204 protein-coding genes, 4 tRNA genes and 1 pseudogene (1 of these 209 running past the window's edge) are annotated in these 225857 nt (G+C 72.9%); 120 read left to right on the top strand and 89 right to left on the bottom strand.

Features of this window, described 5'->3' with window-relative positions:
- The 4 genes from CXY01_RS14190 to CXY01_RS14205 form a co-directional block, all read right to left on the bottom strand.
- On the bottom strand, positions 1-616 hold a 616-nt coding region (locus CXY01_RS14190), incomplete at its 3' end, for a hypothetical protein (protein WP_146928119.1).
- Positions 613-912 carry a hypothetical protein gene (locus CXY01_RS14195; protein ID WP_146928121.1) on the bottom strand — a complete coding sequence of 100 codons (300 nt, stop codon included), beginning with the start codon at positions 910-912 and terminating at the stop codon, positions 613-615. The genes CXY01_RS14190 and CXY01_RS14195, both read right to left, overlap by 4 nt.
- Before the next feature lie 173 nt (positions 913-1085).
- Entirely contained in the window at positions 1086-2081 is a 996-nt protein-coding gene (locus tag CXY01_RS14200) for a hypothetical protein (protein ID WP_146928123.1), read from the bottom strand.
- The gene (locus CXY01_RS14205) at positions 2075-2698 is read right to left on the bottom strand and encodes a hypothetical protein (protein WP_146928127.1); all 624 of its coding nucleotides are present in this window, start codon (positions 2696-2698) and stop codon (positions 2075-2077) included. The genes CXY01_RS14200 and CXY01_RS14205 overlap by 7 nt, the downstream gene beginning before the upstream one ends.
- 125 nt (positions 2699-2823) lie before the next feature.
- Here CXY01_RS14205 and CXY01_RS14210 point away from each other — a divergent pair, with 125 nt between their 5' ends.
- From CXY01_RS14210 to CXY01_RS14225, 4 genes are all read left to right on the top strand, one after another.
- A complete protein-coding gene (locus CXY01_RS14210) occupies positions 2824-3444 on the top strand; it encodes a hypothetical protein (protein ID WP_146928129.1) in 621 nt (206 codons plus the stop codon).
- A gap of 60 nt (positions 3445-3504) precedes the next feature.
- Entirely contained in the window at positions 3505-4602 is a 1098-nt protein-coding gene (locus tag CXY01_RS14215) for a Gfo/Idh/MocA family protein (RefSeq protein WP_146928131.1), read from the top strand.
- 38 nt (positions 4603-4640) lie between these two features.
- Complete coding sequence (locus CXY01_RS14220; RefSeq protein WP_146928133.1) at positions 4641-5624, top strand: TIGR03557 family F420-dependent LLM class oxidoreductase; 984 nt, start codon at positions 4641-4643, stop codon at positions 5622-5624.
- Positions 5625-5698: 74 nt separating this feature from the next.
- The gene (locus CXY01_RS14225; RefSeq protein WP_146928135.1) at positions 5699-6064 is read left to right on the top strand and encodes a hypothetical protein; all 366 of its coding nucleotides are present in this window, start codon (positions 5699-5701) and stop codon (positions 6062-6064) included.
- 91 nt (positions 6065-6155) lie between these two features.
- Here the strand turns inward: CXY01_RS14225 and CXY01_RS14230 are convergent, their stop codons facing one another.
- The gene (locus tag CXY01_RS14230) at positions 6156-6815 is read right to left on the bottom strand and encodes a response regulator (RefSeq protein ID WP_146928138.1); all 660 of its coding nucleotides are present in this window, start codon (positions 6813-6815) and stop codon (positions 6156-6158) included.
- Positions 6812-8020: an ATP-binding protein gene (locus tag CXY01_RS14235; protein ID WP_146928140.1), complete on the bottom strand. Its 1209-nt coding sequence runs from the start codon at positions 8018-8020 to the stop codon at positions 6812-6814. Before CXY01_RS14235 ends, CXY01_RS14230 begins: the two co-directional genes overlap by 4 nt.
- Positions 8021-8129: 109 nt before the next feature.
- Here CXY01_RS14235 and CXY01_RS14240 point away from each other — a divergent pair, with 109 nt between their 5' ends.
- Positions 8130-8711 (top strand): hypothetical protein, encoded by a 582-nt coding sequence (locus tag CXY01_RS14240; protein WP_146928142.1) that lies wholly within the window; start codon positions 8130-8132, stop codon positions 8709-8711.
- Here the strand turns inward: CXY01_RS14240 and CXY01_RS14245 are convergent.
- On the bottom strand, positions 8695-9111 hold the full coding sequence (locus CXY01_RS14245; protein ID WP_146928144.1) for an ATP-binding protein: 417 nt from the start codon (positions 9109-9111) through the stop codon (positions 8695-8697). The genes CXY01_RS14240 and CXY01_RS14245 overlap by 17 nt on opposite strands.
- 140 nt (positions 9112-9251) lie before the next feature.
- Between CXY01_RS14245 and CXY01_RS14250 the strand changes: the two genes are divergently transcribed.
- From CXY01_RS14250 to CXY01_RS14295, 10 genes are all read left to right on the top strand, one after another.
- Entirely contained in the window at positions 9252-10340 is a 1089-nt protein-coding gene (locus tag CXY01_RS14250) for a VIT1/CCC1 transporter family protein (protein ID WP_146928146.1), read from the top strand.
- Positions 10341-10399: 59 nt separating this feature from the next.
- Complete coding sequence (locus CXY01_RS14255; RefSeq protein WP_146928148.1) at positions 10400-11227, top strand: ABC transporter ATP-binding protein; 828 nt, start codon at positions 10400-10402, stop codon at positions 11225-11227.
- Between the two features lie 44 nt (positions 11228-11271).
- Positions 11272-12264, top strand: coding sequence for an ABC transporter substrate-binding protein (locus tag CXY01_RS14260; protein WP_146928150.1), 993 nt, complete (start codon positions 11272-11274; stop codon positions 12262-12264).
- A 13-nt stretch (positions 12265-12277) separates the two neighbouring features.
- On the top strand, positions 12278-14389 hold the full coding sequence (locus tag CXY01_RS14265; RefSeq protein ID WP_222594558.1) for an iron ABC transporter permease: 2112 nt from the start codon (positions 12278-12280) through the stop codon (positions 14387-14389).
- Between the two features lie 86 nt (positions 14390-14475).
- Positions 14476-15378: a siderophore-interacting protein gene (locus CXY01_RS14270; RefSeq protein WP_146928642.1), complete on the top strand. Its 903-nt coding sequence runs from the start codon at positions 14476-14478 to the stop codon at positions 15376-15378.
- 216 nt (positions 15379-15594) lie between these two features.
- Complete coding sequence (locus CXY01_RS14275) at positions 15595-16419, top strand: uracil-DNA glycosylase family protein (protein WP_146928153.1); 825 nt, start codon at positions 15595-15597, stop codon at positions 16417-16419.
- Positions 16420-16428: 9 nt separating this feature from the next.
- Complete coding sequence (locus tag CXY01_RS14280; protein ID WP_146928155.1) at positions 16429-17970, top strand: amidohydrolase family protein; 1542 nt, start codon at positions 16429-16431, stop codon at positions 17968-17970.
- Complete coding sequence (locus CXY01_RS14285; protein ID WP_146928157.1) at positions 17967-19631, top strand: S41 family peptidase; 1665 nt, start codon at positions 17967-17969, stop codon at positions 19629-19631. The genes CXY01_RS14280 and CXY01_RS14285 overlap by 4 nt, the downstream gene beginning before the upstream one ends.
- Before the next feature lie 34 nt (positions 19632-19665).
- Positions 19666-20589: a pseudouridine synthase gene (locus CXY01_RS14290; protein ID WP_186813411.1), complete on the top strand. Its 924-nt coding sequence runs from the start codon at positions 19666-19668 to the stop codon at positions 20587-20589.
- Between the two features lie 49 nt (positions 20590-20638).
- On the top strand, positions 20639-20929 hold the full coding sequence (locus CXY01_RS14295; RefSeq protein WP_146928159.1) for a hypothetical protein: 291 nt from the start codon (positions 20639-20641) through the stop codon (positions 20927-20929).
- 5 nt (positions 20930-20934) lie between these two features.
- Here the strand turns inward: CXY01_RS14295 and CXY01_RS14300 are convergent, their stop codons facing one another.
- Positions 20935-22299 (bottom strand): APC family permease, encoded by a 1365-nt coding sequence (locus CXY01_RS14300; protein WP_146928161.1) that lies wholly within the window; start codon positions 22297-22299, stop codon positions 20935-20937.
- Between the two features lie 117 nt (positions 22300-22416).
- Between CXY01_RS14300 and CXY01_RS14305 the strand changes: the two genes are divergently transcribed.
- From CXY01_RS14305 to CXY01_RS14315, 3 genes are read left to right on the top strand one after another with little or no spacing between them, the layout of a single operon-like run.
- A complete protein-coding gene (locus CXY01_RS14305; protein WP_146928163.1) occupies positions 22417-22764 on the top strand; it encodes a YtxH domain-containing protein in 348 nt (115 codons plus the stop codon).
- The gene (locus CXY01_RS14310) at positions 22761-23252 is read left to right on the top strand and encodes a DUF427 domain-containing protein (protein WP_146928165.1); all 492 of its coding nucleotides are present in this window, start codon (positions 22761-22763) and stop codon (positions 23250-23252) included. Before CXY01_RS14305 ends, CXY01_RS14310 begins: the two co-directional genes overlap by 4 nt.
- Before the next feature lie 41 nt (positions 23253-23293).
- Positions 23294-24121 carry an ArsR/SmtB family transcription factor gene (locus CXY01_RS14315; RefSeq protein WP_146928168.1) on the top strand — a complete coding sequence of 276 codons (828 nt, stop codon included), beginning with the start codon at positions 23294-23296 and terminating at the stop codon, positions 24119-24121.
- Between the two features lie 105 nt (positions 24122-24226).
- On the opposite strand, the gene CXY01_RS14320 is transcribed toward CXY01_RS14315, so the two are convergent.
- The gene (locus CXY01_RS14320) at positions 24227-24748 is read right to left on the bottom strand and encodes a gluconokinase (RefSeq protein ID WP_146928170.1); all 522 of its coding nucleotides are present in this window, start codon (positions 24746-24748) and stop codon (positions 24227-24229) included.
- Positions 24749-24953: 205 nt separating this feature from the next.
- On the opposite strand from CXY01_RS14320, the gene CXY01_RS14325 reads away from it, so the two are divergent.
- Positions 24954-26237 carry an MFS transporter gene (locus CXY01_RS14325; protein WP_146928173.1) on the top strand — a complete coding sequence of 428 codons (1284 nt, stop codon included), beginning with the start codon at positions 24954-24956 and terminating at the stop codon, positions 26235-26237.
- Here the strand turns inward: CXY01_RS14325 and CXY01_RS14330 are convergent.
- Entirely contained in the window at positions 26234-26791 is a 558-nt protein-coding gene (locus tag CXY01_RS14330) for a TetR family C-terminal domain-containing protein (protein WP_146928175.1), read from the bottom strand. The two genes, CXY01_RS14325 and CXY01_RS14330, sit on opposite strands and share 4 nt — an antisense overlap.
- A gap of 73 nt (positions 26792-26864) precedes the next feature.
- On the opposite strand from CXY01_RS14330, the gene CXY01_RS14335 reads away from it, so the two are divergent.
- Positions 26865-27266 carry a VOC family protein gene (locus CXY01_RS14335; protein WP_146928177.1) on the top strand — a complete coding sequence of 134 codons (402 nt, stop codon included), beginning with the start codon at positions 26865-26867 and terminating at the stop codon, positions 27264-27266.
- A gap of 13 nt (positions 27267-27279) precedes the next feature.
- Here CXY01_RS14335 and CXY01_RS14340 read toward each other — a convergent pair whose 3' ends face one another.
- From CXY01_RS14340 to CXY01_RS14355, 4 genes are all read right to left on the bottom strand, one after another.
- Positions 27280-29037, bottom strand: coding sequence for a pyruvate dehydrogenase (locus CXY01_RS14340; RefSeq protein WP_146928179.1), 1758 nt, complete (start codon positions 29035-29037; stop codon positions 27280-27282).
- A gap of 63 nt (positions 29038-29100) precedes the next feature.
- Positions 29101-29931, bottom strand: coding sequence for a hypothetical protein (locus tag CXY01_RS14345; RefSeq protein WP_146928181.1), 831 nt, complete (start codon positions 29929-29931; stop codon positions 29101-29103).
- Between the two features lie 37 nt (positions 29932-29968).
- Positions 29969-30913 carry a phosphotransferase family protein gene (locus CXY01_RS14350; protein ID WP_146928183.1) on the bottom strand — a complete coding sequence of 315 codons (945 nt, stop codon included), beginning with the start codon at positions 30911-30913 and terminating at the stop codon, positions 29969-29971.
- Positions 30910-32205 (bottom strand): MFS transporter, encoded by a 1296-nt coding sequence (locus tag CXY01_RS14355; protein ID WP_146928186.1) that lies wholly within the window; start codon positions 32203-32205, stop codon positions 30910-30912. Before CXY01_RS14355 ends, CXY01_RS14350 begins: the two co-directional genes overlap by 4 nt.
- Positions 32206-32263: 58 nt before the next feature.
- Between CXY01_RS14355 and CXY01_RS14360 the strand changes: the two genes are divergently transcribed.
- Positions 32264-32560: a GNAT family N-acetyltransferase gene (locus tag CXY01_RS14360; RefSeq protein WP_146928188.1), complete on the top strand. Its 297-nt coding sequence runs from the start codon at positions 32264-32266 to the stop codon at positions 32558-32560.
- A 60-nt stretch (positions 32561-32620) separates the two neighbouring features.
- Here CXY01_RS14360 and pgm read toward each other — a convergent pair whose 3' ends face one another.
- A complete protein-coding gene (gene pgm, locus CXY01_RS14365) occupies positions 32621-34294 on the bottom strand; it encodes a phosphoglucomutase (alpha-D-glucose-1,6-bisphosphate-dependent) (RefSeq protein ID WP_146928190.1) in 1674 nt (557 codons plus the stop codon).
- Between the two features lie 83 nt (positions 34295-34377).
- Here pgm and CXY01_RS14370 point away from each other — a divergent pair, with 83 nt between their 5' ends.
- A complete protein-coding gene (locus CXY01_RS14370; protein ID WP_146928192.1) occupies positions 34378-35202 on the top strand; it encodes a DUF5926 family protein in 825 nt (274 codons plus the stop codon).
- Positions 35203-35355: 153 nt separating this feature from the next.
- The gene (locus CXY01_RS14375) at positions 35356-36144 is read left to right on the top strand and encodes a glycosyltransferase family 2 protein (RefSeq protein WP_146928650.1); all 789 of its coding nucleotides are present in this window, start codon (positions 35356-35358) and stop codon (positions 36142-36144) included.
- Here the strand turns inward: CXY01_RS14375 and CXY01_RS14380 are convergent.
- On the bottom strand, positions 36107-38422 hold the full coding sequence (locus tag CXY01_RS14380; RefSeq protein WP_186813412.1) for a hypothetical protein: 2316 nt from the start codon (positions 38420-38422) through the stop codon (positions 36107-36109). The two genes, CXY01_RS14375 and CXY01_RS14380, sit on opposite strands and share 38 nt — an antisense overlap.
- A gap of 90 nt (positions 38423-38512) precedes the next feature.
- Here CXY01_RS14380 and pheA point away from each other — a divergent pair, with 90 nt between their 5' ends.
- Positions 38513-39460 carry a prephenate dehydratase gene (pheA, locus tag CXY01_RS14385; protein WP_146928194.1) on the top strand — a complete coding sequence of 316 codons (948 nt, stop codon included), beginning with the start codon at positions 38513-38515 and terminating at the stop codon, positions 39458-39460.
- Positions 39461-39464: 4 nt separating this feature from the next.
- On the opposite strand, the gene CXY01_RS14390 is transcribed toward pheA, so the two are convergent.
- Positions 39465-40628: a diacylglycerol/lipid kinase family protein gene (locus CXY01_RS14390; RefSeq protein ID WP_146928196.1), complete on the bottom strand. Its 1164-nt coding sequence runs from the start codon at positions 40626-40628 to the stop codon at positions 39465-39467.
- Between the two features lie 220 nt (positions 40629-40848).
- Between CXY01_RS14390 and serS the strand changes: the two genes are divergently transcribed.
- The 6 genes from serS (at position 40849) to CXY01_RS14420 (ending at position 47372) form a co-directional block, all read left to right on the top strand.
- On the top strand, positions 40849-42114 hold the full coding sequence (gene serS, locus CXY01_RS14395; protein ID WP_146928198.1) for a serine--tRNA ligase: 1266 nt from the start codon (positions 40849-40851) through the stop codon (positions 42112-42114).
- Positions 42111-42908: an HAD family hydrolase gene (locus CXY01_RS14400; protein WP_146928200.1), complete on the top strand. Its 798-nt coding sequence runs from the start codon at positions 42111-42113 to the stop codon at positions 42906-42908. Before serS ends, CXY01_RS14400 begins: the two co-directional genes overlap by 4 nt.
- A 196-nt stretch (positions 42909-43104) precedes the next feature.
- Positions 43105-44475 (top strand): ABC transporter substrate-binding protein, encoded by a 1371-nt coding sequence (locus CXY01_RS14405; protein WP_146928202.1) that lies wholly within the window; start codon positions 43105-43107, stop codon positions 44473-44475.
- Positions 44476-44570: 95 nt separating this feature from the next.
- Positions 44571-45548 carry a carbohydrate ABC transporter permease gene (locus CXY01_RS14410; protein ID WP_146928204.1) on the top strand — a complete coding sequence of 326 codons (978 nt, stop codon included), beginning with the start codon at positions 44571-44573 and terminating at the stop codon, positions 45546-45548.
- Positions 45545-46480 carry a carbohydrate ABC transporter permease gene (locus CXY01_RS14415; RefSeq protein WP_146928206.1) on the top strand — a complete coding sequence of 312 codons (936 nt, stop codon included), beginning with the start codon at positions 45545-45547 and terminating at the stop codon, positions 46478-46480. The genes CXY01_RS14410 and CXY01_RS14415 overlap by 4 nt, the downstream gene beginning before the upstream one ends.
- A gap of 28 nt (positions 46481-46508) precedes the next feature.
- Positions 46509-47372, top strand: a complete 864-nt coding sequence (locus CXY01_RS14420) for an EamA family transporter (protein WP_146928208.1) — start codon at positions 46509-46511, stop codon at positions 47370-47372.
- 7 nt (positions 47373-47379) lie between these two features.
- Here CXY01_RS14420 and CXY01_RS14425 read toward each other — a convergent pair whose 3' ends face one another.
- Positions 47380-47916, bottom strand: coding sequence for a bacterial proteasome activator family protein (locus tag CXY01_RS14425; RefSeq protein ID WP_146928211.1), 537 nt, complete (start codon positions 47914-47916; stop codon positions 47380-47382).
- Between the two features lie 66 nt (positions 47917-47982).
- On the opposite strand from CXY01_RS14425, the gene CXY01_RS14430 reads away from it, so the two are divergent.
- Complete coding sequence (locus tag CXY01_RS14430) at positions 47983-49212, top strand: AGE family epimerase/isomerase (RefSeq protein ID WP_146928213.1); 1230 nt, start codon at positions 47983-47985, stop codon at positions 49210-49212.
- Between the two features lie 89 nt (positions 49213-49301).
- Here the strand turns inward: CXY01_RS14430 and CXY01_RS14435 are convergent, their stop codons facing one another.
- The gene (locus tag CXY01_RS14435; RefSeq protein WP_146928215.1) at positions 49302-50282 is read right to left on the bottom strand and encodes an NAD(P)H-quinone oxidoreductase; all 981 of its coding nucleotides are present in this window, start codon (positions 50280-50282) and stop codon (positions 49302-49304) included.
- 272 nt (positions 50283-50554) lie between these two features.
- Between CXY01_RS14435 and CXY01_RS14440 the strand changes: the two genes are divergently transcribed.
- From CXY01_RS14440 to CXY01_RS14465, 6 genes are all read left to right on the top strand, one after another.
- On the top strand, positions 50555-55207 hold the full coding sequence (locus tag CXY01_RS14440; protein WP_146928217.1) for an ATP-binding protein: 4653 nt from the start codon (positions 50555-50557) through the stop codon (positions 55205-55207).
- A gap of 85 nt (positions 55208-55292) precedes the next feature.
- A complete protein-coding gene (locus CXY01_RS14445; protein WP_055916474.1) occupies positions 55293-55742 on the top strand; it encodes a roadblock/LC7 domain-containing protein in 450 nt (149 codons plus the stop codon).
- Between the two features lie 20 nt (positions 55743-55762).
- Entirely contained in the window at positions 55763-56140 is a 378-nt protein-coding gene (locus CXY01_RS14450) for a DUF742 domain-containing protein (protein WP_055916477.1), read from the top strand.
- The gene (locus CXY01_RS14455; RefSeq protein ID WP_055916480.1) at positions 56121-56732 is read left to right on the top strand and encodes a GTP-binding protein; all 612 of its coding nucleotides are present in this window, start codon (positions 56121-56123) and stop codon (positions 56730-56732) included. Before CXY01_RS14450 ends, CXY01_RS14455 begins: the two co-directional genes overlap by 20 nt.
- A gap of 86 nt (positions 56733-56818) precedes the next feature.
- Positions 56819-57340 (top strand): type II toxin-antitoxin system VapC family toxin, encoded by a 522-nt coding sequence (locus tag CXY01_RS14460; RefSeq protein ID WP_246125376.1) that lies wholly within the window; start codon positions 56819-56821, stop codon positions 57338-57340.
- 32 nt (positions 57341-57372) lie between these two features.
- Entirely contained in the window at positions 57373-58863 is a 1491-nt protein-coding gene (locus CXY01_RS14465) for a DUF2252 domain-containing protein (RefSeq protein WP_146928219.1), read from the top strand.
- Between the two features lie 33 nt (positions 58864-58896).
- Here CXY01_RS14465 and CXY01_RS14470 read toward each other — a convergent pair whose 3' ends face one another.
- Genes CXY01_RS14470 through CXY01_RS14490 form a run of 5 tightly spaced genes read right to left on the bottom strand, consistent with a single transcriptional unit; the run spans position 58897 to position 61342 of the window.
- A complete protein-coding gene (locus tag CXY01_RS14470) occupies positions 58897-59619 on the bottom strand; it encodes a copper homeostasis protein CutC (RefSeq protein ID WP_222594559.1) in 723 nt (240 codons plus the stop codon).
- Positions 59610-60065 carry a PTS sugar transporter subunit IIA gene (locus tag CXY01_RS14475; protein WP_146928223.1) on the bottom strand — a complete coding sequence of 152 codons (456 nt, stop codon included), beginning with the start codon at positions 60063-60065 and terminating at the stop codon, positions 59610-59612. The genes CXY01_RS14470 and CXY01_RS14475 overlap by 10 nt, the downstream gene beginning before the upstream one ends.
- Positions 60065-60295, bottom strand: coding sequence for a PTS sugar transporter subunit IIB (locus tag CXY01_RS14480; RefSeq protein ID WP_146928226.1), 231 nt, complete (start codon positions 60293-60295; stop codon positions 60065-60067). The genes CXY01_RS14475 and CXY01_RS14480 overlap by 1 nt, the downstream gene beginning before the upstream one ends.
- 10 nt (positions 60296-60305) lie before the next feature.
- Positions 60306-60551 carry a PTS sugar transporter subunit IIB gene (locus tag CXY01_RS14485; protein ID WP_146928228.1) on the bottom strand — a complete coding sequence of 82 codons (246 nt, stop codon included), beginning with the start codon at positions 60549-60551 and terminating at the stop codon, positions 60306-60308.
- On the bottom strand, positions 60548-61342 hold the full coding sequence (locus CXY01_RS14490; RefSeq protein WP_146928230.1) for a GntR family transcriptional regulator: 795 nt from the start codon (positions 61340-61342) through the stop codon (positions 60548-60550). Before CXY01_RS14490 ends, CXY01_RS14485 begins: the two co-directional genes overlap by 4 nt.
- A gap of 166 nt (positions 61343-61508) precedes the next feature.
- On the opposite strand from CXY01_RS14490, the gene CXY01_RS14495 reads away from it, so the two are divergent.
- Positions 61509-62837, top strand: coding sequence for a PTS transporter subunit EIIC (locus tag CXY01_RS14495; RefSeq protein ID WP_146928232.1), 1329 nt, complete (start codon positions 61509-61511; stop codon positions 62835-62837).
- The gene (gene ptsP, locus CXY01_RS14500) at positions 62834-64531 is read left to right on the top strand and encodes a phosphoenolpyruvate--protein phosphotransferase (protein WP_146928235.1); all 1698 of its coding nucleotides are present in this window, start codon (positions 62834-62836) and stop codon (positions 64529-64531) included. The genes CXY01_RS14495 and ptsP overlap by 4 nt, the downstream gene beginning before the upstream one ends.
- On the opposite strand, the gene CXY01_RS14505 is transcribed toward ptsP, so the two are convergent.
- Complete coding sequence (locus CXY01_RS14505; protein ID WP_146928237.1) at positions 64528-64791, bottom strand: HPr family phosphocarrier protein; 264 nt, start codon at positions 64789-64791, stop codon at positions 64528-64530. The two genes, ptsP and CXY01_RS14505, sit on opposite strands and share 4 nt — an antisense overlap.
- Positions 64792-64902: 111 nt before the next feature.
- On the opposite strand from CXY01_RS14505, the gene CXY01_RS14510 reads away from it, so the two are divergent.
- From CXY01_RS14510 to CXY01_RS14520, 3 genes are all read left to right on the top strand, one after another.
- Positions 64903-64997, top strand: a tRNA-Ser gene (locus CXY01_RS14510).
- Positions 64998-65423: 426 nt separating this feature from the next.
- Positions 65424-66722: a hypothetical protein gene (locus CXY01_RS14515; RefSeq protein ID WP_146928239.1), complete on the top strand. Its 1299-nt coding sequence runs from the start codon at positions 65424-65426 to the stop codon at positions 66720-66722.
- A 208-nt stretch (positions 66723-66930) separates the two neighbouring features.
- Positions 66931-68292: a DNA cytosine methyltransferase gene (locus tag CXY01_RS14520; RefSeq protein WP_146928242.1), complete on the top strand. Its 1362-nt coding sequence runs from the start codon at positions 66931-66933 to the stop codon at positions 68290-68292.
- A gap of 13 nt (positions 68293-68305) precedes the next feature.
- Here the strand turns inward: CXY01_RS14520 and CXY01_RS14525 are convergent, their stop codons facing one another.
- From CXY01_RS14525 to CXY01_RS14535, 3 genes are read right to left on the bottom strand one after another with little or no spacing between them, the layout of a single operon-like run.
- Entirely contained in the window at positions 68306-69076 is a 771-nt protein-coding gene (locus CXY01_RS14525) for an HNH endonuclease (RefSeq protein WP_146928244.1), read from the bottom strand.
- 56 nt (positions 69077-69132) lie between these two features.
- Complete coding sequence (locus CXY01_RS14530; RefSeq protein WP_146928246.1) at positions 69133-69924, bottom strand: hypothetical protein; 792 nt, start codon at positions 69922-69924, stop codon at positions 69133-69135.
- 26 nt (positions 69925-69950) lie between these two features.
- Positions 69951-70385, bottom strand: coding sequence for a very short patch repair endonuclease (locus tag CXY01_RS14535; protein WP_146928248.1), 435 nt, complete (start codon positions 70383-70385; stop codon positions 69951-69953).
- A gap of 183 nt (positions 70386-70568) precedes the next feature.
- On the opposite strand from CXY01_RS14535, the gene CXY01_RS14540 reads away from it, so the two are divergent.
- Positions 70569-71576 carry a hypothetical protein gene (locus tag CXY01_RS14540; RefSeq protein ID WP_146928250.1) on the top strand — a complete coding sequence of 336 codons (1008 nt, stop codon included), beginning with the start codon at positions 70569-70571 and terminating at the stop codon, positions 71574-71576.
- 316 nt (positions 71577-71892) lie between these two features.
- Here the strand turns inward: CXY01_RS14540 and CXY01_RS21320 are convergent, their stop codons facing one another.
- The gene (locus CXY01_RS21320; RefSeq protein WP_281285320.1) at positions 71893-72027 is read right to left on the bottom strand and encodes a hypothetical protein; all 135 of its coding nucleotides are present in this window, start codon (positions 72025-72027) and stop codon (positions 71893-71895) included.
- A gap of 582 nt (positions 72028-72609) precedes the next feature.
- Between CXY01_RS21320 and CXY01_RS14545 the strand changes: the two genes are divergently transcribed.
- The gene (locus CXY01_RS14545; protein ID WP_146928252.1) at positions 72610-73173 is read left to right on the top strand and encodes a hypothetical protein; all 564 of its coding nucleotides are present in this window, start codon (positions 72610-72612) and stop codon (positions 73171-73173) included.
- 26 nt (positions 73174-73199) lie between these two features.
- The gene (locus tag CXY01_RS14550; protein ID WP_146928254.1) at positions 73200-74129 is read left to right on the top strand and encodes a Shedu anti-phage system protein SduA domain-containing protein; all 930 of its coding nucleotides are present in this window, start codon (positions 73200-73202) and stop codon (positions 74127-74129) included.
- Between the two features lie 33 nt (positions 74130-74162).
- On the opposite strand, the gene CXY01_RS14555 is transcribed toward CXY01_RS14550, so the two are convergent.
- Both CXY01_RS14555 and CXY01_RS14560 read right to left on the bottom strand, forming a co-directional pair.
- Complete coding sequence (locus CXY01_RS14555) at positions 74163-75161, bottom strand: DUF2971 domain-containing protein (RefSeq protein ID WP_146928256.1); 999 nt, start codon at positions 75159-75161, stop codon at positions 74163-74165.
- 82 nt (positions 75162-75243) lie between these two features.
- Positions 75244-75642, bottom strand: a complete 399-nt coding sequence (locus CXY01_RS14560; protein WP_146928258.1) for a hypothetical protein — start codon at positions 75640-75642, stop codon at positions 75244-75246.
- A 23-nt stretch (positions 75643-75665) separates the two neighbouring features.
- Here CXY01_RS14560 and CXY01_RS20895 point away from each other — a divergent pair, with 23 nt between their 5' ends.
- The 3 genes and pseudogenes from CXY01_RS20895 to CXY01_RS14570 all read left to right on the top strand — a co-directional run bounded on the left by CXY01_RS20895 (position 75666) and on the right by CXY01_RS14570 (position 78160).
- The gene (locus tag CXY01_RS20895) at positions 75666-76106 is read left to right on the top strand and encodes a hypothetical protein (RefSeq protein WP_186813427.1); all 441 of its coding nucleotides are present in this window, start codon (positions 75666-75668) and stop codon (positions 76104-76106) included.
- Positions 76010-76270, top strand: a pseudogene (locus CXY01_RS21400) (hypothetical protein); the annotation flags it as partial. The gene CXY01_RS20895 and the pseudogene CXY01_RS21400, both read left to right, overlap by 97 nt.
- Before the next feature lie 378 nt (positions 76271-76648).
- The gene (locus CXY01_RS14570; protein WP_246125378.1) at positions 76649-78160 is read left to right on the top strand and encodes an RNB domain-containing ribonuclease; all 1512 of its coding nucleotides are present in this window, start codon (positions 76649-76651) and stop codon (positions 78158-78160) included.
- Here the strand turns inward: CXY01_RS14570 and CXY01_RS14575 are convergent.
- From CXY01_RS14575 to CXY01_RS14585, 3 genes are read right to left on the bottom strand one after another with little or no spacing between them, the layout of a single operon-like run.
- Positions 78109-78840, bottom strand: coding sequence for a glycosyltransferase family 2 protein (locus CXY01_RS14575; protein WP_146928262.1), 732 nt, complete (start codon positions 78838-78840; stop codon positions 78109-78111). The genes CXY01_RS14570 and CXY01_RS14575 overlap by 52 nt on opposite strands.
- Entirely contained in the window at positions 78837-80195 is a 1359-nt protein-coding gene (locus CXY01_RS14580; RefSeq protein WP_186813413.1) for a PIG-L family deacetylase, read from the bottom strand. The genes CXY01_RS14575 and CXY01_RS14580 overlap by 4 nt, the downstream gene beginning before the upstream one ends.
- A complete protein-coding gene (locus CXY01_RS14585; RefSeq protein ID WP_146928266.1) occupies positions 80192-81187 on the bottom strand; it encodes an acyl-CoA dehydrogenase family protein in 996 nt (331 codons plus the stop codon). Before CXY01_RS14585 ends, CXY01_RS14580 begins: the two co-directional genes overlap by 4 nt.
- Before the next feature lie 159 nt (positions 81188-81346).
- Between CXY01_RS14585 and CXY01_RS14590 the strand changes: the two genes are divergently transcribed.
- The 3 genes from CXY01_RS14590 to CXY01_RS14600 all read left to right on the top strand — a co-directional run bounded on the left by CXY01_RS14590 (position 81347) and on the right by CXY01_RS14600 (position 83143).
- Entirely contained in the window at positions 81347-82369 is a 1023-nt protein-coding gene (locus tag CXY01_RS14590; protein ID WP_146928268.1) for a hypothetical protein, read from the top strand.
- A 31-nt stretch (positions 82370-82400) separates the two neighbouring features.
- Complete coding sequence (locus CXY01_RS14595) at positions 82401-82994, top strand: YdeI/OmpD-associated family protein (protein ID WP_146928271.1); 594 nt, start codon at positions 82401-82403, stop codon at positions 82992-82994.
- 60 nt (positions 82995-83054) lie between these two features.
- Positions 83055-83143: transfer RNA gene (locus CXY01_RS14600), tRNA-Ser, on the top strand.
- Positions 83144-83166: 23 nt separating this feature from the next.
- Here the strand turns inward: CXY01_RS14600 and CXY01_RS14605 are convergent.
- Positions 83167-84399, bottom strand: coding sequence for a low temperature requirement protein A (locus tag CXY01_RS14605; protein ID WP_186813414.1), 1233 nt, complete (start codon positions 84397-84399; stop codon positions 83167-83169).
- A 99-nt stretch (positions 84400-84498) separates the two neighbouring features.
- Here CXY01_RS14605 and CXY01_RS14610 point away from each other — a divergent pair.
- From CXY01_RS14610 to lysX, 3 genes are all read left to right on the top strand, one after another.
- Positions 84499-84571: transfer RNA gene (locus CXY01_RS14610), tRNA-Arg, on the top strand.
- Between the two features lie 165 nt (positions 84572-84736).
- Positions 84737-85099, top strand: coding sequence for a hypothetical protein (locus CXY01_RS14615; protein WP_146928275.1), 363 nt, complete (start codon positions 84737-84739; stop codon positions 85097-85099).
- 122 nt (positions 85100-85221) lie between these two features.
- Positions 85222-88581: a bifunctional lysylphosphatidylglycerol synthetase/lysine--tRNA ligase LysX gene (gene lysX, locus CXY01_RS14620; protein ID WP_146928277.1), complete on the top strand. Its 3360-nt coding sequence runs from the start codon at positions 85222-85224 to the stop codon at positions 88579-88581.
- A 3-nt stretch (positions 88582-88584) separates the two neighbouring features.
- Here the strand turns inward: lysX and CXY01_RS14625 are convergent, their stop codons facing one another.
- Positions 88585-88977, bottom strand: a complete 393-nt coding sequence (locus tag CXY01_RS14625; RefSeq protein WP_146928279.1) for a phage holin family protein — start codon at positions 88975-88977, stop codon at positions 88585-88587.
- Positions 88978-89102: 125 nt separating this feature from the next.
- Here CXY01_RS14625 and CXY01_RS14630 point away from each other — a divergent pair, with 125 nt between their 5' ends.
- Positions 89103-91616 (top strand): glycogen/starch/alpha-glucan phosphorylase, encoded by a 2514-nt coding sequence (locus CXY01_RS14630; RefSeq protein WP_146928281.1) that lies wholly within the window; start codon positions 89103-89105, stop codon positions 91614-91616.
- 292 nt (positions 91617-91908) lie between these two features.
- Positions 91909-92298: a DUF5997 family protein gene (locus CXY01_RS14635; protein ID WP_186813424.1), complete on the top strand. Its 390-nt coding sequence runs from the start codon at positions 91909-91911 to the stop codon at positions 92296-92298.
- Between the two features lie 28 nt (positions 92299-92326).
- On the opposite strand, the gene CXY01_RS14640 is transcribed toward CXY01_RS14635, so the two are convergent.
- The 4 genes from CXY01_RS14640 to CXY01_RS14655 all read right to left on the bottom strand — a co-directional run bounded on the left by CXY01_RS14640 (position 92327) and on the right by CXY01_RS14655 (position 96625).
- Positions 92327-93856: an APC family permease gene (locus CXY01_RS14640; RefSeq protein ID WP_146928285.1), complete on the bottom strand. Its 1530-nt coding sequence runs from the start codon at positions 93854-93856 to the stop codon at positions 92327-92329.
- Positions 93857-94087: 231 nt separating this feature from the next.
- Positions 94088-94921, bottom strand: a complete 834-nt coding sequence (locus tag CXY01_RS14645) for a LysR substrate-binding domain-containing protein (RefSeq protein WP_146928287.1) — start codon at positions 94919-94921, stop codon at positions 94088-94090.
- 64 nt (positions 94922-94985) lie between these two features.
- The gene (gene trmB / locus CXY01_RS14650; protein ID WP_146928289.1) at positions 94986-95804 is read right to left on the bottom strand and encodes a tRNA (guanine(46)-N(7))-methyltransferase TrmB; all 819 of its coding nucleotides are present in this window, start codon (positions 95802-95804) and stop codon (positions 94986-94988) included.
- A gap of 47 nt (positions 95805-95851) precedes the next feature.
- Complete coding sequence (locus tag CXY01_RS14655) at positions 95852-96625, bottom strand: VOC family protein (RefSeq protein WP_146928292.1); 774 nt, start codon at positions 96623-96625, stop codon at positions 95852-95854.
- Positions 96626-96715: 90 nt separating this feature from the next.
- Between CXY01_RS14655 and CXY01_RS14660 the strand changes: the two genes are divergently transcribed.
- Positions 96716-97717: a cation diffusion facilitator family transporter gene (locus tag CXY01_RS14660; RefSeq protein WP_146928294.1), complete on the top strand. Its 1002-nt coding sequence runs from the start codon at positions 96716-96718 to the stop codon at positions 97715-97717.
- Between the two features lie 62 nt (positions 97718-97779).
- A complete protein-coding gene (locus tag CXY01_RS14665; RefSeq protein ID WP_146928297.1) occupies positions 97780-99087 on the top strand; it encodes an ion channel protein in 1308 nt (435 codons plus the stop codon).
- Here CXY01_RS14665 and CXY01_RS14670 read toward each other — a convergent pair.
- Together CXY01_RS14670 and CXY01_RS14675 are read right to left on the bottom strand one after the other, a co-directional pair.
- Entirely contained in the window at positions 99077-99961 is an 885-nt protein-coding gene (locus CXY01_RS14670; RefSeq protein ID WP_146928299.1) for a YhjD/YihY/BrkB family envelope integrity protein, read from the bottom strand. The two genes, CXY01_RS14665 and CXY01_RS14670, sit on opposite strands and share 11 nt — an antisense overlap.
- Positions 99958-100899, bottom strand: a complete 942-nt coding sequence (locus CXY01_RS14675) for an alpha/beta hydrolase (RefSeq protein WP_146928301.1) — start codon at positions 100897-100899, stop codon at positions 99958-99960. Before CXY01_RS14675 ends, CXY01_RS14670 begins: the two co-directional genes overlap by 4 nt.
- Before the next feature lie 108 nt (positions 100900-101007).
- Here CXY01_RS14675 and clpB point away from each other — a divergent pair, with 108 nt between their 5' ends.
- A complete protein-coding gene (gene clpB, locus CXY01_RS14680; RefSeq protein ID WP_146928303.1) occupies positions 101008-103602 on the top strand; it encodes an ATP-dependent chaperone ClpB in 2595 nt (864 codons plus the stop codon).
- 7 nt (positions 103603-103609) lie between these two features.
- On the opposite strand, the gene CXY01_RS14685 is transcribed toward clpB, so the two are convergent.
- Complete coding sequence (locus CXY01_RS14685; RefSeq protein ID WP_146928305.1) at positions 103610-105064, bottom strand: outer membrane protein assembly factor BamB family protein; 1455 nt, start codon at positions 105062-105064, stop codon at positions 103610-103612.
- Between the two features lie 40 nt (positions 105065-105104).
- On the opposite strand from CXY01_RS14685, the gene CXY01_RS14690 reads away from it, so the two are divergent.
- A complete protein-coding gene (locus tag CXY01_RS14690; RefSeq protein WP_146928307.1) occupies positions 105105-106145 on the top strand; it encodes a Gfo/Idh/MocA family protein in 1041 nt (346 codons plus the stop codon).
- Positions 106146-106164: 19 nt separating this feature from the next.
- Positions 106165-106785, top strand: a complete 621-nt coding sequence (locus CXY01_RS14695) for a TetR/AcrR family transcriptional regulator (protein WP_146928309.1) — start codon at positions 106165-106167, stop codon at positions 106783-106785.
- Here the strand turns inward: CXY01_RS14695 and CXY01_RS14700 are convergent.
- From CXY01_RS14700 to CXY01_RS14715, 4 genes are all read right to left on the bottom strand, one after another.
- Positions 106775-109012: an aryl-beta-d-glycosidase gene (locus CXY01_RS14700; protein WP_146928311.1), complete on the bottom strand. Its 2238-nt coding sequence runs from the start codon at positions 109010-109012 to the stop codon at positions 106775-106777. The two genes, CXY01_RS14695 and CXY01_RS14700, sit on opposite strands and share 11 nt — an antisense overlap.
- 67 nt (positions 109013-109079) lie before the next feature.
- Complete coding sequence (locus CXY01_RS14705) at positions 109080-109715, bottom strand: DUF4190 domain-containing protein (RefSeq protein ID WP_246125382.1); 636 nt, start codon at positions 109713-109715, stop codon at positions 109080-109082.
- Positions 109716-109753: 38 nt separating this feature from the next.
- Positions 109754-110956, bottom strand: a complete 1203-nt coding sequence (locus tag CXY01_RS21405) for a DUF4190 domain-containing protein (RefSeq protein ID WP_146928313.1) — start codon at positions 110954-110956, stop codon at positions 109754-109756.
- A gap of 52 nt (positions 110957-111008) precedes the next feature.
- Complete coding sequence (locus tag CXY01_RS14715; RefSeq protein ID WP_146928315.1) at positions 111009-111800, bottom strand: exodeoxyribonuclease III; 792 nt, start codon at positions 111798-111800, stop codon at positions 111009-111011.
- A 126-nt stretch (positions 111801-111926) separates the two neighbouring features.
- Here CXY01_RS14715 and CXY01_RS14720 point away from each other — a divergent pair, with 126 nt between their 5' ends.
- The gene (locus CXY01_RS14720; RefSeq protein WP_146928317.1) at positions 111927-112682 is read left to right on the top strand and encodes an SDR family oxidoreductase; all 756 of its coding nucleotides are present in this window, start codon (positions 111927-111929) and stop codon (positions 112680-112682) included.
- 303 nt (positions 112683-112985) lie between these two features.
- Here the strand turns inward: CXY01_RS14720 and CXY01_RS14725 are convergent, their stop codons facing one another.
- Positions 112986-113582: a TetR/AcrR family transcriptional regulator gene (locus CXY01_RS14725; protein ID WP_186813415.1), complete on the bottom strand. Its 597-nt coding sequence runs from the start codon at positions 113580-113582 to the stop codon at positions 112986-112988.
- Between the two features lie 71 nt (positions 113583-113653).
- On the opposite strand from CXY01_RS14725, the gene CXY01_RS14730 reads away from it, so the two are divergent.
- Positions 113654-115972, top strand: coding sequence for an MMPL family transporter (locus CXY01_RS14730; protein WP_146928321.1), 2319 nt, complete (start codon positions 113654-113656; stop codon positions 115970-115972).
- A 77-nt stretch (positions 115973-116049) separates the two neighbouring features.
- On the opposite strand, the gene glpK is transcribed toward CXY01_RS14730, so the two are convergent.
- The 3 genes from glpK to CXY01_RS14745 form a co-directional block, all read right to left on the bottom strand.
- A complete protein-coding gene (gene glpK / locus CXY01_RS14735) occupies positions 116050-117573 on the bottom strand; it encodes a glycerol kinase GlpK (RefSeq protein WP_146928323.1) in 1524 nt (507 codons plus the stop codon).
- An 89-nt stretch (positions 117574-117662) separates the two neighbouring features.
- A complete protein-coding gene (locus CXY01_RS14740; protein ID WP_371862777.1) occupies positions 117663-118349 on the bottom strand; it encodes an MIP/aquaporin family protein in 687 nt (228 codons plus the stop codon).
- Between the two features lie 113 nt (positions 118350-118462).
- Positions 118463-120271, bottom strand: coding sequence for a glycerol-3-phosphate dehydrogenase/oxidase (locus CXY01_RS14745; protein ID WP_146928327.1), 1809 nt, complete (start codon positions 120269-120271; stop codon positions 118463-118465).
- Between the two features lie 159 nt (positions 120272-120430).
- Here CXY01_RS14745 and CXY01_RS14750 point away from each other — a divergent pair, with 159 nt between their 5' ends.
- On the top strand, positions 120431-121426 hold the full coding sequence (locus CXY01_RS14750) for a sugar-binding transcriptional regulator (protein WP_146928330.1): 996 nt from the start codon (positions 120431-120433) through the stop codon (positions 121424-121426).
- Positions 121427-121430: 4 nt separating this feature from the next.
- Here the strand turns inward: CXY01_RS14750 and uca are convergent, their stop codons facing one another.
- The 3 genes from uca to CXY01_RS14765 are packed head-to-tail and all read right to left on the bottom strand — an operon-like array spanning position 121431 to position 126492.
- Positions 121431-125012, bottom strand: coding sequence for an urea carboxylase (gene uca, locus CXY01_RS14755; protein WP_146928332.1), 3582 nt, complete (start codon positions 125010-125012; stop codon positions 121431-121433).
- Positions 125009-125638, bottom strand: coding sequence for an urea amidolyase associated protein UAAP2 (locus CXY01_RS14760; RefSeq protein WP_146928334.1), 630 nt, complete (start codon positions 125636-125638; stop codon positions 125009-125011). The genes uca and CXY01_RS14760 overlap by 4 nt, the downstream gene beginning before the upstream one ends.
- On the bottom strand, positions 125635-126492 hold the full coding sequence (locus CXY01_RS14765) for an urea amidolyase associated protein UAAP1 (RefSeq protein ID WP_222594560.1): 858 nt from the start codon (positions 126490-126492) through the stop codon (positions 125635-125637). Before CXY01_RS14765 ends, CXY01_RS14760 begins: the two co-directional genes overlap by 4 nt.
- A 123-nt stretch (positions 126493-126615) precedes the next feature.
- Here CXY01_RS14765 and CXY01_RS14770 point away from each other — a divergent pair, with 123 nt between their 5' ends.
- The 4 genes from CXY01_RS14770 (at position 126616) to CXY01_RS14785 (ending at position 130254) form a co-directional block, all read left to right on the top strand.
- Positions 126616-127233 carry a DUF459 domain-containing protein gene (locus CXY01_RS14770; RefSeq protein ID WP_146928336.1) on the top strand — a complete coding sequence of 206 codons (618 nt, stop codon included), beginning with the start codon at positions 126616-126618 and terminating at the stop codon, positions 127231-127233.
- 15 nt (positions 127234-127248) lie between these two features.
- Positions 127249-127887: a TetR/AcrR family transcriptional regulator gene (locus tag CXY01_RS14775; RefSeq protein WP_146928340.1), complete on the top strand. Its 639-nt coding sequence runs from the start codon at positions 127249-127251 to the stop codon at positions 127885-127887.
- A gap of 250 nt (positions 127888-128137) precedes the next feature.
- On the top strand, positions 128138-129655 hold the full coding sequence (locus CXY01_RS14780) for a high affinity choline transporter 1 (protein ID WP_146928342.1): 1518 nt from the start codon (positions 128138-128140) through the stop codon (positions 129653-129655).
- An 86-nt stretch (positions 129656-129741) separates the two neighbouring features.
- On the top strand, positions 129742-130254 hold the full coding sequence (locus CXY01_RS14785; protein ID WP_146928344.1) for an amino-acid N-acetyltransferase: 513 nt from the start codon (positions 129742-129744) through the stop codon (positions 130252-130254).
- Here CXY01_RS14785 and CXY01_RS14790 read toward each other — a convergent pair.
- Together CXY01_RS14790 and CXY01_RS14795 are read right to left on the bottom strand one after the other, a co-directional pair.
- The gene (locus CXY01_RS14790) at positions 130251-130730 is read right to left on the bottom strand and encodes a DivIVA domain-containing protein (protein WP_186813416.1); all 480 of its coding nucleotides are present in this window, start codon (positions 130728-130730) and stop codon (positions 130251-130253) included. The two genes, CXY01_RS14785 and CXY01_RS14790, sit on opposite strands and share 4 nt — an antisense overlap.
- A 29-nt stretch (positions 130731-130759) precedes the next feature.
- Positions 130760-131680, bottom strand: coding sequence for an iron-sulfur binding domain-containing protein (locus CXY01_RS14795; protein ID WP_246125385.1), 921 nt, complete (start codon positions 131678-131680; stop codon positions 130760-130762).
- A 36-nt stretch (positions 131681-131716) separates the two neighbouring features.
- Between CXY01_RS14795 and CXY01_RS14800 the strand changes: the two genes are divergently transcribed.
- On the top strand, positions 131717-132295 hold the full coding sequence (locus CXY01_RS14800; protein WP_146928348.1) for a GNAT family N-acetyltransferase: 579 nt from the start codon (positions 131717-131719) through the stop codon (positions 132293-132295).
- A 528-nt stretch (positions 132296-132823) separates the two neighbouring features.
- On the opposite strand, the gene disA is transcribed toward CXY01_RS14800, so the two are convergent.
- The 4 genes from disA to radA all read right to left on the bottom strand — a co-directional run bounded on the left by disA (position 132824) and on the right by radA (position 137136).
- On the bottom strand, positions 132824-134053 hold the full coding sequence (gene disA / locus CXY01_RS14810; RefSeq protein WP_246125386.1) for a DNA integrity scanning diadenylate cyclase DisA: 1230 nt from the start codon (positions 134051-134053) through the stop codon (positions 132824-132826).
- A 91-nt stretch (positions 134054-134144) separates the two neighbouring features.
- Positions 134145-135206, bottom strand: coding sequence for a LacI family DNA-binding transcriptional regulator (locus CXY01_RS14815; RefSeq protein ID WP_146928352.1), 1062 nt, complete (start codon positions 135204-135206; stop codon positions 134145-134147).
- Positions 135207-135274: 68 nt separating this feature from the next.
- Complete coding sequence (locus CXY01_RS14820; protein WP_146928354.1) at positions 135275-135499, bottom strand: hypothetical protein; 225 nt, start codon at positions 135497-135499, stop codon at positions 135275-135277.
- 215 nt (positions 135500-135714) lie between these two features.
- Positions 135715-137136, bottom strand: coding sequence for a DNA repair protein RadA (gene radA, locus CXY01_RS14825; RefSeq protein ID WP_146928356.1), 1422 nt, complete (start codon positions 137134-137136; stop codon positions 135715-135717).
- Positions 137137-137204: 68 nt separating this feature from the next.
- On the opposite strand from radA, the gene CXY01_RS14830 reads away from it, so the two are divergent.
- From CXY01_RS14830 to CXY01_RS20900, 4 genes are all read left to right on the top strand, one after another.
- Positions 137205-137861, top strand: a complete 657-nt coding sequence (locus CXY01_RS14830; RefSeq protein ID WP_146928359.1) for a TetR/AcrR family transcriptional regulator — start codon at positions 137205-137207, stop codon at positions 137859-137861.
- A complete protein-coding gene (locus CXY01_RS14835; RefSeq protein ID WP_146928361.1) occupies positions 137858-138784 on the top strand; it encodes an ABC transporter ATP-binding protein in 927 nt (308 codons plus the stop codon). The genes CXY01_RS14830 and CXY01_RS14835 overlap by 4 nt, the downstream gene beginning before the upstream one ends.
- On the top strand, positions 138781-140397 hold the full coding sequence (locus CXY01_RS14840) for an ABC transporter permease (protein ID WP_146928363.1): 1617 nt from the start codon (positions 138781-138783) through the stop codon (positions 140395-140397). Before CXY01_RS14835 ends, CXY01_RS14840 begins: the two co-directional genes overlap by 4 nt.
- Positions 140398-140464: 67 nt before the next feature.
- On the top strand, positions 140465-141280 hold the full coding sequence (locus CXY01_RS20900; protein ID WP_186813417.1) for a hypothetical protein: 816 nt from the start codon (positions 140465-140467) through the stop codon (positions 141278-141280).
- Positions 141281-141320: 40 nt separating this feature from the next.
- Here CXY01_RS20900 and CXY01_RS14850 read toward each other — a convergent pair whose 3' ends face one another.
- The 4 genes from CXY01_RS14850 to CXY01_RS14865 all read right to left on the bottom strand — a co-directional run bounded on the left by CXY01_RS14850 (position 141321) and on the right by CXY01_RS14865 (position 144738).
- Positions 141321-141701, bottom strand: a complete 381-nt coding sequence (locus tag CXY01_RS14850; RefSeq protein WP_146928365.1) for a VOC family protein — start codon at positions 141699-141701, stop codon at positions 141321-141323.
- Between the two features lie 88 nt (positions 141702-141789).
- On the bottom strand, positions 141790-143277 hold the full coding sequence (locus CXY01_RS14855) for a sensor histidine kinase (protein WP_146928367.1): 1488 nt from the start codon (positions 143275-143277) through the stop codon (positions 141790-141792).
- 4 nt (positions 143278-143281) lie between these two features.
- Positions 143282-144019, bottom strand: a complete 738-nt coding sequence (locus CXY01_RS14860) for a response regulator transcription factor (RefSeq protein ID WP_146928369.1) — start codon at positions 144017-144019, stop codon at positions 143282-143284.
- Between the two features lie 65 nt (positions 144020-144084).
- A complete protein-coding gene (locus tag CXY01_RS14865; protein WP_146928371.1) occupies positions 144085-144738 on the bottom strand; it encodes a TetR/AcrR family transcriptional regulator in 654 nt (217 codons plus the stop codon).
- A 154-nt stretch (positions 144739-144892) separates the two neighbouring features.
- Here CXY01_RS14865 and CXY01_RS14870 point away from each other — a divergent pair, with 154 nt between their 5' ends.
- From CXY01_RS14870 to CXY01_RS14895, 6 genes are all read left to right on the top strand, one after another.
- Complete coding sequence (locus tag CXY01_RS14870) at positions 144893-147403, top strand: beta-d-glucosidase (protein ID WP_146928373.1); 2511 nt, start codon at positions 144893-144895, stop codon at positions 147401-147403.
- 95 nt (positions 147404-147498) lie between these two features.
- Positions 147499-149187 (top strand): ABC transporter substrate-binding protein, encoded by a 1689-nt coding sequence (locus CXY01_RS14875; protein ID WP_146928375.1) that lies wholly within the window; start codon positions 147499-147501, stop codon positions 149185-149187.
- Positions 149188-149266: 79 nt separating this feature from the next.
- The gene (locus tag CXY01_RS14880; protein WP_146928377.1) at positions 149267-150340 is read left to right on the top strand and encodes an ABC transporter ATP-binding protein; all 1074 of its coding nucleotides are present in this window, start codon (positions 149267-149269) and stop codon (positions 150338-150340) included.
- Entirely contained in the window at positions 150337-151314 is a 978-nt protein-coding gene (locus tag CXY01_RS14885) for an ABC transporter permease (RefSeq protein ID WP_146928379.1), read from the top strand. The genes CXY01_RS14880 and CXY01_RS14885 overlap by 4 nt, the downstream gene beginning before the upstream one ends.
- Position 151315: 1 nt before the next feature.
- Positions 151316-152308, top strand: a complete 993-nt coding sequence (locus tag CXY01_RS14890; RefSeq protein ID WP_146928381.1) for an ABC transporter permease — start codon at positions 151316-151318, stop codon at positions 152306-152308.
- Entirely contained in the window at positions 152305-153411 is a 1107-nt protein-coding gene (locus CXY01_RS14895; RefSeq protein WP_146928383.1) for an ABC transporter ATP-binding protein, read from the top strand. Before CXY01_RS14890 ends, CXY01_RS14895 begins: the two co-directional genes overlap by 4 nt.
- A 36-nt stretch (positions 153412-153447) precedes the next feature.
- On the opposite strand, the gene CXY01_RS14900 is transcribed toward CXY01_RS14895, so the two are convergent.
- The gene (locus CXY01_RS14900; RefSeq protein WP_146928385.1) at positions 153448-154041 is read right to left on the bottom strand and encodes a helix-turn-helix domain-containing protein; all 594 of its coding nucleotides are present in this window, start codon (positions 154039-154041) and stop codon (positions 153448-153450) included.
- Between the two features lie 67 nt (positions 154042-154108).
- Between CXY01_RS14900 and CXY01_RS14905 the strand changes: the two genes are divergently transcribed.
- The 4 genes from CXY01_RS14905 to topA all read left to right on the top strand — a co-directional run bounded on the left by CXY01_RS14905 (position 154109) and on the right by topA (position 159308).
- A complete protein-coding gene (locus tag CXY01_RS14905; RefSeq protein ID WP_146928387.1) occupies positions 154109-155047 on the top strand; it encodes an NAD(P)/FAD-dependent oxidoreductase in 939 nt (312 codons plus the stop codon).
- Between the two features lie 123 nt (positions 155048-155170).
- On the top strand, positions 155171-155497 hold the full coding sequence (locus tag CXY01_RS14910; protein WP_146928389.1) for a hypothetical protein: 327 nt from the start codon (positions 155171-155173) through the stop codon (positions 155495-155497).
- Positions 155498-155560: 63 nt separating this feature from the next.
- Positions 155561-156508 (top strand): phosphatase PAP2 family protein, encoded by a 948-nt coding sequence (locus CXY01_RS14915; protein ID WP_246125388.1) that lies wholly within the window; start codon positions 155561-155563, stop codon positions 156506-156508.
- A 70-nt stretch (positions 156509-156578) separates the two neighbouring features.
- Positions 156579-159308 (top strand): type I DNA topoisomerase, encoded by a 2730-nt coding sequence (gene topA, locus CXY01_RS14920; RefSeq protein ID WP_146928393.1) that lies wholly within the window; start codon positions 156579-156581, stop codon positions 159306-159308.
- An 82-nt stretch (positions 159309-159390) separates the two neighbouring features.
- Here topA and CXY01_RS14925 read toward each other — a convergent pair whose 3' ends face one another.
- Positions 159391-159855, bottom strand: coding sequence for a hemerythrin domain-containing protein (locus CXY01_RS14925; RefSeq protein ID WP_186813418.1), 465 nt, complete (start codon positions 159853-159855; stop codon positions 159391-159393).
- 236 nt (positions 159856-160091) lie between these two features.
- On the opposite strand from CXY01_RS14925, the gene CXY01_RS14930 reads away from it, so the two are divergent.
- The 10 genes from CXY01_RS14930 (at position 160092) to CXY01_RS14975 (ending at position 168902) form a co-directional block, all read left to right on the top strand.
- Positions 160092-161099: a Gfo/Idh/MocA family protein gene (locus CXY01_RS14930; protein ID WP_146928397.1), complete on the top strand. Its 1008-nt coding sequence runs from the start codon at positions 160092-160094 to the stop codon at positions 161097-161099.
- A gap of 29 nt (positions 161100-161128) precedes the next feature.
- Positions 161129-161758, top strand: coding sequence for a dTMP kinase (gene tmk, locus CXY01_RS14935; protein WP_146928399.1), 630 nt, complete (start codon positions 161129-161131; stop codon positions 161756-161758).
- Entirely contained in the window at positions 161755-162891 is a 1137-nt protein-coding gene (locus CXY01_RS14940; RefSeq protein WP_146928401.1) for a DNA polymerase III subunit delta', read from the top strand. The genes tmk and CXY01_RS14940 overlap by 4 nt, the downstream gene beginning before the upstream one ends.
- 88 nt (positions 162892-162979) lie before the next feature.
- Positions 162980-164545: an alpha/beta hydrolase gene (locus tag CXY01_RS14945; RefSeq protein ID WP_146928405.1), complete on the top strand. Its 1566-nt coding sequence runs from the start codon at positions 162980-162982 to the stop codon at positions 164543-164545.
- Positions 164546-164591: 46 nt separating this feature from the next.
- Positions 164592-165500, top strand: a complete 909-nt coding sequence (locus CXY01_RS14950) for a hypothetical protein (protein ID WP_146928408.1) — start codon at positions 164592-164594, stop codon at positions 165498-165500.
- A 33-nt stretch (positions 165501-165533) separates the two neighbouring features.
- Positions 165534-165609 (top strand) — tRNA-Thr (locus CXY01_RS14955).
- 146 nt (positions 165610-165755) lie between these two features.
- Positions 165756-167306, top strand: coding sequence for a SulP family inorganic anion transporter (locus CXY01_RS14960; RefSeq protein WP_371862778.1), 1551 nt, complete (start codon positions 165756-165758; stop codon positions 167304-167306).
- Between the two features lie 63 nt (positions 167307-167369).
- Positions 167370-168140 carry a MerR family transcriptional regulator gene (locus CXY01_RS14965; protein WP_146928412.1) on the top strand — a complete coding sequence of 257 codons (771 nt, stop codon included), beginning with the start codon at positions 167370-167372 and terminating at the stop codon, positions 168138-168140.
- 80 nt (positions 168141-168220) lie between these two features.
- Positions 168221-168514, top strand: a complete 294-nt coding sequence (gene merT, locus CXY01_RS14970; protein ID WP_146928415.1) for a mercuric ion transporter MerT — start codon at positions 168221-168223, stop codon at positions 168512-168514.
- Between the two features lie 55 nt (positions 168515-168569).
- Positions 168570-168902, top strand: a complete 333-nt coding sequence (locus CXY01_RS14975; protein ID WP_146928418.1) for a YnfA family protein — start codon at positions 168570-168572, stop codon at positions 168900-168902.
- A 100-nt stretch (positions 168903-169002) separates the two neighbouring features.
- On the opposite strand, the gene CXY01_RS14980 is transcribed toward CXY01_RS14975, so the two are convergent.
- Positions 169003-169557: a hypothetical protein gene (locus tag CXY01_RS14980; RefSeq protein WP_146928421.1), complete on the bottom strand. Its 555-nt coding sequence runs from the start codon at positions 169555-169557 to the stop codon at positions 169003-169005.
- A gap of 116 nt (positions 169558-169673) precedes the next feature.
- Between CXY01_RS14980 and CXY01_RS14985 the strand changes: the two genes are divergently transcribed.
- Positions 169674-170318, top strand: a complete 645-nt coding sequence (locus tag CXY01_RS14985; RefSeq protein WP_146928424.1) for a DUF4203 domain-containing protein — start codon at positions 169674-169676, stop codon at positions 170316-170318.
- Positions 170319-170506: 188 nt separating this feature from the next.
- Complete coding sequence (locus tag CXY01_RS21215) at positions 170507-172336, top strand: eCIS core domain-containing protein (RefSeq protein ID WP_186813419.1); 1830 nt, start codon at positions 170507-170509, stop codon at positions 172334-172336.
- 33 nt (positions 172337-172369) lie between these two features.
- Here the strand turns inward: CXY01_RS21215 and CXY01_RS14995 are convergent, their stop codons facing one another.
- Positions 172370-173548 (bottom strand): RtcB family protein, encoded by a 1179-nt coding sequence (locus CXY01_RS14995; RefSeq protein WP_146928430.1) that lies wholly within the window; start codon positions 173546-173548, stop codon positions 172370-172372.
- Positions 173549-173632: 84 nt separating this feature from the next.
- Here CXY01_RS14995 and CXY01_RS15000 point away from each other — a divergent pair, with 84 nt between their 5' ends.
- Positions 173633-174664 (top strand): RDD family protein, encoded by a 1032-nt coding sequence (locus CXY01_RS15000; protein ID WP_186813420.1) that lies wholly within the window; start codon positions 173633-173635, stop codon positions 174662-174664.
- 7 nt (positions 174665-174671) lie between these two features.
- Here the strand turns inward: CXY01_RS15000 and CXY01_RS15005 are convergent, their stop codons facing one another.
- Positions 174672-176255 (bottom strand): nitrilase-related carbon-nitrogen hydrolase, encoded by a 1584-nt coding sequence (locus CXY01_RS15005; protein ID WP_146928437.1) that lies wholly within the window; start codon positions 176253-176255, stop codon positions 174672-174674.
- A 217-nt stretch (positions 176256-176472) separates the two neighbouring features.
- On the opposite strand from CXY01_RS15005, the gene CXY01_RS15010 reads away from it, so the two are divergent.
- The 3 genes from CXY01_RS15010 to CXY01_RS15020 all read left to right on the top strand — a co-directional run bounded on the left by CXY01_RS15010 (position 176473) and on the right by CXY01_RS15020 (position 180256).
- Positions 176473-178755: a helix-turn-helix transcriptional regulator gene (locus CXY01_RS15010; protein ID WP_146928440.1), complete on the top strand. Its 2283-nt coding sequence runs from the start codon at positions 176473-176475 to the stop codon at positions 178753-178755.
- Positions 178756-178887: 132 nt separating this feature from the next.
- Entirely contained in the window at positions 178888-179883 is a 996-nt protein-coding gene (locus CXY01_RS15015; RefSeq protein ID WP_146928443.1) for an alpha/beta fold hydrolase, read from the top strand.
- A 73-nt stretch (positions 179884-179956) separates the two neighbouring features.
- Positions 179957-180256 (top strand): hypothetical protein, encoded by a 300-nt coding sequence (locus CXY01_RS15020; RefSeq protein WP_146928446.1) that lies wholly within the window; start codon positions 179957-179959, stop codon positions 180254-180256.
- Positions 180257-180260: 4 nt separating this feature from the next.
- On the opposite strand, the gene CXY01_RS20905 is transcribed toward CXY01_RS15020, so the two are convergent.
- From CXY01_RS20905 to CXY01_RS15040, 4 genes are read right to left on the bottom strand one after another with little or no spacing between them, the layout of a single operon-like run.
- Positions 180261-180980 (bottom strand): hypothetical protein, encoded by a 720-nt coding sequence (locus CXY01_RS20905; protein ID WP_186813421.1) that lies wholly within the window; start codon positions 180978-180980, stop codon positions 180261-180263.
- Positions 180981-181026: 46 nt separating this feature from the next.
- Positions 181027-181455, bottom strand: coding sequence for a YdeI/OmpD-associated family protein (locus CXY01_RS15030; RefSeq protein ID WP_146928449.1), 429 nt, complete (start codon positions 181453-181455; stop codon positions 181027-181029).
- A gap of 13 nt (positions 181456-181468) precedes the next feature.
- Entirely contained in the window at positions 181469-182185 is a 717-nt protein-coding gene (locus CXY01_RS15035) for a DUF5701 family protein (RefSeq protein WP_222594561.1), read from the bottom strand.
- 48 nt (positions 182186-182233) lie between these two features.
- Positions 182234-183730, bottom strand: coding sequence for a hypothetical protein (locus CXY01_RS15040; protein WP_146928452.1), 1497 nt, complete (start codon positions 183728-183730; stop codon positions 182234-182236).
- 179 nt (positions 183731-183909) lie between these two features.
- On the opposite strand from CXY01_RS15040, the gene CXY01_RS15045 reads away from it, so the two are divergent.
- Positions 183910-184965 (top strand): M15 family metallopeptidase, encoded by a 1056-nt coding sequence (locus tag CXY01_RS15045; protein WP_246125390.1) that lies wholly within the window; start codon positions 183910-183912, stop codon positions 184963-184965.
- Between the two features lie 4 nt (positions 184966-184969).
- Here CXY01_RS15045 and CXY01_RS15050 read toward each other — a convergent pair whose 3' ends face one another.
- Genes CXY01_RS15050 through CXY01_RS15065 form a run of 4 tightly spaced genes read right to left on the bottom strand, consistent with a single transcriptional unit; the run spans position 184970 to position 190666 of the window.
- Positions 184970-186403, bottom strand: a complete 1434-nt coding sequence (locus CXY01_RS15050; protein ID WP_146928458.1) for a DHA2 family efflux MFS transporter permease subunit — start codon at positions 186401-186403, stop codon at positions 184970-184972.
- Positions 186387-187454 carry a DNA polymerase domain-containing protein gene (locus tag CXY01_RS15055; RefSeq protein ID WP_146928461.1) on the bottom strand — a complete coding sequence of 356 codons (1068 nt, stop codon included), beginning with the start codon at positions 187452-187454 and terminating at the stop codon, positions 186387-186389. The genes CXY01_RS15050 and CXY01_RS15055 overlap by 17 nt, the downstream gene beginning before the upstream one ends.
- A 39-nt stretch (positions 187455-187493) precedes the next feature.
- On the bottom strand, positions 187494-190400 hold the full coding sequence (locus CXY01_RS21325) for a helix-turn-helix transcriptional regulator (RefSeq protein ID WP_281285326.1): 2907 nt from the start codon (positions 190398-190400) through the stop codon (positions 187494-187496).
- Positions 190382-190666 carry a hypothetical protein gene (locus CXY01_RS15065; RefSeq protein ID WP_146928464.1) on the bottom strand — a complete coding sequence of 95 codons (285 nt, stop codon included), beginning with the start codon at positions 190664-190666 and terminating at the stop codon, positions 190382-190384. The genes CXY01_RS21325 and CXY01_RS15065 overlap by 19 nt, the downstream gene beginning before the upstream one ends.
- 186 nt (positions 190667-190852) lie before the next feature.
- Here CXY01_RS15065 and CXY01_RS15070 point away from each other — a divergent pair, with 186 nt between their 5' ends.
- The 8 genes from CXY01_RS15070 (at position 190853) to CXY01_RS15105 (ending at position 198815) form a co-directional block, all read left to right on the top strand.
- Positions 190853-191215, top strand: coding sequence for a VOC family protein (locus tag CXY01_RS15070; protein ID WP_146928468.1), 363 nt, complete (start codon positions 190853-190855; stop codon positions 191213-191215).
- Between the two features lie 80 nt (positions 191216-191295).
- A complete protein-coding gene (locus tag CXY01_RS15075) occupies positions 191296-191727 on the top strand; it encodes an ATP-binding protein (RefSeq protein ID WP_246125392.1) in 432 nt (143 codons plus the stop codon).
- Positions 191728-191917: 190 nt separating this feature from the next.
- On the top strand, positions 191918-193555 hold the full coding sequence (locus CXY01_RS15080) for a chromosome partitioning protein (protein WP_146928475.1): 1638 nt from the start codon (positions 191918-191920) through the stop codon (positions 193553-193555).
- Positions 193556-193981: 426 nt separating this feature from the next.
- On the top strand, positions 193982-194608 hold the full coding sequence (locus CXY01_RS15085; protein ID WP_307724400.1) for an RNA polymerase sigma factor: 627 nt from the start codon (positions 193982-193984) through the stop codon (positions 194606-194608).
- A gap of 427 nt (positions 194609-195035) precedes the next feature.
- The gene (locus tag CXY01_RS15090) at positions 195036-196517 is read left to right on the top strand and encodes a hypothetical protein (protein ID WP_146928478.1); all 1482 of its coding nucleotides are present in this window, start codon (positions 195036-195038) and stop codon (positions 196515-196517) included.
- Positions 196518-196763: 246 nt separating this feature from the next.
- Positions 196764-197012, top strand: a complete 249-nt coding sequence (locus CXY01_RS15095; RefSeq protein WP_146928481.1) for a hypothetical protein — start codon at positions 196764-196766, stop codon at positions 197010-197012.
- 164 nt (positions 197013-197176) lie between these two features.
- Positions 197177-198127 carry a 5'-3' exonuclease gene (locus CXY01_RS15100; protein WP_146928484.1) on the top strand — a complete coding sequence of 317 codons (951 nt, stop codon included), beginning with the start codon at positions 197177-197179 and terminating at the stop codon, positions 198125-198127.
- A gap of 145 nt (positions 198128-198272) precedes the next feature.
- Positions 198273-198815 carry a DoxX family protein gene (locus CXY01_RS15105; protein WP_222594562.1) on the top strand — a complete coding sequence of 181 codons (543 nt, stop codon included), beginning with the start codon at positions 198273-198275 and terminating at the stop codon, positions 198813-198815.
- A gap of 4 nt (positions 198816-198819) precedes the next feature.
- Here CXY01_RS15105 and CXY01_RS15110 read toward each other — a convergent pair whose 3' ends face one another.
- Positions 198820-199338: a hypothetical protein gene (locus CXY01_RS15110; protein WP_146928487.1), complete on the bottom strand. Its 519-nt coding sequence runs from the start codon at positions 199336-199338 to the stop codon at positions 198820-198822.
- A gap of 110 nt (positions 199339-199448) precedes the next feature.
- Here CXY01_RS15110 and CXY01_RS15115 point away from each other — a divergent pair, with 110 nt between their 5' ends.
- From CXY01_RS15115 to CXY01_RS15125, 3 genes are read left to right on the top strand one after another with little or no spacing between them, the layout of a single operon-like run.
- Entirely contained in the window at positions 199449-199931 is a 483-nt protein-coding gene (locus CXY01_RS15115) for a ribonuclease H family protein (protein WP_146928492.1), read from the top strand.
- A gap of 9 nt (positions 199932-199940) precedes the next feature.
- Entirely contained in the window at positions 199941-200375 is a 435-nt protein-coding gene (locus tag CXY01_RS15120) for a hypothetical protein (RefSeq protein WP_146928495.1), read from the top strand.
- The gene (locus CXY01_RS15125; protein ID WP_186813422.1) at positions 200372-201271 is read left to right on the top strand and encodes an HTTM domain-containing protein; all 900 of its coding nucleotides are present in this window, start codon (positions 200372-200374) and stop codon (positions 201269-201271) included. The genes CXY01_RS15120 and CXY01_RS15125 overlap by 4 nt, the downstream gene beginning before the upstream one ends.
- On the opposite strand, the gene CXY01_RS15130 is transcribed toward CXY01_RS15125, so the two are convergent.
- The 3 genes from CXY01_RS15130 to CXY01_RS15140 form a co-directional block, all read right to left on the bottom strand.
- Entirely contained in the window at positions 201243-201755 is a 513-nt protein-coding gene (locus tag CXY01_RS15130) for a DUF3806 domain-containing protein (protein ID WP_146928498.1), read from the bottom strand. The genes CXY01_RS15125 and CXY01_RS15130 overlap by 29 nt on opposite strands.
- Positions 201756-201890: 135 nt before the next feature.
- Positions 201891-206030 carry a S8 family serine peptidase gene (locus CXY01_RS15135; RefSeq protein ID WP_146928502.1) on the bottom strand — a complete coding sequence of 1380 codons (4140 nt, stop codon included), beginning with the start codon at positions 206028-206030 and terminating at the stop codon, positions 201891-201893.
- Positions 206031-206183: 153 nt separating this feature from the next.
- A complete protein-coding gene (locus CXY01_RS15140; RefSeq protein ID WP_146928507.1) occupies positions 206184-206777 on the bottom strand; it encodes a protein-L-isoaspartate O-methyltransferase family protein in 594 nt (197 codons plus the stop codon).
- Between the two features lie 41 nt (positions 206778-206818).
- Here CXY01_RS15140 and CXY01_RS15145 point away from each other — a divergent pair, with 41 nt between their 5' ends.
- Positions 206819-208507, top strand: a complete 1689-nt coding sequence (locus tag CXY01_RS15145; protein ID WP_146928510.1) for a GMC oxidoreductase — start codon at positions 206819-206821, stop codon at positions 208505-208507.
- On the opposite strand, the gene CXY01_RS15150 is transcribed toward CXY01_RS15145, so the two are convergent.
- A complete protein-coding gene (locus tag CXY01_RS15150; RefSeq protein ID WP_146928513.1) occupies positions 208504-208839 on the bottom strand; it encodes a hypothetical protein in 336 nt (111 codons plus the stop codon). The genes CXY01_RS15145 and CXY01_RS15150 overlap by 4 nt on opposite strands.
- A 197-nt stretch (positions 208840-209036) precedes the next feature.
- Here CXY01_RS15150 and CXY01_RS15155 point away from each other — a divergent pair, with 197 nt between their 5' ends.
- The 3 genes from CXY01_RS15155 to CXY01_RS15165 all read left to right on the top strand — a co-directional run bounded on the left by CXY01_RS15155 (position 209037) and on the right by CXY01_RS15165 (position 211922).
- On the top strand, positions 209037-210191 hold the full coding sequence (locus CXY01_RS15155; protein WP_146928516.1) for a M15 family metallopeptidase: 1155 nt from the start codon (positions 209037-209039) through the stop codon (positions 210189-210191).
- 56 nt (positions 210192-210247) lie between these two features.
- The gene (locus CXY01_RS15160; RefSeq protein WP_146928519.1) at positions 210248-211420 is read left to right on the top strand and encodes an AAA family ATPase; all 1173 of its coding nucleotides are present in this window, start codon (positions 210248-210250) and stop codon (positions 211418-211420) included.
- A gap of 64 nt (positions 211421-211484) precedes the next feature.
- Positions 211485-211922, top strand: a complete 438-nt coding sequence (locus tag CXY01_RS15165; protein ID WP_146928523.1) for an OsmC family peroxiredoxin — start codon at positions 211485-211487, stop codon at positions 211920-211922.
- Between the two features lie 63 nt (positions 211923-211985).
- Here CXY01_RS15165 and CXY01_RS15170 read toward each other — a convergent pair whose 3' ends face one another.
- Positions 211986-212495 carry a septum formation family protein gene (locus CXY01_RS15170; protein ID WP_146928527.1) on the bottom strand — a complete coding sequence of 170 codons (510 nt, stop codon included), beginning with the start codon at positions 212493-212495 and terminating at the stop codon, positions 211986-211988.
- Between the two features lie 192 nt (positions 212496-212687).
- Between CXY01_RS15170 and CXY01_RS15175 the strand changes: the two genes are divergently transcribed.
- From CXY01_RS15175 to CXY01_RS15185, 3 genes are all read left to right on the top strand, one after another.
- Positions 212688-215687 (top strand): FAD-binding and (Fe-S)-binding domain-containing protein, encoded by a 3000-nt coding sequence (locus tag CXY01_RS15175; RefSeq protein WP_371862779.1) that lies wholly within the window; start codon positions 212688-212690, stop codon positions 215685-215687.
- Positions 215688-215696: 9 nt separating this feature from the next.
- Positions 215697-215996, top strand: coding sequence for an MTH1187 family thiamine-binding protein (locus CXY01_RS15180; protein WP_146928532.1), 300 nt, complete (start codon positions 215697-215699; stop codon positions 215994-215996).
- Between the two features lie 152 nt (positions 215997-216148).
- Positions 216149-217687: a hypothetical protein gene (locus CXY01_RS15185; protein ID WP_146928535.1), complete on the top strand. Its 1539-nt coding sequence runs from the start codon at positions 216149-216151 to the stop codon at positions 217685-217687.
- A gap of 3 nt (positions 217688-217690) precedes the next feature.
- Here the strand turns inward: CXY01_RS15185 and CXY01_RS15190 are convergent, their stop codons facing one another.
- Complete coding sequence (locus CXY01_RS15190; RefSeq protein ID WP_146928540.1) at positions 217691-218662, bottom strand: alpha/beta hydrolase; 972 nt, start codon at positions 218660-218662, stop codon at positions 217691-217693.
- Positions 218659-219618 (bottom strand): zinc-binding dehydrogenase, encoded by a 960-nt coding sequence (locus CXY01_RS15195; RefSeq protein WP_146928543.1) that lies wholly within the window; start codon positions 219616-219618, stop codon positions 218659-218661. The genes CXY01_RS15190 and CXY01_RS15195 overlap by 4 nt, the downstream gene beginning before the upstream one ends.
- A gap of 45 nt (positions 219619-219663) precedes the next feature.
- Here CXY01_RS15195 and CXY01_RS15200 point away from each other — a divergent pair, with 45 nt between their 5' ends.
- Positions 219664-220350, top strand: a complete 687-nt coding sequence (locus tag CXY01_RS15200) for a DUF5995 family protein (RefSeq protein ID WP_146928547.1) — start codon at positions 219664-219666, stop codon at positions 220348-220350.
- On the opposite strand, the gene CXY01_RS15205 is transcribed toward CXY01_RS15200, so the two are convergent.
- The 3 genes from CXY01_RS15205 to CXY01_RS15215 all read right to left on the bottom strand — a co-directional run bounded on the left by CXY01_RS15205 (position 220347) and on the right by CXY01_RS15215 (position 223727).
- Positions 220347-221057, bottom strand: a complete 711-nt coding sequence (locus tag CXY01_RS15205; RefSeq protein WP_146928551.1) for a maleylpyruvate isomerase N-terminal domain-containing protein — start codon at positions 221055-221057, stop codon at positions 220347-220349. The genes CXY01_RS15200 and CXY01_RS15205 overlap by 4 nt on opposite strands.
- Positions 221058-221123: 66 nt before the next feature.
- The gene (gene metX, locus CXY01_RS15210) at positions 221124-222401 is read right to left on the bottom strand and encodes a homoserine O-acetyltransferase MetX (RefSeq protein WP_146928555.1); all 1278 of its coding nucleotides are present in this window, start codon (positions 222399-222401) and stop codon (positions 221124-221126) included.
- Positions 222402-222407: 6 nt separating this feature from the next.
- Entirely contained in the window at positions 222408-223727 is a 1320-nt protein-coding gene (locus CXY01_RS15215) for a bifunctional o-acetylhomoserine/o-acetylserine sulfhydrylase (protein ID WP_146928558.1), read from the bottom strand.
- Between the two features lie 449 nt (positions 223728-224176).
- Here CXY01_RS15215 and CXY01_RS15220 point away from each other — a divergent pair, with 449 nt between their 5' ends.
- Entirely contained in the window at positions 224177-225598 is a 1422-nt protein-coding gene (locus CXY01_RS15220) for a C40 family peptidase (RefSeq protein ID WP_246125394.1), read from the top strand.
- A gap of 216 nt (positions 225599-225814) precedes the next feature.
- Here CXY01_RS15220 and CXY01_RS15225 read toward each other — a convergent pair whose 3' ends face one another.
- Positions 225815-225857 carry the end of a putative endonuclease domain-containing protein gene (locus CXY01_RS15225; protein ID WP_146928564.1) on the bottom strand. Its footprint extends 539 nt past the window's final position, so the window shows 43 of its 582 coding nt (coding positions 540-582); its start codon lies off the right edge, out of view — the gene reads right to left on this strand; the stop codon is at positions 225815-225817.

The raw sequence follows: 225857 nt of genomic DNA on the forward strand, positions 1-225857 counted from the left end.
GCCCGATCCAGTCGCGGACCCCGTCGAGGTTCTGGTCGATCCAGCCGCCCAGGTCGGCGGTGGTGGACTCCCACCAGTCGCTGATCGCGGTGCCGGCGTCGGTGATGGTGTCCCAGGCGCCGGCGGCGGTGGAGGCGACCCAGTCGGTGCCGGCATCGACGGTGTCGGTGACGTCGTCCCAGCGGTCGGAGAACCATCCGCCGATGCCTTGGGACTCGTCGGTGTCGGCCTGGTCGGCTTCCTGCTCTTCGGCGGGTTCGGGTCCCCAGGCAAGGACGGTGCCGCCGGTGGCCAGCGGGGTCTGGTTGTAGAGGGGGATCGGGGTGAAGGGGTCGGGGTCGTCGTCCACGACGGGGATGACCGGGCCCAGGGTGCCGCCGTAGCGCAGGTCGGCCAGGGTGCGGGCCCGGTGCAGGTGGGTGTCCACCACGGGCAGGACGTTGGTGCCGAGCCGGTCGGCGATGCCCAACGCCTCGTCGAACCCGGACGTGGACACCCCCAACGCCACTGCCCGGTGCCGTAGCGGGCCGAACCCGTCCAACGCGTCCCGGGTCGCGACCACGTCCGCCCGCACACCGGCCACACCCTCAGCACTGATCTCGACGAGCTGGGTCACTCGTTCGTGGCCCGCTTCTCCGCCTCGGCGTCGGCCGTCGCGCGGTCGTGGGCGCGCAGGGCGTGACCGAGCTCGTCCTCGATCGCCTGCTCAGCACGCTGCAGGGACGGGCTGAGCCCACCGGACAGCGGCGCGAGCTCGTCACGGTGCAGCCGGTTCGCGGCCGATCCGGTCCACGTTCCACGCGCACCGACGGAGCCTGCCGGCCGGGACAGGGAGGGAACCCCTGATCGCGCGGCGCGCACGTCGCGCAGCAGCGCGCGCAGCTCGTCGACTCGCTGCTGCGAGCGCTCCACCGGGTCCACTTGAAGCCTCCAGTTCACGGGCCCGAAGGGCTGTCGTCGTCGGTGCGGTGCAGATTACTTGTCAGAGCCGGACGAGCGGGCGGCGTTCCCACAACCTCGCCCGGACAGACGACGACGGTCACTCGCACGGGTGCGAGCGACCGTCGAGGTCGTGGTGACGCCGGTCAGCGCCGGGTGACGATCGACTGGATCTCCGCGACCGGGAGCTCGGCCGTGGTGGTCACGGTGTCACCCTCGATCTCCCGCGGGGTCGGGTCGGCGTCCGTGCTCCAGGAGGCCGTCCAGTTCTGCGTCGCGGTCAGCGTCGACGTCGGAAGCAGACTCGTGGTCCCGTCCGCGGACGACCGCGTGAACGTCAGAGAGCAGGTGGGGTTACCCGCTCCGGCCGTCCACGGCGTCCCGGGCCCGTCGCAGCGGGTGACCCCTGCTCCGTCCCCTTCGAGCGTGAGCCCCGTCATGTTCGCGGTCACCGTCGCCGCCAGGACGTTCGGGATCTCCGCCCGCACGAACACCGTGGGGGCCCCACCGTCGAGCCAGACCCAGGTCTCGGCGTTCACCACGGTGGCGCCGGTCCCGTCCAGCGACGGGTTCCACCGGAGCTCACCCTGGGGGAGCTCCATGGCGTCGCGTGCGGCCCGCGCCAGCACCTCGGGGTCGATCTCGACCTGCGCGACCGGCGGCGGAGTTCCGGCCGGCACGTAGATCGACTCGCGCAGGATGTACGGCCCACGCGTCGACGCCGGTGCGTCGAACTGGCACGTGGGGTCGTACCAGTAGCCCGTCTGGTCGGTCGCGTACTTCTCGTACTCGGGGTTCAGCAGGCCCTGGTACGCGTAGTCGTCGAGGGTGTCGGACTCGCGCGCCGGACCGCCCGGCTTCCAGTACTCGTAGTACTCGTAGCCCGTCATCCCGGCCTCGAACCAGCACATCGGCGCCACCCACGCGGTGGAGGCCCCGGTGGTCGTGACGACGCCACCGCCCGACGACGTCGACTGCGTGATGACCACCTGGATGGAGCCGTTCCCCGACCCGGGCGTGACCTCCGGCGGAGTCGTTCCGCCCTTGTCGCCGTCGATCCCTCCGGCAGCGGTCGCCGGCGCGACCGCGCCGAGGACGAGTGCGGCTGCGGTCGCGAGGACCAGAGGCAGTCGCTTCAGCATGTTCCCTCCACCTGGCTCTGGGCCACGGTCCACCGGCCGTCCGCCTCACGGATCATTGTCAGGGTCTTGCGTGGAACTCCGCCGAAGCCAGCTTCCTCCGGGGTGTACGTCCCGTCGACGTCGGCGAACGTGGCGTCACGATAGTCGTCGCAGACCACGCCTGTCGCGGTGTCGCCGTCCACGGCGATCTCGCTGATCCGCGAGTGCAGCACTCCTCCGACCGCGGCCTGGCTGGCGGAGTTGTTGCTCGCGATCTCCTTCAGGCGGGCCTGGACCTCGGCGGACGCGAGGATCGATGCGGCCGGGCTCACCTGGTTCGTCGTCAGGGTGCGCCAGTACTCCTTGTTGTACGTGGCGATCCAGTTGTAGACGTCGGCGGCGTCGCCCTCGAGTGCGGGGACGTTCTCGAAGATGATCCCCAGCTCGGGGTCGGACAGGTCCTTCACCACGCCGGCTGTGGGGGCGGCGGTGGACGTCGGCGTCGGCGTCGAGGCGGCGGACGTGGCGGCGGTCGTCGGCGACGCCGTCAGACCTGCAGGTTCGTTGCCGCCGGACGTGCACCCGACGAGCAGCAGGGCGCAGGCCGCCGACACCGCGACCACAGGGACCCGGCCCATCGACGATCCTCCTCAGCACGACACGCAAGCGGCCAGAGACCCTGGCCGACGCCCAGGGTATCGACTCCCTCCCCATTGTCCGAGTTCAGAGCGGATGAAGGACGTCGGGCCGCTAGGGTCCTGGCGTGACCAGCACCGCATCCGCCGCCGGGTCCTACCGTCGCCGGCCGGGCGTGCCCGCCCGCCCTCCGTTCGCGTTCACCGCGACGGCGCCGCCGGGCTGGGAGGCGTTCCGGGGTGACGCGCCGGGGTTGCGCGACGACCTGGTGGCGCTCGTCGCGCGGTCCGCGGTGTGGCCGGCGCTGACCGAGCGGCAGCGGCTCGGGCTGGCGAACGTGATGCGGTCCGTGGCCGGGGTCAGCGCCGCGACCGGTGCCGTGGCGACGATGCTGCGGGTCGGCAGCGCGGCGCCCGGCCGCGCGGACGCGATGCCCGACGTCGCCTCGCTCTCGTTGACGTGGCTCCGGACCGCGCCGGTGCTGGCCGACCTCGACCTCGCTCGGCTGGTGGTGCAGGAGGGCGAGCCGGTGGACACCGGGCTCGGGCCGGGGGTCGTGGCGCGCCGGGTGGAGTCGACCCCGACGGGTGGGGAGCAGATCACGTCGCAGATCGCGGCTCCGCTGCCGGACAGCATCTGGCTCGCGGTGCTCACGGGCACGTCGTCCGCGCTCGAGCACGCGCCGGCGATGGAGGAAGCCCTGCACGCGGTCGCCCTGAGTCTTCAGGTGGACCGCCCCCCGCGCTGACGGCTGGTGCGTGCGGAGTTACGCTCGCCCGGTTCGTGGCCCCGACGGTGAGGACGTTCCATGGCAGCCATCCGGTTCGGCGTGGTCGGCAGCGGGTGGCGGGCGGAGTTCTTCGTCCGCATGGCCCGGCTGATGCCCGAGCGGTTCCAGTGCGTCGGCGTGGTCACGCGGACCGCGGAGCGTGGCGCCGAGGTGGAGCGGGCGTGGGGCGTGCCGACGGTGCGCACCATCGAGGAGCTCGTCACGGCGGTCGGGCCGACGGCCGACAGGCCGGAGCTCGTCGTCGTCTCCGTGCCGTGGCCGGTGACCCCCGACGCGACACGTGAGCTGGTCGAGCTCGGCATCCCGGTCCTGGCGGAGACACCGCCCGCACCCGATGCGGACGGGCTGCGCGAGCTGTGGGCCGACGTGGGCTCGTCGGGACTGGTCCAGGTGGCCGAGCACAGCCCGTCGATGCCGTCGCACGCGGCACGGATCGCCGCTGTCGACGCCGGTCTGATCGGCCGGCCGACGAGCGTGCAGATCAGCTCCACGCACCTGTACCACGCCGTCGGGCTCATCCGGCGGCTGCTCGGCACGGGCCGTGGCGAGGTCACCGTCCGGGCGTCGGTCTTCACCGCCCCCCTGCTCGGCCCGCTCGCGCGCGACGGCTGGACCGGTGCGACCGAGCCCGCCGCCGCGTGGAACATCCTCGCGACGCTCGACTTCGGCGACGGTCGCAGCGCGCTGTACGACTTCACCGACAACCAGTGGCACAACCCGCTGCGCACCAACCGGATCGTGGTCCGGGGCTCGCACGGGGAGATCGTCGACGACACCGTCACGCGCTGGGTCGACGAGCGCACCGTCCTGAGCTCGCCCCTCGTCCGGCGGGTCACCGGTCTCGAGCAGAACCTCGACGGGTTCGACCTCGAGCACCTCAGCCTCGAGGGCCGCGTCCTCTACCGGAACGCGTTCCAGGGTGCCCGGCTGGCCGACGACGACATCGCCGTCGCCACGCTGCTCGACACGACGGGCGCGTGGGTGCGCGGCGACGGACCGCCGCCGTACCCGCTCGCAGACGGCTGCCAGGATCACCTACTGGGCTTGGCGATCGAGGAGGCCGGTCGCACGGGCGAGCCCGTCCGCACCGCCCGGGAGGCGTGGGCGGACGCGTAGCGGATGCGGCGCCGCGGGTGCGGTGCGACCGTCGGTCGGTGACACGTTTCGGGTACACGCTGATGACCGAGCAGTCCGGACCGAAGGACCTGGTCCGCTACTCCATCGCCGCCGAGCGCCTCGGGTTCGACTTCGAGGTATCCAGCGACCACTACTTCCCCTGGCTCGACGCGCAGGGTCATGCCCCGCACGCCTGGACGCTGCTGGGCGCAGTCGCCCAGGCGACCGAGCGCGTGGAGCTCATGACCTACGTGACCTGCCCGATCCTCCGGTACCACCCAGCCGTCGTCGCGCAGAAGGCCGCGACGCTCGGGGTGCTCTCCGACGGTCGGTTCCAGCTCAACGTCGGCGCGGGGGAGAACCTCAACGAGCACGTGGTCGGCGAGCGCTGGCCGGCGGTCGGCGAGCGCCACGACATGCTCGAGGAGGCCATCGAGATCATCCGCGAGCTGTTCACCGGCGACCGCGTGAACTACGCGGGCGACTTCTTCCAGGTGGACTCCGCCAAGCTCTGGGATCTTCCCGACGAGCCGATCCAGATCGGGGCGGCCGTCTCGGGTCCGCAGTCGATCCAGCGCTTCTCCCAGCTGGTCGACCACCTGGTCGCCGTCGAGCCCGACGCCGACGCGATCCACGCCTGGGACGACGCCCGCGGCCACTCGCTCCCGGAGTCGCGCAAGATCGGTCAGATCCCGATCAGCTGGGACCCCGACCGCGAGAAGGCCGTCGCCCGCGCGCACGAGCAGTTCCGCTGGTTCGCCGGCGGCTGGAAGGTGAACGCGGACCTGCCGACGACGGAGGCGTTCGACGCGGCCAGCCAGTTCGTCCGGCCGGACGACGTCGCCGAGCAGATCCCGTGCGGTCCGGACCTGGATGCCGTCGTCGAGGCGGTCTCCGCGTACTGGGAGGCCGGGTTCACCGACATCGCGATCGTGCAGGTGGGTGACGAGAAGCAGGACGAGTTCCTGTCGACCGCCGCGGGCCCGCTGCTCGAGAAGCTTCGCGCCGCCTCACCCGACTGAGGTCCGCGGGCAGGGGTCGTCGAGCGATCCGTGCCCGCGGCGAACCGCCCGACACGATGCAGGAGAGGAACCTCATGGCTGTCACCGCATTCGGCGACCTCCCGCTGGCCGACCGCGACCGCGAGTGGGACGGTGCCGCTGCCGAGAAGCGCGTCCGGGCATGGGCGAAGGCCGAGGACGAGCCGAACTCGACGTACCGGGACGCGCACGTCTGGTACGACGCCGACGCCAAGGAGAACTTCACCGCGTACAAGCTGCTGATCGCCGACGTCATCGACGGCCGCCTGAAGGCCGTCCCGCGGGGCGTGTTCGCGGCGGCGGCCGTCATGCAGGGCTCCCGCGGCGGCGTCGACGTCCCCGACAAGGACCGCGACCGCATCAAGAGCCACCTGGCGAAGTACTACAAGAAGCTCGACGACACCCCGCCCTGGGAGGACTGAGCCGGAGCGCAGCGCAAGGTGGGGGTCGCGGAGCGGCGCCCGCCTGGAGCGGAGCGCAGGCTCAGGCCGACCACGGGTACAGGGGACTGACCTACCGCCACACCACGCCCGCCTCCACCGCGACCAGTGCGGCCTGGAGGCGGGACGTGCAGTCGAGCTTGGCCAGCACGCGTGTGACGTGCGTCTTCGTCGTGGCCTCGGTGATGTCCAGCGCCCGCCCGATCTCGGCGTTCGACATCCCGGCGCCGAGGCACGCGAGGACGTCGCGCTCGCGGGCGGTCAGGTCGTCGACACCGGGTGCCGGGGTGGCGGCGGGGGGCTGCGCGGCGGCGACGAGGTCGGCGAGCAGCCGCCGGGTCACCTCGGGGGCGAGGACGCCGTCACCGGCGGCGACGCGGCGGACGGCCTCGACGAGCTCGGCGGCGCCGACGGTCTTGAGCAGGAACCCGACGGCACCGGCGGCGAGGACGCCGCGGACGTAGTCGTCGAGGTCGAAGGTGGTCAGGGCGAGGACGTCGGCGAGCCCTTCGGCGACGATCGCGCGGGTGGCCTCGATGCCGTCCGTGCCGGGCATGCGGATGTCCATGAGCACGACGTCGGGCCGCAGCGCCCGGGCGTTGGTGACGGCGGCGGCGCCGTCGGCGGCCTCCCCGACGACGGTGATGCCGTCGGCACCGTCGAGCATGAGCCGCAGGCCGGCGCGGATGGCGCCGTGGTCGTCGGCGACGAGGACGCGGATGTCGTCGGTCACGTCGTGACCACGGGCAGCGACGCGCGCACGACCCACCGGCCGTCGGACGGCCCGGCGACGAGGGTCCCGCCGAGCGCCTCGGCGCGCTCCCGCATGATCAGCAGACCGGTGGCGGTGCTCTGCGGCGGCGCGGCGGCCTGTCCGAGGCGGTTGCTCACGACGACCTCCACCTGGTCGCGACCGCCGACGGTGACCTCGACGGGCGCCCCGGGTGCGTGGCGTGCGGCGTTGGTCAGCGACTCCTGGACGATCCGGAAGGCGGCCTGGTCGGTCGCGGCCGGCAGGGGGGACGGGGCGTCCTCGACGACGACGACCTCCTGGCCGGCCGACCGGGCGGCGGCGACGAGCGCGTCGAGCCGTGCCAGCCCGGCGGGTGCGGTCACAGGGTCGGGCCGGCCGCGCAGCACCAGGATCATCGACCGCATCTCGGCGAGGGCCTCCAGGGCACCGGCCCGGACGGTCCGCAGGGTGTCCCGGTCCCGGGAGGTGTCGGACGACGCCAGCGTCGCCTCGGTGTGGATGGCGACGGCCGACAGGTGCCCGGCGACGACGTCGTGCAGGTCACGGGCCATGCGCGCCCGCTCCTCACGGACGGCGGACTCGCGGTCCAGGTCGGCGATCCGGAGGGCGTCGGCGGCGACCTCGCGGGCCAGGTCGGCGCGCTCGCGCTCCAGGTCGGCGCGGCGGCTCTCCAGCTCCGCGAGCTCGGTGCGCTGCCGGACGTCGGACGCCCACCACAGCGGGGTCCCGTAGAGGGCGACCGCCTGCAGGAACAGGACGACCGCCTCCCGGAGCTCCGCGCCGGCGACCACCGCCGCGACAGGTCCGCCGACGGCGACGACCACGACCGTCCAGGTGATCCGGCGGCGCACGACCGGGCGCGTGACGAGCGCCGCGTTGTAGAGGGCGTCGAACAGCACGACGAAGACCGCGATGCCCCCGCCCAGGTACCCGTCGATCGCGGAGAGGACGGCGATCACGACGACGGCGAGCACCGGGTGCCGGCGCTTGGCCAGGAGCATCGTCGCCGCGCACACGAGGATCAGCAGGTGCCACCAGACGGCGTACTGCCCGATCACGGTGTCGGCCAGCGCGCGCGGCGGTCGGCCGGCGAGGCCGAGCAAGGCGAGCAGGACGCCGAAGACGACGAGGGTGCCTGCGATCGCGCGATCGTCCTGCATCCACGCACGCAGGAGGCGTCCCATCGGGCCATCCCAGCACATGCCCGGTGCCGGTCCGTCGTCCGAAGGATGTACTCGGGCATGAGCCGGATGCCCGACGCGCCGCCGGGGGAGCAGCGGCGACGGTGGTCGCATGATCGACGCCATCCGGGAGAACCCCGTCGCCGCCCTCGTCGTCGCCTGCGAGATCGCGTTCTGGGTGTTCCTCGCCGCCGCCGTCGTCGCCCGCTACGCCCTGCAGTGGCGGCGGACGTCCACGGTCCTGCTGCTGTGCGAGCCGCTGCTGGAGGTGGTCCTGCTCGTCGCGACGGTCGGGGACCTGCTGCGCGGCGCCGAGCCGACGTGGACCCACGGCCTGGCCGCGCTGTACCTCGGCTTCACGGTCGGCTTCGGCAAGCTGACCGTCCACAAGGTCGACGCGTGGGTGGCGTACCGGTTCGCCGGTGGACCGCCGCCGGTGCCGCGGCCGCGCGAGGGCGCACCGGCGCGCAGCTACGAGTGGAGGCTGTGGGGGCGCGTGGTCGTCGCGTGGCTGGTGTCGTGCGGCGTGCTGGGGGTGCTGATGCTCATCGCGACCGAGCCCGCGCAGCGCGAGGTCCTGGCGTTCTGGGCGGGCCGCGCGACGCTGGTCCTGGTGGGGTGGCTGATCTTCGGCCCGGTCTGGTCGGAGCTGTCGACGCGCGCCCGACCGCAGGACGTCAGGGCTGCTCGGTAGAGAACCGGCCGAGCTCGACGACGTCGTCGTGACGGAGCTCGAACCAGACGGCCTTCGCGGCCGTGCCCTCCTCCTCGGACGTGCCCCAGCTGCTGGCCAGGCGGTCCACGAACATCACGCCCCGGCCACCCAGCGCCGTGGGCGGGGGGTCGCGCACCACCGGCACCTCGCGGACGCCGTCGGTGACCTCGACCCGCGTCCGCTGGTCGTCCACGTGCACCCGCAGGATCACGGGCGGGTCGGCGTGCGCGACGGCGTTGGTGACCAGCTCGCTGACCAGCAGGACGAGCAGGTCGAGGCGCCCGTCGTCGATGCCGACCTCCGACAGACGGGCCCGTGCCCAGTGCCGGGCGGGCGCGATCGCGGAGAGCGCGGGCGACACGGCCGTCTCGGCATACATCGGGAGCCTCCCGGAGAGTGGAGCAGGGGCGACGGTGGGGGCCCGTCGATCCCAGCCACGGTTCTGCACAACCGGTGATTCGGCAACCTGAACACCGGGCTGAAGGACGATTCTCGCCCGACCGGCTGGGACGATGAGGCGTGCAGAGAACATCCACCGCGCGTCCCACCCCGTCGCGGAGCCAGGTCCGCCGGTGGCGGCAGTACCTGGCCGACGAACGGGCGGAGGGTGACGTCTACCGCGACATCGCGTCCCGCCGCACGGGCGAGGAGCGCGCGATCCTGCTGGCGCTGGCGGAGGCGGAGCGCCGGCACGAGCAGCACTGGCTGGACCTGCTGGGCGACGACGTGGGCAAGCCGCGCCGCGGCGACCTGCGCACGCGCACGCTCGGTGTGCTGGCCCGCCGGTTCGGCTCGGTGTTCGTCCTCGCGCTCGCGCAGCGTGCCGAGGCGAGGTCCGGCTACGACGACGACGCCGACGCGACGCCGACGATGGCCGCCGACGAGGCCATCCACGAGGAGGTCGTGCGCGGGCTGGCCACCCGGGGGCGCAACCGCATCTCCGGCACGTTCCGTGCGGCGGTGTTCGGCGCCAACGACGGGCTGGTGAGCAACCTGGCGCTGGTGCTCGGCATCGGGGCCAGCGGTGCGTCGACGGCGACCGTGCTGCTCACCGGACTGGCCGGCCTGCTGGCGGGTGCCCTGTCGATGGGAGCCGGCGAGTACGTCTCCGTGCGGTCCCAGCGGGAGCTGCTCGAGGCGTCCCGGCCGGGTCAGGCGGCCCGTGCCGCGCTGCCGCACCTGGACGTCGACGCCAACGAGCTCGCGCTGGTCTACCGGGCGCGTGGCATGGAGCCCGACGAGGCGCAGGCGCGGGCCGACGAGGTGCTGGGGTCGCTGGGCGACGCCGACGGGCTGCCGCACGAGGCGGAGGAGGTCGACGAGCACGAGTCGGTCGGCACCGCCGTCGGCGCCGCGGCGGCGAGCTTCTGCTTCTTCGCGTCCGGCGCCGCGATCCCCGTGCTGCCGTACCTGCTGGGCGCCGAGGGCCTCACCGCGGTGGCGTGGGCGGCGGTGCTCGTGGGTCTGGCCCTGCTGGCGACGGGCGCGACGGTCGGGGTGCTGTCGGGCGCCTCGCCCGCGAAGCGCGCGCTGCGTCAGCTGGCCATCGGCTACGGCGCCGCGGCGGCGACGTACCTTCTCGGGCTGGCGTTCGGCGCGACAGTGTGACGTGCGTCATTCTCTCAGGGGATTGGCAAGCCTTACTTAGTAGAGGCTAACCTCACCATGTGACCTCCTCCGAGAGAGACGCCCTCCGCGGCGACGACCTCACCCTCGCGTACCACGGCACGGTCGTGGTGGCGTCGGCGGGTCTGTGCCTGCAGCCCGGACAGGTCACCGCGCTCATCGGCCCCAACGGCTCCGGCAAGTCGACGCTCCTGCGGGCGCTCGCCCGGCTGCACAACCCCGAGTCCGGCACCGTCAGCCTGCCCGACGTGCCCGACGCCCACGCCCTGTCCGCGAAGGACTTCGCCCGGCGCGTGACGCTGCTGTCCCAGTCCCGGCCCACGCCGTCCGGCGTCAGCGTGCGGGACGTCGTCGGCTACGGCCGCCACCCGTACCGCGGGCGCTGGCGCCAGAACGACGCCGACGGCCCGCGGGCGATCGCCTGGGCCATGGAGGTCACGGGCGTCGGCGCGATGGCCGACCGTGGCGTCGACGAGCTCTCCGGCGGCGAGCTGCAGCGCGTCTGGCTGGCCACCTGCCTGGCGCAGGACACGCGCGTCCTGCTGCTCGACGAGCCCACCACGTACCTCGACCTGCGCTACCAGGTGGAGATCCTCGACCTGGTCCGCGACCTGGCCGACGACCACGGCGTGGCCGTCGGCGTCGTCCTGCACGACCTCGACCAGGCCGCCGCCGTCGCCGATCACGTGGTGCTCCTGCGCCGCGGCCAGGTCGTCGGCTCCGGCGTCCCGCACGACGTGCTCACCGCCGAGGCGCTCACCGAGACGTACGGCATCCGCATCGACGTCCACCGCGACGAGATCACCGGTCGCGTGCGCACCCGTCCCGTCGGGAAGCACACGCACCGCTCCCAGCTGACCGCCGTCTAGACCCACCCTCCACACCCCGCTCACCAACCTCCGAGGACACCCCTGTGCGCAAGACAGCCCTCCCCGCCCTCCTCGCCGGCGCAGCGCTCCTGCTGACCGCCTGCGGCACCACCGAAGACGCGGCCGACGCGCCGTCGGAGTCGAGCTCTGCCGCTGCCGGCGGAGAGACGATCACGATCGAGGACGACCGCGGCACCGTCGAGCTCGACGGCCCGGCCACCAACGTCGTCTCGCTCGAGTGGGGCCTGACGGAGAACCTGCTCACGCTCGGCGTCACCCCGGTCGGCGCCGCGGACGTCGTCGGCTACAACACGTGGGACACCATCGTCCCGCTCGACGAGTCGACGCCCGACGTCGGCATGCGCGGCGAGCCGTCCCTCGACGCGATCTCCGCCCTGGACCCCGACCTGGTGGTCACCACGACCGACCTGCCGGCCGAGGTCATCGAGCAGATCGAGGCCGAGTACCCGGTCATCGCGCTGCGCGGCTCGGACGCGTCCGACCCGATCGGCAAGATGCGCCGCACGCTCGAGATCCTGGGCGAGGCCACCGGCACGTCGGACGCCGCGGAGGCCGCGCTCGCGGACTACGACGCCGCGGTGGAGGACGCCACGACCGCGCTCGACGAGGCCGGCGTGGCCGGTGCCTCCATCACCGTGGCGGACGGCTGGCTCGCCGACGGCGCGGTCTCCATCCGCATGTACACGCCCGGCTCGTTCCTCGGCGGCGTCGCCGGTGAGCTCGGCCTCGAGAACGCGTGGACCGGCGAGGGCGACCCCGACTACGGCCTCGCGCAGACCGACGTCGAGGGCCTCACGGGCCTGGGTGAGGACGTGCACTTCCTCTACGTCGCCAACGACACCGACGGTGGGGACGCGTTCAAGGACGGCCTGGCCGGGAACGCCATCTGGGAGCAGCTGCCCTTCGTCGTCGCCGGCAACACCTCCCGCCTGCCCGACGGCATCTGGATGTTCGGCGGCCCGGAGTCGGCGGCCGCGTTCATCGACGCGACCGTCGCCGCCCTGACCGCGAGCTGACACCTCTCTCCCCATGGGCGTCGACACGATGACGGCAGCAGGACCCGCAGCGCTGGGCGCCGCGGGTCCTGCCGCCGTCCGCCGTGCACGACCGGCCCGGATCGTCGCGGTCTTCGTCGTGGCGATCGCCACGGTGGTCGCGCTCGCGGTCGTCGACCTGACGCTCGGGACCTCGGCCGTCGGGGTCGGAGACCTGCTCGGCCTGCTCACCGGGTCCGGGGACGACGAGGCGCTGGCCGTCCTGATCGCCTCGCGTGCGCCCCGGGTGCTCGCGGCGCTGCTCGTCGGGACGGCGCTGGGCCTGTCCGGCAGCGCGCTGCAGTCGGTCGCGCGCAACCCGCTGGCCTCGCCCGACACGCTCGCGGTCAACGCGGGCGCCTACTTCACCGTCGTCCTCGCGTCGGTCACCGGCCTCACGCTGCCGTTCGCCGTCAACGGAGCCCTGGCGTTCGTCGGCGGGCTCGCGGCCGCGTCGCTCGTGCTCGCCATCGCCCGTGGGGGCGCGGAGGGACCGACCCGGCTGGTGCTCGCCGGGTCCGCCACGATGCTCGCGCTCTCGTCGCTGACCATCCTCCTCATGCTCCTGTTCGAGCAGGAGACGCAGGGGATGTTCGCGTGGGGCGAGGGCTCCATCGTGCAGTCCGGCACGTCGAAGGTGGCCCAGGCGGCGCCGGCCGTGCTGCTCGCCGGGATCGCCCTCGTGCTCTGGGCGCGCCGTCTCGACGTGCTGGCGCTCGGCGACGACACCGCGTCCGTCCTGGGTCTCGACGTCCGCCGCACCCGCATCGTCTCCGTCCTGCTCGCCGTGCTGCTGGCGGCGCTCGCGGTCACCGTCGCGGGTCCCATCGGCTTCGTCGGCCTGACGGCCCCGGTCATCGCGCGCCTGGTCGCCGGTCGGGTCCCGGGTCTGTCACGGCACCGGCTGCTCCTGCCGCTGTCCGCCCTCGCCGGCTGCGTGGTCGTGCTCGGCGCCGACGTGCTGCTGCGGCTGGCCGTGCCCGGGGTCGCATCCGTCGCGATCCCGACGGGCATCGTGACGACGCTGTTCGGTGCGTCGGTGATGGTCTGGCTGGCCCGCCGCGTGCGCGACTCCGGCCCGACGCGCAGCACGGCGTCCGTCGGCGCCCACCCCGCATCACCGCGCCGGGTGGCGCTCGTCGTCACCGTGCTCGCCGCGGCCGTCGTCTCCGCGCTGGTGGCCGGGTTCCTGCTCGGCGACCGCCTGCTGCTGATGGGCGACGTGACCAACTGGTTCGCGGGCGTCAGCGGCCGGCAGGTGTCGTTCGTGCTCGACCAGCGCACCCCGCGCCTGCTCGCGGCGCTGCTCGCCGGCGCGGCTCTCGGCCTGGCCGGGACCACCGTCCAGGCGGTCGCGCGCAACCCGCTCGCCGAGCCGGGCCTGCTCGGCATCACGGGCGGCGCGGGCGTCGGCGCGGTGCTCGCGATCGTGCTCTTCCCCGGTGCGCCGTTCTGGGTGACCTCGGCGGCGGCCGCCGTGGGTGCGCTGGCCACGTTCGCGCTCGTCTACGCGCTCGCCAACCGCCGCGGGCTGAGCTCCGACCGGCTGGTGCTGGTCGGCATCGGGGTCTCGGCCGCCGCGACCTCGCTGATCACGCTGATCGTCGTCCTGACCAGCCCGTGGAACACCACGATGGCGCTCACCTTCCTCTCCGGCTCGACGTACGGGCGGACGGCGATGCAGGTCTGGCCGGTCGCGGTCGCGCTGCTGGTGATGCTGCCGCTGGTCGTCCGCTGGCGCCGCGATCTCGACGTGCTCGCGGTCGACGACGACGTGGCCCGCGTGCTCGGCGTCCAGCTGGAGCGGACGCGGCTCAGCCTGCTGGTCATCACCGCGCTGCTCACCGCGTCGGCGGTCACCGCGATCGGCGTCGTCGGGTTCGTCGGCCTCGTCGCGCCGCACCTGGCCCGCTCGCTCGTCGGCTCCTCCCACGCCCGCGTGATCCCGGTCGCGGCACTGCTGGGCGCGCTGCTGGTCAGCGTCGCGGACACCGTCGGTCGGACGGTCATCGCACCTGCGCAGATCCCCGCCGGTCTGCTCACGGCCATGATCGGCACCCCCTACTTCATCTACCTGCTGTGGCGGACCCGGAGGAGCGCACTGTGACCGAATCGTTGGTGAGGGAAGCCTCACCTTCCTCTACCCTGGGCGACGTGACTGTTTCGGTGGAGGCCCCGGCGCTGCCCTTCCGTATGTTCGCCGTGCAGGTGGCAGCGGTGCAGCCGATGTGCCCGAGCGTGGTCCGCGTGACGTTCACGGGCGACGACCTGGACCGCTTCGCGGACAACGGGTTCGACCAGCGCATCAAGTTCTTCCTGCCGCTGGACACCACGTCCTACGACGAGCTGCTGAGCCTGCAGGACAGCGCCGACTGGTACGGCCGCTGGCGTTCCATGCCGGAGGACAAGCGCCACCCGATCCGCACCTACACCGCCCGTGGCGTCCGCCAGGAGCGCCGCGAGGTCGACGTCGACATCGTCCTGCACGGCGACCTCGGTCCCGCCTCCCGCTGGGCCCTCGGCGCAGCCCCCGGTGACGACCTGGTGATTCTCGGCCCCAACGCCGACGCGACCGGCCCGCACGGCGGCGTCGACTTCGTGCCCCCGGCCCACACCGACCGCCTGCTCATCGCCGGCGACGAGACCGCCCTGCCGGCCATCGCGGGCATCCTCGAGCGCCTGCCCGCCGACGCGCGCGGCGAGGCCCTGATCGAGATGCCGCTGTCCGGCGACCGGTTGGACCTGGCCGCTCCCGCCGGCGTCACCGTCCGCTGGTACGGCCGCGACGGCCGCGCCCACGGCGAGCTGCTGGTCCCCGCGGTGCAGGCCGCCTGCGCCCGGCTGCTGCCCGGCCAGGCCCCCGCACCCGACATCGAGCTCGAGGACGTCGACGTCGACGAGGGCATGCTGTGGGAGGTCCCGGTCGACGCGACCGGTGCACCCCTGCGCGCCGACGCTGCGCTTTACGCGTGGCTCGCCGGCGAGGCCGCCGTCATCAAGACCCTCCGTCGTCACCTGGTCACCGACTGCGGCGTGGACCGCAAGGCGGTCGCGTTCATGGGGTACTGGCGCGCGGGGCGCTCCGAGGGGAACTGAGCCCGACGGGCTGCAGCTCGGCGTGTATCTGGACAGGTCCACCGCGGTCCTTGCCTACGTCAGCTGGTGAGCACTGCGTCTGCTGCTCACAGTCATCGACGCCCGGCGCACGATCGTCACCCACGGGCGCGATCACGGAGGTCCGGCGCTCGCGTGCAGCGGGTCTGGTGGGTCGAGGACCCGGAGCGCCATCATGGGTGGGGCGAGGGAGGCGCGATGACGCGCGAGTTCGACCGTGGATACCGCGGCAGCTACCGGCCGCTGGTGGAGAGCTACCCCGACGAGACGGTGTACCCGGCCGACTCGTTCCGGGTCGAGTGGGGACCGATCTTCCATCGTGGCCGTCTCGACGGCTCCGCCCGGGTGCTGGTCATCGGGCAGGACCCCGCTGCGCACGAGGCCATCGCACGGCGGATCCTGGTCGGCGAGGCCGGGCAGCGGGCGCAGGGCCTGCTGGCGCGGCTGGGCATCACGCGCAGCTACGTCTACATCAACGCGCTCCTGTACTCCGTGTACGGCCAGGGAGGCGGGACGCGCCACGTCCTCGACCCGAAGATCGTGCGCTACCGACACCGGTGGATCGACACGATCGTGAAGGACCAGCCGATCGAGGCGATCATCACCCTCGGCCAGCTCGCCGACCAGGCGTACCAGGCGTGGCGGGCGACCCCGCTGGGTGCGTCGAGCCAGGCCGTGTACGCCACGGTCCGGCACCCCACCTACCCGGAGTCGGCCAGCCGGTCGGGGACCCTCACCAAGGCGGAGGCGTTCCAGCGCCTGTGCGACTCGTGGAACGCGGCCCTGGACGTCATCCATCCCGCGGTCACCCCGGACGTGCCGGTGCCGCTGCGGCACTACGGGTCGACGATCCTCCCTGAGGACCTCGCACCCATCCCGGACGTCGACCTGCCTCCCGGGCTGCCGGCGTGGATGGGTGACCTGGACGCGTGGGCCGCCCGGACCGGTGCCGACGCCCAGAAGAAGCGGGCGACGATCACGGTGACCGTGCCGACCCGCGCCCGTACCTGGCCCGTGCTCTAGGGAGCGTCGATGACGCAGCTCGTGATCGCCGGCCAGGTCGCGACGATGGTCGGCGACGTCCCCGAGGTGCCGCGGCGCGGCCGGGTGTGGATCCGCGACGACGCGGTCGTGGACGTCACGTTCGGCGAGCAGCGGATCGGCGGGTTCGTCGGGGCGCCCGAGGTCGATGTCGGCGACTCGTACGTGCTGCCGGGGTTCATCGACCTGCACAACCACCTCGCCTACAACGCGCTGCCCCTGTGGGCGGAGCCCCAGCGCACCGAGCCGTGGCTGCACAACAAGCACTGGACGCAGGCGGACACGTACACGGAGTCGATCACCGAGCCCGCCTGGACCTACGCCAAGGCGTGCCCCGAGGCGCTCCTCGGCTACGTGCAGGTCCGCGAGATGGCGGGCGGGGCGACGTCCGCGCAGGGGTGGCCGTCCGCCAACCGGGGCTACCAGACCGTCATGCGCAACGTCGACGACGAGCGTGCCGGACGCCCGGGCAAGGTCGGCGACGACCTGATCCGCACGTCGGTGGTGACCAAGACTGGCGACGCGCTGGCCGGTGCGGTGCGCCAGATGGAGGGCGGCGCGGGGTTCATCTACCACTGCGCGGAGGGCCGGAAGGACTCGCGGGTCCGCCGCGACTACACCGACCTGCAGGGCGCCGACGGGCTGCTCCCGACGTTCATCGGGATCCACTGCTGCGCCCTGGGCGCCGACGACTGGCTCGCCTGGTCCCCGCAGAACGCGGGCGGCGTCGTGTGGTCGCCGCTGTCGAACCTCGTCCTGTACGGGGACACGACGCTGGTCGACGACGCCCGGGCCCGTGGGGTTCGCGTCTGCCTGGGCTCCGACTGGGGGCCGTCTGGCACCCGCAACCTGCTCGGGGAGATGAAGGTCGCGCGGCTGGTGGCCCGCCACCTCGGCTACTCCGTCAGCGACCGCGACATCGTGCAGATGGCCACCTCGAACCCCGGCGAGCTGCTGACCCGGTGCTGGGGACGCCCGATCGGCCGGCTGGTCCCCGGCGCCTTCGCGGACGTCACGGTGGTGCGGGGGCACGGACCCGGGGATGCCTGGCGCCGGATCCTCGCGGCGACCGAGCTGCACGTCGAGCTCGTCGTCGTGGGCGGCGTGCCCCGCTACGGCGACGAGCACCTGATGCTCGCCGCCGGCGCACCCGACGCCTTCGGGATGACCGTCCGGCGGCGGCGCAGGCTCGTCGCGCTGCCCGACCCGCTCGACGCCTCTCGGGCCTGGTCGTGGGAGCAGATCATGGGCACCCTGCGCACGGTGCAGAGCGACCCGCCGGCGGCGATCGCGAACGCCTCGGCCCGAGCCGCGGCGGGTTCGCGCTTCGCGGACGACGCCGCCCTCGAGCTGTTCCTCGACATGCCGGACACCCGACGCACCGGACGGGCTGGCCCGCCCAAGAACCCCGCCGCGGTCCGCATCCCGCCGGTGCCGCCGGTCGAGCACGACAGCGACTGGTTCGACGCGCTCGACGCCAGCCCGATCCAGGCGGGCGTCCTGGCCGGGCTACGGCGGGAGTTCGGGCTGTGAGCGGCCTGGCGGAGGCGACGCAGCGGGCCCAGCACGGCCGCCCGCTGCGTCAGGTGCCCGGCGTGCCGGACGACCCCTCGGAGCTCCCGGTGGAGCTGACCGTCCCGCAGCGGCACGACCTGATCGACCTGTGGTGCCGGCTGATGACGGACGTGTACGTCCACCACGAGCAGAAGCGGTCGCTGTACGGGTACGACCCGGTGCGCGCCCTGCTGGCGCTGCGCCGGCAGATCCCGTACCTGGGTTCGGCGGAGTTCCTGCGCGAGCTCACGTTCACGATCAACCGGTTGCGTGACCAGCACACCCAGCTCTACCTGATGGGCCGCGACCCGCGCCGGGCGCTGTACGTCGCGGCACTGCCGTTCCTGGTCGAGGGGTTCGGCGAGCACCGGACGCCCACGTACGTGGTCACCAAGGTGAGCGACACGATCGAGGACGACGGCTTCGTGCCCGGCGTCCGGGTCACCACCTGGAACGCGCTGCCGTTCGCGCGGGCGGTCGACCTCTACGCCGAGACCCTCACCGGCGGCCGGCTGGACGCCCGGCGTGCCCGCGCGCTCGAGACACTGACCCAGCGACCGCTCGCGTTCCTGCCGCAGCCGGACGAGCTGTGGGTCGACGTCGGCTACCGGGATGCCTCCACCGTCGACGGGCCGGACCGGACGATCCGCTTCGAGTGGCGCGCGATCGAGCCGTCCACGGCGCTGACGGCGTCGGACACCGTCGAGCTGCGCACCCGTCGCGCCGTCGACGCCACGAGCGAAGCCGCACGACGGGCACGCAAGCTGCTGTTCCAGCCCGCGCTCTGGCAGCAGGAGGTCGCGGAGCACGCCCGCGTCGCGAGGTCGTCGGCGTGGCTCCCGACCGCCTTCGCGGACGCGATCTCCGCCCGCCGGCTGCGTACCAGCCAGGGGACCGTCGGGTACCTACGGCTGTGGACGTTCGACGTGAACCACAGCGGCCGGTACCTCGACGAGGTCGACCGCGTCCTGCGGGCCATGCCGCGCAAGGGCCTGATCATCGACCTGCGCGCGAACCCGGGCGGGGTCATCGAGGTGGCGGAACGACTCCTGCAGCTGTTCACCACCGAAGTCGTCCAGCCCGTCCGGTTCGCGCTGCGAGCGACCCCGGCCGTGGCCGCGCTGGCCGACGCGGACGGGAACGGCGCCGACCTGGCCGACTGGGCGGCCTCGGTCAGGACCGCGATGGACCTCGGGGAGGAGCACTCGCAGCACCTGACCATCTCCGACCCCGAGCGCTGCAACGGTCGCCCCGTGGCCTACCGCGGCCCGGTGGTCGTCGTGGTCGACCCCACCACCTTCTCCAGCGGCGACATCTTCGCCGCCGGCATCGCCGACCACGGCATCGGCCAGATCGTCTCGGTCGGGGAGGGCACCGGTGGTGGAGGCGCCAACGTGTGGACCCATGACGACATCGAGTACGCCTACCACGTCGCGGGGCTGCCGCTGCCGGCGCGGCCCGCGGGGATCGGGTACTCCCTGTCGGTGCGACGCATCGCCCGCTCCGGGACAGCGTCGGGACTCGCCATCGAGGACGTCGGCGTCTCGGGCGAGGAGCACTACACGATGACCGAGGACGACGTCCTGCACGGCAACGCGGACCTCGTCGAGTTCTGCGCCCGGCTCCTCGCCGCGAGCTGACTCCTGCCGTCCGGCACGCCTTAGCATCGGCGGCGTGCCCCCCAGATCGCCGCTGCCGGCGCGGCACGGTCTCGACGCCGCCCGGCTGCGCACCCCTGACCGCCACGGCTCGCATCCGGACGCGTGGTCGACGATGGGCGAGTGGCTCCGGGAGCGGCTGCCCGAGCACGTCGACGTGGCGGCGATGCTGGCGGGGGAGCGGTTCGTGGACGAGCACGGTCGCCCGGTGCGCGACGACGACCCCTACGGTCCGCACCGGTTCGTGTGGTTCCACCGCGACCTGCGCGCCGAGCCGGTGGTCACGGCACCGATCCACGTGGTCCATCGCGACGAGCGCCTGGTCGTCGTCGACAAGCCGGCCTTCCTCTCCTCCATCCCGCGGGGTCGGCACGTCATGCAGAGCGTCGTCGTCCGGTTGCGCGCCGAGCTGGGCCTGCCGGACCTGTCGCCGCTGCACCGGCTGGACCGGGTGACCTCCGGCCTGCTCATGCTGGCGACCGAGCCGAGGTGGCGCGGGCCGTACCAGTCCCTGTTCGAGCATCGCGCGGTCGACAAGACGTACTGGGCGCTGGCGCCCCTGCGCGACGACCTGACGTTCCCGCTCGTCGTCCGGAACCACCTGCACAAGGAGCGCGGCTCGTGGCAGGCCGAGGTCGTGCCGGACGCCCCCGTCAACGCGGAGACGCTCGTCGAGCTCGAGTCGGAGGTGGACGGGCGCGGCATCTACCGGCTCACGCCACGCACGGGCCGCACGCACCAGCTCCGCGTGCACCTGTGGGGGCTCGGCATCCCGATCGTCGACGACCCGCTGTACCCGGTGGTGCGGGAGGTCGACGTCGACGACTTCAGCCGGCCGCTGCAGCTGCTGGCCGGCGAGGTGTCGTTCACCGACCCCGTCGACGGCAGCGCGCGCCGGTTCCGCAGCGTGCGACGCCTTCCCCTGACCGACCTCGACTGACCGCCGCTACGCTCGTCGCGACGGCGCATGCTGACCGAGGAGGCACGCCATGGGCCTGACCGCTCCGTCCCGGCCGGTCGCCGTCCTCGTGCTGGCGGTCGTCGTCGCCGTCCTGGTCGCGCTCGTCGCGTCCCTGCCCCAGCGCGCCGAGGCGGCGATCGTGCCCGGCGCGGGCGGGGTCACGGTGCACGGCACGGGCGTGGGGGAGCTCGTCGTCGTGGTCGGCGACGAGAGAACCGTGTTCCAGGTCGACGGGACGTACGCGCGCCTCGTCCCGGCGGCTCCGGGCACGCCCGTACGGGTCGTGCTCGACGGGGAGACCGTCGCGCGCCGGCCGTAGGCGCCTCAGCCGGTCAGCTTCGCCGGGTCCGCGTCCACCTTGCCGACGACGAGCCGGTTGATGACGTAGAGCACGACGCCGATGGCGAGCAGCAGCCCGGCGCGCACGTAGACGTCGGCGTCGCGGCCCGTGATGGGCGACGCGAGCACCAGGGACACCAGCGCACCGACGACCGGCACCCACGTCGGGGCGCGGAACGAGGGGCCGTCGTCGCCCTTCGCCGGCTCGTCGTCGGGCTCCCGGCGCAGCACCAGCACGGAGACGTTCACGACGACGAAGACCAGCAGCAGGAGCAGCACGGTGGTGTCGGCCAGTCCTGCCAGGTCGCCGGTGCTGGTCAGGGTGAGCGCGATGAGCAGGGTGAACGCGATGGCGACGTACGGCGTCTGGCGGCCCTTGTGCACGCGTCCGAGCACCTTGGGCACGATGCCCTCGCTCGACATCCCGTAGACCAGCCGGGACGCCATGATCATGTTGATGAGCGCGGTGTTGGTGACCGCGAGCAGGGCGATCACCGCGAAGAGGCCCGGCGGGAAGGTCAGGCCCGCCACCTTGACCACCTCGAGCAGGGGACCGGTCGACTCGGCGAGCGTCTCGGTGTCCACGAGCATCGACGTCGTGAACGCGACGCCGAGGTAGATGAGACCGGCGATCGCGAGGCCCCCGAACAGCGCCCGCGGGAAGTCACGGCGCGGCTTCTGCGTCTCCTCGGCCAGGTTGACCGAGTCCTCGAAGCCGAGCAGGGCGTAGAACGCGAGCGCGGTGGCACCCAGCACGGCGATGAGCGGTGCGCCCTGCGTCTCCAGCTCCATGGTCCGTCCAGGCTCGCCGTCGCCGCTGATCAGGGCCCAGCCGCCGATCGCGAGGATGACGAGCAGACCCGTCGCCTCGACCACGGTGAGCACCACGTTGACCCGCACCGACTCCGAGATGCCGAGCAGGTTGACCGCGGAGATGGCCAGCAGGAAGAACCAGGCGGCGGCCAGCGTCGGGACCGTGAAGAACTCGGCGAGGTAGTCGCCGCCGAACGCTCGCGCGGCCGCCGACGCGCTGGTGATGCCGGACATCATCACCGCGAACGCGACCATGAACGTGAGGAACGGGCGCTTGAACGCCCGGTTGGCGTAGAGCGCGGCACCCGCGGCCTGCGGGAACCTGCCGACGAGCTCGGCGTACGACGCCGCGGTGAGCCCGGCCAGCACGAACGCGCACAGGAACGGCAGCCAGATGGCACCGCCCACCTCGGCGGCGACCTTGCCGGTCAGGGCGTAGATCCCCGCGCCCAGGATGTCGCCGACGACGAAGAGGAGCAGCACCTTGCGCCCGATCGTGCGCTTCAGCGGCGTGGTCATGACCTTCTGCTCGCTCATCGTCGCCCTCTCGTGGACCCGCGTTGGGCCCAGTGTTCTGCCGGAAGGCTCCCGCCGCGCGTCGACGCGGAACCCTGCCTACGCTCGGACACTCAGACGAGATCGGGAGGACTGCGCATGATCAAGCGAGTCGTGTTCGTGGCGGGCGTCTCCGTCGGGTACCTGGTCGGCACTCCCGCCGGACGTCGGCAGCTGGAGAAGGTCAAGGGCTGGGCCGGTGACGTCTGGCGTGACCCGCGCGTGCAGGGGTACGTGCAGGAGTACGAGAGCCAGGCGGCGTCGTTCGCCAAGAAGCAGGGTGCCGCGGTGTGGGAGAAGGCGGTCGACTCGGCGAAGGGCGCGATGTCCTCGTCGACCACCAAGCACTCCACCAACGGTCACTCCACCAACGACACCAACGACGCGTCGCCGACCGTCGTCGAGCCCCTGATGGACGCCGACGACGCCAACCCCGGGCAGCGGTGACCCCCACCCCGCTGCCCGCAGCTCCCGGCCAGGAGTCGGTCTGGGACTACCCCCGGCCTCCGCGGGTCGAGCCGACGTCGGAGCTGGTGGTCGTGACGCTCGGCGGCATGCCCGTCGCGACCACCTCCGACGCGGTGCGCGTGCTCGAGACCAGCCACCCGCCCGTGTACTACCTGCCGTTCGACGCGTTCGAGCCGGGCGTGCTGGAGCCGGCCGTCGGGTCGTCGGTGTGCGAGTACAAGGGCGTGGCCTCGTACGTCTCGGTGCGCGCCGGCGGTCGGCTCCTGCCGCGCATCGGCTGGACCTACCCGGCGCCGCTGCCGGGGTACGAGGTGCTCGCCGACCGCGTCGCCCTCTATGCCGGCGACCTGAGGTGCACCGTCGACGGCGAGCTGGTCGAGCCGCAGCCGGGCGGTTTCTACGGCGGCTGGATCACGTCGCGCGTCGTCGGACCGTTCAAGGGTTCTCCAGGCACCCGCGGCTGGTGAGGCGTTGACATGTGACCAAATGGTCACCTAATGTCGTCGGTATGGACGAGGACCTGGTGTTCAAGGCACTTGCGGACGCCACCCGTCGCCACCTGCTCGACCAGCTCTACACGCGTGACGGCCGCACGCTGACGGAGCTCGAGCAGGACCTCGACATGACCCGCTTCGGCGTCATGAAGCACTTGAAGGTGCTCGAGGAGGCGGGCCTCGTCGTCACGCGACGATCCGGGCGGGAGAAGCTCCACTTCCTCAACGCCGTCCCGATCCAGCTGATCCACGAGCGGTGGATCGACAAGTACGACGTGCTCGGCGCCGAGCGCCTGCACGCGTTGACCGACCTCAAATCAGCCCTGGAGAGCACCATGAGCACGCAGACCGACACGGCCACCACGACCGTCCTCGTCAACCGCATCTGGATCAAGGCCGACACCGCCACCGTGTGGAAGGCCATCACGTCGCCCGAGTGGAACGCCCGGTACGGCTACAAGAGCCCCTCGACGTTCGAGCTCACGCCCGGCGGCTCCTTCTCCACCCGGCCGTCGGCGGACATGGTCGCGTCCGGCGTCCCCGCCGACCAGGTGATCCTCGACGGCGAGGTGCTCGAGGTCGTCGAGGGCTCCCGCCTCGTGCTCACCTGGCGCACCCTGTGGGACGACGAGGCCCGCGCCGAGGGGTTCACGCGGCTGACCTACGAGATCGAGGAGCGTGGCCCCGGCGTCACGCAGCTGACCCTGATCCACGACGTCACCGGCGCGCCGCGCACGGCGTCCCTGATCTCGGGCGACCTGCCGCAGTTCGGCGGCGGCTGGCCGCAGATCCTCTCGGACCTCAAGACGCTCCTGGAGACGGGGACGTCGCTGGAGGCCTGACCCGGCCGTACCCGGCCCTGCCCCGGCGGGCCGACGACGGCGAGAACGTGGCTCCGGCGCGAGATCGTGGGTGCGAACCCACGGTCTCGCGCCGAACCCACGCACTCAGGCGTCGGGCGGCGGCGGTGCGTCGGCCAGCAGGCGCAGGGCCTCGTCGACGATGGCGTCCGGCGTGCCGGCGGCGATCACCTCGACACCGTCCTCGTCGGGCATCAGCGGCTCGAGCGTCGCCAGCTGGCTGGCCAGCAGGGTCGGCGGCATGAAGTGGCCGGTCCGCGTGACCAGCCGTCGCTGCAGCTCGTCGGGCTGGACGACGAGGTGGAGGAACCGCACGCGACCGTGCGCGGTGCGCAGGATCTCCCGGTAGGAGCGGCGCAACGACGAGCACGTCACCACGGTCGGTCCGCCCGCCGCCGACATCGCGTCCCGGATCGCCCGCAACCACGGGCCGCGGTCGGCGTCGGTGAGCGCCCGCCCCGCCCGCATCGCCTCGACGTTGGCGACCGGGTGCAGGTCGTCGCCCTCGATCATCGGCCGCCCCAGCCGCTCGGCCAGGAGCAGCGCGGTCGTCGACTTCCCGGTCCCGGACACCCCCACCACGACGAGGTGCTCGGGCTGGCTGCTCACGCGGGACAGCCTCGCACGCCCGCCGCCGAGCGAACGCGAGGCGGTCGTCGCGCCCCGAGCTCCTGCGTCCGGCGCGACGACGAGGTCGGCACTTTTCCGACGAGGTCGGCAGTTGCGACTGCCTCGCTCGCCGGTCGCTGCCGGTCTCGGCCGGGGGTCCAGGGCACGCGTCCGCACGCGTCGCTCGGGCAACTAAACTCGTCCGATGCCCTCGTTCGTCGTCGACACCACGCCGCTGCGCGTCAGCCCGGCGTTCCGGCGGCTGTGGTGGGGGCTGTCCATCTCCAACCTCGGGGCGCAGCTGACGGTCGTCGCGGTCGGGCTGCAGGTGTACGGGATCTCCGGCTCGACGGCCTCGGTCGGTCTGCTGGGCCTGTGCGCGCTGGTCCCGCTGGTGATCTTCGGCCTGTACGGCGGCGCGATCGTCGACCACTACGACCGCCGTCGGGTGGCGCTCGTCGCGTCCGTCGTGTCGTGGGCCGCGACCATCGGGCTGGCGGTCCAGGCGTGGCTGGGCAATGACCAGGAGTGGGTCCTGTTCGCGCTGGTCGCCGTGCAGTCGGGGGCGTTCGCCGTGAGCACGCCGGCGCGGTCGGCGATCATCCCGCGACTGCTGGACCCGACGCTGCTGCCGGCGGCGAACGCCCTGCAGACGCTCGGCTTCAGCGTCGCGTTCACGGTCGGTCCGCTGCTCGGCGCCGCACTGGTGGCCGCGTTCGACTACGGCGTCGCCTACTCGGTGGACGTCGTCCTGTTCACCGCCGCGCTGTTCGCGGTCTTCCGGCTGCCCGCGCAGCCGCCGTTGCCGTCGGAGACGCGGCGGGAGCGCGTCGGTCTGGGCTCGGTGGTCGACGGGTTCCGCTACCTGGGCACGCAGCGCAACGTGCGGATGACGTTCGCCGTGGACCTCGTCGCCATGATCACGTCGTCACCGCGCGTGCTGTTCCCGGCGGTCGGCCTGGTCTACCTCGGCGGGGGAGCGACGACCACCGGCGTGATGGCCGCGTCCGCGGCGGTCGGCGTGGGGCTGGCGGGTCTGTTCTCCGGTGGGCTCGCGCGGATCCGCTGGCAGGGCCGGATCATCGCGGTCGCCATCACGGTCTGGGGGCTGGCGATCGCGGGGTTCGGGCTGACGCTCGTGCTGGTGGGCCGGTCGCACCCCGACCAGGTGCTCTGGTTCGCGCTCGTGATCGCCGTGCTCATGCTGGTGGTCGCGGGGGCCAGCGACGCGATCAGCTCGGTGTTCCGGCAGACCATCCTGCAGACGGCGACGCCCGACGACATGCGCGGCCGCCTCCAGGGCGTGTTCATCGTCGTCGTCGCGGGTGGTCCGCGTCTGGGCGAGGCGCTGCTGGGCGGGGCGGCGTCGAAGATCGGCGAGGGCTGGGCCGCGGTGGTCGGCGGCTGCCTCTGCGTCATCCTGCTGTGGGTATTGGTCCGGTCGCAGCGCTCGTTCTGGAACTACGACGCTCGCCACCCGGTGCCCTAGCTCCGCAGGGACCTGATCATCCGCAGCACCCCGTGCTCCGCCAGCGCGGCGTCCCCACCCGCGGCGATCCACAGTGCGGCCTCGTTCATGGCGCCGTTGAGCAGCGCGGCGGCGGCCGCCGGGTCGACGGCGAGGTCGTCGAGCGCGCCCAGCCCGTCCACCAGCAGCCGGCCGGAGTGCGCCTCGTCCATCGACCGCCAGGCCGTCCAGCCGAGGACCGCGGGACCGTCGACGAGCAGGACGCGCCGGACGGACGGGTCGACGACGGCGCGCATGAAGGCGAGGCTCCCCGCCTCGATCGCGGTCCAGCCGTCGTCCGGCGCGGCCTCGGCGACGGCCGCGGCGACGACCGCCTGGGCGTCGTCGACGACGGCGGTGAACAGCCCGAGCTTGCTGCCGAAGTGGTGGTAGACGGCTCCGCGGGTGACGCCGGCCAGCTCTGCCACGCGTTCGAGGCTGACGTCCGCGTAGCCGAGGTCGGCGAAGAGTCGCCGTGCCGTCGTGCGGATCTGCGCCGCAGTGACCTCGCTCTGCTCCTTGGTCGCACGGGCCACCCGCCACTCCTTCCTTTACATACGTTGTGTATGTAAGTATACATACACAACGAATCTATATCGGGAGGGCCTCATGATCACGAGCATCTACCCCGTCCTGATGAGCACGGACGTCGCCGCGACGACCGCGTTCTTCCGCGACGCGTTCGCGGTGGAGACCGTGTTCGAGTCCGACTGGTACGTGTCCCTGCGCTCGGGGACGTTCGAGCTGGCGGTGCTCGACGCCACGCACGAGTCCGTCCCGGCCGGGTACCGCACCGCCGCGGCCGGCGTGCTGGTGAACATCGAGGTGGAGGACGTCGACGCGGAGCACGAGCGGCTGGTGACGCGCGGCGGCGCGGCGGTCGCCCAGGAGCTCCGGTCGGAGACGTTCGGTCAGCGGCATGTGATCCTCGTGGCCCCCGGTGGCGTGCTGGTCGACGTGATCCAGCCGATCCCGATCACCGACCCGGAGCTCCTCGACCAGGACCGCTGACGCTGGGGGGCGGTCAGGGGCGCGGCACGTTGCGCAGGTTCGAGCGGGCCATCGCCATGACCTCGCCCAGCCCGCCGCCGAGCACCTCCTTGCTCATCGCGGCGGTGAACCCGGAAACCTGCGCGCGTGTGATCTTCGGCGGCAGCGACAGGGCGCGCGGGTCGGTGACCAGGTCGATCAGCGCCGGGCCGTCGTGGGAGAAGGCCTCGCGCAGCGCGGAGCGGATCTCGGTCGGCTTCTCCACGCGGACGGACGGGATGCCGATCGCGGACGCGACGGCCGCGTAGTCGACGGACGGGCTGTCGGTGCCGTAGGACGGGAGGCCGTCGACCAGCATCTCCAGCCGGACCATGCCGAGCGTCGCGTTGTCGAACAGGACGATCTTCACGGGCAGGTCCAGCGCCTTCACGGTGATGAGCTCGCCCAGCAGCATCGACAGGCCGCCGTCGCCGGCCATCGCCACGACGTGCCGACCGTCGCCGACGAGGGCCGCGCCGATCGCGTGCGGGACGGCGTTCGCCATGGATCCGTGCCAGAACGACCCGATGACCCGGCGCCTGCCGTTGGGCGTGATGTACCGGGCGGCCCAGACGTTGCACATGCCGGTGTCGACGGTGAAGACGGCGTCGTCGGGCGCCTCCTCGTCCAGGACGACGGCCGCGAACTCGGGGTGGATCGGCTCGGTGTGCTCGACGTCCTTGGTGTACGCGCCGACCACGCCGCTCATGGCGCGGTCGTGCTTCTTGCGCATCTGGTCGAGGAACCGGTGGCTCCTCTTCGGCTTGACCAGCGTGAGCAGCGCCGCGGCGGTCTCGCCGACGTCGCCGAGCACGACCAGGTCGTTGCGCGTCCGGCGGCCCAGCCGGGTGGGCTCGATGTCGACCTGTGCGGTGCGGACGCCCGCCGGCAGGAACTGGTCGTAGGGGAGGTCGGTGCCGAGCAGGAGCAGGAGGTCCGCGCCCTCCATCGCGGACTGGCAGGCGCCGTACCCGAGCAGCCCGGACATCCCGACGTCGAACGGGTTGTCGTACTGGATGACCTCCTTGCCGCGCAGGCTGTGCCCGACGGGGGCGTTCAGTGCGCGCGCCAGGGCGAGGACCTCGGTCCGCGACCCGCGCACCCCGGCCCCCGCGAAGATCGTCACCTTGCCCGCGGCGTCGATGGCCTCGGCGAGCGCGCGCACGGCGCCGTCGTCGGGAACCACGCGCGGGGCCGGCGGGGGAGTGAGGACGTCGATGCCGGCGTCGGGTGCCTCGAGGTCTGCGATGTCGCCGGACAGCGTCAGCACCGCGACGCCGGGGGCACCGTAGGCGTGGTGGATGGCGGACCGGATGACGCGGGGTGCCTGCGCGGCGGTCGAGACCAGCTCCGAGTACACGGAGCACTCGACGAACAGCCGGTCGGGGTGGGTCTCCTGGAAGAACTGGGTGCCCACCTGCGCGCTCGGGATGTGCGAGGCGATGGCCAGGACGGGGACGCGGGACCGGTTGGCGTCGTACAGGCCGTTGATCAGGTGCAGGTTGCCCGGTCCGCTGGACCCCGCGCAGACGGCCAGCCGCCCGGTGAGCTCCGCCTCGGCCGCCGCCGCGAACCCCCCGGCCTCCTCGTGCCGCACGTGCACCCAGGCGATGTCGGCCCCGTCCTCGCGCGCCCGCCGGACGGCGTCGACCACGGGGTTGAGGCTGTCCCCGACGATCCCGTAGACGTGCCGAGCACCGGCGGCGACGAGCTGGGCGACGAGCAGGTCCGCGATCGATCGACGACGTGCCACGGGTGACCTCCGGGGGTGGTGGGCGGTCCCTCCATCGTCAGCCCGGGCCGGGCGGGTCGCACCTCAGTCGGTGTCGGCCGCCGTGACGAACCGTGCGGCGGTGTCGAGCGCGGTCGCCGCAGCCTGACCGGGGGTGTCGCCGACCACCTGCACGCGGACGACCAGGCCGTCGCGCGCGGCCCAGAGGTGTGCCGCGGAGTAGGGGTCGGCGGCGGGGCTGCCGTCGTCCTGGAACGAGGCCTCGTCGCGGGTGAGCACCCACGCCGTCCAGCCGGGCAGGTCGACCTCGTGCACGCCGGCCCCCGAGATGACGGTGCGCGGCACGTAGGTGCCGTCCCCGTTGTTCACCCGGGCCGACTCCTTGTCGACGGCCCAGCCCTCGAGGTCGGCCGCCTCGGCCCCGACGGCAGTCTGCGCCGCGTCCGGGTCGGGCATCTCGTACACCTCGACGGCCCGGCTCGCGCCGCCGGCGACCGGGAGCTCGATGGGGTCACCCAGGGCGAAGGCGTGACCCGCCACGGACGCGGCGCGCAGGTCCCCGAGCTGCGGGTTGCCGCACTGGGGCAGGGTCGGGCTCGGCAGGGGCGTCGCTGCGCCTCCGGTCGCGGCGGCCTCCTCGGCCCGCGTGGCGGCGACCTCCGCGGCGAGCTGGTCGAGGTACGCCTGCGCCTCGGGCGTGCCCGGCTCGTACTCGTCGCAGCGCCTGACGGTCGCGGCGGGCACCAGCGTCTCGGACAGCGCGGCCGTCACCGCCTCGAACGTCAGCGGCGCGGTCGTCGGGGTCGAGGAGGCCGACGGAGCCGCCGCGGGAGCGGTGGCGTCCGCGGTGCACCCGGCGAGGACGAGGAGCGCGGCGACCGCGACGGTGACGCGGGCTGGGCGGAGCGTGAGCATCCGCACATCCTCACCCACGCGCGCCCGCGCGAGCGGGTCAGCCCAGCTGCCGGAGCGCCGCGAGCGCCACGTGCAGGTTCGCGGTCACGGCCGACCGGTGCGGCTCGACCCAGTCGCCCTCGAACTTCCTGGGCGTGATCTCGATCATCATCACGAGGCACAGCCGCATCCGGTACAGCTCCAGCCGAGTGCGGGCGGACCTGCTGTCGATGTCGACCGGCCCGTATCCCGCCAGCACGGCCGGGGTTCCGGGCTCGCGGCCCATGGGGTCGATGCCGACGAGGTCCGCCAGCGGGTCGCCCCAGAACGCGCGCTCGGGGTCGATGACGCCGAGCAGCTCGCCCGAGTCCGGGTCGACGAACAGGTTCCCGGCCCAGAGGTCGGTGTGGACGAGGGACGGCGTGGTGACGTCGGCGAGCACGTGCGCGTGCCGGGACATGACCGCGCGGACGTCGTCGGCAGGCACCGGGACCGACCAGCGCGCGGCGTCGTCGAGGAGCTCGTCGATCATCGCCGTGAACGACTCGGTCCAAGAGGAGCTCTGCCGCCCGCAGGGGTAGCCGAAGGCGGGTCCGACGAGCCCGTGCAGCGCGGCCAGCACCGCCCCCGTCCCGGTCTCGGCCCGGACGGTCCGCGGGTCCGACGGTCCGAAGCCCGCGTCGACCAGCGGCACCCCCGGGAGGTGGCTGACGATGAGCGCGTCGCTGGGCAGGACGGTCCGGGAGAAGTCGGTGAGCAGCACCTGCGGCATCAGCAGCTCGGGTCGCGACGCCGCCAGCCCGTAGACCAGCGCCTCGGCGCGCAGCAGGTCGTGCTCGTACGCCAGCAGCTGGTCGGTGCGGGTCGGTGCCGTCTTCACGACGACGCGCTCACCGTCGGCCAGGGTCACCCGGTACGTCGTCGCGAACTGCCCGCCGGTGAGCAGCTCGGCGTCCGCGAGCACGCCGAGCGGCGCGACGAGCGCGGTGAGTGCGTCGATCATGAGCGGTTCGGCTCCACGGACTCGGCGACCTCGCACGCGGCGACCGCGGCCCCTCCGGTCGCCGAGGGGGACTCGGCCTCCACGGAGTTGCGCACGTGGTCCCCGCCGTCCCCGCGCAGGGTCCGGAGCGCGGCGAGCGTCGCGACGACGGCCGCCCCGGCCGAGATGACCACGACGAGGAACCCGGCGTGCGACCCGTTGATGTCGATCTGCGCGCCCGCCACGGACGACCCGACGGACACCCCGACGCCCAGCGACGTGCCCACCCAGGTCAGCCCCTCGGTGAGCCGCTCGCGCGGGACCAGGTCCTGCACCAGCCCGTTGCCGTTGATGAGGGTGGGGGCGATGGCGAACCCGGCGACGAACATGACGGCCGCGAGCGCGACGAGCGACTGCACGAGGAAGAAGAAGCAGACGCCGACGGCCAACGCGACCATCCCGGTGGCGAACCGCAGGTACAGGGGCCGCTTCCAGGTGCGGGTGCCGTAGAGCAGGCCGGAGATCAGCGACCCGAGCGCGAAGATCGCCAGGATGATCCCCGCTGCTCCCTTGGAGCCGGACTCCTCGGCGAACGCGACGGTGGCGACGTCCGTGGCGCCGAAGATCGAGCCCATCGCGACGAAGACGATGGCCAGGACCACCATGCCGGGCTTGCGCAGCACCGACCCCTTCGGGCGCGGGCTGCCGGCGGGCGCGGGTGGTGGCTCGGTGCGGCGCAGCGACAGGAACCAGTACCCGCCGACGAGCATGGCGACCAGCGGCACGATCAGGCCGGCGGTGGGTGCGACACCGGTGGCGAGGACGGTGGCGAGCACGGGACCGACGATGAAGACGAGCTCGTCGAGCGCCGACTCCAGGGAGTACGCGGTGTGCATCCGGTGCGGGTCGGTGCCGAGCACGCGGGCCCAGCGCGCCCGGACCAGCGAACCGAACGACCCGATGCCCGCGCCGGTGACCACGGCCGTCAGGTACAGCCAGGCCTCGTGCGCCTCGGCGGTCGCGGCGACGACGAGCCCGACGAGGCCGACGGCGGCGATCGCGACGGCGGGCCGCATGACACGCCCCTGCCCGTGCCGGTCCACCAGCCGCGCGAGCTGCGGCGAGCAGAGGGCCTGTGCGATGACGTAGACGGCGGACACCCGACCGGCGAGCCCGTACGAGCCGTACAGCGTGGACACCATGAGCACGATGCCGATGCCGACCATGGACATCGGCAGCCGCGCGAGCACGCCCGTGGCCGAGAACGCGAGGGCTCCGGGTCGGGTGAGCACGTCGCGGTACGGCTGGAGCATGCCGTCAGTCTGTCATCCGCCCTTCCCCACGGGCGCGTCGTGCCCCACCATTCAAGGCATGACGGACGTGCAGGTCAGCGACGCCCCCGACGAGCACCGGTTCGAGGCGCGCGCTCCCGACGGCGAGCTGCTCGGGTTCGCGGTGTACGACACGATCGGCACGACGGTCGTGTTCACGCACACCGAGGTGGACCCGGCGTTCGAGGGGCAGGGGATCGCGTCGACGCTGGTCCAGGGCGCCCTGGACGCCGTGCGGGCGAGCGGGCGTGACGTCGTCGCGTTCTGCCCCTACGTCAAGGCCTGGCTCGGCCGGCACCCCGACTACCAGGACCTGGTCCGGGCACCCCAGCACTGACACGAAGAAGACCCCAGGGGACGTGGTCACCCCGGGGCCTCCTGCTCGTGGGTGCCCGCGCTACGCGCCCAGGGCCGCCGACACCACGTCCTTCGCCTCCGCCTGCACCTGCGCCAGGTGCTCGGCGGACACGAACGACTCGGCGTAGATCTTGTAGACGTCCTCGGTGCCGGACGGCCGGGCCGCGAACCACGCGTTGTGCGTGGTGACCTTGAGACCGCCGATCGCGGCGTCGTTGCCGGGCGCGTTGGTCAGCTTGGCCGTGATGGTCTCGCCGGCCAGCGACGTGGCGGTCACCTGGTCCGGGGTCAGCCGCGACAGCGTCGCCTTCTCCTCGCGGGACGCGGCCGCGTCGACCCGGGCGTACCAGGACTGCCCGAACTCCGCGACGAGGTCCCGGTGGTGCTCCGACGGCGACTTGCCGGTGGTGGCCAGGATCTCCGAGGCCAGCAGGGCCGGCAGGATCCCGTCCTTGTCGGTGGTCCACACGGTCCCGTCGGTGCGCAGGAACGACGCCCCCGCGGACTCCTCGCCGCCGAAGCCGACGGACCCGTCCACCAGCCCGGGCACGAACCACTTGAACCCAACCGGCACCTCCAGCAGGCGCCGGCCCAGCCGCTCGGCCACCCGGTCGATGAGGCTCGACGACACGAGCGTCTTGCCGATCGCGGTCCCCGCCGGCCAGCCCGGGCGCGCGCCGCCGTACAGGTACGCGATGGCGACCGCGAGGTAGTGGTTCGGGTTCATCAGCCCGTCGGACGTGACGATGCCGTGCCGGTCGGAGTCGGCGTCGTTCCCGGTCGCGATGTCGAACGGCGCCGGGTCGCCCGCCATGCGGCTGACCAGCGAGGCCATCGCGTACGGCGACGAGCAGTCCATCCGGATCTTGCCGTCCCAGTCGAGCGTCATGAACGCCCACCGCGGGTCCACCGTCGGGTTCACCACGGTCAGGTCGAGGCCGTAGTGCTCCCCGATGGCACCCCAGTACTCGACGGACGCACCGCCCAGCGGGTCCGCGCCGATCCGGACGCCCGCCGCCCGGATGGCCTCCACGTCGATGACGTTGGCCAGGTCGGCGACGTACGAGGAGAGGTAGTCGTGCTTGCGCGTGGTGTCCGCCGCGAGCGCCGTCTCGACGCTCACCCGCGGGACGGACCTCCAGCCGGACGCGAGGATCTCGTTGGCCCGGTCCGCGATCCAGCCCGTCGCCTCGGACCCCGCGGGGCCGCCGTGCGGCGGGTTGTACTTGAAGCCACCGTCCCGCGGCGGGTTGTGCGACGGGGTCACGACGATCCCGTCGGCCAGGCCGGGCCCCTGCGTCCGGACGCCCTCGGAGCTGCCCGCGCCGTTGTGCCGCAGGATCGCGTGCGACACCCCGGGAGTCGGCGTCCACGAGTCGCGGGCGTCCACGTGCACCTCGACGCCGGCCGCCGCCAGCACCTCGAGCGCCGAGCGCCACGCCGGGTCGGACAGCGCGTGCGTGTCCCGGCCGATGAACAGCGGCCCGTCCGTGCCCTGGTCGCGCCGGTACTCGACGATGGCCGAGGTGATGGCGACGATGTGCGCCTCGTTGAACGCGGTGTCCAGCGCCGAGCCGCGGTGCCCGCTGGTACCGAACGCCACGCGCTGCGCCGGGTCGTCCAGGTCCGGTTCGCGGTCGTAGTACGCGCTGGTCAGGGCGTCGAGGTCGACGAGGTCGGACGGCTGGGCAGGTGTTCCGGCGCGCGGGTCCATGTCGCGATCCTCCCCCACCGTCCGGGTTGCCGCGACCCCCTGTCCGGCTGGTCGGCCCGACGGGGACCGGTAGCCTTTCCGGCATGGCCAAGAACTCGACCGACTTCGTGCTGCGCCCGTTCGAGGGGCTCCCCGGCGAGCCCGACTGGGTGGCGCTCAAGGAGCTCGTCCCCGCGGCGACCGCGACCGCCCGTACGACGAAGGAGTACGGCGCGCGCGACGTGCTGGTGACCACGGTCCTGCCGACCAGCTGGCCCGCGCTGCACCGTGCCGACGGCCTGGTCCTGCTGGCCCTCCAGACGACGAGCAGCTCGAACGACGTCAGCCGCGACCTCGCGCACGCGCTGCTCGAGGCGATCGAGGTGGAGCCCGGCACCGCCGTCGAGACCATCGGCCTGCCGGAGCCCGGCCCGCGCCTCCAGGACGTGCTCGACCTGAGCGTCCCGTTCGAGGTCACCGTGCAGGACTCGTTCGCGTACTGGCTGGCCCCGGACACCGAGCGCACCCCGGACCTGCAGGCCGCGATCGAGGAGGCCGACGGCGGCATCATCGACACCGTCAAGCTCGACGCCGCCGACGCGGCGTACTGGTGCCGGATGGGCGCCCGCGAGTTCCTGCGCTGGGCGCAGCCGCACGAGGAGCAGGTGGTGCTCGACGGCCTGGCGCGGCTGCACGCCAAGCGCGAGTCCGGCTTCGAGGGCGCCAAGTTCGTCGGCTACTTCCGCTCCGCCGGCCTGGTCGTGCCGGTCTGGGAGCTGGCCAAGGGGTCGGAGGCCGAGGACGTCGAGAAGCCCCTCGCCGACTTCCTGCCCCGGTTCGAGGCCGCGCTCGCGGACACGACGCCGCTGGACGCCGACGAGCGGCGCGCGCGTGCCGGTCTGGTGGCCCGGCAGGTCACGCTGCGCTGAACGGCGGGACCTGCTCAGATAGATAGGGTGGCCGACGTGACGCGCAAGGGCGGCAAGGCCGTCGACGACCAGGCGGGGACCGCCTCCGCGACCCCTGCCGTCGAGTCGGTCGACACCGTCCCGACCCCGTCGGTGGCGGCGCGCAAGGCTGTCGTGGACGCACGCAAGGCGGCCGCTCACAAGGCCCGCCAGCGCGTCGCCGTGATCATCCCCGCCAAGGACGAGTCGCGACGCATCGCGGCGACCGTCCGCTCGGCGCGCGCCATCCCGCACGTGGACCTGGTGCTGGTCGTCGACGACGGCTCCGAGGACAACACGCAGCACGTCGCGCGGGAGGCGGGCGCGGTCGTCGTCCGGCACTCGCACAACCGCGGCAAGGCCGCCGCGATGGAGACCGGCGCCGCCGTCGTCGCCATGCGTGACGCGCCCGACCGTCAGCCGCGGATCCTGCTGTTCATCGACGGCGACCTGGGCGAGACGGCGGTGAACACCGCGCCGCTGGTGCCGCCGGTGTTCGAGGGGCACGCGGACCTGGCGATCGCGCTGATCCCCCCGCAGCCGGGTGCCGGTGGCCGGGGGATCGTCGTCGGCGCCGCCCGTCGGGCGATCACGTCGATGACCGGCTGGACCCCGACGCAGCCCCTGTCCGGCATGCGCTGCCTGACCCGGGAGGCGTTCGAGGCGGCGACCCCGCTGGCCCACGGGTGGGGCGTCGAGACCGGCATGACGATCGACCTGCTGCGCCGCGGCTTCCGCGTCGTCGAGGTGCCGTGCGACCTGAAGCACCGCCCGTCGGGGTCGGACCTCAAGGGTCAGCTCCACCGCGCGGCGCAGTACCGGGACGTGCAGCTGGCGGTCAACGCCCGCCGCGTCCGCCGGGCCGCGGGCGCCGTGCGGCGCACGGTCACACCCGAGCAGAAACCTCCGCAGACGCACCGCTAGCCGGCTCGTCCGGCTCGCCGTCCGGGGCGCCGAGCCGCCACTGGGCCGCGGCGGCGACGAGGCACGGGACCGCGAGGGCGATCCCGGTCGCCGGGACCACGATGCCCGAGTCGTTCATGAGGAACCCGACGGTCAGCGCGGCCGCGATCGAGGCGACCGCGGGCCGCAGGAGCGGGACCGCGCGGGTCAGCCCGGCCAGCGGACCCTGGCCCATCAGCTCGCCGCGGCGCGGGCGGCCGCCGACGACCACCAGCCACGTCAGGGCGATGCCGCCGATGGCGGTCACCAGGTACCGCCACGACGTCAGCACCCGCAGGTTCACGGCGATCTTGCGGCCGACGACGTCCCACAGACCGCCGTCGAGCACGGTCGCGAAGAACCGGCCCAGGTGGGTGCGGTCGGCCGGTGGGCGCATCCAGTCGAGCACCGCGAACCCGCCGACCACGACGGCGCCGACGAGCGCGATCAGCGCGACCGACCGCCAGCTCACCTTGCGACCGCTGACGACGATGGTCAGCATCGCGAACGCGAGGATCAGCGCCGGCGGGCCACCGAAGTCGCTGCCGAGCCCGGGGGCCCCGTCGACGACCACGATTAGCAGCCCGAGGCCGGCGACGACCGCGGTCGCGATCCCGCGCCGGCCGCGCCGCAGCAGCGGGTCGGCGATCGCGACGGCGAGCAGCAGGCCGGCCGCCGTGAGCAGGGCGAACGCCTGGTTGCTCATGCCGTAGAAGCGCGCGGCGAGCACCCGGTGGGCGCCCATGGGGGAGTCGATGACGAGCGTGGACCCGGTGCACGCGTCGACCACGAGCACCGCGACCGTGACCCCCGCCACCACCCCCGCCGGTCCCAGCAGGTTGCGTCGCCAGGGTCCGACCAGCGCGACGGTCGTGATGAGCGCGGTCCACCCGAGCAGCACCCACCAGAACGCGGCGACCGGCATGTCGGAGCGCCACCACGGGATCGTGTTGGTCAGGAACGAGGCCACCGGCGCGGCGGCGAGCGCGAGCGCGGACACCTGCAGCACGCGCAGCGCCGGCCGCAGCGGGGCACGGTCGGAGCGGCCGCGACGGGTCAGGATGATCGCCGCAGCCACGAACAGGACCGCCTGCACGAGCACGAGCCGGGTCGAGTACGCGCCGCTGACGCGGGTGACCATCGTGGCGTGCCGCTGGATGTCGAGCAGCTGCGCGACGCGCACGGACGCGGTGGCGACGGACGGGCCGGGCAGGATCACGGCGCCGCTGAGGGACGCCGCGCTGCTCTCGAGCCCGACGCCGTCCAGCAGCGTCGGCGTCACGTCGACCGTCTGGACGAGCCCGGCCTGGCGGGTGGACCCCGACGTCAGCAGGCTGTCGACGTACTGCGTGCCGTCCGGGGCCAGCCCCGAGGCTGCGGCCAGCTGGAGCGCGGTGCGTCCGGAGTCGGCGAGCGAGACGACGAGGACGGTCGCGCCGGAGCGCTGCGCACCGGCGATCGCGGCGCCGATGCGGGCGTCGATGACCTGGGCCTGGAGCGCGCGCGACGGCTCGATGATCGCGTCCGGGGTGGAGACCTCCGGGGGCGACGGCTCCTCGAGCGCGTCGTCCGGCGCGGTCGCGGTCGGCTGCGGGGTGCTCGGCCGCGGGTTCGTCGCGTAGCCCGGGTCGCGCAGGGACCCGGCGTCGACGACCACGAGCCGGGAGGCGCCCAGCGCGTCGCGCACCGCCCGGGTGAGGCCCGTGCTGGTGGCCGGGAGGATCTCGTGCGTCCCGACAGGGAGGCCGGCGGCGTCCGCGAGCGCGATCGCGGCACCGGGCCCTATGCCCGTGGCGGCCGTCCCGGACTCGGCGAGCATGTCCCCGAGGAACCCCGGCCGAGCCCCGTACGACTCGGCGTCGGCCGCGGCGACGTAGTCGTCCCAGCCGGGGACCTGCCCGGTGTCGCCCGGGTCGCGCAGGGTGCGGCAGGTGCCGTCGTCGGCCCGCACGTCCGCGGCCCGGGTGCCGCTGGAGACGGCGAGCCAGCCGTCCGCGGGGCAGGACCGCGACGCGACGCTCCGGGCGGCGACCAGGCCGACCGACCCCTCGCGGGACAGGCTCCAGAGCGCCGGGGTGGTGAGGGTGGTGACGTCGTCCCAGCGGACGCCGGTCATGCCGACCAGGAGCACCGGCGGTGCGGGCGACGGCTCCTCCGCCGCCCCAGCCGGCGTCGCCAGGAGGATCCCCACCAGGCCCAGCACGAGGGTGAGCACCGCACCGCGGAGCACGGACGCGCGCGGGCGGGCAGGGGTCAGCACCGTTCCAGCCTACGGGCGCACTACCCTCGACCCCGGCGACGCTGTGGGGTATCCGTGCAGCGTGCACATCATCTGCACGGGAGGGACGCCATGTCCGAGGGGCTGCCGCGGTACGCGTACCTGGGTCCGGCCGGCACGTTCACCGAGGCGGCCCTGCGTCAGGTCGCGCCCGTCGGCGAGTGCGTCGACCTGCCGGTGTCCGACGTGTCGTCGGCCATCGAGGCCGTGCGGACGGGCGACGCTGACTTCGCGGTGGTGGCCATCGAGAGCACCGTCGAGGGCGGCGTCACCGCGACGCTCGACAGCCTCGCGGGGGGCGACCCCCTGGTGATCGTGCGCGAGATGCTGGTGCCGGTGCAGTTCACGCTCGCCGCCGCACCCTTCGTGCGGATCGAGGACGTCCGCCGCATCTCCGCCCACCCGCACGCCTGGGTGCAGTGCCGGCGCTGGCTGGCGCGTCACCTGCCGTCGGTGGTGCACGTCCCCGCGACGTCCAACACCGCGCCGGCCGCCCTGATCGCTGCCGGAGGGGCCGAGCTCCCGTTCGACGCCGCGCTCGTCCCGCCCGCCGCCGTCGACTCCTACGGCCTGGTGCCGCTGGCCGTCGACGTCGCGGACAACGTCTCCGCGCAGACCCGGTTCGTCGTCGTCGGCCACCCCGGCGCCGTGCCGCCGCGCACCGGTGCGGACAAGACGACCCTGGTCGTGCACCTGCCCGACAACGAGGCGGGTGCGCTGCTCGCGATGCTCGAGCAGTTCGCGGTGCGCGGCGTGAACCTGTCCCGGATCGAGTCGCGGCCCATCGGCGACGCGCTCGGCCGCTACTCCTTCTCGCTCGACGCGGAGGGCCACATCACCGACGAGCGCGTGGGCGAGGCCGTCATGGGTCTGCACCGCCGGTGCCCGTACGTCCGGTTCCTCGGCTCCTACCCGCGCGCCGACGCGGTCGAGCCGACCGTGCACGTGGGCACCGCGGACACGGACTTCGTCGGCGCGCGCACCTGGCTGCAGGCGCTGCGCAGCGGCACCGCGACCTGACGCGTCAGACCACCGGCACGCGCACGACGAGCGCCGCGTGGTCCACCCGCGCGGACAGCTCGGTGACGCGGCCGACGATGTCGCCGTCGACCTGCACGTGCTCGCCGCCCTGCACCACCACGCGGACCTCCTGCGCCCGCGTGTGGTCGATGCGGCCGATCTTGGCCGGCAGGTCGTTGCGCACGCCCGCGCCCTGGAGCATCACCTCGCCGAACAGCTGGGCCCAGCCGGCGATCCCGCCGCGCGTGTCGATGGCCGCGATGTCCAGCCACCCGTCGTCGAGCTCGGCGTCCGGCAGCAGCGTGATGCCGCCGGGCAGCCTGCCGCAGTTGCCGATGAGCAGGCTGCGCAGGCGGGTCGACGTCATGGGCTGCTCGTCGAGCCGGACGTGCACGCGGGTGCGCCGGCCGTGCAGGTGGCGCATGCCGGAGACGAAGTACGCGATCCAGCCGACCCGCGCCTTGAGCTGCTCGTCGGTGTCGGCCACCATCGCGGCGTCGAACCCGAGCCCGGCGATGACGAGGAAGATGTGGTCGCGCGGAAGGTCCGGCAGGGCCGTCGAGAGCACCTCCGCCGCGTCGCTGACCGGGTCGTCGAGCTCCGACTGCCACCGGTGCACCCGCAGCCAGCCCACGTCGATCGTCCGGTCCCGGCCCTCCAGCGCGGTGCGCAGCGCGGCCATCGCGTCGCTGAGCGGCAGGTCGAGGTTGCGGGCCAGCAGGTTCCCCGTCCCCACCGGGATGAGGCCCATCGGGACCCCCGTGCCGACGAGCCCCTCGGCCACCGCCCGCACCGTGCCGTCGCCACCGATCGCGACGACGACGTCCGCGCCCTGGGCGACCGCGGCCCGCGTCTGACCGACGCCCGGGTCCGCGATGGTCGTCTCGAACCACAGCGGCCGGGGCAGCCCCTGGTCCGCGCAGGCGTTCAGCACCGCCAGCCGGAGCGCAGGGACGTCCTGCTTGGAGGGGTTGGCGACGAAGGCCACGAGCTGTCCGGTCTCGTCGACGTCCCGCGCGAGCCGCAGCTCCCGCGCGCCCGGACCGCTGCGCGGCGACTCGATCCGTCGCCGCAGCTCCCGCTGCCGCAACCACAGGATCGCCACCAGAAGGAGGGAGGCGACCGCCACGACGGCCGCGCACACGGCCACCCACGCCTCCCAGGTCATGTGCCGAATCTACGGCCCGCCCGCTGCGCACCCGCTGCACGGGTTGCGGGGCGAGATCGTGGCTCCGTCGCGAGACCGTCGGTGCGCACCCACGATCTCGTGCCGGACCCACGATCTCGACGGCCCGGCCACCACCCCACCGCTGCCCCACGAGCGGCGACCTCGAGGGCCGGGTGGGCGCCCGTCCGGTGGCATCCGGTCTGGTCGGTAGGGTTCTGGGGTGATCGATCTGCGGCTCCTGCGGGAGGATCCCGACCTTGTCCGCGCCAGCCAGACGGCTCGCGGCGACGACCCCCACCTGGTCGACCAGGTGCTCGACGCCGACGCGCGCCGACGCTCCGCGCTGACCGAGTTCGAGACGCTGCGGGCCGAGCAGAAGTCTTTGGGCAAGCTCGTCGCGCAGGCTCAGGGCGACGAGAAGCAGGCGCTGCTGACCCGCGCCAAGCACCTCGCCGAGCAGGTCAAGGCGCTGCAGTCCGACGCCGAGGCCGCCGAGGCCGTCGCCGCGGAGCTGAGCCGGAAGATCTCGAACATCGTCGAGGACGGCGTCCCCGTGGGCGGCGAGGACGACTACGTCGTGCTCAAGCACGTGGGGGACAAGCCCGCGTTCGACTTCCCGGTGCGCGACCACCTCGAGCTGGGCGAGGGGCTCGCGGCCATCGACACCGAGCGCGGCGCCAAGGTGTCCGGTGCGCGGTTCTACTACCTCACGGGGATCGGTGCGCGCCTCGAGCTCGCGCTGCTGAACGCGGCCGTCGACAAGGCCCTGAGCGCCGGCTTCACACCCGTCATCACCCCGACGCTGGTCAAGCCCGAGATCATGGCCGGCACCGGCTTCCTCGGTGCGCACGCGGACGAGATCTACCACCTGCCGGCCGACGACCTGTACCTCGTCGGCACCAGCGAGGTCGCGCTCGCGGGCTACCACTCGGGGGAGATCCTCGACCTGTCGGACGGTCCCAGGCGGTACGCCGGCTGGTCGGCCTGCTACCGCCGGGAGGCCGGCTCGTACGGCAAGGACACCCGCGGGATCATCCGGGTCCACCAGTTCCACAAGGTCGAGGCGTTCAGCTGGACGACGATCGAGGACGCCGCCGACGAGCACCGCCGCATCCTGTCCTGGGAGGAGGAGATGCTCGCGCTCGCGGAGCTGCCGTACCGCGTCATCGACACCGCCGCCGGGGACCTGGGTTCGAGCGCGGCCCGCAAGTTCGACTGCGAGGCGTGGCTGCCGAGCCAGGAGCGGTACCTCGAGCTGACGTCGACGTCGAACTGCACCACGTTCCAGGCCCGCCGCCTGGGCGTCCGCGAGCGCACGGCGGACGGCTCGACGCGCGCGGTGGCCACCCTCAACGGGACGCTGGCGACCACCCGCTGGATCGTCGCGCTGCTCGAGAACCACCAGCAGGCCGACGGGTCGGTCCGCGTGCCCGCGGGGCTGCGTCCGTACCTGGGCGGCCTCGAGGTGCTGGAGCCGGTGCGATGACCCGCTGCCGCCTCGTCGCCCTCGACGTCGACGGGACCCTGATGTCCTACGACGGCGTCATCTCCGACGAGGTGCGGGCCGCGGTGCGCGCCGTGCGCGACTCGGGTCTGCACGTCGTGCTGGCGACCGGCCGCGGCGTGCACTCGGCCGCGCCGGTGGCGATGGAGCTCGGCCTGACGCAGGGGTGGGTCGTCTGCTCCAACGGGGCCGTCACCGCGCGCCTGGACCCGGCGGCGGAGAACGGCTACGAGATCGTCCGCGTGGTCACGTTCGACCCCGGCCCCGCGCTGCGCACCATCGCGCTCGAGCTGCCCGACGCCCTGTTCGCGGTCGAGGACCTGGGGCTGGGCTTCCGTGTGTCCGCCGACTTCCCCGACGGTGAGCTGTCCGGGGACCTCGAGGTGGTGTCCTGGGAGGAGCTGACCTCGACGCCGGCCACCCGTGTCGTCATCCGCAGCCCCGGCAGCACGCCCGAGCTCTTCCACGACCTGGTCGAGCGCGTGGGCCTGCACGAGGTCGAGTACGCCGTCGGCTGGTCGGCGTGGCTGGACCTGACGCCCGGCGGCGTGTCGAAGGCCAGCGCGCTGGAGGAGGTCCGCCAGCATCTCGGCGTGCAGCCGCACGCGACGGTGGCCGTGGGCGACGGCGGGAACGACGTGCAGATGCTGCGCTGGGCGGCCCGCGGGGTCGCGATGGGCCACGCGTCGGAGGCAGTCCGCGCGGCCGCCGACGAGGTGACGGGGACGATCGACGACGACGGCGCGCTCGCGGTCCTGCACAGCCTGCTCGTCTGACGGACCATCTCGTCCGTCGGGACGTGCCGCATCGACGGATTCCGTCGCCTGCACCACCCGTGCACAGCTTGAGACTCAATCGTGACCGGATTGCCCCGCTGCGCCTGTTGCGTCCTTCTTGCGTACGCGCTTGCATCGCTTGCAAGGGCGCGGGGGAACCGCCCGCGCCATTCCGACATGACGACGTGGAGGTCTCATGAACGGCACGCGCACACGCCGGGGCTACAAGGCGGCGGCAGCAGCGGGAGCGGGGTTCGCACTGCTCCTGGCCGGATGCTCGGGCGGCGGTGGCGGCGACGACGACAGCACGGCGGAGCCGTCGGCGGACTGCGCCGACTTCGAGTCCTACGGCGACCTCTCGGGCAAGACGATCTCGATCTACGCCGGCATCGTCGCGCCCGAGGACCAGCCCTACATCGACTCGTTCAAGCCGTTCGAGGACTGCACCGGCGCCACGGTCGACTACCAGGCGGACAAGCAGTTCGAGCAGCAGATCCTGGTCCGCGCAGAGGCGGGCAACCCGCCGGACATCGCGATCGTCCCGCAGCCCGGCCTGCTGGCCCAGCTCGTCGGGACCGGGACCGTCGTGGCAGCCGGGGAGGGCACCGCGGCGAACGTCGACGAGTTCTGGGACCCGGCCTGGAAGGAGTACGGCTCGGTCGACGGGACGTTCTACGCGGCCCCGTCGGGCGCGAGCGTGAAGTCGCTGGTCTGGTACTCGCCCGCGCAGTTCGAGGAGAACGGCTGGGAGATCCCGACGACGCTCGACGACCTCCAGGCGCTGTCGGACGACATCGCCGGCACGGGGATCAGGCCGTGGTGCGCGGGCATCGCGTCCGACGCCGCGACCGGCTGGCCCGTCACGGACTGGATGGAGGACATGATGCTCCGGACGGCCGGCCCGGAGGTCTTCGACCAGTGGATCGCGCACGAGATCCCGTTCAACGCGGCGGAGCCGACCGCAGCGCTCGACGCGGTGGGCGGCTACCTGAAGAACGACGAGTACGTGAACGGCGGCTTCGGTGACGTGACCTCGATCGCCAGCACCGCGTTCCAGGACGCCGGGCTGCCGATCCTCGACGGCCAGTGCGCGCTGCACCGGCAGGCGAGCTTCTACGCGGCCAACTGGCCGGAGGGCACGGAGGTCGCCGAGGACGGCGACGTGTTCGCGTTCTACCTGCCCAGCGAGACGGCGGACGACCGGCCCGTGCTCGGCGCCGGTGAGTTCGTGACCCTGTTCGCCGACCGTCCCGAGGTGCAGGCGCTGGCGGAGTTCTGGTCCTCGGACACCTGGGCCAACATCAAGGCGCAGGCCAGCTCGGAGCTGACCGGCGGCGGCTGGATCACGGCCAACACGGGGCTGGACCAGGAGAACCTGGTCAACCCGATCGACATCCTGTCCGCCGACATCATCCTCGACGAGAACGCGGTCTTCCGGTTCGACGGGTCGGACCGCATCCCGGCCGCCGCGAACTCGGCGTTCTGGAAGGAGGCGACGGCCTGGATCACGGGGCAGTCGACCTCCGACACGCTGGACAAGATCGAGGCCGCCTGGCCGGCGTCGTGACCTGAGCCCGGTCCCCGGGGCGCCCTCTGCGGTGGCCCCGGGGACCGGGCCTGTCCACGTCACGTCCCCAGCACCCCGTTCCCCCGGGAGGTTCGATGCAGCTCGCCGAGAAGTTCGGCACGATGATGGTCGCCCTGCTGGCGTTCATCGCCGTGATCGGTCTGATCCTGTTCCTCGTCGCCGTGCTCGAGAAGCGGGGCGTCCGCAGGGTCGCCTGGTTCTTCGTCGGCCCGACCGCCCTGCTCCTGCTCGTCGGGCTCGTGTACCCGGCGGCGCGGACCGTCGTCCGGTCGTTCTTCGACGCGGCCAACGACGCCTTCATCGGCCTGGACAACTACTCGGCGATCTTCACCTCGCCCGACCAGCTCGTCGTGCTGCGCAACACGGTGCTGTGGGTGCTCGTGGCGCCGTTCGTCGCGACGGCGGTCGGGCTGCTCTACGCGATCATCGTCGACGGCGCGCGGGGCGAGGGGTTCGCCAAGGCGCTGATCTTCCTGCCGATGGCGATCTCCTTCGTCGGGGCGTCGATCATCTGGAAGTTCGTGTACGAGTACCGGTTCTACGACCCGGACCTGGCGGTGAACCCCCAGCAGATCGGCCTGCTCAACCAGGTCGTCGTGTGGCTGGGTGGGCAACCCCAGCAGTTCCTCATCAGCGAGCCGTGGAACAACCTCTTCCTCATCGTCGTGATGATCTGGATCCAGGCCGGCTTCGCGATGACGATCCTGTCCGCCGCGATCAAGGCGATCCCGGCGGACATCGTCGAGGCGGCGCGGCTCGACGGGGTGTCCGGCGTCCGGATGTTCCGGTTCATCACGGTGCCGACGATCCGGCCGACCCTCGTGGTGGTCCTCACCACCATCGCCATCGGCAGCCTCAAGGTGTTCGACATCGTCCGGACCATGACCGGCGGGCTCTTCGGCACCAGCGTCGTCGCCAACGAGTTCTTCACGCAGAGCTTCAGCGCCGGCAACCAGGGCCTGGGGGCGGCACTCGCCGTCCTGCTCTTCGTCCTGGTGGTGCCGATCATCGTCTACAACATCCGCCAGCTGCGCGCCTCGGAGGCACGATGACCACCACCGGCCCGCAGCTCGACCTGAGCGGGATGCAGCAGCCGTCGGACACCCGCGACGGCCGGCCCGCCACGATCGCCGAGGCGACCAAGAAGCGCCTCAGCTCCCCGTGGGCGTCGCTCGTCGCCGTCGTGCTCGCGGTCCTCTGGACGATCCCGACGTTCGGTCTGCTCATCAGCTCGTTCCGGCCGGCGCGCGACATCAGCACGTCCGGCTGGTGGACCGTATTCACGGACCCCAACTTCACGCTCGAGAACTACGAGCTGGTGCTCTCTCCCGAGGGCACCAACTCGCTCGCGCCGTACATCATCAACTCGCTCGTCATCGTCATCCCCGGCGTGCTCATCCCGATCATGATCGCGTCGCTCGCCGCCTACGCGTTCGCGTGGATGGACTTCAAGTTCAAGAACGTGCTGTTCGTGGCGGTGTTCGCGCTGCAGATCGTGCCCATCCAGGTCACGCTGATCCCGCTGCTCAGCCTGTACGCGGACATCGGCATCGCGGGCACGTTCTGGTCGATCTGGCTGTCGCACACCATGTTCGGCCTGCCCCTGACCGTGTTCCTGCTGCACAACTTCATCCGGGAGGTGCCCAAGGAGCTGCTCGAGGCCGCGCGTGTCGACGGCGCCGGGCACGTGACGATCTTCTTCCGGCTCATGCTGCCGATCCTCAAGCCCGCGCTCGCGGCCATCGGGATCTACCAGTTCCTGTGGGTGTGGAACGACCTGCTGGTCGCGCTGACGTTCGCCGGCTCGTCGCAGAACGTCGCGCCCATGACGGTCGCGCTGTTCAACCTCACCGGGCAGCGCGGGTCGCAGTGGTTCCTGCTCACGGCCGGGGCGTTCGTCTCGATCATCATCCCCGTGCTCGTGTTCCTCAGCCTGCAGCGGTACTTCGTGCGCGGGCTGCTGGCGGGGTCGGTCAAGGGGTAGCCGGTCGTCGCTGACCTAGCCTGGGGCCGTGCCCGCGCCGCTGCTGTTCGTCCTGTCCGGGCTGACGCAGTACGTGGGCGCGGCCCTGGCGGTCGGCATCTTCGGCACGATCGCGGCCGCCTCCGTGGCGTGGCTGCGCATCGCCGTGTCCGCGGTCGTGCTCGTCGTGTGGCAGCGACCGTGGCGGACGCGGTGGACCGCGCCGGAGCTGCGCATGGCCGTCGTGTTCGGCGTCGTGCTGGCCCTGATGAACGTCTCGTTCTACATCGCCATCGACCACCTGCCGCTCGGCACGGCCGTCGCCATCGAGTTCCTCGGACCGGTGGCCGTCGCCGCCGTGACCGGCCGCGGCTGGCGCGACCGGGTGGGCATCGCCGTCGCCGCCGTCGGCGTGGTGCTGCTGGCCGGGGTCTCGCTGGAGACCGGGCCCGACGCGGTCGTCGGGCTGGTGGCGATCGCGCTCTCGGCCGCCTGCTGGGCGGCGTACATCCTGCTCGGCCGACGGGTCGCCCGGGCCGCGAGCGGCGGGATCACCGGGCTGTCGGTCGCGATGGCGGCCGGGGCCGTGGTGTTCGCGCCGTTCCTGGCCGGGGGTGCGGCACCCGTGCTGGACGACGCCCGGCTGGCGGCCCTGGTCGTCGCGATCGCCGTGTGCTCGTCGGTGGTCCCCTACGCGCTCGAGCAGGTGGTGCTGCGGCGGGTGCGGGCGGCCACGTTCGCGGTGCTCCTGGCCATGCTGCCGGCGACCGCCGCGGTGGTCGGCGCGGTGGTGCTGCAGCAGGTGCCGCACGGGCTGGAGGTCGTCGGGCTGCTGCTCGTGTCCGCGGCCATCGTGCTCACGGGCTTGGACCGGGAGGACGTCCCGCCGACCGAGGCGCCGCCCCCCGCCTGAGAACGGGCTACAGGTACTGCCCGGTGGACGGGTCGGGGGAGCCGTCCGCGCGCGGGACCTGCACGGGGGCGCCGGGGTGCGGCGGCCCGGCGGGCAGCTGCCGACGCATGCCGGTCAGCTGGTTCTGCGCGGCCATCTGCTGCGCGACGAGCGCGGTCTGAATGCCGTGGAACAGTCCCTCCAGCCACCCGACCAGCTGCGCCTGCGCGATCCGCAGCTCGGCGTCGGAGGGCGCCTGGTCCTCGACGAAGGGCAGCGTGATCCGGTGCAGCTCGGAGACGAGCTCGGGCGACAGGCCCTCCTCCAGCTCGTGCAGGGACCGCTCGTGGATCTCCGCCAGCCGGGCGCGCGCGGCGTCGTCGAGGGGTGCGCTGCGGACCTCGTCGAGGAGCTGCTTGATCATCGTGCCGATGCGCATGACCTTCGCCGGCTGGCCGACGAGCGACGTGATGTCCTCGGGGGCGTCGTCGTCGGCGGCCGGGTCCAGCACCTCCACGCGCGGCTTGTCGTCGGACGGGGCGGCCTGCGCGTCGTTGTCGGTCATCCGGGCATTCTCACCGACCGCGGTCGCCGGCGCAGCCTCTCCGGTCGGCTGGTTAGGGTGGGCGGCATGGCCTGGCTCACCACTTCCGCCCATGCCCGCTGGCTCGAGGACGAGACGGACCGGCTCCTCGACTTCGGACGCGCCTCGGTGGTCCCCGGCGGCTTCGCGCGCCAGGACGAGGCGGGCGCCGCCGTCGACGGCCCGCTGGAGCTGTGGATCGCGTGCCGGATGACGCACGTCTACGCCCTCGGCCACCTGCTCGGCCGGCCGGGCTCCGCCGCCCTCGTCGACCACGGCCTCGCCGCCCTGACCGGCGCGTTCCACGACGACGAGCACGGCGGCTGGTTCGCCGAGGTCGAGCGCGACGGCACCCCGCGGGACACCGACAAGGCTGCGTACCCGCACGCGTTCGTCATCCTGGCCGCCTCCAGCGCGACCGCGGCCGGTCGCCCGGGCGCCCGCGCGCTGCTCGACGAGGCGCTCGCCGTCTCGGAGCAGCGGTTCTGGGACGACGAGGCCGGCATGGCCGTCGAGCAGTGGGACCGGACCTTCTCGACGCTCGACGCCTACCGCGGCGTCAACGCCAACATGCACACGGTCGAGGCGTACCTCGCGGCGGCCGACGTCACCGGGCACCGCGTGTGGCTCGACCGGGCGCTGCGCATCGTCGAGCGCGTCGTGCACGGGTGGGCCGCCGGCAACTCGTGGCGCATCCCCGAGCACTTCGACAGCGACTGGGTGCCGGACCTCGAGTACAACGTCGACACGCCCGCGCACCCGTTCCGTCCGTACGGCGCGACCATCGGCCACTGGCTGGAGTGGGCGCGGCTGACCCTGCACGCGCGTGCCGCGATCACCGCGCGCGGCGACGTCGCCCCCGCCTGGATGCTCGACGACGCGGTCTCGCTGTTCGACGCCTCCGTGCGCGAGGGCTGGGACGTCGACGGCGCCCCCGGGTTCGTCTACACGGTCGACTGGTCCGGCGCCCCCGTGGTGCGCGAGCGGATGCACTGGGTGGCCGCCGAGGGCGTCGCCGCCGCGGCGGCCCTGCACGCCGCGACGGGCGAGGACCGGTTCGACGACGCCTACACGCAGTGGTGGGAGTACATCGGCGCGCACCACCTGGACCGGGTCGGCGGGTCGTGGTGGCACGAGCTCGGCACCGACAACCAGGTGTCGCGGACGGTCTGGGCCGGCAAGGCCGACCTCTACCACGCGGTCCAGGCGACCCTGGTCCCGCGCCTCCCGCTCACCCCGGTCATCGCCCCCGCCCTGGCCGCCGGCCTCCTGGACTGACCCTTTCTCTGCTCGACGTCCGCACTCGATGGTGCTCCCACCCGCCGGAGTGCGGACGTCCCACCGTTCCACCGGACGTCGTAGCAGGGTCAGGGGATCAGGAGGACCTTGCCGAAGGCCTCGCCCGAGTCCAGCATGCGGTGGGCGTCGGCGGCCTGGTCGAAGCCGAGGCGGGCGTGCACGACCGGGCGCACCCAGCGGTCCTCGACGAACGGCCACGCGTGCCGGCGGACGCCGTCCATGATCGCGACCTTCTGGTTGTGCGGGCGCGACCGCAGCATGGTGCCCAGGACGCTGGCGCGCTTGGCCAGCAGCACGGACAGGTCCAGCTCGCCGCGCCGGCCCTGCTGCATCCCGATCACCACGAGGCGTCCGTCGTCGGCGAGCATGGCCAGGTTCTCCGCCAGCCCGCCGCCGCCGAGGACGTCCAGGACCACGTCGGCGCCGTGCCCGTCGGTCGCGTCGCGGAGCCGGTCGACGAGGCCGGGCGCGCGGTGGTCGAGCGCCACGTCGGCGCCGAGCGCGAGGACCCGCGCCGTGCGCTCCGGGCCGCCCGCGGTCGCCAGGACCCGGGTGCCGAGGGCGCGGGCCAGCTGGACGGCGACGGTGCCGACCCCGCCCGAGCCGCCGCGGACGAGGAGGCTCTCCCCGGGGGTGAGCCGGGCGGCCCGCAGGTTCGACCACACGGTGGCCAGACCCTCGGGCAGCGCGGCGGCGTCGACGGTCGACAGGTCGTCGGGCAGCCGGAGCGCGAGCTCGACCGGGACCGCGACCAGCTCGGCGTAGCCCCCGCCCGCGAGCAGCGCCGCGACGCGGTCGCCGACCTGGGGGTCGTCGGGGCCCAGCGCGCTCCCGCGCGCGACGACGGTGCCGGAGGCCTCGAGGCCCGGCCAGGCGGGCGCCCCGGCCGGCGGCGGGTAGTGGCCGGCGCGCTGGAGCAGGTCCGCCCTGTTGACGCCGGCAGCCGCGACCCTCACGATCAGGTCGCGCGGTCCCGCCACGGGGTCGGGAACGTCCTGCACCGCGAGGACGTCCGGATCGCCCGGCTCTGTGATGACGACCGCTCGCACGTCCGCACAGTAGACCCGGGCAAGCCCGGGAGCCCGCGCTAGCACACGACACCCGAACGGGGTGCCATCTCTCCGTATCCCGGGGGGTGAGGTCCATGGCAAACTCTGCCGCGGGCTAATGGTCTGGCGTCCAACAGCCGATGAACGCCAACGGGACACCTCATCGGTCAACTGACCGGAGTGCACGACCGGTACGACATGGTGGCAACACCCGTTGCCGGAACACGGAAGGGAACGACATGCTGCGACGGCTCGGCATCCGCGCCAAAGTGATGGCTGTCCTTGCCGTCCCCATGATCGTGCTGCTCGCAGCCGGCGGGTTCATCTCGTGGAACGCCATCCAGGAGCTGCGCTACGCCAAGGCCGCCGACAGCGTCATCACGACGCTGCAGGCGTACACCCCGGTGTCGAGCTCCCTGCAGGCCGAGCGGATGCTCTCGCTGAACGGCGGCTCCGCGGAGGACATCGCGGCAGCCCGTGCAGCGACCGACGCCGCGCTCGCCGCGGTGCGGCCCATCACGGCGGACCTCGACCTCAGCCAGTTCCCGCAGCCGGTCGTCGACCGGTTCGTCGAGGTGCAGCTGGCCCACAACACCATGCTTCCCGCGGTCCGGACCAGCGTCGACATCAAGTCGCAGCGCGCCCAGATCGAGAACAACTACGCCTCCATCATCGAGGGCCAGCTCAGCCTCATGGAGCAGGTGGCCAACAGCCTCGAGAACCGCGCCCTGGCCCAGTACGTCACGGCCTACCGCGAGATCGGCACCACCGCGGACAACCTCGTCGTCGAGCTGATCGACGGTCTCCAGCTGCTGGGCACCCGTGCCCCGGCCCCCGCCTCGGTCCGCCAGTACGACACGCAGACGGCCGCCACGGAGCTGGCACGTTCCCGGTCCCACGCCGCGATCGACTCGCTCAGCGTCGAGTCCCTGGCGATGCCCACCAAGGACCCGTCGTCCAACTTCACCCGCATGCGGCTGCCGCTCCAGCAGGGCAACCCGGACGGGTTCGCGCAGATCGACGTCGCCGCGTACGTCGGGGAGATCCAGCAGCAGCTGGGCAGCCTCGGCGCGCTGAACACCGACGTGCTGGACGAGGCCCACGACATCGCCTCCGCCGCGGCCGACGAGGCGCAGACCCAGGCGCTCGTCACCATCGGCATCGTCATCGCGGCCCTCGTGGCCTCCCTCTTCTTCGCCCTCCTCGTCGCCCGAGGCATCGTCGTCCCGCTGCGTCGCCTGACGAAGGCCGCCGCCGACGTCCGCGAGCAGCTGCCGCGACTGGTCGAGCAGGTCGCCATCCCCGGTGAGGGCCCGGAGATCACCCTGGCGCCCATCCCGGTGACGTCCCGCGACGAGGTCGGCCAGCTGGCCGCAGCCTTCAACTCGGTGAACTCGACCACGGTCCAGGTCGCCCAGGAGCAGGCCGCGCTGCGTGGCTCCATCGCGGAGATGTTCGTCAACGTCGCCCGTCGCGACCAGGTCCTCCTCAACCGCCAGCTGTCGTTCATCGACTCCCTGGAGCGTGCCGAGGAAGACCCGAGCACCCTGGCGAACCTGTTCCGCCTCGACCACCTCGCCACCCGCATGCGTCGTAACGCGGAGTCCCTCCTCGTGCTCGCCGGCATCGACTCGGGTCGCCGTCTGCGCGACGCCATGCCGCTGTCCGACGTGGTCCGTACGGCCTCCTCGGAGATCGAGCAGTACGACCGCGTCGAGCTCGACCTGCAGGTCGACCCGCACATGCACGGCTTCAACGCCCTCGGCGCCGCGCACATGCTCGCCGAGCTCCTCGAGAACGCGACGATCTTCTCCGAGCCGGAGACGCCCGTCACGGTCACCACCGGTGTCTCGGGCCAGTTCGTGGTCGTCCGCATCCTCGACCAGGGCCTGGGCATGAGCGACGCCGAGCTCGAGGCCGCGAACGCGAAGATCATCTCGACGTCCGCCAGCGACTCCCTCGGCAACCAGCGCCTCGGACTCTTCGTCGTCGGCCGCATCGCCCAGCGCCTCGGCGCCGACGTGCGGCTGCTCAAGGCGGCGCACGGCACCGGGACCGAGACGATCGTCCGCTTCCCCGCCACGCTGTTCGTGATGACGGAGACCAACCTGTACGGCAACGGGGCGCCCGCCGCCCTGGCCGCACCGCGCAACGACCCGGGCCTGCCCCAGATCGAGGCGCCAGTCGTCGAGGAGGTGGACCTCGCCGCACTGACGGACGGTCAGACCTCGCTCGGCCTGCCGCACCGCCGCCGTCGCGACGACGGCTCGGACGAGCCCGTCGGCCCCGTGCCGGTCACCGAGCTGGCGCAGTCCACCGGCCTGCCGACCCGCTCGAAGAAGACGTTCGACGAGGACAACCTGGTCCTGCCCGAGGCGCCCGACGGTCACCTCGCCGCCGAGATCTCGGCGTCGGGCTCCGACTGGAAGCCTGCGACGGTCGCGCCCCTCAAGGGTGGCCTGCCCAGCCGCAGCCGCGCCTCCACGTCCGCGTGGGCCAAGCCGGAGGAGCCGGCCGCCGCCGCGGCAGCCGCCGCCACCCCTGCCCCCGCTCCCGCCGCGCGTGCCGGTCTGTTCTCCGGCTTCCGCGGACGCACCGAGACCGCGTCCACCGACACGGGCGAGAACCTCGTCGTCCCGGGCCTCGCGTCCGAGGACCAGGAGCGCGCGCAGCTGCCGGCCCAGTCCAACGCCGTGCGCGCCCCCTGGATGTCGAGCGGTGCCCACGCCGCGCCCGTCGAGCCGATGGTCGTCCCGCAGCTGGCGGACGACGACGACTCGTGGGAGGCCCAGGAGGCCGAGAACCGCGAGGCGCAGAACGCCGCCGCCCTCGCGGCCGCCGACGAGGTCACGCAGACCGAGGCCGCTCCCGTGCAGGACGACGCACCCGCCTGGGCGCCGACTCCCGCGTGGGACACCGCGCACACCGAGGCACCCGTCGCCGAGACCCCGGCCTGGGAGCCCCCGGCCGCGGCCGAGGCGCCCGCCTGGGACGCCCCTGCCGCCGAGGCTGTCGCCGCCGAGGTCCCGGCCTGGGAGGCGCCCGTCGCCGAGGTCCCCGCCTGGGAGGCTCCGGCCGCCGAGACGGCCGCCTGGGAGGCGCCCGTCGCGGAGACCCCCGGCTGGGGAGCACCCGTCGCCGAGGCTCCTGCCTGGGAGGACTCGACCGCCGCGCAGACCCCCGTCTGGGACGACTCGGTCGCGGCCGAGACGCCCGCCTGGGACGCTCCCGCCACCGAGACGCCCGCTGCCGAGGCTCCCGCCTGGAACACGGTCGACGCCGACGACGCCCCCGCGTGGGACGCGCCCGCCGCCGAGACCCCGACGTGGGAGGCGCCCGCCGCCGCCGCGTCCGCCTGGGACCAGACGGTCGTCGACGACGAGCCCGCCTGGGAGGCGCCGGTCGTCGGTCAGCACTCGTCCGCTGCCCTGACCTCGCGTTCCGCCGCCCCGGAGGCCGAGGCGGCAGCTCCTGAGGTCGAGGCGCCCGCAGCGCCCGTCGCGCCGGTCCGGACGTTCACGTCCTACAGCGGCTACGCCGGCTGGGGTGCGCCCGCCGCCGACGTGCCCGCGCCGTACCAGCCGTCGGAGCGCACGCTCGACGAGGCCCGCGCCTGGCACACCGGTGCCATGCCGGTCGTCCCCGAGGCGTCCGCGCCGGTCGAGGCACCTGCGCAGCCCACCGACGAGCCCACCCCGGCAGCCGACGACTCCGCGTGGCCGGCACCCGCCTGGGAGCCGCCGACCTGGCAGTCGCCCGAGTGGGCGGAGCAGCCTGCCGAGGCGGCCGTCGAGCCCGAGCCCGTCGTGGAGCCGGAGCCCGAACTCGCCGTCGTCGACGGCGTCGCGTTCCGCCGCGTGTACCTCGAGCCCGACGCCGAGGACGAGCCCACGGCCGAGGTCGACACCTACGTCGCACCCGAGCCGGAGCCCGTCGCGGAGGAGGCACCCTCCTGGGCCGCACCCGTGCAGGAGGCAGCGCCGGCGTGGCCGACGTTCCAGGCCCCGCACGAGCAGGTCGAGGCACCGACCCAGGTGTTCACGCCGATCGAGGCCGCAGCCGCCGTCGAGCAGGAGCCCGCACCGCAGGCACCCGCCTACCAGGAGGCCCCGGTCGCGTACGCAGCACCCGAGGCCGCCCCGGCCCCGGCGTGGGCCCCGACGGCACCCGCCCAGGCAGCTCCGACCGCCCAGGCGCCGTTCTCCGAGGTCGTCCAGTCGCAGCCGCACACGCAGTCGGACGACGCCAAGGGTCGCCGCAAGTGGGGCCTGTTCGGACGGAAGAAGGGCGACGACGGCGCACCGGACACCTCCGGGTCCGTCCCGGTGCAGAACGCGCCCGCCCCCGTCAGCCAGGTCGCCCCCGTGCGGACCTCGGCCTGGACCGCGGACGCCGCTGCCCCGCAGTCGCCCACCGGTGCCGACTCGTCCCAGTCGTGGATGGCCTCGACCACCTGGCAGGCCCCTGCCGCCCCGACCCCCGTGGCGCAGGCACCGGCCTCGATGGAGCCCGTGTCGGCAGGATCCTGGGCACCCCCCGAGTGGGCCGCACGGCCCGGTGCCAACGCGGCGCCGTCGTCGACGGTCCCGAAGCCCGCGCTGCCGCCGTCGGTGGCTCCCCGGGTCGGCACGCTCGACGACGAGGTGGCGGCCATGCTCGCCCTCCGTTCGGACATCCAGGAGCAGGCACTCTCCGAGCTCTCCCAGCTGTCGGCCTACCGGCCGGCCGCCACGGGTGGCAACGCGGAGCGCCTGACCCGGCGAGTCCCCACAGCTGTCCCGGCGACGACCGTCACCGAGGACGAAGGGAAGCCCGTGCAGCGTGATGCGGACCAGCTCCGGTCGCGTCTGTCGAGCTTCCAGTCAGGGACCTCTCGTGGCCGTCGCGCCACGGAGGACCCGTCCGGCCAGAACGGCGTGAGCTGATGACTGCCCCAGACCCCACAACCGTCGTCACCACCATGGTGGCGTCTGACCCCGCAGTCATCGACTGCACCAGCAAGGAGGAAGTGTGACCGCGCTCAGCACCGAGGCAGCCAACTTCGGCTGGCTCCTGGACAACTTCGTCCGGACCGTGCCCGGCACTCGCCACACACTCGTGGTGTCTGCGGACGGTCTTCTCATGGCGATGTCCGAGCAGCTCGACCGCACCAGCGGCGACCAGCTCGCGGCCATCGTCTCCGGGATGTCGAGCCTGACCCGTGGCGCCGCGCGCCAGCTCCGTGCGGGGGAGGTGCGTCAGGCGATCATCGAGATGGACAACTTGTTCCTCTTCCTCATGAGCGTCTCGAACGGCTCCGTCCTCGCCGTGGTCGCGGAGTCCAGCTGCGACGTGGGCCTCATCGGCTACGAGATGGCGATGCTCGTCTCTCGTACCGAGGCGACCCTCACCCCGCAGCTCATCTCCGAGATGCGTGGTCAGCTCCCGATCGACGGCGCCACGCGCGCGCCGGTGGCCTGAGGCCACGGGGAGTCTGACTCATGAGCGAGCACATCGAGTACGAGGCCAGAACGGTCCGGCCCTATGCCGTGACCGGTGGCCGCGTGCGCTCGGCGCGCTCCGACCTGCCTCTCGAGGCGCTGGTCGAGGCCATGCCGGGTGCCGTGACGAGCCAGGGTCTGCCGCCTGAGAAGCGGGCGATCCTCCAGCACGCCGCGTCGAACTACATCTCGGTCGCCGAGCTTTCTGCTCTGCTCCACCTGCCGCTCGGCGTGATCCGGATCCTCGTGTCCGACCTCGCCGACCAGCAGTACGTGCGCGTGCACACCTCACAGCCGGTCGAGGTCAACACCGGTGAATCGCCTGCCCTGTCCCTCAGCGTGCTGGAGAGTGTTCTCAATGGCATTTCCGCCCTCTGACGCCGCTGTGGCCGCTCCGGCGGGCACGGCAGGAAGCGTCGCTCCCACAGTCGTCAAGATCGTCGTCGCCGGCGGGTTCGCCGTCGGCAAGACGACCTTCATCGGCTCCATCTCGGACATCGAGCCCCTCAACACCGAGGCCGCGATGACCGAGCACTCGGTCGGCGTCGACGACGCCGGCGGTGTCTCCGACCGCAAGACGACCACCACGGTGGCGATGGACTTCGGTCGCATCGCGCTCCCCGGGTCGCTCTGGCTCTACCTGTTCGGTACCCCTGGCCAGGACCGGTTCCTGTTCATGTGGGACGACCTGGTCCGCGGTGCCATCGGCGCCGTCGTCCTGGTCGACACCGACCGGCTCGACCAGTGCTTCCCGGCCGTGGACTACTTCGAGAGCCGTGGCATCCCGTTCGTCGTGGGTGTCAATTGCTTCGACGGCGTCGCCAAGCACCAGCTGGACGACGTCCGTGAGGCGCTGGCCATCCCGGCGCACGTGCCGGTGCTGTACACGGACGCACGTTCGCGCGCGGCCACCAAGCAGGCACTGATCTCCCTCGTGCAGCTCGCGATGGAGCGTCTGCGCAGCCGGTGACCCCACAGGTCTCACCCGACCGCGGCCGGCCCCTGCAGGGGGGCCGGCCGCCGTCGTTCCCGGATGCCGTGGGCGATCATGGGGAGATGCCCGTCCCGTCCCCGGCCCCGCGCGGTGAGCGCGGTCTGCTCCCGCAGCCGCGGCCGGCCGGCGACGACGCGGTGCGCCCGATGCCGCCGCCGCGCCCGGTGACGCGGGTCTACGCCGACGGCTCGGCGTTGTCCCGGTACCTGGTCGGGGCACCGTGCCGCGACCACTGGCTGGCGTGGGCCGCCGAGCACGAGTCGCAGCTGGTGACCACGCCGCTCGGCCTGACGGAGCTGCGTCGTGTCGCGCAGCCTCGTGGGGTGGAGGCGACGGGTGTCGCGCACGACGTCGGCGAACGCGTCGAGGTGATCCGCTTCTCCGACCAGACCCTCAGGGCGGCGACGAAGGTGTCGGGCGTCCTGCGGCCGTTCGTCGCGCTGCACATCGGCGCCGCGCTGGCGCACCCGGACGTGGGAGCCGTCGCGACGTACGACGTGGAGCTGGCCCAGGTGTCCGCCCTCCACGGCCTCACGGTGGTGTCGCCGGGCTGGCCGTCGTCCTGGTGGGAGCGGGAAGGCTAGGCACGGCGCGCTCCCCAGCCTAGGTTCGGGGAATGACGGTTGACGGCGGTGCGCGTGCCTCGACGGTGCTGGATCCCGGAGCGGTCGGTCCCGCTCCTCCGCTGACACCGACCCGCCGCCGCGCGCCGGCCCAGGTCCACCTGCTGAGCCGCAACGAGCGGGAGTCCCGTGGGTCCGCGGCCCGGGTGCTGCTGCCGCGGGAGAGCCTCGCGGACGTGGGGACGGCGACGAAGCGCCCGGACCCCGTCGACCTGCTGGTGTCCCAGGGGCAGACCCGCGTGCCCGAGCTGCTGCCGCTGCGGTACGGGCGCATGTCTTCCTCGGCGTTCGCGTTCTACCGCGGTGCGGCGCTGCTCATGGCCTCGGACCTGGCGGCGACGCCCGACTCGGGGCTCGACGTGCAGCTGTGCGGGGACGCACACATGTCGAACTTCGGCCTCTACGGCACGCCGGAGCGCCGGCTGCTCTTCGACCTCAACGACTTCGACGAGACCCTGCCGGGACCGTTCGAGTGGGACGTCAAGCGGCTGCTGGCGAGCGTCGAGATCGCGGCCCGCAGCATCGGCGCGGGGACCAAGGAGCGGCGCAGGATCGCGACGGACGTCGCGAAGGCGTACCGAACCGCGATCCGGGAGTTCGCCGAACGGCCGAACCTGGAGGTCTGGTACGCCCGGCTCGACGTCGACGACTTCCTGCGGGAGCACGGCGGGTCGTTGGGCAAGGCGCAGTCGAGGACGACGCAGTCGACGGTGAAGAAGGCGCGCAGCCGGGACCACCTGCGGTCGGTGGAGAAGCTGACGGAGGTGGTGGACGGCCGGCGACGGTTCCTGCCGGACCCGCCGCTGGTGCAGACCCTGGAGGAGCTGCTCGGCGACCAGGCCGGAGCGTTCCGGGCGGCGATGGGTGAGCTGGTGGCGGCGTACCAGGCGACCCTGCAGCCCGACCGGCGGCACCTCGTCGGGCAGTACCGGCTGGTCGACATGGCCCGCAAGGTGGTCGGCGTGGGTAGCGTCGGCACCCGGGCCTGGATCCTGCTGCTCGAGGGTGCCGACGACCGGGACCACCTGATCCTGCAGGCCAAGGAGGCGCAGTCCTCGGTGCTCGAGCAGTTCCTCGGCGCGAGCGAGTACACGCAGTCCGGGCAGCGGGTGGTCGAGGGGCAGCGGCTCATGCAGGCGGCGAGCGACGCGATGCTCGGCTGGCAGCGGACGCGCGGGATCGACGGCGTCGAGCGGGACTTCTACGTCCGCCAGCTGCGCGACTGGAAGGGCTCGGCGGTCATCGAGGGGATGCGCCCCGAGGGCTTCAGCCGGTACGGCGGCTTGTGCGCGTGGACGCTGGCGCGGGCGCACGCGCGGTCGGGTGACCGGGTGGCCATCGCGTCCTACCTCGGCGGGTCGAAGGCTGCCGACGAGGCCTTCGCCGACTACGCCGCGGCGTACGCGGACCGGAACGAGTCGGACCACGCGGCTCTCGTGGCAGCCATCGGCTCCGGCCGGCTCGACGCGGTGCACGGCGTCTGAGGACGGCTCGGCCGCGGTCCGCCCGGCCCGGGCTCAGCGACGGCCGAGCGCCTCGGCCGCCGCCGACACGATCGCGGCATCCGTGGTCGTGTAGCCGCCGGACCCACCGCCGGGCCCTCCGGACTCGTCGACGTGCCGGCTGGCGGACAGGTGCACCGCGTCGACCCCCGCACGGACCAGCGCGGGGACGTCTGCGGGGCGCACGCCACCGCCCGCCATGACCTGCAGCCGTCCGGCGCCGTGGGCGACGGTGGCGGCGAGCCGGTCGAGCCCGTCGATGCTGCGGGCGGCACCGCCGGAGGTCAGGACCCGCACGACGCCGAGCGCCACCAGGTCGTCCAGCGCGGCCTCCAGCAGGGGCACCGTGTCCAGGGCGCGATGGAAGGTCACCTCGCGGCCGTCGGCGGCCTCGACGAGGCGGGCGACCGTCGTCCGGTCGACGTCGCCCGCCGGGGTGAGCGCCCCGACGACCACCCCGGCGGCGCCGGCGGCGACGGCCGCACGGACGTCCCTGACCTGCACGTCGACCTCGTCGGCGGTGTACCGGAAGGAGCCGGCGCGCGGCCGGACCAGCACGTGCACCCCGACGCGCGACGGGAGCGCGGCGACGACGGCGTCGAGGAGCCCGATGCTCGGCGTCAGCCCTCCGGTCGCGGCCAGCGCGGCGCACAGCTCGAGCCGATCGGCACCGAGCCCGGCCGCGAGGACGGCGCCGGCGACGTCCTGGACGGCGATCTCGAGGAGCGTCACGCCCACGACAGCAGCGGCTCGCCGGCCGTGACGGTGTCGCCGGGCCGCGCGAGCCGGGTGAGGGCGTCGGCGCCCGCCTCGAGGCCGACCACGGGGCAGACCGGGGAGCGACCGCCGAGGGCGGACGGGTCCCAGCTGACGACGACCTGCCCGGCGGTGACCACCGCTCCCTCGGCCGCGTGCAGCGTGAACCCCGCACCACCCAGCTCGACGGTGTCGATGCCCAGGTGGACCAGCACCGCGCGGCCGTCGTCGTGCTGCACGACGAACGCGTGCGGGTGCAGCTTCACGATGGTGCCGGCGATGGGGGAGATGACCTCCGAGCCGGCTGCCAGCGGTGGGTCGAGGGCGAGGCCGGGGCCGACGAGCTCGGCGGAGAACACCGGGTCGGCGACCTCGGACAGGCCGAGGACCTGACCGCTGACGGGGGACAGGACGGTCAGCGACGCCATCAGCGCAGGTCCTCGATGTCGGAGGCGAGCGTGTCCGCCTCGGGTCCGACGATGACCTGGACGGCCACGCCGGACCGCACGACGGCGATGGCGCCCGCCCGCTTGAGGCCCGGCTCGTCGACGAGCGCCGGGTTCTCCACCTCGACGCGCAGCCGCGTGATGCACGGCTCGAGGTCGAGGACGTTCGCGTCCCCGCCGAGCGCCGCGAGGATCTGTTCTGCCTTCGTCATGTCCTGCTCCTCACATCAGCTCGTCGAGATCGGTCGCGATGAGGTCGACGTGCGGCCCCACCACCACCTGCACCACGCGTCCGGAGATCATCACGCCGAACGCGCCGGCGGCACGCAGCCCGGCGGCGTCGACCCGGCTGGCGTCGCGCACCAGCGACCGCAGCCGCGTGGTGCACGGCTCGATCTCGTCGATGTTCTCGACGCCGCCGAGGGCAGCCAGGATCGCTGCCGCCTGGTCCTTGCTCTGCGGCCTCATTGCCGTCCTCCTGCGATGGGTGCGGTGGCGGGTTCGAGCTCGCCCTCGGTACGTCGTCGTGGCACGAGCGCCGGCCGCGGGGCGCGCAGCGGCACCCACACGCTGTAGCGGTCGGCGCGATAGCAGGCGCGGGAGAACATGGTCGCCGTGTCGACCGAGTAGGTGCGCCGCTCGGCGCGCAGGACGGCGCGCGCGTCGCCGAGCCCGAGCAGCGACGCCTCCGTGTCCGTGGCTTCGTCGGCGGACAGGGTGTCCTCGCCCCACTCGGGGGCCAGCCCGAGGTCCCGCAGCGCCTCGTAGATGCTCGCCGGGGGACCGTCGTCGAAGAGCGTGGGCGCGAGGGCGACCGGCACCCACGCCTGCTCGATGCAGATGGGGACGCCGTCGGCGCTGCGCACCCGGTAGAGGAAGTGCACCTTCTGGCGCGGCTCGAGCTCGAGCGCGGTGGCGACGTCGGGCGTCGCGGCCACGACCTGCGCGGTGAGCACGGTGGTCGCGGGCTCCATGCCGCGCCGGCGCATCTCCTCGCCGAAGGTCGTCAGCCGCATCTCGAAGTCCATGCGCTGCGGCGCGACGAACGTGCCGCGGCCCTGCTCGCGGACCAGCACACCGTCGGTCACGAGCGTGTCGACGGCCTGCCGCACGGTCATCCGGGACAGGCCGAACTGCTGGCTGAGGTGCCGCTCCGACGGGATGGCGTCGCCGACCTTGAGCTCCTGGGCGACGAGGGTGGCCAGGTGGTCGCGCACGGTCAGGTACTTGTGTGCACTGCCCTGGTCAGGCTCGTCCACGCGGTGCCACTCCTTCGTGAGGTCGTCGTGAGGGACCGTCCGCGTCGGCGCGACGTGACCCTTGACACATCATGAGGTCTAGACCAGTCTGCTCGCAACTGGTCCAGACCAGACAGCTGAACTCCCCCTCCCGAAGCATCCCAGGACACTTAACGAGGAGTGCTCCATGACCACCGCTACCGCGGACGCCCCCGCGTCCACCGAGAAGCGGGGCTTCCCCGGCCTCGCCCAGCTCCAGCGCATCGGCCGCTCCCTCATGCTGCCGATCGCCTCCCTCCCGGCCGCCGCGCTGCTGCTGCGGCTGGGCCAGCCCGACATGCTCGGCGCCGACGGCCTCGGCGCCCACCTGCCCTGGATGCTCCCGGTCGCCGACGTCCTCGCCGCCGCGGGCAACGCGCTGTTCGCCAACCTCGCGCTCCTGTTCGCCGTCGGCGTCGCCGTCGGGTTCGCGCGCAAGTCCGACGGCTCGACGGCGCTCGCGGCCGTCATCGGGTACCTCGTGTTCGACGGGGTCAGCACCGCGCTCTCGCCGTACGTGCTGGAGAAGGCGAGCGAGGGCGAGACGCAGCAGGTCATCAACTACGGCGTCCTCGGCGGCATCGTCATGGGCCCCGTCGCGGCGCTGCTGTTCCAGAAGTACTACCGGATCAAGCTGCCCCCGTACCTCGCGTTCTTCGGCGGCCGACGGTTCGTGCCGATCGTCACCGCCGGTGCCGCGATCCTCGTCGCCGTCGCCGGTGCGCTGATCTACCCGGCGTTCGACACCGGCTTCACCGCCGTCGGCGACTGGGTCACGGGCTCGACGATCCTCGGTGCCTTCGTCTACGGCACGACGAACCGGTTGCTGGTGCCCATCGGCCTGCACCACCTGCTGAACTCGCTGCCGTGGTTCCAGTTCGGCTCCTACACCGACTCCAGCGGTGACGTCTGGCACGGCGACATCGCGCGCTTCCTGCACGGCGACCCCACCGCCGGCACCTTCATGACGGGCTTCTTCCCGATCATGATGTTCGCGCTCCCCGCTGCCGCCCTGGCGATCGTGCACACGTCCAAGGCGAAGAACCGCAAGGTCATCGCCGGGATCATGGGCTCCGCCGCGCTGGTCTCGTTCGTCACCGGGGTCACCGAGCCTCTCGAGTTCGCGTTCGTCTATGTCGCCTACCCGCTGTACGTCATCCACGCGGTGCTCACCGGAACGTCGCTCGCGCTGGTCAACGCGCTCGGCATCAAGGACGGGTTCGGGTTCTCCGCGGGCGCCATCGACTACGTGCTGAACTACCGGATCGCGACCATGCCGCTGCTGCTGCTCGTCGTGGGGCTCGGGTACGCGGTCGTGTACTACTTCCTGTTCCGGTTCGTCATCACGCGCTGGCAGCTGCGCACGCCGGGCCGCGAGGACGACGACGACCCGTCGACCACCCCGTCGTCGTCCGAGCACGAGCCCGCCACGGAGCCGCAGGTCACGGCGGTCGACGAGACGGCGCCCAGCCGATGACCTCCGCGGTCGTCGCCGCCCCGCTGACCCTGAGGGGGTTCGGGGTCAGCCCAGGACGCCGGGCCGGGGTCGTGGCGCGCATGCCCGACGCCCCGCCGGCGCCGTCGCCCGAGCCGTCGGCTCCGGGGACGGACCTGGCGGCGGCGGCGACCGCGGTGGACGCAGCGGCGGCGCGGGTCCGGGACGCCCTCGCGCGCGCCGCCGAGACGGCGACCGGGGACGCGGCCGACATCCTCGCGGTCACCGCGGCGATGGCCGCCGACCCGTCGCTCGCCGACGAGGCGCGGCGGCGGGTCCTCGAGACCCGCGCGACGCCCTCCCGTGCGGTGTGGGACGCGGCCGAGCTGGTCGCCGAGCAGCTGCGCGCGCTGGGCGGGATGTTCGCCGACCGCGCCCGGGACGTGCAGGACGTGCGGGATCGGATCGTCGCGGAGCTGCTGGGCCTGCGCCCGCCCGGAGTGCCAGACCCCGGGACGCCGTTCGTGCTGGTGGCGCGGGACCTCGCCCCCGCCGACGCCGCCCGGCTGGACCCGGCGCAGGTGCTCGCGGTCGTCACCGCGGGCGGGGGGCCGACGGCGCACACCGCCATCCTGGCGCGGTCGCTGGGCATCCCGTGCGTCGTCGCGGTGGCGGGGGCGCTCGACCTCGCCGACGGGGAGACGGTGCTCGTCGACGGCTCGACCGGCGACGTGGTCCGGCACCCGTCGGCCGAGTCCGTCGAGCGCGCGGCGCACGCAAGGCCGCGCCCGACGCGGCTGGAGGGTCCCGGACGCACGGCGGACGGGCATCCGGTCGCGCTGCTGGCGAACGTCGGCGACCCGGCCGGAGCGGTCGCCGCGGCCGAGACCGGCGCCGAGGGGATCGGGCTGTTCCGCACCGAGTTCGGGTTCCTCGGGCGGACCACGCCGCCGGGCATCCCGGAGCAGGTGGCGGCCTACTGCCAGGTGCTCGCCGCGTTCCCCGGCCGGCGCGTCGTCATCCGCACGCTGGACGCCGGTGCCGACAAGCCGCTGCCGTTCGTCACGGCGTCCGGTGAGCCCAACCCGGCCCTCGGGGTCCGCGGGCTGCGCACCTCGTGGGCGCACCCGGCGGTCCTCGACGACCAGCTCGAGGCGATCGCGCAGGCCGCCGCGGCGTCGTCGGCGGACGTCTGGGTCATGGCGCCGATGGTCGCGACCGCCGACGAGGCCGACGACTTCGTCGACCGCTGCGCCGCCCACGGGCTGCGGCACGCCGGCCTCATGATCGAGGTGCCCGCCGCCGCCCTGCGCGCCGGTGACCTGCTCGACCGCGCGCAGTTCGCCAGCCTGGGCACCAACGACCTCACGCAGTACGCCATGGCGGCGGACCGCGAGCTGGCCGGGCTCGCGCAGCTGTCGACGCCGTGGCAGCCGGCCGTGCTTTCCCTGGTGCAGCTCGCGTGCGCGGGGGGCCTCGCGCGGGACCGCCCGGTGGGCGTCTGCGGCGAGGCCGCGGCCGACCCGGCGCTCGCACCGGTCCTGGTCGGGCTCGGCGCCACGTCGCTGTCGATGACGGCGCGGGCGCTCCCCGACGTGGGCGCGGTGCTCGCGACCGTCACGCTGGACGAGTGCCGGTCTCTCGCCGCGCTGGCGCTCACGCAGCGCACGGCCGCCGAGGCGCGGTCGGCGGTGCGGGCCGCGCTCGCGGACGTGCTGGAGGCGGCCGGCCTCTAGGCCGACTGCTGGAGGAACTGCTCGAGGACGTCGATCGAGGCGGCCGCGTCGGCGTCGTCGTCGGCCGTCGCCAGCACGACCTCGTCGCCGGCGCCCACGCCCAGCGTCATGATCGCGAGGATCGAGGCGGTCGCGACGGGGGTGCCGCCCGTCTTCGCGATCGTCACCTTCACCGGCAGCCGGCCGGCCGTCGCGACGAACTGGGCGGCGGGGCGCGCGTGCAGCCCCTCGGGAAGTGCGACGACGACGGAACGCTGCATGGCCTGCCTCCTGGGCGGGGTCGACGGTGACGATCCTGACCATAGTGGTCTAGACCACGATCGCGCGACTGCTTGTGGAAGACTCGTGCCGCTGCGGGCCGGTCCCGCACGGGAGGGCTGTCTGAGCGGCCGAAAGAGACGGTCTTGAAAACCGTTGGAGCGGGACAACCCCGTTCTCGTGGGTTCGAATCCCACGCCCTCCGCCAGGGATGATTGCGCAGGTCACGCGCTCATCTGGCTGTCCACCAGTTCCTAATGCGCGGACCCGTCTAGGGTCGCCGAGTTGCAACGCAAGGCCGAGCTCGGCTCAGTGCGAACTAACACCGAACTAACAGCGCAACTAACAGTCCGGCTAGCTGTGGACGTGGGTCGTCCAGAATGCGATCGTTCGCTGGGCGCTCGAGGGGTGAAGTCGCAGGTCACATGCTCGCTCGGTGGGACCGGCAACTGACGCTTCGGCCGCGACGTACTCCTTCACTCGACCTCGCTGCCGATGCGGTTCCCCGGTCGTCACGCACACCCTGCCGAGTCGACTCAGGGCGCGCAGTCCGTCTGTTCGGTGGCCTCGTCTGAAGACCGGCTCAGTGGGCCGGGCCTAGCAGGAAGGCGAAGCACTACGTCACTATCGAGCCGTGGCAGAGACAGAACCAGACGCGACGAACAGCGCAGAGACGATCAAGTCGATGCTGGGTCAACTGATCACGAACCAGTACCTGGACTCCTCTGACTTCAATGGGGTCAGCGCGGCTCAGCTGGTGGACGCGCTGGAGGACTTCCCCGCCGATGTGGAGGAACTCATCACCGAACTGGTGGCCGAGGGCTTGGTCTACGCCAACTTCGGACACGAGATGGTCAACGCCCACATCATCGGATTCCCGCACCAGGATGCGGTCGCCAACCATGCGGAGGTTCTTCGGCGAGGCGGCGTCTCCTCGGCTGTTCTCTACCCGACTCGCGAAGCTCTAGCTGCGGTATCCGCCGGCGACCGATATCCCGGAGCCCCGTACTCTGCTTCGCTCGCACTCGGCCATGCTCAGCTCGAGTCGGTATTCTTTCGCGCGGATGTGCTTGGCCGTTACAGGGATGACCCCCGTTACGACTACACCCTCGACATCGGTGGAGAGATTCACGCGCGCGAAGGCACACCTCACGACACCTACCTCACGACGTTCAGCATCGGCTTTGACCGCGATGCCTTGAGTGACGAGATCGTGGTCGGAGTACCGCTCCGCTACTTGCACGACCTATCGCCCTCGGAGCAGTCCTACTGGAAGTCGTTTGAGCACGACCGTCAAGACTGGATGCTTCACCCCGACTGGGTCCGGCCGCACCTGATGGGGGAGTTCCCGGAGCAAGTCAGTCCGTACACCGCGATCCTCATGGAGATGCGCGCCGTCAACGAGATCTGCGACGCCATCGGCTATCCAGAACTCTTCCGGACGCTGTACGACGAACAGAACCGGCCGACCGATTACGGGTACTTGATCCTTCCGACCCGCCGGGAACTGTCGAACTTCATTGAGCAACTCAACAAACTTCTGATTGACAACCTCAACCAGAAGTTCTTCTCCCGTGCGGGCATCGCGCTGACGGAGTCGCGCCGGGACAGTGCGGGCACCACCTATGAAGGGCAGCGGGGCACCCTCAACATGCTGACTGAGTGGATGGAGAGGACTGTGAGGCACGATCCCTCCGGGTGGGTACCCGCCGCTGCGGAGGTTCTGCGAGAGGTTCGCAAGGCTCGTTCAGATACCGCGCATCGAGTTCGCGAGAACGAATATGACCCTGTCGCATGGAGCGAGCAACGGCGCCTCGTCGTCGGGTCCTACAGGGCGGTCCAGACCGCCCGGCAACTCTTGCAGTCCCATCCGCGGGCCGCGACTGTCGACGTACCCGAGGAGCTCGAAGAGGGGAAGGTCTGGCCCTTCTAGGGGCGCGCGCCTCACCCTCCGCCCTCATGCGGAGGGGGGAAGTCGCAGGTCACAGCCCTGCCGATACTGGACATGCCCGGCCTGTGGGTGGCTCGTCGTAACGTGCCGACTCGCCAAGCCGAAGTGGACCGACACGCGTTGCTCAGATAGCTGAAACGTGAGCTAAGCTGCTAGCTTGAGCATGCCACCGCGCGACCCAGGAGACGCCATGAAAGACCTCGCACCTGACCCGGCGTTTACCTTTATCGACCTGTTCGCCGGAATCGGTGGCTTCCATGCTGCGCTAGCCGCGTACGGAGGTGCGTGCGAGTACGCCGTCGAGATCGACAAGGCTGCCGCCGCCGTCTATGAGCAGAACTGGCGGCGCACTGCTCTCGGCGACATCACGAGGGACGCGAACGACCAGCAGGTGAGCGTGCCTTCGTCCGCGGTGCTAGCGGCAGGGTTTCCGTGCCAGGCGTTCAGCAAGTCCGGCGCGCAGCGGGGCATGGACGAAGCGCGAGGGACGCTGTTCTGGAATGTCGCGCGGGTCATCGAAGCCAACCGCCCGACCGTCGTCTTGCTGGAGAATGTCCGCAACCTCGCCGGCCCGCGCCACATCCACGAGTGGAAGACCATCATCCGAACCCTGCGCGAACTCGGATATCGCGTGGCTGACACACCTGCAGTCTTCTCGCCGCACCTCTTGCCGCGCGACCGCGGCGGTCGCCCGCAGGTTCGGGAGCGGGTCTTCATCACTGCGACGTACAACCCGACAGGCATGGGTTCCGATGCAGTGGAGCCGGTCGCGACGATGAAGGACCGGATCGACGGCTGGCAGCCCACAGACTGGGACCTCGCACTCGGGCTTCCTCTGGACCCTGACCACCACGTCACGGGATGCGACCTCACTGCCGCAGAGCGCCTGTGGATCGACGCGTGGAACGAGCTCGTCGAGATCATGTGGGAAGAGCGCGACGGTCAGCGCCTCCCGGGGTTCCCCCTGTGGGCCGACGAGTGGGTGCTGACGAAGGACCTGCGAATCCCGCTCGGGACACCAGCCTGGAAGGAGTCGCACCTGGTGAAGAACGCGGCGTTCTACACCCGGCACAAGCGCGTACTCGACAGATGGACGAAGAAGTGGGGCGTCTACACAGATGCGTTCCCGGCGTCGCGCCGCAAGTTCGAGTGGCAGGCACAGGACACGCCGCGGCTGTGGGACACGATCATGCATTTCCGCCCGTCGGGCATCCGAGCCAAGCGAGCGACGTTCACCCCAGCGCTCGTCGCGATTACCCAGACCACGATTGTTGGACCGCGTGAGCGTCGGCTATCGCCCCGTGAGGCAGCGCGCCTACAGGGCATGCCGAACGGGTTCAGTTTCGACGGGCAGGTGAATGCGGCGACGTACAAGCAGCTTGGCAATGGTGTGAACGTCGGGGTGGTGTGGCACATCCTGCGCGAGCACGTGAACCGCGACCGCGACATCCTAGAGACGACCAGCGAGGGTCGCGCGATCCTTGCCGCTGTCGATGCAGCACCCGAGTCGCCAGACAAGGTGCTCGACGAGATGTTTCCCGTCCGAGGGTGAGTCAGGCAGTTGGCTACAGGCCTGCCCACTGTCGTTGAGCCTGGAGTGCGGCGGCGAGTGGATGTTGCCGCACGTCATCGGGGATCGCGATTGGACGACCACGAAGCGCCGTGTACTCGGGAGCCGTGATGTGGTTCGCGATAAGGACGGTGCGGTCAACCTCGTCTACCGCCAGCAGCCCGACATCCCACATGCGGTGAAGGTCCGCGCGGAGAAGGAGCCCGTTGCTGACGAAGTTCGTGTGCTTACCGCGATACGGACGAATGTGGGCCGCTTCAAGCACCGACTCAAAATCCGTACCTGTGATCGCGCACCGACCGCGGTAGGCGCGGAGAACTGCGGCGCGAAACCTGCTCTGCCCTTCGCGGACAACGACGGCCCGCAACGATCGCTTGCGCTCATCGGAGAGTTCGAGTGCCTCGATGGCGCCGGCCTCAGCTCCCGGGTCCTCGTCTTCCGCCGCTCGAGCAAGTGCGATCCGCGCGGCCGGAGCCCCGTGGTCGAGAGGGACGACTGCAAACCCTCGGTCGATCACCTCTGAGAGGATCGCGTTGAGAGCCCTATTGGTGATGGTGCCCTCGACCGAGTGATACGTCAGGCCGGCGCCTTCTTCGCCGGTCAGGTGCTCCATCAGAAGGTCGATGTTCCGCTCGATCGAGCGCGTTCGCGCCTCGTCGCCCAATCCGAGCGCGTCTGCGATCGCGACGAGGAACGTACCTTCGACGTTCGACCCACGTCCGCAGTCGAAATGAGCGATGCCGAGAGCATCGGAGATCGCCGCCATGAGCGGACGTTCGGGCTCTCGCGCTCCTTCACCGCGTCGCGCGCGGGGCGGCACTCCTAGCCGACCCTCGTGAGTCGCTGGACGGCGGCGTCGAACTGCTCCGCCGTCAGCGAGCCGGCATCACGCAGCGCAACAAGAGTCTGCAACTCGGAGGCGAGATTGCCCTGGACCGGCTTTGACGCGACGAACATCCGCGCCAGCGTGGGGTACTGCTGCGGGTTCAGGAGGGACTCGATGAAGGCGAGCCAAGGATCTTCGGACCCTGTGCCTGGGTTCACAGGCATCTCGCAGATGGCGACGCACTCCGGATGAGCGACGGCGTGCGCGCGGATCGCTGCGAAGCCGAGCATCGTCGCGTCCCCGCTGTCGTACGTCTGCGCAGCGAGTTCGGTGTGGACATGTGGATCTGCGAAGACGATGCCTGGAAGGTGCGGTGAGAGGAAGACCGTTGGCTCGGTGAACCCGCCACCCGACCCGCCAAGCTCGTTGGTGATCCGGTACGACATCGCCTTCGGGGATGTCTGGTTCTTCACTGACCAGAGGCCGCGTGCGTCCTCGCGAAGGGCGCGCAGGTCGAAGCCGTTGGCGTTGTGTCCGCCAGGGACGCTGAGGACTCCCGCTGCGAACGCTGCGGATGCGAGGATCCATTCGACCGCTCCGCCGCTCCCGAAACGGTTCGCACGGTCAGTGGGGTTGACCCTGTGCACGTTCGCGCGGAGCGCCTGTTCGAGCTCGTTCCTAAGCTGTGTGCTGGTGGCGAGTGCAATCCGGAACGCATCGAACGCCCCAGATCCGCTGCTCGCGTCACTGCCGTTCAGCCCTAGAGTGCCCTGCTCGCCCTTGACCACGATCGGGACCCTAGCTCGCACGCGTGCTAACGCGGTGTCGACCCTCCGGCCCCCGCTGCCCTGACGCGCGCCACTGCCGCCTCCACATCACCTGTGACCTCGTGCTCCCAGATGCGGACGACAGCCCAACCACATTCCTGTGCCAGGGTCGTCGATCGCTCGTCACGTTCGCGATTCCGGCTCATCTTGTCCGCCCAGAGCTGAGAGTTAGGCCCCGTCCATGGCGCTCGCCGGCCGTGCTCGGGGCAGCCGTGCCAGAAGCACCCGTCGACGAACACCGCGACGCGATAGCGCGGTAGGACCAGGTCGGGCGTGCAGCCACGAGCAAGCGTGCGGTGGAGCCGAAACCGGAGACCGCAAGCGTGGAGGGCGCGCCGGAGGGTCACCTCCGGGCCCGTTGACTCTTTCACTCGGCCGGCGAGGTGGCGGCCGGCTGTCGTTGACACCCAATGCTCCGCCATCTGCAACACCGTACGTCGGCGTGAGCAGTTCGGCTGCAGGGTCCCGGCATGGTGGCCGACCACTCGAACGCTGCGGCACGTCGACGCCTTGCGATTCAGACCCTCGGCCCTCAACTGTCGGAAGACCCAAACTCGGCCTCGAGTCGTCTCGGCCGGATGCTTACGGACGCACGGTCCATGGTCGTGAGCGCCGACATCGACGGAATGGTCTCGGCGATGATGCTCGGCTCTGTCGCCCCAGGCTTCGAGATTGCCGCGTTCTCTGTCTTGTCGGGGACTTGGCTGGTCCACCCCGGCGCGGTTGGCAATCTGCCCAACGACGCCTTCGGGGTGGACGTATTTTCCACGCGCTTCGACACCGTAAGCAATCACGTTCTGAAGTGGGGATCCAAGAAGCCGAAGGCGGCCGGGGTGGCCGGCGCCTTCGCCCACTGGGACGCCGCTGTTGATGCCGCCGCCGCACGTCTCTTGGTCGCCTCGCCCACCGTTTGGGCAGGGACACAGGCTGGCTACGAGGACGATTCGAAGATCACGAGCGCTCGGTACAAGTACCCCCTTGGCACCGCCCAGTTGCTCCTCGCGATGCTCGAGGCGTCGGGCAATGCGCCGCGGTTCTACGACCGGACCTACCTGCCCTGGCTAGTGGCGAACTGCGATGGCGGCGTGAAGACGTACGTTCCCTTCTCGTACAACACGCGAGTTTGGTGGCCAGTCCTGGCAGGGGCCGTTGGACCCGGAAGCCTGACCGACCACATCTACTCGCTCGTCGACGAGATGCGTCCGAACGACTTTCTCGATGCCGTCCATCGACTCGACCGCGAGCGACCTCACGGAGAGCCGCCTTGGCTCAACGATGCTTGGAAGCTATCCAGCCCAACGCTTCCGGTCGTTAAGCGAGCGCTGCGGTGGATGGCCGACCTCACGGGCTGGCGCGACCCGGTCCGCGGCGGCATCGATGGGCTCGACACCTGGCTTGAGATCCCCGCGACGTCGAGCGCCCAGGTCTACCACGGCGGAAAGACCCCGGCGGCGAAGGCGATGGCGGCGCACGCAGGGTCCTGGGTGAAGACGGCCGATGACCCTGCCCTCGCCGTTCAGCTCATCCAGAACGGCGTCGGGGCGGCGCTAAACGCGAACTTCATGGTTGGCGGACAGTCAGGGTCCCGGTTCAACTGGGTTGGCGGTTGGTAGGGGCGTACGCGGCCGGCCCGACGTCGCAGCACCCACTCCCAGAGAGCCATCGTTAGGCATTCGACGTCGCTGCACGCCTCCCAGCCCTTCGCGAGCGGTCCGGCTGGTTCGACGCGGCACGGCATGCCGGCCTGGTCGCGTACGAGGGCCCAGGTGGGGTCGTCGAGGGGGACCCAGGCTGCCGCGGTGCCGTCATGGGTCAGGTCGACACGGACGTACGGGTCGCCTTCAACAACGTCGCAATGTGCCCGGAGGCCCGACGCGGTGAGGCGGACGGCGACTTGCTCGGTCAGGGAGACGAGGTCGGCCGTCGCGGTCATCGCACACCGCCGTAGCCCGACTGGTCGCGGAGCCAGACGTCGAGCAGGTCGTAGACCAACGCGTCCTCCGGCTCGAAGCGGACGCCGACCTTCGCGCCCCACTCGGCGGCGTAGCTCTCGAACGCTCGCACGGCCGACCACCCGCCGGCGTGAGTCGGGGAGTAGTCATGGCTCCCACCAGTCCCGCCGTTGCTCAGGTCGTAAACGCGATCAGGGCGAGTAGATCCAGGCGAGTTAGGGGTGGGTACCGGGTGGCGGAGACGAGTAGCAGCGTCCGACGACGCACCTCCTCTCGAAGTTCGGGACGAACGGGCTTGGGCAGCTGCGCCAGCATGGCCGCCTCGATAGCGAGGTCGGACCGCAGTCGCCGGTTGGTGACAAGAGCCGGCCCGATGGCGGCCACAGCAGCACCGAGGAGGACGGGTATCGCTGGTTCAAGAAGCGCTTGTAGGTCCATCGCGCGATCGTGACAGCGCTCCCGGTTCCTCGGAGGGGTTTTCACGATCTTCTACTCAGTGGTGCTGAGTTCGGGCGCTGCGCACGTCGACTGGCATCACCGCGTGAGGACGACCAATCCAGGTGTTGCTGCCGCTCGAACGTGTCGGGCTTGAGGACTCGTTCAAGAACTGAAGAGCCACCTACGGGGTGCCGCCCGCGTCGCAACCGAGCCGAAGATGGGGTGGGTCCGTACTCGCAGTCGGTACCGTCACTGCATGACGACCAAGGTGAGCTGGGATGGCCTGACGGAGTGGTTCACCACCGTCGACTTTGCCGCATGGCTCGCGGTGGCGGCGTTCGTGCTGTCGGTGATCGCTCTGGTCGTGTCGATCTGGGTAGATCGAGCGCGAGTACGCGTCGACCTGCTCCCATTGAAGATGCTTGGGCAGCACCCGGGACAAGCAGCACGACCGCTCAGCGTGTACGAGGTGACCGTGACGAACACGGGGAAGAGGCCAACGAAGGTGAGGGGGATCCACCTGGTGCTCGGGGAGTCGTATAGCGAACGGTTCACGCGGTTCCACCGAGAGAAGGAACGCTCCCTCATTGCGGTCACGACGGACGACCTCGCTCGGGTCAGTGCGGCCCTTCCGATGGTGTTGGACGTCGGGGACACAGCGACCATCTACTTCGACCGCGTCGTCGTGGACGCCGCCGTCAGGGCCGAGAACGTCACGCAACTGCACGCGCGCGCCGCCACCAGCACCGCCGGATACCGAGGGTCTAGGTCCGTGAAGGTGGAAAAGGCCGAGAAGGCCAGCGAGGTCGGACGTGCGTGAGACGCCATTGTCAGTAGTGTTCCGACATGGCCGAATCCGAAGGTCTGAACAGCCTCATTGGGATACGAGAACCTGACCGCAATCCCGGCCGACCTAGACCACTCGACTGGCAGGTCTATCGCGACAGAGCGCTGGCGGATTGGTACTCGCTTCTCGCGAGCGGTCCTGAGGAGCACGACGTTCAGAGGTTCCTAGAGTTGCACCCTGCGATGGTTCCGGGTGGCAGCGGAGACGTTGGCCCGGGCGGGCATCACCTCTCAGAGATGAGCGCCCTGTTCCGCTTGCCAGAGCTGAGGGGCCAGGGCCGGTCATTTCGACCCGACTTCATGTGGGTGACTCGCTCGTCGAGCTTGATCACGCCGATCCTGATCGAGATTGAGAAGCCGACAAAGAAGTGGTTCAAGAAGGATGGTCGGCCGACCGAGCGCTTCACCCAGGCTCACGACCAACTCAACGACTGGAGGGGGTGGTTCGCGCACCCTGAGAACCAGACCATCTTCCGCAACCAGTACCTCTTTCACGAGCGATACGAGAACCGGCAACTCGAGCCATGGTTCGTGCTCATCTTCGGTCGACAGAGTGAGTTTGAGCATGGCGGTCCCCACAGCAACCCTGACGCACTCCGGTTCAAGAGAGACGGGATGCGAAGAGATCGCGAGCAGTTCATGACGTTCGACTCGCTGCGCCCCCGATTCGACCACGGGAGTTCGGTGACGGTATCGATGTTGGCCGAGGGTCCTCGGCTGTACGCCTTCTCACCCCTCTTTGGCACGGACGCCAACATCGGCGCTGACGCGATCCGCCTCGGAGATCCTGCTGAGGCGCTCGCTCGGAGCGTCATGATGACGCCCGAACGCAAGCGGTACCTCGCTGAGCGCTGGGAGCATTGGCGAGCGGACGTGTTGGAGAGCAGGTTAGGGAACCGGACCTACGGCTTCGGACTTGGCCTGGAGTAGTCCTCGCGCACGTGGACGAGCGCTGGTGGGGCGCTACCGAAGTGAGGCGTCAGAGCGGCGCACTAGAACGCGTTCCGTCATGTCGTCGTACGTCTCGCCGTCTATGGCGGACTTGTACCCGTACCTACTGAGCAAGGCTCGAACGGACGGCGCTGCGAGGTCGAAGTTCTGGCGCGGTCCGAGGGTCACGGACTTGATCGGGACTCGCCAGGTGCCCTTGCGGGCGATCGTGTGGCTCGTACCGGCAGTGTGTTCGGCGAGCCTGACGTACTGCACAAGCCCGTACCGGGAACTCCTGAACTGGCTGTGCGGGTTCGATCGGATAAGTGTGGCGACGATGCGGGCTTCGCGCTCGTGCACCCAGCTCGCCCCTTTGAAGGTGCCAGCAAGGTGCGCGATTTGGTCGAGGATGCGCTGCTTCGCGTCGATCCAGGCCTCTTCGTACTCGGGTGGAGCGGAACTGGCCGCCATGAACTCGCTGGAGGCCTCATCGAGCAGTGACGACAGCTTGGCGTCGACGTCGCCATCCTCGTACGTCGCGAGCGTCCACGGCGTAACACTCGCCACGTTGAACCACCCGCGCACGTACGGTGGTTTCACGCCGCGCTCGAGCGCCTTCTTCTTGGGCAGCCCGGTCTTCAGGCTGAGATCGCGTTCGTGCAACAACTTGGTGAAAGTCCGAATCGACAGACGCTTCGTTGCGTCGAGTTCAATGCAGGAGCCGTCGCCGCCATCGCCATACAGGCGCCACTGAGTCGCGTCGTCTCGATCGAGCGATGCCGAGAGCACGAACGACAGCGCCGGGAAGGGATCTGCGTCTGGGAGAACATTCTCGAGGATGTCGCGAGCTGTCGGGTCATCGCTGCGCAACTCGAGCCAGGAGCGAATCCGGGTGAGCCCGCCGCCGACCTCCATCGGATCGTTCATCCCAGACGCCTCGGTGGCCCGAAGCTCGCCGGTCGAAACTATGCCGAGGAGGCCAGCCATGTCGGTGTAGTGGTAGACCGAGGCCAGATCGGAGGTAGAAGCCACGCCGCGATTGTGCTGCGTCTTCCAGTGACTTCGGGTGAGTCGAGCGCGTGTCGCAGGTTCAGGCTTGCGAACGCAGGGCACATCAACGCTGAAGTCGCGCGACCGTCTCGCGGCGAATCTGTTCGTCCGGGTCGCATGCCCGTGATTCGAGTCCGGTTCCAGGCAGCTCTGGGACAGCGAGAACCAGCCGCCGGATGGTGACTTCGGGATGTCCGACGTATCGCGCGGCGACGGCGGGCGGACAACATCGGTGGCGAACGATCGTCTCCACAAGCCCTGTGAGTTCCGGGTCGTTCTTGGCGTCCTGCGCGGGCGGGGCGACCACTGTCAACGTCACCGCGTCGGTGGCGGGGTCTGCGGCCGTCGCGAGGCGAACCGGCAGCGGGGCACCGATGAGGCGCCACAGGGACGGCGGGGCGGCGTGAGGAGGCATGGGGCAGTGTCGCAGGCGATCGAACATACGTTCGGTGACGCGGGTCACATCCGAAACGTCTACACGTTGAGGTGACTTGGTCGATCGGTAATGGCGTGAATCACGAGACCACCACCGATGAGTGCACCGTCCAGTTTCGAATCCGTCGATACGCCGAGGGCGCACGGCCACAACTCGAGACCCTCGGAACGGCGCCCGTCCTCCTGCTGCAGACCGTCAAGCTAACGCCCGACGGTCTGCGCGTGGTCGGCAACTCGAATGCCGCTCGATACGGGGTGCAGCTGGTGACCTACCGCGAGCTCCAGGCCATTACGACATACGGACCGGACATGTTCCGTCGCGCGGCCGCTGCTGGCTACATCAAGAAGTTCGGCACCGATAACCGGCCGACGTTCGACTTGGCCGAAGTGCTGAGATGGCTAGCCAACCCGCGGCACCGCGCCACTCGCGTCGAACTCACAGGCGAGGGACCCCGGCTAGGTCGCGGGGGGCGTGTGTCGTTCGCCGCGTAGCCGACCTCGTCTTCACGGCTCAGGCGGGCGGGCACATCAGCAAAGCGCTCGACAACACCACGTGGCACCTCGGGTTGGACGGCGCAGGCATTCGATCGCAAGACCGCACTGTTCAAGCACTCCGGCACACCGCTGCGACTCAATGGATCCGTGCCGGGCTGCCGCTGCCCACAGTCCAGGTACTCCTAGGGCACCGTTCGCTTCAGGTGCTCCACAGGTACTACGGCGGGATCCAGGCATCGAGCGTCGAGGTGGCCGACCAGCTCGCGGAGTACCTCGCCCGGGCCAGAGCCGCGAACTGACAGGTTGACGACCCGTCTGAGAGCCGGCTAGGCGCTGCATCAACTAACATTAAACTAACGCGTGCCAGGAGAATCTGCTCGAACCTGTATACATGCACGTCAGTTGAGTACGCACTAACGGTTTTAAAAACCGTTGGAGCGGGACAACCCCGTTCTCGTGGGTTCGAATCCCACGCCCTCCGCCCCCCGCCGGTGCGCGCCTGGCAGGCAGCCCGGCCGGGCCGCACCTAGGCTCACGGCGTGCCCCGACGCCATGTCCAGCTGCACGCCCGCCCGCCGCAGGAGGCGCAGGGTGAGGCGGTCGACGTGCTCGTGCGGCGCGGCCTCGACGACCTGCGCGTCGAGCTCGGCGTGCCCGCGGAGTTCCCGCCGCACGTGGTCGACGAGGCGGAGGCGGCGGCGGCCGGCGCGCCCGGGGGTGAGCGGGCGGACGCGACCGACATCGCGTTCGTGACCATCGACCCGGAGGGCTCGAAGGACCTGGACCAGGCGGTCCACATCGAGCGTCACGGCGACGGGTTCCGCGTGCGCTACGCGATCGCCGACGTCGCGGCGTGGGTGTCCCCGGGCGGCGCGATCGACGACGAGGCGCGCGAGCGGGTCGAGACCCTGTACGCGCCGGACGGCCGGACGCCGCTGCACCCGCCGCTGCTGTCCGAGGGGGTCGCCAGCCTGCTGCCGGACCAGGTGACGCCCGCGCTGCTGTGGACGATCGACCTCGATCCCCAGGGTGCCCCGGTGGAGGTCGACGTGCGTCGCGCCTCGGTACGCAGCCGCGCGCAGCTCACCTACACGGGTGCCCAGGCGGCGCTCGACGACGGGTCCGCCGACGAGACGCTGCAGCTGCTCCGCGAGGTCGGCATCCTGCGCGAGGCCGCCGAGCGTGCGCGCGGAGGCATCACCCTGCCGACGCCGGAGCAGGTGGTCGAGCAGGGTGCGGACGGCGTGTGGACGCTGGGCAGCCGCGCGACCCTGCCGGTCGAGGAGTGGAACGCGCAGATCTCCCTGCTGACGGGCATGTGCGCCGCCCGGCTCATGCTCGACGGCCGCATCGGCATCGTGCGCACCCTGCCGGACGCCGACCCCCGCGACGTCGAGCGGCTCCGGCTGTCCGCGCACGCGCTGGGCGTGCCGTGGCCGGAGGGCGCAACCCCCGGCGACGTCATCCGCGACCTCGACGCGGGGAACCCGGCGCACGCGGCCCTGCTCACCGACGCGACGTCCCTGCTGCGCGGGGCGGCGTACGTGGCGTTCGACGGCGAGCTGCCGTCGTTCACCATGCACGCTGCGATCGCCGCGCCCTACGCGCACACCACCGCGCCGCTGCGCCGTCTGGTGGACCGGTTCGTCGGGGAGACGTGCCTGGCGCTGTGCGCGGGCCGCCCGGTGCCGGACTGGGTCCGCGACGCACTGCCGGAGCTGCCGGGGCTCATGGCCGCAGGTGACAAGCACGCCGCGGAGTTCGAGCGCGGCTGCCTGGACCTGGTCGAGGCGGCGCTGCTCACGGGGCGCGAGGGGGAGGTCTTCGACGCCGCGATCGTCGACGTCCGCCCCGACCGCGACACCGGCGTGGTCCAGCTGCGCGACCCCGCGGTCCGTGGCCGGATCGAGGGTGCGTCCCTGCCGCTGGGCGAGGACGTGCGGGTGCGGCTGACGGAGGTGTCGGTCCCGCAGCGCAAGGTGCTGTTCGAGCTGGCTGCTCAGGCCGACTCGGCCTCGGCCTCCGGCTCGGCGAACCTCGACCGCAGGTAGCCCGCGTACCCGGCGGGCGCCCGGCCGACGAGGCGCCCGGACGTGACGACGTCGCAGGCATCGGTCGCGACGACGCGGGCGCCCGAAGCGACGAGCGCGGCCACCAGGTCGACGTCCTCGTGCGCGGGCTGGTCGGGGAAGCCGCCGGCCCGCACGTACGCGTCGGCGCGGACCCCGAGGTTGGCGCCGTGCACGTGCCCGTTCGGGCGGCCGGGCACGCGGGTCGCCCGCCAGGCGGCGAGCTGCGTCGGGGTGAGGTCGGCGGGGTCGGGACGGACCGTGCCGACCACCACGTCGGCGCCCGCGTCGGCCAGCCGCACCTGCTCCAGGATCCATCCTGCAGGCACCGCGGAGTCGGCGTCGGTCCCGGCCAGCCACGTCGCGCCGAGGTCGGTGGTCGAGCGCGCCAGCGCGTCGCGCACCCCCGCGGCGCGGGCGGCACCGACCCGGCCCTCGTCCAGGTCGACGAGCCGGACGTCCAGGTGACCGAGCGCGACGGCCCGGGTGCCGTCGGTGCACCGGTCGAGCACCAGGACCAGGTCCACGGTGAGGTCCGGCAGCACCGCGCGCGCCGCCTGCCGGGCCGCCTGCAGGGCGCCGAGGCACCGGCCGACCAGGACCTCCTCGTCGCGGGCGGGGACGACGACCACCACGTGCTCGACCCGCGGCACGGCCCTCACGCGAGGCCCGTCCGCTGCGCCACCGACCGCGCGTCGTCCCCGTAGACCTCGAGGAGGAGGTCCTTCTCGCGGTGCTCGGCCAGCAGCGTGAGGTCGGTGGTCCGGCGCAGCACGCGGTGCACGTCGTCGCCGGACAGCGGGTACGCCTCGACGGGGTGGCGCCAGTGGCAGGCCAGGAGGGTCCCACCCGGTGCGAGGCGCGCGCGCAGGTCGCCCAGCACGCGGCTCAGCGTGGCGCGGTCGAGGTAGTAGCCGACCTCGGACAGGACGACGAGGTCGAAGGAGCCCACCGGCACGGCGTCGGCCACGTCGGCCACCTCGACGCGCACCTGCGGCAGCGCGGAGACGCGCGTGCGGGCGCGCTCGACCGCGGCGACGGAGACGTCGACGGCGAGCAGGCGGTCCGCCCGCTGTGCCAGCTCGGCGGTCAGCACCCCGATCCCGCAGCCGATCTCGAGGACGTGCCCGTAGCGCGGGTCCGGCAGTGCCGCGAGCGTCAGCGCCCGCTTGCGCTCCTCGTACCAGCGGTCGGTGTACCCCCAGGGGTCGTCGTGCCGGCCGTAGGTGGCGTCGAAGAACTCGCCCCTCAGGGTCGGCCGGGCGGGGTCCTGCGCGACGACGACCTCGACGTCGCGGTCGAACGACCGCAGGAACGCCGGGTGCAGCGTCGCGGCGTCGTGCGGGTCCGGCGACAGCGGCGCCACCTGGGTCGCGTGCGCGGCGACGGCCCGGTGCTTGCGGACCACCGACCGGTCCGACAGCTCGACGACGCGCAGCCGGTCCCACGGCACGCGGTCGTCGTCCGGGGTGCCCCAGTGCCACAGCCACACGGGGTACTCCAGCAGCGTGCAGCCGAGCTCGTCGGCCAGGGTCGCGCAGACCTCGCCGACGACCCGGTGGTCCCGGTGCCCGTCGCCGCGCCACGTCGTCACGAGCTGGTCGACGGGCGGCCCGTCGGTCAGCAGCGCCCGCAGGTCGTCCTCGACCGCGTCGCGGACCTCGCGCAGCCCTCCGTCGGTGTGCCCCAGCATCGTGATCGGCGAGTCCGGGGACAGCAGGTGCACGGCGTCGACCACCTCGGTCCACCGCCGTCCCGCCATCGCGTCCGCGTCGAGCGTCGGGGAGCCCGGGTGCGAGGCGCTCCCGTCCGAGACGATCACGACCTCGGCCGGGCAGCCGGCGTCGGCCAGCTCGGCCAGGATGCCGCCGGCGCCCAGCGTCTCGTCGTCCGGGTGCGCGGCGACGACGACCGTCCGACCGGTCCGGCGCAGGGCGAGCGCCGGCAGGTCCCGGAACCGGGGGTCGTCGGACCAGACGGAGGCAGGGGTACCGGGCGCTCGCCCGTCGAACGTCACCACGGCGTCGCCGCCGACGCGAGCGCCTGCCCCAGCGACACGTCGTCGCGCTCGGCGTGCTGCTGGCGCACGTAGACCTGCAGGTCGGCGACCCGCTTGGCGTGCTCGGGCTCGAGGGCCAGGGGAGCGGGACCTAGGGCGTGCGCGGCGCGCGCGAGCACGTCCTCGCAGACGCCGGCGACCGTCGCCCGCACGCGCTTGGCCAGGAGGCGGCCCTGTGCGGCGTCGAGCTCGTGGGAGTCGACGAGGGACGCGGCCTCGGCGAGCGCGCGCCGGGCGTCCTGGAGCCGGTGGTCGACGGCGCCGAGGTGCATCGCCAGCAGCGGGTCGTCCCGCTGGGCCGCCTGCGCGTGCACCCGCCGGCCGAGCCCGACGGCACCGCCGAACCAGCAGGCGGCCACCCCGATGCCACCCCACCAGAAGCCGGGCCGCTCGAGGTACCAGCCGGGCGGGCCGACGGGCGTCGCGACGACGTCGTCGAAGGTCACCGCCGTGCTGGGGATCTCGGTCAGCCCGCGCGACGCCCACCCCTGCTCGACCGGCCGGACGCCCGGGTCGTGCAGGTCGACCGCGAACAGGGCGCGCCCGCCCCCCGGCACGTGCGCCGTGACCAGGGCCGCGTCCAGCACGCCCGCCAGCGAGCACCACGGCTTGGTGCCGGTCAGCCGCCAGCCGCCGTCGTCGCCGACCGCCTCCAGCCGCACCCCCGGACCCTCGGCGGCGAACACGCCCCACGTGCGGCCGTCGCGGTTCGGCGTGCCCGCCTGCGCGAGGATCGCCCGCGCGTCGAGGTGCGGCTCGACCGCGCGCGCGACGGCGAGATCGCTCGCTCCGATGGTGGCCAGCAGCTCCCACAGCTCACGGGTCCTGCCCTCACCCGGGAGCAGGTGGTCGGGCCAGGCGGTGCTCAGCGCGTCGTCGACCGTCCGGGGCGCGTCGACGGGAGGAGCGCCCGCTCCGGACGGCAGCAGGCGCACGCCATCGTCGACCATCGTCGCCTTTCCGGGGGTCGGACCTCGGACCGCTGCTGGATCCGTCGTCCCGAATCATCACCGGGACCCGCCGCGCGCGCGACCTGGGACGACACCGGTGCGCAGACCGATCTCGGCGTGGCAAGGTCGGAGCGTGCACCCGAGCGCCGGACGGATCCGATGAGCGAGCTCGACGAGATCGTCGACGACCTCTACTCCGGGCCGCCCGCCGAGTTCGTCGCGCGGCGCTCCGCAGCGGTCAAGGCGGCCCGCGCCGACAAGGACCGCGAGCTGGCCGACGCCATCGGCGAGCTGCGCAAGCCGACCGTGTCCGCCTGGCTGGTCAACCTCCTGGTACGCGACGACACCGACCTGGCCGGCCAGATCATCGCGCTCGGTGAGGGTCTGCGCGACGCCGAGAAGTCCCTCGACGGACCTGCGCTGCGCGAGCTGTCGAAGCAGCGCCGCCAGCTGGTCCGCTCGCTGGTCGCCCGCGCCCGCAAGCTCGCGCAGCCGAGCGGGCAGAAGATCGGCGACGCCGTCGTGCAGGAGCTCGACGCCACGCTGACCGCCGCGCTCGCGGACCCGGCTGTCGCCCGCGAGGTCGTGTCCGGCCGGCTGACCGCCGCGCGCGAGTACGCGGGCTTCGGCAGCGCCGAGCTGCCCGAGAGCCCGACTCCGGCACCCCGGGCGGAGCCGAAGCCGAAGCCCGTCAAGCCGACGCCCGCGCGTGGGAAGCTCCGGTTGGTCGGCGACTCGGAGCGGGCGGAACCGACCGGTGAGTCCGCCGCCGAGCGCGACCGGCGGCGGCGCCGCGAGGAGCGCGAGCAGCGGGCGCGCGACGAGGCCCAGGCCGCCTGGGAGCAGGCCGAGCGCGCGGCTGCGGACGCGAGGCGACGGCACGACGCAGCGGTCGCCGCACGGGACGAGAGTGCGGCCGAGGTCACCCGCACCGAGGAGGCCGCCACCCGCGCTCACGAGGCGGAGGACGACCTGGTGCGCGAGCTCGCGGAGGTGCGCCGCCGGCTCGCCGCCGCGGGCAAGGCCGCCACCGTCGCGGACAAGGAGGTCGGCACCGCGCAGCAGACCCTGCGTGCCGACGAGCGCGAGCTGGCGACCGCGGAGCGCGAGCTGAGCCGCGCGGAACGGGCGCGCGAGGCCGCCGAAGCCGCCCGGGAGGCGACGGCTCCGTCGGACGACTGATCGTGTCGGTGGTCTCGGAGAGGATGGGCGGATGGCAGGCAGGGACGACGCCCCGCGGGTGCACGCGGAGACGGCCGAGGAGTGGCGCGACTGGCTGCTGGCCCACCACGCGACCGAGAACGGCGCGTGGCTGGTGTCGTGGAAGTCGACGACCGGCCGACCGTCCGTGGGCTACGTCCGGTCCGTCGAGGAGGCGCTGTGCGTCGGCTGGATCGACTCGTCGGGCCGCAAGCTCGACGACGAGCGGTCGATGCTGTGGTTCACCCGTCGCAAGCCGGGCAGCGGCTGGGCGGGGACGAACAAGGAGCGAGTCGTCCGGCTCGAGGCCGAGGGGCGCATGACGCCGGCCGGCCGCGCGATGATCGACGCGGCCAAGGCCGACGGCTCCTGGACGCTGCTCGACGACGTCGAGAACCTCGTCATCCCCGACGACCTGGCGGCGGCGTTCGAGCGGCACCCCGGGTCGTGGGAGAACTTCGACGCGTTCCCGCCGTCGGCCCGGCGCGCGATCCTCGACTGGATCGTGCACGCCAAGCGTGATGCCACGCGCGCCGCCCGGCTGGAGGAGTCGGCGCGGCTGGCTGCGCAGAACGTCCGGGCCAACCAGTGGGTGCCCAAGGCGTAGCAGCAGGTCAGAGGACGCTTTGGTGGTGGGCCACCCGCACGGGTACCCTGTGCTGGTCCTGGAGACGTCGCATAGCCCGGTCTAGTGCGCGACCCTGCTAAGGTCGTGAAGGCGTAAGCCTTCCGTGGGTTCAAATCCCACCGTCTCCGCACTTCACAGCAGCCCGAACCCGTCAGGGTTCGGGCTGTTGCTGCACCCGGCCCCGGCGGGCCAGCACGACGTCTCCGACGATCACCGCCAGCAGCACCCCGTTCGTCACCCAGTTCAGCGCGAGCGGTGTGAGTGCGTCACGCAGCAGGAACACCGCCAGCACCACGACGACGCCGACGAGGTGCGCCACCGACCACCGGCCGCCGGTCGCCCGCCGGAAGAACGCGTTGCCCAGCAGGTACACCGCGGCGGCTCCGCAGACGAGCGCCGCGGTCCACGTGCTGGTGTGCCCGAGGGGGTGCAGGAGGACCAGCTCGTCGGCCACCGCGGTGAGCACGATGCCCGCGATGAGCAGGAACGGGACGTAGGTGTAGGCGGTCTGCGCGACCATCCCCGGGTTGGTCTGCGACGAGAAGTAGGCGGTGGCGGACTGCTCGGACCGGTCGAAGAACAGCAGCCACATCAGCACCGTGCTGGCGAAGGCCGCGAGGAACGCCAGCAGCGTCGTGGCGTCCAGCTCGAGCTCCGCGAACGCCGTGCCCGTCACGATGATCGACTCGCCCAGGCTGATGATGAGGAACAGCGACACCCGCTCGGCCATGTGCGAGCCGCGCACGGACCAGGTGTGCGGGTTGGTCGGCCCCATCCCCGGGACCCAGAACAGCGCGCGGGGGCCGACGACGTCGATCAGCGCCGCCACGACCCACAGGACCAGACGCGTCCGCTCGTCGTGCGTCATGGCCCCGGCGATCCAGAACGCCCCCGAGACGCCGAGCCACACCGTGATCCGCACGAAGTTCTCGGCGTTCTCCGGCCAGTGCCGGCCCATCGCCCACACCGTGAAGAGCGTCCGCCCCACCTGGATGAGCACGAACGGCACCGCGAACAGCAGCGCCTTGCCCTCGAACGCCTCCGGGATCGCGCTCGACATCAGCAGGCCCAGCAGCATGAGGACCAGCAGCATCGTGCGGACCGGCACCTTCTCCGGGTCCAGCCAGTTGGTCACCCACGTGGTGTCGATCCACAGCCACCACACCGCCCAGCCCAGGATCAGCGTGTGCAGGAGCGTGGTCAGGTCGGGGTGCGCGATGAGGCTGTGCGACAGCTGCGTGACCGCGAACACGAACACCAGGTCGAAGAACAGCTCGATGTAACCGACCCGGCTGCCGTCGTGCCCGTCCCCGTGCCGCAGCACGTCCGCCCGCATGCCCCACCGACCGCCACCCGTGCCGATGCGCTGCGTGGTCGACGACATGGCCGCGATCCTGCCACGAGCGTGTGGCGTCTCACGTGCATCCGGTTTGGGCGACCGGCCTCCTGGCCTGTATCGTCGTCTCCGGCCCTGCGGGGCCATGCGCCCGTAGCTCAATGGATAGAGCATCTGACTACGGATCAGAAGGTTGGGGGTTCGAGTCCCTTCGGGCGCACCGAGCACGGCTGTGAAGGTGAGGCGCACTGCGGAAGCCGCGGTGCGCCTTTCTCTTCGCCTGGAGAACGCCCGGTCGCTCAGCCCTTCTCAGGCTGGTCGCGACGGAGGAGCATCGGTCCCACGGGTCTGGTGGCCGCCCGGTCGCGACCCGTGGAGGCGTGCCGTGCGACGACGTCGGCTGATCTTCCGCTCGGTGGTGCTGGTCCTCGCGGTCGTGTGCGCGGTCCTGCTCGTCACCCCCTTCTCGCTCGGCGGCGGCGTCGTCGCCATCGGGCTCGGCGTCCTGGCCGTGGTCGAGCTGAGCGGTCTGGTGGGGGTGCTCCGCGACCGCGCTCCTGACCATCCGCCACGCGGCGCGTGGTGGTGGTGCGAGCTTCCCGTCGACCACCGCTTCGTCCGGCTCGCCTCCGACGACGCCACCTGGCGCTGCCGCCGGTGCGGGGACGTGCAGCACACACCGCCCGGGACGATCTCGGACGCTGCCGCGAAGGGGGAGGGCGGCTTCAACATCCACTTCAACGGCTGAGGCCTCGCGTCGGCGCAGGTCCGCCCGTTATGTTCCAGAAACGTCCTCGGCGACAACGGGGGGCGCCCGGCACGGTGGGACGACGAGCGCGCGGCCCGGCCGCCCTCGGAAACGGGGGGCACATGACCGGCGTCGTGACGGAGACCGAGGAGGCGTCGAGCGCGGAGGACCGGCGACCGCCCACGGGACAACCTGCGCGGCTGGACGACCGGTGGCCTGACCGGTTCGCCGCGGTCATGTTCGTCGCGAGCGCGCTGGTCCTGGTCACGGCGGCGATCCCGCCGCTGCGGCAGTACTTCATGCGGTCCGACGACGTCGTCTCGACGCTGACCATCCCGATCATCCCCAACATCGTCTACGCGGCGCTGCTGGCCTGCGTCGCGGTCGCGCTGCACCGGCGGCTGCGTGCGGCGTGGTGGGTGCTGGTGATCTGGTGGCTGCTCCTGCCGCAGGTGGGGCGGATCAGTGAGCTGGCCGACGGCGGGTCGCTGCTGAACGTGGCGGGGCTGGTCCTGGTCACGGCGGGGCTCGTGGTCGCGTTCCGGGCGCGGCCGCAGTTCAGCGCGCGGACAGTCCGCGGCAGCTTCTGGCGGGCTCTGGCGTTCTTCCTCGCCGGCGGGGCGGTCATGCTGTTCGTCGGGGCGTGGCTGGTGACCCGGTTCGGGAACGCGCCCGACAGCGGGTCGGCGGCGTTCTTCGTGTGGGACGCCATGATCGGCGACCTGGGCGGGATCGACACGTCGAGTGACGCGACGGCCCCGTGGTGGGTGCGCGGCATCCTCAACCTGCTGGGCGCCGCGACCGTCGTGGGCGCCACCGTCCTGCTGTTCCGGTCGCCGTCGTACACGCGGACGCTCGACGCGGCCGACGAGGCGCGCATCCGCACGTTGCTGCGGCAGTTCGGGTCCGAGGACTCGCTGGGCTACTTCGCGACCCGTCGGGACAAGGCGGTGGTGTGGGAGTCGGGGGACGCGGCGACCGCGCGGGCCGGGGTGTCCTACCGGGTGGTCGGCTCGGTCAGCCTGGCCAGCGGCAACCCGGTGGGGGACCCGCTGCACTGGCCGGCGGCGATCGAGCAGTGGCGTCGGCAGGCGCGGGCGAACGGCTGGTCGCTGGCGGTCATGGGTGCGGGCACGGCGGGCGCGGTGGCCTACACGGACGCGGGGCTGACGGCGTGGGAGATCGGCGACGAGGCGATCCTGGACATGCGGTCGTTCTCGCTGACCGGTCCGGGCATGAAGGCGGTGCGGCAGTCGGTGACCCGGCTGCAGCGCAAGGGCTACACCACGCGCGTGACCAAGCACCAGGCGCTCGACGCGGCGCAGTTCGCTGCGCTCGACGCGGCGGCGGCGCAGTGGCGCGGCGACGGTGGCGACGAGCGCGGGTTCTCGATGGCCCTCGGTCGGCTGGGTGACCGGCTGGACGGCGAGTGCGTGCTGGTGGAGGCGTTCGACGGCGACGGGCACCTGCGCGGGTTCCTCAGCTTCGTGCCGTGGGGCCGCACGGGGGTGTCGCTGGACCTGATGCGTCGTGACCCGACGGCCGACAACGGCCTGGTCGAGCTCATGGTCTCCTCGCTCGCGGAGCGTGCGGCGCAGTTCGGCGCGGGTCGGGTGTCGCTGAACTTCGCGATGTTCCGGGAGGCGTTCGAGCGCGGTGCCGAGGTCGGTGCGGGCCCGATCGCGCGGCTGTGGCGGCAGTCGCTGGTGCTGGCCAGCCGGAACTGGCAGCTGGAGTCCCTGTACCGCTCGAACGCCAAGTACCAGCCGGAGTGGCAGCCGCGGTTCATCTGCTTCGAGTACACCTCGGACCTGCCTCGCGTCGGGACGGCCGCGGGCAACGCCGAGGGGTTCCTCACGCGACCGTCGCTGAAGCTGCTGAACCGTCGCGGGCACGCCGAGGACGCCCTGGACCGCGCGGGCGAGGACTACGCGGCGCAGGTCGTGGCGCAGATCCCCGTCGCGGCGGACGCGGTGGAGGAGGCGATGTCGGCGCACAAGCTGCCGGAGCAGCAGCGCGTCCGTCGCGCCAAGGCGGACCGGCTGCGGGCCCGGGGCATCGACCCGTACCCGGTCACGTACCCGCGCACCCACACGCTCGCGGCCGTCCGCGACGAGGCGGGCGACCTTCCGCCGGACACGGCCACCGGGCGGCAGGTCAGCGTGACGGGCCGGCTCATCCGCAAGCGTGACGGCGGAAGGCTCGGCTTCGGCACGCTGCGCGACGGCAGCGGCGACCTGCAGGTGATGGTGGGCGCGGACGTCGTGAGCGCCGACGACCTCGAGCTGTGGCGCCACGACGTCGACCTGGGCGACCACATAGGTGTCACCGGCGAGGTCGTCACCACGCGCCGCGGGGAGCTGTCCGTGCGTGCGGAGTCGCTGGCGATCACCAGCAAGTCCCTGCGACCGCTGCCCGACAAGCACAAGGGCCTGACCGACCCCGAGGCCCGCATCCGCGCCCGGTACGTCGACCTGATCGTCCGGCCGGCCGCCCGGGACATCGCCTACACGCGGGCCACCGTCGTGCGCAGCATCCGCGACTCCCTGCACGCGCGCGGGTTCACCGAGGTGGAGACCCCGGTGCTGCAGACCATCCACGGCGGCGCCAACGCCCGGCCGTTCGAGACGCACATCAACGCCTACGACCTGGACCTCTACCTGCGGATCGCCACGGAGCTGCACCTCAAGCGGCTCGTCGTGGGCGGCATGGAGAAGGTCTTCGAGGTGGGGCGGCAGTTCCGCAACGAGGGCGTCGACTTCAAGCACAACCCGGAGTTCACGTCGCTCGAGGTCTACGAGACCTACGGCGACTACGACACGATGCGCGTGCTCACCCAGGAGATGATCCAGGAGGCCGCCGTGGCCGTGCACGGGGCACCGGTCGCGCGCCGGGCCGACGCCGACGGCAGGATCACCGAGTACGACCTGTCCGGGACCTGGCCCGTCAAGACGATCTGCCAGGCCGTCTCGGAGAAGCTCGGCGACCAGGTCACCGCGGACACGCCGCTGGCCACGCTGCACCGGCACGCCGACGCGATCGGGCTCGACCTGGACCCGGACGCCACCTGGGGCGTGGTCCTCGAGGAGATCTACGGCGAGCTATGCGAGAGCACGACGACGACGCCCGTCTTCTACACCGACTTCCCCAAGGAGAACTCGCCGCTGACCCGCGAGCACCGGGTGGACCCGCGGCTGGCCGAGAAGTGGGACCTGGTGATCTTCGCGGCCGAGCAGGGCACCGCCTACTCCGAGCTGGTGGACCCGCTCGAGCAGCGCCGCCGCCTCGTCGCCCAGTCGCTGCTGGCCGCGGCCGGCGACCCGGAGGCCATGCAGGTCGACGAGGACTTCCTCACCGCCCTGGAGTACGCCATGCCGCCGACCGGTGGCATGGGCCTGGGCGTGGACCGGCTCGTCATGAACCTGACCGGGCTGAGCATCCGCGACACGATCCTGTTCCCCCTGACCCGCCCCACCCGCTGAGCGTCAGGCGGCGGCCCGCTTCTTCTCGACGCGGTTGCGCAGGAGGATCAGGGGCAGCACGAGCGTCCCGATCATGGTGACGATCCAGACCGTGAACGAGCCGAGCACCCACGCGGTCGCGCCGTCGATGGTCAGGCCGTCCCCGATCAGCGTCGCGACGAACAGGGCGGCCACCGTCGAGACGAGGCCGACCGCGCCGGTGAGCGCGTTGGCGTACTTGCGGGACATCACCAGGAACCACGGCGTGAGGATGCTCTGCAGCACCGCGAACACCACGACGACGACCAGGAAGCCCGAGGCCGTCACGGTGAACCCGTCGACGAGCAACGACGCGATCCACAGCCCGAGCGCCGCGGAGGCCAGGAAGATGAACGCGCGGATGAGGAAGACGACCATCGGATCGGTGCTCCTTCTCGTGGCGGGCGGGAGCGGGTGCCGGGCCCTGCGCCTCACCCTAGAGATCCGGCGCGCGGGACCGCCAGGGTCTGACCAGGACGTTCGTGATGCGTGATCGCCCCGTCATGACCAGTTCACACCGGGCGGCTAACGTGGCGCGGGTGACGGAGAACTCGACACCCACCCCCATCGCCACCCCCGAGCACACCGTGGACGGTTTCGTCCGCGAGTTCCTGCGGGAGCTGAACTTCGGGCAGGGCACCGATCTGACCCGCGCCTCGGTGAACGACAAGTACCTCGCCATGGCGCGCACGGTCCGCCACTACCTCATGGTCCGGTGGCTGGCCACGCTGCGCCGGCAGTACCAGATCCAGGCGAAGTCGGTCGCGTACCTGTCGGCGGAGTTCCTCCTGGGCCGGCAGCTGGACAACGCCCTGCTCGCCGCGGACCTGGACGAGGTCGTCGAGGAGGGGCTGGCGTCCCTCGGCATCGACCTGGCCGAGCTGCGCGAGGCCGAGGTCGAGCCCGGCCTCGGCAACGGTGGCCTCGGGCGCCTCGCGGCGTGCTTCATCGACTCGCTCGCGACGATGAACGTGCCCTGCATCGGCTACGGCATCCGCTACGAGTACGGGATCTTCCGGCAGACGTTCGTCGACGGCTGGCAGGTGGAGAAGCCCGACAACTGGCTGGCCCTCGGTTCCCCGTGGGAGTTCCCGCACCCCGAGTCCGCCGTGACCGTCGACTTCGGCGGGCACACCGAGCACTACGACGACGACGGCGTCACGCGGTCGCGCTGGGTGCCGGGCTGGAGCGTCCTCGGTGTCCCGTACAACTACATGGTCCCGGGCTTCGAGAACGGGCGCGTCAACACCCTGCGCCTGTGGAGCGCCCGTGCGACGCGCGCGTTCGACCTGGAGATCTTCAACGCCGGCGACTACGCGCAGGCCGTCCGCGCGCAGACGTTCGCCGAGAACATCTCCAAGGTCCTCTACCCGGAGGACTCCACGCCGCAGGGCAAGGAGCTGCGGCTCCAGCAGCAGTACTTCTTCGTCGCGTGCTCGCTGCGCGACTTCCTGGACCAGGTGCTGCCGCAGGACTTCGACCTGAAGAACCTGCCCGACCGCATCGTCTTCCAGCTCAACGACACCCACCCCGTCATCGCGATCCCCGAGCTCATGCGGATCCTCGTCGACGAGCGCGGCTGGGAATGGGACGACGCCTGGGCCATCACGCAGAAGTGCTTCGCGTACACCTGCCACACGCTGCTGCCCGAGGCCCTCGAGGTCTGGTCGGTGGAGCTCCTGGGCAAGCTGCTGCCTCGCCACCTCGAGATCATCTACAAGATCAACGAGGACTTCATGGCCGAGCTGCGCGAGGCCTACCCGGACGACGAGCTGCGCGTGCGCCGCATGTCGATCATCGCCGAGTACCCCGAGCGCGCCGTCCGCATGGCCTACCTGGCCACGGTCGCGGGCGCCAAGGTCAACGGCGTGGCCGCGCTGCACTCGCAGCTGCTCAAGGACAAGGTCCTGCACGACTTCTCCGACCACTACCCGGACAAGTTCACCAACGTCACCAACGGGGTCACCCCGCGCCGCTTCCTGCGGCTGGCCAACCCGGAGCTGTCGGAGCTGATCACCTCGGCGATCGGCGACGGCTGGGTCACCGACCTGGACAAGCTCCAGGAGCTCGAGCCGCTGGCCGACGACGCCGACTTCCGGCAGGCGTTCCGGGACGTCAAGCGCGCGAACAAGCTCCGGCTGGTCGACGTGCTGGCGGAGCGGGACGGCATCACGTTCGACCCGGAGACGATGCTCGACGTCATGGTCAAGCGCCTGCACGAGTACAAGCGCCAGACGTTGAAGCTCCTGCACGTCGTCACGCTCTACGACCAGGTGAGGTCCGGGGCCGTGAAGATCGAGGACATCACGCCGCGCACCTTCGCGTTCGGCGCCAAGGCGGCTCCCGGCTACCGGATGGCCAAGCAGACGATCGGGCTGATCAACGCCGTCGGGCGGACCATCAACAGCGATCCCGCGCTGCAGGGCCGGCTCACCGTGGCGTTCCCCGCCAACTACAACGTCACGCTGGCCGAGAAGCTCATCCCCGCGGCGGACCTGTCCGAGCAGATCTCCCTGGCCGGCAAGGAGGCGTCCGGCACGGGCAACATGAAGTTCGCGCTCAACGGCGCCCTGACCATCGGCACCGACGACGGCGCGAACGTCGAGATCAGGGAGCTCGTCGGCGACGACAACTTCTTCCTGTTCGGTCTGCTGGAGCCCGAGGTCGCCGAGATCGTGGAGCGCGGGTACCACCCGACGTCCTACTACGAGGAGAACCGCTCGCTGCGGCACGCGCTCGACCTGATCGCGTCCGGGCACTTCTCCGGCGGCGACCGGGCGACGTTCGAGCCGATCGTGTCCAACCTGCTGTCCGAGGACCGGTTCCTGGTGCTGGCCGACTACCAGGCCTACATCGACGCGCAGGAGCGGGTCGACGAGGCCTACGCGGACACCGAGGCGTGGACGCGTTCCGCGGTGCTCAACGTGGCCCGCTCGGGCTTCTTCTCCTCCGACCGCAGCATGCGCGACTACATCGACCGCATCTGGCACACCCACCCAGTGCCGCCGGAGCGCTGACCTGGAGCGCAGCGGAGGGTGGGGCGCGCAGCGCTCCGCCCGTAGCGGAGCGGAAGGTCAGCGCGACCACAGGAACAGGCGCTGACCTTCCGTACCCGCGACAGGTGGGGGCGCGCCAGCGCACCCGCCCGTAGCGGAGCGGAAGGTCAGCGCGACCACAAGCACAGGCGCGGTGGTGAGGCACCAGGAGAGGGTGCCTCACGACCGCGTCGTGACGCTCACTCCTCGGACGTTGCTGCGTGGTGGCGGGGCCTACCCTTGTCGCGTGACACCCGCGAAGAAGTCCCAGGAGATGAAGGCGTCCACGGCCGCCGCCAAGCTCGACGTGTACCTGCCGGCGACTCCGGAGGACTTCCAGAACCGGATGATCACGCGTGACGAGCTGACGGAGCTGCAGCGCACGCCTCCGCAGTGGCTGGTGGACCTGCGTCGCGACGGGCCGCACCCGCGCAGCGTCATCGCCGGCCGGCTGCGCATCTCGATCAGCGGCCTGGCCCGCGGCGGGATCACGGACCCGCTGACCACCGAGGAGATCGAGGCGCTGCAGGCGGAGCCGCCGACCTGGCTGGTGCGCGAGCGCGAGATCGCGGCGCAGGTGCGCCTCGAGGAGCGGCTGCAGGAGTCCCGCGAGGCGGACCGCAAGGCCGAGGCCGACCGCAAGGCGGCCGCGAAGAAGGACTGACGGGCGTCGACCACCCCGCCGGGACGCGTCACAGACCGCCGCGGGGCGGTTCGAAGTCGGGGACCAGCACCGGTGTCTCGCGGTTGAGGGACTCGCCGCGGAAGAACGGGCGCAGCGAGAGCCGGGCGGCGCACGCGACCATGAGCGGCACGCCGAGCGCGAGCATCCCGACGCCGATGACGAACACCCCGCCGACGCCGCCGAAGCTGGTGTACCCGTACTCGGGGTCGAGCATGTCCCGGGCAGAGATGCCGAACGCCCACACCATCCCCGCGCCGCCGAGCACCGGGAACAGGCCGCGCAGGAAGAAGTTGCGGGTGCTGCGGAAGATCGACCGCCAGAAGTACGCGACGCACGCGAACGCGGTCACGGCGTAGTAGAACGCCACGGCGAGGCCCAGCGACGCGATCGAGTCGAACAGTGCGTCCTCGCTGAGCAGCTTGAGCACGATGTAGAACACGCCCGCGGTGACGCCCATGACGATGGTGGAGAACGAGGGCGTCTTGAACACCGGGTGCACGCGCGCGAACTGCCCGGGCACCGCCTTGTAGACGGCCATCGCCAGGGTGCCGCGGGCGGTCGGCAGGATCGTGGTCTGGGTCGATGCGGTGGCGGACACCGCGATGACGAGCAGGAGGACGAACGCCATCACGGGGCCGAGCATCGGTCCGCCCAGCACGGTGACGACGTCGTCGATGTTGGCTTCGTTGTTCAGGCCGATCCCCGTGGTACCGAACCCCGCGTACGCCTGCACCGCCACGGCGACCAGGCAGTAGGTGACCAGCAGGATGACGGTGGCCAGCACCGCGGCGCGCCCCGGGGTGCGTGCGAGGTCCTTGGTCTCCTCGTTGACCGCCAGGCACGCGTCCCAGCCCCAGTAGATGAACAGGCAGAGGATGACGGCGGCCGCGATGGCCGACGAGGTCAGTCCCACCGGGCTGAACCACGACCACTCCGGCAGGACGGCCTGCGGCCCGGCGGTCCCCGCGTAGACCTTCCAGAGCGCCAGGATGCTCAGCCCGCCGAGCACGATGAACTGGAACACGACGAGCACGTTCTGCAGCCGCTCGCTGACGATGATCCCGCGGTAGCTGACCCAGGTCATCGCCGCGATGAAGCCGACCCCGAGGAGCAGGACCGCGATGCGGCTCTCGGCGACCTGGTCGAGGCCGAACGCGCGCAGGAAGTAGACGGCCGCGACCTCCGCGACGTTGGCCAGCACGATGATCCCGGAGACGGCGACGCCCCAGCCGCCCATCCAGCCGACCCAGGGCCCGAGCGCCTTGGAGCCCCACGTGAACGTGGTCCCGCAGTCCGGCATGACGGAGTTGAGCTCGCGGTACGCAATGGCCGTCAGCAGCATCGGGACGAACGCGATGAGGAACATGGCCGGCGACTTCTCACCGACCGCGAGGACGACGTAGCCGAGCGTGGCCGCCAGCGAGTAGGCCGGGGCCGTCGACGCGAGGCCGATGACGGTGTTGCCCCAGAGCCCGAGGCTCCCGGAGCTCAGCCCTTTGGTGGGCGCAGGGGACTCGTCGGTCACGGCACTGCTCATCGGACCTCCCGGCTCGCGTCGTCGCGGTGCCCCCGGAACCGGACAGTACTCCCGCGCCGCCGCCGCGTCCCCGACACGACGCCGAACCCGACATGGCGACCGCGACGAGGCCCATGACGTCACCCATGTCGGGTTCGACCGGGCTCGCGCGTCGGTCGGGCCCTGCGGCATCTAAGGCTTGGTCGCGGTTTGGCGGGGACCGTGGGCAGCGGGCCGGCGGTGGTGGTGGGGTCAGCGACCCGGGCGGGGCTTGCGGGGGTGGGGCTTCTTCGACGACGAGCGGGTCGACGACGACCGTGCGGAGCCGCCCTTGCCGCCCTTGCCGGACGCGCTCGCGCCCTTACCCTTGCCGGACGCGCCGGATCCCTTGCCCGACGTGCTCCCGGACGTGCCCGACGCCGACGAGCCCGACCCGCGAGCGGTTCGTCCGGTGGTCGTCGGCTCCGGGGCGGGTGGGGCGCCGCGGCCGCGGGAGCTCGTGGCGGTGCGGCCGCGGACGATGCCGATGAACTCCTCGGTGAGGTCGTCGTAGCGCTCGGTGATCCAGGCGAGGCCGACGGCGGACCCGGGGGCGTCGCGCACGACCCGGGCGGTCAGCCCGCGGCGCTGGTGCAGGCGGCCGAGCGACTGCGGCAGCACCAGCACGCCGATGCCGGCGGCGACGAGGTCGACGGCGTCGGCGGTGGTGGGCACCGGGTCGCCCGCGAACGGGGTGCCCGGGGGGTCCGCCCAGTGCAGCTGGTCGTCGAGGGGCACGACGAGGGTCTCGTCGTCGAGGTCGGCGGCGTCGATCTCCTCCACGACGGTCACGACGTGGTCCTTGGGCACGACGACCACGGCGGCCTCGGTGTACAGGGAGATCGTCGACAGGTCGTCGCCGACGGCCGGCAGCCGCACGAGCGCGACCTCCGCGGCACCGGAGCGCAGGAGCGCGACGGCCTCGTCGGGGGACGTGTGCACGAGCTCCACCGGCACGTCGGGCAGCCGCTGCTGCCACACGCGCAGCCAGCGGTCGGGGTTGACGCCGGGCACGAGCGCGAGCCGGAACACGGCGGGCGCGGTCACGGGGTGCTCCGCGTCCGGCGGGAGACCGTCGGAGCCACCGAACGCCGGGCGTGGCGCATCGTCGTCATCGGAACCGCCGGAAGACCAGGTCACGGACCTCGTGGCCCAGGTCGAGGCCGCGCTGCTCGAACTTGGTGACGGGCCGGTGCGCGGGCCGGGGGAGGAACCCGTCGGCGGTGTTCTCCAGGAACGGGTCCGCCGTGAGCGCCTCGAGCATGGCGTCGGCGTAGTCCACCCAGTCCGTGGCGCAGTGCAGGGTGCCGCCGACGCGCAGCCGCGACCGCAGCAGCGCCACGTGGGACGGCTGCACGAGCCGGCGCTTGTGGTGGCGGGCCTTGGGCCACGGGTCGGGGAAGAACACGTGCACGGCGTCGAGGCCCGGCCCACCTCCGGGGTCCATCGCGCCGACGACCGCGTCGCGGCCCTGTGCGGTCGTCGTGGCGACCGGTCGCGGCGGGACGGCGGGGATCGCGGTGCGGAGCAGCTCGAGTGCGTCACCGTGGGCGACGCGGACGTTGGTGAGGCCGCCGCGGTCCAGCAGCCCGAGCAGGTTGGCCACGCCCGGCAGGTGGGCCTCCACGGCCAGGTAGTCGCGCTCCGGGTCGGCGGCGGCCATCGCGGCGGTGGTCTCACCCATGCCGGAGCCGATCTCGAGGACCAGCGGCGCGGAGCGTCCGAACAGCGCGACGGTGTCCAGCGAGCCCTCCGCGGTCCTCGGCACGGGGGAGCCGGCGTCGTGCACCGAGAAGCCGAGCCGCGGCCAGAGGGACCGCAGGGCGTCCTCGCGCTCGCGGCCCAGGGGTGCGCGCCGCGGGTGGAACGTGCGGAGCGGCTCGTGCGGGCGCGCGGCCACGTGGCGGAACGCGTCGGACGGGAGGCTCACGATCCGCCAGCCTAGGCGTCTGCAGGAGGCGTCGGCGCCGGGAGCGGTCAGGCCGGCCCGATGAGGGCGAAGACCTCGCCGAACGGTCCGGCGACGATCGCCATGCGCCCGAAGGTGCTGTCGGTGGGCGGGCTGACGACCGTGCCGCCCAGCTCGGTGACGCGGGCGGCCGAGGCGTCGGTGTCCGTCACGGCGAAGTAGATCGTCCAGGCCGGCTGCGCGTCGGTGCCCACCTGCGCGCCGTACCGGCCGATGCCTGCCGCGGGGTGGCCGTCCAGGGACAGGGACGAGTACGTGAAGCCGGGGGCGCTCAGGTCCTCGACGTCGTACCTGAACACCTGCCGGTAGAAGGCGACGGCCGCAGGCTGGTCGTGCACCATGGCCTCGCACCAGACCATCGAGCCGGGCTCGTCGGTGACGTCCCAGCCGGTGTGCGACGCGGCCTGCCAGACGCCGAAGACGGCTCCGGCGGTGTCCGCGAAGAGGGCCATGCTGCCGAAGTCCAGGATCGGCATCGGCGGCACGACCTCCTTGCCGCCGGCCTCGGCGACGGCCACGGCGGTGGCCGCGAGGTCGTCGGTGGCGAGGTAGACGCACCAGGCGGGCGGCGGTGCCGGCTCGTCGCTCATCGGTTCCCCGAGGCCCACGACCCGGCGGCCGTCGACGAAGGCCTGCGTGTAGAAGCCGAGCTCGGGGCCACCCACCTCGAAGTCCCACCCGAGCAGCGGTCCGTAGAAGGCGCGGGCGACCGTCAGGTCGGGCACGGTGATGTCGGCCCAGGCCGGGGTGCCGGGGGGCCAGGCCTCGTGTCGCGTCGTCATGGGCTCCACCCAACACCCGGACCAGGGCGGATGCACCTGAAGTGCGCCAGAATAGGAGACATCACCCGGCCCGTGTGCTACTCACGTGACATGGCGGACGGACCGGACGGCGGCGCGGAGTCCGCGGTCGACATCACGGGACGGTCGTCCTCGGGTGAGTCGGGCTCGGAGAGCGCCCTGACCGTCGTCGTCGCGTTCGCCGCCAACCTGCTCATCGCCGTCGCCAAGTCCGCGGCCGCCGTCATCACGGGCTCCGCGTCGATGCTCGCGGAGGCCGCGCACTCGTGGGCGGACGCCGGCAACGAGATCTTCCTGATCATCGCCCAGCGCCGCGCCGCCAAGCCGGCGGACAAGGAGCACCCGTTCGGCTTCGGCCGCGAGGTCTACGTGTGGTCGCTCTTCGCGGCGATCGGCCTGTTCGCGGTGGGCGCCGGGGTGTCGATCACGCACGGGATCTCGGAGCTGACGGACCCGGAGCCGGCCGGCGACTTCATCGTCGCGTACGTCGTGCTGGGGGTGTCGTTCGTGCTGGAGGGGATCTCGTTCCTGCAGGCGTCGCGGCAGGCCAAGCGCGCCGCCGCGACGCAGGAGCGGGACCTGCTGGACCACATCCTGGAGACGAGCGACCCGACCGTGCGGGCGGTGTTCTTCGAGGATGCGGCTGCCCTGGTCGGGATCCTCATCGCGGCCCTCGGGATCGGCTTGCACGAGGTGACCGGCTCGCCGGTCCCGGACGCGATCGGGTCGATCCTGGTGGGCGTGCTGCTCGCGGTCGTCGCGGTCGTGCTCATCGACCGCAACCGCCGGTTCCTCGTCGGCCAGGTGGCGGACCCGCGGATCAACGACGCGGCCGTCCGCGCGCTGCTCGCGCTGCCGGAGATCGAGCGCGTGACCGAGCTGCGCCTGGAGTTCGTGGGCGCCCGGCAGGTCTACCTGACCGGTGCCGTGGACCTCGCCGGCAACCTGCGCGAGGACGACGCCTCGCACGTGCTGGCCGCCCTCGAGCGTCGGCTGGCACGGACGCCGGCCGTCGTCGGCGCGACCCTCTCGCTGTCCGAGCCGCAGGACCCCGCCCTGGAGCCCGCCCCGTGACGGGCGACGACCGGGGTCACGACCGTACCGACGCCAGGTCCGCCGACGAAGGAGCACCCCGGATGACGCAGGACACCGCGCCGGTCGTGGCGGAGGAGGAGCCGTTCCGGGTTCCGGTGATGAACCTGCTGCGGCTCGCGGTGCCGGCGATCGTCGTCGGCATCGTGAGCGCCCTGACCCTGCTCGGGCTGAGCCGGCTGGCCGGCCTGCTGGAGCACTGGGTCTGGGACGACCTGAGCGCCGCGGTGGGGCTGTCGTCGGACTCCGCTCTCTGGATCATCGGCGTGCTCACGGCGACCGGTCTGCTCATCGGGCTGGTCGTCCGGTACGCGCCCGGTCATGCGGGTCCGGACCCGGCGACCCTCGAGCTCGTCGCGGACCCGCTGCCGCTGCGCGTGCTGCCCGGGCTGGCGCTGGCGCTCGTCCTGATGCTCGCCGGCGGGGTGAGCCTGGGCCCGGAGAACCCGATCATCGGCATCAACGTGGGTCTCGCGGTGGGGCTCGGGATGCGGCTCCTGCCGAAGGTCAAGGCGCCGATCTGGCTGATGATGGCCGTCGCGGGGACGATCGGCGCGATGTTCGGGACGCCCGTCGCGGCGGCCCTGCTGTTCTCGGAGCTGGACCCCGGCGATCGCCGCGTGCCGCTGTGGGACCGGCTGTTCCCGCCGCTGGTTGCGGCCACCGCGGGGTCGCTGACGATGATGCAGCTGGAGAGCCTCGACCTGGCCGTCGACGTGCCCGCCTACACCTACGGCGGGCTGGACGACCTCGGCCTGGCGATCGCGATCGCGGTCGGCTCGGCACTGCTCGGCCTGGTCGCGGTCTACCTGTTCGTGCCGATGCACCGGCTCTTCCGCCGGATCGGCCACCCGGTGCTCATGCTCACCGCCGGCGGTCTGCTGCTGGGTCTGCTGGGTGCGCTCGGCGGCGAGGTCACGCTGTTCAAGGGCCTCACCCAGATGCAGGAGCTTCCCGGTCTCGCCGCGACCACCACGGCGCTGGGGTTCCTGGCGATGGCCGGCATCAAGCTGCTGGCGATGCTCGTCGCCGCCACCTCGGGGTTCCGTGGCGGCCGCATCTTCCCGGCGCTCTTCGTCGGCGTCGCGCTCGGGTTCGCCCTCCACCAGGCCTGGGACGCGGTGCCCCTCGCGCTCGCGGTCTCGGCCGCGGTGGTCGGGATCGTCGTGGCAGCCACGCGCAACGGCTGGCTCAGCATCTTCATGGCGATCGCCGTGGTGCCGCAGGTGACGCTGCTGATCCCCGTGGTGCTGGCGACGCTGGCGGCGTGGCTGATCGTGACCAACCGACCGGCACTCGTGGCACCCGCCGACCCGGTGCCCGCGCCGGAGTCACCTCGCGTCACGCCGTGACGATGCGCGGTGCCGTGGCATCGTCGTTGCGGCGTCCGCGGACCAGCCGTCCCAGCGCGCCCTCGTCCTCGGCGCACGCCCGTCCGACCACGGTGGCCAGGACCAGCGCGAAGCTGAACGCGAAGAGCCAGCCGATGTAGGCGAACACCAGGCCGAGCACCCCGTACTGCCGGGCGCCCGCCTCCAGGACGATCGGCAGGTAGACGATCCCGACCACGCTCAGCGCGCACATGAGCACCGCGGTGACGGCCCCGGTGAACGCGAGCGCGCGCAGCGGGATCTCGGCGCGCAGGAGCGCCCACGGGACGTACGTCCACACGACCGTCCAGACCACCAGGCGCAGGACGAAGTCCCACACCTGCGGCAGCGGCACCCCCTCGGTGGCCTGCCGCATCAGCTCGAGCAGCCCGACCGCCACGATGACCGCGAGCACGGTGGCCAGCCACCGCCACGCCGAGCGCAGCCCGGGCCGCGGGACGTGCCACACCTTCGCGTACATCCGCTCCAGGGCCCGCGAGTACGCCGTGGCGCTCAGCAGCGCCACCAGCAGCCCGAGCACGCCGACGCTGCTGCCCACCGTGACGTCCGTCGTCACGCTGCCCGCGACGGTCTCGCGGGTGGCCTCGGACAGCCCCATGGAGTCGGCCATGAACGAGCCGAAGCCCGGCTCAGCGGGCCGCAGCGCCGCCATCACGATCATCACCGGCACGATCGAGACGAACGCCTGCGCGGCGAGCGTCATCGCGCGGTCGAAGGGCTCGATGGCGACGAAGCCGTCGACCGTGCGCTGCACCAGCCGGCCCAGCGGGGTGCGGCGGTAGCGCGCCGCGACCCGCAGGGCGCGCAGCCGGGCGCGCTCGACGGTGGTGGTCACGACAGCCGGGCGTCCAGGAACGCGAGGATCTCCGCGACGTAGGTGTCGCGGGCCGGTGCGGGGGACAGCGCCAGGTCGTGGGCGCCGCCGGGGATCTCGACGAACGTGACGTCCGGGCCGAGGTTCGGGGCGAGCCGCTTGATGTCGGCGACGTCGAGCACCGAGTCGGTGGTCAGCAGGCCGTCGTGCCAGGCGTCGTCGGGCCCGGAGGCGTCGGACGCCAGCACCAGGACCGGCACGTCGATGGCCAGCCCCTTCGCGACCCGCGCGTGGCCGCGGCGGATGCTGCGCGCGAAGCCCGCCCGGGCCGGGAACCCGTCGAGCGGCTTCCAGGCGAGGTCGTACCCCCACTCGCCGCCCGTGCCCTCGTGCAGGGCGCGCCCGTAGTGCGGCCCGACCTTGCCGACGACGACGCGGGGAGCGACCCTGCCGATGCCGTCGATCATCGCGGTCAGGATCGTGCGCTCGAACCAGTTCCCCCGCAGGTCGAGCCAGGGGGCGTTGAGCACCAGCGCGTCGACGAGGTGCTCGCCCCGCCGTGCGTCGGCCCAGAGCGACGTCACGAGCCCGCCCATCGAGTGGCCGAGCAGGACGACCTCGTCGTGCTCGGCACGGATCACGCGGATCGCGGCATCGAGCTCCTCCGCGAACCTGCCCAGGTCGGTGACGTAGTTGGGCGGCCGGCCGTCGCGGATGGACCGGCCGTAGTCGCGCAGGTCGAGGGCGTAGACGTCGTACCCGTGCGCGCCGAGGGCGTCGGCGAACTGCGTGTGGAAGAAGTAGTCGACGAAGCCGTGCACGTAGAGGAGGGCGCGTCGGCTGTCCGTCCCCTCCCGATGGACCAGAGTGGCAACCGGGTCCGGTGTGCCGCCGTCGGGTCGCAGGGGCAGGGTGCGGGCGGTCCATCCGGGTCCGAGCACGTCGACGTCGTCGGTCATGGCGTGATCGTCGCACGGTGACGTCGTCCGGGTGGTCGGGAGAGTTGAGCGGAATAGACTCAACTTCGGCCGTCGTTGCGATGAGCAGTCGATCACTCAGGAGGTCATGTGGACGCCAAGTTCACCACCCGGTCCCAGGAGGCCCTCGGCGACGCCATCCAGCAGGCGTCCGCCGCCGGCAACCCGCAGCTCGAGCCTGCGCACCTGCTCAACGCCCTGCTCCAGCAGGAGGGCGGCGTCGCCAACGGGCTGCTCGACGCCGTCGGCGCCGACCGCACCGCGCTCGGCCGGGCCGTCCGCGGCATGCTCGTCAACCTGCCCACCAGCAGCGGGTCCACCGTCGCCCAGCCGTCCGCGTCGCGGGCCACGTCGACCGCGCTCGAGGCGGCCTCGTCCGAGGCTCGCTCGCTGGGCGACGACTACGTCTCCACCGAGCACCTGCTGCTCGGGCTCGCGACGGGCCAGTCCGGGGTCGCCGACGCCCTGCGCGCCCAGGGTGCGTCCCGCGACGCGCTCGCGGCCGCGCTGCCCGCCGTCCGCGGGTCCGCGCGCGTCACCACCCCGAACCCCGAGGGCACGTACAAGGCGCTCGAGAAGTACGGCGTCGACCTCACGCAGCGCGCCCGCGACGGCAAGCTCGACCCCGTCATCGGCCGCGACTCCGAGATCCGCCGCGTGGTGCAGGTGCTGTCCCGGCGCACCAAGAACAACCCGGTCCTCATCGGTGAGCCCGGCGTCGGCAAGACGGCCGTCGTCGAGGGCCTCGCGCAGCGCATCGTCGCCGGGGACGTCCCCGAGTCGCTGCGCGGCAAGAAGCTGGTCTCGCTCGACCTGGCCGCGATGGTGGCCGGTGCGAAGTACCGGGGCGAGTTCGAGGAGCGGCTCAAGGCCGTGCTCCAGGAGATCACCGGGTCCAACGGCGAGGTCGTCACGTTCATCGACGAGCTGCACACGGTCGTCGGCGCGGGTGCCGGCGGCGAGGGTGCCATGGACGCGGGCAACATGCTCAAGCCCATGCTGGCCCGCGGCGAGCTGCGCCTGGTCGGTGCCACGACGCTCGACGAGTACCGCGAGCGCGTCGAGAAGGACCCCGCCCTGGAGCGCCGGTTCCAGCAGGTGTTCGTGGGGGAGCCGTCGGTCGAGGACACCGTGGCGATCCTGCGCGGTCTCAAGGAGCGGTACGAGGCGCACCACAAGGTGACCATCGCCGACTCCGCGCTGGTCGCCGCCGCGGCCCTGTCCGACCGCTACATCACCGGCCGCCAGCTGCCCGACAAGGCCATCGACCTGGTCGACGAGGCGGCGTCGCGCCTGCGCATGGAGCTGGACTCGTCGCCCATCGAGATCGACGAGCTCCAGCGTGCCGTCACGCGGCTCGAGATGGAGGAGGTCGTGCTGTCGGAGTCCGACGACCCCGCCTCGACCGAGCGCCTGCAGCGGCTGCGCAAGGACCTGGCCGACCGCCGCGAGGACCTCGCGTCCCTGACCGCGCGGTGGGAGAAGGAGAAGGCCGGCCACAACCTCGTCGGCGACCTCAAGGCTCGGCTCGACACGCTGCGCTCCGACGCCGAGCGGCTGCTGCGCGAGGGTGACCTCGCGGGTGCCGCACGCATCCAGTACGGCGAGCTGCCGGCGCTGCAGGAGCAGATCGCAGCGGCCGAGGCCGACGAGCAGGCGGTGGACGCCGCGCCCGACGGCCCGCCGATGATCGCCGAGAAGGTCGGTCCCGACGAGGTCGCCGAGGTGGTCGCGCAGTGGACCGGCATCCCCGCCGGCCGGCTGCTCGAGGGCGAGACCGCCAAGCTCCTGCGCATGGAGGAGGTGCTGGGCCAGCGGCTCATCGGCCAGCGTCCCGCGGTCGCGTCCGTGTCCGACGCGGTCCGCCGCTCGCGCGCGGGCGTCTCCGACCCCGACCGGCCCACGGGCTCGTTCCTGTTCCTCGGCCCCACCGGCGTCGGCAAGACCGAGCTGGCCAAGGCGCTCGCGGACTTCCTGTTCGACGACGAGCGCGCGATGGTCCGGATCGACATGTCGGAGTACGCCGAGAAGCACTCGGTCGCCCGGCTCGTCGGCGCGCCCCCCGGGTACGTCGGCTACGAGGAGGGCGGTCAGCTCACCGAGGCCGTCCGTCGCCGGCCGTACTCGGTGGTCCTCTTCGACGAGGTCGAGAAGGCGCACCCCGAGGTGTTCGACGTGCTGCTGCAGGTGCTCGACGACGGTCGCCTGACCGACGGCCAGGGGCGCACGGTCGACTTCCGCAACGTGATCCTGGTGCTCACGTCGAACCTGGGCTCGCAGTTCCTCGTGGACCCGCTGCTGTCCGCCGAGGAGAAGCGCGACGCCGTGATGTCCGCGGTGCGCTCGTCGTTCAAGCCGGAGTTCCTCAACCGGCTCGACGACGTGGTGATCTTCGACCCGCTGACGCTCGACGAGCTCGGGCACATCGTGGAGCTGCAGGTCGCCGCGCTGGCGCGCCGTCTGACGGACCGCCGGCTCACGCTCGAGGTCTCACCCGCCGCGCGCGAGTGGCTGGCCCTGGAGGGGTACGACCCCGCCTACGGCGCGCGGCCGCTGCGGCGGCTGGTGCAGCGCGAGATCGGCGACCGGCTGGCGCGGCAGATCCTCGCGGGCCAGATCCACGACGGCGACACCGTCGTGGTGGACCGTGGAGAGGACGGGCTGGCGGTGGCGGCCCGCCGCTGACGCGCCGTCAGCCGAGGCTGACGACACGCTCCCCGTTCGTGGCCACGAGCGAGCGGCCGACCGCGACGACCGCGGGGAAGCCTGCGGGGACCTTCATGCGGCGGACGAACGTGCCGGTCCGGCGGTCCAGGGCCGTCACGAAGCCCGTACCGACCGCATCCTGGGGCATCTCGACCAGGAGCAGGTGCGGGCCGTCCGTCAGCAGGTCCCCCCAGTAGGCACCCTCGAGCCGGGGGGCTGTCCACCGGGTCTCGCCCGTCCGGGCGTCCAGCGCGACCACCGCGCCGGTCGCGCTCAGGTAGACCGTCCCGTCGAGGACGAGCACCGAGTCGTGCCAGCCGGGCGTGGCGACGACGTCCGCGTCCCACAGCTGGTCCCCGGTACGCCCGTCCCAGCCGTACGTCCGGGCTCCCGTCGACACCTCGAGCCCGGGCACGCTCCCGTCGTCGACCCGCCGCTCGAGGAGCCGGCCCAGAACCTCCAGGGGCGCCGCGCCGGGGCGGTACACGCGTTGCACCGGGGCGCCACCGTCCGGGTCGGGGCGCTCCGTGAGGAACCAGCCCTGGGACGTGGTGCCCCAGCTCCGCACGTCCGGCCCCGTCTCGACACGCTCACCGGACGCCGAGAGCATCACCGGGCCCCCGGGGAGACCGGACAGGACCACCATGCCGCCGACGCCGGACGTCCACGTGACGTTCGCCTCCATCGGGCCGCCTGCCGGGTCGGTGCCGCGGTACCGCCACAGCTCCTCGCCGGTGAGCGGGTCGTTCGCGACGACGACGAGGTGCTGGTCGTCGTCGAGGGTCGCCGTCGCCGCCAGGCCCGGGAGCACCGCGACCGACGTCGCGAGCGGTCCGGGGTGGTCGGCCAGCACGCTCCCGTCGGTGACGTCGAGCACGACCAGCCGCGACCGGGTGGGAGCCGCGGACTCGTCGAGGCCCTCCGCGGAATGGCGCTGGTAGCCGTCCGTGACGAGGCACACCACGCGCTCGGGGTCGGTGCCCGGGTCGCCCCAGGGGCCGCACGTGGTCGTGGGTGAGGTGCGCGGCTCCACCAGCCTGCCGTCCGGCCCGGTCAAGGGCGTCGACCAGGCGAGCTCGCCGGTGCGCAGGTCGACGGCGTCGTACGTCTGCGCGCCGTCCGGCCCGGTGACGGGGCCGTGCAGCATCTGGTCCCGCACCGGGCCGAACATCGACGGTGCCGCGGCCTGGTCCGCGCGCCACCGGACCTCCAGGTCCTCCCCGAGAGGGTCGACGGCCCCCGGCAGCGCAGCGACCCGTGCGTCGGCCGCACGGTCGCGGGCGTCCGTCACCAGCTGCACGCCGACCAGCAGCGCGGCGACGACCGGGACGGCCAGCAGCCACCGGCGGTTCCGCGGACGGCGGGCGGGGTCGCGCTCCGGCGGGACCGGCTCGTCGTCCTCGACGAGCTCGACCTGCGCGAGCGTGTCGCGGCGTGACATGTCGGGACACTACCGCCGCCACCTTTGGCAGGGTGTGCGCATGGCGACCGACCTTCCGCTGCCCGAGTCCCGCGTCACCGACCCCCGCGACGCACCGCCGCTGCGCTGGGGCGTCCTCGCTCCCGGCTTCATCGCCGGACGGTGGGTGCACGCGGTCCGCACGCACACCTCCCAGCGGGTCGTCGCCGCGGGGTCGAGGTCGCTCGAGCGGGCGCAGGCGTTCGCGGGCACCCACGGGATCGACCGCGCGTACGGCTCCTACCAGCAGCTCGTCGAGGACCCGGACGTCGACGTCGTGGTCGTCGCCAGCCCGCACAGCCACCATCGCGACCAGGCGCTGCTGGCCATCGCCGCGGGCAAGCACGTGCTCGTCGAGAAGGCCTTCACGCGCAACGCGACCGAGGCCCGTGAGCTCGTCGACGCCGCCCGGTCCGCCGGGGTGCTGCTCATGGAGGCCATGTGGACGCGATACCTGCCGCACACGGACGTCGTCCGCCGGCTGCTCGAGGACGGGGCCCTCGGGGACGTGCACCGCGTGACCGCCGACTACGGCGTGCGCGCGGACCGCGACCCCACGCACCGGCTCCTCGACCCGGCGCTCGCGGGCGGGGTCCTGCTCGACCTGGGCGTCTACCCGCTGGCCTTCGCGTCGTTCGCCGCCTCCGGCGCCCGGCCCTCGACCGTCCAGGCGGCCGGCGAGCTGGCGTCCACGGGTGTCGACGCGCAGGTGTCGGCGCTCGTCGGGTACGGCTCCGGGCTGCAGGCGTCGGTGTTCACGTCGATGCTCGCCGCGACCCCGCACACCGCGGAGATCGCCGGGTCGGCAGGACGGGTCGAGGTGGGCGAGAACTTCTACCTGCCGACCACGGTCACCCTGGTCCGCGACGGCGAGCGGGTCACCTGGGACGACAACCGCATCCACGGCCACGACGGCCTGTGCTTCCAGGCGGCGGCGCTCGCCCGGTACGTGACGGAGGGCCGCACCGAGTCGCCGTGGCAGCCCCTGGAGGAGACGGTGACCATCCTGGAGACGGCCGACGAGATCCGCCGCCAGCTCGGCGTGGTCTACCCCGGCGAGTGAGCCTGGCATCCTGGGGACCATGACGACGCAGGCTCCCACCGGCGCCCGGTCAGGTGGCTACGCCAGGGGTCGGGCCACGCGCGAGGAGATCCTCGACGTCGCCATGCAGCTGTTCGGCGAGGTCGGGTACCGCACCGCCTCGCTGCGTGAGGTGGCGTCCCGCGTGGGCATCTCCCACCCCGGGCTCCTGCACCACTTCGCCAGCAAGGCAGTGCTCCTCGCGGCCGTCCTCGAGCGTCGCGACCAGGTGGACGACGCCGCGTTCGAGGCCGACCTCGACGCCGGGTACGACTTCGTCGACGCGCTCGCCCGGGTCATCGAGCGCAACGCCTCGCGCCCGGGCATCGTCGAGCTCTTCGCGACGCTGTCCGCCGAGGCGACGTCGCCGGACCACCCCGCGCACGCGTACTTCCAGGAGCGGTACCGCCGCGTGGTCGAGGGTGGGCGCGCCGAGTTCGAGCGCCGTCGCGACGCCGGCGAGCTCCGCCCGGGCCTCGACCCCCTGACCGCGTCGCGCCTGACCGTCGCAGTCATGGACGGCATGCAGATCCAGTGGCTCCTGTCGGCCGGCACGCCCGACGCCCGCCCGGACATGGCGGCCGCCCTGCGCGCCCACGTCGCGACGCTGCTCAGGCCCTGACCTTCGCCACCAGCGCGTCCAGGACCTCGCGGTCGAAGCCGGACAGGCCGAAGTCCGCGATGACCTTGGCCGGCATCTGCAGGATCATCGCCTGCATCGTGTCGTCGAGCGGCGGCATGTCGGCGGGTGGCACCAGGGCGTCCTGCAGCAGCGGTCCACCGACGGGGTGGGCGAACCACTCCTCGATCGTCGACATCGGCGTGAGGTCGCCCCACAGCGGCTCGCCCTCGACCGTCAGGGACGCCGACCCGCGCAGGTCGCGGGACGACGCACCCACCTCGACGACGAACTCGCCGCCCTCGACCACCCAGCGGTGCAGGCCTGGGTGCCAGTACGACAGGTCGCGGGCGCCCAGGGTGAACGACACCTCCTGCGACTCGCCCGGCTCCAGCGCCACCTTGCGGAACGCCTTGAGCTCGCGGACCGGACGCAGGACGGACGCCTCGGGGTCGCGCACGTACACCTGGACCACCTCGGCACCGGCCACCGGGCCCGTGTTGGTCACCGTCACCCGCACGCTGACATCGGTGCCGTCGGCCGACGCGGTGACGCCGTCGTACCCGAACGTCGTGTACGACAGGCCGTGCCCGAACGGGTAGGCCACGTCCATCGCGCGCGTGTCGTACCAGCGGTACCCCACCAGCACGCCCTCGCCGTAGCGGACCACGCCGGCCTCGCCGGGGAAGTTGCCGAACGCCGGGGTGTCCTCGATGCGGAGCGGGATGGTCTCCGTGAGCTTGCCCGACGGGGTGCGGACGCCGAGCAGCAGGTCCGCGACCGCCGACCCGCCCGCCTGGCCGCCGAGCCACGTCTCGAGGATGGCCGGGGCTGCGTCGCGCCAGCCGGTCACGCTGACCGCGGAGCCGTTGGCGAGCACGACGACCACCCGGGGGTTGACCTCGGCGACGGCCCGCAGCAGCGCGACCTGGTTGTCCGGCAGGCCGAGGCGGGGCCGGTCGTACCCCTCGGACTCGTCCGGCCCCGGCAGCCCGAGGAACACCACGACGGTCCCGGCGCCGCGCGCGACCGACACCGCCTCGGCGAGCAGGGCGTCGTCGTCGCCGGCGGGTCCGCCCGCGATGGTGAAGCCGGCCGCGAACGGGAGCTCGCCACCGGCCGCCCGCAGCGCGTCCAGCGGCGCGTCGAGCCGCGTCGGGTTGACCTGCGACGAGCCCGCGCCCTGGTAGCGCGGGGTGCGGGCGAACTCGCCGACCACGACGACCCCGTCGGTGGAGGCGAGGGGGAGCAGCCCGCCCTCGTTCTTCAGCAGCACGGACCCCGCCGCGGCGGCCTCGCGGGCCAGCTCGTGGTGGGCGTCGACGTCGAACGTGTCGTCCGACCCGACCGCCGGCAGGCCCTTGGCGACGAGCTGGAGCACCCGGCGAGCGGCCACGTCGAGCACCCCCGCGTCGAGGGACCCGTCGCGGACGGCCGCCACGACCTCCTCGTCGGGACGCGGTCCCGCGGCAGGCATCTGCAGGTCGAGCCCGGCCGCCAGCGCGGGCACGCGGTCGTGCACGGCGCCCCAGTCGGACACCACGAGGCCCTCGAAGGCCCACTCGTCGCGCAGGATCGCGGTGAGCAGCTCGTGGTGCTCGGACGCGTAGGTGCCGTTGACCTTGTTGTACGCGCACATCACGGTCCACGGCTGGGCCTTCGTCACGACGCGCTCGAACGCCGGCAGGTAGATCTCGCGCAGCGTCCGCTCGTCGATCTGCGCGGACACCCGCATGCGGTCCGACTCCTGGTTGTTCGCCGCGTAGTGCTTGAGCGACGTGCCGACGCCCTGGCTCTGGATGCCCCGCACGATCGCGGTGGCCAGCTCGCCGGCGACCACGGGGTCCTCCGAGACGTACTCGAAGTTGCGGCCGCACAACGGGGTGCGCTTGATGTTGACGCCCGGACCGAGCAGGACGGCGACGTCGTTGGCGCGCGTCTCGCGGCCGAGCGCCTCACCGACGCGGGTCAGCAGGTCGACGTCCCACGACGAGCCCAGCGCCGCGGCGGTCGGGAAGCACGTGGCCGGCACGGAGTTCCCGAGGCCCAGGTGGTCGGCGTCCTCGGCCTGCTTGCGCAGACCGTGCGGGCCGTCCGCGACCATGATCGCCGGCACGCCCACACGCTCGACACCCTGCGTGTGCCAGAAGTCGGAGCCGGACGTCAGGGACGCCTTCTCCTCGAGGGTGAGCTCTGCAAGGACTCGTTCGACGTCGAAGACCTGCGACATTGCCGGGTACCTCCTCGGTGGGGTGCGTCGGGGCCACCCTAGCCGATTACCTACCACGCGGTAAGGGTCAGGGGAGCTCGGCGGTCCGGTCGAGGAAGGACCCCGTGACCCCGCCCCCGTCGACGACCGCCAGGCACAGCCCCACCCGGTCGCCGCGCGCCCACGACCGCTCGGTGGGCGACCAGGTCACCGTACGCACGCCGGCGTCGATCTCCTCGGCGTCGAGCACGCAGGCCCGCGCCACCCGCGCGTCGGCAGCCTGCTGGCCCGGCCAGACCGCGGCCGGCGCGAACGTGAACTCGGTGACCACCTGCGCCTCGTGCGGCTCGGCGCAGGGCACCACCCGCACCGTGTCCACGGGGCCGTCGTCGGGCAGCGACAGCACGCAGTTGCCCGTGACCAGCTGCTGCGCCCGGGCGTCCCGCGGGGCGGGCACGTCCGTCGGCAGCGGGCGGCTCGCCATCACCGTGAGCACCGCGACCGTCACCCCGACCACCAGGGCGATCGTCCCGAGCGTGCCGAGCACGGCACCGGCGATGGCCAGCCCACGACCGCGGGTGTGCCGCGTCGCGATGCGGCGGAACGCCACGACCGCCAGCCCCAGCGCCACCGGACCGAGGCCCAGCACCCCCGTGACCAGCGACCACACCGCCGTCGGCTCGAGGCGCGCGCGCGGCTCGGTCCACCCGGGGGCGTAGTGCACCTCCGGGTAGCCGTACGGGTCGCGGGGATGGCTCAGGACTACGCTCCTGCGCCCGCGAGCACGAGCGTGCCGGCGACGGCCGACCCGGTCATCCCGGGCTCGTCGCCGTAGTAGACGCAGTAGGCCGACGTCCCACCGGCGGCGAACGTGTCGGGGTGGGGGTAGTACAGCTCGACGTTGCCGTTGCTGAAGTAGTCGGGGACGAGGGTCTCCGTGAGCTCGTCGCACGTCGCCCACGCGTCGTTGAACGCCGGGTCGTACTCGTCGGTCGGGTCGAGGCTCACCGGGGCCGTCATGGTGACGACGGCGACGACCTCGGCCTCGTGCGGCAGCGCGCAGTCGACGGGGTCCGTGTCCGCCATGTCGTACTGGTAGGAGTACGTGGTCAGGCACGTGCCGGCCGCCAGGTCCGTGCGGAGCGCGAAGTCGGGCAGCTGCTCGCCGAGCGGGTCCTCGCCGGTCGCGCCGCTGTCCGTGCCGCTGCCCTCCTCGAGGCCCTCCTCGAACCCCTGCTGGAACTCGTCCAGGATGCCCGACGAGCTCGTCGAGCTGCCGATGAGCCAGAAGACGAACACGATGTACGCGGCGATCGCGAGCATCGAGAGGATCCCGACCGCGCCGACGACGATGCCGGCGATGGCCCACCCGCGGCCCGCCTTGCCGGACTCCCTGATGCGTCGCAGCGCCGCGATGCCCAGCCCGAGCCCGACCGCGCCCGGGAGCCCGCCGAAGAACAGCAGACCGGCGGTGCTGGTGACGAAGGACGCGATCGCCATGCCCTCGGTGGGCTGCGGCCCGTAGGGCTGGCCGTACCCGTACGGCTGCGCACCGTAGGGCGGCGGAGCCTGCTCGTACCCGGGTGCCCCGTACTGGGGGGAGCCGTACTGGGGCGCTCCGTACTGCGGTGCGCCGTACTGCGGTGCTCCGTACTGCGGTGCTCCGTACTCGGGCTGCGGTGCCCCGTACTGCGGGGCCGCGAACCGCTCCGGCCCGTACTGCGGCGCGCCGTGCTGGGGAGCCCCGGCACCGATCTGCTGGCCGTAGGGCGTCGGTGCCGGCTCCGTCGGCGGCACGCCGTAGGGAGCCGTCGGCGCTGTGTCGCCGACCGGCGTCCGCACCGCCTCGTACCCGCTGGGTGCCACAGGCTCGTGCCCACCGGGGGCGAGGGGCACCGTCTGGGCAGGGTCGGGGACGGCATAGGGGTCGGGAACCGGAGCCGGCCCCCCAGGCTCGTTGCTCATGCGCGCACGCTAGCCCACGGCGCACCCGAGACGACGGGTCTTTCCACGGACATCACCCAGCGATGTCGAGCACGACCGGCACGTGGTCGGACGGTGCCTTGCCCTTGCGCTCGTTGCGCTCGATGGTCACACCGGTCACCCGGGCGGCCAGGGCGGGCGTCGCGTACGTGAGGTCGATGCGCATGCCCTCGTTCCGGGGGAACCGCAGCTGCTGGTAGTCCCAGTAGGTGTAGGTGTGCTCGGCGGGGAGGTGCACGCGGGAGACCTCGGTGTACCCGGCGTCGGCGATCGCCGTGAACGCGTCCCGCTCGGCAGGGCTCACGTGCGTGCGACCGGCGAACCTCGCGATGTCCCAGACGTCGGTGTCCAGCGGGGCGATGTTCCAGTCGCCGACGAGAGCCACCTGCGCGCCGGCGTCGGCCGCCAGCCAGCCCTGCGCCGCGTCACGCAGCCGGCCCAGCCAGTCCAGCTTGTACGCATAGTGCGGGTCGTCGAGCTCACGGCCGTTGGGCACGTACAGGCTCCACACCCGCACCCCGCCGCACGTCGCGCCGAGCGCCCTCGCCTCGGCGGCCGCCGGGTCCCCCCACGTGGGCATGCCCGGGAAGCCGACCTCGACATCGTCGATCCCCACCTTCGAGATGATCGCGACACCGTTCCACGGGCTGAACCCGGTGGTCGCCACCTCGTAGCCGAGGGCCTCGAAACCCTCGCGCGGGAACTGGTCGTCCTTGCACTTGGTCTCCTGCAGGGCCAGCACGTCGACGCCCGTCCGCTCCAGGAAGGCGAGGGCGCGGTCCGCCCGTGCACGGATCGAGTTGATGTTCCAGGTGGCCAGGCGCATGGGGCAGGACGCTACCCGGCGCCGCCCACCCCTTACGCCGACCGGACTATTCGGACATCTGGGTGTTGAGCGGGGCGAACCGCTCCCGTACCGTGCAGGACGACAGTCCAACAGGAGGGCACCCAGGTGGAGCACGCGCTCACCGGCCGCCGCGCGCTCGTCACCGGCGGCGCCTCGGGCATCGGGCGCGCCGTCGCGCTCGCGCTGGCCCGCGCCGGGGCCGACGTCGCGGTGACGCACCTGTCGCACGACGCCACCGCCGTCGTCACGGACATCAAGGAGACCGGCCAGGTCGCGGCCTCCGTCCAGGTGGACCTGCGCCGCAGCTGGGACGTCGACAAGGCGGTCGCCGACGCCGCTGCCGCGCTCGGTGGCGGGATCGACATCCTCGTCAACAACGCGGGCGGCCCGGTCGACCGGCGCAACGTCCCCGCGATGGACGACGCCCACTGGCACGGCGTGCTGGACCTCAACCTGTCGTCGGCGTTCTACGCCAGCCGCGCCGCGCTCGCGCTGATGCCCGACGGCGGTCGCATCATCACGATCGGCGCCCAGGCGGCCCGCAGCGGCGGGGGCACGGGCATGGTCGCCTACAGCACGGCCAAGGCGGCGCTCGAGGGGTTCACCCGCGCGCTCGCACGGGAGCTGGGACCGCGCCGGATCACCGTGAACGTGGTCGCCCCCGGGTTCGTCGGCGGCACCCCGCTGCACGCCACGTACACGCCGGAGCCGGCGCAGCGTGCCGCGGTCGCCGCGTCCGCGCTGAACCGGGCGGGAGCACCGGACGACATCGCCGAGGCGGTCCTCTTCCTGGCCTCGGACGGCGCGGCCTTCGTCACCGGCACCGTCCTCGACGTCAACGGCGGCGCGTACTTCACCTGACGCCCACCGCTATGTCCGCGCTGGACGTCGCGACACCCGCAACGTCCGCACTCCGGCGGGCTGGAACCCGCACGAGTGCGGACGCAGCTGTCTGGACACCGGCGACGTCCGCACTCCGGCGGGCTGGAACCCGCACGAGTGCGGACGCAGCGGCCTCGACACCGACAACGTCCGCACATCCGGTCGTCCTGACGCGCGAATCTGCGGACGCACGGCCGCTGGCGAGGCTTGCGTCCGCACATCCGGTCGTCGGGGCGCTCGGATGTGCGGACGTTGCGGAGTCGGCTCGTGGTGCTGCGGACGTCAGGGTTCGGCGGTGTCCGTCGGCCAGCCGCTGACCGCGGACCAGGCCCAGGCCGCGGCGTCCTGCGCCGGGGGCAGCGGGTCCCGCTCCAACCACGCGACGAGCACGCCGATGACCGACCCGGCGAGCGCCGCCGCGGCGATCGGCAGCGGCAGGCTCGACAGGGCGGGAGGTGCGCCGTGCAGCTCGAGGCCCTCGAGCGCCAGGGCGGCGATGCGCTTGCGCAGCCGGGTGACGGCGACGGGGGAGCCGTGCTCGCCGAGCGCGCTGCGGTACAGGCCGACGTTCTCGGCGACGTGCGTGGCGTACCGGATCAGCACCTCGGGGGGCGTCGTGGTGTCGGTGTCGGGGCGGATCTGGGAGAGGTCGGCGCCGACGACCGAAGCCTGCGCGTCGAGCGCGTCGGCCAGCAGCGTGTCGGTGTCGGGGTAGTGCTGGTAGAAGGTGCTGCGGTTCACGGTGGCCCGGTCGGCGACGTCGGCGACGGAGATCTCGTCGAGCGTGCGTTCGCGGGCGAGCGAGAGCAGGGCATCCTGGAGCAGTCGACGGGTGCGCAGCACCCGGGGATCCATGCGGGGGCCGTCCTGGATGGTCATCCGTCCCATGATGCCATCGACGAGTAACCGACACCTGTCGGGTATCCTGCACCGTCGACCAAGGAGTGAACATGGCACGCGTGCTGGACCGTCTGGGCCGGGGAAGCTACCGCCACCGCTGGATCGTGCTCGTCGCATGGCTGCTGGTGCTCGCCGCCGCGGCCTTCGGCGCGGTGTCCTCGGGGCTCAACCTCTCCAACTCGTTCTCGATCCCCGGAACGGAGTCCGACCGGGCGCAGGCGCTCGTCGCCGAGCGGCTGGGGGACCAGGCCGCGGGGGTCGGGTCGAGCAGCAGCTCGCAGGCGCAGGACGCCGAGGCGCCGTCGAGCGCACGCGTGGTCGTCGCCGCGCCCGAGGGCGAGTCGTTCCTCGAGGGCACCGGGATCCAGGACGTGATGACGGCGATCGCACCGGTCGCCGAGGCTGAGGACGTCGCGGGCGTGTCCGACCCCGTCGCCACCCAGGCCGTGGCCCCCGACGGCAGCGTGATGTACGTCGACGTGCAGTTCACGGTCGGCATGGAGGAGGTCCCCACGGCGACGACCGACGTCCTGGAGGACGCCGCCGACAGCCTGGAGGCCGACGGCTACGAGGTCGCGCTGTCGGGCGGGCCGTTCACCGCACCGCTGGAGCTGGCCGGGCCGGCCGAGGCGCTGGGCCTCGTCGTCGCACTGGTGGTGCTCGTCGTGACGTTCGGCTCGCTGCTCGCCGCCGGCATGCCCATCCTCACGGCGCTGCTGGGCGTCGGCATCGGCGTCGCGGGCGTGCTCTCCCTGTCGGCCGTCACCACGATCTCGTCGGCCACCCTGACCCTCGCGCTCATGCTGGGGCTCGCCGTCGGCATCGACTACGCGCTGTTCCTGCTGTCCCGGCACCGCCAGCAGCTGGCCGACGGCACGGACCCGGAGACGTCCGCCGGGCGGGCGGTCGGCACCGCGGGCAGCGCGGTGGTGTTCGCCGGCATCACCGTCGTCATCGCGCTGGCCGCGCTCACCATCACCGGCATCCCGTTCCTCGCGGCGATGGGTCTGGCCGCCGCCGCGACGGTCGTCATCGCCGTGCTGGTCGCCATCACGCTGCTGCCCGCGATCATGGGCTTCGCCGGCGAGCGCCTGCGTCCGCGCGGCCGCGCCCAGAAGCAGGCCGAGCACTCCCGCGAGGGCCGCAACCGCTGGGGCCTGCTGGTCACCACGCACCCGATCGTCACGCTCCTGGTCAGCGCCGCGGTGCTGCTCACCATCGCGATCCCCGCGCTGAGCCTGCGCCTGGGCCTGCCCGACGCCGGCCGTGAGCCCGAGGGCTCGGGCGACCGGCGGGCCTTCGAGCTGCTCGCCGAGGGCTTCGGCCCCGGCTTCAACGGCCCGCTCGTCGTGCTCGTCGACGCCGCCGAGGACCCCAGCGCGCTGCCCGGAGCCGTGGAGGCCGTCGTCGCCGAGGTCACGCAGCTCCCCGACGTCGCCTACGCGGCCCCGGTCGCGGCGCCCGGCGCGGCGGAGGGTGCCGACGCGGCGCTCGTCGTCGTCATCCCCACGGGTGCACCCGACTCGGAGGAGACCGCCGAGCTGGTGCACGCCATCCGCGACGCACGGCCGGACCTCGAGGCCTCGACCGGCACCGAGCTGTGGGTCACCGGAGCCTCCGCCGCGAACATCGACATCACGGAGAAGCTCGCCGACGCGTTCCCGGTCTTCCTGCTCATCGTGGTGGGTCTGGCGATCCTGCTGCTGATGGTCGCGTTCCGGTCGCTGCTGGTCCCCGTCACGGCGGTGCTGGGCTTCCTGCTCACCATCGCGGCCTCGTTCGGCGCGACGACCGCGGTGTTCCAGTGGGGCTGGCTGTCGGGGATCTTCAACGTCGACTCCGCCGGGCCGCTGCTGAGCTTCCTGCCCATCCTGCTGGTCGGCGTCCTGTTCGGGCTCGCGATGGACTACCAGGTGTTCCTGGTCTCCCGGATGCGTGAGGAGCACGTGCACGGCGCCGCCCCGACCGCGGCCGTCCGCCTCGGGTTCGCCCACGGCGCGCGCGTGGTGCTGGCCGCCGCGCTGATCATGATCTCGGTGTTCTCCAGCTTCGTGTTCAGCGGCTCCGCGCAGATCAGCCCGATCGCGTTCGCGCTCGCCATCGGCATCGTGTTCGACGCCCTCGTCGTGCGCATGACGATGATCCCGGCGGCCATGACGCTGCTGGGCAGGTCGGCCTGGTGGCTGCCGCGCTGGCTGGACAGGATCATCCCGAACGTCGACATCGAGGGTGCGGCCCTGGAGCGCGCCGCCGCGCACGGCTCGCACGCCGCGGACGCCCCGGTCGACGAGGTGCCGGCCGACGCCCACGTGGGTCCCGACGCCAGCCACGGCGTCCACGCCGCGCCGGAGACCGACCGGCCGCGCTGACCGGTCCGCCCCGTCGGACACGAGACGAGGGCCGGGGTGCCTCGTCGCACCCCGGCCCTCGCCCGTCACGTCGGAGGTCAGCTCACGTCGTCGTCGACCCAGTCGAAGGTCTTGGTGACGGCCTTCTTCCAGAGCCGGTACTGCCGGTCGCGCTCGTCGTCGGCCATGGCCGGCTCCCAGCGCTTGTCCTCGGCCCAGTTGTCGATGACGTCCTGCTCACCGTTCCAGAACCCGACGGCGATGCCGGCCGCGTAGGCCGCACCCAGGGCGGTGGTCTCCGCGACCTGCGGGCGGACCACGGGGACGCCGAGGATGTCCGCCTGGAACTGCATGAGCAGCTCGTCCTGGACCATGCCGCCGTCCACCTTGAGCTCGGTCAGGTCGACGCCCGAGTCGGCGTTCATGGCGTCCAGCACCTCACGGGTCTGGAACGCCGTCGCCTCGAGCGCGGCCCGGGCGATGTGCCCCTTGTTGACGTACCGCGTGAGGCCGACGAGGGCGCCACGTGCGTCGGAGCGCCAGTACGGCGCGAACAGGCCCGAGAACGCCGGCACGAAGTAGGCGCCGCCGTTGTCGTCGACCGTCTTGGCCAGCTCCTCGATCTCGGGTGCCGAGGAGATGATGCCGAGGTTGTCGCGCAGCCACTGGACGAGCGAGCCGCTCACGGCGATCGAGCCCTCGAGCGCGTACACGGTCGGCTGGTCGCCGATCTTGTAGCAGACCGTCGTCAGCAGGCCGTTCTTCGACGGGATCGGCTCCGTGCCCGTGTTGATGAGCATGAAGTTGCCGGTGCCGTAGGTGTTCTTGGCCATGCCGACCTCGAAGCACGCCTGCCCGAAGGTGGCCGCCTGCTGGTCGCCGAGAATGCCGGCGATCGGGACGCCCGGGACCATGCCGCCCTCGCGGCCGTGCCCGTACACCTCGGAGGACGACTTGATCTCCGGCAGCATCGACAGGGGGATGCCCATGTCGTTCGCGATGTCCTCGTTCCACGTCAGCGTGTCGAGGTTCATCAGCATGGTGCGCGACGCGTTGGTCGGGTCGGTGACGTGCACGCCGCCGTCGACGCCGCCGGTCATGTTCCACAGCACCCAGGAGTCGGTGTTGCCGAACGCCAGGTCACCGGCCTCGGCCTTCTCCCGCGCACCGTCGACGTTGTCGAGGATCCACTTGACCTTCGGGCCGGAGAAGTACGTGGCCAGCGGCAGGCCGACCTTCGCCTTGTACCGGTCGGCGCCGCCCCCGAGCGCCCCCAGCTCCTCGGCGATCTTCTGCGTGCGCGTGTCCTGCCAGACGATCGCGTTGTAGACCGGCTTGCCGGTGGTCCGGTCCCAGACGACCGCGGTCTCGCGCTGGTTGGTGATGCCGACCGCGGCGAGGTCGCGGTAGGTGAGGTTCGCGCGGGTCAGCGCGAGACCGACCACCTCGCGGACGTTCTTCCAGATCTCCTCGGCGTCGTGCTCGACCCAGCCGGCGCGCGGGAAGATCTGCTCGTGCTCGATCTGCCCGGTCTCGACGATGTGGCCGGAGTGGTCGAAGACGATCGCGCGGGAGCTCGTGGTGCCCTGGTCGATGGCAAGGACGTACTTGGTGTCGGGCATGGTGCAGGTTCCTCCGAGTGCTTCGGGGGCCCGGACGGCGCTCGCGGGGGGTGAGAGCGCCGCCCGGACGGGGTCGGCTGTGTGGTGGGTCAGACGATGTACACGGAGGCCACGAGGCCGGCGATCGCGCCGCCGACCAGGGGTCCGAGGATCGGCACCCAGGAGTACGCCCAGTCGCTCGAGCCCTTGCCGCGGATGGGCAGCAGGGCGTGCGCGATGCGCGGACCGAAGTCACGTGCCGGGTTGATGGCGTAGCCGGTCGGGCCACCGAGGCTGGCACCGATGCCGATCACGAGCAGGGCCACGGGGATGGCTCCGAGCTCCGCGGGGGTCTTCGCGAACGCGAGGATGACGAAGACGAGGACGAAGGTGGCGATGGCCTCGGTGACGAAGTTCCAGCCGTAGGAGCGGATGGCGGGGCCGGTGGAGAAGACGGCGAGCTTGGTGGCGCCGTCGGCGTCCTCGTCGAAGTGCTTCTTGTAGGCGAGGAACGCGAGGGCGGCACCTATCGCGGCACCCGCTATCTGGGCGGTGACGTAGAGGAAGCCGTTCGCTGCCGTCACGGGGACGCCGGGTGCGAACTCCTCCGCCCCGCTCGTCCAGATGCCCATGGTCACCGCGGGGTTGAGGTGCGCCCCCGACTTGTACGCGACGTACACACCCGAGAAGACCGCGAGGCCCCATCCGAAGTTGATGAGGAGCCAGCCGCCGTCGAACCCCTTGTTCTTCGGCAGGATGACGTTCGCGACGACACCGGCGCCGAGAAGGATCAGCATGCCGGTACCCATCACCTCCGAGAGGAAGGCGTCACCTATTGTGTAGTCCACTGTCGACCCTTTCTGACGGACATCGTTGTCACGTGCGCCCCGCGGATGGCCGCGGGGAGTTCTCAGGTCCCGGCGGGTCCGGACGACCCCTTCCCCGCGGGTGACCCGGGCTTGGTGCCGGCATCGGCCGACGCGTCGGCGAGCATCGGCGACACGTCGGCGGCGCGCAGACGGACCTTGACGGCCTCCGCGTCGTCCAGCTCCTGCGCGGCGGCGTCCTCGGCCTCGGCCCGCGCGCGGTACGCCTCGATCTCCCGGCTGCGCGTGTGCGCGTCCCAGCCGAGCACCGGGGCGACCAGGTCGGCGATCTCCTCGAGCGCCCCGACGCCCTTGTCCGCCTGCTCGTAGTTGAGCCGCGTGCGGTGCATGAGGACGTCGTCGAGGTGCAGCGCGCCCTCGTGGCTCGCGGCGTAGACGATCTCGGCGCCGATGTACGCGTCGGCGTTCTTCAGCGGCTCGGCCAGGCTCGGGTCGGCCTCGACGAGGTCGATGAGCTCGCCCAGCAGGGACCCGTAGCGGTGCAGCAGGTGGTCCATGCGCGGCCGGGTCCAGCCGTACTTCTGGCTGATCGCCCGGGCCTGCCGCTGGAACACCTGCAGGCCCTCGGCGCCGACCAGCGGCAGGTCGTGCGTGATGGACGGCAGGCTGGTGGCGCGGCTGCCGATGGCGAAGTCGACCGCGTCCTTGGCCATCACCCGGTAGGTGGTGAGCTTGCCGCCGGCGATGACCGTGAGGCCCGGCGCGGGCGCGGCGACGGTGTGCTCGCGCGACACCTTGGCGGAGCTGGTGCCGGCCTTGACCTGCGGCTGCAGCAGCGGGCGCAGACCTGCCCAGGTGCCGATGATGTCCTCGCGCGTGATCGGCCGGGACAGCACCGCGTTCGCGTGCTCGATGACGTAGTCGATGTCGGCGCTCGTCGCGACGGGGTGCACCAGCTCCTGCTCCCACGGCGTGTCCGTCGTGCCGATCACCCAGTACCGCGACCACGGGATGATGAACAGCACCGACTTCTCGGTCTGCAGGATCAGCCCGACGTCGCCGGAGATCCGGCTGCGCGGCACGACGATGTGGACGCCCTTGCTGGCCAGCACCCGCAGGCCGCCCTCCGCACCGGCCAGGGACTCCGTCTGCTCGGTCCACACGCCGGTCGCGTTGATGACGGCGCGCGCCCGCACGTCGATGTGCTCGCCCGTCTCCAGGTCGATCACCTCGGCCCCGGTGACCGCGCCGCCGGTGGTGGTCTGCAGGTCCGCCACCTGGGTGCGGCTCGCGGCGTGCGCGCCGTAGCTCACGGCGGTGCGCACGAGGGTCTCGACGAGGCGCGCGTCGTCGACGCTGGCGTCCCAGTAGCGGACCGCGCCGATGGCCGCGTCGTGCCGCAGGTCCGGGAACAGCCGCTCCATGCCCTTGCGGGTCAGGTGCCGGTGGATGGGGAGCGCACGCTTCGAGCCGGTGACCGAGGCGAGCGTGTCGTAGAGGGCGACGCCCGCTCCGACGTAGGCCCGCTCCCAGACGCGGTTCTCCAGCGGGTAGAGGAAGCTGACCGGCTTGACCAGGTGCGGGGCGAGGCGGTTGATCAGCAGGTCACGCTCGGTGAGCGCCTCGCGCACCAGGTGGAAGTCGAGCATCTGCAGGTAGCGCAGGCCGCCGTGCACCAGCTTGCTGGACCGGCTCGACGTGCCGCTGGCCCAGTCCTGGGCCTCGACGACCGCCGTGGACAGTCCTCGGCTGACCGCGTCGAGCGCGATCCCGGCGCCGGTCACGCCGCCGCCGATGACGAGGACGTCGAGCTCGTTCCCGCGTTCAGCACTCCCGCGCATGGCGTCGAGTGCGTCCTGTCGTGCCTGGGCCGTCAGCGGCGCCGTCCTCATCCGTCGTACCCCCGGTTGGTGTGGTCGCTGTGCCGTGCTGGGTGGTGCTACCCCGCTCGCCCGGTACGGGCTTGCTCGCTATCGTCGTCACCAGGCGAACGAACGCGCAACCGGGGTGCACAAACGTGCAGCGATGATCGCGGGCCGGAGGGGGTCGAGATGTACGTCGAGCGGGAGCAGGACGTGCTGCGGGCGGCCTCGATGTACTACCTGCAGGACATCAAGATGGAGGTCATCGCGCGGCACCTGGGCACGTCCCGCTCGACCGTGTCACGCCTCATCAAGCGCGCCCGGCAGTCGGGTCTGGTGGAGATCACGCTGCGGCCGGCGAGCACGCGTGCACCGGGGCTCGGCCGCACGATCGCGGCGACGTTCGGCATCGACACGTACGTCGTCCCGGTCCCGGACTCCGCCAGCCACATCGAGCGCCTCGACCAGGTGTCGATCACCGCGGCCAGGCTCCTGTCCTCGTGGTTCGACTCCGACATGGTGCTCGGTGTCGCCTGGGGGACCACCCTGGCGTCGGTGTCCCGGTACCTGGCGCCCAAGCCGACGCGCGGCTCCGCGGTGGTCCAGCTGAACGGTGCTGCGAACATGCGCACCAGCGGGATCGAGTACGCCAGCGACCTGATCTCCACCTTCGGCACCGCGTTCGCCGCCGCGGTGCACCACTTCTCGGTGCCCGCGTTCTTCGACTACCCCGACACCAAGGCCGCCATGTGGCGGGAGCGCTCGGTCCGTCGGGTGCTCGACATGCAGCGCCGCGCGGACATCGCGGTGTTCTCCGTCGGGGCGGTCGCCGGGGCAGTGCCGTCGCACGTGTACTCGGCCGGCTACCTCGACGACGCCGACGTGAAGAACCTGCACGACGAGGGTGTCGTCGGCGACGTGTGCACCGTCTTCCTGCGCGCCGACGGGTCCTGGCAGGACGTGCACCTCAACGAGCGGGCCACCGGTCCGACGCCCGTCGAGCTGCAGCGGGTCCCGCGCCGGGTCTGCGTGGTGGCCGGCGACAACAAGGTCGCGCCGCTGCTCGCGGCCCTGCGCGCGGGGGTGGTGACGGACCTGGTGGTCGACGAGATCACGGCGACCGGGCTGCTCGACGCCGCCGAGCCGCCGCACCCGCGCCGCGTCCGGGCACGCGTCTCGGCGTAGGCGCTCACGCCGCGGTCGTCACCGCCGCCGGCTCGACGATGACCAGCACCTGGCCCGGGCCGACCTGGTCGCCCGGGGTGACGACGATGTCGACGACCGTGCCGCCGACCGTCGCGGTCACCGGCGCCTCCATCTTCATCGCCTCCAGGGCGAGCAGCTGCTGGCCGCGCTCCACGACGTCGCCGGGCCGGACGTCGACGCGGAACACGGTCGCGACGAACGGTGCCTCCACGCCCTCGCAGCCGGCGGGGACCTCGGTGTCGGCGACCGGCGCGGGGGCGTCCGGCTCGATCACGCGGTCGAACTCGCCCGCGGCGGCCCACGCGTCGCGCTCGGCCCCGAACGCCCCGGCCTGCTGCGCGCGGAACGCCTCGATCGACGGGGCGTTCGCGGACAGGAACTGCTGGTGCTCGGCGATCGAGAACGTGCCCGGTTCGATCGCCACGTCCAGGCGCCCCGCGGCCATGTCGGCGCGCATGTCGAGCAGCTCGTCGGCGCCCACGGGGTACCAGCGGATGGTGTCGAAGAACCGGAGCAGCCAGGGGGTGCCGGGCTCGAACGGCGTGTGCCGTGCGTGCGTGTCCCAGACCTGGATGGTGCGGCCGACGAACTGGTAGCCGCCCGGACCCTCCATGCCGTAGATGCACAGGTACGCGCCGCCGATGCCGACCGCGTTCTGCGGGGTCCACGTGCGGGCCGGGTTGTACTTCGTGGTCACCAGCCGGTGCCGCGGGTCGAGCGGGGTGGCGACGGGGGCGCCCAGATAGACGTCGCCCAGGCCCATGACAAGGTACGACGCGTCGAAGACGGTGCGGTACACGTCGTCGACGGAGGACAACCCGTTGATCCGTCGGATGAACTCGATGTTCCACGGGCACCACGGGGCGTCGTCGCGGACGCCGGCCATGTAGCGCTCGATGGCCTCGCGCGTGGCCGGGTCGTCCCAGCTGAGCGGCAGGTGCACCGTGCGGCTGGGGACGACCAGGTCCGTGGTGGCGGGCAGGCCGTCCTCGATCTCGCGGACCAGGTCGAGCGCCTTCCGCAGCGGCAGCCGGTCCGGGTCGACGTGCAGCTGCAGCGAGCGGATGCCCGGTGTGAGGTCGACGATGCCGCGCAGCCCGTCGTGGTCGACGCGGTCCTGCACCTGCTGGGCCAGGGCGTGCACGCGCATCCGCGACGCCAGGTCCAGGGTCATCGAGCCGTACTCGACGAGGAGGTTGTCGTCGCCGCTGCGGCGGTAGGTGACGTCCGTGTCGGAGTCCTTGCGGGCCAGGATGCCGCCGTCGTCGTGGGCCGGCCGGGTCGCCCGCGGCGTGGCCTGGGGACGGGTGCGCAGCGCGTCCGCCTCGGCCTCGTCGACCGGCACGAACCGCACGGTGTCTCCCGGCCGCAGCTGTCCCAGCTTCCACAGCTGCCCGAGGGCGACCGTCGCCGGGCACGTGAAGCCGCCCAGAGACGGGCCGTCCGGGCCGAGCAGGATGGGCAGGTCGCCGGTGTAGTCGACCGCACCGACCGCGTACGGGGTGTCGTGGATGTTCGACGGGTGCAGACCCGCCTCGCCGCCGTCCGGTCGTGCCCACGTGGGCTTGGGTCCGACGAGCCGGACGCCCGTGCGCGCCGAGTTGAAGTGCACGGCCCACGTGGCCGCGTAGAACTCGGCCACGTCATCGGACGTGAAGAACTCCGGCGCCGCGTGCGGTCCCTCGAGCGCGCCGATCTGCCACGCGCTCCCGATGTCCGGGCGGTCCGCCTCCGGCACGGGTCGTGCGGTGCGCGACGCCGTGCCGATGGACAGCTGGTCGCCCGGCCGCAGCGGCACGCCCGTGGTCCCGCCGATCTTGCCCAGGTCGAAGGTGGCCGACGAGCCGAGCACCTGGGGGACGTCGAGACCGCCGCTGACCAGCAGGTACGTGCGCATGCCGGTCGCGGGCGCGCCGAGCGACAGGACGCCGCCCGGCGGGATGACGACCGGCTCCCACTGCGGCACGGGGACGTCGTCCAGGGTGATCGCGGCGGGTGCGCCGGTGACCATGACGGTCGCCCCGGTGACGAACCGCAGCTCCGGGCCGGCCATCGTGCACTCCAGGCCGGCCGCGCCCTCGGGGTTGCCCAGCGCGGTGTTGCCGAGCCGGAACGAGAGGTCGTCCATCGGCCCCGACGGCGGGATGCCGACGTGCCACAGCCCGGTGCGGCCGGGCCAGTCCTGGACCGTGGTGAGCATGCCGGGACGCAGCACCTCGATGCGCGGGGTCTCGTCGTGCAGGTGCGCGAGGGTGCCCGTGTGGTGCAGCGCGGCGGCCACCTCGGGGGCGTGCACGATCGTGCGGAGCAGCCCGAGGTTCGTCGCGATGCCCGTCAGCCGGGTGTCGGCGAGCGCGTCGCCGAGCGCGGCCCAGGCGCTCTCGCGGTCGGCGCCCGCGGTGATGACCTTGGCCAGCAGCGGGTCGTAGTGGGTGGACACCTCGACGCCTGGCTCGATCCACGTGTCGACGCGAGCACCGTCGGGGACCTCGAACGCCGTGACCGTCCCGGCGCTCGGCAGGTGGTCGCGGTCGGGGTTCTCGGCGTAGACGCGCGCCTCGACCGCGGCGCCCCGTGCGTGCAGCGGGGTGTCGACGACGGACGTGTCGCCCTGCGCCAGCCGGATCATCCACGCCACCAGGTCGACGCCGAACACGGCTTCGGTCACCGGGTGCTCGACCTGCAGGCGCGTGTTGACCTCCAGGAAGGCGGCCTCCTCGCGCACGGCGTCGTACACGAACTCGACGGTCCCGGCGGACCGGTAGCCGACCGACTCGGCGAGCGTGCGCGCCGACGACGCGATCAGCGCGCGGACCTCGTCGGGAAGCGCGGGCGCCGGTGCCTCCTCCACGACCTTCTGGTGGCGGCGCTGCAGGGAGCAGTCGCGGTCGCCCAGCGTCACGACGCGGCCGAGGCCGTCACCGAACACCTGGACCTCGACGTGCCGCGCGGCGGTGATCAGCCGCTCCAGGTAGACGCCCGCCGACCCGAACGCCGCCCCGGCCGTCCGGCGCACGGCCTCCCACGCGGCAACCAGCTCGTCCGGCGTGCGGCACGCGCGCATGCCGATGCCGCCGCCGCCCGCCGTGGCCTTGAGCATGACGGGGTAGCCGATGCCCTCCGCCGCCGCGACCGCCTCCTCGAGGGTGTCGAGCAGGCCCGTGCCAGCGAGCATCGGCATGTCGACCGCCCGGGCCGCGTCGCGCGCGGTGTGCTTCGAGCCGAACAGCTCGAGCTGGGCCGGCGTCGGACCGACGAACGCGATGCCCGCCTGCTCGGCCGCGCGGGCGAAGTCGGCGTTCTCGCTGAGGAACCCGTAGCCCGGGTGGATCGCGCCCGCGCCCTGCGCGAGGGCCGCCTCCAGGATCAGGTCCGAGCGCAGGTACGACTGGGCGGCCGGCGCCGGTCCGAGCCGCACCGCGGTGTCCGCCAGGTGCACGTGCGCGGCACCCGCGTCGGCGTCCGAGTACACCGCGACCGTGCGCAGGCGCAGGTTCTTGGCCGTGCGCAGGATCCGGACGGCGATCTCGCCGCGGTTGGCGACGAGGAGGGTGTCGAAGCTCATGAGGAGGCTCCTGAGGTCACGACCATCCGGACCGGCGTCGGGTCGAAGCCGTTGCACGGGTTGTTGATCTGCGGGCAGTTGCTGACGACCACCAGGGCGTCGCGCTCGGCGCGCAGGGAGACCGACAGGCCCGCCGCGCTGATGCCGTCGACGATGCCGAGCGCTCCGTCGGGGTCGACCGGCACGTTCATGTACCAGTTGATGTTCGACACCAGGTCGCGCTTGCCGAGGCCGTAGCGGCCGCCCTCGGCGAGGAAGTTCTCCGCGCACGCGTGCTGCGCCCAGGTGTGGTGGCCGTACCGGAGCGTGTTCGACTCCTTCGAGCACGCTCCGCCGAGGGTGTCGTGCCGGCCGACCTCGTCGGCGACCACCGTCATGAGCGGGCCGTACTCGCAGTCGCGCAGCACCGAGCCGGTGGTCAGGAAGACCGAGTCCTGGCCCTGGATGGTGTCCGGGGCGCTGTAGCGCAGCGTGGTGTCGGCGGCGTCGAAGACGAGGAAGTCGACGGCCTGGTTGCCGCCGAGGTCGACGATCGTCAGGACGTCTCCCGCGTGCACGACCGCGGACCAGGGCGCGCGGGCGGGGACGACGGTGTCGAGCAGCGTGTGCGAGGTGGTCAGGCTCATGCGATCCCCCGTGCGGTCAGGTCGTCCCGGGTGTTGACGAAGGAGCGGCGGCCCTCGGGCGTGGCGTCCCAGAGCGGGTCGGTGTCGCTGGTCGGGGACCCGCGCCAGGCGAGCACCTCCAGCGGGGTGCTGGTGAACGGCCGCGGGTCGAGCGGGTGGGCCGTGTTGGCGACGAGCAGGAGCAGCGGCACCTCGGCGCGCAGGGTGACCGCGGCGCCCGGTCCGGCGGAGCCCTCGAACACCGGACGGCCGTCGTCGTCGATGCGGACGCCCTGGAAGAACGAGATGCTGGGCGGCAGGTCGCGGCGGCCGAGGTCGTGCTTGGCGGCGGCGAGCGCGAACAGCTCGCGGCCGGCGGGCGTCGGACCCTGCGCGCTGCCGTCCCCGTACCGCTCGTCGTTGCGGGCCCGCGTGGTGGTTCCGTAGAGGGCGTCCTGGTGGGCGGACGTGTCGCCGACGATGCTCGCGAGCACCCGGCCCTGGTCGCTCAGCAGCAGGTGGCCGGCGGTCAGGTAGACCTGCCACTGGACCTTGACCGTGTCCGCGACGTTGAGGCGCTCCCACGGGCGGTCCAGCCGGTAGGCGAGGACGTGCGCGCACGCGTCGCCCAGCAGGTCGGTGAGCCGGACGTGCGTGCCGCGCGCCACCGCGAGGTGGGTGTACCCGCCGCCCGCGACGGTCTCCGCGTGCACCAGGGTGGCGGGGTCGACCTCGCTCGGCGGAGACGGCCAGCCCGTCGCGGGACGGATCGGCATCGTGTCGACCGTGCCGACGGCGTCGGCCTCCTGCGCCCGGGCGTGCTCGCGGGCGCCCGCTGTGGTGCCGGTCGTGGTCCCGCTGGTGGTGGCGGTCATCGCGTCCTCTGTTTCTGTCGACTGACAGAAACAGAGTCCGGTCCGCACGTTCCGTCGCGGTCTCGCGCAGGTAAACCTCCTGTTACGCCGTCCTCGGGCGCCGGCGCAGGGTTGACTGCCTGCATGCTGCAGCGCCTGACCGTCGCCTTCGTCGGAGACTCGTTCGTCGCGGGGGTGGGCGACCTCGGCGGTGCGGGCTGGACCGGGCGGCTGATCGCCTCGTCGCGACGACCAGGGCTCGACCTGACGGGCTACCCGCTCGGCGTCCGTCGCAACACCTCGGTCGACGTCGCCGCGCGGTGGGAGGCGGAGGTCGTGGCCCGGGTCGCCGACGCCGGGCCGACGGCGATGGTGCTGTCGTTCGGGGTCAACGACGCGGTCGCCGGCCCCGACGGCCGGCGCCGGGTTCCGGCCGACGTCACCGTGGCGACGCTGGACGCGATCCTCGCGCGCGCCGACGCGCTCGGTCTCCCGACGCTGGTGGTCGGCCCCCCACCGATCGACGACCCGGTGGTGACCGTGCGCGTCGTGGAGCTCGACACGCTCCTGCGCGCGTCGGCCAGCACGGCGGGCGTGCCGTACGTGTCGGTCGTCCACGAGCTCCTCGCCGACCCGGCGTGGACCGACGAGGTGCGCGCGGGGGACGGCGCCCATCCCGGCGCGGCCGGGTACGCGGCTCTCGCCGCCGTGGTCCGGCCCCGGTGGGACGACTGGCTCGCTGAGCTCGAACATCGCCGGTGATAGCGTCGGCTCCCCATGGCACGCAGACCCGGTCGACCGCGCGCGAGCGGCGACCCCGACGGTGAGCGCGACACCCGTCGCGACGTGCTCGACGCCGCCGCGGCCCTCTTCTGCACCGTCGGGTTCACGTCGACCAGCACCCGCGCGATCGCCGACGCGGCCGGGGTCCGGCAGGCCTCGATCTACCACCACTTCGCCGGCAAGGACGCGATCCTGCTGGAGCTCCTGCTGGGCACGGTCCGGCCGTCGCTCGAGCTCGCCGACGCCCTCGCGGCCGGCACCGAGCCCGCCGCCGCGCGCCTCTGGACCCTCGTGCACGCCGACGTCGGCCTGCTGTGCGCCGGGCCCGTCAACCTCGGCGTCCTCTACGTGCTGCCCGAGGTGGCCGGGGAGCAGTTCGCCGAGTTCCATGCGCTGCGGTCGCGGCTGCGGGCGCGCTACAGCGAGCTGGCGACGGCGGCCGGTGACGGCGACGACCGCGGCGAGCTGGCCCTCGGGCTCGTGGAGTCGGTGATCCTGCGGCGTCGCGACGACCCCGCGGTCGACGTCGCGGCCGTGCAGGGCGCGGTGGCCGACGGCGTCCTGCGGCTCGTCGGCTGCACCCCCGCCGAGATCGCACAGGCTCGCGCGGTCCCGGTCGCGCTCGCGGTCTGACCCGTCACCGTCGCACGTCGGCCGAACCCGACATGGGTGCCGGGAAGGTCGCCGGAACGGCACCCACGTCGGGTTCGACTAGCCGTGGATCCTCGCGCGCGTACGCGAGTGCTGCGGTCGTCGATTTAACACAAGCGTTTCGTGCGCGCAGCGGGCCGGACACAGGTCGGGTGGTCAATGAACCTGTCGGACGACAGAAACTCTGCCGCCGGCTCCCACCAGACCTGTCTGTCGTCCCCTCGGAGCCCCCATGATCATCGCCGGAGTCGGTCTCTCCGTCCTCGCCGTCGTCCTCGTCGGCATCGTCGTCGCCCGCAAGGTCGACGGTGACAGCGCCAACTACCTCGTCGCCGGCCGACGCCTCGGCGTCCCGCTGGTCGCGGCCTCGCTCATGGCGGCCGCCGTCGACTCGAACGCCACGGTCGGCAACACGGACCTCACGTCGTCGTTCGGGTTCTGGGCCGGGGCGTCCCTCGCGCTCGGGCTCGCCATCTGCCTGCTGCTGACCGGCCTGTTCCTGGCCAAGCCCATGAACCGCATGAAGCTCTTCACGCTCGCGGACTTCTACCGGCTGCGGTACGGGCGTGGCGTCGAGGTGGCGTCGTCGGTCTTCATGATCTTCGCGTTCGCCATCCTCATGGCCGGCAACCTGGTGGCCTGCGGGTACCTGCTGGAGCGGTTCCTCGGCCTGGACTACACGGTCGGCGTGCTCGTCGCGGTCGGGCTGGTGCTCGTCTACACGATCGGCGGCGGCATGTTCTCCGACGCGTACACGGCGGCCATCCAGATCGTCATCACCGTCGTCGCGACGGTCTGCCTGGTGGTCTGGTTCGGCACGACGTACGGCTTCGAGGTCGCCCCGGGCATGGGACCGTTCGACTTCGAGCAGCTCACGCAGACCAGCGCGGGCGCGCCGATCAACTGGGCGACCCTCGTCGCTCTCGGCATCGGCGACATCGTGGCCATCGACTTCATGCAGCGGATCTTCGCCGCCCGCAGCCCGGAGACCGCGCAGAAGTCCTGCTTCACCGGCGCCGCGGGCACGGCGATCATCGGCATCGCGTTCGCGATGGTGGCGCTCGGGGCGTCGTCGGTGCTGGGGCTGACCACGGACGACGGGCCGATCCTGTTCCAGCTCCTCGACGGCTACGCACCGTCCGGGCTCACGGTCCTGGTCCTGTCCGGCATCGTCGCGGCGTCGTTCTCGACCGCGTCGGGCGCCATCCTCGCGACGTCCGCGGTGGCGGTGCGCAACATCTTCGGCGTTCGCCGCGTCGTCTCCGTGAAGGAGGAGGGCGTCCGCGACCCGCTGCTGCTGTGGACCCGGGTCGCGATGATCCCGATCGTCGTGCTCGGCGTCTCGGTGGCGCTCAAGGTGGCCCAGACGGGCATCCTGCTGACCCTCGCGTTCGACCTCATGCTCGCCGGGCTGCTGGTGCCGTTCATCCTCGGCCTCTTCTGGAAGCGCGGCGGGACGCGCGCGGCCGTCGCGGCGCTCGTCGTGGGCGTCTCGGTCCGCCTCACGCTCTTCGTCCTGACCCCCACGGTCTACGGCGTGCCGAACGACGTCTGGTACATCCCCAACGACCTGATCGACGCGTCGTTCGACGGCTGGCCCACCTTCTGGGGCTTCGGGGCGTCGCTTTTCGCGTACCTCGTCGCCGCAGCGGTCTGGCCGCGGACGGTCACCGAGGAGGCGTGGGCGATCGCCGACGGGATGCCCGACGAGACCGCCCCGGCACCCCGCGAGCCCGAGCCCGCGATCTGACCGGCTCGCGGAACGGCCCGGTCCCCGTCGTCTCGGGAGCCGGGCCGTTCCGCGGCCGCCGGCGGACCCGCCAGTAGGTTGGCCCGGTGTCCTTCCGTGTCCGCCCCGCACTGCCGGCCGACGTCCGCGCCATCCGCGGGCTCGTCGAGCCCTACGCCGCCGAGCGCATCCTGCTGGCCAAGGAGTGGGTGGGCTACTACGAGGCGGTGCAGGAGTTCCTCGTCGTCGAGGAGGACGGTGCCGAGGACGGCGACATCATCGGCTGCGGCGCCCTGCACGTCATGTGGCAGGACCTCGCGGAGATCCGCACCCTCGCCGTCGACCGCGCATGGCGCGGCACCGGCGTCGGGCACGCGCTGCTCGACGCCCTGCTGGAGCGGGCCGGGCAGATGGGCCTGCGCCGCGTCTTCTGCCTGACGTTCGAGGTGGCGTTCTTCGAGTCGCACGGCTTCCACGTCATCGAGGGCACCCCCGTCACGCCCGACGTCTACCTGGAGCTGCTGCGCTCGCACGACGACGGCGTCGCCGAGTTCCTCGACCTCGCGCGCGTGAAGCCGAACACCCTCGGCAACACGCGGATGCTGATCGAGCTGGGCTAGTCGCCCAGGCGCAGCTCGATGCCCTCAGGAGTGCTCCGGACGTCGACGACGGAACGCAGCTGGCCGTCCGGGAGCCGCACGGCCACGGCGTCCGGAGCGCCCGACGGTCGGGTGGAGTGCGCCATCTGCAGCCGCATGACGAGGGCGGTCGCCGCGAGCGCCGAGACGTCGACCGGAGCGGCCGCGTCGCGCACCGGGACGACGTCCTGGGGCCCCTGCACCAACCGCTCGCGCACCCGGTCGAGGAAGTCGTCGACCTCGCCCTGGTCGTAGCCCTCACGGAACTTGGTCCCCTGGAACCGCACGGTGTCGATGTCCCGCTCCGTCACGCCGTCGCGGGCGGTCTCGCCGCCCTCGAGCTCCTTGAGCGTGGCCGTCACCCGGTCGAGGAACGCGTCCACCTCGTCCTGGTCGTAGCCCTCGCGGAACTTGGTCGCGGCGAACTTCTGGTTGAGGACCTCGTACGCAGTCAGCATGGCCTGCATGCTGTCACGACGACCACGCCTCAGGTGGGCAACCGGTACGTCGGCGGATCGTCGTCGCTCACGGCCGGGTCGCGGGTGACCAGGCCGTCCGCCACCAGGGCGTCCACGCAGCGGGCCAGCTGGCGGGCGTCCGGCCAGACCGCGTCGACGGCGGCGGCGGGCACCGGGCCGAGCGCGTCGCGGAGCAGGGCCATGACCCTGCCGCGCACCTGGCGGTCGGTGCCGGTGAACCCCTGGACCTTCCGGCGCCCCGCGTGCTCGTCCGCCGGCCGGCCCGCGGCGAACCAGGCGCACACGTCCTGCACCGGGCAGGCGTCGCAGCGCGGGGCGCGTGCCGTGCACACCAGCGCGCCGAGCTCCATGGACGCAGCCGCCCACCGGGCCGCCGTCGCGTGGTCGTCGGGCACGTACCGGGTGGCGCGCCGCACCTCGCCGACCGTCTGGCTCGGCGCCGGCAGCGCGACGCCGTCCACCGTGCGGGCCAGCACGCGCCGCACGTTGGTGTCGAGCACCACCGACCGCCGTCCGTAGGCGAACGCCAGCACCGCGGCCGCCGTGTACGACCCGACCCCGGGCAGGGCCAGCAGCTCGGGCTCCGACGACGGCACCACGCCGCCGTGCCGCTCGACCACCGCACGCGCACACTCCTGCAGCCGCAGCGCCCGCCGTGGGTAGCCCAGCCGGTCCCACGCGCGCAGCACGTCCGCCGTCGAGGCCGCCGCCAGGTCCGCGGGAGCCGGCCACCGGGCCATCCACGCCCGCCAGGCCGGCTCGACGCGGACCACCGGTGTCTGCTGGAGCATCACCTCGCTGACCAGCACACCCCACGGCGTCCGGTCCGCCGAGCGCCACGGCAGGTCGCGCGCGTGCTCCGCGAACCAGGCGAGCACCGGCTCACGCAGCTCGGTCGGGTTCGGTGGCACCGCAGCATCCTGCCTCACGGGGCCACCGTCAGCGGCGCTGGCTACCGTTGTCGCATGGCAGAGGTGCGGGTGGCGCCGTGCGCCAGGGCCGACGACGCGGTCGCGGTCCTGGACCGCCCCGGGGACGCCGGACGCTGCTTCTGCCAGTGGGACCGGCTGACCCGGCCCGCGTACCGGGAGTCGCCCGCCGACGTGCTCAAGGACCGGCTCGCCACCCGCATCACCGGCGCCGACGCGAGCCCCGGTGTGGTCGCGACGGTCGAGGGGGAACCGGTCGGCTGGGCCTCGGTGGCGCCGCGACCGGAGTTCCCCCGCATCCGGAACAGCCCGTCGATGACCACACCCGAGCTGAAGGCCGACTGGGACGACCCCGGGATCTGGTCGGTCACCTGCTTCGTCGTGCGGACCGGGTACCGCCGCCGAGGGGTCGCGAGCGCCCTGCTCCCGGCGGCGGTGGAGCACGCCCGGGCCTCCGGGGCGCACACGCTGGAGGGCTACCCGCTCGAACCGGGCCCCCGCAGGCTCTCGTCGGCCGACCTCTTCCGCGGCACCGTCAGCCTCTTCCGGGCGGCCGGCTTCGACGTCGTCGCCCGCCCCAGGGACGGTCGGGCCGTCGTCCGTCTCGTTCTCTGAGCACGCCCGCGCGTCGGCCGGGCGGGTCGGCGAACCTTGCCTCTACGGTGGTCGCGCCGCGGGGTCACGCGGCGCTCGTCCTGGAGGATGCATGAGCGACTCGCGACGCCTGCCCGCCCGTGTCTACTGGGTGCGCCGCTTCGTGGTGCTCGGCATCCCGCTGATCGTCATCGCGGTCGTCGTCTGGTTCGTCGTGCAGCGCGGCTCGGGGGACGACCCCGAACCCGCAGGTCAGGCCGAGACGTCGACGGCGCCGACCGAGGACACCTCGGAGCCGGAGCCCAGCGACATGACCTGCGACCCCGGCACGGTCGCCGTCGCCATGACACCGGATGCCACCACGTTCGCGCCTGGCGTGAGCGCGACGTTCACCGTCTCGATCACCAACACCGGTACCGACGCGTGCCTCGTGGACGCCGGAGAGGCGCAGCGCGAGATCGTCATCACGTCCGGCTCCGACCGGGTGTGGTCCAACCGCGACTGCATCGTGCCCGGCACCGAGACGCGCACCCTCCTGCTCGCCGGCGGTCAGGCGGACACGACGCCGTTCGCGTGGAACCGGGTCCGGTCCGCGGCAGGCTGCCCGCCGGACCTGCCCGCCCCGGGCGCCGGCACGTACTCCGCGCAGCTCGTCGTCGCGGGCGTCAGTGCACCCGCAGCCGTCTTCGGCCTCGAGTGACCTAGACGTACCGCATCGAGGATGCTCGACTCCGCGAGCCGGGACAGGCCCTCGCGCACGGCTCGGGCGCGCTGCTCGCCGACGCCGTCGACGGCCATGAGGTCCTCGATGCCGGCCGCGAGGAGCTTCTGCAGGCCGCCGAAGTGCGCGACCAGGCGGTCGACGATCGCACCCGGCAGGCGCGGGACCTTGGACAGCAGCCGGTAGCCGCGGGGTCCCGCGGCCGCGTCGAGCGCGTCGCCGCCCCCGGGCAGGCCGAGCACGCTGGCGATCCGGGCGTTGTCGAGGAGCTCGGTCGAGTCGAGCTCGGCCAGCTCGTCGAGCACCGAGTCGACCTCGCGGCGGCTGGTGTCGACGTAGTCGCGGATGATCAGCGCCCGGTCGGAGCCGATGCCGCCCACCAGCTCGTCCAGCTGCAGGGTGAGCAGGCGGCCGTCGGTGCCCAGCTCGACGACGTAGCCCTCGATCTCCTCGGAGATGCGGCGGACCATCTCGAGGCGCTGCACCACGGCCGACACGTCGCGGACCGTGACCAGGTCCTCGATCTCGAGCGCGGACAGCGTGCCGCTGACCTCGTCGAGACGCGACTTGTACCGCTCGAGGGTGGCCAGGGCCTGGTTGGCGCGGGACAGGATGGTGGTCGAGTCCTCGATGACGTGCCGCTGACCGCCGACGTACAGCGCGATGATCCGCATGGAGGCGGACACCGAGACGACGGGCAGGCCGGTCTGCTTGGCGACGCGCTCCGCGGTGCGGTGGCGGGTGCCGGACTCGGACGTCTCGATGGTCACGTCGGGCAGGAGCTGCACGGCGGCGCGCAGGATGCGGGAGATGCCCGCGTCGACCACGACGGCGCCGTCCATCTTGGCCAGCTCACGCAGGCGGGTGGCGGAGAACTCCACGTCGAGGACGAAGCCACCGGAGCAGATGCTCTCGACGGTCTGGTCGAACCCGAGGACGATCAGCGCGCCCGTCCGGCCCCGCAGGATCCGCTCCAGGCCGTCACGAAGCTCGCCGCCGGGCGCGACGGCGGCAAGGGTCGACCTCAGGAGGTCGTCGGGAGCGTGCGAGTGGGGCACGGATGCATGGTAACGACGAGGACCCACGTCGGCGGCCGCGACCCGCATGCCGGACCCGTTCAGCACGACGGGTTCGCTCGTTCGCCGGTGCTCACGCGGGCGGCGGGGGTGCGGTGCTGTCCCGGACCACGAGGTCGACGAGGATGCGGTGCTGCTCGGCCACGGGCGGTGCCCCGCTGCGCGAGCGCGTGATCGCCGAGGTGAGCGCGCGGGCGGCCGCCTTGCCCTTGGCGTCGAAGTCCTGGTGCACCGTGGTCAGCGCGGGGCGCAGCCGCCGGGACAGGGGGGAGTCGTCGAACCCGACGACGGAGAGGTCCTCCGGCACGCGCAGCCCGGCGTCCTCGGCGGCGTGGACCAGCGCGGCGGCCATGAGGTCGGAGAAGCACAGCACCGCGGTCGGGCGGTCCGGGTCCGCCACCAGGGCCCGCGCGCCGTGCGAGACGTCCGGCTCCGCGTTGTCGCGGACCTGCATGACGACGGGCGTCACCCCGGCGTCCGCGAGGGTCTCGACCCAGCCGGCCTGGCGCTCCCGCGCGACGAAGTTCGACGTGGCGAGGCCGGCGTCCGGTGCCCAGCCGGGCGTCGCGGTCGGGTTCATGGTGAAGATGCCGATCCGCCGGTGACCGAGGTCGAGCAGGTGCTGGGCGCCCAGCCGGGACCCGTGGCGCTCGTCGAGGTGCACGCTGGACGCGTCGGCCTGCGGCTCGCCGTCGATGAACACCAGCGGCAGCTTGCGCTTCACCAGCCAGTCGACCGCCGGGTAGTCACCGGCGCACCCGTACACCAGGGCGCCGTCCATCGGGATGTCGCGGGCAGGGATCGTGCCCTCGGACCCCGTCGACGGCAGCAGCACGACGGCCATGCCGGTGGGGGCCAGCTCCTCGGCGACCGCGCCGAAGAACGCGGCCGCCATGGGGTCGAGGAACGCCGTGCCGACCGACTCGGTGAGCAGCACGCCCACCGCTCCCGTGGTCCCGCGGGCGAGCGCCCGCGCCGACGGGTCGGGACCGACGTACCCGAGCTCTGCCGCGGCGGCGAGGATCGTGCGTCGCATCTGCGCGGAGAGCTGGTCCGGGCGGGAGAACGCGTTGGACACCGTCATGCGGCTGACCCCGACGCGGTCCGCGATCGTCTGCAGCGTCACCCGGGACATGACGCCACCCTGTTCCGCTCCATGCGGGACAGGGTAGGTCGCCGGGACGAGTCCCGGAGTGCTGGTCGTCATCGCGCCGGGTGGCCGACCTCGCAGCCGTTCGCGGGGGCGACCGCGTCGGCCAGGTGGTGCAGTGCTCCGGCGAGCGTGCGTCGGGCGCGGGGGGCGTGCGTGCGACGCGTGCGCTGCCGCGGTGCCGCCTCCTCGACCTCGGGCGCCCAGGGGCGGGCGCTCTCGGCCTCGTGCTGCGCGACGGTCGCTCCGAAGAGCAACCCGAACTGCGGGGTGTCCATCGACATCAGGGTCTCTCCTATCGGCTGGTCGTTCTTCTGTACCGCTAAAGTAACCCTGCGTTCTGTACCGGTCAAGAGATATCCGAGGTCAGTTGTCGTCGGCTCGACGGCACGTGGCGTCGTCGGCTCCGGGCGGCACGGTCGCGGGGACGGCGACGTGGTCGCGCACGTCGAGCGTCGGCGATGGACAGCCCGCGCGCAGGCGGGTCGGTCGGTCAGCGCTGGGCGGCGGCAGCCAGCTCGGGGACGAGCCCGGCCGCGGTGACGGCCTCTCCGAGGTCCGCGGCGGTCAGCACGGTCAGCCCCGCGGGCGGGGTCGCGCCGTCCAGGGCGCCCGCGGGCACGATCGCGCGCGTGAACCCGAGCCGAGCCGCCTCCGCGAGCCGGCGACCCACGCCGGACACGGTCCTGATCTCCCCGGCGAGCCCGACCTCGCCGATGGCGACCAGCCCGCGCGGCAGCGGCACGTTCTCGCGCGAGCTCACCGCGGCCAGGGCCAGCGCCAGGTCTGCGCCCGGCTCGACGACGCGGGCGCCGCCGATGGTGGACACGTAGACGTCCTGGTCCGCCAGGCGCGCACCGAGCCGGCGCTGGAGCACCGCGAGCACCATGGCGAGCCGGCTGCTGTCGACGCCGCTCGTGGTGCGCCTCGGGTTGGGCACAGCGCTGGGCGCGACGAGCGACTGGACCTCGACCACCAGCGGTCGCCGGCCCTCGAGGGTCACCGTCAGGCAGGTGCCTGGGACGGCGTGCATCGCCTGGGAGATGAAGAGGCCGCTCGGGTCGGGCAGGCCGACGATCCCGGACTCCGACAGGTCGAAGCAGCCGACCTCGTCGGTGGGGCCGTAGCGGTTCTTGGTGGCGCGCAGCATCCGCAGGCGCGAGTGGCGCTCGCCCTCGAACTGGCAGACGACGTCCACGAGGTGCTCGAGCGTGCGGGGCCCGGCCACCGAGCCGTCCTTGGTGACGTGCCCGATCAGGACGACGGGCAGGTCCCGGGACTTGGCGGCCTGGATCACCGCGGTGGCCACCTCCCGCACCTGGGAGACGCCCCCGGCGGTGCCCTCCACCTGGGCGGAGGCGATGGTCTGGATCGAGTCGAGGACGAGCAGGTCCGGGTCGACGTGCTCGATGTGGCCGAGCACCGTGCCCAGGTCGGTCTCGGCGGTGAGCAGCAGCTGTGGGTCGAGGGCGTGGATGCGCCCGGCTCGCAGGCGGACCTGGGCGGCGGACTCCTCGCCCGTCACGTAGAGGACCTTGCGGCCGGTGCGGGCTGCGCGCGCCGCGACGTCGAGCAGCAGTGTCGACTTGCCGACTCCGGGCTCGCCGGCGAGCAGCACGACCGCGCCGGGCACGAGCCCGCCGCCGAGGACCCGGTCCAGCTCGTCGACGCCCGTGGGCCGGGATCGCGCGGTCTCGACGTCGATCTGGTCGATCGGGCGGGCAGGCGAGCGCGCCGGGTTCGTGGCGACCGTGCGCGGGGCTCCACCGCCGGGGCCGGTGTCCTCCACGACGGAGCCCCACGCCTGGCACTCGCCGCAGCGGCCGACCCACTTGCCTGCCGTCCACCCGCACTCGGTGCAGCGGAAGGCGGGGCGGGCGCTGCGGTCGGGCCGCTTGGACGAGGTCGAGGTCACGCGCCGCACGCTAGCCGCAGCCTCCGACACGACCCTCTTGCGCCACGGCTGAACGCACGTTTAGTGTTATGAACGTGCGTTCAGAGGATCTCACCGCGCGGGCCCGCATCCGGGACGCCGCCGTCGCCCGCTTCGGGCGGGACGGGTTCCGGGCGCCGGTGCGCGCGATCGCCGAGGACGCCGGGGTCAGCGCCGCGCTCGTCATCCACCACTTCGGCTCCAAGGACGCGCTGCGCGCGGAGTGCGACCAGCACGTCCTGACCGTCATCCGCGAGCAGAAGTCGAACGCCATCGCCCACGCCTCACCCGCGGAGACGATCGGGATGCTGGCCACCGTGCAGGAGTACGCGCCGCTGTTCGCGTACCTCGTGCGCAGCCTGCTGGACGGGGGAGCGCTGGCCGGGCACTTCGTCGACGGGCTCGTCGACGACGCGTCTGCCTACCTGCAGGCCGGCGAGGAGGCCGGCACCGTGCGGCCCTCGGCGGACCCGGCAGGCCGCGCCCGCCAGGTCGTCGCCACCCAGGTGGGGCTCCTCGTCATGGCGCAGCTCGACGCCGCCGCCGGCCACGGGGTCGCCCCCACCGAGTCGCCCGCCGAGGCGATCGTCCAGCTGTACGAGCGGTCCATGCTCGCCGGCCTGGAGCTCTACACGTACGGCCTGCTCACCGACAGCAGGTACCTCGACGCCTATCAGCACTTCCGGCAGGACAAGGAGAAGCCATGACCGACGCCATCGCGGTCAGCGGACTCGTCAAGTCGTTCGGCGCCAAGCGCGCGCTCGACGGGTTCGACCTCACCGTCCGCACCGGGGAGGTGCACGGCTTCCTCGGACCCAACGGCGCGGGCAAGTCGACCACCATCCGTGTGCTCCTGGGGCTGCTGCGTGCCGACGCCGGCGAGGTGGAGCTGCTGGGCGGCGACCCGTGGCGCGACGCCGTCGCCCTGCACCGCCGGCTCGCGTACGTGCCGGGCGAGGTCAACCTGTGGCCCAACCTGTCGGGCGGCGAGGCGATCGACGTGCTCGGGCGGCTCCGCGGCGGGCTCGACCCCGCGCGGCGCGACGCGCTGATCGAGCGGTTCGAGCTGGACCCCCGCATCAAGGGCCGCGCGTACTCGAAGGGCAACCGGCAGAAGGTCGCGCTCGTCGCGGCGCTCGCGGCGGACGTCGACCTGCTGCTCATGGACGAGCCGACCAGCGGGCTGGACCCCCTCATGGAGGCGGTGTTCCAGCAGGTGGTGCAGGAGGCGGCGGCCGACGGGCGGACCGTGCTGCTGTCCAGCCACATCCTGGCCGAGGTGGAGGCGCTGTGCCGGCGCGTGACGATCATCCGGCAGGGCCGCGCCGTGCAGAGCGGGTCGCTGGAGGAGCTGCGCAGCCTGACCAGGACCACGGTCACGGCGGGGCTGCGGGAGGCCGACGACGCCGAGCGCGCGCTGACGGGCCTCGAGGGGGTGCACCACGTGCAGCGGGACGACGGCCACCTGACCGTCGATGTCGACACCGCCTTCCTCAACGACGTGCTCGCGCGGCTGACCGCGTTCGGCGTCCGGTCGCTCACCGCCCACCCGCCCACCCTGGAGGACCTGTTCCTCCGGGAGTACAGCGAGGAGCTGGCGACCCTGGGGCTGCACGAGGAGTCACGGTGAGCACCGTCGTCGACACGGGCTCGTCGGAGCTCGCCGGCACCCGGGGGCTCGTGCGGGTCGCGCTGCGCCTCGACCGGTGGCGGACGTTGGTGTGGGCGGTGGCGGTCGCCGGCCTCACGCAGGTGTCGGTCTCCGCGATCGCCGAGCTGTACTCGACGCCCGAGTCCCGCGCCGGCCGCGCCCAGCTGATCTCCTCGCCGGCGGCCACCGCCCTGGCCGGCCCGGGATACGGCCTCGACGACTACACCGTCGGCGCGATGACGGCGAACGAGCTGGGCCTGTGGATCATGGTCCCGGTCGGGATCATGGCGCTGCTCACGGTGACCCGGCACCTGCGTGCCGCCGAGGAGGACGGCCGGCTCGAGCTCGTGCGGTCCGCGCCCGTCGGCCGGGACGCGCCCGTGGTCGCCGGGCTGACCGCGGCGGTGGTGGCGACGCTCGCGGTCGGCGCGCTGACGTTCCTCGCCCTGCTGACCACCGAGCTCGACCCGGTCGGGTCCGCGGCGCTCGTCGGTGGGGTCGTGATGGTGGGCCTCGTGTTCGCCGGCGTCTCGGCCGTCACGTCGCAGCTCACCGCCCACGGCAGGACGGCGAGCTCGCTGGCCATGGCCGTGCTCGGCGTCGCGTTCCTGCTGCGCGCGGTCGGGGACGTCCGTGGGCCCGAGAGCACGAGCGTGCTCACGTGGCTCTCGCCGTTCGGGTGGGCGCAGGCGACGCGGGCGTACGTCGACGAGCGGTTCTGGCCGCTCGGGATCGGCGTCGTGGTCGCCGCCGTCCTGGTGGCGGTCGCGTTCTGGCTCGTCGGTCGTCGCGACCAGGGCACCGGTCTGCTGGCCGAGCGGCTGGGCCGGCCGCGCGCGTCGCGACGCCTGACCGGGCTGGTCGCCCTGACGCTGCGCCGGCAGCTGGGCGCCATCGGGGCGTGGGGGTTCGGCATCGTCGTCAGCGGCGCCCTCATCGGGCTGCTGGCCGGGGAGCTCGTGGACTACGTCGACGACGAGCCCCAGCTGGCGCAGATGTTCCCCACGGGCTCGAACGGGGTGATCGCCTCCGCCTTCGCGCTCTACACCGTTTTCCTCGCGGTGATGGCGGCGGCGTACGCGTCCACGGCGGTCGCCGCGGCCCGGTCCGAGGAGGTGGCCACGCGCGGGGCGCTGGCGCTGTCCGCGCCGGTCTCCCGCACCCGCTGGCTGGGCTCGCAGGTCGGCGTCGGGGGCGCGGCCGTCGTCGCGATCATGCTGCTCACCGGCCTCGTGATGGGCCTGACCGCGAACGCGTCGCTGGGTGGCGACGGCCACGTGCCGGAGCTGGTCGGCGCGTCGATGGTGACGGTCCCCGCCATCGCTTGCGTGCTCGGGGTCGCGGTCGTCGTCATGGGAGCTGCTCCGCGCGCGTTCGGCGTGGTCTGGGCGTACGTCACGTACGTCGGTGTGGTCGGGCTCTTCGGCGGCCTGCTCCCCGACGGGTCCGACGTGCTGTCGCCCTTCACCTACACGCCGCAGCTGCCCGCCGAGCCCATGGACTGGCCTCCGGTGCTGGTGCTCTGTGTGGTCGCCGTCGCGCTGGTCGGGGCGGGGCTCGCCGCGTTCCGGCGACGTGACGTCATCGGCTGACATTCCGTCGGTAGGCTGCGGGGCGTCCGGCGAGGGTTCGGGCGACGTGATGCAAGGGGGAGCCCCGATGAGCGACACCGGCCGTCCCGGCCCCGAACGACCGGCCGGCCCGCCGACGCCGCCGATCTCGAACTGGCAGGTGGCCCAGCCGACGCCGCCGACGGCGTCGATCCCGGCCTCCGAGCCGGCCGCACCGTCGAGCCCGACCCGCGCGTCCGTCCGGGAGAACGCCTCGGCCGAGGCCGCCCCCGCGCCGCCCACCTCCGAGCGGCCGCGGTGGCTGGTCCCCGCGATCATCGGCGTCGTCGTGCTCGTGATCGCAGCGATCGTCATCGGCATCCTGGTCAGCCGCTCCGGCGACGACACCGCGGACGGGTCTCCGGCCGCTGCGTCGACGATCCTGCTGCCGTCCCCGACGCCGACCGTCGAGCCGGTCGCCCGGCCCGCGACCACCGCCTTCGCCGTCGCCCTGCCGACGAGCGTGCTGCAGTACGCGCTGGCGACGTCGGCCGTCGACACCGAGTGGCAGGCCGCCGGTGCGGTCGAGGCCTACACCGAGACCTACACCGACGGCGGCGCGGGCACCGTGACGGTCCGGTCCGGCCAGTGGGAGACCCCCGAGGAGACCAACGCGGTCGCCGCGACGCTCATGGCCGCCCTGCCGGTGGCCACCACGCCGGCGCCGTCGGCCTCGTCCGAGGGTCCGGCCCTGCCGCAGAGCGGCGAGGTCGTGACCGCCGACGGCACGGTCGCCGGCACCTTCTCGATGGCGGACGCCGGTGACGGGACGGGCGTCGCGGTGTGGACCAACGGGACCACGATCTTCCAGGTGACCGCCCCCGTCGAGGACATCGCCGACGTCTACAGCGCGTTCCCGCTCTGACGGCCGAGGCTGCTGCGACGAAGGCTCGTCGCAGCAGCCTTCAGCTGGCCTCGATGACCGACAGGACGTTGCCACCCGGGTCCGTGAACCAGGCGATCAGCGGGCCGCCACCGCGGAACACGAAGTCGTCGTCGGTCTCGGTGGGCGTGCCCGCGTACTTCTCGAACACCACGCCGCGCTCGCGCAGCTCCGCGACGGTGCCGGGCACGTCCTCGACGGGGAAGTTCAGCACCGTGTAGCCGGCGGGCTGGTGCGCGGGGCCCTTCGGGTAGACGAGCACCTCGTGCCCGCTCTCGAACCGCAGGAAGAGCATCCCGTTCTCCTCGGAGACGTCGAGCCCGAGCACGTCGGCGTAGAACGCTCTCGCCGCCGGCACGTCGTCGGTCGAGAACCCGCTGAACGCTCTCGTGAGATCCGCCATCACCACTCCTCGGAGTCATCGTCGGCACGTCGCCGCTCCAGGCTCCCGCACGCCCCACCCCCGCGCGACCGCAGGAGCGCCGGGCCGGTCACCCGGGTGCGGCGGGCAGGGTGACCGTGAACGTGGTGCCGGGTCCGCTGGTCACCGTGATGGTGCCGCCGTGCGCGGTGACGACGGCGTGCACGATCGCCAGGCCCAGGCCGGTGGACCCGGTGGCGCTGTTGCGCGAGGGGTCGCCGCGGGTGAACCGCTGGAACAGGCTCTCGCGCAGCGCGGGCGGGATGCCGGGGCCGTCATCGGCGACCTGCAGGACGACCTGGTCGCCGGCACGGCGGACGCGGACGGTGACGGCGGTGCCGGCGGGGGTGTGCAGCCGGGCGTTCGACAGGAGGTTGGCCAGCACCTGCCGCAGGCGGTGGTCGTCGCCCACGACGAGCGCGTCCTCGGAACCGTCGTCGTCGGGCGCGGCGAGGTCGAGCCGCCAGTCGTGGTCGGGGCCGGCGGCGTGCGCGTCGGTGACGGCGTCGACGGCGAGCAGGGACAGGTCGACGGGCTCGGACGCGAGCGGCCGGCCGGCGTCGAGGCGCGCGAGCAGCAGCATGTCCTCGAGCAGCGCCGTCATCCGCTGCGACTCGGACTCGACGCGGGACATGGCCTGCAGGGCGCTGGCGGGCAGGTCGTCGGGGGAGCGGCGGACCAGCTCGGCGTACCCGCGGATGGAGGCCAGCGGCGTGCGCAGCTCGTGGCTGGCGTCGGCGACGAACCGGCGCACCTGCGACTCGGACTCGTGCCGGGCCCCGAGCGCCTGCTCGACGTGCCCGAGGAGCCTGTTCAGGGCGGCACCCACCTGTCCGACCTCGGTGGCGGGGTCCGTGTCGCGTGCGGGCACCCGGTCGGCGAGCACCACCTCGCCGCGGTCGAGCGGGAGCCGGGAGACCCGGTTGGCGGTCCCGACGACGCGGTCGAGCGGCCGCAGCTCGCGGCGCACGAGGACGATCCCGGCGGCGGCGGCGACCAGCAGCGCGAGCGCCGCGACGACCACCTCGACGGCGACGAATGCGGTGACGGTGCTGGTCACGGAGGTGGTGGGCAGGGCGGTGACGGTGGTGCCGACGGGGGTGGCGCCGGCGATCGCGCGCATCCTGCCGAGGCCGCTCACCGCGACGGTGACGGGGCGGTCGTCGACCGGGACCGCCAGCAAGTCCACGACCTGGTCGTCGTCCAGCGCCACGGCGGTGCCGTCGTCGCCGATGTAGTAGGCCTGGTCGACCGTGAGGCCGGTCGGGTCCACCCCGTCCGGCAGCTCGACGACGACCGTGCCGGCGTCCTTGCCGGGCCGGTACGGGCCGTCCTGCGGCATATCGGTCATCTCGCCGGGGTCGCTCGCGCGGGAGAGCTCCGGCCCGTCGACGGTGCGACGGTGCGCGGCGGTGAGCTTCTCGTCGAGCTGGTCGGTCAGCGAGCGCTGCAGCGCGAGCGTGGAGACGGTGCCCATGACGGTCGCGACGACGGCGACGAGGGCGACGACCATGACGACGAGCCGCCGGCGCATCGTCCAGCGCGGTCGTGTGCCCATGAGGTCATGCTGCAGGCTTGAGCACGTACCCGACACCGCGCAGGGTGTGCAGCATCGGGGTGCGGCCCTTGTCGATCTTGCGCCGCAGGTAGGACACGTAGAGCTCGACGATGTTGGCCTGGCCGCCGAAGTCGTACTGCCAGACGCGGTCCAGGATCTGCGCCTTGGACAGCACGCGCTTCGGGTTGCGCATGAAGTACCGCAGCAGCTCGAACTCGGTGGCGGTGAGGCGGATGTCCTGACCGTCGCGGGTCACCTCGTGGCTGTCCTCGTCCATCGTGAGGTCGCCCACGACGAGCACGGCCTCCTCGCGCGAGGACACGGCACCGGTCCGGCGCAGCAGGGCGCGCAGCCGGGCGACGACCTCCTCGAGGCTGAACGGCTTGGTCACGTAGTCGTCGCCACCGGCGGTCAGGCCGGCGATCCGGTCCTCGACCGCGTCCTTGGCGGTCAGGAACAGCACGGGCACGTTGGGGTGCGTGGCGCGGACGCGGCGGAGCACGTCGATGCCGGACAGGTCGGGGAGCATGACGTCGAGCACGATGACGTCGGGGTCCAGGGCTTTGGCGGCGCGCACGGCGGCGTGGCCGCTCAGCGCGTGGTCCACCTGCCAGCCCTCGTAGCGCAGGGCGGTGGACAGCAGCTCGGCGAGGGTCGGCTCGTCGTCGACCACCAGCGCGCGGACAGGGGAGCCGTCGGCGCGGGACAGAACCTCCGGGCGACGGGTGGCGGTCGTTGTCATGGTCTCAGCCTCGGGTGGCTACCTGACGTGTGCCTGGAGCGAACCTGTGAAAGTGCTGAGTGCCCTCAGGTCAGCGGGTGCGGGCGTCCGGTGCCCAGGAGCGCCGCCGTGAGGATCGCCTCGATGGCGAACTGCGTGGCGGCCGGCAGGTCGACGCCGTCATCGAGCAGCCACTGGACCTGCAGGCCGTCCATGACGCCGATGATGGCGCTCGCGGCGCACTCGGCCACGTCCTGGGGGACGTCCCCGCCGCCGACCTCGACGATCGCCGCGGTGATCTCGCCGCGCAGGATCGTGAACCGGTTGGTCACCCAGTCGCGCGCGGGGTGGTCCTCGGTGACGGACTCGCCGGTGAGCACGGTGTACCCCTGCACGATGCCGCGCCGGTCGACGTTCATCCGGGCGGTGCGCACGAGGTGCTGGAACAGCTCGATGCCGTCGGGGATGTGCTGGCCCTCGAGGTCCCGGACGTCCTCCTTGTCGCGGTACTCCAGCACCTCGACGAGCAGGGCCTCCTTGGAGCCGAAGTGGTGCAGGACGCCCGCGTGGGTGATGCCCACCTGGTCCGCGACCTCGGCGAGGGAGCCGTTCTTGTACCCCTTGGACCCGAACGTGTGGGCGGCGGCCCGCAGGATCTCCGCGCGCCGCTCGGTGGTGGCCCGGCGGGGCTGCCGTGCGCGGCGCTGCGGCGCTGCGGCGGGGGGAACGGCGTCGTCCATGACCGAACCATACTGTGAAGACGGTAGTTACTGACAAGTCAGTAAGTCGCTCCACGACCGAGACCATACTGTGATCTAAGAACTTACTGACACGTCAGTAAGTTGTGCGTAGATTCGCCGCAGAAGACGACGACGTCTGATCGGAGAACGCACGGTGTCCCTCGACACGCCCACGACTGCCACGGCTGACCGTCCGCTCACCCACCTCCTCGCCGCCCTGAGCGTCGAGGACAAGGTGCGCCTGGTCGTCGGCGCCGGCCTGTGGTCCACCACCGCCATCCCGCACATCGGGCTGCGCGCCATGCAGGTCTCCGACGGCCCCGCCGGGGTCCGCGGCGTCTCCGACTCCGCCGACGAGACCTCCGCCTCGTTCCCCGCCCCCAGCGCGCTCGCCGCCACGTGGGACGTCGACCTCGCCGACGAGGTGGGTCACGTGTTCGCCGCCGAGGCCCGCCGCCACGGCGTCGACGTCGTGCTCGCCCCGCAGGTGAACCTGCAGCGCACGCCCGTCGGGGGACGGCACTTCGAGTGCTACTCCGAGGACCCGCTGCTCACCGGCGCCATCGCGGTGCACGTCGTGCGCTCCGCGCAGGACCGCGGCGTCGGCATGTGCGTCAAGCACTTCGTCGCCAACGACTCCGAGACCCAGCGCACCTCCTACCTCGCGCGGGTCGACGAGCGGACGCTGCGCGAGGTGTACCTGGCGCCGTTCGAGCAGCTGGTGCACGAGGCGCAGGCCTGGTCGGTCATGAGCGCGTACTCCGGCATCGACGACGGCACCACTGCCGCGACCGCCGCCGAGCACCGCCCGCTGCTCACCGGTGTGCTCAAGGAGGAGTGGGGCTTCGACGGCGTCGTCATGAGCGACTGGGTGGCCACCACCTCCGTCGCCCCGGCCGCCGAGGGCGGTCTCGACCTGCAGATGCCCGGACCCGACGGACCCTGGGGCGACGGGCTCCTCGACGCCGTCCGGTCCGGCGCCGTCAGCGAGGAGCTGCTCGACGCCAAGGTGCTCCGGCTCCTCCGGCTGGCGCAGCGCGTCGGCGCCCTCGACGGGGTCGACCCCGCAGGCGCCGAGCGCGACCGCGTGGCCGACGTCGACGTGCGCGAGGTCCTGCGCCGGCTGGTCTCCCGCTCGATGGTGGTGCTCCGCGACGACGAGCACGCCCTGCCCGTCGGGCCCGACGACGTCACCCGGATCGCCCTGCTGGGCCCCAACGCGGTCCACCCGTTCGTGCAGGGCGGCGGCTCCGCGTACGTCCGGCCGGACCACGCGACGACGCCGGAGGCCGCGCTCCGCGAGGCGTTCGGGGAGGTCGAGGTCGACGTGCACCCCGGAGCGGTGTCCCGCCTGCTGCCGCCCGCGCTCGACCTGTCCGGTCGCTGCACCACCCCCGACGGCCACACCGGAGCGCTCGCGGAGCTGCTCGCCGCCGACGGGACCGTGCTGTCCGGCTCCGACGTCACCGAGTGGCACGGCTGGCTCCGCGAGGTGCCCGGCACCGCGGCCGCGCTGCGTCTGCGCACCACCGTCCGGCTCGACGAGCCCGGCCGGCACGAGGTCGGCGTCGGGACGGTCGGCAGGCACCGCATCACGGTCGGCGGGCGGGTGCTGTCCACCAGCGAGCACGTGGTCGGCGCCGAGGTCATCCTCGACTCCAGCGTCAACCAGCCCGTCCCGGCGACGCTCGTCATCGAGGTGACCGAGCCGACCACCGTCGAGGTCGACGCGCTGGTCCAGGCCGTCCACCCCGTCGGTTACGCCAGCTTCGCGCGCGCCGAGCTGGTGCACCGCGTCCCCGGCACCTCCCCGGACGAGCTGCTCGCGGTCGCGGTCGACGCCGCCGCCGCGGCCGACCTCGCGATCGTGGTCGTCGGCACCAACGAGGAGATCGAGTCCGAGGGGTACGACCGCACGAGCCTCGCGCTGCCCGGCACGCAGGACCAGCTGGTCAAGGCCGCGCTGGCGGCCAACCCGCGCACGATCGTCGTCGTCAACGCCGGTGCACCCGTGCTGCTGCCGTGGCTCGACGAGGTGCCGTGCGTCCTGTGGGCGTGGCTCGGCGGCCAGGAGTGGCCCGACGCGCTCGCGGACGTGCTCACCGGGGTCACCGAGCCGACGGGCCGCCTGCCCTGGACGCTCCCCGCGCACGAGACCGACGTGCCCGTGCCCGACGCGGTGCCCGTCGACGGCGTCGTCGAGTACCGCGAGGGCGTCCACGTCGGGTACCGCTCCTGGCTGCGGCTCGACCGCACCCCGGCGGCGCCGTTCGGGCACGGTCTGGGCTGGACGACGTGGGAGTACGCATCGGTGTCCCACGCCGTCCAGGCGGACGGGTCCGTCCTGCTGGACGTCCGGGTCCGCAACACCGGTGCCCGCGACGGGCGCGAGGTGGTCCAGGTCTACGTCGAGCCGCCCGCTCCGGACGAGTCCCGTCCCGTGCGCTGGCTCGGCGGGTTCGCCGTCGTGCACGCCACCGCCGGCGAGCACGCAGATGTCCAGGTCCGGGTGGACGCGCGCGCGTTCCAGACCTGGGACAGCGCACTACCCGGCTGGGTCACCCCGGCCGGTACCTACCCGATCCGCGTCGGCCGCTCCTCGAGCGACCTACGCCTCAGCGTCGACGTCACCGTGCTCAGCCCCACGTCGGCACAGCCCGCGTAAGCCCACGCAAGCCCACGCAAGCCCGGTCGGGCGGGATCCGCAGTCCCGTCCGACCGTTCGACCCGCAGTTTCCGCATCAGTGCAAGGAGGCACTCGTGAGAATCCGCAAGCTCTCGACGGTCGTCGCTACGGCGGCCACCCTCGCGCTGCTCGCCACCGCCTGCTCCGGCGGCGGCAGCGGCGCCGACGACGACTCCACCGGCGGTACCGGTGGCGCGTCGGACAAGATCCTGACGATCGGCATGCCGAACGGCCCGCAGCAGCCGAACCAGAACCCGCTCGCGACCGGCTCCGCGTCGCTCTCGCTCGGGTACGCGTTCGCCGTCTACGAGTCGCTCATGCAGGTCAACGAGCTCAAGCCGACGGACCCCCCGACCCCGTGGCTGGCGGAGTCCGTCGAGTGGAACCCGGACTCCACGCAGGCCGTCATCACGGCCCGTGAGGGTGTGAAGTGGTCCGACGGCACCGACTTCACCGCCGAGGACATCGCGTTCTCGATCCAGCTCCGCAAGGACAACAAGGAGCTGAACACCGACTTCCCCGACCAGTACGGCGACATCACGGTCGACGGCAACACGGTCACGGTGAACTTCGAGTCGGGGCAGTACGTGAACCGCGACAAGCTGCTCAAGCTCCTCATCGTGCCCAAGCACCTGTGGGAGAACGAGGACCCGGTGACGTGGACCGACGACGAGATGATCGGCACCGGTCCGTTCAAGCTCAAGTCGTTCACGCCGCAGGCCGTGACCCTCGAGCCGAACACCGACTACTGGGGCGAGACCCCGAAGGTCGGCACGCTGCGGTACGACACGTTCAACGACAACGCGGGCCTCACCACCGCGCTCACCACCGGTGAGGCGCAGTGGGGCTGGACGTTCATCCCCGACTTCGAGAACACGTTCATCGCCAAGGACCCGGAGCACTTCCACCAGGTCGCCGGCGGCGGGTTCGGCGTCGACGTGCTCTACCTGAACAACGAGACGAAGCCGTTCGACAACGTCGCGTTCCGCAAGGCGCTGAACATGGTCGTGGACCGCTCGGATATCTCCGCGACCGCCGGCTACGGCGTGTGGCCGCAGATCAAGAGCGTCACCGGCCTGCCGCAGCCCTCGGGCGACGCGTTCATCTCGGACGAGTTCGCCGACCAGGAGCTGACGGTCGACGTCGCCGGTGCCAAGGAGGTCCTCACCGAGGCCGGGTACACCTGGGACGGCGACGCGCTGGTCGACCCGGACGGCGAGAAGGTCACCTTCACGCTGCAGAACCCGACGGGCTGGACCGACTACCTGGACGCGCTCGGCATCATCGCCGAGGGCGCCAAGGAGCTCGGTGCGGAGGCGACCGTCGAGGGCGTCGTCCAGGACACCTGGTTCAACGACATCATCCCGTTCGGCAACTTCCAGGCGACGCTGCACTGGACCGACGGGGGCAGCACGCCGTGGAACATGTACTCCAACATCATGGACGGCGCGTCCTACGTGCCGCTCGGTGAGTCGGCGACGTGGAACTTCGGCCGCTACAAGAACGACGCGGTCACCGCGGCGCTGGCCGACTTCAAGGCCGGCACCGACGACAACGCCCGCTCGGCCGCCCTGGACGTCGTCCAGAAGGCGTTCGTCGAGGACGTCCCCGGCCTGGTCATCTGGTCCCGTCCCGCCGTCGCGCAGTACTCGACGGTGAACTACACGGGCTTCCCGACCGACGAGGACCCGTACGCGAACCCGCAGCCGACGGGTCCGCAGGCCGCGCTCATCCTGTCGAAGCTGGTTCCGACGGAGGACTGAGACGAGGGGTGCGGCGGGCGGGCGCCTCCGCCCGCCGCACCCCGTGCCCGGCCCGCACACACGACCCCAAGGTGAACCGATGAGCCCCCCGCACGAAGAAGATGCCCCCGTCCTGCAGGCGATCGACCTCCGCAAGCACTTCCCGGTGCGCGGCACCCGGTCCCGCAAGGTCGTGCACGCCGTGGACGACGTCACCCTCGAGCTGTACCGCGGCCGCGTCGTCGCGCTGGTGGGGGAGTCGGGCTCCGGCAAGTCCACGATCGCCCGGCTGCTGGCCCAGCTCATGCCCGTCACGGACGGGCAGATCCTGCTGCACGGGCAGGACGCCACGGCGAAGAACCGGCGCGCGTTCCACCAGTACGTGCGCAAGGTCCAGATGATCTTCCAGGACCCGTTCGGGTCGCTGAACCCCGTGCACACCGTGCGGTACACCCTCACGCGCAGCCTGAAGATCCACCGCGGGCGCCTGCGCGGCGTCGAGCTCGAGGCCGCCCTGGACGAGCTGCTCGACCGAGTCCAGCTGCGCCCGGCCGCCCGGTACATCGACAAGTTCCCGCACGAGCTGTCCGGTGGGCAGCGTCAGCGCGTCGCGATCGCGCGTGCGCTCGCGGCCGACCCCGAGGTGCTGCTCGCCGACGAGCCGATCTCGATGCTCGACGTGTCGATCCGCCTGGGCATCCTCAACCTGCTGCGCGACCTGCGCGACCGCCTGCAGCTCGCGATCCTCTACATCACGCACGACATCGCGTCGGCCCGCTACTTCGCCGACCGGACGATGGTCATGTACGCCGGCCGGATCGTCGAGTCAGGCGACTCCGAGTCGGTCACGCAGGACCCCAAGCACCCGTACACGCAGCTGCTGGTCCGCTCCGCGCCCGACCCGGACGACCTGGAGTCCCGCGCCCGGGGCGCCCGCGGCGAGGCGCCGAGCCTGGTGGCCCCGCCCGACGGGTGCCGGTTCAACCCGCGCTGCCCGTTCGCCAACGACGTGTGCCGCACGGAGGTGCCGCCGCTGATCGCCGTGGGCGAGGGCCGGGAGGCCGCCTGCTGGGGGTACGCCGACCGCGAGGACCGCCCGTCGCTGGGCTCGGTGCTGGACGCGTACGGCGAGCGGCCGGCCGTGGACGTCTCGGCGCTGGAGGCGGACCGATGAGGTTCTTCACGCGGCGCATCGTCTTCTACGCGATCACCGCCTGGGCGGCGATCACCATCAACTTCTTCATCCCGCGGATCATGCCGGGCGACCCCGTGAGCGCCCTGATCGCCAAGAACCAGGGCCGGATCAGCCCCGACGCCGCCGAGGCGCTGCGGGCGCTGTTCGGGCTGGACGAGAACATGTCGTTGTGGGACCAGTACGTCGCGTACTGGAAGCTCCTGCTGCAGGGCGACCTGGGCACGTCGTTCACCTACATGGCGCCCGTGGCCGACGTCATCCAGCAGGCGCTGCCGTGGACCATCGGCCTCGTCGGTGTGGCCACGATCATCAGCTTCACCATCGGCACCCTCGTCGGCACCGGGATCGGCTGGCGCCGCGGGACCTGGATGGACGGGCTGCTGCCCCTGTCCACGTTCTTCTCCGCGGTGCCGTACTTCTGGCTCGCCCTCATCGCCATCTCGCTGTTCTCGGTGACGCTCGGCTGGTTCCCCGCGAGCGGCAGCTACGACCGCAGCATGGTGCCCACGCTGTCGTGGGAGTTCATCGGGTCCGTCATCTACTACGGGTTCCTGCCGGCCATGACGATCGTCGTGTCGTCGATCGCGGGCTGGATGCTCGGGATGCGCAACATGATGGTCACCGTGTCCTCCGAGGACTACGTGACCGTCGCGCAGGCCAAGGGCCTCAAGGAGCGGACCGTGATGATGGGCTACGCCGCCCGGAACGCGATCCTGCCGCAGGTGTCCAGCTTCGCGCTGTCCCTCGGCTTCATCGTCGGCGGCACCCTGGTCATGGAGATCGTCTTCTCCTACCAGGGCATCGGCTACTACCTCTTCAGCGCGGTGAACGCGAAGGACTACCCCCTCATGCAGGGGTGCTTCCTCGTGATCACGTTCGCCGTGCTGCTCGCCAACATGGCGGCCGACGTCGCCTACGGCGTGCTCGACCCCCGCACGCGTCAGGAGGGCTGACATGACTGTCGAAGCCGCGTTCTTCGAGGACCTGGAGATCGCGCCGGACGCGACGACGCCCCGCAAGGGCAAGCGCCGGTTCCTCTTCATGCGCAACGCGAAGGCCCTGACCGGCCTCGTGATCCTCGGGTTCTTCTTCCTCATCGCGATCATCGGCCCGTGGATCGCGCCGTACGACCCGAACGAGCGGTCGTCGGCCATCCTGCAGTCACCGTCGTGGCAGCACCTGATGGGCACCACCCACCAGGGCCAGGACGTGATGAGCCAGCTGATCCTCGGCACGCGCAGCGTGCTGGTGGTCGGGTTCGTGGCCGGGACGGTCGCCACGGTGATCGGCGTGATCGTCGGCGTCACCGCGGGCTACATCGGCGGGGTCGGCGACGAGTCGCTCTCGGCGCTGTCCAACGTGTTCCTCGTGATCCCGCAGCTGCCGCTCATCATCATCATCGCCGGGCAGCTGCCGTCGGCCGGGGGGCTCACCGTGGCCCTCGTCATCGCGTTCACCGGCTGGGCGTGGGGTGCACGGGTGCTCCGTGCGCAGACGCTCTCCCTCAGGAAACGTGACTTCGTCGAGGCCGCGCGCGCCAACGGCGAGAGCACCTGGCGGATCATCTCCGCGGAGATCCTGCCCAACCTCACGGCCATCATCGCCGCGGGCTTCGTCGGCACCGTCGGGTTCGCCGTGCTGTCCCAGATCACGCTGTCGTTCGTCGGCATCACACCCACCAACGAGTGGAACTGGGGGACCGTCCTGTACTGGGCGCAGGCGCAGCTGGCCCTGCAGCGCGGCGCGTGGTGGTGGTTCGTCCCGGCCGGTCTGCTCATCGCGCTGCTCGGCATGGCGCTGACGCTGATCAACTTCGGGATCGACGAGTTCGTCAACCCGCGCCTGCGGTCGGTCGGCATCAACGCCCGGTCGATGCGCAAGCGCAAGATCCGTCCCCGCATCGGTTTCACGCCGGTGGTCTACGAGGCCAAGGAGGATCGCGCATGAGCAACAGCGCCGTCAGCACCCAGCGCGCGTTCCGGGCGAACGCCGCCGCCACCGACCCCGTCCTGGAGATCAAGAACCTCTCCGTCGACTACGGGTACGACGAGGACCCGACGCACGTGCTGCGCCAGGTCTCGCTGACCCTGAACCGCGGCGAGGTGCTCGGCCTGGCCGGCGAGTCCGGCTGCGGCAAGTCGACGCTCGCGTACGCCGCCACCCGGCTGCTGCCCCCACCTGGTCTCATCACCGGCGGCGAGGTCATCTTCACCGACCGCGGCGGCCAGCAGACCGACATCCTCACGCTCAGCGACGCCGACCTGCGGGCCACCCGCTGGCAGGACCTCGCGATCGTGTTCCAGGGCGCGATGAACTCCCTCAACCCGGTGTACCGGATCGGCCGGCAGATCGCCGACGCGATCCGGGCCCACCTGCCGGGCGTGACCAAGAAGGAGGCCCTGGAGCGTGCCGCGGGCATGCTCGAGCTGGTCGGCATCTCCGCGGACCGGCTGCGCGACTACCCGCACCAGCTCTCGGGCGGTATGCGGCAGCGCGTGATGATCGCGATGGCGCTCGCGCTCGACCCGCAGGTGCTGATCATGGACGAGCCGACCACGGCCCTCGACGTGGTCATGCAGCGGCAGATCGTGGAGCAGATCGCCGAGCTGCGCGACCGCCTCGGGTTCTCCGTCATCTTCATCACGCACGACGTCTCGCTGCTGATCGAGATCGCCGACCGCATCGCGATCATGTACGCCGGCGAGATCGTCGAGGACGCCTCGGCCCAGGACATGTACCGCCGCCCCCGGCACCCGTACTCCGACGCGCTGCTGCACTCCTTCCCGCCGCTGCGCGGTCCCCGTCGCGAGCTCACCGGCATCCCCGGCTCCCCGCCGGACCTGTCGAACCTGCCCAGCGGCTGCCCCTACCGGGACCGGTGCGCGTTCGTGTTCGACGCGTGCTCGGCCATCACCCCGGAGCTCGTCGCGCCCGCCGTCGAGGGCGACGACCCCCGCCGCTCGGTCGCCTGCCTGCGGCACGACCCCGCAGCCGTCGCCGCCGCCGGCTTCGAGCCGCAGCCCGTCCCCGTGGAGCTGTCGGTCCGCTGATCCCCGCCCCGCCCCTCGCTCCTCTCCACAGGGCTGCTAGCGAGGGGCGGGGCGGCCCTTCGGCCGCGCGCGGACGTGCACGCGGGCGCCCTGCGTGCCGAAGATGCTGAGCAGCTCGACGGGCTGGGCCGTCTCGTTGCCGAACCAGTGCGGGACGCGGGTGTCGAACTCGGCGGCCTCGCCGGGCGGGAGGACGAGGTCGTGCTCGCCGAGCACCAGGCGCAGGTGGCCGTCGATGACGTAGAGCCACTCGTAGCCCTCGTGCGAGTTGAGCTCCGGGTCGGGGTGCGGGCCGCCCGGCGCGAGGACGAGCTTGTAGACGACCATGCCGCCGCTGCGGCGGGACAGCGGGATGACGGTCATGCCGTGCTCGACGACGGGACGGGGGTGGATGCGCGGGTCGCCGGTGGCGGGGGCGCCGACGAGCTCGTCCAGCGGCACCCGGTACAGCGCGGCCAGCGGGACCAGGAGCTCGAGCTGCGGCCGTCTTGTGCCAGACTCCAGGCGCGACAGCGTGCTGACGGAGATGCCGGTCGCGTCGGACGCCTGGGCGAGCGTCAGGTCGCGCTGCTGGCGGACGGCCCGGAGGCGGGGGCCGACCGTGCGCATCATCTGGTCGATGTCGTCCATGCCCGTCAGTTTGCCACTTCGGCAATGGTGCTTGCCGATCCGGACGGACCCGCCGGATGCTTGCGGCATGAGAGATGCGATCGTCATCGGTGGTGGTGCTGCAGGACTGAGCGGGGCGGTGACGCTGGCGCGGGCGCGCCGGTCCGTGCTGGTGGTCGACGACGGCTCGCCGCGGAACGCCCCCGCCGACGGGGTGCACGGCATCCTCGGGCAGGAGGGCGTGTCACCGCTCGAGCTGCTGGCCCGGGGCCGGTCCGAGCTGGCGGCCTACGGGGGGTCGGTGCGGTCCGGCCGCGTCGTCGCCGCCGAGCGCGAGGCCGACGGGTTCGTCGTGACCCTGGACGACGGCACGACCGAGCGCGCGCGACGGCTGCTGGTGGCCACCGGCCTCGTCGACGACCTGCCCGCGATCCCCGGCCTGCGCGAGCGGTGGGGCCACGACGTCCTGCACTGCCCGTACTGCCACGGCTGGGAGGTGCGCGACCAGCCGATCGGCGTGCTGGCCACCTCGGAGCGGGCCGTCCACCAGGCGCTGCTGTTCCGGCAGTGGTCCGACGACGTCGTGTACCTGCAGCACACCGCACCGGCGCCGACCCCCGAGCAGGCCGTGCAGCTGGCCGCGCGGGGGATCGAGGTGGTGCCCGGGGTCGTCGTCGAGGTGCTCGTCGCCGACGGCCGGCTCAGCGGCGTGCGGCTGGAGTCCGGTGCGGTCGTCGAGCGGTCGGCCCTCACGGTCATGCCGCGGTTCGTCGCACGTCTCGACGGGCTCGCCGGCCTCGGCCTGACGGCGGTGCCGCACGAGATGGGCGTCGGCGAGCACGCCGCGTCCGATCTCATGGGGGCGTCCGCGGTGCCCGGGGTCTGGGTGGCGGGCAACGCGACCGACCTCATGGCCCAGGTCACCGGTGCGATGGCGGCGGGCACGCGTGCGGCGGCCGCGCTGAACATGGACCTGATCGCCGAGGACACGGCTCGCGCGGTCGCGGCCGCTCACGCCGCAGCCTGACGGGTGGGCGACGAAGCCACAGGCGCGGAGCCGGTCGCGTCCAGGCGTTCCCCAGGCTCGGTGGGTGAGGTGGGGGTCGAGCACGTGGAGCACCGCGTGACCGACAGTGCCGGGAGGCCCGCCATGAGCACGGATCCTGAAGACGTCCCGTCCACCTGGCTCACCGCGAACGTGCGACCGGCCGGGTCGTTCGGGCGGGCCGACGTGGGCCGGCTCCGCGACCTGCTGGGCGTCCTCGCCGCGACGGCGTCGATCGTGGTGCTCGACCTCGCCGCCGTGACCCTGCGCAGCGGGCACGCCGCCGACGCGATCGACGACGCCGGCCGGGAGCTGGAACGGCGCGGAGGCTGCCTGCTGTGCATCAACGCGGACGACGACGCGCGAGCCCGGCTGGGCGGCTGCCGGCACGCCGTCGTCGTCGGACCGGGGGAGCCGACGCCCGTCCCGTGAACCCGTGCGACTGCACGTCGGAACGGGGCCGGTGCACCCCTTCGGGTGACCTACCGTTGTCCGGTGAGCGACGCCCCCACCCTCCCCGTCATCGTGCGGCCGGCGCCCGACGCCGGCGACCGGCGCGGTGTGGTGGTCGCGGTCGCGATCGGTGTGGCGGCGGCCTCGTTCGCGGGCGTGTTCCTGCTGTGGCGCGTGTTCGTCGACACGCTCGCCGGTCAGCAGGTGGAGAACGCCGCGTTCCAGGGCGCCCAGTACGGCCAGACGCAGCTGTGGCGCGTCGCCGAGCGCGTGCTCGACGTCGTGTCCGTCGGGTTCATCGTCGCCGTGCTGATCGCCGCGATGCTCATCGCGGTGCTGCGCCGGCGGTGGTCGCTCGCCGCCCAGGTGGCGGTCCTGATGATCGGCGCCAACCTCACGACGCAGGTGCTGAAGAAGTGGGTGCTCGACCGACCCGACCTCGGCGTCGAGGCCGACTACGGCAACACCCTCCCCAGCGGGCACACCACCGCCGCAGCGTCGGTGTCCGCCGCCCTGCTCCTCGTGGTCCCGCCGCGCGCCCGGCCGTGGGCGGCGGTGCTCGGCGCCGGCTACACCACGGCCACCGGCGTCTCGACGCTCATCGGCCAGTGGCACCGGCCGTCGGACGTCGTCGCGGCCGTGCTGGTGGTGCTGGCGTGGACCGCGATCGCGTGCGCGCTGGTCGCCCTCACCCCCGCGCGGCCGTCGACCGCCACCGGCGCGCTCCGGCTGGCCACCGACCCACCGCCGACGCCGGCCACCATGCGCGGCGTCGTCGCGACGCTCCTCATCGTCGGGGTCGGCGCGGGGGCGTCCGCCGTCGTCGCCCTGTCCCACACGTGGCAGAACCTGGACGACCTGGACGCTCGCGCGGAGCAGGTCACGGCCTACCTCGGCGGTGCCGCCGGGGTGCTGATGGCCTCCTGCCTGGCGTTCGCGGTCATGCTCCTGCTCCGCCAGGCAGCGGCATCGCGATTGCCTCGGGGTTGACGGCACGCCGTAGAGTCCCCAACGTCGCACGGGTCGACCGATCCGTCGCAGTCTGAGAAGGGCCTGACTGATGTCTGCAGGGCGCAAGCTCGTGATCGTGGAGTCGCCTGCCAAGGCGCGCACGATCGCCGGGTACCTCGGGGAGGGGTACGACGTCGAGGCGAGCGTCGGGCACATCCGTGACCTCCCGCAGCCCTCCGAGCTGCCCGCGGACATGAAGAAGGGCCCGTTCGGCAAGTTCGCGGTGGACGTCGACAACGGGTTCGCGCCCTACTACGTGGTCGACTCCGACAAGAAGAAGAAGGTCAGCGAGCTCAAGAAGCTGCTGAAGGAGTCGGACGAGCTCTTCCTGGCCACCGATGAGGACCGCGAGGGCGAGGCCATCGCCTGGCACCTGCTGCAGGAGCTCAAGCCCAAGGTCCCCGTCAAGCGGATGGTGTTCCACGAGATCACCCCCGAGGCCATCCAGCGCGCGCTGGAGAACACCCGGGAGCTGGACGACCGGCTGGTCGACGCGCAGGAGACCCGCCGCATCCTCGACCGGCTGTATGGGTACGAGGTCAGCCCGGTGCTGTGGCGCAAGGTCCGCCAGGGGCTGTCGGCCGGGCGCGTGCAGTCCGTCGCGACGCGGCTCGTGGTCGAGCGCGAGCGGGAGCGCATGGCGTTCGTCGCCGCCGACTACTGGGACGTGACCGGCACCTTCGCGGTCGAGGACACCGCGGAGCCGTCCTTCAGCGCGCGCCTGACGTCGGTCGACGGACGTCGCGTCGCCACCGGCCGCGACTTCCTGGACACCGGACAGCTCCGGGCCGCCGACGTCGCCCACCTCGACGAGGCGCGGGCCACCGCCCTGGTCGCGGGACTGGCCGACTCCGCGTTCTCCGTCGCGTCGCTCGAGACCAAGCCGTACACGCGCCGCCCCGCCGCGCCGTTCACCACCTCGACCCTCCAGCAGGAGGCGTCGCGCAAGCTGCGCATGGCGTCCCGGCAGACCATGCGCACCGCGCAGGGCCTGTACGAGAACGGCTACATCACCTACATGCGTACCGACTCCTCGTCGCTGAGCTCGCAGGCGATCGACGCCGCGCGCCGGCAGGCCTCGGAGCTGTACGGCGCCGAGTACATCCCCGACGCACCCCGCGTGTACGCCAGCAAGGCCAAGGGCGCCCAGGAGGCGCACGAGGCCATCCGGCCTGCCGGTGACCACTTCCGCACGCCGGCGCAGGTGGCCAAGGAGCTGTCGGGCGACCAGTTCCGGCTGTACGAGCTGATCTGGAAGCGCACGGTCGCGTCGCAGATGGCCGACGCCCGCGGGCAGACCGCCTCGGTCCGCCTCGGCGCCACGGCGTCCGACGGCACCGACGTGCTGTTCTCCGCCTCCGGCACCGTCATCACCTTCCGCGGGTTCCTCGCCGCGTACGAGGAGGGTCGCGACGTCTCGCGGTACTCGGAGGACGCCGACGAGGCCGCGGCGACGGCGGAGAAGGACGACGCCCGCCTACCGAAGATGGCCGAGGGCGACCCGCTGTCCGCGTCCGACCTCACCGCCGACGGCCACCGCACGTCCCCGCCGCCGCGCTACACCGAGGCCTCGCTGGTCAAGGCGCTCGAGGAGCGCGGGATCGGCCGGCCGTCCACCTACGCCGCCACGATCTCCGTGATCCAGGACCGCGGCTACGTGACCGGTCGCGGGCAGGCGCTCGTGCCGTCCTGGCTGGCGTTCGCGGTGACGCGGCTGCTGGAGGAGAACTTCGACTGGCTGGTCGACTACGACTTCACCGCCGAGATGGAGGAGGACCTCGACGCGATCGCGGCGGGGGACAAGGACCGGGTGGACTGGCTGTCCCGGTTCTACTTCGGCGACGGGTCGGGCAACGAGGAGGGCGAGGGTCTGCGGGACCTCGTCGCCAACCTCGGGGACATCGACGCGCGCGAGGTCAACTCGATCCCGATCGGCGACGGCATCGTGCTGCGCGTCGGCCGGTACGGCCCGTACCTGGAGGACTCGGCCGCCGAGCCCGCCGAGGACGGCACCACCCGGCGCACGTCCGTGCCCGAGGAGCTGGCACCCGACGAGCTCACCGTCGCCAAGGCGCGCGAGCTGCTGGACACCCAGCCCGAGGGCGACCAGGTGCTCGGCACCGACCCCGTGACGGGCACGCCGATCGTCGCGCGCAACGGCCGCTACGGCCCGTACGTCACCGAGATCCTGCCCGAGCCCGAGATCGACACCTCCCTGTCGCAGGCCGCCCAGAAGCGTGCGCTGGCCGCCGCACCCAAGCCGCGGACGGCGTCGCTGTTCAAGTCGATGTCGCTGCAGTCCGTCACGCTCGACGACGCCCTCATGCTCCTGTCGCTGCCGCGCGTCGTCGGCGTCGACCCCGAGTCCGGGACCGAGATCACCGCGCAGAACGGCCGCTACGGCCCGTACCTGAAGAAGGGCACCGACTCGCGCACGCTGGCGTCGGAGGAGGCCCTCTTCACGACGACCCTCGAGGAGGCGCTGGCCATCTACGCGCAGCCCAAGCGCGGCCGCGGCGCCACCGCCGCACCGCCGCTGCGCGAGCTGGGCGACGACCCGACCTCCGAGAAGCCGATCACCGTCAAGGACGGCCGGTTCGGCGCCTACGTCACCGACGGCGTCACCAACCGGACCCTGCCGCGGGACCTGACGCCCGAGTCGATCACCCGCGAGCAGGCGATCGAGCTGCTCGCCGAGAAGCGCGCGTCCGCGCCCGCGAAGAAGAAGGCACCCGCCCGCCGGGCACCGGCCAAGAGCAAGGCCGCCGCGAAGAAGTAGCCGGACGCGGTACGGTCCCGGCCGCACGCGTCGGGGCCGGCCGGGCGCTTCTGGCCGACGGGCGTCGGTGCGCTGCCTCCGGTCAGACGTCGCGGCCGAACAGGGCCTCCGCGTCGACGCCGCTGTCGGTCAGGCCGTCCAGCGCCGCGACGATCGCGCGCTCCTCCCAGCGGAAGTGCGACTCCAGGATCGCGGCCAGCCCGTCGATCTCGCTGCGCGCCCGGTCCAGGTCGTCGCTGCCGGTGAGCACCGCCTCGATGCTCTGCAGGATCCCCGCGACCACGTGGTGGTCGCGGGCGAGCCCGTCGAGGGTGTCCTGCAGCTCCGGGTACTGGGCCGCCAGCGCGGGGAACGCCGTCCGGTCCTCGCTCGTGTGGTGCCGGCCGACCGCGCCGCAGAACGCCACGCAGTGGGTCCGGAGGTCGGGGGTGAGCCCGGACGTCTCGTCGAGCCCGTCGAGCAGCCGGTCCAGCTCGTCGCGCAGGCGGTCGTGCGTCTCCACCAGCTGCTGCCCCCACGCGGCGAGACGATCGGGGACGGCGGACACCCCGCCACCCAACTAGCCTGCCGCGGCGACGTCAACGTCTCCGCCGCGTTGGAGCCCTCTGGGCGACGCCAGACCCAGTGACGAGATCGTCACGTCGCGACGAGATCGGCAGTTCGAACTGACGATCTCGTCGCAAACTCACGATCCCGTCGTGACGTGCCGTTCTCGTGCGAGGGGATGCGGGCGGCCCACCGTCCGGGCGGAGTGCCGGCGCGTCGCGCGCTAGGTTGTCGCTCATGGCTGATCGCGCTCAAGACCCACGTTCCGCACCGCCGATCCGCTGGGGAATCCTCGGCGCCGGCAACATCGCCGCCACGTTCGCTGCGGCCGTGAACGCGCACACCCGCGCGCAGCTGGTGGCCGTCGGCTCGCGCAACCGCGACCGCGCGCAGCGGTTCGCCACGGCGCACGGGATCCCCACCACGCACGTCGGCTACCGCGAGCTGGTCGAGGACCCGCAGGTGGACGCGGTGTACATCGCGACCCCGCACTCCGAGCACAAGGAGCAGGCGCTGCTGGCCATCCGGGCCGGCAAGCACGTGCTCGTCGAGAAGGCGTTCACCCGGAACGCGGGCGAGGCCGAGGAGGTCTTCGCCGCCGCGCGCACGGCCGGGGTGTTCGTCATGGAGGCGATGTGGACGCGGTTCCTGCCGCACGTCTACGCGCTGCACCAGGTCATCGACGCCGGGGAGATCGGCGAGATCATCAACCTGTCGGCCGACCACGGCCAGGCGTTCACGTACGACCCGAAGAGCCGGCTCTTCGACCCCGCGCTGGCCGGCGGCGCCCTGCTCGACCTCGGGGTCTACCCGGTCTCGTTCGCGCACGACTTCCTCGGGGTCCCGGACGCCGTGCAGGCGGTCGGGCAGCTCACGCCGACCGGCGTGGACGGGCAGATCTCCATCGTCCTGTCCTACGGCGACCGCGCGCAGGCCACCCTGTCGACCACGCTCTGGGCCAAGACGCCGACCATCGCGACGATCTCCGGCACCGAGGGCAACATCTGGGTCAAGGGCAGCTTCTACGGCCCGACGTCCTTCCGGGTGCAGCGTCTCGACGGCCGCGTCTGGGACTTCGACCAGCCCGGCACCAAGGGTCTGCAGTACGAGGCTGCGGAGGTCGCCCGGCAGGTCGCCGCGGGCGCGACGGAGAGCCCGCGCCTGACGTGGGACAACACGCTCGAGGTGCTGCGGACGATGGACACCATCCGCTCGCTCGTCGGCGTCACCTACCCCGGGGAGTGACGTCGGACCCGACGGTTACCCTGGCGCACGTGACCACCCATCCCGCGGGCCTCTTCCTCTCGTTCGAGGGTGGCGACGGCGCCGGCAAGTCGACGCAGGCGCGCCTGCTGGGTGAGTGGCTGACCGGGCTGGGCCGCGAGGTCGTGCTGACGCGGGAGCCCGGGGGCACCGAGCTGGGCCTGCTGCTGCGCGACGCGGTGCTGCACGGCGACCACGTCGACGCGCGGACCGAGGCCCTGCTGTACGCGACCGACCGTGCGCACCACGTGGCCTCGCTGGTCCGTCCGGCGCTGGCCCGCGGCGCGGTGGTGGTCACCGACCGCTACCTCGACTCGTCGGTGGCGTACCAGGGCAGCGGTCGGGACCTGGGGGCCGACGAGGTCGAGCGCCTCTCGCTGTGGGCCGTCGACGGCCTGCTCCCGGCGCTCACGGTGCTGCTGGACCTGGACCCGGTCGCGGGCAAGGCGCGGCTGACCGGGGACCCGGACCGGCTGGAGCGTGCAGGCGACGAGTTCCACCGACGCACCCGCGAGGCGTTCCTCGGACGCGCGGAGGCGGAGCCGGGGCGCTGGCTCGTGCTGGACGCGACGCGGCCGGTCGAGGAGCTGGCGGCGCAGATCCGTGCGCGCGTGGCGGCCCTGCTCGGGGTGACGCCGTGAGCGTCTGGGACGACGTCGTCGGTCAGGAGCCCGCCGTCGACGTGCTGCGGCACGCGATCGAGGACCCGTCCGCGATGACGCACGCGTGGCTGCTGACGGGTCCGCCCGGCTCGGGGCGGTCCAACGCGGCGCGGGCGTTCGCGGCGGCGCTGCAGTGCGCGACCGGCGGCTGCGGCACCTGCCACGACTGCACGACCACCCTGCGCGGCCTGCACCCGGACGTCACCGTGGTCGCCACCGAGGGTGTCTTCATCCGCGCCGAGACGGCCCGCCCGCTGGTCGAGCTGGCGCAGCGGTCGCCGGCGCAGGGCCGGTACCGGGTCATCATCATCGAGGACGCCGACCGGCTGAACGACACCAGCGGCAACGCGCTGCTGAAGGCGATCGAGGAGCCGGCCGGCCGCACCGTCTGGGTCCTGTGCGCGCCGAGCCCGCAGGACGTCCTGGTCACCATCCGCTCCCGCAGCCGCTCCGTGGCGCTGCGCGTGCCCCCCGTCGACGCGGTCGCTGCCCTGCTGGTGTCGCGGGACGGCATAGATCCCCAGGTCGCGGCGGTCGCGGCCCGTGCGGCGCAGAGCCACGTCGGGATCGCCCGTCGGCTCGCCCGGGACCCCGAGGCGCGCGCGCGGCGGTCCGCCGTGCTGGGCATCGCCGCGAAGATCCGCGGGGTCGGCGACGCCGTGCTGGCCGCCGGGGAGCTCGTCGAGACCGCGCAGGCCGACGCCAAGGCGGCGACCGAGCAGCGGGACGCCGAGGAGAAGGCGGAGCTGCTGCGGTCGATGGGCGCCGAGGGCGCGGCGACGCTGCCCCCCGCGCTGCGCACGCAGGTCCGGCAGCTCGAGGAGGACCAGAAGCGACGGGCCACCCGGGCGCAGCGTGACGTGCTCGACCGTGCGATGGTCGACCTGCTGTCGCTGTACCGCGACGTGCTCGTCGTGCAGCTGGGCGCCGGTGTCGAGCTGGTCAACGTCGAGCACGAGCAGTCGGTGCGTGCCCTCGCCGGGTCGAGCACCGCCGAGCAGACGCTGCGCCGGATGGACGCGGTGGGCCAGGCGCGCACGCGTCTGGCGGGGAACGTCGCCCCCTTGCTCGCCGTCGAGGCGATGGCGGTGGCCCTGCGCCCGCAGGGCTGACGCGCGTCCCTGTGCAGATCGGGTGACGGTCCGGGGCATCCGGCGGACGCGGGGACGACCGCTCAGGCTGGACGGTTACCGTGGGCGCATGCCGCTCTCCGCCCGCCTCGTCGCGCCCACGGGCGTCGCACGCGACCCGCGGCACCGCACCGTCGCACTGCTGTCCGCCGTCCTGGTCGTCGTCGTCCTGCTGGCCGGCTGCGTGGCGCCCAAGAACCAGGCGGCGGGTGAGGTGCCGGGCTCGCCGACGGTCGAGGTGACGGGCGAGCTGGCCCGCTTCTACGGGCAGCAGCTGGAGTGGGTCACGTGCGCGCAGGGTGAGTGCGCGACCGCGCAGGTGCCGCTCGACTACGCGGACCCCGCAGGGCCGGAGATCGGGATCGCGCTCGCCCGGAAGAAGGCCACCGGCGGCGAGCCGATCGGCTCCCTGCTGCTCAACCGTGGCGGCCCGGGCGCGTCGGGCGTCGACTTCGTCAGCCAGGTCGCGGGCATGGTGAGCTCCGACATCACGCGGCAGTTCGACCTCGTCGGGTTCGACCCGCGCGGCGTGCAGCGCTCCAGCCCGGTCGAGTGCGTCGACGGCCCCGGTCTGGACGAGATCATCGCGTACGACCCGGACTACTCGACGGATGCGGGGATCCAGGACGTCATCGACATGTACGGCGAGCTCGGTGCCGCGTGCGAGCAGAACACGGGGGCCGCCCTGGGTCACGTCGACACCGTCTCGGCAGCGCGCGACCTGGACGTCCTGCGCGCGGCGCTCGGCGACGACACGCTCACGTACCTGGGGTTCTCCTACGGCACCTCGCTCGGCGCCACCTATGCCTCGCTCTTCCCGGCGACGGTCGGCCGCCTCGTGCTCGACGGCGCCCTCCCGCCGAACCTCACGTCCGCGGAGGCGTCGGAGGGTCAGGCCGTCGGCTTCGAGAACGCGTTGCGCGCCTACATCACCGACTGCCAGGCGGGCGCCCGGTGCCCTCTCGACGGGTCGGTCGACGACGGGCTCGCGCAGATCACCGAGCTGTTCGAGCGCGCCGAGGCCAACCCCCTGCCCACCGGCACCGACCGTGCGCTGACCCGCTCGCTCGCGTTCTACGGCATCGCGCTGCCGCTGTACGCGCAGTCGTACTGGCCGCTGCTCTCGCAGGCGCTGACCGCCGCGATCGACCAGAACGACGGCTCCCTCCTGCTGCAGCTGGCCGACCAGTACTCGGACCGCCAGCCGGACGGCACCTTCAGCACCAACTCCACCGTGGCGTTCTACGCGATCAACTGCCTCGACAGCCGCGCGCCCGCGGACTTCGACGCGATGCGCGCGGAGGCGGCCCAGATCCAGGAGGCGGCCCCGACCGTCGGGTACTTCTTCGGCTACGGCGGCACCGTGTGCGCCCAGTGGCCCGTGCCCGAGGTGGGCGGTCTCGACTCGTACGCCGCCGAGGGCGCCGCGCCGATCCTCGTCGTCGGCACGACGAACGACCCGGCCACGCCCTACCGGTGGGCCGAGCAGCTCGCCGACCTCCTGTCGTCGGCCGTCCTGCTGACCTACGAGGGCGAGGGCCACACCGCGTACGGCTCCTCGAACGACTGCATCGCCGACACTGTCGACGCCTACCTGCTCACCGGGGCCGTCCCCGCGGAGGGCACCCGCTGCTGAGCACGCTCCGGTTGCCGCACCGGGTGTGCCGGGTGACCGTGGCTGCATGGCAGCCATCACCCGCGGACTGATCGCCGGCGCGGCGGGCACCGTCGTGCTCACCGCCGTGACCTACCTCGACATGGCCGTGCGCGGCCGCCCGGCGAGCTCCGTGCCCGCCGACACCGTGACGAGGCTCCTCGGGGCGCGCCTCCCCGGTTCCGGCGCCACGCTGGACAACCGCCGTGAGGGCGTCGCCGCCCTGGCGGGGATCGGCGTCGGGCTCGGTGCCGGGGTGGCCGCCGCGCTGGTCCGCGCTGCGGGCTTCCGCCCCGGGCCGGTGGCGATCGGCGCGGCGACGATGGCGGCCACGGACGTGCCGATGGCCCGCCTCGGCGTGACGGACCCGCGCGACTGGACGGCGGCCGACTGGGCGGCGGACGTCCTCCCGCACCTCGCGTTCGGGGCGGCGGTGCACGGCACGCTCACGCGCCTCGACGACGATCCCCCGCGCGACCGGCCGCGCGCCGGCCTCGTGCTGCGATCCGTGCTGCTCGGGTGGGCCGCCGGTGCCCGGTCCTCGCTGGGCCCGGCGGGTCCGACGATCACCGGCGACCACCGACCGGCGGTGCGCGCCGGTGCGGCGCTGGCGGTGGCCGGCGAGGTGGTCGCCGACAAGCTTCCCGTCGCCCCCAGCCGCCTCGAGCACGGAGGAGCGTTCGTCCGCGCCGGCTCCGGGGTGATCGGTGCGACGCTCCTGTCGGCACGTGCCGGGGCGCGACCTTTCGTCCCCGCCGTCGCGGGCGCGGCGGGCGCGCTCGCCGGGGCGTACGGGGGAGTGGCCTGGCGCACGTGGGCGGCCGGACGCGTCCCCGACTGGCAGGCCGCCCTCGCCGAGGACGCCGTCGCTCTCACCGCCGCAGCGGTCGCCTGCCTCCCTCGCTTTGGAGCGCCGGGGGTACGCCAGGTACAGTAAGCGGGCTCGCCGGGGTCCTCGGGTCCCGACGACGCCGCCTTAGCTCAGTCGGCAGAGCGTCTCACTCGTAATGAGAAGGTCAAGAGTTCGATTCTCTTAGGCGGCTCCACCTCGAAGGCCCTGTGACCAGCGGAGACGCTGGACATGGGGCCTTCGCCGTGATCGGCAGTCTCGGCTGCTCTCTCCTGTTCGCGCGCAGCGTGGCGTGCCCAGCTCTCGGTGTGCTCCCACCCACGAACGCGATCGGAACACTGCGTGACCCACCTGCCCGAGCGCCTGCCCGACCCGGCCGAGACACCGCGGCCCGCCGCCGGCGCCCCGGAGGCTGACGAGACCAACTCCGTGCGCGACGCGCTGCGCTCACCGCGCCGGCTCAAGACCGAGGTGCTGGCAGGGCTCGTCGTCGCGCTCGCGCTGATCCCCGAGGCGATCGCGTTCTCGATCATCGCCGGCGTCGACCCGCGCATCGGCCTGTTCGCCTCGTTCACGATGGCCGTGGCCATCGCGTTCCTGGGCGGGCGCCCCGCGATGATCTCCGCCGCGACCGGTGCCGTCGCCCTCGTCGTCGCACCGGTGGCTCGTGAGTACGGCGTCGACTACCTCATCGCGACGGTCATCCTCGGCGGGCTCATCCAGGTCGCGCTCGGCGTGCTGGGGATCGCCAAGCTCATGCGCTTCATCCCGCGGTCCGTCATGGTCGGCTTCGTCAACGCCCTCGCCATCCTGATCTTCCTGTCCCAGCTGCCGCACCTGGTCGACGTGCCGTGGGCCGTCTACCCGCTCGTCGCTGTCGGCATCGCGATCATGGTCCTGCTGCCGCGCTGGACGACCGTCGTGCCGGCACCGCTGGTCGCGATCGTCCTGCTGACCGCGGCGACGGTCCTGGCAGCGATCAACGTCCCGACCGTCGGTGACGAGGGTGAGCTGCCCGAGTCGCTGCCGACGCTCCTGCTCCCCGACGTGCCGCTGACGCTGGAGACCCTGCGCATCGTCGCCCCGTTCGCCCTCGCGCTGGCCCTCGTCGGCATCCTCGAGTCGCTGCTGACCGCCAAGCTCGTCGACGACGTCACCGACACGCACTCGAACAAGACGCGCGAGGCCTGGGGGCAGGGCGCCGCCAACGTCATCACCGGGTTCTTCGGCGGCATGGGCGGCTGCGCCATGATCGGCCAGACCATGATCAACGTGAAGGTCTCGGGGGCGCGCACCCGCATCTCCACGTTCCTCGCGGGCGTGCTCCTGCTCGTGCTCGTGGTCGGCCTGGGCGACGTGGTCGCGATCATCCCGATGGCTGCCCTGGTCGCCGTCATGGTGATGGTCTCCGTCGGGACACTGGACTGGCACTCGATCGACCCGCGGACCCTGCGCCGGATGCCGAAGTCCGAGACCGCCGTGATGCTCGTGACGGTCGCCGTCACCGTCGCGACGCACAACCTCGCGTACGGCGTCATCGTCGGTGTGCTCGTGGCCACCGTCCTGTTCGCCCGCCGGGTCGCGCACCTCACCAGCATCACCCGCCTGGACGCCAGCGACGACGACGGACAGCGCGTCTACGCCGTCCGGGGCGAGCTGTTCTTCGCCTCCTCCAACGACCTCGTCTACCAGTTCGACTACGCCGGCGACCCCCACGACGTCGTCATCGACATGACCGACGCGCACGTCTGGGACGCCTCCACCGTGGCGACCCTCGACGCGATCCGTCACAAGTACGCGACGAAGGGCAAGACGGTGACCATCGTCGGGATGAACCCCGACAGCACCGAGCGGCACGACCGCCTCGCCGGGAACCTCGGCGCCGGTCACTGACCCCGGCGTGGACGGCTGACGGCTCTTGACCTTCGACCCGGGTCGAAGGTCTACGGTCGCGGCATGAGCTACCGGATCGCAGAGGTCGCCGAGCTGGTCGGGGTCCCGGCCACGACGTTGCGCTACTACGAGGACATCGGGCTGATCGCGCAGCCCGCCCGCGGCGGCAACGGCTATCGGTCCTACGACGACGCCGACCTCGCGCGGCTGCGGTTCATCACCGCCACCAAGAACCTCGGCATCCCGCTGACCGACGTCGCGGAGCTGGCGAAGGCATACGACGTCGAGGACTGCTCGACCGTCGCGCACCAGGTGGTGGAGATGGTGGCCCGCCGCCTGGCGGAGACCCAGACCCGCATCGGTGAGCTGGTCGCGCTGGCCGCCCAGCTGCAGACGGTCTCCGCACGGCTCGCGGACGCACCGACGTCGGGTCCCTGCGGGGACGGCTGCCCGTGCGCGACCGCGGCGCCCGCGCCGCTGGCCGACCGGCGAACCTTCGTCCCGCTGACGCGTGGTCCGGTCGTCGCTGAGCCGGGTGCCCACGTGATCGCGTGCTCGTTGGACGCCGGATCGGTGCCGGACCGCGTCGCCGACTGGCAGGCGCTGGTCGCCCGGGCCGTGAGCCGTGAACCGATCACGGGCGGAGTCGCCCTGCAGTTCGTGGCGTCGCCCGAGCTCGTCGCGGAGCTGGCACGCCTCGCCGCCGCCGAGCAGGACTGCTGCACCTTCTTCACCTTCACCCTGACGATGACCACCGGCCAGGTCCGCCTCGAGGTGCAGGCACCCGACAGCGCCGCCGACGTCGTCGCGGCGATGTTCGGCACCGCTGCCTAGACCCGCACCCTCAACCCTCGACCGGCCCCAGCGCGGGTCCGGCCACGATCCGCTCTGCCCGAGAACCCTCAAGGAGAGACATGAGCATCCCGAGCGCCCGCGACGACGCAACGACCACCGGCAGGAGGAGGGGCGCCCTGGTCGGGACCGGTATCGCGGTGGCCTGTGCCGTCGCGTGCTCCCTGCCGCTGATCGCGGCCGGCGGGGTGGTCGCCGGAGTGGGGGCGTTCCTGGCAGGCGGGGAGGTCGTCGCCCTCGGCGTCGTCGCGCTCGTCGGCGCCCTCGTCGGGACCGCGCTGTGGCTGCGCCGCCGTCGCGCTGCACAGGTGGCGGCCGCCTCCAGCACCGGCTGCGGGTGCGGTGGCGGTTGCTGAGGTCCGCCGATGGAGCGCCCCGTGGCCGTGAGGTGACTCGCGAGACACTGCTCCCATGACCGTGCTGCGCTCCCTGCTCCTGTTCGCCGTCGCGGCCGTCGCCGAGATCGGTGGCGCGTGGCTCATCTGGCAGGGCGTGCGCGAGCACCGCGGCGTGCTCTGGATCGGGGCCGGCGTGGTTGCCCTCGGCGCCTACGGGTTCATCGCCACCCTGCAGCCGGACGCGAGCTTCGGCCGCATCCTGGCCGCGTACGGCGGGATCTTCGTGGCCGGCTCCCTGGCCTGGGGCATGGCCGTCGACAAGTTCCAGCCCGACCGCTGGGACATCATCGGGGCCGCCATCTGCCTGCTCGGCGTCGCCGTCATCATGTACGCACCCCGCACCTGACCTGGACCTTCACGACCGAGGCGGTGCCGGTCGCCGATCGACGCGCGGCCTGACCCCAGGACCGCCTCGCGCGGTCCTGGGGTGACGAGCCGACGGGGAGTCAGACCTGGCGCGCGGACCGGGCCTGGAAGTACGCGGAGGACGCCGGGCGCCACAGGAGCACCAGGATGGCGACGGCGAGCACGAGCGACAGCAGCTGCGACGCGATCGTGATCCCCGTGCCGCTCATGAGGCTGAAGACGGCGCTCAGCACGCCCAGCCCACCCAGGACCGTGGCGACGACCCGGGCCCAGGACTTGCCGGCACCGTTCGCGGCGGCCATCCAGAGCCACAGGCCCACGCCGATCACGCCGATCACGGTGGCGAACATCAGCGAGATCGTGACCGCGGACTCGACGCCGTCCGCGTCGAGCGAGGGGGTCATCGCCGCAACCTGCTCGCGCAGCTCGCTCCTCGTGGTCCACGCGACGATGATCCCGACGACGCTCAGCGCGGCGCCCACGTACATGAGCTGCACGGCCCGGGTGACGGACGACGGCCGCTCGACGGACGCAGCAGCGGCGACGGGCTCGGCGCGGTACTGCGGCGCGACGGGCATCGACGACCCGGCGTCGCTGGTGTCGGGCTGGTGCGGGGTCGGGTCGCTGTGTGACATACGGATCTCCTGATGACGGGCTGGGAAGAATGCACCAGGACGCTATCGGGTCCGTCCGTCGCCGGTTCGGCCGTGTCACGGGACACAACGCGGGCGGAAGGTCCTACATTGCACACATGGCGGACATCTTGCTGGGCATCCTCGCGATCGTCGCCGGGGGCGTGATGCTCTTCGCGGGGCAGTTCGTGCTCCGGCTCGTCCTGCCCATCTGGGGCTTCTTCACCGGGTTCGCCGTGGGCGCGGGGGTGTTCGCCGAGCTGGCGAACGAGAGCTTCCTCGGCACCGCGCTCGGCTGGGTCTCCGGCCTGGTCGTCGGGCTGATCTTCGCGGTGCTCGCCTACCTCTACTACGCGGTGGCCGTGATCCTCGCCATGGCTGCGTTCGGCTACGCGATCGGCGCCGGCGTGGTGGTGGCCCTCGGGATCGACTGGACCTGGGTCGCGGTGCTCGTGGGCGTGGCCGTCGGTGCGGTGTTCGGGATCGTGGCGGTCGCCGGGAACATGCCGATGGTCGTGCTCGCGGTGGCGAGCTCCCTCGCCGGGGCGGTCAGCGTCGTCGCCGGCCTGATGCTGCTCCTGGGCACCCTCGACTCCGCCGACCTCACGGAGGGCAGCTTCAGCAGCGCGCTCGACGCGGGCTGGGGCTGGTGGGTGCTGCTCGTGGTGCTCGCCATCATCGGCTTCGTCGCACAGACCCGGCAGCGGGCCGAGGCGCGCCGCACCATCAACGAGGCCTGGTACGCGCAGAGCCGCACCGCCTGATTCCCGTCCGGGGGTGTCGGCCCGGGCGTGGCCTGTGCCAGCCTGGGAGCACTCGACACGGACGGGGGCTGTCGATGCGCACCATGGACCCGGCGGTCCGGGAGGCCGGTCCCGTGCATGCCCCGCCACCGCGCCAGGCTCCGCGGCGTACCGCCGGGTCGAACCGCGCCATCGGACGACTCGTCCAGGTGACGCGTCCCGACGACCCGCTGGAGCGCGAGGCCGAGCGGACCGCGACCCGGGTCGCCGCCGTCCGGACGAGACCCGCGGCCACGGACGACCGGGAGGTCGCAGCCGGCGCGGACGTGGACGTGTCGGCCGCGGTGGTGTCGCTGCTGCAGGCCCCGGGGTCGGGGGAGCCCGTCCGGGCCGACGTCGCGGCGGCCGTGGCTCCGCACCTGGCCGTCGATCCGTCCGAGACGCGGGTCCATCGGGACGCGCGGGCCGCATCGGCTGCGCGCGAGCTCGGTGCCCGCGCCTTCACCGTCGGGTCCGACGTCTTCCTCGGTGCGGGCGAGTCGCCCGGGGACCTGCACCTGATGGCGCACGAGATCACGCACGTCGCCCAGCAGACGGCCCCGCCCGCCGCGCTCGCGGCGTCGCCGGAGCTGCACGGCGGTGCCGGCAACCGTGCCGTCGAACGACTGCTGGGCGGCACCGCGGCGAGGCTGGTGCTGCGCTCCGGGGGGCTCACCGCCGCCGACGAGGCGACGCTGCGCCAGCTCGAGACCCGCCTGGCCGGCGTCGCGGCCGCCTCCGGTGCGCGCGGCACGTCGATCCTGACGGCGTCCGACGACTGCATCCGAGATCTCCAGGCCGCCAAGGACCACCTGCTGCTGGTGGCCGCGAACTACCGGACGGCCCACGACGCGTTCACGGGGGTCCTGCATGACGCCGACGCGGAGTACGAGTTCGACCAGAGCGTGAGCGACGCGGTCCAGGGCATCCTCGTCGCCGCCCTGCTGACGGTGCTGCTGCCCGAGGCTCTCGTGACCGCCGGCGCGATGGCGGTCGCCCGAGGCCTCGTGGCCTCCACGTCGGCCGGGCTGACCCGCGCGGGCATCGTCCTGGCGTCGGCGCGCGCGGCGACGCCCGCCCTCCTCGGCCAGGCCGTCAACGCGGCGGGCGGCGAGGTCGCGGAGATGGCGACGGGTGCGGCGATCGGTGCGGTCGGGACGGCCGAGGGGCGGCCGTCCGAGTCCGCGGGTCTGGCCGGACCGAGCACGACCGACAAGTTCGCCACCGTGCTCGGCGCGCTCGGGACGATGATCGACGCCGTGCCCGCGTGGGGCGCGGCCGGCAGCTCCCAGCACGAGGTCGGCCAAGCGGCCAGCCAGCTGTCGGCGACCGCGGCGCAGCTGCGCGCCGGTGACACGCTGCCGGTCACGGTCGCCGACGTGGAGCGCCGGACCGAGGTGCTCCAGCTCGTCGACACCCTGGGCGTGGCCGCCATGCCGTCCATCGAGGCGACGAGGAACCGGGTGGCCTCGCTGAAGAACCAGGCGCTCGCGGTGCGGCTCGACGACCCGGCCGTGATCGAGGACCAGCTCTGGACGCGCTGGATGGCGTCGCTCATCGGGTCCTCCGCCGACGAGATGCTCGACAACGACGTGATCTCCGACTACCTCGAGAAGAAGGGGATGGTCGACTTCGGGGACTACACCTTCGACTCGGAGCAGTCGGAGGCGGTCACCGCCGCCCAGCGACGCTGGCTGAGGTCCGTGGGCATAGACCCGGGAGCGAGCTCGTCGATCACGTTGAGCAAGTTCAAGGCGCACACCCGGCTGGAGCAGCTGCGCGGGAGCATCGTCGGCCGGAGCGGGACCCTGCGCGACACGCGTCACGTCCTCATCGACGGGGAGGTCTACGACTACCCGCAGAACGCCGGGGCGCTCCCCGAGGGCACGGCGATGGTCGCGCTGCACGTCATCATCAAGCCGCACCTGCAGGGCGACGTGAACATCGACCGGTGGACCAACGACTGCTTCGACGTCTACTGCAACCCGGCGACCCCGTAGACGGCCCGGACCCGAGGATCCGGGCCGTCGGGGTCAGTCGCCCTTCACGTTGACGATCTGGTGCAGGACGTGGCGGACCTCGACCAGGTCGGCGGCGTCGGCCATGACCTGATCGATGTCCTTGTAGGCCGCCGGGATCTCGTCGATGAACGCGTCCGTGTCGCGGTACTCGATGCCGGCCATGGCCTCGCGCAGCTGCTCGTGCGTGAACAGCCGACGGGCCGCCGAGCGCGAGTGGTTGCGTCCCGCGCCGTGCGGCGACGAGTTCAGCGACAGCGGGTCGCCCTTGCCGGTCACGACGTACGACGCGGTGCCCATCGACCCCGGGATCAGCCCGGCGTCACCGACGTCGGCCTTGATCGCGCCCTTGCGGGACACCCAGACCTGCTTGCCGAAGTGCGTCTCCTGCTCCGTGAAGTTGTGGTGGCAGTTGACGCGCTCGGCCTCGGCGACGGGCTCGCCCATGTGCTCGGAGATGGCGTCGACGACGCGGTCCATCATCTCCTCGCGGTTGAGCAGGGCGTAGTCCTGGGCCCACCGCAGCTCGCGGATGTAGGTCCAGAACTCGTCGGAGTCCTCCACCAGGTAGGCGAGGTCGCGGTCGGGCAGCTCGACGTGCGCCCGCCGGCAGATGTCCGCCGCGACCCTGATGTGGCGCTGCGCGATCCGGTTGCCCACACCGCGGCTCCCGGAGTGCAGGAACAGCCACACCGCGCCCGTCTCGTCGACCGTGACCTCGATGAAGTGGTTCCCGGACCCGAGCGAGCCCAGCTGCAGCTGCCAGCGCGCGGCGTCGGCACCCGGGTCGAACCCCGCGGCCGTCGCCTCCGCCTCCAGCGTCTCGACGCGAGCGGCCGCCGTCGTCGTGAGGCGCCGGTTCACGCCGCCCGCCGACAGCGGCACCGCCTTCTCGATGGCCCGTCGCAGCGTCCCGAGCGAGCCCCGACCGCGCACCTGCTCGGCCGTCCACTGCGTCCGCACGGCGATCATGCCGCAGCCGATGTCGACACCGACGGCGGCGGGGATGATCGCGCCGAGCGTCGGGATGACGCTGCCGACGGTCGCGCCCTTGCCCAGGTGGGCGTCGGGCATGAGGGCCAGGTGCGGGTAGATGAAGGGCAGGGTGGACGTCGCGACTGCCTGGGCGCGCGTGTTCTCCTCGAGGATCGAGGCCCAGCTGATCAGCCGCGGGCTGAGGTGCTCGCGTGTCATGAGGCGGGAGCCTGGCACGGCCGGGCGTGCGACGTCGCCGTCATTCCCGGGACACCGAACCTCCCGGGATGCCACGATCTGCCCGTGACCGACACGGCGGTGGTGCCCACGGACCTCGCCACGCCGGCCGACGGCCCACCGCTCGCCTCCTGGACCCGCCGCGTGATCGCGGCTCTCCTCGACGGGGCGATCCTGAGCGGGGCGACGTGGATCGTCCTGGGGACACGCTCGTCGGAGCCGTCGCTGACGCCGACGTTCGACCTCGGCCCGACCCCCGACGACCCCGTCGCGTGGTCCACGAGCCCTTGGCTGGTCGGGCTCCTGCTCGCGATGCTCGCGGTGCAGGGCTGGACCGGCGCGACCCCCGGGAAGCGCGTGGCGGGCGTCGCGGTCGTGCGGGCCTCCGACGGCCTGCCGATCGGGTTCCTGGCCTCGGCGGCGCGGGTGGTCGCGCACCTGCTCGATGCGATCCTCTTCATCGGCTATCTCCGCCCCCTCTGGAGCCCACGCAAGCAGACGTTCGCAGACTCCCTCGTCGGGACGCTGGCCGTCCAGACCCGCGAGCCCCCGGCGCACCCGTGGTTCGCCCGGTTCCGGCGCGAGCCGTCCGCCGTGGGCTCGACCGTGGTGAGCGTCGCCGCCCTCGGGCTCTGCGTGCTCGGTGTCGCCTTCTCGTCGACGCAGACCTCGGCCGGGTCCGAGCAGGAGACCGACGTCCCGTGCGTCGCGGGGGTCGAGTCGGTGACCGCGTCGGTCGACTCCACCCGGCACGTCCAGACCTTCCTCGATCGGCGGCTGTGGGTGACCCGGTCCAGCGTGGAGCCCGCGCAGACGGCGCTGAGCATCACGTGGACCTGGGTCGACGCCGACCTGGGGGCGACCCGTCGCACCCACGAGATCGACCTCCTGGACGCCGACGGCGAGGTGGTCTCCGTCATCGAGCAGGAGCTGCCCTTCGACAGCCCCGCCGTGCTCGACCCGATGCGGATCACGCCGTTCGACCTGTCGGCCGGCGGCCGGGACTGGACGGTCGAGTCCCGGCTCGTCGCCGACGGCGTCCTCGTCGCGTCGTGCACCGTGAGCCAGGGGGACTGGGACAGCGTCCACCTGGGCTGACCTGACCTCATCGGTCCTGCGGACGGCGTCCGGGTCGGAACGCTGCACCGGTAAGGACCAGGAGCCCGGCCGCGGTGAGGTAGGCGAAACCGTCCCCGAGCGAGGCGTACCAGGTGTCGTACCCCTGCGTCGGCACCGCCACCACCAGGGTCTGGTCGTCGGCCACGAAGTAGTCGCTCTTGTGCCCGAGCAGCCGGCCCTGCCCGTCCGTGGCCAGCGACACGCCCTGCCGGGTGGGCCGCACGAGTGCCACCCCGTTCTCGACGGCACGGAACGGCGCCTGCTGGCCGTGCCAGGCCGCGATGCTCTCCCAGTCGCTGGACGGCACGAGAAGGATGTCCACGTCCGCCTGACCCGCCTGGCGCACGAGCGCCGGGAAGAAGTCGTCCTGGCAGATGATCGTGGCCAGCCGTCCGTAGGGCGTGTTGACGCTGGGGATCACGCCCGGACCCGCCGTGTGCCCGTCCCCGGGGACAGGCTTGGACTTCAGGTAGTCCCAGACGACGTCGCCCCGGGGGTCCAGCAGCACCGCGTGGTTCTCGTTGACCGCGCCGTCGCCGTCGGCACCGGGGTCGGCAGGCAGCTGCACCATCATCGAGACCTGCACGTACACGCCGTGCTCGCGGGCGAGCCGGCCGGCGCGGGCCACCACGTCCTCCTGCTCCTCCTGGAGCGTCCGTGCCGGCGCCTCGGACCACGCGATGATCTTCGCGCCCGCGACGGCCTCGCGTTCCGACCTCTCGAAGAGGTCGTCGAGCACGGGGGCGAAGTACTCCTCGCTCACCGCGGCACGTCGTGACCGGTCACCGGAGCGGATGTCAGGGGCCGAGTACGCGAGGTCGACCAGCTCCCGGTCCGGTGCCAGCGCTGCCACCCGCACGGTCTCGCTCCTCGGTGACGCGAAGGCGAGCTGCGCACCGCCGAACAGCAGGGCGGCGGCGGTGACGGCCACGAGCAGGAAGACCGGGGCCTTGACTCCGCGCCCCGACCAGCCCCGCTCCCAGAGCTGGTTGACGACCGGGGCGAGCCAGCTGACCAGGAACGTCAGACCCCAGATCCCGGTGATCGACACCACCTGCAGGAGCGGCAGCGACCCGTACTGCGAGTACGCCGCGCTCCCCGCGGTGCCGAACGGGTTGCCCAGCGTGCCGAGCAGCTCCGCGGTCGTCACCGCCGCCGGGAACACCAGCGTGCGGGGGATCCCGCCCAGCCGCGGCGCCACGAGCCGATCGACGGCGAACGGCACGGCGCCGCCGACCGCGAGGGTGAGGACGAACAGGTAGTAGCCGGCTCCGTCGACGACGGGGAAGAACCCGCTGCGCAGCCCCAGCAGCAAGGCGCACGAGATCGCGACGACCAGCACGGGCAGCCCCACGACGGGTCGTTGGCTGCGGCTGAACCGCAGCAGGAACACCGGGGCCAGCCACGCCGTCAACGGGACGAGGGTCTGGAAGCTGGCGAAGGGCAGCATCGCGGTGCCGACGAGCAGCCACACCCACGACCACCGTCGGACGGCGCGGGACACGGGTGCGCGTCGGTCGGTGCGAGGTGCGGAGGGTGGCGCGACTGCGTCGGCGGTCTGGGTGGCCATGACGTCTCCTCGGTTTCCGGTGGAGGAGGTCGGGACTCCTCGCGTGGTTCGCACCCTCGCGGTGCCCCGGGCCGGTCCGCACCACCCTGCGCGCAGCACACCCCGGGTGGGGTGGAGGCGTCTCGAACCGTCGCCGGTGCCGTGCGGGACGATGGTCGCGTCGCAGCGCCGCAGCCCGGCCTGCTGGTCCGGCATCGTGCGTCCGACGGAGGCCTCCATGAGTGATCAGCTGCACGGGTCCGCGCGGAGCCCTCTGCTGGCGGGCAAGCTCGTCCGGCCGGCTGCGCCCGCCGCTCTCCTGCAGCGGGTGCGGTTGCTGGAGCTGCTCGACGCGTCTGCCGACGTCCCGGTCACGGTGGTCGCGGCCGGGGCGGGATGGGGCAAGTCCACGTTGCTGAGCTCGTGGGCCTCGACCACGTCGACGGTGGCGAGCACCGCGTGGGTCAGCTTCGATCACGCCGACGACGAGCCGTCGCGCTTCTGGACGTACGTCGCGACTGCCCTGCGGCCGGTCGTCCCCGCGGCGTCCGAGAGGGCGTTGGCGGCGCTGGCCGTGCCGCAGGTGGATCCGTTGGACGCCGCCGTGCCGGAGCTGCTCAACGCCCTGGCGAGCCTCACCGACCGCCACGCGCTGGTCCTCGACGACCTCCACGAGCTGGGCGCTCGCCAGATCCACGAGGGCCTCGAGCTGTTCCTGGACTACCTCCCCGCCGGTCTGCGTGTTCTCATCGCCAGCCGCGGCGAGCCCCCGTTGCCCGTGGCGCGCCTGCGGGCGCGCGGGCGTCTGGCGGAGCTGGGTCCCGACGACCTGCGGTTCACCCGGGATGAGGCCTCCACGCTGATCGCGGGCGTCACGCGGTCGGCACCGCCCACGGCGCTGAATGAGATCCTGGCCGCGACGCAGGGCTGGGCCGTGGGGCTCGTGCTCGAGGCCCTGTCGTTGCGCGACCGCCGAGGTCGCGACGGGGTGGCGATGCGATCCGGCGTGCACCACGCAGTGGACTACCTCCTGAGCGAGGTGCTCGCCGGCCAGAGCGAGGAACGACGAGCGTTCCTCCTGCAGAGCGCCGCTCTGGCGAAGATGAGTGGGGCCCTGTGCGACTGGGTGCTGGAGCGTGACGGCTCCGCCGAGCTCCTGACGGACCTCGACAGGGCCGGGCTGTTCACGACCGTCATCGACGAGGACCGCGAGTGGTACCAGTACCACCCGCTCTTCCGGGCGGCGCTGCTGCAGCAGCTCTGCGACCGCGGGCGCGCCGTGCAGCTGCAACGCCGGGCCGGCGACTGGTACGTGGCACAGGGTTTCGTCGAGGAGGCCGTCCGAGCGCTCCTCGAGTCCGGCGACCGGGCCGGCGCCGCCCGTCTGCTGTCCTCGAGCGGCGCGGAGTTCCTCCGGGTCGGCGCCGTCGGCACGTACCTCCAGCTCGGTGAGCAGCTGGGTGAGGACATGGCCGCCCGATCGCCCGCGCTGGCGTTGTCCCTGGCGTGGGCGGCGGGTTCCACGGGTCAGCTCCACCGCGTGCCCCGGTTCCTCGAGCTCGCCGCCGTCGGACCCGAGGGTGAGTCGTCCCCCGGCTTCGTCTCCCTGCGCGGTGCTGCGGCCGCGTTGCGGTCGGTGTACGGGGCGGGCGACCCCGACGCTGCGTTGGCCGACGCCCGTGCGGCGGTCGCGCTGGAGACCGACCGCACCCTGCCGGGCTGGGTCGTCGCCCGGGTGGCGCTCGGCGGTGCACTGCTCGCAGTGGGCGACACGGTCGCGGCGCTGGACCCGCTGGACGATGCCTGGCGTTCGCCGGTCACCGCGCTGCTCCCCGCGGTGTCGCGGCTGGAGGTCGCGGGTCTGCTGGCCTGGGCGTTGGCACAGCCCGCCGGGGACTGGCCCGGAAGCGACCTGGATCCTGGGCAGCAGGCCCGGCTCCGGAACCTCCTGACCTCGACCGGCGCGGAGGCGCAGGCGACGGAGCGCGCGCTCGGGGATGCCGCCGCACCGGGTGTCGGGCTCCTCCACGCGGCCGTCGGGCAGCTGCACCTGGAGAGCGGCCGACCCGGGCCCGCCCTCCTGGAGCTCCGGCGCGCGGGTGACCTGGTCGCCGTGCACGCCCACCCGGCTCTCGCGTCGCTCGTGCTCGCCACGCTCGCCGTCGTCGAGGTGGAGCACGGAGACGAGCGGACGGCCCGCGGCGCCATCGAGCGGGCGCGGGCCGCTCTGGCCGACGGGCCTGCGGTGCCGGTCGCGTCGGCCCGCCTCGAGGTCGCCGAGGCCCGTGCCGGACGGAGCGCCGCCGACGGTGCCCGGCGCGTGCTCGGGGAGCAGCTGACCGACCGGGAGCTGTCGGTGCTCCGGGCTCTGCGCGGACCGCTCAGCCAGCGGGAGATCGGGCGCGAGCTGCACCTGTCCATCAACACCGTGAAGGGGTACACCAAGAGCCTCTACCGCAAGCTCGACGTCGTCTCCCGGTCGGAGGCGGTCGCGGTCGGGCGGGAGCTGGGTCTCTGCTGACCCGTGGCGGACCACCCCGGGGTGGGCGTCCCCGGGGTGGTCCGGCGTCACCCCGACGGCGTGGACGCTGCACGCGTCCGCACACCAACCAGGTCCCCGTTCCGTGGGACCGCGCCGTCCGGGGGAGCTCCCATGGATCGACACCTGCCCGAACCGTCACCGTCGCCGTCGCCGTCCGCAGCCTTCGGCGGCGCCGCCCGTCACGTCGACCTCGACGGTCGCGTGCAGTACCGCGACCTCGGCGGTCCGTCCGGCGCACCGGTGCTGCTCTGCCTGCACGGCCTCGGCGGGTCGGCGCTGAACTGGGCGGTGCTCGCCCCCGGCCTCGTCGCGACCCATCGGGTGCTGGCCCTGGATCTGCTCGGGCACGGCGGGAGCGGACCCGGTCCCGTCGGCGGGGCTGACCAGGCCGTGGCGGCACAGCTGCGCGTCATCGAGCGGTTCGCCGACGAGGTCGTGGGTGCACCGGTGACGCTCGTCGGACACTCGATCGGAGGGATCATGGCGGTCCTGCACGCCGAGGCGACACCCCGGCAGGTCGACCGACTGGTGCTTCTCAGCCCCCCGGTGCCTCGTCGGACCCGCTGGTCGGTGGACCTCCGCCTGGCGGGGAAGCTGGCCCTCCTGCGTGCGCCCGGTACCGCGGCGGTGGTTCGCCACCTGGCCGCCCGGCGGACCCCGGCCGAGCTCGTCCAGGAGCAGCTGACCCGGGCCACCCCGCACGTGCGGCGGATCCCGGCCCGCGCCGTCGACGCCTCGATCGTGGAAGCAGCACGCCGGGCGGCCCTCCCCGATGCCGGCCGAGCCGCCGCCGCCCAGTGGGACCAGACCCTCGCCGTGGTCTCGTTGCTGATGCACGCCGGCCGGTGGCGCTCGACGATCGCGGCCGTGCCGGCGCCCGCCCTGTGGCTGCACGGGACGGACGATCCCCTCGCGGCGGTCGAACCCGCCCGCGCCCTGGCCGCATCTCGACCCGACTGGGACTTCGCCGCACTCCCCGGCGTGGGGCACCTCCCGCACTTGGAGGACCCCGGCGCGGTCGCCGAACGGATGCTGCAGTGGCTGACGCCGCGCCGGCCGCACCCGAGCCCAGGGACTGACCAGCGTCACCGCACCCCGCTACGGTGACGCGCATGGACCGTCGCCCTCCCGTGCACGTCACCGCCATCCTGGGCGGGGCCGAGATCACGAGCTGACGACGATGCCCTCGTACCGGGTCACCGCCGCGATCGGCCTGCTCCAGCCCGGCGTCGCCGCGCCCGACGTGCTGCCGCAGGCCGTCGCCGTCGCCGAGGCCCTCACCACCGTCGAGGCGCACGACGTCGCCGTGGTGCGCGGTCAGGCGCGCGTGACCGTGCGGTTCCAGGCCGACGACGACCAGACCGCCCGCCGCGTCGGGTGGGCGGTGCTGGCCCGGCTCGACGAGCTGGCGGACATCAGCGGACGCAGCGTGACCCGCCGGTTCGGGTCCCGGTGGTACCCGGTGCGCGCGCAGACCTGACGGGTCAGACCCGGTCGATCGTGAGGTTCCCCAGGCCACCCGCGACGGTGATCTCGTAGTGGTCGTCGCTCTCGTCGAAGCCGTCGGTGGTGAGCACCGTGCCCGAGCCGATCCCCTGCGTGGACTCCCCGTCGATCTGCGCACCGCCGGCGCCCGACGTGACCGTCACGCGTGCACCGACACCGTCCGGCAGATGGATCACCAGCTGGTCGGCGCCGGCGCGCTGCTCGAGCGGGACGTCCCCGTCGGGACGGGGCAGCGTCAGCTCGATGCTGCGCGCGCCACCGTCGAGCACGATGCCCGTCACCCGGGTGGCGCTCAGGTCGGCGTCCACCGTGTCGGCGCCCGCGGCCAGGTCGACGTCCCACGCGACGTCCTCGGCCAGCCGGACGATCGCGGCACCGCCGTCCAGCGCGACGACGTGCGTGCCGTCGGACTGCTCCGCCCCCGGCCGCGAGTCCGGGGCGGTCGCGCTGACCTCGAGCAGGTCGCCCGCTGCGGCGTCCGTGCCGAGCGTGATCGACGAGGCGTCCCCCGTCAGGGAGAGCGACGCGTCGTCCGCCGACCCGCGGTCGACGGTGACCGGCTCCTCACGGTCGTCGTCCTGCTGGTCGACGCCGACGCCGTCGTCCGGGCGCGGGTTCGGGTCGAAGGGCCACGACGAGCATCCCGTGGAGAGCGCCAGGACCGCGGTGACCAGGGCGGCGAGGACGAGTCTGCGCATCCCGGGACGGTAGTGGCGGTGGCCGCCGGCCGCTCGTCGAGAAGCGTCAGCCGAGGTCGGTGACGGCCTTCGCGATCCGGCGCTCGCGGGTCTCCGGCGTCTTCGCCGCCTCGATCGGCTCGACGATCGCGCGCTGCCGGCTGAACGAGAGGGCGTCGAACGCCGCTCGCGCGGGAGCGCTGAGCGCAGCCGCGAAGTCGTCGGGGACCTCGACCGTGCGCGGGGCGTCGTCGTGCTCGATGTCGACGTCGACCTCCTGACCGGCCTCCACCCCGGCGGCCGCCCGGTTCTCCGCGCTCAGCGGGAGCATCGTCTCGCCCCTGTACGGCGTGACCGTGCTCCGGTAGGAGTGGCCGTTGATGGTCACGACGACCGGGAACCGCGCCCCGCGGTCCATCGCCGCGACCGCCTCCGGAGGGACGGGGATGCCCGTGGCGGACTTGCCGCTCAGCTGGATCGTGCTGCGGAAGCGCATGCTCGCACCCTAGTCACGCATCGGGCCGGACGAGCCGGTCCGCGGCGGACGCGGCGCCGAGCCACGTGTGCGGGTTGCGGTCCCAGCACCAGCCGAGCTTCGCGCGCCGCTCGCTGATCCACACCGCGGGCACCCGCTGGTTGGTCCCGGTGCGCGACGCCAGCAACGAGAAGCACTTGTTCGGGCGGAGCATGTCGGGGCGCACCACGACGAGCGCCACCCCCTCGTCGATGGTCAGCGGTGTGCGCCCGCGGCCCGTGATCGTCACCAGGGCGTCCTCGGGGCGCACGTCGCAGAGGTCCGACCCGGTGTCGACGCCCCAGAGCAGGTACGGCACCGTGGGGACGTCGATCCCTGCGACCGGTCGGTACGTCGGGGCCTCGTCGCGGTCGATCACGCTGACGCCGAGCCGCGAGCCGCGACGCATCGCCGGTGCCAGGTCGTTCAGGTCCAGGCCGGGGAGCACGAGGACGAACGGGACGCCGTCGCCCTCGACGGCGGGCGGTGCGGTGGGCGTCGCCGCCACCTCCGCCAACGGTGCCAGCCGCGCGCGGAACGCGGCGGGATCCTCATCGAGCAGCGCCGCGACGCCCAGGTCGACGTACGCCGTGACCTGGCGGTCGAGCTCGGCCCGCACGTCGGCCTCGGGGTCGAACGCCGTCGCCGCGGCGGAGGCCGGCGCGGTCACGGTCGGGAGCTGCGGGTCGACGGCGGTGACGGGGACGCCCACGGTTGGCCCTCCGGTCGGTGGTCCTGGTCGGCCCACGGTCCCACGCCGTCAGAGCAGCGGCACGCCCTGGTCCAGGACGAGCGGTCCGCCGACCGCACGAGCGGGTCGTGTCCGGCCCTCGTCGTAGGACAGGGCGCTGTAGCGGTGCGCGACGACGAGGCTCGGAGCGCCCGCGTCCGACGCCTCGACGAACACCGCCGCACCCTCGTCGCCCGAGAGCTGCCCGAACCACGCGACCGCCGCCCGTGTCCCGCCGGTGCCGCGCACCCACGCACGGGCCTCCTGCAGCGCGCGGGCCGGGTCGCCGTCGAAACGGCGCGGCTGGTGGTCGTGCGTCGGGCTGCCGTCGACGACCCCGAACGGTGCGGGGACGCCGTCCGACGCGAGCGCGGCCTCGAGCGCCTGCTCCAGCACGCCGAGGGCGATGTCCTGCGCGGCCGGCGACGGGGGCTGGGGAAGCTCGGCCGGGGTCCGGTACGTGGGTGGGGCGGGTGCAGGTACGGGTGCGGGTGCGGGTGCGGGTGCCGCGGCAGGGGTCCTGGAGAACGCCGACGCCAGCGACGTGTGGACGGGCCGGCCGGGACCGGGGCTCGGCGCACCCGGCGCCGGTGCGACGACGTGCGGCGTGGGGAAGGCGCCGCCTGCGGTGGCGAAGTACCCGGCAGGACCCGAGCCGGCCGCGGGACGGGACGGGAGGCCCGCAGCGGCGGCGGACTCCCCGGCCTGCGGCGCACGGGCGGGAAGAGCGCTCGACGACCCGTCCGGCGCAGCGGTGGCCCGCCGAGCGGGGAGGGCGCTCGACAGGTCGCCCGCGGCGGAGGCTGACCCGCGGACGGGCAGGGGGCTCGACCCTCCCTCGGTGGCGGGAGCGGACCCGCGGGCGGGCAGGGCGCTCGGCCCTCCGTCGGTCGCCGGCGCTGACCCGCGAGCGGGAAGCGGAGCCGATGCCGCGTCCGGCGCAGGGGCGGGCGCCCGGGAGGGCAGGACGACGGGGGTCGGGTTGGTCGCCGTGGCCGCCGGCTCCCGCGGCTCGGAGTCCTGCACCTGAGGGGTCGGGCGTCGCGGTGTCGGGACCTCGTGACCGGCCGGCGACGCCAGGTGAGCGGCCGCTGCGGCGACGTACTCGGCGACCCACGTCGGGGTGCAGCCGGTGCGCCAGCGCGCCGCGACGTCGGCCAGCGGGAGCGCGGCATCCTCGCCGGAGAGCGACACGACCGCGGGGGTCGGCGCCGGGCCGGCGGTGCGCAGGGCCCACCGGGAACCCGGGACGCGGGCCACGACCAGGTCCCCGACGCCGACGCCGAGCGCCATGACCATGGACTCCGGGACCGGTGCGCCGGGCTCCGCGGCCCAGCGGGTCCGGGTGGCGTGCAGCAGCGCGCCGACGGCCTGGGCGTCGGACAGGTCGGCACCGCTGCCGCGCAGGTAGGTGCGGGCGCGGTCGAGGTGACCCAGCTCGTCGGCGGTCAGGTTCCGGACCCCGGGAGGTGTGCTGCCGTGGGCGCCGGACGCGGGAAGGGACAGCGTCGGGCGCAGATCGGTCATGCGTGCGGATCGGCCCGCGGCGAGCTCGTCTTGAGGGTGCCCCGCCCGGTTCCACCGGATGGCGGTGGCCGGCTGCTCCCGGCGGGGTCGCGGGGCGCCGGTTAGCCTTGCTGGCGGATCCGACCCGTCGCACGTACCGGAGGAGCGCCATCCGCCGACCGCCACGCAGCATCGTCGCCGTGGTCGCCGCCGTCCTCGTGGTCGGCGGTGCGGGTGGTGCGTGGGCGTGGACGGAGCGCGAGGAGCGTGCGGCCGCCGAGCAGGCCGCGACGCGAGCCCGCGCGGCCGACGCCGTCGAGGCGCAGGTCCGCGACGTCGAGGCCCTCCAGGCGCAGGCCGCCGACGTCGCCGCGGTGCACGCCGCGACCGTCCGGGCCGACGCCCGCTCGGCGCTCGTCGTCGCCGCGGAGCACGCACGCGCCACGCTCGCGACTACCCAGGACGCGGTCGCCGACGACGCCGTCCGGCAGGCTCTGGCCGCGATCCTGGCCGACGTCGACGTCACGCTCGCCGCCACCGACCCCGCCGCCACCGACCCGGCCACCGCGTCAGACCCGTCAGCCGTTGCCGGGACGACGGGCGCCCGCAGCGCGACGGCGCTCCGGGCGGTCACGGCCGCCCTCGTGGCAGCCGACTCCGCGGTCGTCGCCGCGCACGAGGCGTGGCTGCAGGCCGAGGCGGCGTCCGCGGCAGCACGGGCGGTCACACCGGCGCCGTCGAGACCGGCACCGCGCCCTGCTGCCGGCGGCAGCGCGCCGTCGTGCGACACCACCTACACCGGCCCGCCGTTCTACACCTCGCCCGCGACGGCCGGGGGCGACGGCTCGAACGGCCGGCTTCCCCCGGAGTCGCTCAGCGCGATCTCGTGGGACGTCGACCCCCGTGGCACGCCGTACTTCCTGACCAACGCCGCGGCGGCCGCGCTGGAGCGCCTCAACGACGCGTTCCGTGGTCAGTTCGGGCACGACCTGGACCTGGACCTGACCTACCGCGACTACGACACCCAGGTGGCGATGCGGGAGGCGCTCGGTTCGGTCGCCGCCAAGCCGGGCACGTCGTCGCACGGCACCGGACTGGCCCTCGACGTGCCCGAGCTCCCCTGCGAGTACGGCTGGGACACCCCGCAACGCGACTGGCTGGTGTCGAACGGTCCCGCGTACGGGTGGGTGTCGCCGTCGTGGGCAGGGAAGAACGGCTCGAACCCGGAGTACTGGCACTTCGAGTTCCGCGGCTGAGCCGTCAGCGCACGTCCACGGGCCGCACCGCGTCGGCGCTCGACGGGACGGTCAGCAGCGAGATCACGGCGCCACCGGCGAGCAGCCCCGCGCACACGAACATCGCGACGCGATTGGCCGGCTCGAGGGACGCGGGGTCGGTGAGGGTCGACCCGACGCCGGCGACGAGCGGCAGCACGGCGATGGCCAGGAGGCCTGCCACGCGCGCGACGGCGTTGTTGACCCCGCTGGCCACCCCGGCCAGGTGGTCGGGGGCGGCGGCGAGCGCGGTCGTCGTGAGCGGGGCGACGGTCGCCGACAACCCCAGCCCGAACACGACGATCCCCGGCAGGACGTGCGTCAGGTAGGGCGACTCCGGGCCGATCCCGGCGAGCATCACCGCACCGACCGCGCACACCAGCGGGCCGACCGTCATCGGGATCTTGGGGCCCATGAGGGTGCTCAACGCTCCGGCCCGCGGGGAGAGCAGAAGCATGAGCACGGTGACCGGCAGCGGCGCCAGGCCGGCGGCGAGCGGGGAGTAGCCGGCGACCACCTGCAGCGTCACGACGAGGAAGAAGAACAGCCCTGACAGTGCGGCGTAGATGAGCAGCGTGGCCGCGTTGGTGCCCGCGAACGGCCGCCAGCGGAACAGCTTGGGCGGCAGCAGGGGCGCGGCGGCGCGGGACTCGGCGATGACGAACGCGACCATCGCCAGGACGCCGAACGCCAGGGTGCCCAGGACGAGGGCGTCCGGGGTGCCGCGCTCGGTCCAGATGGTGAACCCGTACGTCAGACCGGCCAGGCCGAGTGCACCCAGGACCGTCCCCGCGACGTCCAGCTTCTTGACCGCTGTCGGGTCCGCGCTCTCCGGCACGTGCCGCACCGCGACCCACACGACGACCGCGGCGAGCGGCAGGTTGATGCCGAAGATCCAGCGCCAGGTGGTCACCTCGACGATCCAGCCGCCGAGGAACGGCGCGACCGCGCCGGCGATGCCCCCGAGCCCCGACCAGGCACCGATCGCGCGCCCGCGGTCGGTGCCGCTGAAGGTCGCCTGGATGATCGCCAGCGACCCCGGCGTCAGCAGTGCACCTCCGACGCCCTGGAACGCCCGCGCCGCGTTGAGCACCCCGATCGTCGGCGCGACCGCACACAGCAGCGACGCGACCGCGAACCAGACGACCCCGACGAGGAACACCCTGCGCCGCCCGAAGCGGTCCCCGAGCGAGCCGCCCAGCAGCAGGAACGCCGCGAGAGTCAAGGCGTAGGCGTTGACGGTCCACTGCAGGTCCGCGGTGCTGGCGTCGAGGTCCTCGGCGATCGTCGGCAGCGCGATCGTGACCACGGTGGCGTCGATGAACGCGATCGCGGACCCGAGCACCGTGGCGAACAGGATCCAGCGCCCCCGGGCGGAGGCGTAGACGATGGCGCCCGCAGGCTCAGCGGGGGCGGTCACGGTCCTTGCTCGGCTGCACGCGCTTCGGCTCTCCGGGCATCTTGGGGTACTCCGGCGGGTACGGCAGGTCGCTCTCGCCCTCCAGCTCCTGGCGCTCGGCGAGCTCCAGGAGCGACTCGATGGAGCCGCGGGGCTCCGCGTGGCCGACGAGCGCGGCGAACAGGTCCCCGACCTCGGCGAACCGGGCCGGCATCGTCGTCACGTCGAAGTCGTTCGGGTGGACGTCGGCCACCTCGTCCCAGCGCAGCGGCGCGGAGACGGTGGCGCGCGGGTTGCTGCGGATGGAGTAGGCCGACGCGATGGTGCGGTCGCGGGCCATCTGGTTGTAGTCGATGAAGATCTTCTGGCCGCGCTCCTCCTTCCACCACTTCATGGTCACGTCGTCGGGCAGCCGTCGCTCCAGCTCCCGGCCGAACGCGATGGTGGCCCGGCGGGCCTCGACGAAGGACCAGCGCGGCTCGATGGGCACGAAGACGTGGATGCCCCGGCCGCCGGACGTCTTCGGGGTGCCCTCCAGGCCGTGCTCGGACAGCAGCTCGCGCACGTGCGGTGCGACGCGGGCGGCGTCGTCGAAGTCGGTACCCGGCTGAGGGTCGAGGTCGATGCGCAGCTGGTCGGGGGAGTCCACGTCGTCCCCGAGCACCGGCCACGGGTGGAACGTCAGCGTGCCCAGGTTGGCTGCCCACGCGACGACGGCCAGCTCGCTGGGCGCCACCTCGTCGGCCGTCCGGCCGCTGGGGAACGAGATCCGGGCGGTCTGCACGTACTCCGGCGCACCCTGCGGGACACGCTTCTGGTAGAACGCGTCTCCCGTCGAGTCCATCCGCGTCGACAGCCTGGCGCCCTCGAACACGCCCTTGGGCCAGCGTTCCAGGGTGGTCGGGCGGTCCAGCAGCGCGCCGAGGATGCCGTCGCCGACCGACACGAAGTACTGGACGACGTCCAGCTTGGTCAGCCCGCGCTCCGGGAAGTAGATCTTGTCCGGGCTGCTGACGCGGACCGTCCGGCCGCGCACCTCGAGCTCGACCGCGGGGGGCTTCGACGGGGACATGCCCTTCAACCTAGGGGCACGTCGGCGTGCATGCCCAGGTCAACCGGCACCGATCAGTCCTCGCTGGTGGGCGACCGACACGGCTTCCGCGCGCCCCGAGACGCCGAGCTTGGCCAGCAGGTTGGAGATGTGCACCGAGACGGTCTTGGCGGAGATGAAGAGCTTCTCGCCGATCTGCCGGTTGGACAGCCCCTGCGCGACGAGCGCCAGCACCTCGGCCTCGCGGGCGGTCAGCACGTCGACGCCACCCACCCGTACGCCCGGCAGGTCCAGCCGCCCCCGACGTGCCAGGCCCCGGACCGCGGTGGCCAGCGGGACGGCGCCCATCGCGTCCGCGTCCGCGAGGGCAAGCCCCGCCTCGTCGCGCGCGCCGTCGCGGTCCCCGGACTCCAGCAGCGCCTCGGCGAGCCGGAACCGGCTACGCGCCACCTCGTAGCGGTACCCGAAGTCGAACTCCGCGACCGTCTCCCGCCACAGGACCACGTCGCTGAGCCCGGTGAGCCGCGAGTGCTCGGCGTGCGCGCGTGCCAGCCACGCACGCCCCTCCGGGCCCAGCCGTCCGCCGCGAGGACGACCGCGCTCGGCCGTCGTCCGTGCCCGCTCCAGCAGCCGGTCGCCCAGCGCGACGCGCTCGGACACGTCCCGTCCGAGCAGCCGCTCCTGCGCGGCCGCGTCGGCCAGGGCGCTCAGGGCGAGCGCGACCAGCCAGATGCCACCCAGGAAGTAGTCCGACCACGCGCGCCACAGGTGCTCGAGCAGCCGCAGCGCGAGCGCGATGGCCTCGTCCAGCTCGCCGCGCCACGTGTGGGCGTCGATGGTGCAGCCGCCGGCGATCAGCGCGATCAGCCCGTCGCGCGACCACCGGGGCTCCAGGGCGTACCCGCGCTCCGTGGCGTCGCTGTCCCCGCGGGCCGCGGCGGCGTACAGGTTCACGGCGATCAGCGTGTCGGCCAGCTCGTCCGGCACCGCGCCGATCGTCGCCGGCGTCAGGTCGCCCGAGACGTACCGGATGAGGTGCGTGAACATGTGCAGCTCGACGCCGTAGACGCTCCACGTCATGCCGAGCGACCGGGCGCGCTCCACGCCGTCGGCCGTCACCCGCGTGGCGCCCGGCAGGTCACCCGCGTAGTACCGGTTGCTCGCCAGGTTGTACATGGTGCGCAGCTCGGTGGCGTAGTCGCACGCCTCCCGCGCACGGGCGAGGGCGCTGCGCAGCAGCTCGGCCGCCCGGGCCTCGTCGTCCACGACGAGCACCGCGAGCGTGGTCAGCGCGTCGGACTCGGCGTCGGCGGCGCCCGCCTGCCGCGCCAGCTCGACCGCGCGCGTCGCGCTCGCCACCGCCTCGTCGTCCAGGTCGGCGTTCAGCGCGCTGCGCGCGTACGTCGCCAGGGCCCACGCCCGGGCCGGGGTCGCGGTGTCGGGCAGGTCGGCCAGGGCCCGCGACGACTGCTCCAGCGCGTCGTGGATGCTCTCCACGCCGAGCAGGTACCGCGCGAGGGTCGTGCGGAGGTCGGCCTGGCGCGGGACGTCGGGCGCGGTCTCCTCGACCGCCGCGCGTGCGAGCTGCACCGCTCGGTCGACCTGGCCCGCGCTGCTCGCCGCCGCCGCCGCGGAGACGAGCACGCCGACGTGGTCGATCCCGAGCGTGGCAGTCACCTCCGGCACGGCGTCCCACAGCCGCAGGACGACCTCCAGGTGACGGAGCTCCTCCGCGGGCGCGAGCACCTCGTGGGCCTGGTCGGCCGCGTCGAGCGACGCCCGCAGTGCCGTCGGCAGGTCCGGTGCGCGCAGCGCGTGCGAGGCCAGCTGCGACGACGGGCCGAGGTTCGGGTCGTCCCGCAGCACGCGCAGGTAGGCGCGGTGCAGCGACGACTGCTCCCCGGGCAGGAGGTCCGTGTACACGGCCTCCGCCAGCAGCGCGTGCCGGAACGCGATGAGCTCGTCCTCACCCACGAGGACGTGGTGCGTCACCGCCTCGCGCAGCGCCGAGTCGAACCCGCCGTTCAGCTGTGGGTCCCCGTCGGCGGCGACCGCCGCGCGCAGGAGCGGCTCCGACACCCGGCGGCCGGCCGCGGACGCGATGCGGGCCAGGCGCTGGACCGACGGGTCGAGCAGCTCGAGGCGGGCCCGCAGCACGTCGGCGAGCGACCAGGGCAGCTCGTCGGCCTCGGCGCCGGCCTCCAGGAGCTCCTCGGCGAAGTACGCGTTGCCCTCGGACCGGTCGATGACCCGGCGCAGCGTGGACTCCGTGAGCGGCGTCCCGCTCAGGGCGGTGGTGAACTCGCGCAGCTCGTCGTCGGTGAACGGGGACAGGTCCAGCCGCTCGACCCGCGGGTGCCGGCCGAGCTCCGTCGCGACGGGCTTCCACGGGTGGCGCCGGTGCAGGTCGTCCGTGCGGTAGCTGGCGACGACCAGGAGGTGCTGGTCGCGCAGGCGCGAGACGAGGAAGCGCAGGACGTCGCGGCTGGACGCGTCGGCCCAGTGCAGGTCCTCCAGGACCAGCAGGAGCGGGTGCCCCGGACGGCCGACCGCACCGAGCACCTCGACCAGCCCGTCGAACAGCTGGAGCCGGCTCGACTGGTCGTCCGGTGCGCCTCCCGAGCCGGTCGGGCCGGGCAGCAGCCGCGCGAGCGCCGGGCGGTTGGCCACGACCGCGCCGACCGCCTCGGGGTCCAGCGCGTACAGCTGCGACAGCGCCTCGGCGAACGGCAGGTACGGCAGGCCGATCTCGCCGAGGTCGACGCAGTGCGCGACGACGACCCGGGCTCCGGTCGCGTCCGCCAGCTCGGCGACGTGCCGCAGCAGGCGGGTCTTGCCGACCCCCGCGTCGGCGCCGATCAGCACCGTCGTGGGCTCGCCGGCGCCCGCACGCTGCAGAGCCAGCGTGAGCTGGTCGACCTGCTGCGCACGGGCGACGAAGGGTGTGCTCATCGAGCCGCGTGCCATGTCTCCGATCCTCGCAGCAGCCACCCACGCGCCGCACTCACCCGCTCTCGGGCGGGCCGTTCCGCGGGTGCCGAGGACGCCGCCGTGGTCGCCGCGACGGCGTGCGCCGAGCCGGGCTCGTGCGTGGTCGCCTCGAGCAGGTCGTCGTGCTCCCCGCCGCGCGGGTCGCGCGTGTCCCCGTACGGGGCGTGGCGCAGCGCCGTGAACAGGCGCTCGTGACGGTAGGCGAGCTCGGCGTCGAGGCCAGGTCCCCAGAAGTCAGCCATGGTGTCCTCCTCAGTCCGCCGGACGGTCTGCCCGGCTCTCGTTGACGAGGACGACTCTCGTCGTGAGGGGGTGGTCCGCGGATCGGGCGGTCGACGGGTCCTGGACGACCGGTCGGGCTGAGGCGCGTCTGAGGTGGGTCTGAGGTGGTCTGAGGTACCTCAGGGACGGGGGTGCACGATGGGGGCATGGGACTCGTGCAGGTCGCCCAGCGTGCGCAGGACCTCGATCGCGCGGCCGCGTTCTACGAGGACCTCCTCGGCCGCCCGCCGACCGCGCGGTTCGACCCGCCGGGCCTGCTGTTCTTCGACCTCGACGGCGTCCGGCTGCTGCTGGAGGTCGGGGCACCGTCCGCGCTGCTCTACCTGCGGGTCGACGACCTCGCGGCGACGGTCGAGCGGCTGCGCGGTCGGGGCGTCGTCGTGGAGTCGGAGCCGCACGTGATCTTCCGCCACGAGGACGGCACGCTCGGTCCCGCCGGGACGGACGAGCGTCACGCGTTCGTCCGCGACTCCGAGGACAACCTCGTCGGTCTCGTCGAGCTCACCTGACGCCCCCGTTCACCCGGACGCGTCCGCGGTCCCCCCAAGCGGGAACGGACCAGGTCGGGCAGGCTGGGCGGGTGGGCGATGTGCGAGATCTCCGGAGTGCGAAGAGTGCGCGTCGACGCGACGCGCAGGTCGTCGACGTCGAGCTCGTCGTGGACGCCGAGCGTTCCGCGCCCCGCGCCGCGCGCCACTGGGTGATGCAGACCATCGCCGGTGCCGGGGTCGGCGGGGCGTCGAACCAGGTGGTCGAGCTCCTCACGGGCGAGCTGGTGTCCAACGCCGTCGTGCACGGTCCCCACACCGGGACGGTGCGCGTGCAGGTGCGGATCGACGGCGACCTCGTGCGCGTCGGGGTCCGCGACACCGGAGGCGGCACACCGACGGTCGGGCACCCCGAGCCGACGGCCCCCAGCGGGCGCGGGCTGGCGCTCGTCGAGGCGCTCTCCTCGGACTGGGGCACGCAGGTCCACCCGGACGGCAAGACGGTGTGGTTCGAGATCCGCGCCGACGAGTGACGCCCTCGGGACCGTCGACACGCCCGAGTCGTCCGGAGGCGCGCGACGCCCCCACGTGGCCGTCGGTCCCTGCTCAGAGCCGCTCCCGCGGCGGTGCGTACTGCCCTGGCCTGCGGTTCCGCCATGCACGCGGAGCCGGTGCGGCGTAGTTTCGGGGGCGGACGACCGCGGAGCGAGGGGCAACGACACCATGAGTGACCATGGGGACGGCAGCGACGGCACGAGCACGTCGACGACGACGACCCGACTGCCCGACATCCGCGCCGAGGTGCGCGACGACGGCACCGGCGAGATCTCGATCGACGGCGTCATCGAGCGCGTACGGATGGCGAACCTCGCCGAGGCGGGGGCGGCCATCACCACCCGGATCGCGGAGCTGGCGGGAACCGTCGGTCAGCCGGTGCCGGTCGAGGTGCGCGACCCCGACGGGGTCTGGTCGCTCCTGATCCACCCGGACGGCCTCGTCGACGAGGCACCCGGCCCGCTGGACGACCAGCCGGCGGACGGCGCCCCGGGAGACGCGGCGCCGGACGTGGAGCCGGTCGTCGGGACGCCCGACGCCGACGCCAAGCCCGGGGCGAGCGCGGCCCGCGCCGCATCCGGCACGCCGAGCACCGACCGCCCGACGCCGCCGGCCACAGGCTCCCTGACCGCGCCTCCGTCGCCGGCCGCCGCCGACCCGGGCCCGGCCTCGCCGTCGCCGTCCGCGACCGCACCGGTCACGGGCACGTCGTCGGGTCCTGCGAGCGGCTCGACGCCCGCCGCGACCCGCGGACCATCCGCGACGCGTGCGACCACCGGCCGGCCGCAGGAGAACGCCTCAGCGGTCGCGCCGGACACCGAGACCCCGGGCGGACCCCCCGGGGCGGCTCCGTCCGGACCGTCGCAGCCGCTCCCGACGCTCGACGACCTCCTCGCCGCACGCCACCCGGCGGCGTCCGGCGGACCGGCCGAGCACGGGTGGCAGGCGGGCATCCGTAGGCTCACGTTCGGTGCGGTCTCCCCGGGGCCGGGTCGTGACGAGCGTCGCCGACGGATCGCGGCGGCCTCCGTGCGCCGGACGCTGGACGGCCCCAAGACGATCGTGATCATCAACCCCAAGGGTGGGGCCCACAAGACGACCGCGACTATGCTGCTGGCGGCGACGTTCGGCCTCCAGCGCGGTGGGTACACGCTTGCGTGGGACAACAACGAGACGCGCGGGACCCTCGGGTGGCGCTCCTCGCACGCCGACCACACCCGCACGGCCGTCGACCTCCTGAACGCCCTGCCGGCGCTCGGCTCCGCGGGCACCGTCCGCATCGGCGACCTCGACGGGTTCGTGCGGACGCAGCCCAGCGAGCAGTTCGACGTCCTCGCGTCCGACGAGAACTCCGCGTCGGCGTCCTCCGTCGACGCGGACTCCTTCACGTCGCTGCACCAGGTGCTCTCCCGGTTCTACCGGGTCCTCGTCATCGACACGGGCAACAACATGCGGGCCTCGAACTGGCAGGCCGCCGTCTCCGCCGCCGACCAGATCGTCGTCGTCTCCACGGTCCGCGAGGACACCGCCCAGTCGGCCGCCTGGGCGCTCGACGCGCTGCGTGCCACCGGGCACGACGAGGCCGTCCGCCGCGCGGTCACCGTGCTGTCCGCGCCGGAGCCGAAGGTCGACAAGGACCTGCAGAAGCGGCTCCGGTCCCACTTCGGGGCGCTCACCCGGGCCGTGCTCGACGTGCCGCACGACAAGGCCCTCGTCGCCGGCGGACCCATCGACTACGACGCGCTCAGCACCACGACGCGCGACGCCTGGCTCCGCGTCACCGCGGTCGTCGCCGACGGCCTCTGACCCGCCCGGGCCGTACCAAGGCCGAACCCGACCCGGCGGCCGCCATCCGCCCGTGAACGTCACCGGTGTCGGCTTCGGCCCGTCCGGGTGCGAACCCGACGGTGCGAACCCGACGTGGGTGCCGCCATCCGCCCCTTGAACGTCACTGGTGTCGGGTTCGGCCCGTTCGGCTCCGAACCGGACAGGGGTGCCGCCGTCCGACCCCGTGACGGCACGGGTGTCGGGGTCCTCGTCGCTGGTCGTCGACAGCGCGTCACCGATGGTTCCGCTCGTCCCGGTGCGACCGGACGCGGGTGCTGCCGTCAGGCGGATCGTCGGGTGCTCGTCGGCGGGATCTCGATTCTTTCTCGCGCACGTGCAAGATCGGCTCCGCTCACGACAGAGAGCAGGTGAGAGAGTCCGTCCGACCACGAGCAGAGGAGCACCGTGCCGCTGACACCGAGCACGCCCGACAGCGCGACCGTCCCCCTGCCGGACGGCACGTCGCTGCGGGCAGCCGGCGCGGTCTCCGGCACAGTGGACGGCATGGCCGACGACGCGGACGGCAGCACGCCTGAGGGGCCCGCCGGCGCCCTGCACGACGAGGCGTGGTTCGAGGCGCTCGTCCGGCAGCACGCCACCGCGGTGCACCGGTTCGTCGTCCGGCGCGCAGGTCGCGACGAGGCGGAGGACCTTGCGGCCGACGTGCTCACGGTCGCGTGGCGCCGTCGCGCGGACGTGCCGGACGGCGCCGAGCTGCCGTGGCTGTACCGGACCGCGGGATTCGTCGTCGCCAACCACCGTCGCAAGGGGCGCCCGGTGCCCGTCGGGGACGTGCCGGACGAGGCCGACTCGGACGACCCGGCGGTTCGTGCGATCCAGGAGGAGCGGGTGCGCGAGGTGCTCGGCGCCCTCAGTCCTCGCGACCGCGAGATCCTCCTGCTCAACGCGTGGGAGGGCCTGTCGGGCGACGCGCTCGCCCACGTGCTCGGCATCGGCCGCGGCGGCGCGGACGCAGCCCTGAGCCGCGCCCGGTCCCGCCTCCGCGAGGCCTGGGCCACCGCAGAGGCCTAACGGCCACCGCACCGGCCAGCCGCCCTCGCCCGCGAGAGCGGCACTTCACGACGAGGACGGCAGTTCAAACTGCCGCGCTCGTCGCGGACTGCCGCGTTCGTCGCGGACTGCCGCGTTCGTCGCGGACTGCCGCGTTCGTCGCGGACTGCCGCGCTCGTCGCAGACTGCCGCGCTCGTCGCAGTCTGCCGCGCTCGCCGCCGCTGTCCCTCTCGAGGCGTGACGCCTGCCGCGAGCGTCGACCGACCGTGAGGGCGGCACTTCGCGACGAGGACGGCAGTAAGGACTGCCGCGTTCGTCGCCGAGTGCCGCGTTCGTCGCGGACGTTCGGCGTCGGTCGGTCAGCCGACGAGCTGGGCGGGTCGTGCAAGCAGCGGGTGTGTCGGGACACATGAGGGGTAGAGGCAACCCGAACCAGGAGGCAGAGCCGTGGACGACCGCACCGAGCACGAGAAGGCAGCCGGCAGCACGCCGGACGCCGCACCCGAGACCGACGCACCCGAGACCGACGCACCCGAGATCGCCGCACCCGACGGTGTCGGCACCGGACCCGACGGTGCCGACGACGTGGCGTTCGCGCGGCTGCAGGCGGCGGACCCGGCGGCAGGTGCGGAGCCGAACGTGCCGGCGCTGTACGCGGCGGTGTCGGACCGGTCGGGAGTGGCCGTGACGGCACCGGGTGACGAGCTGGCAGCTCGCCGAGCCCGCCGGGCGCCGCGCTGGCTCCAGGTGGCGGCGGTGGTCGCGGGCGTGGCGGTGGTCGGTGGCGGCAGCTACGCGTTCGGGCTGAACAGCGCTCCGGAGACGGTGACGGCGGCTCCGCCGATCACGCTGGAGGGCGGGGGTGCGCGCGATGTGGCGGCGCCGGAGCAGGCTCCGCTGACCGACAGTGCGGTCGCGAGCATGGGCGGCGTCGCCGCGGACTCCAAGGCGATGTACCCGTGGTGGGGTGGGCGCACGGTGTTCACGGCGAGCGGGCTGTCGAGCGAGGGTGCGTCCGGCGAGGCCTGGGGGTTCGACGCGGAGGGCACGTTCTCCGAGGCGACGGTCGCGGCGGCGGCTGCGGCGCTCGGGGTGTCCGGGCAGCCGCGGCTCGAGTACGGCACGTGGTCGGTCGGCCCGAACGACGGCTCCGGTGCGTCGGTGTCACTGTCCGCGGACGGCATGGCGAGCCTGTCCTACTACGACCCGACGCGGGACCCGTGGAACTGCGTGCGGTCGGCGCCGGACTCCATCGAGCAGCCGGCGGACGGTGGCACCGAGGGCGACGTCGCGGTCCCCGAACCGGGAGTCGTCGAGGGCCCGGAGTGCACGACCTCGGAGAACGCGCCGACGGGTGACGCGGCGGTCGCACAGGCGAAGGACGTGCTGTCATCCGTCGGCGTCGACCCCGCGACCTACCAGTTCACGGCCTCGACGGATCCGAGCAGCGCCCAGGTCACCAACGTCTCGGCCAGCCAGGTGCTCGACGACCAGCAGACGGGCGTCACCGCGAACGTCACGCTGGTGGCCGACGGTGTCCAGTCGCTGTACGTGCCGCTGGCGCCGCTGGTCGAGCTGGGCACCTACGACACGGTCAGCCCCACGGAGGCCGTGGCCCGGCTCGGCGACCCGCGGTTCGGTGCGTCGGGCGGCGGCGGTGTGATGCCGCTGGCGGCCGAGGGCATGCGCGCCGAGGACCCGGTCACCGCGGAGCCGACGGTTCCCGCGACGCCGGCGGCGGGCAGCCCGCTGGCGTGGCCGGTGCAGGACGTCACGCTGGTCTCGGCCCGCCTCGGGGTCGCGCTGACCACGTTGCCGACGGGTGCGTCGGTGCTGGTGCCGACGTACGAGCTCGCCGACGCGGACGGCGTCACGTGGAGCGTGATCGCGGTGGTCGACGACCAGCTGGACTTCGCCCCGGTGCGCTGAGCCCGGGACGAGCACGAGGGCCGGTCGACGTCGGAGGGACGTCGACCGGCCTCGAGCACCCCATGGCCATCTCACCGGCGAGAACACCCTGAGTCGTGTTCTGGAGACGCAATCCGCGACTCATGGCGTTCTCGATCGGCACCTCGGGTCGGTGGTTGCTGACAGACTCGCGCTCATGGTCGAACGTGCAGACAAGCTGCTCCTGCTCGACACCTCGTCGCTGTACTTCCGTGCCGGAGCGTCTCGGTGCTGATCCGGATGCGCCGCGTCGGTCAACGGCGCTCTTGGCCGTTCTTCCAGACTCGTCCGGCCTACGAGATCGTCATCGCAGAGGGAAGCCACGAGATCTTCAACGGCACGACGACGACGCCGTCACCGGTCCTCGTCTCTCGAGGGAAGGTCCACACGACCGACTCCTACGACTGGATCGCCGCTGCCGACCAGGCTGCCTCACAAGGCGAAGCCTGGGTCACCGATCCCTTCGGAGGACGTTGAGGTGGCACAGAAGCTGATCCTGCTGGACACCGGCCCACCCCGATTCCTCATGCGAGAGCCCGCACACTCGACGGACGTTCGGGTCTGCCGGCCACCAAGCACGCGGGCAAGTCATGCCACGACGTCAGCGACCCGGCGGGTCCGGGGCTGACAGACTCTCGGCCATGGCCGAACGCACCGAGAAGCTCCTGCTGCTAGACACCGCGTCGTTGTACTTCCGCGCGTACTTTGGGGTGCCCGAGTCGGTGAAGGCGCCGGACGGGACGCCGGTCAACGCGGTGCGGGGGCTGCTCGACATGATCGCCACGCTGGTCACGGCCCACCGGCCGACGCGGCTGGTGATGTGCTGGGACGACGACTGGCGCCCGCAGTTCCGGGTGGACGCGATCCCGTCGTACAAGGCGCACCGCGTGGCGGCGGAGGTGCCCGGCACGACGGGCGCGGAGGAGGTCCCGGACACCCTGGCGCCGCAGGTGCCGATCATCGCGGAGGCGCTGGCGCTGCTCGGCATCGCGCGGGTCGGCGTGCCCGGCTACGAGGCGGACGACGTCATCGGCACGCTGGTCGCGCGCGAGGTGGCGAAGTCGGACCCGGCCGTGGTCGAGGTGATCACGGGGGACCGGGACCTGTTCCAGCTGGTCGACGACACGGTCCCGGTGCGGGTGCTCTACACGGTCCGGGGCATCCGGGACCTGATGACGGTCGACCAGGCGGTGCTGAAGGAGAAGTACGGGGTGCCGTCGGGCCCGGCGTACGCGGACATGGCGGCGCTGCGCGGGGACCCGAGCGACGGGCTGCCCGGGGTGCCGGGGATCGGGGAGAAGACGGCCGCGCAGCTGATCCACCGCTACGGCTCGCTGGTCGGGATCCTGGCCGCGCGGGACGCCGGCGACGCGGGTCTGACGGCGACGCAGCGGAAGCGTCTGGTGGAGGCGGCGGACTACCTGCAGGTCGCTCCGGCGGTGGTCCGGGTGGCGCCCGACGCGCCGGTGGGCACGATCGACGACCGTCTGCCGACGGTCGTCGCGGACGCCGACGGGCTCGTCGCGCTGGCCGAGAAGTGGGGCCTGTCGTCGAGCGTCAAGCGCGTGGTGGACGCCCTCGCGCTCGGGTAGGCCGCGGGTGAATGCCCAAAACCGGGCGTATCAGACATCGGGGCCTCTCCTCCTGGTCTGACGTGGTTACCGGCCGGTAGCCGCGTCCAGCCGGGGACGACACCGGCACCGCACCCCGTCGGGTGCTGACCGGAAAGGCACCACCATGGCCTCGGCCCCCACCCTGCGCACCCCCGCCCGGCACGCGCCCAGCCCTGACAACACGTTCGAGCCCGACGCCGCGCCCACCCGCTCGGTCGTCGACGCCGCGATGGCCGGGCTGGCGACGGTCCTCGCCCGCTACTCGATCACCGCCCTGCGGATCAGCCTCGGCCTGGTGTTCCTCGGGTTCGGCGTCCTCAAGTTCTTCCCGGGCATGAGCCCGGCGGCGGAGCTGGCCGAGCGGACCATCGGCACGCTGACGTTCGGGCTCGTCGGACCCACGGCCGCCCTGCTGCTGACGGCCGTCCTGGAGACGGTCATCGGGCTGACCCTGGTCACGGGCCTGTTCCTGCGGACGGGCCTGGTAGTCCTGGCCGGGGCGCTGGTCGGCATCATGTCGCCGGTCGTGCTGTTCTTCGGCGAGCTGTTCCCGGCCGGCGGGCCGACCCTGACGGGTCAGTACGTGCTCAAGGACGTCGTCCTCGCCTGCGCGGCCGCCGTCGTCGGTGCCGCTGCCCTCGGTGCGCGGCTGCGCCTGCCCGAGTGACCCGTCAGTCGTTCACGAAGACGTCGGGGCCCGCCTCGCGCCAGCCGCTCGCGGCGGCCGGGGCGGGTCCCGACGACGCGACGACGAGCAGGGTGTCGTCCACCGCGACCCGGGCCGTCGGCGTGGGCGGCGCACAGGTGAGTGCCGACAGCTCGCCGGGCTGCACCGTGACGACGCAGAGGGAGCCGGCGGAGCCGACGGCGGCGTAGTGCCGCCCGGTGGACGTCTCGGTGAGGAACCGGGTGGTCTGCCGGTCCACCCGCAGGTCGCCCAGCTCGTCCGACGTCAACCGGTCCTGCGACGTCTGCTGCGCGGCGAACTGGGGCAGCAGCATCGACGCGTCGACCGGGGTGTCGGCGAGCAGCGAGCCGCCGCGCGCGAACACGAAGCCGGCGGCCACGAGCAACGCGGCCGCGACGAGGACGACCGGGGTCACCAGCGCCGGACGACGACGCGCGGTCCCCACGGAGCGGAAGTCGTGGAACGTCTCCGAGAACAGGTCCGTGTCGTCGAACGTCGTCATGCGGACACATCGGTCGATCCCGCCGCAGACGTGAGCGGTCGTGTACCGAATGACCCCGTTCGGGCGAGTGGCACGGTCTCGCCGTCGGGGGCAGGGCAGAATCACGTCCCGTGATCACGGTCAGCACGGACGGCTCCTGCCTGCGCAACCCCGGCGGCGCCATCGGGTGGGCCTGGGCCAACCACGACGGCTCCAGCGCGAGCGGCGGCCACCCGTCGGGCACCAACCAGGTCGCTGAGCTCATGGCGGTGCTGGAGGCGATCTGCTCGCACCCCGGCGACCAGCCGCTGGTGATCCAGGCCGACTCGCAGTACGCGATCAAGTGCTCGTCGGAGTGGGTGGCCGGCTGGAAGCGCAAGGGCTGGCGGACGGCCGGCGGCGGTCCGGTGCAGAACCTCGCGCTGATCCAGTCCATCGAGGCCGCCATCGCGGACCGGCCGGGTCCGGTCTCGTTCGTCTGGGTGCGCGGCCACCGGGGCGACGAGTTCAACGAGCGTGCCGACGAGCTGGCGGGGATCGCCGCGCGTGGTGTCCGCGACGGCGTGCCGGTGCCGGCGGCCGTGGTGGCGCCCGAGCCGGACGTCCTCTTCTAGGGCGACCCGGTGCCGTCGCAGCAGGACCGGGAGGCGCGGGTCGGGCGCGCGGTGACGTGGTCGATCCTGGCCGCGATGGCCGTCGCCGCGGTCGGGCAGCTTGAGGTCTGGCCGCTCACCGCGTTCCGGCTCTTCAGCGAGGTCAGGACCGCCGACCAGACGCGGCTCGAGCTCGTCGCCGAGCGCCTGGACGGTACGGAGGAGCCCCTGCTCGTCGCGGAGACCAACCCCGTCCTGGTGACCACCGACCGGCAGTACCCGGACCTGGTGCGGGCTGAAGAGGACGAGCGGCGCGGGATGGTCCTCGCCTGGCTCGACGTGTCCGGTGTGGACCCCGCGACGGTCGGATCGGTGCGGCTGGACCGGATCGACCGCGCGTACGACGAGGACACGCACCTGTGGACCGACCGTGGCCGGACGACCGTCGTGGACGTCGACCTGTGACGGGGCTCTGGCGGCGGATCGACCAGCGCCTGGTGGCGCCGGGTCCGGGGTTCCGGGTGGCGGAGGTGCAGATCCTCCTCGCGGCGGTCATCGCCCTGCGCCTGGCCACGCGCGACTGGACGCTGGTGGCGGAGCGTCCCGCCGCGCTGCGCGACGGTCTGACGGTGCTGAGCTGGTACACCGGCATCCCCGCGCCGTGGGCGCTCGTCGTCGCCCAGGTCGTCGGCCTCGGATGCGCCCTGCTGGTGCTGGCGCAGGTCCGGCCGCACCTGGCGTTCGTCGGGCTGTGGGTCGCCTACACCTCGCTGACCGCGCTGTGGGGGAGCTCCGGCAAGGTCATGCACAACGACGTGCTCACGGTGCTGGTGGCGGCCGTCTTCCTGTTCGCGTCCGGCCCACCGAGGTCCGGCTGGTCGGAGGTCCGCGTCCGGTACGGGTGGCCGCCGCGCGCGGCGCTCGCGGTCCTGGCCTTGGCGTACTTCGTGTCCGGCGCGCAGAAGCTGGTGCACAGCGGACCGGAGTGGGTGTTCGGCGACACCATGGTGTGGGTGCTGCGGCTCGGCCTGTCGGCACACCTGTCCGGCGGGGTCGAGCCGGTGGGCCAGGACCTGGCCCACGTGGTCGCGGAGCACGGGTGGATGGCCGTGTCGCTGGCGGGCGGGGCGCTGCTGCTCGAGCTGACCGCCCCGGTGTGGCTCGCGATCCGGCGCACCAGGATCCCGTTCGTGGCTGCCGTGACGCTGATGCACGGCAGCATCTGGCTGTTCATCGGCCTCGACTACTCGGCGTGGCCGCTCACGGTCGCCGCCGTCGCGGTGCCGATGGCGCTCGCACCGGACCGCGCGCTCTGGCGACGGCCCGCTGCCGTCAGTGCGGCTGGTGCGCCCCGGCGATGATCTCGAGGGCGCCGGTCGACGCCTCGTCGACGTACTGCGCGACCCAGCCGACGGGCGCCTCGCCCCACGCCTGTGCGACGGCGGCGACCGGGAACACGACCAGGTCGACCTGCGGGTGCGTCAGCACCAGCTCGGCGGAGCCGTCGCCCGGGGCCGAGCCCCACAGGAGCGCGGGCACGCGCTGGGCGACGAGGTCACCGAGCGACACGCCGAACGCGTGCACCAGCGACTCCGGGTCCGTGCGGTCCTGCACCTCGGACTGCAGCCAGATCGCCTGCACGCGGTCGAACAGGTCACCGAGCGTCTGCGTGTCGACCGTGCCCGCGCACAGACCGGAGATGATCTCCCGGTGCTGGGCGGCCCACACCAGCTCGGCGGCGTTCAGCGGCTCGACCTGCACGGAGCGGCTCTCGTCGGCGGGCGCGTGGGGGTGCGGTACGACCTGTCCGTCGGACGGCCTCGCTGCGCGTCTGAACAATCCCATGTCCTCTCTATCGACGCCGGATGCTCGGCGCTTGAACACGATCTGCCGGGTCGCTCGGTCGGCGGGGTCCCCAGGACCGACGAGGGCCGCGCCGACCCGGAGGTCGACGCGGCCCGTGTCAGGTGAGCCGGAGGCTCAGCTCTTCACGGTCAGCGTGTGCGCCGCGACCGTCGGCAGGTACCCGCGGTCACCCGTGTAGTACGCGATGACGACGCCCGACCGCTGCGCCGCCGGCAGGGTCACCGTGGCGGTGCCGTCAGCGAGCGGCACCGTGGCCACCCGCTGCAGGCCCATCGTGAACGTCACCGAGCCGGTGGGCACCGGAGCACCCGCGCGACCCGACAGCGTGAGGGTGACGGCGGCCTTCGTGCCCTTGGCCACCGTCCACGAGTCGGCCGTGAGCTTCGCCGACGTCGTCGCGGGGATCACCCGGTACGACCGCTGGGTCTGCGAGCCCTTGACGTCCGCGCTGCCCGCGTACACGGCGGTCAGCTGGTGCGTCCCGGCGGCGAGGTCGGCCGGCAGGGCGATCGTGGCGGTGCCCTGGAGACCGTTCACCGTGAGCTCCCCGGAGCCGAGCACCTTGCCCTTCTCCTTGATCTCGACCGTGCCCGTGGGCGCCGTGGACGCGCCGGTGACGACGACCGTGGCCGTCGTGGCCGTCCCGTACGGGGCCGAGTTCCGCGACAGCGTGATGGCCGTCGTCGAGCCCGACTTCGCGATGTCGACGGGGACGACCGCCGACGTGGACGGCGCGTACAGCCCGCTGTCCGGCGTGAACGTCGCGCTCAGCGAGTGCGACCCGGCACCGAGCTTCACCTTGGCGGTCGCCGTGCCGGCCGTGACGGCCGACGAGCCGATCTCCGTCTGCCCGTCGTGGAACGTCACCGTGCCGGTGGCCTCCGCCGGGGCGACGGTGGCCGTGAGGGTGAGCTCCTGCCCGGCCTTCTTGCCGCCCGTGACGGCCAGCGTCGTGGTCGTCGGCGTCGCCGCCGGGACCGTGACGTCGACCACCTGCACCCGGGAGGCCGTGTCGGCGTTCAGGTGCTGGAACACCAGCAGCTGGGCGTCGGCCGCGCCCGTGCCCTTGTGCACGGGGATGGTGACGCCGTCGTCGCCGAGCGTGGAGAACGTGCCCGGGATGTCGTTGTCGAACCAGAACGGCGGGTCGTACGGGTTCACCGTGAACGACTCGGCGGTGTCGAGCACGCCCGAGTCCGCCTGGGCGTAGTCGGAGTACGTCGACACGGACACCGTCGGGGTGGACCCCTCGGGGATGCCCGCCCAGTCGAGCCCGATCGGGGCGACCAGGACGTTGCTGTCGAAGACACCGGAGTCGATGCTGCCGGAGAACCCGTTGATGAACTGGACGTCGAGGTTCTCGCCCGTGTCGTAGTCGAACGTCGCGGCGATCGTGACGTCGGCGTCGGCGTTGTACTTCTGGACGACCGTCTCCAGGTCGAAGGCGCCGTCCCCGTCGATGTCGATGTCGATGACGGGGATCACGTAGCGGCCGAGCGTGGCCCACTCCCCGTCGGTCGCGATGCCGATGCCCAGCAGGCCCGTGGTCGGGTCGCCGCCGGCGGCGGCGATCGACGGAGCGGTGGACGCCCAGCCGACGTACCGGATGTCACCGGCGGCGGTGGCCGACGGCGAGGTGACGAGCCCCGGGGTGCTCTCGAGCTTGGGGCTCGCGGCGCCGAGGTTCAGCGGGGTGGTCAGCGAGTACCAGCCACCCGACGCCACGCCGCGACCGGAGATCGCGAGGTCCGCCGTCGCGGCGGCGGCGTCGGCGAACACGACCGGGGAGGCCGTCAGGTCGGAGACCAGCCGGGGTGCCGCCTGGAGCGGGACGCGCAGCTCCGACGACCCGGAGGTCAGGACCAGGCGGCCCGAGACCTGGGCGACGTAGTCGCGCGGCACGCCCGCCTGCTCAGCGGCCGACGTCGGGTCGAGCTCGCGCTGGAGCGTCGTCGGGTCGGCCGTCAGCGTGAGCGTGACGACCGCCGACCTGCCCGGTGCGAGGGTGATCGAGGCGGGGGAGGCCGTGATGGTGGCACCGCCCGCGGTGGACGAGCTCGACACCGACGTGGTGTACCGCTGGCTCGTCGTGCCGAAGTTCTTCACCGTGACGGTCTTCTTGGCGACGACCGTCGTGTCACCCACCGGCACGACACCCCAGGTGACCGAGGTCTGCTCGGGCTCCTGCGTGTTGTAGGCGATGACGTTGGTGTTGACGGCGTCGAACGCGTCGACGCGACCCGCACCGACCCGCTCGGGGCCGTAGGCCGTGCCGGTGCCGCCGGGAGCCGTCCAGATGTCGTGCGTGGCGGTGTTCACCACGGCGGCCTTGACCTGCTGGGCCTCCCAGCTGGGGTGGGCCGCGCGGACCAGGGCGGCGATGCCCGCGACGTGCGGGCTCGACATCGAGGTGCCGGACAGGGAGTTCGGCTCGTTGCCGGCGCCCGAGGCGGCCGACAGGATCTGCGTGCCGGGAGCGGCGACGTCAGGCTTGCCGTGGCCGAGGGAGCCGTGCACACCGCGCGACGAGCCGCCGTTGAGCATGTCACCGGCGATGTCCTCGACGACCGTGCCGGCCAGCCCGGGGCCGATGTGCACCGTCAGCGTGCCGGCCAGGATCTCCGGGAGCAGGCGGTCCGTCGTGGCCGCGGTCATCTGGAAGCCGGGGATCTCGGCGTTGCCGGAGATGCCGGCGGGGAACGGGGTCAGCTCCGTGGGCAGCAGCACGCCGACCGCACCGGCGGCCGTCGCGTTGTTGAACCGGACGACGGACCCGCAGCGGCGGGCGGTGTCGTCGTCGTTCCACCACAGGTAGGCGACCTTGCCGGCGACGGCGGCGGCCTGGGCCGCGGTGAACGCGGTGCAGCCGTCGAAGTTGTTGCCGGGGTTGCCGACGGGCGCGGTGACGTCCGCGCCGCCGTACGCGACCGAGTTCTGGCCGGAGTGGATGCCGACGAGCGCCGGGTCGGCGGCCGCGGTGACCTCGACGCCGTCGTACGTCTGCGGGGCGCCGACCGAGTTCGCGACGGTCAGGGCGCTCGCGGAGTTGCCCGGGCTGCCGCCGATGTCGGTGACGTCACCGGCGTTGCCGGACGAGATGACCATGACCGTGCCGAGCGCGGTCAGCGCGTCGATGAGCAGGTTGTCCGGGTCGTCGGCGGGGGAGCCGTCGCTGCCGAGCGACATGTTCACCACGTCGAGCCGGTCGCTGAAGTCACCGTCCGCGTTCGGGTCCGCGGCGCGGTCGAGGGCGAGCGACGTCAGGTTGGTCGAGCCACCGATGTCACCGAACACCTTGAGCACGAAGATCCCCGCGCCCGGTGCGGTCCCGGGGCCGACCATCCAGTCGGACACGTCGGTCAGGCCGCTGTAGTCGCCGTCGAACGTGGTGCCGTCCGGCAGCACGCCGTAGCCGGCGGCCGTGCCGGACACGTGCGTGCCGTGGCCGCTGTTGTCCGACAGGTACGTGGCGTCGATCGGGTTCTCGTCGGGCGCTGGGACGGGGGTCGCGCCCTCGAGGTCGTCGCTCGCGCTGTACAGGGCGCCGGCGAAGTCGTACCCGCCGATGAACTTGGCCGGGTCGTAGAAGCCCTCGGGGACCGGGCCGGAGCCGTCCTCGCCGTAGGCCTCCTCGTACGCCTCGACCGTGCCGGGGCCGCCGAAGTCGGCGTGGGTGTAGTCGAGACCGGTGTCGATGACGCCGATGCGGACGCCCTCACCGGTCTGGCCCGTGTCCTGCCACACCTTCAGCGCGCGCGTGAACTCGACGTTGTGCGCGTTCGTGGCGGTCTTCGGGGTGACCCGGTAGACGGCGACCACGTCGGGGGACTCGGCCAGCGCGCGGACCTGCTCGGCGTCGCCGGTGACCAGCGTGCCGGCGACGAGGTTGGTGAGCGTCGCGATCTGCTTCGGGGCGGCCGAGGCCGAGCGGGCGGTGGCCTGCTGCGGGACGACCTCGTCGGCGAGCGCCTCGGCGTCCTGCGCGGCCGCCTTGACCTCGGCGGGGGTGCCGCCCTCGGCCGTGACGTCGCTGCCGGACTTGGCGTCGAGCTGCACGAAGGCGGTGACGGTGCCGTTCGCCCCGACCAGGTCCTTCGCAAGCTTGGCGTCGAGCCGCCCGTCGATCGCCCTGGCGTCGCCTGCGGTCGGTCCGTCCGGTGGTGGGGCCGCCGACGCGCTCCCGACGCCGAGTAACGCGGTGGTGACCGCGACGGACAGAGCAGTGACTGCGGCGAGGACCGGTCGACGTGGCATGTGCGCATCCCTGGCTTCGAGGAGGACCGAGATGCGTGCATCCGTACGTGACGGTAGTCACATAGAGGCGCACGCTCGGTGCACGTTACTGGCAGGTACGCCATTCGTCACCTTCTGGCGAATTGAACGGTTCGCCAGGTATCCGTGCCGCCCTCAGCGCAGGGGGACGAAGGTGTACGACCCGTGCGTGGTGACACGTGTGCGGCCCGCGGTGCGCTCCACGAGGTGCATCGTCGAGCGGACCGGGATCACCATCCGGCCCCCCTCGGCCAGCTGGTCGACGAGCACCTCCGGCAGCGAGCGCGGCGACGCCGACACGAGGATCCGGTCCCACCCGCCGTCGACGGGCCGTCCGAGCGAGCCCGGGGTGGCCGGCTCGATCCGGGCCCAGGGCAGGTCGCAGGCGGCGAGGTTCCCGGCGCCCCAGCCGGCCAGCTCCGGGTCCAGCTCGAGCCCCAGCACCGCACCGCCCGGGCCGACGAGCCGTGCGAGCAGCGCCGTCGTCCAGCCCGAGCCCGAGCCCACGTCCAGGACCCGCGCGCCGACGGGCACCTCGAGCAGCCGGAGCATCGACGCGACCGTGCTCGGCTGGGAGCTGGTCTGCCCGTGCCAGAGCGGCAGCGGCCGGTCCTCGTGCGCGTGGGGGTGCTGGTCGGCGGGCAGGAACCGCTCGCGGGCGAGGACGCGCATCGCGTCGGCCACGTCGGCGGCGCGCGTCGGGTCGGTGTCCTCGGGACCCTCCTGCATGGTTCGAGCCTACGATCGGCGCACCTGTCCGGGGAGGTGCGGTGGCCGAGTACGACGTCGTGGTGGTCGGGTCCGGGTTCGGTGGGTCCGTGGCGGCGCTGCGGCTCGTCGAGAAGGGTTACCGCGTCCTGGTGCTCGAGGCCGGTCGCCGGTTCACCGACGAGACCCTGCCCCGCACGTCGTGGGACGTGCGCCGGTTCCTGTGGGCCCCGCGCCTGGGCTGGCTCGGCCTCCAGCGGATCCACGTGCTGCCCGACGTGGTGGTGCTGGCGGGCGCGGGCGTCGGCGGCGGCTCGCTCAACTACGCCAACACGCTCTACCGTCCGGCGTCCGACGCGTTCTACCGCGACCCGCAGTGGGCCCGCATCACCGACTGGCGCGCGGAGCTCGCGCCGTTCTACGACCAGGCGAGCCGCATGCTCGGGGTCGTCGACAACCCGACGCACACCCCCGCCGACGACGTCGTGCGGCGGGCGGCGCAGGACCTGGGCGTCGGCCACACGTTCCGGCTCGCGCCCGTGGGTGTGGTCTTCGGGCCGCCTGGCGAGCAGGTTCCGGACCCGTTCTTCGGTGGCGCGGGGCCGTCGCGTCGCGGGTGCCTGGAGTGCGGCGAGTGCATGACGGGGTGCCGGCACGGCGCGAAGAACACCCTGCCGACCAACTACCTGTACCTGGCCGAGCGGGCGGGCGCGCGGGTCGTCGCCGAGACGACCGTGACGTCGGTCCGGCCCCGGGGCGCGGAGTGGGAGGTGGTGACGACGCGGACGGGCCGGGTCGGCGGTGACCGGACCGTCACCGCCGGGCAGGTGGTGCTCGCCGCGGGGACCTGGGGCACGCAGCACCTCCTGCACCGCATGAAGGCGGACGGGACGCTGCCCCGGCTGTCCGACCGGCTCGGGGTGCTCACGCGGACCAACAGCGAGTCGCTGGGCGGGGCGGCGACGCGCTGGCGCGGCTGGCGACGACGCCCCGACATGACCCGCGGCGTCGCCATCACGTCCTCGGTCCACCTCGACGACCACACCCACCTCGAGCCGGTGCGCTACGGGCGGGGCTCGCAGCTGATGGGGCTGCTGAGCACGGTGCTGACCGACGGCGGCGGGCGGGTGCCGCGGCCGGTGCGCTGGCTGGGCACCGTCCTGCGGCACCCGGGGCAGGTCGCCTCGATCGTGCTCGGGCTGGGCAGCTGGTCGCAGCGCACCGTGATCGGGCTCGTGATGCAGACGGGCGGGGCCTCGATCACGGTGCGCCCGCGGCGGACCTGGCGCGGCACCACCGGGCTGACGTCGGTGCCGGGCGAGGGGGAGCCCAACCCGACGTGGATCCCGGCCGCGAACGCCGCCTACCGCCGGATGGCCGTCCACCTGGGCGGGTTCGCGGCGGGCGGCCTGGGTGAGGTGGCCGACGTGCCCATGACCGCGCACTTCCTGGGCGGGTGCACCATCGGCCGGACGGCCGACGAGGGCGTGGTGGACCCCTACCACCGGGTGTTCGGGCATCCCGGGCTGCACGTCGTGGACGGGTCGACGATCTCGGCCAACCTGGGCGTCAACCCGTCGCTGACCATCACGGCGCAGGCCGAGCGGGCGTTCGCGCTGTGGCCCAACGCGGGCGAGCCCGATCGTCGGCCGGCACCGGGGGAGCCGTACGTGCGGCTGGCGCCGGTGCGTCCCGTGCGGCCGGCGGTCCCGGCGTGGGCGCCGGGGGCGCTGCGCCTGACGGTGCTCTAGCTGCTCGACCCGGCGGCCGCGACGACGGGGATCATCCCGGTGCGCGGCACGTCGGCGGCCGACGCGGCGGGGACGAACTTCGGCTTGCGTCCCGGGCGACCCCGCTCGCGACGCATCTCGATGCCGTCGAGGGTGGTCGCCCGCCACACGGCGCCGCCGTTCAGCCGCCCGTCGGGCTGCGGCAGCCACGGCACCTTGCGGGAGAGCCAGACGCGGATCGTGGCGTGCTCGACACCGAGCCGCTCGGCCAGCCGGGCGATGTCGTAGAGGTCGTCGAGGCCGCGAGGCGGCGGGGGCTCTGCGGACGGATCAGCGGGCGGTTCAGGGAGCACGGCGGCATCGTATCGGCCCGAGCCTATGAATTATGTGACGGACCCGTAACGAGATCCTCACGAGATCTCCCCCGCACAGAGGCCTCAAGTGTCCTGGACGGTTGTCCGATGAACTTAACGTGTTACGCGTGAGTTACAAGATTCCGTCCCGAGGTCGGCCCGCGAGTGGCCGCCACGCCGCGCCGCGCCCTGCGACCGTGCGTACAGCCACTCACCCGGTCCGCCTCGCACAGGGTGCCGTGGTCACCACGCTGGCGCTCAGCATGTGCGCGATGGTCGCCGTCTCCGCGAACGCGCGCGACGGTGGGAGCGCGTTCACGCTCCCCGCCATCGCCGGTGCCGCCCAGGTGGAGCGCGCCCGCGCCGGCGCCGTCCACGTGGCCGCCGACGCGATCGAGGTCGCGGAGAGCGCCAAGGCCGAGGGCGCCCAGGTCGCCATCGACACCGCGCAGCTGGAGGCCCTCGAGGCCGCGACCGCCAAGCTCGACGACCTGCTGGTCGAGGCCACCGCCGACGACACCGGTGCGCCCCAGGCTGCCGCGGCGTCCCGGTCGGCCGGCCGCGACGAGCCCGCAGCGACGACCGACCCCACCACCGCACCGACGGCTCCCGCACCGGCCGCGACCACGGCACCCGTCGACCCGCTCGCGCCGATCGACCCCGCCAGCGTGTTCGAGCAGACGCCCGCTCCGGCACCCGTGCCGCTCGTCCCGCCGGCCGCCGGCGAGGAGGACGAGACGACCGCGCAGCTGCGCGAGGCCGTGGCCGCCGTCGCGACCCTCACCACCTCCGTCCGGCAGAGCGCCGAGGCCAAGCGCGTCGCGGACGCCGCAGCCGCCAAGGCCGCCGCCGAGGCCGCCGCCGCCGCAGCGGCCGAGCAGGCCGCCGCCGACGCCGCCGCCGCGGCCGTCGCGGCCCAGGAGGCGCAGCGCGCCGCGTGGAAGAAGTCGCTGCTCGGGTACGCCAACGGCAAGATCCCGGACTCGGCGCTCTGCGGCGTCAGCTTCGACTCGTCGGTGCGCCTGCGCTGCGACGCCGCCGAGCAGCTCGACATCCTGAACTCCGCGTACCGGGCCCAGTTCGGCTCCGACCTCGTGGTCAACGACTCCTACCGGTCCTACGCCGGGCAGGTCGCCTGCAAGCGGACCAAGGGCTACCTGTGCGCGACCCCCGGCACGTCGAACCACGGCAGCGGCATCGCGGTGGACCTCGGCGGCGGCATCGACTCGTTCGGCACGAAGCAGCACCGGTGGATGGCCTCGAACGCGCCCGACCTCGACTGGGGCCTCCCGTCGTGGGCCAGCTGGGGCGGCAGCAAGCCCGAGGCGTGGCACTGGGAGTACCTCGGCTGATCCCGCTCTGTGCACGGATCGGACCGCACCCGCGTCGCGGCCCTACGATCGGGCGCATGAGCACCTCGGCCGAGCCGGGGCGGACATGGCCCCTGGTCGGCCGTGCCGCCGAGCTCGACGACCTCGACGACCTGCTGTCGACGGCCGCCGACGGCGTCGGCGTGACCGTCCTCCTCGAGGGTGAGGCGGGCGTCGGCAAGACCAGCCTGGTCGACGCGCTGCGTGGCTCCGCCCGCCTCCTGGACGTCGAGCTCCGCACCGCCCAGGCGACGGCCATGCGCGGCTGGCCCTTCGCGCTCCTGTCGGACGCGCTCCTCCTGCGGGCGCCCGCGGCCGCCGGTCACGGTCCCGGCAGCAGCCCCGTCCAGACCGAGCTCGCGGACCTGCTCGACGCGATGTACGCCGACCCGGCCCGCTCGCCCGCCCGGTTCGACCGGGCCGCGGAGCTGTTCGCGGCCCTGCTGCGCCGCCACGGTGACGTCCGGCCGTGGGCGCTCGTGCTCGAGGACGTGCACGAGGCGGACGACCCGTCGCTCGCGGTGCTCCTCCGCCTGGCACGGGAGGGTGCGGTGCCGCGTGCGCTCGTCGTGCTCACCATGCGGCCGGTGCCGTACCGCCCGGAGCTGGCCGAGCTCGTCGCCGCGTGGACCCGCGCCGGCGCCCGGTACCTGGAGCTGCGGCCGCTCAACGCGCGCGCGACCGTCGAGCTGGCCGAGACCCTCGTCGGCGGACCCGTCGGGCCGTCGCTGCGGGGCACGCTCGCGACCACGGGCGGCAACCCGCGCCTGATCGCGGACGTCGTGCGCACGGCACGGTCCGCGGGTGCGCTGGTCGCCTCGGACGGCGTGCTCGACTCGACCGGCACCCGCTGGCTGACCCCGCTCGACGAGGTGGTGCGCCGCCGCGTGGAGTACCTCGGCCCCGAGGTGCTCGCCCTGCTCGGTCAGGCGTCCGTGCTCGGCACGTCGTTCGTCATCGCGGACCTCGCCTCGGTCGCCGGCGACCCGGTCGCGGACTGCTGGCGCACGCTGCGGCACGGGCTGGCGGCCGGGGTGGTGCGCGCCCGCGGTGACCGGCTCGTCTTCGGCCACGACCTGGTGCGTGAGGCCCTCTACAACGGGCTCGACCCCGAGCGCCGTCGCGCCCTGCACGCCCGCGCCGCGTGGGCCCTGCGGCAGGCGGGCGCGCCGGCCCAGATCGTCACCGGGCACCTCGAGCGCGCGCGCTGAGCCTCCGGGTGCCTAGCGTGGTGCCTGCGGGCGTCCGCCCGTCGACCTCGACCCAAGGAGCACCATGCCCACGCGCACCTCACGCACCGCCTGGAACGGGACCCTGCAGGAGGGCAGCGGCCAGGTCGAGCTCACCAGCTCCGGTGCCGCCACGTTCGACGTCTCGTTCCCGAAGCGCGCCGCGGAGAACGCCGACGGCACGACGAGCCCGGAGGAGCTGATCGCGGCAGCCCACTCCTCCTGCTTCGCCATGCAGCTGTCCGCCGTGATCGCCGAGGCCGGCGGCACCCCCGTCGCCCTCGAGGTCAGTGCCGACGTCACCCTGCGCCCCGACCCGGCGGGCGGCTTCCGCATCAGCGGCATCGCACTGACGGTCCGCGGCGAGGTCGAGGGTCTGGACGCCGACGGGTTCCGCGCCGCCGCGGAGACCGCCAAGGTCTCCTGCCCGGTGAGCAAGGCCCTGACCGGCACGGAGATCACCCTGGACGCCTCGCTCGCCTGACGCGGCCGCGTCCGCACCCGTGCCGGGCCCAGGCCCACCGGGTGCGGACGTCCAGGCGTCCGGTCAGCGCGCGGCGGCCGCCAGCGTGCCGGTCACCTGGCCGTCGGGCGAGTAGATGAAGCACATGATCTCGTGGTCACCCTCCGCCCAGGACTCCTGCGTGGGGAAGAACGACGCGAGCTCGAGGGTCGACTCCTCGTAGGACAGCCCGACGAAGGTGGCGAACTGCTCGTAGCAGTACGCGTCGGACGCGTCGGTGACGGCCTGGTCGCCCGGGTAGTCGCCCGCGGGCATGTCGGTCGCCGCGTAGGCCTCGCTGTCGTGCGGCTGGTCGCACGGGACGGTCGGCACCGAGGAGACCTCCGTGACCTCCTCGGTCCCCGTCTCGTTCAGGCAGTCGCCCACCTCGAGCGAGAAGACGTCGGCCTCGCTCGACTCGGTGATCTCGCCCGACGTCTCGTCGCGGACGGCCGGCTCCGCGGTGGGCTCGAGCGCGCCGCAGCCGGTCAGGGCGACGAGCGTCGCAGCCAGGAGGAGGGGGGCGGCGACGCGGGTGGTGAAGGTGCGCATCATCTTCTTCTCGTTCGGGGATGGCCCACCGGTCGGCGGGCCCGCGAGACAGTAGCGACCTGCACCGGCGACGCGCCCGGGCATTCCGGCATGAACCGGGTGAAACCGGGCACGGCCAGGTCGCCGCCGTCGCGACGGTGACCAGTCCTCGGTGACGCGTGCGGGACAGGCCGCGCCCGATGGGAGACTGCCCCCGTGGTGGCCGTGACCGAGACCGTGGCAGGGGGCCCGTCGGGACCCGACAGCGCCGACGTCGTGCAGGCGCTGCGGTCCGCGCTGCGCGGGCACGTCGACGACAGCAGCCGGCGCCGGGCCGAGTACTCGACGGACGCGTCCAACTACCGCGTGGTCCCGCAGGTCGTCGCGTTCCCGCAGGACCCCGACGACGTGCTCGCCGCGCTCGAGGTCACCCGCGCCCTGGGCGTCCCGCTGACCGCGCGCGGCGGAGGGACGTCGGTCGCGGGCAACGCGGTCGGCACCGGGGTCGTGCTCGACTTCTCGCGGCACGTGAACCGGATCCTCGAGATCGACCCGGACGCCCGGACCGCCCGGATCGAGCCCGGCGTCGTGATGTCGACGCTGCAGCAGGCGGCGGCCCCGCACGGCCTGCGGTTCGGCCCGGACCCGTCGACGCAGGCGCGCGCGACGCTCGGCGGCATGATCGGCAACAACGCGTGCGGCCCCCGCGCCGTCGCGTACGGGCGCACCGCGGACAACGTGCTCGCGCTCGACGTGGTGGACGGCACGGGCCGACGGTTCGAGGCGCGCTCCGGCGCCGGCGCGCTGGACGTCGTGCCGGGGCTCGACACCCTGGTGCGCGGGCACCTCGACATCCTGCGGACCGAGCTTGGCCGGTTCGGCCGGCAGGTCTCCGGCTACTCCCTCGAGCACCTGCTGCCCGAGAAGGGCACCGACCTGGCCAAGGCGCTGGTCGGCACGGAGGGGACCGTCGTGACGCTGCTCGGGGCGACCGTGCGGCTGGTCCCCGTCGCGGCGGCGCCGGTGCTCGTCGTGCTCGGCTACCCCGACATGCCGACGGCCGCCGACGCCGTCCCCGCGCTGCTCGCCCACGCGCCGCTGGCGATCGAGGGCATGGACTCGCGGCTCGTCGACGTGGTGCGTCGGGTGCGCGGCGCCGCGGCCGTCCCTCCGCTGCCGGCCGGTGGCGGCTGGCTCATGGTCGAGGTGGGCGGCTCCGACCTCACCGAGGCGCTCGACCGCGCGCACGCGCTGGCGGCCGATGCCGGCACCGACGCGGTCGGGCTCTTCCCGCCCGGCCCGGAGGCCGCCGCGATGTGGCGGATCCGCGAGGACGGCGCCGGGCTGGGCGGCCGCACCCCGTCGGGCGAGCAGGCGTGGCCCGGGTTCGAGGACTCGGCCGTGCCGCCCGAGCGGTTGGGCGCCTACCTGCGCGAGCTCGAGGCGCTCATGGCGTCGCACCAGGTCGACGGCCTCGCGTACGGGCACTTCGGCGACGGGTGCGTGCACCTGCGCCTCGACATCCCGCTGGAGCGCTCCGGCACACCGCTGCGCGCGTTCATGACCGACGCGGCGACGCTCGTCGCCTCGCACGGCGGCTCCCTGTCCGGCGAGCACGGCGACGGTCGCGCCCGCTCCGAGCTGCTCCCGGTCATGTACTCGCCGAAGGCGATCGACCTGTTCGGCGCCTTCAAGGACCTCCTGGACCCGCGCGACCTGCTCAACCCCGGCGTCCTGGTCCGCCCGAACGCCCTGGACGCGGACCTGCGCCGGCCGTGGGCGCGCCCGCTGCTGGCCGACGGTCACGGCTTCTCGTTCGCGCACGACGCGGGCGACCTGACGACGGCGGTGCACCGCTGCGTCGGGGTCGGCCGGTGCCGCGCCGACACCTCCGCGGCCGGCGGGTTCATGTGCCCGTCGTACCTGGCGACGAAGGACGAGAAGGACTCCACCCGCGGTCGGGCGCGCGTCCTGCAGGAGCTGGCGAACGGCACGCTCGTGCAAGGTGGCTGGTCGTCGCCGGAGGTGCACGAGTCCCTCGACCTGTGCCTGTCCTGCAAGGCGTGCTCGTCGGACTGCCCCGCGGGTGTCGACATGGCTCAGTACAAGTCCGAGGTGCTGCACCGTACATACCGCGGGAGGCTGCGCCCGCCGTCCCACTACGCCCTCGGCTGGCTGCCCCGCTGGGCCCGCCTCATCACCGGCGTCCCCGGCCTCGCCGCGCTGACGAACGCGGTGCTCGGCGTCCCCCCCGTGGCTCGCGCGGTGCTGGCCGGCGGCGGCATGGACACGCGTCGTCAGATGGTGACCTTCGCGCGCACGCCGTTCCGTGCCTGGGTCCGCGGCGCCGGCCGCGGGAACGTGACCCTCACCCGCAACGTCCGCGGGAGCGAGCGTCGGGACGACCAGCTCCGCGGACGCAACGAGGTCGAAGGCGTGCGGGAGGTGGGTTCCGGGGGGCGCAGGCCGCAGGTCGTGCTCTGGACCGACTCGTTCTCCGACACCCTCGCGCCGTCGGTCGCGCGGGCGGCCGTCGCGGTGCTCACCGACGCCGGCTACGAGGTGCTCGTCCCGCAGGACGACGCCTGCTGCGGGCTCACCTGGATCAGCACCGGCCAGCTGGACGGCGCCAAGAAGCAGCTGACCCACCTGCTGGGCGTGCTCGGGCCGTTCGCGGTCAACGGGATCCCGATCGTCGGGCTGGAGCCGTCGTGCACCGCGGTACTTCGCTCCGACCTGCAGGACCTGCTGCCCGACGACCCCCGTGCCGTCGCGGTCGCCCGCGAGACCCGGACCCTGGCGGAGCTGCTCACCGCGCCCGCCCCCATCGGCCCCGGCGACCGCTGGCAGGTCCCGGACCTCTCCGACGTGACCGCGGTCGTGCAGCCGCACTGCCACCACCACTCCGTCATGACCTTCACCGCCGACCGCCGGCTGCTCACCGACGCGGGGGCGCAGTTCTCGGCGCTCGCGGGCTGCTGCGGGCTGGCCGGCAACTTCGGCATGGAGAAGGGCCACTACGACGTGTCGGTGGCGGTCGCGGAGAACGCCCTGCTCCCGGCGCTGCGCGACGCCGCTCCGGGCGACATCTACCTGGCGGACGGCTTCTCGTGCCGGACGCAGGCGGACCACCTGGCCGACGTGCAGGGCGTGCACCTGGCCGAGCTGCTGGCGGCGCACCTGCCCACCCGCCGCGCGATCCAGGAACCCGCCTAGGCTGGCCGCATGCTCGTCGCCTTCTCCGTCGCCCCGCTCGGTGCGGGCGAGTCCGTGACCGCCGCCGTCGCCGATGCCGTGCGCGTCGTCCGCGAGTCCGGGCTCCCCAACCGCACCGACTCCATGTTCACCACGATCGAGGGGGAGTGGGACGAGGTGATGGACGTCGTGAAGCGCGCGACCGAAGCCGTCGGCCGGCACGGCAACCGGGTCAGCCTGGTGCTCAAGGCCGACATCCGCCCCGGTCACGCGGGTGAGCTGACGGGCAAGGTCGAGCGGGTCGAGGCGGCGCTGACCTCGTTCGAGTGATGTGACCGATCTCGTACGGGCACGCCGCACCGACGGGCTGACGGGCTGACCGTGCTGTGGGACAGTGTGGTCGCACGCGTGCCGGTCGGGGTGCGCGGGCGGACGCACGGGACACGCAGCTGGCGGCGGCGTGCCCAGGAAGGCCGGGACTGATGCCTCTCTTCGAGCTCGACGACGGCCGCCCGCGCCTCGTCCAGCCGATGCAGCCCCTGACCGGATCGTTCGCCCAGGAGTGCGCCTCGCTCCTCAGCCACCACCTCGCCGCGATCGCCGGCGAGCCGCTCTTCGCGGTCCGCTCCCGCACCAACGCACCCGACCACGCCGACCTGCCCGAGCTGCTGGCCCTGGACGCCACGGGCCGCCCGGTCGTGGTCGACGTCGTGCAGGTGGTCGACGACGACGCGGTCATCTCGGCGCTGCGGCACGCCGGTGCGGCCGCCCGGATGACGACGACGGACCTGGCACGCGCCTACCACCCGGACCCGAGCCGGTTCGCGGTCGACTACGCGGCGTTCCGCGAGCAGGCCGCCTTCGGCACGCAGTCCAGCCGGCGCGAGGGCGTCCGTCTCGTGCTGCTCTGCTCCGAGGTCGCCGCCGAGGCCGGCGACACGCTCGGCTTCCTGCGCGGTCCCGGCCGGCACGTCGACGTGCTGCAGGTCGGCGTGGTGCGGGGTGTGGACGACCGGCGGCTCCTGGACGTCTCCCCGCTGGCCACGCACGAGGGTGCGCGCCGCTCCGTCGAGCCCACCGCGCTGCGGCTGGTCCGGTCGAGCGAGGGTTTCGCCGGGGGCGGGCAGTACGAGCCGCACGTCCCGACGACGCCCCACGTCCGCACGCCCGCCACCGGTGAGCTGCGCGCCGTGACACCTCCCATGGCGACGCCTGCGGTGCCCGCGCCGACCCCGCTGCGCGCACCCACGACCGCACCGATCCCGCAGGTCGGCCCGAAGCAGCCCCAGCGGCCGACCCCGGCGCCCCAGCCGGCCCCCGAGCCGGCGCCCGTCCTGCAGCAGCCGGTGGTGGACAAGCCGAAGCTGTCGTCGTCGACCGTGCAGGAGGCGCCCACCACGCTGACCCCCGTGGTCGGGCTGCGGTCCGCCGCCGACCAGGTGGTGCCGCGCACCCCGCCGCGCGAGCGCGGCGAGCCGGTGAACGGCCCGCGCCCGTTCGCGCCGCTGCCGGCACCGCTGCCCATCTCGTCGAGCTTCCCGACGACGAGCACGCCCGCGTCGCAGAGCCCGCCGACCCGGCCCGCGCCGCAGAACCCGCCCGCCCTGCAGAACCCGGCCCCGCCGCAGAGCCCGGTCGCTCCGCAGAACCCGGCCCCGCCGCAGAGCCCGCCCGCGGCGCAGCGGCCGGCCGGGCACGAGTCGACCAAGGAGCTCGCCCCGATCCGCGAGTCGTGGCCGGACGGCGCCCCCCGGCCCCTGCCCGAGCTGGCGACGCTGGCCAAGAGCCGCCGCGCGATCACCACCCTCGTCTGGGTCCGCGAGCGCCGAGGCCAGCGCCTGCTCGCGATGCTGCGCACGGACGGGCTCATCGAGCTGCCGACGGGAGAGCTGCACGCCGACCCCGACGACGCCGCCTCGGCGGCGGTGTCGGCGGAGAACCCGGTCGACGGCTGGCGCGCCTGGCGGCTCGGCGAGGGCGGGCCGACGCTCGCCGAGGCGACGGGCATCCTGCGTCCCTGAGGGTCAGTCCCAGCCGTACGCCGACGACCAGCGGTCGATCTCCGCGTAGAACCGGTCGCGCACGGGCCGGGGGGACAGCGCGAGGTCGTGCAGCCCGTCGCGGATGCGGACGACGGTCACGCGCGACCCCAGCTGGACCGCGCGTCGCGCCAGCAGCTCGACGTCGAGGACCACGTCCGCGTGCCGCATGTCCTCGCTCCACCGCGGGCTGATGACGGTCCTGCTCGACGCGCACATGAGGATCGGCGCCTCGATGCTGAGCCCGCGGGCCACCCGGGCGTGCCCGAACATGATGGCCTGCAGCCAGCCGGCCCGGACGGGGAACGAGGGGGTCGGCCGCCAGGTGGCGTCGTAGGTCCACTCGCCGCCGCTCGCGCTGCTCAGGGTGCGGGCGTAGTAGCCGGGGTCGATGTTGGGCAGCGGGGCCTTGGGCTGGAACCGGGCGATGCGGGCGATCGCGGGAGCGCTGATGTGCCGGACCACCGACGACCCCTGCAGCTCCAGCCAGGGGCTGTTGAGCACCAGGCCGCTGAGCTCCGCGGGGTGGCGGTTGGCCCAGAGGGCCGCGACGAGCCCACCCGTGGAGTGCCCCATGACCATGATCCGGGCGCGCGCGCCGAGGTCACCGGTGATGACGTCGAGCGACGCCTCGATCTCCTCGTCGTACGTCTCCAGCCGGTCGACGTACCCGGGCGTCTGGCCCGGTCGCAGGCTGCGGCCGTACTTGCGCAGGTCGAGCGCGTAGAACGCGGCCCCGCGCGCGTGCCAGTACTCGGCGAGCCCGGTCTGGAAGAAGTAGTCGGACCAGCCGTGGATGTAGAGGATCGCGCGCGACGGCCGCAGCGGCTCGGCGCTCGCGGGTGCGTACCGGACGAGGCTCGCGACGACGTCGCCCTCGTCGTCGGGCTGCAGCACGAGCGTCCGGACCCGGTAGTCGGGCCCGAGGATGTCGTCCGCCCACTCCTCGCCGGTCAAGGCTCGAGCACGATCTTGCCGAACTGGTCGCCGTCGGCGAGCCGCTGCACCGCGGCACGTGCGTCGGTCAGCGCGAACGTCGAGTCCACCAGCGGCCGCACCCCCGTCCGGGCGAGGAACGCGAGCAGGTGCGCAAGGTCGTCGCGCGTCCCCATCGTGGTGCCGACGACGGTGATCTCCTGGAAGAAGATCCGCGTGAGCTCGGCCGGTTCCGCGTCCCCGCTGGTGGCGCCGGCGACGACGATCGTGCCGCCCGGCCGCACCGACCGCACTGAGTGCGACCACGTGGCCTTCCCGACGCTCTCCAGCACCACGTCGACCCGCGGCACGCGCGCGCCGGGCTCCACCGCCGCCGCCGCGCCGAGGCCCAGGGCGCGTTCGCGGCGCTCCTGCGAGCGGCTCGTCACGATCACCTCGAGGCCCGCTGCCGCGCCGAGCAGGACCGCCGCGGTGGCCAGCCCGCCGCCGGCACCCTGGACCAGGACGCGCTGGCCGGGAGTCGCGCCGCCGGACCGGAAGAGCATCCGGTAGGCCGTGAGCCAGGCGGTCGGCAGGCACGCGGCCTCGACGAACGAGAGCTCGGCCGGCTTGTCGACGAGGTTCCACGTGGGCACCACGACCTGCTCCGCGAGCGTGCCCGGGTAGCGCTCGGACAGCAGGCTGCGCGGCTCGTCGGGACCCACGCCGTGCCCGCTCGCCCCGCCGACCACCCCGTGCACGACGACCTCGCGCCCGTCGGCCGTCACGCCCGCGGCGTCGGTGCCCAGGATCATCGGCAGCTGCTCGGCCCGGATCCCGACCCCGCGCAGCGTCCACACGTCGTGGTGGTTCAGCGCGGCGGCCCGCACGTCGACGACCGACCAGCTCTCCCGCGGCCCCGGCGCAGGCTGGTCACCCACCTCGAGCGCACTGACGGGGTCGTCGGACGAGAACCGGGCGGCGTAGGCGGCGAGCACGGGCCCAACGTATCCGGCGGGCCGCTCCTCTGTGATGCTGGCCGGGTGAGCAGCGAGGCGATCGGGGCAGTCGTCGCGGAGATGGACCGCGTCCGTGCGGGGCTGCCGCGGCGCGACGGGGTCGGCGTGTTCATCGACGTGTACCGCGAGGTCACGGCGCTGGTCGCCGAGCGGGTGACCGACGGGACGTTCGCCGACCACGAGTTCATCGAGGACCTCGACGTGCGGTTCGCGCGAATCTTCCTCGACGTGCCGCGCGCGCTGGCGGCGGGCCGGCCGGTGTCGAAGGCGTGGGAGCCGCTGATCGAGCGCCGCGCCACCCGGGGCGTGCAGCCGATCCAGCTGGCGCTCGCCGGCATGAACGCGCACATCAACCACGACCTGGCGCTCGCCCTCGTCGACACCTGCCGGGCGCGCCGGAGGGAGCCGGAGTCGGGGTCGATCCGCGCGGACTTCGAGACGGTGAACGCCGTCCTGGCGGAGGTCGTGCGGCCGATCCGCCGCTCGTTCCTCGACGAGGTCGTCATCCGCTACGGGGCCGGGGCATCGCCGCTGGTGGACCTCGTGTCGAACTTCTCCATCGACAAGGCCCGCGATGCCGCGTGGGTGTCCGGGCTGAGCCTGTGGCACCTGCGCGGGATCCCGTTCGTGCCTGGTGCCGTCCGGGACTCGCTCGCGCGCACGGTCGGCCTGGTGAGTCGTCAGCTGCTCACCGTGATCGAGCTCGACTAGAGGATCGGCAGCATCCGGCCCAGGTCCGGCACGCCGTCGGAGGTGTAGCGCGGCTGCAGGGCGACGGCCAGCTGGTCGACGTCGTACGGCTCCCGGCCGGCTGCGAGGCGGACCCACAGCCGCGGGTCGGCGACTTCGAGGCTCCAGCCGCCGCGGGCGACGACGACGTCGAGCAGGGCGTCCGCGACGAGCCGCAGCGCGCCGGGGTCCACCGGGTCGGTCCCGCGCGGCACCGACCGCGCCAGGTCGTCGGCGTGCACCACGAGCTCCAGCACGCGCGAGACCGCCATCGTGCTGAGCAGAACCGGGCCGCGCCGGGCCTGCACGACGAGGTCGTCGGGACCCAGCTCGTCGAGCCGCGCGAACGCGGTCCGGGCACGGGCGTCGACCTCGGCCATCGGGTCGTGCGCGATCTCCTCGGCGAGCTTCCGGGTGGTCTCCGCGATGTCGGTGGCGCGGTCGGCGTACGTCCCGACGTACTCGCCGAGCGTCAGCGGGACCGTGCCCTCCGGCAGCGGCACGCAGACGGCGAGCGCCTCCATCGCGCGGCCCAGGTGCGCGACGAGCTCCGCGACCGTCCAGCCCTCCAGCACCGACGGCTCGTCGGCGACGTCGTCGTCCACCACGTCCGCGACCCAGGACCGCAGACGCACCCACTGGGCGTGCAGGGCGGTGCTGGCGTCGGCGAGGTCTGCGGATGCGGTCATCCGTCCATCTTGCCGCTCCTGGCGTCGCCCGGGGGGCCGCCTGTCGCTGCGCGGCTGGCGCGTCGGCTACCGGCGCGCTCCCTGCTCCAGGAACTCCTGCACGTAGGCGCCCACCAGGTCCTCCTCGATGAGGAAGCCGTCGTGGCCGTAGTCCGAGTGGATCGTGCGCAGGGAGGCCTCGGGGATGCCCGCCGCGATCCGCTCCGACTGGCCGGGCGGGAACAGGCGGTCCGAGTCGACCGCGATCACGAGCGCCCGGGCGGTGACCGAGGCGAGCGCGGCGCTCACCCCACCGCGGTCGCGGCCGAGGTCGTGCGTGATCATGGTCCGCGTGAGCACCACGTAGGTGTTGGCGTCGAACCGTCGGCTCAGCTTGTCGCCGTGGTGGTCCAGGTACGACTGCACGGCGAACCGTCCGCCCTCGAGCGGCTGCTCGCCGCCCTGCGGGATGCGCCCGAACCGCTCGTCCAGCTCCTTGGCGCTGCGGTAGGTCTGGTGCGCGATCTGCCGAGCCAGGCCCAGCCCCACGTGCGGCCCGTCGCCGTCGGCGGCGTCGTAGTAGTCGCCGTCGCGGTAGCGCGGGTCGGCGCGGATCGCCGCGAGCTGCGTGTGGAACCCGGCGATCTGGTCGCCGGACGTCTGCGCGGCGGTGGCGATCGCGGCGATGGACTCCACCCGCTCGGGCGCGCTCGTCGCCCACTCGAGGACCCGGAGGCCGCCCAGCGACGCGCCGATGACGAGCGACCACGCGTCGATGCCGAGCAGGTCGGACAGGCGGATCTCGGCGGCGACCTGGTCACGCACGGTCAGCAGCGGGAACCGGCTGCCCCAGGGCCGGCCGTCGGGACCCGGTGACGCCGGCCCGGTCGAGCCCTGGCACCCGCCCAGCACGTTGGGCGCGACGACGAACCAGCGGTCGGTGTCGATCGGCGCCCCCGGTCCCACCATCGACGACCACCAGCCGGGCGTCGGGTGCCCGTCGCCCGCCTCACCGGTGACGTGCGAGTCGCCGGTCAGCGCGTGCAGCACGAGCACCGCGTTGGTGCCGTCCTCGTTCAGCTCGCCCCACGTCTCGTACGCGAGCCGCACCGCGGGGAGCCGTCCGCCCGACTCGAGCTTGAGCGGGCCGAGGTCCGCGAACTGCCGTCGGCCCACGGGGTCGCCGTCGTGCCACGCGGCGCTCGCGGGGACGGGCGGCCGGTCGATGGGGACCGTCCGCGACCCGAGGGTCCGGGGTCGGGCGGGGACGAGCGTCAGGTCGGGCACAGGCTTCCCTTCGGGGCGCGCCGCCGACCCGTCGGTCCCCGTCGCGGGGTCCGACGGGGTCGGCGGCGTCGTGCTCATGGTGTGTCAGGCGCCCTTCGCGGCACGGAACCCTGCATCCAGGTCAGCCAGGATGTCATCGATGTGCTCGATGCCCACGGCGAGCCGGACCAGCCCGGGGGTGACGCCGGACAGCGCCTGCTCCTCCGGCGTGAGCTGGCTGTGCGTGGTCGAGGCCGGGTGGATGACGAGCGAGCGGACGTCGCCGATGTTGGCGACGTTCGAGTGCAGCTCCAGCGCGGACACGAACGCCTGACCGGCCGCGGCGCCGCCCTCGATCTCGAACGCGAGCACCGCACCGGCGCCGCGCGGGGAGTACTTCTGCTGCGCGGCGTGCCACGGGCTCGACTCCAGGCCGGCGTAGTGCACGGTCCCGACGTCCTCACGGGCCTCGAGCCAGGCGGCGACCTTCTGCGCGTTCTCGACGTGCCGCTCGACCCGCAGCGACAGCGTCTCGATGCCCTGCGCGATGAGGAACGCGTTGAACGGCGAGATCGCGGAGCCCAGGTCGCGCAGCAGCTGCACGCGCGCCTTGAGGATGAAGGACAGGTTGACGCCGAACGCCCCGCCCACCCCGAGGTCCCGCGCGAACACCAGACCGTTGTACGACGGGTCGGGCGTGTTGTAGTTGGGGAACCGCTCGGGGTGCTGCGCGAAGTCGAACGAGCCGCCGTCGACGATGACGCCGCCGATGGCCGAGCCGTGGCCGCCCAGGTACTTCGTCGCCGAGTGCACGACGATGTCGGCGCCCCACTTCAGCGGGTTGATCAGGTACGGCGTCGCCACCGTGTTGTCGACGATCAGCGGCACGCCGGACTCGTGCGCGACCCCGGCGACGAGCTCGATGTCGAGGATGTCGGCCTTGGGGTTCGGGATGGTCTCCGCGAAGAACAGCTTGGTGTTCGGCTGGACCGCGTCCTTCCACGCCTGGGCGTCGTGCGGGTCGGTGACGAACGTCGTCTGGATGCCCAGCTTCGGCAGCGTGTAGTGCAGCAGGTTGTACGTGCCGCCGTAGAGCGACGGGCTGGCGACGATGTGGTCACCGGCCTCCGCGATGTTGAGGATGGCGAGCGTCTCGGCCGCCTGGCCCGACGAGACGAGCAGCGCACCGACGCCACCCTCGAGGTCCGCAATGCGGTTCTCGACGACCTCCTGCGTGGGGTTGCCGATGCGCGTGTAGATGGGGCCGAGCTCTTTGAGCGCGAACCGGTCGGCGGCCTGCTGCGCGGAGTCGAAGACGAACGACGTCGTCTGGTAGATCGGCAGCGCGCGGGCGCCCGTGGCGGGGTCCGCGGTCTGGCCGGCGTGGATCTGGCGGGTCTCGAAGTTCCAGCTCTCGTTGCTCACGGTTCAGCGCTCCGTTGTCGATAGGGATCTATGGGACCGCGGAGGGGCTTCGGAGCAGCCGACGTCCGTCCCGCGGAAGGGGTGGAGTGGCGCACGGATCGAGCCATGGCTCGGGCGGACGTCGAGGTCGCCGTGACGGAGACCTGCCCGCGGGCACAGCCGAGCGTGCGCTGGGTCAGCGACACATTCGGCGGGACATGTGCTGAGAGTAGGCAGATGCGTCCGGTCACTGAAACAGCCGTCTCAGCACGTGGGCGCGACGGGTCCCACCAGGCGTCATTGCGGCGAACGGGTGATCTCTGCCTGAACCTGTCCGGTTCCTCCCAAACCACATCGTTGTGACTCGTGGGACTGGTGTGACAGATGTTCTCTTCTGAGGTTTCCACAGGTAGCGTCCCTCGAGAACGGCCGCCCACGGCCGCTCGTCGAACGTCGGGGAGGGCGTCCAGGTGAGCCGAAGCACGACCATGCGCAGGGCCTCGCGGGGCCTCGTCGCCGGCGCGCTCGTCGCCACCATGCTCGCCGCAGGCGCCTCCAGCGCGGTCGCCGAGCCCACGCCCCCGTCCGCCCAGGACGTCCAGCGCGCACAGGGCGCCGTGCGGTCGGCCGAGCGGTCCGTCGCGTCGATGGAGGTCCGGCTCGCCCAGCTGAGCGCGCAGACCGACGCCGCCGAGCTCCAGGTCCAGCAGGCCGGCGAGGCCTACAACCGCGCGGTCGTCGACGCCGACGCCGCCCAGCAGGCCTCCGCCGACGCCGTCGCCCGCTCGAAGGACGCGTCGGCCACCGCCGAGGACGCCCGCCGCCAGCTCGTCGCCATCGCCCGTGAGGTCGCCCGCTCCGGTGGCTCGACCGACCTGCTGCAGGCGCTCCTCTCGTCCGACGGGTTCCAGGACGTCGCCCGCCGCAGCACCGCGCTCGACCGCATCAGCGGCAAGGCCGACGAGGCCGTCCAGGAGTTCCGGGCCACCCAGCTCGTCGCGACCACCCTCGCCGAGCGCGCCGCGGAGGCCGCCGACGCGGCGAAGGCCGCGAAGGACGCGACCGCCGAGGCCCTGGCCGCCGCCGAGCAGGCGCAGACCGACGCCGTCGCCGCGCAGACCGCCGCCGCCACCGAGCGCGACGGGCTCATCACCGCCCTCGCCGCAGCCCGGCAGACCAGCACCGAGGTCGAGCGGGCCCGCCAGGACTTCGTCGACCAGCAGCGTCGCGAGCGCGAGGAGGCCGCCGCCCGCGCCGCCGCCATGCGCCCGCCCGCCGCGCCGCCGACCACCACGACACCCCCGGCCTCCGGTGGCGGGACCACGGCACCCCCGGCTTCCGGTGGCGGGACCACCGCACCGCCGGCTTCTGGTGGCGGGACCACCGCACCGCCGGTCACGACGAACCCGCCGCCCGTCGTCTCGAACCCGCAGCCGCCCGTCGCACCCCCGGTCACCACGCCGCCCCCGGCCCCCGCACCGACCGGCGGCTACGGCCTCGGCACCGGCCGGTCGAGCGGATCCGCCGAGGGCGGGGCAGCCGCGCTGGCGTGGGCGCAGACGAAGATCGGGCTGCCCTACGTCTGGGGCGGCGTCGGACCCAACGGCTACGACTGCTCCGGCCTGTCGATGAGCGCCTGGCGCACCGCCGGCGTCAACCTGGCGCGCACCACCCGCGACCAGTACAAGCAGGTGCTCAAGATCAGCTACAGCGAGCTGCGCCCCGGCGACCTGGTGTTCTGGTCCACCAACCCGAACAACCCGGACTCGATCTACCACGTCGCCATCTGGGCGGGGAACGGCCAGATCATGGAGGCCTCGAAGCCGGGCGACCCCCTGCGCACCATCGCGATGCGCTGGGGCAACACGATGCCTTTCGCGGGCCGCCCGTAACGGTCCCTCTGCAACGTCCGCACTCCGACGGGTTCCAGCCCTCCTGAGTGCGGACGTTGCTGCGCGCCACTCCACGACGTCCGCACTCCGACGGGTTCCAGCCCTCCTGAGTGCGGACGTTGCTGCGCGTCACTCCACGACGTCCGCACTCCGAGGGGTTCCCACCCGATCGAGTGCGGACGCTGTGTGCCGGGCCTCAGCGGGCCTCAGCGGGCTTCAGCGGGTTCCCGGGGACCAGCCCGCCTGGCGCAGCGCGCGT

Origin of the sequence: Cellulomonas xylanilytica, assembly GCF_007989805.1 — a bacterium.
Classification (GTDB): domain Bacteria; phylum Actinomycetota; class Actinomycetes; order Actinomycetales; family Cellulomonadaceae; genus Cellulomonas; species Cellulomonas xylanilytica.

What these genes read in the sequence shown, in the direction of transcription:
- CXY01_RS14820 (WP_146928354.1), bottom strand. Translation starts at nt 135,499, where the DNA reads ATGGACACCCCGCAGTTCGGGTTGCTCTTCGGAGCGACCGTCGCGCAG.
- CXY01_RS14605 (WP_186813414.1), bottom strand. Translation starts at nt 84,399, where the DNA reads ATGTCGTCGACCACGCAGCGCATCGGCACGGGTGGCGGTCGGTGGGGC.
- CXY01_RS14850 (WP_146928365.1), bottom strand. Translation starts at nt 141,701, where the DNA reads ATGGCGGATCTCACGAGAGCGTTCAGCGGGTTCTCGACCGACGACGTG.
- CXY01_RS15015 (WP_146928443.1), top strand. Translation starts at nt 178,888, where the DNA reads ATGGATCGACACCTGCCCGAACCGTCACCGTCGCCGTCGCCGTCCGCA.
- CXY01_RS14835 (WP_146928361.1), top strand. Translation starts at nt 137,858, where the DNA reads ATGACCGACGCCATCGCGGTCAGCGGACTCGTCAAGTCGTTCGGCGCC.
- CXY01_RS14535 (WP_146928248.1), bottom strand. Translation starts at nt 70,385, where the DNA reads ATGGCGGAGCATTGGGTGTCAACGACAGCCGGCCGCCACCTCGCCGGC.
- CXY01_RS15030 (WP_146928449.1), bottom strand. Translation starts at nt 181,455, where the DNA reads ATGCGCTTCCGCAGCACGATCCAGCTGAGCGGCAAGTCCGCCACGGGC.
- CXY01_RS14885 (WP_146928379.1), top strand. Translation starts at nt 150,337, where the DNA reads ATGAGGTTCTTCACGCGGCGCATCGTCTTCTACGCGATCACCGCCTGG.
- CXY01_RS15185 (WP_146928535.1), top strand. Translation starts at nt 216,149, where the DNA reads ATGCCTCTCTTCGAGCTCGACGACGGCCGCCCGCGCCTCGTCCAGCCG.
- CXY01_RS14440 (WP_146928217.1), top strand. Translation starts at nt 50,555, where the DNA reads ATGGCTGTCCTTGCCGTCCCCATGATCGTGCTGCTCGCAGCCGGCGGG.
- CXY01_RS14880 (WP_146928377.1), top strand. Translation starts at nt 149,267, where the DNA reads ATGAGCCCCCCGCACGAAGAAGATGCCCCCGTCCTGCAGGCGATCGAC.
- CXY01_RS21325 (WP_281285326.1), bottom strand. Translation starts at nt 190,400, where the DNA reads ATGGCACGCGGCTCGATGAGCACACCCTTCGTCGCCCGTGCGCAGCAG.
- pheA (WP_146928194.1), top strand. Translation starts at nt 38,513, where the DNA reads ATGTCCGAGGGGCTGCCGCGGTACGCGTACCTGGGTCCGGCCGGCACG.
- CXY01_RS14630 (WP_146928281.1), top strand. Translation starts at nt 89,103, where the DNA reads ATGACCAGTTCACACCGGGCGGCTAACGTGGCGCGGGTGACGGAGAAC.
- CXY01_RS14740 (WP_371862777.1), bottom strand. Translation starts at nt 118,349, where the DNA reads ATGCTGATCCTTCTCGGCGCCGGTGTCGTCGCGAACGTCATCCTGCCG.
- CXY01_RS14360 (WP_146928188.1), top strand. Translation starts at nt 32,264, where the DNA reads ATGACGGACGTGCAGGTCAGCGACGCCCCCGACGAGCACCGGTTCGAG.
- CXY01_RS14985 (WP_146928424.1), top strand. Translation starts at nt 169,674, where the DNA reads ATGGCGGACATCTTGCTGGGCATCCTCGCGATCGTCGCCGGGGGCGTG.
- CXY01_RS14430 (WP_146928213.1), top strand. Translation starts at nt 47,983, where the DNA reads ATGGCCTGGCTCACCACTTCCGCCCATGCCCGCTGGCTCGAGGACGAG.
- CXY01_RS14465 (WP_146928219.1), top strand. Translation starts at nt 57,373, where the DNA reads ATGACGGTTGACGGCGGTGCGCGTGCCTCGACGGTGCTGGATCCCGGA.
- CXY01_RS14590 (WP_146928268.1), top strand. Translation starts at nt 81,347, where the DNA reads ATGAGCGAGCTCGACGAGATCGTCGACGACCTCTACTCCGGGCCGCCC.
- CXY01_RS15040 (WP_146928452.1), bottom strand. Translation starts at nt 183,730, where the DNA reads ATGACCGATCTGCGCCCGACGCTGTCCCTTCCCGCGTCCGGCGCCCAC.
- uca (WP_146928332.1), bottom strand. Translation starts at nt 125,012, where the DNA reads ATGAGCTTCGACACCCTCCTCGTCGCCAACCGCGGCGAGATCGCCGTC.
- CXY01_RS14390 (WP_146928196.1), bottom strand. Translation starts at nt 40,628, where the DNA reads ATGACCTGGGAGGCGTGGGTGGCCGTGTGCGCGGCCGTCGTGGCGGTC.
- CXY01_RS14300 (WP_146928161.1), bottom strand. Translation starts at nt 22,299, where the DNA reads ATGAGCGAGCAGAAGGTCATGACCACGCCGCTGAAGCGCACGATCGGG.
- CXY01_RS14265 (WP_222594558.1), top strand. Translation starts at nt 12,278, where the DNA reads ATGGGCGTCGACACGATGACGGCAGCAGGACCCGCAGCGCTGGGCGCC.
- CXY01_RS15055 (WP_146928461.1), bottom strand. Translation starts at nt 187,454, where the DNA reads ATGTCCCCGTCGAAGCCCCCCGCGGTCGAGCTCGAGGTGCGCGGCCGG.
- CXY01_RS14415 (WP_146928206.1), top strand. Translation starts at nt 45,545, where the DNA reads ATGACCACCACCGGCCCGCAGCTCGACCTGAGCGGGATGCAGCAGCCG.
- CXY01_RS14695 (WP_146928309.1), top strand. Translation starts at nt 106,165, where the DNA reads ATGACGACGCAGGCTCCCACCGGCGCCCGGTCAGGTGGCTACGCCAGG.
- metX (WP_146928555.1), bottom strand. Translation starts at nt 222,401, where the DNA reads ATGAGCACGACGCCGCCGACCCCGTCGGACCCCGCGACGGGGACCGAC.
- CXY01_RS14865 (WP_146928371.1), bottom strand. Translation starts at nt 144,738, where the DNA reads ATGGACGACGCCGTTCCCCCCGCCGCAGCGCCGCAGCGCCGCGCACGG.
- CXY01_RS14910 (WP_146928389.1), top strand. Translation starts at nt 155,171, where the DNA reads ATGAGCACGGATCCTGAAGACGTCCCGTCCACCTGGCTCACCGCGAAC.
- CXY01_RS14640 (WP_146928285.1), bottom strand. Translation starts at nt 93,856, where the DNA reads ATGAGCAGTGCCGTGACCGACGAGTCCCCTGCGCCCACCAAAGGGCTG.
- CXY01_RS15080 (WP_146928475.1), top strand. Translation starts at nt 191,918, where the DNA reads ATGAGTGACCATGGGGACGGCAGCGACGGCACGAGCACGTCGACGACG.
- CXY01_RS15165 (WP_146928523.1), top strand. Translation starts at nt 211,485, where the DNA reads ATGCCCACGCGCACCTCACGCACCGCCTGGAACGGGACCCTGCAGGAG.
- CXY01_RS14725 (WP_186813415.1), bottom strand. Translation starts at nt 113,582, where the DNA reads ATGACCATCCAGGACGGCCCCCGCATGGATCCCCGGGTGCTGCGCACC.
- CXY01_RS14240 (WP_146928142.1), top strand. Translation starts at nt 8,130, where the DNA reads ATGATCGACGCCATCCGGGAGAACCCCGTCGCCGCCCTCGTCGTCGCC.
- CXY01_RS14450 (WP_055916477.1), top strand. Translation starts at nt 55,763, where the DNA reads ATGAGCGAGCACATCGAGTACGAGGCCAGAACGGTCCGGCCCTATGCC.
- CXY01_RS14780 (WP_146928342.1), top strand. Translation starts at nt 128,138, where the DNA reads ATGATCATCGCCGGAGTCGGTCTCTCCGTCCTCGCCGTCGTCCTCGTC.
- CXY01_RS14200 (WP_146928123.1), bottom strand. Translation starts at nt 2,081, where the DNA reads ATGCTGAAGCGACTGCCTCTGGTCCTCGCGACCGCAGCCGCACTCGTC.
- CXY01_RS14485 (WP_146928228.1), bottom strand. Translation starts at nt 60,551, where the DNA reads ATGAGGCCGCAGAGCAAGGACCAGGCGGCAGCGATCCTGGCTGCCCTC.
- CXY01_RS14895 (WP_146928383.1), top strand. Translation starts at nt 152,305, where the DNA reads ATGAGCAACAGCGCCGTCAGCACCCAGCGCGCGTTCCGGGCGAACGCC.
- CXY01_RS14760 (WP_146928334.1), bottom strand. Translation starts at nt 125,638, where the DNA reads ATGAGCCTGACCACCTCGCACACGCTGCTCGACACCGTCGTCCCCGCC.
- CXY01_RS14370 (WP_146928192.1), top strand. Translation starts at nt 34,378, where the DNA reads ATGGCCAAGAACTCGACCGACTTCGTGCTGCGCCCGTTCGAGGGGCTC.
- CXY01_RS14520 (WP_146928242.1), top strand. Translation starts at nt 66,931, where the DNA reads ATGAAAGACCTCGCACCTGACCCGGCGTTTACCTTTATCGACCTGTTC.
- CXY01_RS14595 (WP_146928271.1), top strand. Translation starts at nt 82,401, where the DNA reads ATGGCAGGCAGGGACGACGCCCCGCGGGTGCACGCGGAGACGGCCGAG.
- CXY01_RS14930 (WP_146928397.1), top strand. Translation starts at nt 160,092, where the DNA reads ATGGCTGATCGCGCTCAAGACCCACGTTCCGCACCGCCGATCCGCTGG.
- CXY01_RS14350 (WP_146928183.1), bottom strand. Translation starts at nt 30,913, where the DNA reads ATGATCGACGCACTCACCGCGCTCGTCGCGCCGCTCGGCGTGCTCGCG.
- CXY01_RS14505 (WP_146928237.1), bottom strand. Translation starts at nt 64,791, where the DNA reads ATGCAGCGTTCCGTCGTCGTCGCACTTCCCGAGGGGCTGCACGCGCGC.
- CXY01_RS14305 (WP_146928163.1), top strand. Translation starts at nt 22,417, where the DNA reads ATGATCAAGCGAGTCGTGTTCGTGGCGGGCGTCTCCGTCGGGTACCTG.
- CXY01_RS14660 (WP_146928294.1), top strand. Translation starts at nt 96,716, where the DNA reads ATGGCGGACGGACCGGACGGCGGCGCGGAGTCCGCGGTCGACATCACG.
- CXY01_RS15180 (WP_146928532.1), top strand. Translation starts at nt 215,697, where the DNA reads ATGCTCGTCGCCTTCTCCGTCGCCCCGCTCGGTGCGGGCGAGTCCGTG.
- CXY01_RS14280 (WP_146928155.1), top strand. Translation starts at nt 16,429, where the DNA reads ATGACGCAGCTCGTGATCGCCGGCCAGGTCGCGACGATGGTCGGCGAC.
- CXY01_RS14690 (WP_146928307.1), top strand. Translation starts at nt 105,105, where the DNA reads ATGGCGACCGACCTTCCGCTGCCCGAGTCCCGCGTCACCGACCCCCGC.
- CXY01_RS14815 (WP_146928352.1), bottom strand. Translation starts at nt 135,206, where the DNA reads ATGTCCCGGGTGACGCTGCAGACGATCGCGGACCGCGTCGGGGTCAGC.
- CXY01_RS15005 (WP_146928437.1), bottom strand. Translation starts at nt 176,255, where the DNA reads ATGGCCACCCAGACCGCCGACGCAGTCGCGCCACCCTCCGCACCTCGC.
- CXY01_RS14460 (WP_246125376.1), top strand. Translation starts at nt 56,819, where the DNA reads ATGCCCGTCCCGTCCCCGGCCCCGCGCGGTGAGCGCGGTCTGCTCCCG.
- CXY01_RS14905 (WP_146928387.1), top strand. Translation starts at nt 154,109, where the DNA reads ATGAGAGATGCGATCGTCATCGGTGGTGGTGCTGCAGGACTGAGCGGG.
- CXY01_RS15100 (WP_146928484.1), top strand. Translation starts at nt 197,177, where the DNA reads ATGGCCGAACGCACCGAGAAGCTCCTGCTGCTAGACACCGCGTCGTTG.
- CXY01_RS14480 (WP_146928226.1), bottom strand. Translation starts at nt 60,295, where the DNA reads ATGACGAAGGCAGAACAGATCCTCGCGGCGCTCGGCGGGGACGCGAAC.
- CXY01_RS15170 (WP_146928527.1), bottom strand. Translation starts at nt 212,495, where the DNA reads ATGATGCGCACCTTCACCACCCGCGTCGCCGCCCCCCTCCTCCTGGCT.
- CXY01_RS15010 (WP_146928440.1), top strand. Translation starts at nt 176,473, where the DNA reads ATGAGTGATCAGCTGCACGGGTCCGCGCGGAGCCCTCTGCTGGCGGGC.
- merT (WP_146928415.1), top strand. Translation starts at nt 168,221, where the DNA reads ATGAGCATCCCGAGCGCCCGCGACGACGCAACGACCACCGGCAGGAGG.
- CXY01_RS14235 (WP_146928140.1), bottom strand. Translation starts at nt 8,020, where the DNA reads ATGGGACGCCTCCTGCGTGCGTGGATGCAGGACGATCGCGCGATCGCA.
- CXY01_RS14425 (WP_146928211.1), bottom strand. Translation starts at nt 47,916, where the DNA reads ATGACCGACAACGACGCGCAGGCCGCCCCGTCCGACGACAAGCCGCGC.
- CXY01_RS14685 (WP_146928305.1), bottom strand. Translation starts at nt 105,064, where the DNA reads ATGTCACGCCGCGACACGCTCGCGCAGGTCGAGCTCGTCGAGGACGAC.
- CXY01_RS14675 (WP_146928301.1), bottom strand. Translation starts at nt 100,899, where the DNA reads ATGACCGACGACGTCGACGTGCTCGGACCCGGATGGACCGCCCGCACC.
- CXY01_RS14245 (WP_146928144.1), bottom strand. Translation starts at nt 9,111, where the DNA reads ATGTATGCCGAGACGGCCGTGTCGCCCGCGCTCTCCGCGATCGCGCCC.
- CXY01_RS14765 (WP_222594560.1), bottom strand. Translation starts at nt 126,492, where the DNA reads ATGACCGCCACCACCAGCGGGACCACGACCGGCACCACAGCGGGCGCC.
- CXY01_RS14270 (WP_146928642.1), top strand. Translation starts at nt 14,476, where the DNA reads ATGTTCGCCGTGCAGGTGGCAGCGGTGCAGCCGATGTGCCCGAGCGTG.
- CXY01_RS14655 (WP_146928292.1), bottom strand. Translation starts at nt 96,625, where the DNA reads ATGACGACGCGACACGAGGCCTGGCCCCCCGGCACCCCGGCCTGGGCC.
- CXY01_RS14455 (WP_055916480.1), top strand. Translation starts at nt 56,121, where the DNA reads ATGGCATTTCCGCCCTCTGACGCCGCTGTGGCCGCTCCGGCGGGCACG.
- CXY01_RS14345 (WP_146928181.1), bottom strand. Translation starts at nt 29,931, where the DNA reads ATGCTCACGCTCCGCCCAGCCCGCGTCACCGTCGCGGTCGCCGCGCTC.
- CXY01_RS14495 (WP_146928232.1), top strand. Translation starts at nt 61,509, where the DNA reads ATGACCACCGCTACCGCGGACGCCCCCGCGTCCACCGAGAAGCGGGGC.
- CXY01_RS14750 (WP_146928330.1), top strand. Translation starts at nt 120,431, where the DNA reads ATGTACGTCGAGCGGGAGCAGGACGTGCTGCGGGCGGCCTCGATGTAC.
- CXY01_RS14770 (WP_146928336.1), top strand. Translation starts at nt 126,616, where the DNA reads ATGCTGCAGCGCCTGACCGTCGCCTTCGTCGGAGACTCGTTCGTCGCG.
- CXY01_RS14325 (WP_146928173.1), top strand. Translation starts at nt 24,954, where the DNA reads ATGCCCTCGTTCGTCGTCGACACCACGCCGCTGCGCGTCAGCCCGGCG.
- glpK (WP_146928323.1), bottom strand. Translation starts at nt 117,573, where the DNA reads ATGCCCGACACCAAGTACGTCCTTGCCATCGACCAGGGCACCACGAGC.
- CXY01_RS14950 (WP_146928408.1), top strand. Translation starts at nt 164,592, where the DNA reads ATGGCAGCCATCACCCGCGGACTGATCGCCGGCGCGGCGGGCACCGTC.
- CXY01_RS14550 (WP_146928254.1), top strand. Translation starts at nt 73,200, where the DNA reads ATGGCCGAATCCGAAGGTCTGAACAGCCTCATTGGGATACGAGAACCT.
- CXY01_RS14545 (WP_146928252.1), top strand. Translation starts at nt 72,610, where the DNA reads ATGACGACCAAGGTGAGCTGGGATGGCCTGACGGAGTGGTTCACCACC.
- CXY01_RS14775 (WP_146928340.1), top strand. Translation starts at nt 127,249, where the DNA reads ATGGCACGCAGACCCGGTCGACCGCGCGCGAGCGGCGACCCCGACGGT.
- CXY01_RS14335 (WP_146928177.1), top strand. Translation starts at nt 26,865, where the DNA reads ATGATCACGAGCATCTACCCCGTCCTGATGAGCACGGACGTCGCCGCG.
- CXY01_RS14830 (WP_146928359.1), top strand. Translation starts at nt 137,205, where the DNA reads ATGAACGTGCGTTCAGAGGATCTCACCGCGCGGGCCCGCATCCGGGAC.
- CXY01_RS14800 (WP_146928348.1), top strand. Translation starts at nt 131,717, where the DNA reads ATGGCAGAGGTGCGGGTGGCGCCGTGCGCCAGGGCCGACGACGCGGTC.
- CXY01_RS14665 (WP_146928297.1), top strand. Translation starts at nt 97,780, where the DNA reads ATGACGCAGGACACCGCGCCGGTCGTGGCGGAGGAGGAGCCGTTCCGG.
- CXY01_RS14790 (WP_186813416.1), bottom strand. Translation starts at nt 130,730, where the DNA reads ATGCTGACTGCGTACGAGGTCCTCAACCAGAAGTTCGCCGCGACCAAG.
- CXY01_RS20905 (WP_186813421.1), bottom strand. Translation starts at nt 180,980, where the DNA reads ATGCGCAGACTCGTCCTCGCCGCCCTGGTCACCGCGGTCCTGGCGCTC.
- CXY01_RS15135 (WP_146928502.1), bottom strand. Translation starts at nt 206,030, where the DNA reads ATGCCACGTCGACCGGTCCTCGCCGCAGTCACTGCTCTGTCCGTCGCG.
- CXY01_RS14355 (WP_146928186.1), bottom strand. Translation starts at nt 32,205, where the DNA reads ATGCTCCAGCCGTACCGCGACGTGCTCACCCGACCCGGAGCCCTCGCG.
- CXY01_RS14965 (WP_146928412.1), top strand. Translation starts at nt 167,370, where the DNA reads ATGAGCTACCGGATCGCAGAGGTCGCCGAGCTGGTCGGGGTCCCGGCC.
- CXY01_RS14860 (WP_146928369.1), bottom strand. Translation starts at nt 144,019, where the DNA reads ATGACAACGACCGCCACCCGTCGCCCGGAGGTTCTGTCCCGCGCCGAC.
- CXY01_RS14275 (WP_146928153.1), top strand. Translation starts at nt 15,595, where the DNA reads ATGACGCGCGAGTTCGACCGTGGATACCGCGGCAGCTACCGGCCGCTG.
- CXY01_RS14400 (WP_146928200.1), top strand. Translation starts at nt 42,111, where the DNA reads ATGACCCGCTGCCGCCTCGTCGCCCTCGACGTCGACGGGACCCTGATG.
- CXY01_RS14295 (WP_146928159.1), top strand. Translation starts at nt 20,639, where the DNA reads ATGGGCCTGACCGCTCCGTCCCGGCCGGTCGCCGTCCTCGTGCTGGCG.
- CXY01_RS15205 (WP_146928551.1), bottom strand. Translation starts at nt 221,057, where the DNA reads ATGACCGCATCCGCAGACCTCGCCGACGCCAGCACCGCCCTGCACGCC.
- CXY01_RS14890 (WP_146928381.1), top strand. Translation starts at nt 151,316, where the DNA reads ATGACTGTCGAAGCCGCGTTCTTCGAGGACCTGGAGATCGCGCCGGAC.
- CXY01_RS15140 (WP_146928507.1), bottom strand. Translation starts at nt 206,777, where the DNA reads ATGCAGGAGGGTCCCGAGGACACCGACCCGACGCGCGCCGCCGACGTG.
- CXY01_RS15020 (WP_146928446.1), top strand. Translation starts at nt 179,957, where the DNA reads ATGCCCTCGTACCGGGTCACCGCCGCGATCGGCCTGCTCCAGCCCGGC.
- CXY01_RS14945 (WP_146928405.1), top strand. Translation starts at nt 162,980, where the DNA reads ATGCCGCTCTCCGCCCGCCTCGTCGCGCCCACGGGCGTCGCACGCGAC.
- lysX (WP_146928277.1), top strand. Translation starts at nt 85,222, where the DNA reads ATGACCGGCGTCGTGACGGAGACCGAGGAGGCGTCGAGCGCGGAGGAC.
- CXY01_RS15105 (WP_222594562.1), top strand. Translation starts at nt 198,273, where the DNA reads ATGGCCTCGGCCCCCACCCTGCGCACCCCCGCCCGGCACGCGCCCAGC.
- CXY01_RS14205 (WP_146928127.1), bottom strand. Translation starts at nt 2,698, where the DNA reads ATGGGCCGGGTCCCTGTGGTCGCGGTGTCGGCGGCCTGCGCCCTGCTG.
- CXY01_RS14635 (WP_186813424.1), top strand. Translation starts at nt 91,909, where the DNA reads ATGAAGGCGTCCACGGCCGCCGCCAAGCTCGACGTGTACCTGCCGGCG.
- CXY01_RS14410 (WP_146928204.1), top strand. Translation starts at nt 44,571, where the DNA reads ATGCAGCTCGCCGAGAAGTTCGGCACGATGATGGTCGCCCTGCTGGCG.
- CXY01_RS14715 (WP_146928315.1), bottom strand. Translation starts at nt 111,800, where the DNA reads ATGCGCCTGGCCACCTGGAACATCAACTCGATCCGTGCACGGGCGGAC.
- CXY01_RS14215 (WP_146928131.1), top strand. Translation starts at nt 3,505, where the DNA reads ATGGCAGCCATCCGGTTCGGCGTGGTCGGCAGCGGGTGGCGGGCGGAG.
- CXY01_RS15065 (WP_146928464.1), bottom strand. Translation starts at nt 190,666, where the DNA reads ATGGCTGACTTCTGGGGACCTGGCCTCGACGCCGAGCTCGCCTACCGT.
- CXY01_RS15130 (WP_146928498.1), bottom strand. Translation starts at nt 201,755, where the DNA reads ATGGGATTGTTCAGACGCGCAGCGAGGCCGTCCGACGGACAGGTCGTA.
- CXY01_RS14730 (WP_146928321.1), top strand. Translation starts at nt 113,654, where the DNA reads ATGGCACGCGTGCTGGACCGTCTGGGCCGGGGAAGCTACCGCCACCGC.
- CXY01_RS14995 (WP_146928430.1), bottom strand. Translation starts at nt 173,548, where the DNA reads ATGACACGCGAGCACCTCAGCCCGCGGCTGATCAGCTGGGCCTCGATC.
- CXY01_RS14900 (WP_146928385.1), bottom strand. Translation starts at nt 154,041, where the DNA reads ATGGACGACATCGACCAGATGATGCGCACGGTCGGCCCCCGCCTCCGG.
- pgm (WP_146928190.1), bottom strand. Translation starts at nt 34,294, where the DNA reads ATGGACCCGCGCGCCGGAACACCTGCCCAGCCGTCCGACCTCGTCGAC.
- CXY01_RS14855 (WP_146928367.1), bottom strand. Translation starts at nt 143,277, where the DNA reads ATGGGCACACGACCGCGCTGGACGATGCGCCGGCGGCTCGTCGTCATG.
- CXY01_RS14525 (WP_146928244.1), bottom strand. Translation starts at nt 69,076, where the DNA reads ATGGCGGCGATCTCCGATGCTCTCGGCATCGCTCATTTCGACTGCGGA.
- CXY01_RS15070 (WP_146928468.1), top strand. Translation starts at nt 190,853, where the DNA reads ATGGGACTCGTGCAGGTCGCCCAGCGTGCGCAGGACCTCGATCGCGCG.
- CXY01_RS14225 (WP_146928135.1), top strand. Translation starts at nt 5,699, where the DNA reads ATGGCTGTCACCGCATTCGGCGACCTCCCGCTGGCCGACCGCGACCGC.
- CXY01_RS14475 (WP_146928223.1), bottom strand. Translation starts at nt 60,065, where the DNA reads ATGGCGTCGCTGACCGTCCTGTCCCCCGTCAGCGGTCAGGTCCTCGGC.
- CXY01_RS15160 (WP_146928519.1), top strand. Translation starts at nt 210,248, where the DNA reads ATGAGCACCTCGGCCGAGCCGGGGCGGACATGGCCCCTGGTCGGCCGT.
- CXY01_RS14980 (WP_146928421.1), bottom strand. Translation starts at nt 169,557, where the DNA reads ATGTCACACAGCGACCCGACCCCGCACCAGCCCGACACCAGCGACGCC.
- CXY01_RS14625 (WP_146928279.1), bottom strand. Translation starts at nt 88,977, where the DNA reads ATGGTCGTCTTCCTCATCCGCGCGTTCATCTTCCTGGCCTCCGCGGCG.
- CXY01_RS14405 (WP_146928202.1), top strand. Translation starts at nt 43,105, where the DNA reads ATGAACGGCACGCGCACACGCCGGGGCTACAAGGCGGCGGCAGCAGCG.
- CXY01_RS14585 (WP_146928266.1), bottom strand. Translation starts at nt 81,187, where the DNA reads ATGGTCGACGATGGCGTGCGCCTGCTGCCGTCCGGAGCGGGCGCTCCT.
- CXY01_RS14975 (WP_146928418.1), top strand. Translation starts at nt 168,570, where the DNA reads ATGACCGTGCTGCGCTCCCTGCTCCTGTTCGCCGTCGCGGCCGTCGCC.
- CXY01_RS14315 (WP_146928168.1), top strand. Translation starts at nt 23,294, where the DNA reads ATGGACGAGGACCTGGTGTTCAAGGCACTTGCGGACGCCACCCGTCGC.
- CXY01_RS14700 (WP_146928311.1), bottom strand. Translation starts at nt 109,012, where the DNA reads ATGTCGCAGGTCTTCGACGTCGAACGAGTCCTTGCAGAGCTCACCCTC.
- topA (WP_146928393.1), top strand. Translation starts at nt 156,579, where the DNA reads ATGTCTGCAGGGCGCAAGCTCGTGATCGTGGAGTCGCCTGCCAAGGCG.
- CXY01_RS15110 (WP_146928487.1), bottom strand. Translation starts at nt 199,338, where the DNA reads ATGACGACGTTCGACGACACGGACCTGTTCTCGGAGACGTTCCACGAC.
- CXY01_RS20900 (WP_186813417.1), top strand. Translation starts at nt 140,465, where the DNA reads ATGAGCGACACCGGCCGTCCCGGCCCCGAACGACCGGCCGGCCCGCCG.
- ptsP (WP_146928235.1), top strand. Translation starts at nt 62,834, where the DNA reads ATGACCTCCGCGGTCGTCGCCGCCCCGCTGACCCTGAGGGGGTTCGGG.
- CXY01_RS14745 (WP_146928327.1), bottom strand. Translation starts at nt 120,271, where the DNA reads ATGAGGACGGCGCCGCTGACGGCCCAGGCACGACAGGACGCACTCGAC.
- CXY01_RS21405 (WP_146928313.1), bottom strand. Translation starts at nt 110,956, where the DNA reads ATGAGCAACGAGCCTGGGGGGCCGGCTCCGGTTCCCGACCCCTATGCC.